Consider the following 165,749-nt stretch of genomic DNA (forward strand, 5'->3'; position numbering starts at 1 on the left):
GCAAACTTTGCCTGAGCCCAAGAATGAGCAAATCCGGCTTCGCGAAATTGAGGGCAAGCGCGTGGCCGTTTACCGTTCTTCAGGCTCGTGGTCGGATGAAGCTTTGGAGGAAAAGCGTCGATTTTTAGCTAACTTCCTTGATGGGCAGGGGATGGCCTACGGTGATTACCAATATGCGTTTTACGATCCGCCCTTTATGCCGTCATTCCTGCGACGCAATGAAGTCATCTATGAGCTAAAGTAGGCGTGACACTCAATGTTCGGGCCCTTATGGTGAACGTGTGTCTTTTGAGGCTCTTTATGCTCCGCTGATTCAACCGCCGCTGCCTTGGTTTAGCCTCGGGCTCGCCATCTTTACGGCGTGGCTGATGGGGTTTTCGCGTAGCGGGTTGGGGGCAGGCGGCTTTGTGGTGTCGCCGCTGATGGTGCTCGCGCTGGGGGCCAAAGATGGCCTGGCGGTGATCGCGGTGATCATGATTCCGGCTGGTTGTCTCGGCTGCTGGCAGTATCGGAAGAATGTCGACCGCAAGCTGCTCAATCCGCTGATCCCGGCGGCGTTTGTAGGCACGGCGCTGGGCGCGTTGATCCTTTGGGCGCTGATTGCCTCGGGCGAGGAAACGGTGGTCCACCAGCGAATGGAATATGTCGTGGCGGGCTTGTCGCTGGTTTACGTGGCGCTGGTGAGTTTTCGCGATAAGATCGCCCAGCTTGGCGGAGGTGGCGGCCCGGCAACGCCCAAAGGTGTATTCTCCGTGGGCAGCTTGCTGGCGCTGAGCCAAACCGTGGCCAACTCCGGTTCGCCACTGATCACGGTTTATTTCGTGCGTCATGGGCTGGAGAAGAAGCAATTCGTGGCGGCGCAGAATTTCTTTCTGTTGATCCAAAACACGATCAAACTCATTCCGTTTGTGGCACTCGGCGTGTTGCACATCGGCAATGCAGGTGCGGCGCTATTGCTCTTTCCCCTGACGCTTTTGGGGAGCTGGAACGGCAAACAATTTAACCGCGCCTCGTCTGAGAAGTCTTTCTTTGCACTCTACATCGTGCTTTTGGTCATTGGCTTCGTATCGAGCGTAATCCTGCTCTGGGGCCGCTCGAAATTCCTTGGTCTGTTTTAAAACGTGCATTGCTTCGCGTGTTGTGCATGGTGGCTCGATGCGCGAAACGTTGCTCGACCAGATTCGGACCCTTCACATTGAGATTGAGCAACAGCTTCAGCACATTGGGCAGATCACCAATCAGCCGCACTGCGCGACGTGCACGAGCGTTTGCTGCCAGGAGCACATTTGTCGTGAAAGCGTGGAGAGCGCGTTTCTTCGTTTCATTTTGGGCGACCGCGCACAGGACTACGATGCGGAGGCCGGTTGGTTTGCCCCGGGGAAGGGATGCCAGCTCGATTACGGTCGCCCGCTGCTTTGCTACGAATACTTTTGCCTGAAGTTTAGCGCCGAGGAACTGGAGCGGAGCCATGCCTCGGTGGCCCGCGAGTTTCGGGCAATCTACGCCAAGACCTGGCGCGGCCAGCACATGTTGACCATCGACGACTTGAACGAAATTCCCGAGACGCGCCTGCAACGTATCGTGGAGGATTTAGCGGCTTTGAGGGAACGCATGGCGGCTTCGGCACCAGTTTAGTCGATCAATCCTGCCCGTGCCATTCGGCTTCGCCGGTTTGTTTATCCAGTTCGCCGGATTGCGAATTTGCATAAGTCCAGCGAACATCGTCACCCTTAACACCCAGATAGCGCATTTGCGGATTCGGGAACCGGTATGAATAGAGATCGAGGGCCTCGCGCGGGTTGATGCTCCACAGTACTTTGGTTTCAAGACTCGTGGGATCCAGGGAAGCAAATTGTAGGGCGGTGATCGTTTGGCCGTCGGACTCGACGAGGTAGAGCGTCTGTGTTTCCGTGTCCCAAGCGGTTAGGCGAGGCCAGGTCGACTTCTCCGGCAGCGCCTTTTCGCTATCCCAAGTGCGTTTGCCGGGGAGCTCATCGATGCGCCAGAACACGAGTTGATTTGCCAGCGGGTCGCTTTCCACTTTGCTCACATAGGTGACGCCAAAATCAAACGGAGTTTGCGGCTGCTGCAATTGGTTCGTTGGTGATGACAAAGCCTCGATCAGTTCTTGGCTCGATGCGTCTTCTGGCGCTTCGATGCGGGCAATTTCTTTAAGCCGGACTTGTTCCGTATTATCGCCGTGAATCCGCATCGTCGGCCATTGCGGGTTGATTAAGACCTCGTCTATTTTCTGCCTATCGTCACGCGTGAGCATCAGCGAAGTTTCCACTGCTACAACCCACTGCCCATTTTGACGAGTGGTGTCCAGTTTCACCATCTCGGTAAACACCTTTCGGCCGTGAAAGTCGAACCATGGGTTTGGAGCTTCAAAGAGTGCGTCGGCCCCATCGCCAGTCTCGTGTGTTTCGGAGAGCACCAGCAATCCTGCTGGCGGCTCGCGCCAAAGATCTTCCGCCGCCCACTGTCGCGCGGTCGGCTGCTGCGTTTGGACTACCTGCATCGAGACGCGCCACTTTTTGCGTCCATAAACGTATTGCTCGGGCTCTTCAGCAGTAGCCTGCAATAGCAAACTTAAAAAGAAAATAGGGGCGAGGAGAGGGAAGCGGAAATGGGGTTTGATCATAGCTCTTGGTATAAATTAACCCATAGCTTGGATCATGACAGGAAAGCTGTCCACTTCGGAAAATGAGCTACAAGTAGGAACTCAGCAGCTTGAGCGCGGCGCGGACGGAGTCGATGGTCGCGGTTTCGCTGGCGGTGTGGTAGCCGGTAGTGGGGATCTGTAGTGTCGTGCCATTGATCGCGCCGCCAGTCGCTGCGACGAGACGACCAAGCTCGGTGCGGCCAAGGGACATCGGTTTCGGGCGGTCGGCGTTTTGCGCATCGATCCAGGCGTCCTTGAAGGAATACTTGATGCCGAGTCGGTCGCATAGACCCGTGATCTCACGCGTGAAGCCCATGTCGAACCCGGCAGTGGCGTCCTTGTTGCGCAAGACGAGCTGCTGCTCGGCGGCGGCCTCGGGCGTGGGGTAAGGGCTGGTGTCGAGCACGAGCAAGCGCGAGGTCATAATGTCCCCGCGCTGGAACCATGACAGTGCGTAGCGCCAACTGCGACCAGCTTCTTCCTGGGCGGTGAGCAGGGCCGTACCCTTGAAGCCATTGCGGAAAAGGTAGATGATCAGCGCGACGCTAAGCACATTGTCCAATTGCGCGGAGAGGTGGGTGTCGGTTACGGACAATCGATCGAGGAACGACACCGGTGCGCCGGGCATGAGGAACTCGAGGCCCTTGATCTCGAAGATCAAGTTATTGCGCTTCGGGCAAAGGTAGCTGCTGGAGATGACGCCCTGGCCCTGGTAGGTGCCAGTGTAGGGCAGGTGGGCTTGCACGCGCTGCCCGGTAAAGCGGTCGGCGATGGTGGCCATCATTTGCTCGGAAACGGAATCGCCGGTTAGTTCGCCGCGGTTGGCGGCGATGAAGGCCGCGTATTGGAACTCATTGGGCCCAGTGCAAAGAAGGCCGTGGCGATCGATGTGCGCGGACAGGATCAGGCTATCGGGCTCATCGCCCTGCGCTACCAGGACGCCGAGGTGGCGCTCTACCTTGACATTGACCTCTTCCAGTTCACGCCGACAAACGCGGAAAAACGAATCTTCCGCGCCAACCACCGATGGTTCGCGCACGAGCAGTTGGAGGATTTCAAAGAAGTCGAGAAGGTCTTCAGGATACTTATTCAATGCTGAATTTTTTTGTCCAATATCTCGGTTGTGGCGATCCTGAATGAATGATTATTTCGCAGAGGGTCCTGCGCGCTGGCGTCGGCGCAGAGCAAACAGCAAGGCAATGGCACCCGCAAGCCCGGCGTAGTGGCTCGGCTCGGGGACGAGGTTAATAACACCCGTGCCGGAAAAGACCGCATGGATGTTGTCCGCGCCGGAGCCGGCGGCCCCCCAGGTGCCGGTGGTGAAGGTGTCATCGCCGATTTGCAGCGTTCTTAAAATGTCTTCCCCGAGAAAGTTGAGCTCGAATGAGCCGGGATCGAGGGACTCCACCAAGTGCAGCAAACCTTCGTCATGAAGGGCTGGCCCAATGAGTGAAACCTTGCCGCCTTGCACGCTGAGATCTCCCGCGCCGAGCCCGGTGGTGGAGCCGATGACCAGCATGCCGGATTCCACGATGACGCCCCCGGTAAAGGAGTTGTCGCCGCTGAGGGTGATCGGGCCTTCGCCCGTGATGCGCAGGCCGCCGTCGCCAGTTAGGTTGACGGGCATGTCGCCATAGTTTTGCCCGGCAAAGCTGTCCGGCGCATTCTCGAATCGGCGCACTTCCAGGTAGCCATCTTGGGTGATGTCGTCGCTGAGTTCGATGGTGTCATTGAGGCGGGCAGCGGCGGTGACCTTTACTTCTGGATTGCCAGTGTTCGGCAGGTAATCGTCACCATAGTTGAAGCGCGTTTGGAGCACCTTGCCCTCGGCGTCGAGCGATAGCCAAATGGTACCCGTACCGATGCCGCCAGCGTGGAGTTCGGATTCTGGTACGCCTTCGGGTTTGTAGGCCGGGAGTTCGTAGGCATTGGAATCGTTTTTGCGGTTGTCGGGACTGAAATGGGTAATGTCGCTGGAATCGACAATCTCGACGGCGATGACTTGGTGAACCTTGGAAGTATCAAGCGTGGGCGAGCCGCCGGGTTTGCCGTAGTAATCCGCATGCGAGGGATCGATGACTTGTGGCGTGCCAACAATGATAAATGTGTGCCCGGTGTCGCCGGTCCAGGTTAAGCTGCTGTTGCTGGGGTCCGTCCAGCGGCCGGTGGAGTAGGCCACGACATCGCCTGGTTGGAGATTACTGAAATCGGTTACGGGCGTGAAGCCGGTGTTGGCGGCATAGCCGGAGTCAAAGTATTCGGAAATGACGAAGGCACGAGACCAGCCGAGATCACTTTCCGAGAGCGTTTTATGGTGCGTACCCGTGCCGTAGGATTTGTTGTATTCGCTGAGCAAGCGCTGGCCAGCAATGACGGATTGGTGCAGTGGGGAAACAGTGTTCAGCGCGTAATTTACCCAGCCGGAGCAATCCGTGTAGGCCATTGCGGAGTAGTTGGCGGTGGGGGAGAGAAAGACGGGCGGGTCATTGAGCGTGGTGCTCTCCGCGTAGTTTTCATAGCTGTAGCTGTTGCTCGGAAGCGGTGAGGCGGAGCCGTTGTTGAGCGCAGTGCTGGCGTCGTTGGCAAACTGGGTCAGCGCACTGGCGTAGTCCTGCGCGTGCGCCATGCTGCCAGTAAGTATGATCGTGGTGGCGAGGCCGTGAATTGATAGGCGAAGTGGTGTCTTTTTCATGGTAGCGAAGAAAACTCTAGTACGAATAAATGTAGCCGTCGAGCGTGCTCGAAACAAATTTACCTATACTAAGTGTATTCTGCGGGAGATTTATTTCCGCTCAGTTGCAGAAAAATCGCTATACGCGGAAGATTGCGCCCATCTTTTTGCCGAGGAGTATGTTGGCACCGATGATCGTCACTGCCAGGAAGCACATGGCCCAGACGCCGAGCGCGCAGGCGAGGTAGGGGCCGTCGCCGAGAAGGCTCATTAGCTCAAACATCGCTTTCGTAATCGGGTAATACTCCTGCTTTACAGCGAGGATCAGCGAGTCGCTAACCTCCAGCATCGACTGCGAAAAAGCAAGGATCGCGCCCGCGAGCAAGTTAGCGGTGATCAGCGGCAGCGTCACTTTGAATGCGGCCTTAACCGGTGGGCAGCCGAGGTTCTGTGCAGCCTCTTCGTAAGTCTCTGAGGTTTGCTGGAGCCCAGCGACGGCGCTGCGGACCATGAACGGTAATTTGCGCACGGCGTAGGCAATGATCAGCAGCCAGGTCGGGTTTTCAATCGGGTTGAGGAAGCCGAAGAATTTGCCCTCCTGCGCCATGGTGAAATAACCAAAGGCCATCACCAGGCCGGGCACCGCCAGCGGCAGCATGGAAAGGGTGTCAAGCACGCCGCGGCCCGGCAGCTTGGAGCGCACGACGACGTAGGCAATGGCCAGGCCGAAGGACGCGTTGACCAGCGTGGCTAGCCCGGCGTAAAAGAGGCTGTTGCGAATCGCGGGCACCGTCAGGCCGTTGCTCAGAGCGAGGTCGTAATTGTGGAGCGTCCAGCCCGTTGGCAAAATGGTGTCATACCAGTCGCTCGAAAACGAAATAAGGATCACCGCGAGGTGCGGCAGGAGCGCGAGAAAGCTGACCCCGGCAAAGAGCGAGAGGCAGAGCACTTGGCCCAGTGCGCCAGGGCGCTTGGCACCGCTGGCATGGCTGGCCTTGGCCATCATCGTGAAGTTATTGCGACCGAAGAGCCCTTTGCCAATCAGGTAGAACGCGACCGAAAAAACGAGCATCACCGTGACCAAAGCGTAGGGGAATGGGTTGTCGCCGACTTCTTTTAGGCCGTCGAAAATTTGCACCGAGGTCACGCGCGGGTAATTGAAAATCAAAGGCACGCCCAGCTCGGTGAAGGCCCAGATGAAGACGATCGTGCAGCCGGCGAACAGCCCCGGGCGCATGAGGGGCAGGGTGATCTTACAGAACTTTTTCCAGCCGCGGCAGCCGAGGTTTTCCGCGGCTTCTTCCATGGCTGGGTCGATGTTGGCCAGCGATGCGGCGGCGTTCAGGTAAAGGATCGGGTAGAGGCTGAGCGCGTTGAGCACCACGATGCCCCAGAACCGGCCGTCGGCCAGCCAGTCAATCGGCATGCTGGGATCGAGCAGCCCGAGCTTGGCGAGCACGACATTAAACACGCCGTGGCGGCCAAGGATTTGCTGAATGCCAATCGCTCCGACGAACGGCGGCAGCATGATCGGCAGCAGCGCGGCACCGAGGCAGATTGCCTTCCCACGAAACTCATAGCGGTCGGCCACGAAGGCTAACGGCAGCGCGAGCAGCAGCGCGAGAATCGTGGAAAAGACGCCCATCGCAAAGGCGTTTAGGAGGCCTTCCAGATAAATCGGGTTGGAGAACACCTCGCCAAAGAACGCCAGCGTAAACTCGCCATTGACGAAGAACCCGCCCTGCAAAATCTGCAGAATGGGCCAGATCAGAAAGCAGCCGAAAAAGGCGACGCTGATGCCGTAAACTGTCAGCGAGAATCCGCGGTTCATGCGCGGTAGCAAAGCAGATGCCGCGCCGATAGCGAGTTGTTTGTGGTTTTACCGACGTTACGTTTAAGAAAAAGCGTCAGCTTTCAAACGGCGCGGGGAGGCTCTCCGGGGCGTCGGGGAACCAATGGAGCTCGGCGGCCTGCTTGCCCAGGGCAGTCTCGGGGCAGCGCACGACGAGCTGCTTGTAAAACCGGTCGGCCGCGTAGGGGTCGCGGTTTTTGATCCAGGAGCCGGCGATGCAGTAAATACGGGCGGCGTTTTCGTCGTTGTTGGGCAGCAGTCCGGCGGCGAGTTCCGCCAACTGCGCGGCGCGGTAGCGATAGTGGAAACGCTGGTCAGGCTTGATGGCGCTGCGATCTACGCGGTCCTCCTCAGCATGGGTAGGGGTGTTGATCTCGTAGCCCGGCTCATAGCGCTGGTTAATGCGGCATGCGATGGAATGCGGCCAGTCAAAGGTGCCGCCGCTCCAGGCGAAGTCGGGCTCCAGCTCTGCGCCAAAAAGCTCCATGCCGTGATCGCGGACCAGGCGTGCGGCGGTCCAGTATTGTTGCGCGCGGGAGCGGGCCTCGCCCCCGGCATTGCTGGCCTGCTGCATGGCGCTGATGTAGGCTTCGGCATGGGCGCGTAATCCTTCGGGGAAGAGCGGAAGCGCGGCCCGAAACTGAGCCTCGCGCATGAGCCGCCGGGCAATCAGCTGGCGCGGGTCATTGTCGTATTCGTTTTGCGGCTCGGCGGCCTTGGGCATAAAGAGCGCCCAGTCCTGCGCCTCTTGCACAGTCATGACGCGCTCCAGCACGTAGGCGAGGTCGAGCCAGCTGTGGGCATTGGCAAAGCAGTTGGCGGCCTGGGCGTAGTTTTCCTTCTTTAAATAGAGCAGGCCCAGCTCCCCCCAGGCGTGGCGGGTGTCGATGCGATCCCAGTCGGGCTGCTCTCCAGCAGTGTGACGCAGCAGCTCGACGAGCAGCGTGCGGCCTTCGTCGATGTGGCCGTCACGCAGCAGTAGCTTACTGCGGACCCAGAGCGCGAGGGCATCATCGGCATCTGCGTAGGCGAGCCAGTGGCGCGTGGTGGACAGATTATTCTGCTGATACTCCAACAGCGCGAAGCGTCCAGCCTCGGTGACCGTGATTGCTTTGGGGGATGGGAGCGCGTTGAGCAGGCGTGTGCGGCGGGCTTGTTTTTGAGGGCTGTCGTAGCGCGTCAGGAGGTCGGCGGTCAGGACTGCGCGGATGTTGTCAAAGTTAACCAATGACGCGAAAATTCTATCATCGCCGATGAGCCAGACCTCGTTGGCCACGCGTTGTAGGCTTAGGCCCGCATTCCAATAACCGGTGGAGTATTGCGCCAGATATAACTCAGCAGCGCGGGGATAATTGCCCCGCTGTAGGGCGTGCTGCGCCTCGCGGCCATAGCTGGCGGCGGCCAGGCCATCGGGGTCGTCGAAACCATCAGCCACGAGCTCGCGCACCCGTTGCCAAGCCGTGGGGGTGGGCTCCGTCTTGGCCAGCATGAAAGCCGCGCGCACCGTTTGGTGCTGGCGCTCAGTTCGTGGTAGGTCGAGCAATGCCTGCCACTGCTTTCGTGCCGCCGCTTGGTTATCAAGGTAGTAGTAGCGCGCGCCGTCGAGGTAGAGGCGGAATTCGTCGGGCAGCGCTGCGGGAGGTGCCTCGTCTTTCAGGCTAGCTAGAATGTGTTCGGCATCGAGTTCGTGGGCCGGATAGTAGCTGCGGTAAACCGGCACATCGTGTAGCGCTTTGGCATCGTTGAGCAGTTGACGGTAGTGCTGATAGGCACCGAGCAATTGTGTGCGCTCCGGCTCGGCAATGCCGTTAGAGTGCAGTGTGTTGAGCAGCGCCTCGGTTGCGTTGGGTGCCTGGTTTTCCACGAGGACGGCGGTATAGGCGGGATCGGGCGGCAGCACGTGCTCTAGCTCTTGGAGGAATCCCACGCGCGGCGAATTGAAAAACACGCGGTCATTGCGGACAATGTAAGGCGTCGGAATCCAGGGTCCGCAGGCAAGTGCAGCCAGAGGCGTGAGTGAGGATAGGCAGGCAAAAATTTTGATGAGCTTCATTGAATGATGGAAAATTGAACGGTTGGTGCGTGATCAAACCGGACCCAGCCGAGTGTCCAGCGTTCGCCCTGGGCCAGCGTTGGGCAGGTCGGCGGGCGGCTCCAGGTGAGCGAGTTAGCTGATGGTTGGCTGACCGTGAAATTGCGCTGCCCGTCCCAGGTGATGGCTTCGGCGTCTTTCCAATGCAACTCTATGCGGGCGGGTGGTTCGCTGGAGGCACTGGAGCGGTGCGATAGCTGGATCTCCGTAAGACCATCTGCCTGTGGGATGGCCTGCACTTGCCACTGTGCGGGCGCGACAGCCCCCTGCATGACCGTGTGCCAGGTCGCTTGGTCCCAGTTGAGGCGTTCGTCGCCTACCGGAAGGCGATACCAAATAATGCCCTGACAATGATTGGGTGGCGTGCCTTGCATTGCGCGAACAAGGCTCGCCATCTCCACGGGGTTAGCGCGCACTTCCTGGTAGGTGTACTGCGGGGCACGCGCCGCAGTGGCGTCCTCAGCATTGACTTCTACCAAGGCACCTGAGGCGTCGTAAACGAGCTGGTAGCCGTAGGTCGGCAGTGCGATGGAAAACGAGCGGCCAAAGGCACTGGCTTGCTGGGCCCAACGCAGAGATTGCTCTGCATCGCAAAGTTTCGTTGCTTTGCGATGCAAAGTAGGGCGCTGAATACTGTGGACTTGCAACACGTAATGGTCGGTTGCGTTGACCAGTGATTGAAAGGCCGAAGGTGCGGACATCCACGTGGGTAGCGTGGTGATGGAGAGGGGCGTCTCCCCGAGCACGGGCCGGAGCTGCCGGAGCCAGCTTTCGTAGCCGGCCAGCTTGCTCGTTGCGCAGTCGAAATCGATCTCGACCGCCGCGGGCTCGATACCCCGTGCACGGGCCGATTCCAGCGTGTCTTGCGTGACGCGGAGCAAGGTCTGAGTGACGTTCGCTTCCGACGTGAATGGCCCCGGGTATTGACCGACACGGATCGCCAATGTGATCGGCTTTTGCGAGGCCACTAGGGCGTGGGCGTCGTAGGCAACACGATCCACTTTGGCACCCGCAGAGCTTGGCGTAATTTCCGCCGCAAGCACGGTAAAGCCATCGACTTGATGCTGATTATCCTCGATGGCTTGGCGGACGCTGGGCTTCCAATCGCGTTGCCAAATGTAGGCGCTGGAGGGCTGGGGATTTGCCGTGATCGTTGTAGTGGCTAATAATATGAAAAAGGATAAAAAGACTAGGGCTAACGGTGGCATGGATCGAATACGGATTTGGACTCAGCTAGCCGCAGAACATTCAAAGAAATTTATCCAGTCTGGAATTTTGTCCGCGAAGGCCCAGAAATTCAGGAAAGTTTTTAAAACGGCTTGCGCTGCTGAGGTGGTTGGCTCATTTGAAATAGATCGTGCGCGCGGCGAAATCCCGTCGTGCTGCAAACCATATTTTTAAAATGAGCGCACTTACCTTAGTTACCAAAGAAACGTATGAAGCCGAAGTCGTGAACGAGTCCAAGCTCGTCATTGTGGACTTTTTCTCGCCCTTTTGCATGCCTTGTAAACAGATGGAGCCCGTGCTGGAAGAGATCGCCGACGAGCTCGCGGCGAATGTAAAGATCGTCAAGGTCGACGCCTCGGCTGAGCCCGATTTGGCGGCTCAGTTTGGTATCCGCGGTGCCCCGACCTTCGTCGCTTTGCGCGGTGGCGAGAAGCTGGACATGCTCATCGGTGCCAAGCCTAAAGAGGCGATGATGGAGTGGATCGATTCCGCTGACCTTTAGACAAAGGTTTTCGCCTGTTCTAGAAGCGTACTTCGTAACGCTTTGATATCCATGCTATAACGTTCCCATTGGATTGGGACGTTTCGTGGCTGGAAGGCTTGTCGTTCTATATAACAGAATGGTGACAACCATGAGCGAAATTTGCGTACGAGCCACCTTTGCATTAGCAGGAAACAACTCATACGAATTAAGGTCTTATTGCGCTAATGTTTTTTGAAAGATAATTAACTTACTGCTTGCCAAGTGGGGTGATGAGCCTAAGGATATCGATTGATCACAGTTAATCTTTTCTCTAGTTAATTCTAGGGATTATTGGGGAATATACGAGAAGCCGCTCTTCCTAGGGGTAGGAAGGGCGGCATTTTTTTTTGTCCAAATCCGTCAAAACACGTTTGCGGATTTTCGCAGTTGCCGGGATTTCCTCCATGGCGCAATGTAAAGTTTGTGAGCATGGAAAGTCACACGCCGGTGCTGATTAATGACTTGGCTATCGTGCTGATGTGCGCGGCCGGGGTGACCTTGCTCTTCAAGCGGCTCAAGCTTCCGGTATTTCTTGGGTATCTGCTTAGCGGTTTCCTCGTTGGTCCCAACCTCTGGGAGCGCTCGCCGGTGCATGACTTGGAGACGATTCAGGCTCTTAGCGAACTGGGGGTGGTCTTCCTGATGTTTTCGCTGGGGCTGGAGTTCGATCTGCGGCGCTTGCGGCAGGTACTCGGGCCCGCGATGCTGGCAATCATCCTGCAAACACTGCTCATGCTTTTCATCGGCTCGCAGGCGGCACCGCTGATGGGGCTTGGCGTGGTGCAGGGCTTGTTCCTTGGGTCGATTCTGGCGATCAGCTCGTCGATGGTCACGGTGGCGATCCTCAAAGAACTCGGGCGTTGGCAAAAGCCGCACGCGCAACTTGCCGTGGGCGTGCTGATTTTGGAAGATATTTTGGCGATTGCGCTGCTGGTGATTCTATCGGGTGTCGCGGTGACGGGTGCCTTGAACTGGGCCGCCGTTGGCGGCGTAACTTTCCTGATCTGCCTGTTTGTGGTGTTTATCTACTTCGTGGGAAAGCTCGCGGCACCGCGTCTGCTCGATGCATTGGAGCGCCACGGATCGAGTGAGCTCATCACGATCTGCGTCGTGGCGCTGATGCTCGGACTGTGCTTTGTGGCTGAGCTGTGGGGGCTTTCCGTGGCGCTGGGGGCGTTTTTGGCCGGTTCCATCTTATCACAAACGAGCCTCACCGAGCAGATCGAGCATTCTACTGAGCCGTTACGCAACGTGTTTTGCGCGGTGTTCTTCGTGTCGGCGGGTATGTTGATTAACCCCGAGACGCTGTGGGACAACGCCCTGGTGATCATTCTGCTGACGTTGGCCATGCAGCCGGCCAAGGTAATCTCGGTCTGGCTGGGGTTCTTCCTCGCCGGGCAGCGGACGGAAACCAGCTTTCGCGCGGCTACGGTAAAATCCCAGATTGGGGAATTCTCGTTCATCATTGCAGCGCTGGGGCAACAGTTGGGGGTCACGGATGCCTCGCTGATGTCGATCGCGGTTGGCGTATCGGTGCTCAGCACGGGGGGCAGTATCGTTCTCGCGAAAAACTCTGACCCGCTGCATGCCTGGCTGGCACGAAGGCTCCCGCGCGGACTCTCGACGCTGGCGGAATTTTATCGCAACTTGCTGGACGGCTTGGGTGGGCAAGCGCAGCGCACCGTGTTGCTTAAGCTCGTGAAGCGTCCGCTGCTGCAAATTCTCTTTAATTTCCTGCTGCTCAATGCGTTTTTGCTAATCGCATCCGTGGCCAGTAACCAACTGGGGGAATACATTGAGGAGCCCGAACTACGGATGCTTTCAGGGCTCGCGGTCTGGCTTCTGGCGGGTTTGATCGCACTACCTTTTGTTACCGCGATGATCCGAAACCTCAGCGCCATCGTGATGATGATCACCGATACGATGCTCTCCACCGGGGCCACGCGCAGCTTCATCCAAGGGCGCATGCGGAATATTTTTAATGGTGCCATCGTGGTGGCGGTGGTGCTGCTCGTAGGCGGTATTTACTTGTCGGTGGCGGCGCAATACCTGCCCTCAGGCACGGCGCTGGCGGCATTTCTCCTGCTCATCTTACTGGCCGCCGTCTTCTTCTGGAATCGTATCATCCGCATCAACAGCCAGTTGGAATACATGTTTATGGAAAGCTTTAACCAGCGCGTGGTTTCCGAGGAAAAATCCCGCCGTGACGCGACGCTGGAGGCGATTGAAAAACGCTACCCATGGCCGGTCTCTGTTGAGGAGGTCACCGTACCGCCCGGTGGCAAAATGTGCGGCCGCACGCTGCGCGAGGCCAATCTCCGCGCGGCCACGGGTGCCTCGGCCGTGGCGTTGGCGCGTGCCGGTCAAGTGCTTTACGATCTCGATCCGGACGAGATTATTTTCCCCGGAGATCACTGGTATCTCTTCGGCAATCATGGGCAGATTCGCGACGCCGTGCGCCTCTTCACGGCTGCGGGTTCGTCGTTGGTCAAGACACCCGCCGCGCCTGATCTGCGCATCGAGAAACTTTACGTGACGCGCGAGTCCCAGCTCGTCGATGAAACCCTCGCCAGCGCTGAGCTGCGGCAGAAGCACGGGGTGACGGTGCTGGGCATACAGCGCGGCGAACACCGGATTACGAACCCGCCACCGGAGGAGATCATCCACGCGCAGGACGTTCTCTATGTTGTCGGTGAAACCTCAGCGATTGAGGCGCTTCAGGCGATCGAATCCGCTGATGATGAGCTCCCAGGCACCGCTTTGGGTAATACTTCCGCCGATTACGCGGTTTGATTCGCAGAGCACCAATTGGGGCACCTGATTTTCGTTTTGGGTGTGCCGGAAGTGCTCGAGGACTTTGCCTAGGTGTTTCATGCCACGAAACCTAGGTGTATTGTGTCTGTTTGCCCATAGGTTTCGTGACAGTTTGACTATGGGCAAACTGTCTGCCCTAGCCGGTAACGGGCATTTATTCTGAGCGCCAAAGGCGCGGGCTTATATTAGCCTAGGGTTAGCAAGGAGCAAAGCGACGCAGCGCAGCCCTAGGAAGAATGAACAAAGTGTTCTTGGAGTGCTGAAAGCACGGCTTCATCGACCTTGTTGAGGCCGCCCCTTTAGGGCTTAGACGACTGGTTTGCGCATGACACCTAGGGCTGCGCTTCAGTCGCGCTGCGACTTGCGCTGACCCTAGGCTAGTATGGGATCGCACCTTTGGTGCTTATCTTCAAGGACTTATGAAAATCCAACTTGAGAGTGATTTATTCTTTTGATTACGTGTCTGTCCTAGCCGGTAACGGGCATTTCGCAAAGTTCGGCGGAGCCGCCATGCAGCAATACCGGATGCACCTCAAGTAGCTTTAGCACTTGCGCGCGGTCTTCGGCCTTAAACTGCATGAAGCCGGATATTTGATCTGACGGCTGCGCGGTCTGATCCCCCAGCAGCCAGCGCTCACCCAAGGCGCTGCCGCCTTGGAATAAGCCACTGGATTGCGCGCTCTTAAAAAACGCCTGCCAATCGTCAGCCGAGGCTTCTGATTTGGCGTTTCCGTGGATGAGCAGGAGATACTGCATCGGTTACATGCCTTCCGGCAGGGCCTTGGCGTCGATGTTGGTCTTGAGCGTGGCGATGGCCTCGTCGACGCTCACGGTGCCTTCGATGCTCTTGCCGATGCGCGAGCGGATCGAGACATTGCCGGCTTCGGCTTCCTTCTCGCCACAGACGAGCATGACGGGGACCTTGTCCATCTCGGCGCGGCGGACCTTGGCACCGAACTTTTCGTCGTGCCTGTCGATGTTGGCGCGGATGCCGACGGCCTTGAGCTTGTTGAGGAGCTCGTTGGCGTAGTCGGCGGTCTTTTCCGAGATTGGCAGCACGCGGACTTGCTCCGGCGAAAGCCACAGCGGGAAGTTGCCACCAAAGTGTTCGATCAGCACGCCGCAGAAGCGCTCCATGGAGCCGAACGGCGCGCGGTGAATCATGACTGGGCGGTGCGGCTGGTTGTCCGGGCCGATATAGGAAAGGTCAAAGCGGACGGGTAGGTTGTAGTCTACCTGCACGGTGCCGAGCTGCCATTCGCGGCCGATAACGTCCTTGACGACGAAGTCGATCTTCGGGCCGTAGAAGGCGGCCTCGCCAGCCTCTTCGGTGAACGGCACGCCGAGCGTTTTGGCGGCGTTGCGACAGGCTTCCTCAGCCTTGTCCCAAACGGCGGCCTCGCCAGCGTATTTGTCGGAATCCGGATCGCGCAGGCCGACACGGACGCGGTAGTCCTGCATGCCGAGCGTGTTGAGGACGATCTTCACGAGCGACAGGCAGCCGAGGACTTCGTCGGCCACTTGGTCTTCGGTGCAGAAGAGGTGGGCGTCGTCCTGCGTAAAGCCGCGCACGCGGGTCATGCCGTTGAGCTCGCCGGATTGCTCCCAGCGGTAAACGGTGCCAAACTCGGCCAGGCGCAGCGGCAGGTCGCGATACGAGTGCTGCTGCGAGGCAAAAATCTTGATGTGGTGCGGGCAGTTCATCGGCTTGAGCATGAAGCCGTCGAGGAGCTTGGTTGGGTCCATGACTTGCTCTTCGCCGATGGTCTCACGGCCGGTGCGCTCGTTGATCTGGTCGCGGAAATGCGGGGCCACGGCTTCGAGGCGCGCGGTGAGCTCGGCGCAGGAGCAACCCTCGTGCGCGACGTGCTCCAGCTCGTCCGGGTAGGGGATCGCCGGGAACTGCGACTCCTTGTAATATGGGAAGTGGCCCGAGGTCTTGTAAAGCGCGAGCTTGCCGATGTGCGGCGTGAAGACCTGGCTGTAGCCCTGCTTGCGCAGTTCTTCGCCAATGAAGTTTTGTAGCTCCTGGCGGATGATCGCGCCATTGGGCGTCCAGAGGATCAGCCCCTGGCCGACGTCTTCATCGATCACAAACAAGCGCTGGTCACGGCCGATCTTGCGGTGGTCGCGGGCCTTGGCCTGCTCGAGCTTGTCCAGGTAGTCGGCGAGCTCGTCCTTGCTGGGGAAGGCGGTGCCGTAGATGCGCTGGAGCTGCTTGTTCTTCTCGTCGCCGCGGTGGTAGGCACCGGCGATGGAGAGCAGCTTGAAGGCCTTAATCTTCTTGGTGTAGTTGACGTGAGAGCCCGCGCACAGGTCGATGAACTCGCCATTGCGGTAGAAGGAAATCGCGTCGCCCTCCGGGATGTCGGCGAGGCGGCCGAGCTTATAACGCTCCTGGCCGCAGCCCTTGATGATCTCAACAGCCTCGTCGCGGGAAACTTCCTGTCGCTCGAACTTCTGGTTCTCCTTGATGACCTTCTTCATCTCGCCCTCAATGGCTTCGAGGTCGTCGGAAGTGAGCTTCTGATCGAGGTCGATGTCGTAGTAAAAACCGTTGTCTGTTGGCGGCCCGATGTCGAGCTTGGCCTCCGGGTAGAGGCGCAGGATTGCCGTGGCCAGCACGTGGGACGCGCTATGCCGCAGCTCTTCGAGCGGAGTCATCTGGGCTTTCATGGTGTGATTTGGGTTTTTAGGCTTTCAGAAAAAGTCTGCGATCACAGAGGATTCCGCGTGCGCTGTCAACCAACGTAAGCCAGTGAATTTTACGAAGTGCTTTCGTCGCATCGGCGTCCCGCCTGTGCCCGATACGAGGATTTCGAAGCGCTTGAAAAAATGAAGGAGTAGGGCACAGGCAAGATGTCCGTGCTACGAGGTTACGATGATTGGGGGCGAAGTGTTGACTGTTTTCCTCACCTTCCCGGCCACATTTGCTCAGAAATGGCGTTTGACGGGCAGTTGGCGCGGCATAAGCTGGCCACAACTACTGTCACATCATGAAAACTATTCTTTTTTATTTAAGCGCTGTCGGGGCAATGATCTTGACTGGCTGCAGTCAGCAAGGTGCCAGCCCGTCCACGGCAGGCTTTACCAAGACCCAATTGGGCGGCTCCGGCGAGTTCGCCATTAAGAACGCTCAAGCCTTGGCCGGTTACGAATCGGTTTACGTGCAATCCGTGACGGCCCTGCCAACGACCAGCGTTACGGACCCCAATGCATCCGATGTCGCGGCGTTGGAGTTTGCCTTTGAGAAAGCGCTGAAGAGCAAGATTGACGCGGTACTGCCGATCGTGAATGCCCCGGGCGAGAAGACGCTGACCGCCAATGCATGGGTGACGGAGTTTTCCGCCATCCCGCCCGGCTCGGATGGCATCGATGCAGCCGATCCCGAGTCTCTTTATGGCAACACGCTGATCAGCGGCACCTCGATGTATGTGGACGAGATTTCGGTTAAAGTCACCATGAGCAGTTCTTCGGGTGAGTTGCTGGCTGTCTTCACCGATAGCGATTTCGGTAGCGATATCGAGGTAGCTCCAACGGGGATGACGAACTGGCCGCGTGTGTCGGAAGCCTTCGGTGCCTGGTGCAGCGAACTGGCGGATCAGTTAGGTTCCGCCGCAAGTCGTTAGGGCAGGTGTTGCCTCGTTAGCCGAAGCGCACTTTGATTGACGCAACACGCTCCCTAAAGTGTCGCTTCGTTTTGCTCCGGCCAAGTGAGTTCCACGCGTCCATTGGTCACCGGAATTTGCTGCCCTTGCCATGTGACGGATGTCACGCCATCGGGCACGGTCAGGCTGATGGGGCATCGCTCGGAAAGCCAGGGGTGCAGCCACGGGCGCTGAAGCTTGACCACGGTTGTTTGCGGGCTGCTGGATTCCACGCTGACATTGACGTTGTCCTGTGCCCAGAGCCATAGGGCGAACTCGGTGTTCGAAGGATACCAGGAATCGGGCTGTCCGGCAAACTGCGCAACGAAGTCTTCGAACTTTTTCCATTGCTCATCGCTTTTGCCAATCTGCCAACTATGGCCCTTGATGTAGAATAGGCCGCCATCTTCCTCAAGGAACTTCGGCCAATCGGCTTTGAGCATTTTATTGCCGCTACCGTAAAGACCGTTCGAGCGCATGAGCAGCGGCTGATCGACATCTCCGATCGTTTGTTGCTTGGTAATCTGAGTGCGCGCAATCCAGTAACCGGCATCCTTTACGGCACGCAGCACGTAATCACCTTCTTCGTCTTGAGCAGCGAAGTAACCATCGGGAAAGGAAAATGCAATGACTGGATGCCCGAGACGATTTTCCAGTAACTTTCGCATGGCAGTGGCGTTGTCTAGCGCACCATTTGGAGTCAGTGTGTTGTATGGCTTGTGCTGATAGCCGTGGGAGCCAATCTCAGCACCCATTGCTTCCAGCTTATCCATGAACTCAAGGGCAGGCGAATTTCCATTGAGCATGAAGGTGGGGCTATAGCCGTGCTTGACCAGGATCTCCGCGCAACGCAGGTCGGTAGGCTTGCCGTCGTCCCACGACGTGAGCACGACTTTGCTTTTGCCCAGCGGAAACTTTGGAAAGCTTGGGGCGGTTCCGTCAAGCTGGCTGCCGTGAAGTTCTAGGACCTCTTCGACTTGACGAGTCGGGTCGGTCGTAACGAGTAACTCACCTTCTACATCAAAATTCACTTCGCGCGTGGCCTTGTGGCGAAGAATCACCGATGAAAACAAATCCTTCGTCAGTATCTGCACGCGCTCAAGCGGGGTGCGCAGGTGGAAAGATGACGAGTAAACGCCGCTTCGATTCCAGCGGTCCAGCTTATAGGACAAGTTGATTGGCAGACCTTCACTGCCTTCCACTTCCGCTTCACCCGGCTCGCTCATGTAACCACCGACGGACCAGTTGCCCGTTGGCAAAGGGAAAGGCAGGGGCACGGAACCGTCCTGCTCAACAGGAAGCTCTAAGGTGACAGCTACCGATGCGTCCAGCTCAGTCGGGTGAACTTGCGTCAGGATAATTTTACTAATTGGCCAAGTTTTGTTCCAGCGCCAAAGATCGCCCTTCGGGTCTATGCGGACAGCGGTCGAGGGCGTATTGGTGTAGATGTAGAACTCGAATCGTTGTTCTTCACCTTTGGTGACCCAGATATAATTGGGAGCCACGCGAACGTCAGGATCCAGCCCCCCGACCATCTTGATGCTGATATCGCGATTGGCGTATGATTCTTTGTAGTTGCTCTCGACAACGCCATGCCACCAACCCGCTGGAAGGGGCGTTTCGGGCGTCCACTCGATGCATGCCTGGCTCTTTTTCTCGAAGTTTTCCTCGCAAGATCTGTCGAGGGTGACGCCGATCAAATAGCCACTCGAGGTTGTGAGAACCTTGCCACCAGTGGATTGCTCTGCGGTCAGTTCGATACGTCCGTCACTTAAGCGTGGTGGTTCGACGGCGTTCGTGGCGATGGGTATGGCGATCGCGAGGACTAGCGAAAAAGTTTTAATAATATTGTGCATAACAAGCGGAACGGCCCATGGCACCGAGAAGTGGGGGCTGGAGCGAGGAGAACGATTAGTCGGTCAATAGTCTTTCATCCTAACGTGAGTGTGTTCAACTGCAGTGCGACTTTATCAGTTAGGCGCTGAGGTCTGTTGCTTTGAGTGAGCTGTTCGTGGTTATGGTTGCTTGAGTTCCATATCTTGATTCTCAGTCTTTATTTTTTAGATGCGAGGTCTTTCAAGGGGTTCGTTTACATGAGTATCGGTGCAAGTCTTTCGCTGTGATCCTGGAGGGCGCGTAGCCTAAATGTGAATAGCTTCAATTTAGAAGTATTCGAAGTCGGAGCTGCTGTGATTCAAGCTTGGTTTTAGAAGCAGTTTACGCTGCTTCTTCACACCCCTAATTAACCCCCCAATAAGATTATCGTATGCTTGATTCTCTTCTACGAAGTCGTGGCTATCCACGTCTCGGCATTTGCCGTACGCTACTTTCAGTGGCAGCGCTCTCCTCTTTATGCAGCGTGATTCATGCTGCTGATTACTACATGACTCCCAATGGATCGGGGGATGGCTCGGGATCCGATTTTTCCAACGCCTTGGCGAAAGGTAGTTTGTCCAGCACGCTAAACACCACGATGGTGGCCGGTGATACACTCTACATAGGTTCCGGAAATTATACTAATACCCGCATCTACATCAATTCCGATGGGACGGCCTCACTACCCAAGTCGATCATCGGCGTGGATACCGGAGGCGGAAGGCCACATTTCAATGGCGACCCTGATTGGACGCGGAGTAACCCGGATGCCGGAATGGATCACGGCCTCTACATCATTGGTGATCACTGGCTGGTAGAGAACCTGGAAATTAGTCGTGTGCGCCACGGCATTAAAAGCTCCTCATCGTCTTCGAATGCGTCCAATTACATTACTCTTCGTGACTTGTTCGTGCACGATGTTCGCCATGGCATGTATGTGTATTACATGGACAACTCTCGCTTTGAGAATGTGGTCATTCAGGAATACACGAAGCAAGGGTTTCGCCTCGACCGAGGTTGCAATAATGTGACCTTTACCAACTGCGTGGCCGACATGACCGGTGGTGATGAGTCATGGTGGGATTATGGTGAGAAGTTCCCCTTTGGCTTTGTTTCCTATGGGAACGGGAGCTCGAATTCCAATTTGGTCTTCGAGGATTGTGTGGCCCTGAATCATCGCATGAATGGCCAGACTGACTCGGATGGAAATCCGCTGAGCTACTACAATGGAGACGGCTTTGTCCTTGAAGATAATAACAACGGTACGACACAATTCATTCGTTGTATTTCGGTCAACAATGAGGACGGCGGCTATGATCTGAAATCGGCAGCGAATCTCGAAGGCTGCGTTTCGGTTAAAAACTACCGTGGATTCCGACTCTGGCACACCGCAAAAACGCTCAACAATTGTGTGGCTGCTTTTCCCTTCCGGCGAACGAGCAGTAACGAAGTCGGCAGTGAGCCAAGTGGCGGTTCGGGTATCTGGACCCAGAACGGTCATTCCACCGTCAACAACTACACCTACTACGGTAACAACGGCCGTGGACTGGATGAGGACGGCAGCGGTAGCTTGACTGTCTCAAACAGCATTATCGCGTTCAGTGGTGCCTCGGGTAGCTTTAAAACGGGGACGGTAACTTTCGATGCCAGCACGGTGCAGTATCGTCCGGGCAGCGGAACCGATCCGTTGCTGATCAGTCCATCCATCGACTGGAACGGAATCGGGGATGAACTGGATAGCGAAACCTTCGGGCATAGCAAAGGTTACCACTCGCTATCGACGCCCTATGAGGCGGAGTCACTGGTGGTAACCAATTCAGGCGAGGGCAGTGTCGAGGTTACCAATGCTTCTGCTGGTGGCGGAGAATTGATTCGCTTCGATGCTGATGGCATTGGTGATTACATTGAGTTCAATGTGCCGAACCTGCCAGCGGGCACCTACTCGGTTTACGTGATGGATAAGACTTCTTCCGACCTGGGGACCTATCAACTGAGCGTGGACGGTGTCGATGTCGGTGCTCCGGTGGATCAGTATAGCGCGAGTGATGCCTATGGCGAAGTCTCCATCGGCGATGTCACTTTGGCAGCCGACACTTCTGCGGCTTTCCGTTTCACTGTGACCGGCAAGAATGCTTCGAGCAGTGGTTTCAAACTTTCCGTGGATACCATTCGCCTTTCGCTCGTAGGTGCGGTCGTGGAAGAAGAAAGCGAATTCTATGACGTCCTCCCCGAAGCGGATACCTTTGTTAATGATGGGAACCCCAACACTAACTTTGGCAGTGACACGCGCTTGATTGTGAAGGATGCCAGTCCCGACTACGATCGCATCGCCTACCTACGTTTTGCGATCCCCGGCGAAGTCACTGAACTCGTTGGCGCAAAGTTGAAACTCTACGTGCAGTCCATCGGCGGTGAAGGCTCAGGCGCGCGCAACATCGAAATACGCCAATTGGCCAATGACGCCTGGAATGAATCCACGATGACCTGGAACACCCGCGAAGCGTCCAATGGAACCTTGATCACGACTATCGATGCGCGCACGGTGGATGAAGTGCACGAGATCGATGTGAGCGCCTATGTGGACCAGGAACTGGCTGGCGATGGAACCGTTTCCTTTGTGCTCATTCAGCCGGCTAACGATAATCGCATGGTTATCTTTGGAAGCCGCGAGAATGTAGGCAAGGAGCCGATCCTTGAATTGGAAACTCCGGTGGCGACTTCAGTGATTTCGAACATCATCTCCGAAGCGGATACCTACGTGCGTGATGGCGCTGCCACGACCAACTACGGTGGCGACTCCGGGATGGCCGTTAAGGACGCCAGCTCCGAATACAATCGCATCGCTTATGTCCGCTTTCCGCTGACTTCCATCTCAGGATCAGTCTTGAATGCGAAGCTCAAACTTCGCGTAAAAAGCATTGGTGGTGAAGGCCCCGGCGCGCGCTACATTGAGATCCGACAATTGGCCGACGATGCTTGGGATGAAATGACGATGACCTGGAACACCCGCGCGTCATCGACTGGAACGATCATTGAGACGATTGATGCACGCACCGTAGGCGAAGTGCATGAGATTGATGTCAGTGCCTACGTAGCACAGGAGGCCGCTAGCGATGGCTACGTTTCCTTTGCCCTGAAGCAGCCGGATAATGTGGTGATGTATGTCGTCTTCAACACGCGTGAGGACACGGGCTACGAGCCTACGCTGGAAGTCGAAACGACCAGCGGCGCTCTTGGCTCAATGGTCTTCAATTCGGCAGGATTCTCGGACTATTCTACCCAATCGGGAAGTGGGTCCATGACGCTGGGCAGCGGTGATACATCGATTCAATTGACGGGCAATTATTGGCGTCGCTATGCGTTCCCATACACGGTGACCGCGAACACGGTCGTCGAAGTGACGGTGGATGCCTCTGATGCTGGCGAACTGACCTGCATCGGATTCGATTCAGACAACGATTATTCCACCGGTTTGAGCCACGTGAAGCTGGCCGGCAGCCAAGTGATGAATGAGTCTTTTGCGCCGATTAGTCCGCTCTACACAGCCGGTTCGGGGCCTGAGACGTTGGTCATACCAGTCGGCTCTTATTTCACTGGAAGTATGACGCATATGACCTTTGTTGGCGACGACGATGCAGACTCGAGTATCAATGTGACCTTCTCGGGTATTAAGGTCTACGAGTCACAGTAGTCGCGGCCTTCGCGTAGAGTCGCATTTGCGATTCTCACGGAGGTAACGCTTAAGTTAGCGTCATTGAGGTTCGTAACTTCAAGGGCGCTTTTCTTTTATCCAGCTACTGGATCGAGTAGCTACAAACTTAGGTTGCTGTCGAAATCTATTTAACTGCCGTATATTCGGCGGTCGAAGCAGTTAGCTTTTCAATACCAGCCTGTGGTGCTCCTCGCGCTTTGCTGGGCATGCACAATCAGGAGCGTAAAATGTTCCTCCCCCGAACGATCTTGTCGTCCGGAGGAGAAAATCGGGAATCATCTACAGAGCGGGTTCTAACCGCACATTGTCGATGTAAAGTGGTGTTGCCATATCGCCATTGGCGCGGATGTAAAATCCGGCGAAGTCCTCCAATGGCTGCCCATTGGCGACAAAGCTGCTCAGAGGTATGGAAATTTCCTGCCAGTCGGTGACGGTACCATCGAGTGTTCCCGGCATTGGAATCTCCTTGAATTTCGCTTCATTCGACATGGAGAGAATTTGTATTTCCAGGTTGTCCAATGGTACACTTTTGCTGCGAATGGCCATCCGCAGTTCCCAGTCTGCTGGTTCGTAATTGACGAATTGAACGGTCTCTGAAAGGCGCTTGGTGCGATAGGTTGCACCGCCGCCTCCCGAACCTTTTGTTGTCACTGCCAACGCATTGCTATGATCAATTCCTTCTCCTCTGACTTGGCGCATGTCTGCATCGCGCCATCCGCTGAGATACCAGCCGGTAGGATTTTTATCGCCGTAAATGGAGATGCGTTTTGCTTCGAGTAGGTTTGCCTCGGTTTTCAGCAGAGGCTGCAAGGATCTTGCTTGTGCGAGTAATTCGGCAGTGTCTTCGTTGAATTTTGTGTACCCTGTGATCCCTTCGCCTGGCTTTAAATCTGAGCCCAGTGGGCGGATGAAGTTATTGCTGGTAACGAAGTTCTCGGTTGGTAGCGCATTTTTTCCTTCCGGTAGCTCAACGATCGAATCCTTTACGGTGATGAGCATTCGGGCTTTCTTTTCCGGAGTTACCTTATAGGTGTTGACCTCCATCGGGACTTTGGAGTTGAGGAAGCTTGAATGAATGATCTGGACTTTTCCGCCAGTCCACAGTCCCACGTAATTTGAGTTGCCGCCGCGTTTTATCGGCGCATCCGAAAGGCAGTTCCACAGCACAGCACCAGGCTGGTGGCTCCAGAATCGAAAGTTCTTTTTGTTGTCCTTGGCTATGCAGCTAATGAGCAGCGGATTTAGAGACTTATCATCCCATCCTCCGTCGGTATTTCCGTAGGACTCACAGCGAATATACGTGAGGTTGTAGGCCGTGCCTTCGGCACAAAAACCGTCGCCATTCCAGTACTTACTGTCGTCCGTGACGTGCCAATTATTCTTGGCAATGCAATCAATGAAGGTGATGTCGTGGTCAAACACACCGCTTCCTTTTTTTCCACCGATCACGTTGAAGCCCATCGGGAATGGCTCAACATACCACTCTTTGCCGCCGGCATCGGCTGTGCAATTCTCTACCACAATGTCGTAGCATCCGTCACGAAAGCGAAAGCCGCGCTTCGTGTAGTTTTGCACGTCGCAATCTCGGATTTCTATATTATGCGTGCCAATCTCGGGATCGCTGGCATAGGCACCTCCGATGAACACAAACGCGTCACGAGTGCCCTGAACATCTACATCGATGATGCGACCGTTTGAGACCTGTCCTGGTGACGAAGTGACAACGCCTTCCCGGCAATTGCGAATTTCGATATTTTCTATCGCCCACCAAGATGACTTTGGGGCAATTTTAAACATGGCAAAGCCCTTGGCTTTGTCTTCTTTATTCCAGCTTCCGGAGAATACGGGGCGTTTACCATCACGAGTTACACCTTTCAGTGTTTTCGTGTCGTCTTGATTGCTGCCACTAGCGCTCAGGGTTACGGACCGGGCTTCGTAGTCACCTCCGCCCAAAAATAGTGTATCGCCTGGTGTCAACTGATCCCATGCGTTTTGCAGACTATCCGGGTTGGCAGAGTAGGAGAGTGCATTGTCCCAGTCTTTGCCATTTTGTTCGCCCGATCCGTCGGGCAGCATGTATAGATTCGCTGCGTTAGCTTGAACGCTAAACGTTAATGCAGCTAGCAACAGCAAGCTTTTATTGGGTATTATTCGACTCATAAACAGGGTTTTAGGTTGGGGGATATTGCGAATTAATTCGCGTGATATATGTCTAAGGGTAGGTGCGCTACAGTTAGCGGAATTCAGATAATTGGTTAAATCATCTGCTTAGCTGTCCTTTGTAATGTGTATCTATCTTTAATATCTAATAGGTCATATGGTCGTGATTCACTTTTTGTTGAGTTTAACCTATTCAATGCTAGGTGTTATCGCGGAAAATCTTTTTGATGGGCAACATGCCTGAGCAGTAATTTGCCGGTGTTAAGCGGCCTGTCAGGCAGTCTCGTGTGCCTGTGCTGCGGTGATCTTGAAACGAGCCAATAGATGTCCCATTAATACCAATTAGTTCTGCAAGGTTATGATAGACAGGGTATTGGGGATTCTGTGCTTTGTGATGGATATTCGATGGTTACTGCCATACTCAACAGCTCATTATCCTGAACGGCGTGGGAGACTGTCCCTGGAAGACCGCTTTGCACTAAAGTGCGTGGATGTTTAATAGATTAACTACCCCTTTGCTGGAGTAGCTGGTAATTATCGATATTAATGAGTTATACTTTAATGACCCCTTTAAGTTACCTCATTCCTCATCGTTTAAGCCCGCATCTAAAACGACAGCTGCGGAGACCATCATTGCTATGAATTATCAACATGGTGAGCTGCGGTATTTTTGGGTGATCACTTAGGAATCAATTTTATCTGAAGTGCAGAATGTCAGAAGCCTATTTTAGCCCGACATCCTTTTATATGAATTCTTAGTTTTTATTTTAGCATCTAAGCTCACACATGCGAAAGCTGTAAAAACTTTTCCCCTTCCCCCCATGACCCCCATTTTTAGATTCAATCGAGACGCATCCACGCGTCTTGACCTTCGAAATACAAGAAAACCACAAAGAGGTTTCGCATTGGTCGTCGCACTTGCACTTATGGCCTTTGCCGTAATGCTCGCGCTGTCTCTTTCGTCCTTATTGCAGGTGAATCTTGCGACAACTAAGCATTCGGACGAGTTGTCGATCGCGCGGCAGAATGCTTACATGGGTATGCTCACTGCAATGGGCGAACTGCAAAAAGCTACTGGGCCGGATGCAAGAATTACCGCCCGTGCAGACATCTTTCTTGGGCCCGATGGGCTGGGAGAAGATACATTAAAGCAGCAGTATTGGTTAGGCGTGTGGAACTCCAAAAATTCGGATGGGACGGTTAAGACCGCCGATGACTATGCCTTCTGGGACGAGCTTCAACCAACCGAGAAAATCAAGTTGGCCCAGTGGATTGTCAGTGGAAACGAAGGCTTAAACCCCGGAGATCATGGGTATCTGACACCCTTGGACGATTTGACCGACGATGATTCCAGCGTCGTTCTCGTTGGAGAATCTGCGGACTACAATGTGCCCGCAGTGCGCGCGCTTAAAGTTGCGCTGCCAGGGGACAACATGAACGGCAACTATGCTTACTGGGTCACTGGGGATAACAGCAAGGCTTTGGTAAACGTGATTAATACTGAAGTTGCTACGTCCTCGGACCCTGAGCTGCTAAATCGTTCTTTCCAGGTGCCGACTCGCAATGGCATTAATCAAGTCAGTGGTCTCGGCGATTATTCTGCCTCCGATGATTCTCTGCAGCATCTTTATGACTTAGCGCTGGGTTATGGGAAATGGCTTAGTGATAAGTCGGCAGACCCAGTGTCAGTGGGACGTGCGAGATTTCACGATCTGACCACGTTTTCCAAAGGGCTTCTGGTCGATGTAAAGGATGGCGCATTGAAAAGAGATTTAACGCAGGCCTTCGAAATTGACGCATCATTCGCGACACATTTCCCAGAACAGACTTTTGGTACCCAAGCGTTGTCAGATGAAGCCGCTGCGGATCCTACGAGTGCTGAGCCTTACTTCTTTGTTGAAGATCCAATCATCGTGAGTGGAGCTCCCAACTGGGGCGTGCTGCGTGATTACTATCAGCATTATTGGCCGCTCAGCAGTAGTGTTGCTCACATGAGGGACGATACTCTCAGCTTTCGTAAGGCTTATGAGAATATTCCTGGGGGCGGAGGCTCAACTGAACCGCGCTTTACCCCTTACTGGCATAACTCGTTCACGCACACGGATCCTTATGTCAGTTCTGGATTGCCTTACCAATATATTGGCGAGAACAGCAAGAACAAGGGCGATAACTATCAATTCACCAGTTGGATTACGCCAATCATTGCTCAAATTCGGATTTCTCACTCCTTCGAGCTGGTTACGCCTTCGGGCGGTGGCACGCCTGTGCCTGTAATTTCATTCAAGCCGGTTGTCTCTCTGTATAATCCTTATAACACAAAGATGCAGGCGAATGATTTTGGATTTCTCGCGACATTAAGTCCAAAGATTACCCTGACTCTCATTTTTGAAGATGAGGTGCAAATTGTGGAATTTTATCAGTCAGAGTTGCATACATCCAACAAGCAGGGGACATTGAAAATCTCACTGGATAGCTTCAATATCGACCCCGGCACAATTGTGCATCAGGCTTTTGATGGTAACCCCTGGGCCAAGATTGAGAGTAATAGTGGAGCCAATGCGGATTATCTAAAAAATGACTGGGAAGCTGTAGGTGGTTTGAGGTTTCCACTGGATGAAATTGATGATCAAAAACCCGATGGCGCGCCGAATAATGGCGCAGTCTCCTTGGAGGAGGCTCGGGAGTCTGGCGTTAAAGAACCATCTTGGCATCCCAAGTGGGGAATATCTGCGCAGGAGAAGGAATGGCTCAAGCGTGCGCTGGAGGAAGACGCTGGCATAACCATAAAAATTGAATACGACAAGTTTGGGGGAATACGTAGTTATACCAACTCCTCCGCCGCAGGTCAGAGCTATCACAACATTACGGACTTATGGCGCCCATACAGTAATGACCAACCCAAGACTTTCACTACGAGCTATTCTTCGATTTACGATGCGGTAAAGCAGGACTCGTTTGAGACGCTGGCTTTCTCTATTCGGACGACTGAACGCATGGGCGGTAGCGCTTCGGAAATGGAAGTCGTTCGAAATCTGATTGATTTCAACGTGAGGGCGATTCACTCGAATTCTGCCTGGGACGGTAAGTCGGATTGGGGAGCCACTCGCTACTTGAGTCTCTTCGATGTCGAGTCGCTTGGCTCTAATGAGCAAGAGCCGGCTAGTTATACGGATCCGGATACGGATGTAAAATACGGCTTCTGGGGGCGCAGTATCGAGGCAGATGAGGCACTAAAAAGTGTTGTCCTGTTTGAACGGCCGAGAGGACCTTTGCTGTCCTTGGGACAATTGCAGCATGCCAATTTGGGCCGCTATCAATTTGACCCAACTTACATCGTAGGGACTTCTTATGCCAATGTGCGTATTCCGATGGATCAGACGCGGGTTACTGACTTTGCGGGCGTCAATGACCTCACTTACTTTGATTTACCGTATCTGGTGAATGAGCGTATCTGGGATGGTTTTTTCTTTTCCACGTTAAACATTCCGCCACAGGAGGCCCGTCGCGATGAACTGCTTCTGGAGCTTGAGGAAACCGGTGCTTCGCTCTCTGATCATACCCTCAATCCGCGGATGGAATTCATCGGTAGCGAACTCTCCCCATTGGAGCGCTATAATCGTATCGTGGTTGAAGACGTCGAAGATGAGAACTTTGAAGATGCCATCTATCGTCCTGCATCGGAGATGTGGGTGAACGGTGCATTCAATGTTAATTCGACTTCAGTTGAGGCATGGAAAGCAATTCTTGCCGGCACGCAAAATCTTCGTTTCCCAGTTTACGATACGAGCGGAACGAATTCGATCGTTAGCGAAAGTGATGTCATCGTTTCGCGGGTGAGCCGCCCCTACAACCGTGGCTTCAAAACCACGGATGCGAATAGCGAAGCAGAGTTTTGGAAAGGTTACCGTTTGCTTTCTGATGAGGAAATTACCGATCTGGCCGAATCCATAGTGGAAGAGGTAAAGAAAAGAGGTCCATTCCTTAGCCTTGCCTCGTTTATTAATCGGAGCTTGAGCAACGATGAGTTTGGGAAAAAAGGGGCATTACAGGCAGCCTTGGACAACCCTCTACTGGGATCGGACTCCGCCCTCGGGGTTAATCAAATCACTAGCCCGGACCTCGCTGGCGAATTAGTCGAACCTTTTGTCAGCCTCCGTAGCTTCCTTTCCGAGAATTTATCGGAAACAGATCGTAGTAATATGGGGTTCCCAGGCTATGTGTTGCAGTCTGACCTCTTGCAGCAAATCGGTTCTTTTCTTACGGTCCGTTCTGATACCTTTACAATTCGGGCCTATGGTGATGTGGTGAACCCTTTCACGAATGAGGTTACGAGCCGAGTATGGTGTGAAGCAAAGGTACAACGCGTTCCGACGCCTGTCCCTACAGCGGCTTCAGATCCAAGCTCGATGGAAGAAATGATTCGACCATCCAGTGCGCTCGGTCGTCGCTACCAAATTGTCTCATTCAAGTGGTTAGATCCGGAAACAATTTAAATTTTGATGAAACTATCTATCGGCTTTAAAGCCCTTCTTCTTGCCTTTCTTGCCGCTGGGGCGCTATTCGGGCAAGCGCCTGAAAATGTTCGCGTCAGCTTCTCGATGCTTAGCTGGAACCGGACGATAAATCAGGTTTTTTACGAGGGCATCAATGGAGAGGTCGCAATACCGTTTATTCCAAATGGCGCACCGACCAAAAATTTCGAATACTACGGGCCGCTTCCGGTTTACTTTTATCAGTATGACGGTGTCGACGCGGAGGGAAATCCTCTAAAGAAAGTTATCGGAAGTTTCACGCCCAGGGCGAACGCGAATCAACTGCTGATCTTCATTCCTGATGAGCAAAGAGGTAAGGGGCTATATCGCATTTTGCCGCTGAATTTTGCCCGGAATGAAGTTGCAGATGGAACCTATCAGTTCTTTAATTTGGCAAGTTACCCGCTCTACGTGCGCTTTGGTAAAGATCAATTTAAAGTGCCAGCAGGAAAGTCCGAAGCCATTGTCTCAAATCCCGAAATCGCCAAAGGTCTGGATGTTGCCATGGCCCTGCAGGTTAGTGAAGCTCCAGGAGGCACGGAGGTTGTCTATTCGGCTGGCTGGACGCTAAAGAAGGGGCGATCTGCGCTTGTCTTCATCACCAATGATCAGGGAACCGAAGGAAGCGTGGATGTGAAACGTATATATTTTTAGTAAGCATGCTCTTTAAACACCTCACTATTCTCCGACTCTCAATTGGCCTATTGCTGAGTCAATGCCTTCTCGGTGCGCCTGAACTGACAACGCAAATTGCCACTACGACGATCTACATGGTCGGTGATTCGACAATGGCTAATAAAAGCAATCCGGATCAAAATCCCGAACATGGTTGGGGACAAGTTTTGGATGAATACCTTATGGATGAGGTCATCGTTTCAAATCATGCCGCAGGGGGGCGAAGCACACGTAGCTTTATTGCTGAAGGGCGCTGGGAGCGGGTAATCGAAGCCGTAAAGCCAGGTGATTGGGTGATCATTCAATTTGGGCACAATGACCAAAAGAAGAATAAACCTGAAATCTACACAGATCCGGAAACAGATTATCGAGATTTTCTGATAAAGTTCGTCAATGAGACGCGGGAGAAGGGCGCTCAGCCAATTCTTGCGACTTCGATTTACCGTCGCTATTTCAAGGATGGCAAAGCCCGGGATTCTCTGGGCCGGTATCCTCAGGCTACACGTGAGGTCGCTGATAGTTTGGGCGTGCCCATGGTGGACTTGAATCTGCTGACTGAGCGTTTGCTCAATGAGTATGGCGAAGAGGGATCAAAGGCGCTGTTCCTGCATTTTGAGCCAGGAGAAAACGAATATTTTCCGGATGGAAAACGCGACAATAGCCACCTTTCGGCCAAAGGGGCACGCGAGGTCGCAGCTCTATTTGCGCAAGAGGCTGCGGCGCTGAATATCGGGTTTCCGGCTAAGTAGATACGGGTAGGGCGTAAAGTTCCCGCTTTCTTTAATCACCTTGTTCAGCTTGGTAATGTCAGCGCGTTCGCTGATGCGGTTCTACTGGGTAAGGCTCGATGTTGAGCTTTAGGCACTCCTTCAATCACATAATCGAAGATGAGAGTGCTTTTAGTGGGACCAGAAAACTACTTTCTGTCGAGTGGTACCCAGGATCGGGGTCGAACCGATACTCCTTTCGGAAGCGGATTTTGAGTCCGCCGCGTCTGCCAATTCCGCCACCTGGGCCCTCGGAAAAGTTAGGAAAATGAAGCGAGGAGACTGCCTTGTAAAGCCCTTTTCTGCGGCTTGATGAAGTGTCTTAATTGCGCAAGGCCTCGGTGGGGCACATGAGCACCGAGAAATAGCAGACGGAGGGGCCGTTCTCCAGGCGAATCAGCACAGTATTATAGCCGGGCTTGAGCAGGATTGTGCGGAAGCCTTCATCCATACGCCAAGGGGAGAGGCCGGAGTCTTCAAAGACCACCAGATCGTTGATCCACAGCTTGGCCATGTCGTCACTGGCAACGGCGACTGTGACTTCCGTTGCAGTTTCGCAAAATACCTCGGTGTAACCGTAGTAAACGGCATCGCTGATTTCGTCAGGCGGATTGATGCGGATATTTTCCGTCTGTACAAAACGCCACTTCAACTCCATGTTTTCCTTGGTGAAGCGGCTTACCTTCCCAGTGTAGGTTGCGTCGAGATCGACGAGTGTTTCGGGCGGGAATTCCACTTCGAACGATTCGCGTTGGTTGGGGCGTTGCCAAGGACCGATGACGTACCAGGTATCGAGAAATATCCAACCTTGCCGCGCGGAATTTTTATCGAGGCGGCGACCAGGGACGGCTTGTGCCAGCGTGCGGTTGGTGTCGAGGTGGGCTTGTTTGGGCAGGGGGGATTCGTGCTCCATTGCGGTCTGGTAATTCATGTCTACTGCCTGGCCTTGGCGGAAGCCTTCGCCGCTCATTGAGCCACCGCCGGTCAGAGAGTAGTTCTCGGCCATGAGCGCGCGCATGTCCTGCACATTGCCCACTCTGCGCCCAGCGTTACTGGCAAGCAGATTCATTTGGGCACGCAGTTCGTTGCCTTGTTGGAGCGAGGCTTGTAGCTGCTCGCTGCTTTGTCCCTGGCCGGATTGCTGGGCGCTTTGTCCGGTCAGTGATTCTTTCCGGTTGTTTGCGGTGCGGGCCATCTGCTGAGCGGCGCTGGCCGCATTTTCCAAGGCTTCGTTAAACTGCTGAAATTCCTCGCGAGTGGACGGCTGATTCTGGCTCAACGCCTCTTGCAGGTCCGGGCCTTTGTCGGATTCCGGCTTGAAAACTTCGTCCCGCGCGCGCTGCAGGGACATGTCCTTACGATTGGCCAAATCCGCGGCCTGGCCTTCGGCGAAGGCTTCATCGACCATCTCGGACATTTCTTGAATCTGCTCGTAGAGCTCGGCCGTAGTCATTTCGTCGAGCTGTTGGTCACTGGGTAATTCGTTACCGAGAGTGGTGGTTTCGCCGTCTTCGAGCTCGCCGTTTTGGCTGGGGTCATTGGCCAGCTCGGTGTCGGCCAAGTCGGTTGTTTCGGCTTCGGGCGATTGCTCCAGATTGGCGTAGGGAGATTTTTCAAGCTGCGCCATTTCCTTGGCGTGTTCCTCCAGCTCAGCGACGAATTCCATGACTTCCTCGCGCAGTTCCATGGCGTCGGCTTTATCTTCTGCCGGGGTGCGTTGGGTGGCCTGGTTGAATTTATTTTGAAAATCTTTGGCCTGATTCAGGAGTTTGCGCGCTTCGAGGGCGGCTTCCTTGGCATCCTGCGTGGTCACGCTTTCATCCTTCTTCTGGTTGACCATTTCTGCATAGGCCTCGGCCATATCGGTGAGCTCCTGGCTGGCGGGCTCTGCGGTCTCCAGACTGTCCGGGGTGTCCTCCTGCGCGAGGTTATCGTTAAATTCCTTCATCTGCTGGGCGAGCTCCTCGGCTTTCTCGGCAAGGCGATCCCATTCGGTTTCTTTGTCGCCCAAGAGCTTTTTCTGCGCTTCCACGACCTCTTCGATTTCGTAAATGGTCTCGCGCATTTCCTTGGCTTTTTCTTTCAGCTCATCGCGTTTTTTGCGCTCCTGATTGCGGGAAATTTCGCGGACTTGTTTTTCATTGGGCTCCGGCTTTTCGATTTTTACGCGCTTAACTTTTTCACCGTCTTCGTTGGTGATCTCTTCGATCTGGGCAATGGTGTAGCGCCGTAAGTCTTCGTTGACCAACAGTGCAACGGCGAAGCCTCCCACGAGAATCGTTGCGATGACAAACGCGATCATCAAAGGCGTGCGGCTGGTAAGGGGATTGGCCATGCTTAGTCGAATTTTTCGTGATAAGTGCGCACGCCGACGTTGCGCAGGTTGCGGAAGCTGAGCGCATCAAGGACTTCTACGAGGCGGTAAAAGGGCGTGTTTTCGTCGGTATCCAAGCGGATGCGGCGCTCAGGGTCGTTGACCTCGATTATCTTTAATTCGTCGATGAGCTGGCCGATGGTGGTAGCCTCACCTTCGAGGAAAACTTCGCCCTCGGCATCGATCGCGATTGCGAGCACCGATTCATCTGGTGGCACTTCGAGCGATGAGCGCGAGATGGGCAAATTCAGGTGCTCCACCTCGCGGAGGTCTTTTTTCAGCATCGTGGTGACGAGGAAGAAAATGAGCAGCAAGAACACGCAGTCGATCAGCGGGGACATGCTGAGCGCGACATCTTCGTCGTCTTCATATACGTTGCGTGGCATGGCTAATTACCCCCTCCGCGTAGTTCGAAAAACTCGCGTTCACGGTGGCGCAGGCGTACTCCCACTTTTTCAAAGCCCTGCAGCGCAAGGGTGTCCAGGGCATCGATGACGGTTTGTACGGGCACTTCGCGTTCGGCGTCGATGCGGATCTCCACATCCGTGCCTTGCTCAGTGGAGACGAGTGCCAAGTCTTCCTCCAGTGAAGTAATTGGGCGGTAGCTGAGTCCTTGGATGGAGCGCTTGCCTTCGTTGGCTTTCAGGAACTCGCCGTTTTTGGTGATCGCGTAAATGATCACATCGTTCTCGGCCACAGGCGCGAGGGCGACGGTGTAGTCTGGCAAGACCACGGGGATCTGCTTTTCCAGCTTTTTCAGCATCGTGGTGACGAGGAAAAAGATGAGTAGCAGGAACACGCAATCGATCAATGGGGACAGGTCAACCTCGATCTCGGAATCACCACGGCGTCGGCTGCGCAAGCGACGGATGGTCGCGACGCGAGAGACGTTGCCTTTGGTGATGGGCGTAAACGCTGTGGGCGTCCGGGCCATTTATTCCTCGCTGGTTTCTTCCTGATTTTCCGGGTGGAGCCAGGGCGACATCAGCGTGTCGACGAGCTCTTCCAACCGGATGCCGTAGCTGTTAATGCGGGACTTGAAAAAGTGATAGCTCGCCAGTGCCGGGATGGCGATCATCAGGCCGAGCGCAGTCGTGATGAGCGCTTTACCGATGGAGTCCGCCAGCACCGATGCGTCGCCAGTGTCGCCCATAAGTGCGACTTTCTGGAATGACTCAATCATGCCAATAATCGTGCCCAGCAGACCGAGCAGTGGGGAGATCGTGGCAACCACCGCCAGCGGATAGGTGCGCTGGTGCTGGCGGCTGACGGTGCGGCCAATCATGTCGGTGACGCCGAAGGAGAGAATCTCAAACGGGATGTGCGTGTGCGTGGCCACGTATTTGCCAATGTCGCCGAGGACGCTGTTGGATTTGCGGCATACGCGCTCGATGGACTCGAAGTCGGCCTGTTCGGCAAACTTTTTGATGTCCTTTTCCAGCTTGCCCGGAATGAAATTTCCGGAACGCACGACCAGCAGGCGCTCAATAAAAAAGATGATGCCAATGAAGCCAACCACCAGAAGCACGACCGAAGTCGCGCCGCCTTTTAATACCTCGGCGACCCAGTCAATAGAGCCGGTGGCCTCGGTTTCGGGCGCAGCGGCGCCGGTGGTTTGAGCGAATGCCTGATGGGCAAGCAAGAGCGTAACGATAAGGGGGAATGATCGTTTCATAATGGAAAACTTTGCCGACGTTGAGCGCCGATTGCGGTCAAGTCAACTGCCGACCCACAATAAAATGTGCACCATGTTGCACACGCTGCCTGTTTGCTGGAGGTACCAATCGGCTCTATTCGCTATGGCGCTTCTTTTACACTAATCCACATAAAGCCGGGCGCGTTATCGGCCACGGGGTTAATTAGTCGGAATGTGCGGTATTCCCAATCGGCACCCGGGATGTCGTCCAGATCGTCTAGCGCAGGCAGGCCGGAAGTGAGGGCGGGGGTGACTTCTTCCACGGACATATCGCCGAATGGCGCACCCAAGTCGCTGTCGCCAAGAATCGTGTAGATCACGCCATCTATTGGAGCAGAGGTTAGTGGCGTGCCGCTGAAAGTCGCACCTAGGCGGATGGGCACGGTGATGGTCAGGTGGTATTCAGCCTCTTCTTCTTCGGCGCTCATGGCGGATTTGCCTTCGTTTACGCCGAGCCCCATCGGGTCAGTCGCCGTGGCAAAGTGGAAGTAGTTGGGCTTGCCGTCGTTGTTGGAATCCGCAGCCATCGGAGCGCTTGTTAGCGGGTCAATGCCGACGGCGTCTGCCCAGATGGTACCGGCACTGGGCACATACAGCCGCACGTTTGAGTAGCGGGAAACCGCGTTTTCATTGGCATCGTCATCCTGCACAAAAATAAGGTAGCGGAAGTCCCCCGTGAAGTAACTGCCGACAGGAACCTCGTAGTGTTTTTCAGTGGGAGAGCTGGCACCGTAGTTATCCAAGTTAAAGTCAGCCCAATTTTGCGTGCCCCAGATTTGGACGGTGTGCTGTGGGTTCAGATCGCTCAGGTCGTTATCGAATCCGATGCCCTGAATTTCTGCCTCAGTTTCACTTTGGAAATCGAACGAGAGCACGGTGTCGGCGGTGATGTTGACGTTGCTCAAATCGACCATGAACCAGCCGTTGCCGGTAATCTCAATCGTGCGCGAGCCATAGACTGTGTGGGTGCCGTTGGACAATTGACCGTCGACATAAACTTCCGGCACAATACCGATCACTGTGCCAAATTGGTTCACCTTGAGCGCGGTGGTGACGACGCCAAGGGTAACCGTGGTCGCGGGTGATTGCTGCAAGCCGTCATCCGCATAGTAGGTGAAGCTATCCGTGCCCTCGAAGCCGTTTTGGGGTGTGTAGGTGAAGGAGCCGTCGCTGTTGAGGCTGAGATTGCCGTGAGCTACGTCTTGCACCAATACGGCGGTAATCGGCTCGTTGTTGGCGTCGGTGTCGTTGCCGAGCACGCCGGGCGCATCAATAAAAAGCTGGGTATCGACCACGACTGTGTAGTTGTCCGGCGTCGCCACTGGAGGTTGCGCGGTGTCGAGCTCGTTCACGGTTAAATTGAGCGTTTCCAGGCCACTACCACTGATGGCGAAGACAGCGCTGTCGCTGGAGATATCGGCATCGTAGGGGCGGCAAAAGTCACTGTTTGCGCAATGCTCCAATTGCTGCCGTCGAAGTCGAGCGAAGCACCGCTGGAAACGCTCAGGTCGGTATCACCGGAGGTACGCGCCACGCTCAGAGTGATCGGGGAGGCTGGTGGGGCCGAGAGGCTGACGCCGATGCTGGCCTCGCCTTCTTCCGCAACATCGACCGATGTCGCGCTAGCGATAATGCTTGGCGTGCCGGAATCTGTTGTCATGTAGCCGCGCAAGGAAACGTCTTCGATGGCGTCGTAGTAAACGACATCGGTCAGTTTGCCTACGCCGACTGAAGAGCTACCGCCGGTATGCCAAAAATGCAGGCGAAATTCGACCGGCTGGTCCTGGTTTTGTAAGATCCCGACCGCGCTGGCGTCGGCAGTGTCGAGTGTGCCGGCATTGTCGCCATAGCCGCGACCGGTGACGTTGCCCAGCTCCAGAGGGACGACTGCATGGCTCGCAAAGCCGTCCGCGCTGGCGCGGAGCTCGTAGAAAATATTATCTCCGCTGTTGCCGCAAATGCCGAGATTGATCCGACTGATGTTCATGCGGTAGCCGGAATCCGGTGTCACGGTCCAGGTAAAATAGTTGCTGTTTTCATCGAGCGTTGAGCCGATGGAACGTGAGGTGTAGCTGTCTTTGCCGGGCCAGCTGGAAATAATATCGGTGCCCGGCCCACCGGCGATGGCGGTGCTGCTCATGTGGCTTGCAGCGTAAACCGGATTTTGTGCGGAGGTCGTGCCGTCCGGGTATTCCCAGCCCAGTAAGGTGTCGCCAATGGCATCGGTGGTGAAGGTAATCGTCGCCGGTTCGCTGACGGTTACCCCGTCGAACAGGATAAAAGTTGCCGTTTCGGTTCCGCCTTCGTCGCGCTTGGAAACGTAGTAGGCTTTGCCGCCCCACCAACGAATTTGGCCGCTGTCGGGGTTGTCGACCAAGATGGGCGTAAGCGTGTCGCCATCGGCGTCGCTACCGGCAAACTCAATGAGCAGCGGTGTGTTCATTTTGCCGCTCACGATGAGGTCGTCCGCAACGGGCGGTGTGTTGACCGAGCCGTCGGCTTTGGCCAAGGTGAAGCGACCATGGCTTTGCTCTTCGTAAACGCCGGTGGGCACGGTTACATTGGCGACGGCGCGAACTTGAAACCACGTTTCAGTGTCGTCAGCCGCAGGGGCGCTGTAAGTCGTCGCGGTGATTGGTGTGGTGGTCAATCGCGAGTAAACGCCGAGGCGCGTGTCATTCTTATAAACATGGTAGCCAATAAGATCGGCAGCGGGGGAGGCGGTCCAGCTGAGCTCGATATTGGCGGCGTCGGTGCGCGTGATAGAGAGGTTGCTGATGGGCTCGACATGGGCTACGCGGACGGTTGGGTCGCCCATCAAGTTATTGGAAACATACGGCGTGGGCAGTTCGTCACTGCGAAACTCATAGTCGCGCGCTTGGGTGTAGGTAAATGTCGCGGTGTCGGGATCGTAGCTGGAGGTGTAGCGCGCATTGAGCAAGTCGTTCTGCGTATCGATGACGCACTCGCCAATTGGTCTACCAGCGGCGAGCTTGTGCAGATACCAGGCCGGGCGTCCGCCCCAGAGCGCCGTCAAGCCCCAGTCGGGCTGGGCAAGCATGCCGCGCATGTTGTTGTTGCTACTCCAGAATTCCTGGATGTGGCTGCGGAAGCAGGCGGTGAAAATAGCTTTTTGAAAACCATCACGCGCAGCCTCCCAGCTACTGGTGCGGTTGCCGAACGCGACGAGGTAGGACTCCTCGCCGATGATGGTGTCAAGGTTGCCCGAGCTGTTCCAGTTACCCGTGCCAACCATGGCTTTCAGTGTGGCATTGGAGGCGTAGAGGTAATGTTCGTCGCCGACATAGTTCTGGTAACTCACGTTGCGGTGCCGATTGCGGTAGGCGTGTTCCTTGTGGATGTAATCGCGGAGGTATTCGCCCTCGGTCTTCTTGAAAGCACCCATATTGTGGAAGGTCACGCGGCCGGTGCGAAGGTCGATCTCGGACGGGTAATAAGTTTCATCGTAAATGCCGTCGCCGGGTGTGTAGATGGAGCTATCGGCCGTGTCGTCCCATTGGCCGTCGATGTCGCCGTAAAAAAGATCCGTCTCGTGTGGATGTGCGGCGTGGCCATCGGGTGCCAGATAGCCGGATTTAACCATTTCCACAGCCCCAAAGATGAAGAGGCTGTTGATCTCCTGATTGGCCGCGACCGCGTCCTGAATGGCGGTGCGCAGGGCTTCGCCGTTGCCCGCTCCTTCGCGATCCCAGTCCAGGCGTTCGACTTCCCAACCATCGGCGGTTAAATTTAATTCCAGCAGGCGAAGCTCTTCGGCGAGCTCGGTCGCCCAGGTGTTTTCCACCACGAGCAACACCGCGCCGCGCGTGTCTCGTAGCGGCGCTTCAATCGTCGCCACAAAATGGGCAAGTCGGTTGTTGCTGCCGCTGGTGGTCAGCGAGCGCACGGTGTATTCGTAGGTGTTGCCAGTGACGACGGTGTCATCGACGAACGGCGAGCTGGCGTTGGCGGACAGCTCTGTCCAAGTATCAATGCCGGCCAGATCAATGTCACGGCGGAGCACCTTCACTGTGTTGCTGCCTTGGCTGTTCCAACTGATACTAACCTCAGGTGTTGCGCCAGTTTGCACAGCGACGTCAAGCGAGATCGCTCCTTGGATTAATTGACACGCCAACAGCAAGGCCAGCACGGACAGTAAACGGGAAACAAGCATTTTCGTGGGGGATCGATCGGGGGATTGATGCGAATTACAGCATTAATCTATTAATTGTAGCCCCGCCTATGCAAGCCTGAAGGATAACGACTTTGGTAAATACTACTGCATCCAGATCGCCCAGTCCTGAGCGACCTCATCGAGCCGCTCACGGGTGACGATTTCGCCGCCAAAGCGGTAGGTGTCCTTCTCCGGAGTTACCTTCAAATGTATGGCGTTGATGGCGATCTCCATCGCGCTTTTTCCCCAGCCAAAGTACGATCGGGTAACTAGCGCATTGACTTGGCCCTGCGCGAGATAAGCCAGTGACTGCGGCAGTGCGTCGATCGCAACACAGACTTCCTTGCCTGGTTCCCAGGGCAGAGGCGTGGCACTCATTAGCGGCCATGGGCCAAGAAACACCCAGCCATCGAGCGCTTCATCGCGGTCGCCGGCCTGGACTTGGTGAATCAAATTTATCGCCTCACTCACATCTTCCTCTCCGGAGTAAACTTCTGCAATGGAGAGCTTGCCGACTTGTCCGGCCATGTCCTGAAAGCCATCAAGGCGCTCTTGGTTAATGGGGTTGGTGAGGTCGCCAGCGAACACGGAGATTTCGTCGCCTTGCTTAAGGAGGGCCGCTGCCGCTTCGTAGGCGCGCATGCCGAGCAAGCGGTTGTCATTTTCGATGGTTGCCAGGTGGAAATCGGCCGGTCCCTCGCTGTCGATGGTGATCACGTAAACGCCCTGCCGCTTCAGTAAATCCAGTTCCTCGGACAGCGCGTCGGCATTGGCGATGTCGATAATAACCGCCTTGGCTCCCTCGACGAAGGAGTCGCGCAGCGCTTGTTTTTGCCCGTCCGGCGTAACCGGTGTCAGGTCGGTTATGGTGATTTCCAGCTTGTACTGGTGTTCCAGGACATCGGCTGCTGCGCGTGCGCCATGCATTATGGCACCGTTGGCGGGATTGTCGCGCTTCTCGCCAATGAAGACGACCGTGTAGCGCTCCCAGATTTCGCGTGGACGCGCGGCCGAGAGATCGACCATGCTGAAAGCGGCGAGAAAAATTATCAGGAAAATGGGGATGCGTCGGGTCATTGGGTTGCTTTATCGTTGCCAGCCACGGGAAGCTTGGACGGGGTAGAATGCCATAAGTTCCAACATGGATGCAATAACGGGCATAGTGATTTTTATAGTGGGCCTCGCCGGTGGTGCCGGGGGCGCGTGGTTGATGCTTAGCCGTCAGATTCAGGGGGCGCGAGAAACGGCGCGATCCGAAGCCGCGACCGAGCTGGCCTTGGCGCGTCAGCAAGTCGAGCAGTTAACGGTCCGGGCCGGGGCGTTGGAAAAAGAGGTGGCCGAACGCACACAGCATTCGAACGACTTGGCCTTGCAGTTACGCGAAATTGAGACGCTGCGCCAGCAGGAACGCCAATCACTGGAGGCTCAGGTGCGCAATTTCGAGGAGGTGAAGCGTCAGCTACTGGAGTCGTTTAAAGGCCTGTCGGCAGACGCCCTGCGCGCGAATAGTGAAGACTTTATTAAGGCGGCAACGCAAACTCTGGGCCGTTATCAGGAGGGTGCCAAGGGTGATCTGGAGAAGCGGCAGCAGGCGATCAACCAGTTGGTAAAGCCCATTGGCGAGTCGCTGGAAAAAGTCCGCCTAAACATCACTGAGATCGAAAAAAAGCGCGAGGGTGCCTACTCGGGCTTGCAAGAGCAGCTCAAGCACATGCTCAGCGCGCAGCAGAGCTTGCAGTCGGAAACGGCGAACCTCGTCAAGGCGCTGCGCGCGCCGCAGGTCCGTGGTCGTTGGGGCGAGATGCAGTTGCGGCGAACGGTCGAGATGGCGGGCATGATTAACTACTGCGACTTTTTTGAGCAGGAAAACGTCAACACCGAAGAAGGTCGTTTGCGCCCGGATATGGTCATCCGTTTGCCCAACAGTCGTCAGGTGATCGTTGATTCCAAGGCCCCGCTCGATGCCTACCTGACGGCGCTGGAGGCGGACAATGTTGACGAGCAACGTCGCCGCCTAGCCGACCACGCACGTCAAGTCCGCGATCACTTGAAGAAGCTTGGCGAAAAGCGCTATTGGAGCCAGTTTGAGTCGACGCCGGAGTTTGTTGTCCTCTTCCTGCCGGGCGAAACATTCTTCTCCGCCGCACTGGAGCAGGACCCGACGCTGATTGAATACGGTTCGGAAAACCGCGTGATCCTTGCCACGCCGACAACGCTTATTGCGCTGCTGAAGGCAATTCACTACGGTTGGCGGCAGGAGGAAATCGCCAAGGAAGCCAAGAAAATCAGTGAGCTTGGCAAAGAGCTTTACGACCGCATCTCGACCTTTGCAGGCCACTTTGACGACATGCGGAAGGGGCTCGACCGCGCGACGAATTCCTACAACAAGGCGGTGTCGTCGTTTGAGCGGCGCGTACTCGTTTCCGCGCGCAAATTTAAGGACTTGCACGTGACCACTGCCAAGGATTTACCCGAAGCCGAAGACGCCAATATACAACTGGAGCAACCACCAGCGCCCGAGGAATAATCCGTGCTCGAAAAGATTTGCGGCATGCGAATAGATGGGCCTAGCTGCTTGATATCGAACCCTAATAAATTGTTATGCCAGCATTCGATTACCCGCTCGATAAACTGAAAACCTACATGGGCCAAAACCCATGTCCGTCTGATTTCGACGCGTACTGGGAGGAGGCGCTCAATGAAATGCGCGCGGTCGATGCCAAGCCAGAGCGTGTCGCCGCAGATTTTACTACGCCGTTCGCTGATTGCTACGAGCTGTATTGGACTGGCGTCGGCGGTGCCCGGGTGCATGCGAAATTGGTTATCCCGAAGCACATTCCCAAGGGTGGCTGTCCGGCGATCTGCCAGTTTCACGGCTATAGTGGCTGGAGCGCTGAATGGACCGGGTTACTGTCAATGGCGGCGTCGGGCTTTGTCATGGCGGCTTTGGATTGCCGCGGTCAAGCCGGTGAATCGCAAGAGATTGTTTCCGCAAACCTGAGCACTTTCAAAGGGCACATTATTCGCGGCCTTCGCAATGGACCGAAGGACTTGGCATTCCGCTCGATCTTTCTCGATACCGCGCAAATGGCGGGCCTCGTGATGGACATGCCAGAGGTCGATGCCAGCCGCGTGGCCAGCCAGGGCGGCAGCCAGGGTGGGGCATTGGCGTTGGCTTGTGCCGCGCTGGAGCCACGTATCGCGAAGGTCGTTTCGCAGTTTCCCTTTTTGTCCGACTACCTGCGTGTTTGGCAGATGGACCTTGCCGAAAACGCCTACGAAGAGCTGCGCGCATTTTTCCGCCAAATCGATCCACTGCATGAGCGTGAGGAGGAAATTTTCAATTGGCTTGGCTATATCGATGTCAAGAACCTCGCCCCGCGCATCAAGGGCGACGTGCTGATGGCGATCACGCTGATGGACAAAATCTGCCCGCCATCCACCCAGTTCGCGGCATATAATAATATCCACTCCAGCAAGCGTCACTTGATCTACCACGACCATGGACACGAAGGCCTGCCGCACTGGTCCGACCACACCTATCGTTTTTTCCAGGAATGGATGTAAGGCGGCGGTCGCGGGCTGCATTGGCGCAACTTTACAGGTAGGGCATCGGTGCCGCGTGTCGCACTTTTAGGTAGCGAAGAGGTGCCGAGCAACGCACTTTTGAGGTAGCGCAGGCGCGTCTCGCGCCGCACCCCACAGGAGTGGTCCCTTCGCTGGTGAAGAGAACAACCTTCAGCATGGGGTGCGGCGCGAGACGCGCCTGCGCTACCTGATTGGGGGCACTGGCTAGAGCATTTTCAGCCGCTCTATCGCCCGATGATCGGTTTGATGCCCCCGAAGGCGGCAAAGCAGGAATTTTTATGCAAAATGTCCACTGGCCGGAAGCCCACGCGGTGCATGAGCTCAATCTGGAAAGTGACCGAGCGCGGGGAGTCTTCCTTATCGATGTAGGCAAAGACTTTTTCCGCGTATTCGGAGCCACCGAGCTCACTTAAATATTGGCCATAGCGGTTCCACATCAGCGCGTGCACGCTGCCAGACTCATGGGCAACGAGGTCGGTAATCCAAAATGAGCCGCCGGGGCGAAGCAGGTGAAAAATCATTTCAAAGGCCGCCGCCCAGTCGTCATCATCGCGCAAATGGTGAAGCACGGCGGCGGCGATAACGACATCGAATGAGTTCGTGGGAAAGGCGATGTCGCGGAAGTCACCCTGATAAACGGTGATCAGGCCAGCGTTTTCGGCGGAAATGCGCTCCTCGGCACGCTCCAGCATCGGCAAGGATAGGTCGCAGATGTCGCAATCAAAGTCCTGGCCGTATTCGCGGCGGAGCTTGATGGTGTTGTTCGCCGCACCGCAGCCAATGTCGAGCACGCGGCGAATGGTGGGCGTAGCGGCGATAGCGGCCTGCGTGATGAGGTCCATCGCCAGGGGCGCGTCAATAGTCGCGGCCTGGCCGGTTTCCAAATTGGAGAAACGCTCGACATCAGCATCGAACCGGGTGCGAATTTCGTCCAGTGAGGACTTCTCATGCAGTGGCGTGGCCATGCATAATTATTGTTATATTTTCGTGGATTCGTCAATAACCGGGTGCGAAATCCGCGATTGGCCTAACCGTATTTTTTGAGCCAGTCGCGGGTGGACCGCTTCAGCTTCTTAATGCGTGTTTGCAGCGGGCGAAGCGTTTGCGGCGTCATGTGGTCGATGAAGAGCACGCCGTTGAGGTGGTCGTTTTCATGGAGAATCACGCGAGCGAAAATACCATCGCACTTAACCTCGTGATGGTTGCCTTCGACGTCCTGAAATTTCATTTCCACGTAGGTGTCGCGCACGACGTCGCCGCGAACACCGGGGAAGGAGAGGCAGCCTTCTTCGTAGGGGGCCGACGGCTCCTTGGTGACGATTTGCGGGTTTACGACTACCATCGGCATGATGAGATCCAATGGCGGCGTCTTGCCATCGAGCTCGTAGAAAAATTCCACCGGTCGGTCGCCGAGCTGCAAGTCCATGACGAAAATCTGCTTGGCCACATCGACTTGCTGCGCGGCCAGGCCGATGCCTTCCTCGTCATACATGGTATCAAGCATGTCCTGCGCGAGCTTCTTCAGCTCGGCATCAAACTCGGTGACGGGCGCACCTTTCTCCCGCAGGATCGGCTCGCCAAATTGGGTTACTCTAAGAATCATGGGTTTAAAACTCGGAGCGTTCCTTTTAGTAGGCTTTTAGTCAATGCCTCAATGGTTGGTGCTGTATCGGAACTCCATTTGCGTCCATACCGAGGTCTGTCTATGGACACTTCCACACCGTCCTACGTCTGAAACCGCGTGATCTCGGAGCGCAGGACGTCGGCGCTGCGCTTGAGGTTCATGATCATGCGGTTGGTTTCGCGGACGGCGTTGGCGGTCTGCTGGGCGGAGGAGCTGAGCTGGCCCATGGCGACGTTGATCTGGCTGGCACCTTCGGCTTGGCTTTCCATGCCTTCCAAGATCATGTCGAAGCGCGGGGGCAGGCCTTGGACTTGTTGAATAACGTCAGTCAGGCGGCTGCTGATGTCGATAATCTCGCTGACGCTGTTGTCCACTTTATTGGAGAACACACCCATATTTTTGACCCCCGTTTGCACGGCGGTGAGCATGTCCTGCACACTTTGCTCGATTTCCAAAGTGGAGGATGCTGCCTGGTCGGCTAGGCGTCGAATTTCAGTCGCAACCACGGAGAAACCGCGACCGTGCACACCGGCTTTTTTGGCCTCGATTGAGGCGTTGAGCGAAAGCAGGTTGGTCTGGTCAGCCACTTTGGTCATCGTGGCGATGACACTGGTAATTGCGTAGGCGCGCTGGTTGATCAGGTTGAGCTGCTCGGATACGTCGTCATTGGCCGCCCCAAGCTCTTTCATTGACGCTTGGAGCGCGGTCAGCACATCGAGACCAGCCTCGGCCTTGAGTGCGGTGCTCAGCGTGACTTCGTTTACCTGCTTCATTGTCTGCGCGAGCTCGCGTGAAGTTGTGGAAATTTCTTTCGCGGTCGCATTAACCTCGACCGAGGCGGTGCCCGTTTGTTCGGCGGCGGTTACCTGCTGGGAGGCCGATGAATTAAGGTGCGAAGAGGTGCTGCTAATCTCTTCTGCGGTCACCTTCACCTTGCTGACCAGTGACTTCAAATTGGCGGACATGGTTTGTGCGGCAGCCGAAAGTTGGCCGATTTCGTTGCGTGCCTTGCAACGAATGTCCGCTGTCAGGTCACCTTGGGCGAGGCGATTGGCGGCATCAGTCAGGCTGGCGATCGGTTGAGTGATGCCGCGCGACATGAGGATCGCGGCGATAAACACCACCAGCAGGGTGATGCCCGCCACGAGCATGGAGGCCTGCAAGAGATCATTAACCGGCCCAAAAACTTCATCGCGGTCGATTTTGAGCACGAGGCCAAGGCGGAGATTCGGCAAATAATCCCAGATTGCGACGACTTCCTTGTCGCGGTAGTCGACATCCAGCGCGCCACCACTCATGCCGCGAACTGCGCGTTGAGACGGGTTCAGCGGCTGGCCCTTGGGGGGATCGAAATCCGTTATTTTGGTAAAGGCCGCCGTGTCTTCAGTGCGCAGTTTATTGAGCGCGACAATACTGTCCCCACGCTGCGCCAGAAACATCACTTCGCCGGTTTCACCGAGCCCGGTCGTGTCTTCGATCACGGAGAGCAGCTTCTCGTTCTCCGGCACGAGGGCCACGGCACCCAGCAGAATACCGTCTTCGAAAACCGGGCTGGTAATGAATAGTGCGGGTTCGTTGGTCGGTGGAAAAATATCGTAGTCGCCAGCTTGGGGGCTCATCAAGCGAATGGAACTTTCAAAAGACTTGGCGAGCTGGTTATCGATGTTTTCCGGGCTGCGCAGATCGCGGTTTTCGACGGGCAGGGCGGGGTTACTGTAAACAACGACGCCCTGGTTGTTGATCAGCAGGATTTGCTTGAAGCCCAGCTTGATGCGAAGATCTCGCACGATGGGGCGGGCAAACTCCGAAACTTCCAGATATGTGGCATTTTCTTCAATGCCAGGCAGGTCATCTTTGGTGACTTCGCCCAGGTAAAGCAGGCTGTATTGCACGGCTGGGCTGTCGGCGACGAGGCCTACGATGTTCTCAACCTCCTCCAAATAGTTGCGAATTTCCTCAAGCTGGAGGCTGGAAATGGCTTTCAGGTATGAGCCTTCGGTTTCGAGCAAAGCCTCTCGCGCGGCCATGTATTGCACCACGCTGACGATGATTAGCGGTGCCATCGCGATCGTGATGAAGTAGATCATGATCTGCCGGAACAAACGACGGCCAGTCAGCGGCTTCTTTGCCGATTCGTCCGCGCTCTTGGCGTTGTTGGCCGAGCGGCGTTGCGTCAGCAGGGTGTGGCTGGGGTGATCGCTCATTGGGCAGGTGCGCTCCATTCTCCATTCCAGCCTTGCTTGAGCATGGCCAGATATTCATCCCAGGCTTCCATGGGGCGAAACATCGGGTAGGGGGCAGGGCGCACGGGGGCGTCGCTTTCCCATTCGATTTCGAACTGGCCCTCATTGGTGATTCGGCCAATGCGGGCAGTCTTGTAAAGGTGCTGGTTTTGCGGATCGATAAATACCATGCCGCCGGGGGACTGGAAACTGCGGTTGCCGATGTGCTCACGGACGGCTTTAGCGGAAGTTGCTTCGACCGGGATAACGTCCTTGTTTTCGCTGGCGTGTTTCACCGCCTCGGCCCAGAGGTAAACGCCGCTGTAGGCCGCGACAATCGCATCCGTAGTGGTGGCGTCTTTGCCGTAGGCGTTCTGGTACTTTTTTACGAAGGCGCGGTTTTCGCGAGTCGGGATGGACTGGAGGTAATTCGATGCGGCATAGTCGCCCTCGAGCAAGCGCTTGCGGACGCCCATGCGATCGAGCATGTTCTCATCGATGCTAAATGAGATCGTCGGAATGGCATCGCTGGTGATCCCGGCTTCACGCAGAGAGTGGATAAACGCGCCATTGGTGTCGCCGTTGATCGTGTTGAGGATGAAGTCCGGCTTCATATCGAGGATTTCCTGGGCGACCTCGTCGGTGTCTTCGGAGCCGAGTTGCAGATAGCGCTCACCGACGATCTCCCCGCCGAGCGCGCGGACTTGGTCTTTGATCACTTCGTTGGCCGTGCGAGGGAAAACATAATCTGAACCGACGAGGTAAAAGCGGTTCGCGCCTTTGTCCTTCATCGCCCAATAAACGGCGGGAATGATCTGCTGATTGGGCGCGGCTCCGAGGTAGACGACATTCGGTGAGCTTTCGGCCCCTTCGTATTGCACCGGGTAGAAGAGCAAACCATCGTTCTTTTCCAGAACGGGAATCATCGCCTTGCGGCTGGCAGATGTCCAACCGCCAAAAATGACGGCCACGTTTTCATCGTTCAGTAAATCTTCAGCTTGTTTGGCAAAGACACGCTCCTTGGATTGGCCATCGCGCACAACGGGTTCCAGGCGGATACCGGGCAGGTAGTTACTGTCGTTGATTTCATTGATGGCGAGTTGAACCGCGTCGATGACGGGCTTCTCGGAGTTGGCCATGGTGCCCGTCGAAGAATGGAGGATGCCGACTTTGACCGTCTCCTCTTTCTTCTGATCGCCGCAACCGGAAAATGCCAGAAGGGCGAGCGCCAACCAACTAAGCAGAATAGTGCGAGTCATCGTCGAATATGATTTGCCATGGCGTCGGCGGCTTCAACTCAAAAGGCGCTCGGTTATGCCTCGGATTTTGCTGCCGGTTGTTTGCGGGGCAGGCTGATGATGAAGGTCGTGCCTTTGCCGGTTTCCGTTTCAAATCCGATTTTGCCGTGATGCGCTTCGACGATGGATCGGGCGATAGCCGAGCCCAGGCCTGTGCCGCGGCTTTTGCCATAAGTGACAAATGGCGTCCAGAAGGTGTTGCGAATTTGCTCAGGAATACCGCCACCGTTGTCGGTAATGGTGATTAGAATAAAGTCTCCTTCCGGGCCGGCCTTGATTTTTATGGAGCCATCCGGCTGATCGGTGAGGGCGTCCACCGCGTTGCCCACGATGTTTTGCAACACACGCAGGAGTTTGTTTTGTTCACCCTCGAAATCCGCGCTGGTGACGTCGAGCTCGATCTTCAAGTTGTCCTTGGCGAATGAGGGCTCGTTGAGATCTTTGAATTTCGCGATCAGCGCATCGAGCTGGACGGTCTCGATGAAGAGCTTTTGCTCACCCCGGGAGAATTCAGAAAGCTCGTTGGCCATTTCCACCATGCGGTCGACCTGGGCCGTGATATTGTTGCAGATCTTGATCGTTTTTTGGTCTTCTCCGTGGCGATTTTGGATCATCTGTGCGCCGAGGCCAATCAGCGTGAACGGGTTCTTAAAGTCGTGGATGATGCTGTTAACCATCGTGCCGACGAGGCTCATTTTCTCCTGCTGGAGCATGTCGTCGAGGTAGTGACGTGTCGTCTGGTGTAGGTGGTTGACGATGCTGCCCAGGATTTGCTCGATCGGGCCCGGGGTTCTTTTGATAAAGGTTAACAGGTCCTCGCGGTATACTTTGGCAATGCTGACGTTGCCCTGCGCAATGGCGCTGAGGGACCGTGGAGCGCCGGTAAAGATGCCAATCTCGCCGAAAAAGTTACCTTGTTTGGTGGTGGAAATTACACGGCGCTGCTTGTCTGGCGTTTCGGCGGCAAAGGTCACGACACCGTCTAAGACCAGGCAGAGGCTATCAGATGGGCTGCCTTCGAGGAAAATCACTTCCCCGTCGGAGTAGTGGTCGACGTCAGCCTGGTCAACCAGTTGCATGACACTCTCCTGATCAGAATTTCGGAAAAACGGATGGTCGTTCAGCTTCATGTAGCGAGACGATTAATGTAGTCCAAAATATTTGGAGACACGGTCATATGCTGGCACTCTAGTCTCTAACGCTGACAGGTCTAGCCCAAAAACGCGCTACTCCCGCAGGATGAGGAACTTCTGCTGCTTGGCGCGGTCTCATTTATTCGTTGATTGATCGAAGTTCATTGCAATATGCCCGATGACATCTGTGGCACCCCGGTGTTTTTGCTTGAATGATTTTAGTGAAAGCCTATCACAGGAGTCTTTTCGGGACGTCGGATGGAATATCCGCCTACAGCCATTGGCTTCCCACCCCGAATTTGGCCCGGCGCCTCTTAATTAACGACTCACGGCGGCCGGCCATTGCACAACACCAAAAACGAAGTATGCCTTCATTCGAACACACTAATTCGCAGCCTAAGGCGCGAGAGGACGATCATTTTCGTCCCGGTGAAGATGCGTCTGAGAAAAAGGACGCCGCCGAAGAACAAGCCAAGGCAGGCCTTGGTCAGGAAGCCCTATCTTGGGGTGACCTCGCCAAAGAACCCGAGCCGGAACCCATCGAGGAACCGAAGAAAGCTCCGGAAAAAGCAGCCTCCCAAACGGCTGAAGCCGATAAAAACGTCCTCGCGGAAGAATCCGTGGACGAGTTTGACATGTCCGGCTTCGACATCGCGGCTGAAGAAGCCGCCCCGGAACCCGTCGCCGAAGCCTCTGTTGAGGCAACTGCGGCGGATGCCGAACCCACCAAGGAAGAACCCGCTGCCGAGGCCCCCAAGCCTCAGCGTATTGACGACAGCGATTTGCCGAATCCCGGCCCCGCGCTGTTGCAGAACCGCGAGTCGCTGGCCAAATACGGCCCCGGTCGCAAGCGCAACCGCCCGGAAACCGCTGGCGAAAAGTCCAAGCTGCCCGCCGGCCATCCCGGCTTGGTGGAGACACCGGAGGCTTTTAAAGAGAAGCTGAGTGGCCGCTTTGCCGAAGGTAAGCCTGAGCGCAAGCCGCGTCGTGATCGCGAGACTGAGAAACCTAAGGCTGACAAGCCTGAGAGCACCACGGACGAAGCCGCCAAGGCCAAGCCCGCGGACGGTGAATCCTCCGACGAGGCGACCAAGCCCAAGCGCAAGCGCCGCCGCCGGAGCAAGAAAAGGACCGACGGTGATGCCCAGCAGCAGGACGGCCAAAAGCCAGATCGCCAGCCTCAGCCGAAGCAAGACCAACCGCAGGCAGCCAAGCCCCGGCAGGCAGCTCAACAGAGCAAGCCGCAGCCAAAGGCCAAGGCCGCTCCGGAGCCGACTGGCTTTATGGGCGCGGTCAAAAAGTTCTTCAGCTCGCTCTTTGGTGCGCCGGCCACGCCGGAAAAGCCGAAGGAGCAGCCCAAGGACAAGGCCCAATCTCGCAACGACGATCGTCCGCGCGGCAAGAGTGGCCAAAACCGTGGCAAAGGCGGCCAGAACCGTGGTCAGGGCAACCGCCAGGGCGGTGGTCAGAATCGCGGTCAGGGTGGTAACGGACCCAAGGGCCAGGATGGGGATCGCCCCAAGCGTCGTCGCGGTAAGCGCGGCGGCAAGAATCGTCGCGGTGGAAATCGCCAGGGCGGGCGCGATAACCAGCCGTCCGCTCAGGAGTCCTGAGCTCTCTTCAGCGAAACTTTCAGCGTCATCCTCAGTTGGGGATGGCGCTTTTTTTGGCTCAGCGAATTTAAGTCATTGAACCCGTGGCGGGCTTGTTTTTCGATAGCGGGAAGATTGGTGCGATGACCGCGCCGACTGCTGTTTTTACCCATGGATGTTTTTAAGATTAACGGGGGGCGCCCCCTACGTGGCGAGGTGACCGTGAGCGGTGCCAAAAATGCCTGCCTACCAATTTTTGCCGCTACATTGTTGACCGGAGAAACCTGCGTCATTGAGAACGTGCCGAACCTTTCCGACCTGCGCTTCATGGCGGAGATTATTGAAAATCTCGGTGCGAAGGTTGAGAGGCCGGACAAAAATACCTGGCGCATTACGGCGGCAGACATCACCCACCGCGCGCCGTATGAGCTCGTTCGCCGCATGCGCGCCAGCGTGTGCTTGCTGGGTCCCTTGGTCGCACGGTTGAAGAAGGCCGAGGTCTCGCTGCCGGGTGGTTGCGTGATCGGACCGCGTCCGATTGACTTGCACCTGAAGGGGCTGAGCAAGCTGAATTGCGATGTGGACGTGCGCGCCGGCTATGTCCACGTTAACGCCAAGCGAGCGCGGGGAGGGCATGTCTTCCTGGGTGGCCGCCATGGTAGCACGGTTACCGGCACGGCCAATATTTTGATGGCAGCTGTGCTCACGCCCGGCATTACGCGCATCGAGTCCGCCGCGTGTGAGCCCGAGGTCGTGGACTTGTGCAAGATGCTGCTGTCCATGGGGGCCAAAATCAAAGGCGTTGGCAGCCATTGCCTCACGATCGAAGGCGTGGACAAGCTTCACGGCACGACCTACCGCGTGATCGATGACCGTATCGAGGCCGGCACTTACCTGATTGCCGGTGCCATGCTGGATGCGGATATTACCGTAAACGGCGCGCATGCCGAAGACCTCTCCGCGCTGCTCGACAAGCTGGAAGAGGCGGGGGCGAATTTCTCCATCGAGCTCGGTGGACGTATCCGTATCAAAGGCACACCGGGCACGCTGTCGCCGGTGGACATCATTACGCTGCCGCATCCTGGCTTCCCGACGGATTTGCAGGCCCAGATGAGCACCCTGATGGCGGTGACGCCGGGCTTGTCGATCATCACCGAGCGCGTTTACCCGAACCGCTTCATGCACGTGCCGGAGCTGCAGCGGATGGGGGCCGACATCGCGATCGAAGGGGCCAGCGCCATCGTTAAGGGCCGCCGCAACCCGCTCTCCGGCGCTCCCGTGATGGCCAGTGATTTGCGTGCTAGCGCGGCGCTGATTCTCGCGGCGCTTTCCGCACACGGCGAGACGTGGGTGCAGCGTATTTACCACCTCGACCGCGGCTACGAATCCTTTGAGAAAAAATTGCAGGCGCTCGGGGCCGATGTGGAGCGACTCAAGCAGGAAGAGATGCCCAAGGACTTGTCTGCGGATGGGTAGCCTGATTGGCAAATCGTTGCCGTTTGGATGGCTGATGCAGTTGCGCTGCATGCTCTTGGCACTGCTCGTCTACGGACTGCCGACTTCCAGCCCGGCAGTCAACACGCCGGAGGATTGGTCGCTCGCGTTTGAGGTGCCCGAAGGGTGGGAGGCAGAGCTATTCGGCGGTTTGGCCGATTATTTCGAAATCAAAAAACTGGACGGCTCGGCTGACCTGTTGCTCAAGGTAGAGCGGAACCTCGACCTCAACGAGGAACAGCTTTCGGCTGAAATGACTGTCCTGGCGGACGATCCCGTGAACTGGGAAATCGATGGTGCTAAGTTTCGTGGAAACTCATTTGGGGAGTTCTCGAACGATACATCCAAGGGCAGCGTTTCTTTCTACCTGACGGACGGCCATCAGTTCATCACGGGCAAATATAATGGGCCCCGGGAGGATTGGCCAGAGGTCCAGCGTATGCTGGAGTTAGTGGAACGTTCGGCGTGGAACACGCTAGGTGAGGGTGCTTTACTCGCGGAGAAGTCCAACGGAGCTGGCCTGAAAGCGACGTTCTTTTCGCGCACCGGCTGGCGCGACCGGCTCACTTACCATCTATCCATCTTGCCCGAGGGCGCCAACGCATTGCTGACCAATGGCAATGTCGCGATTTTGGATCAGCCGATTCCAGATTTTAGTTGGACCGATGAGAAAATACTCGCCGTCAATGTGCCGGATTCAGCGCGCGTTTTTTACCGAAACCGGGTGCCCACGATGGTCGATGCGGCGGTGGATTTCTCCGATCTGGCCCCTGGTTTCATTAAAAAGGAACGGCCGGACGACACCGAACAGGCCATTGAGTTTGCGCTACCTGAAGGCTGGGAGCTGAATTACGACCCGGAGGATGGCGGTTATTACACCCTGGTCAGCCAACAAGCTGAAAAGGCCGCCATTTGGCTGCAGCCGATTACTGGTGTATTATCCAACAGCGTGGAGTCCGCACAGCTACAGCTCAACCTATTCATGGAATTTTATCCCCGCCAAGTCTCGGTCGACAACGAAGGCCAGTTAGAGGTCATTGAGTTGGCGCGTCACTCGATCGATGGCAAACTGTTTTCGGGCAAAGCGGCGATGGCCACCATCCGTAGTTTGCAGGACGGCGATACTTACTGCATCGGTTATTATTATATTGTCTCGGGTGACTCACTTTTCATGGGCCAATTTAGGGGGAGCACCGCCGTCTGGAGCACGGTGAAAAGTATCCTGGCTTCGGCCAAACCCTACGTGCCAGACGAGACAAACTCCGTCGGGGAATAATCTTCCGTTTCGCTGCGAATATCTTTAACTGCCCACCATGCCTGACGACGCAAAAGGAACCGATTACTTGGCCCAGGTGCTCGAAGCACCCGAGACCGCCGTGGAAAAAGCGCTACGGCCGCTGAGCTTTGCGGACTTTAGCGGGCAGGGCAAAACCAAGGAGCGCCTCGAAGTGATGGTGGGGGCCGCCAAGTCGCGCGGTGAGCCGTTGAACCACATTTTGCTGCACGGTCCGCCCGGGCTTGGCAAAACGACGCTCGCGCACATTTTGGCCAACGAAATGGAGGCCGACCTGAAGCTGACCAGTGGCCCCGTCATCGACAAAGCGGGTGATTTGGCTGGCCTCCTCACCGGCTTGCAGGAGGGCGACATCCTCTTCATCGACGAAATTCACCGCATCCCCAAAAGCGTGGAGGAGTATCTTTACTCGGCGATGGAAGACTACCGGATCGACATCATGATCGACCAGGGGCCCAACGCCCGCAGCGTTCGTTTGTCGATCCCGCGCTTTACGCTCGTTGGCGCAACGACGCGCACTGGCCTGCTCACTGCGCCACTGCGTAGCCGCTTTACCCTGCAGACGCGTCTCGATTACTATGATCGCTCGACGCTGGAGAAAATTGTCCGACGCAGTTGTAAGCTGCTCAATGTGCCGATCAACGACGCTGGTGCGACCGAGGTTGCTGGGCGGGCCCGGGGCACACCGCGCATCGCGAACAATTTGATCAACTTCGCCCGCGACTATGCACAGCAGCGCTCGGACGGCGAGATTACCGGCCCCGTTGCTGCCAGTGCCTTGGAGCTACTCGAAATCGACGCCAACGGCCTGGATGAGATGGATAAGCGCATCCTCCGTCTCATGGCGGAGAACTACCGTGGCGGTCCGGTCGGCCTTGGCACGGTGGCGGTCGCCGTTGGCGAGGAGCAGCACACTGTGGAGGAAGTCCACGAGCCGTACTTAATCCAAGAGGGCTACATCGCCCGCACCCCGCAAGGCCGCGTGCTAACCCCCAAGGCCTGGACCACCATCGGCCTCAAACCGGAGAATCCCGGCGGGCAAAATTCGTTGTTTCAATAGTCTAAGGGTAGGGCGCAGTCTCCAGACAAGCCGACAGCATCTTGCTGGACTGTTAGTTTGCGCCCTGTGCAAATTGTGGTGAGCGGTCTCCAAGTGCCAGCCTCGTTGATTGGCATTTGCACGATGTGCAAATCTAACGGTCCAGCCGGAGGCTGGCGCGAAAGCCCACAAAGCTCGGGTATTGATTGGTTCGCTCGTAATACTCTGGAAACTTCTCCTTGGCTGCTTCAATCATGCGGGCCTCGCGGAGATCCTCGATGACAAAGCCGTTGGCGAAAAGCGCCTGCGCAATATTTTCGAAGGTGTGGTGATAAGCGGTTAGGTCCATGCCCGCCATTTGAAATTGATAAGGGTCGTTGTGAAAATAGGGTCTGACCTTGCGCCCGTCGTCTATGCGCGTGCCCATGCTGGTGACTTCGTCCAGTGGGTGATGCATCGAGAAAACCAGTTGGCCGCCAGGCTGAAGAATACGCGCGATTTCCGCGAACACCGGTGCGAGATCCTGCTCGTAATGGACGACGAGCGCGCTCACGATCAGCGCAAAGGAGTCTGCGGGGTAGGGCGTCGATTTGATATCGGCCACGCAGAATCCGATGTCGGGGTTTTCCCCGCGGGCGATATCAACCAGCGATTGGGAAAAGTCGGCTCCAGTCACATCGAAACCGCGATCTTTAAGCCAGCGGGAAAGCAGGCCGCTGCCGCAGCCGAGGTCCGCGACTTTGCACGGGGTAATCCCCGCGAGCAGCGCCTCGATCATAGGCTGGTCGAGATAGCGGTTCCAGGCGCTGTCTTGTTCGCGCCCGCGCTTGGCATGGTAGGCGACACCGAAGCGGTCATACATTTCCTGATTGGCTTGCATGAAGACAGAGCAAACACCGCCCGACCTTGGGTCAATCCCAGTAATGCATACGCTTGTGGCGACGTCGCCAATAAACCACCAGAGATAACGTGCCAAACGCGATTAGGCCGGCATAGATACTTGGTTCCGGCACCAAGTTCATAGTGACATCGGCAAAGCCGCTACCCAACTCAAGCGGCATGATAGCATTGCTCGCAGCCAGGTTTTCCAGACCAGCCTGTAGCGCAGGATCCAAGCTGCTGTAGGACACGGCTACGCCAGTGCCGGAGATGTCCGTGTAAGGCGTTCCCTCGAAGACAGACAATGCCAAGTATTGTGTTCCAGTCGCATTAAGGTCCACCTCAGCGTTGCCCGCTGGCGTGCCATCGGTGAGGAGGGCATCGGAGATGTCGAGCGTATTGCCCGTGGCAGTGGCGTAGACGGCGTCGAGTTGCCAATAGGCCAGAGCACCTGTTGGCCCAGTCGGGGTGCCTGAGTCGGACGTGTTCCCGAAAGTGATGGTTTTGGCAGCATTATCAATGGACATGGTCAACGCAGCTTGGCCCAGGATGGGCGCAACCAACGCTGCCAGCAGGGAGGCGGCAAATGTGATTTTCATGACAGTGGAGATCTTATCAGGCGGTTGCTTAATGGCGGGTTAAGCAGACCCAATAATGACGCTTTACCGACTGGACGACAAAGCGTGAACCACTGCCTAGGTAATCGTTTTTGCGTTTTGGAGGTCCTGCGCCAGGAAATGCAGCAGGTATTTTCCCTCAAATTCCTCGCCAGGCAAGAAATCGCTGATGGGCCACACATGCCGCGGCTTGATTTTCAGCTTCGCGACCTCGTCGGCATATTCGCCGCCTTTCCAGTAAACGAGGCCGTTTTCCAGCGAATGCTTTTTGCCACGGCGGCCGAGCTTTTTGATCCAGCCGCAGAACTGGGGCAGCTCCTTGACCGCGCGGCCGGTAATGAAATCGAACTCGCGCTTAATGGCCTCCGCGCGGCAATTGCGGACCTCGACATTTTCCAGGCCCAGTTGCTTGGCGATGTCTTCAACGACCATGATTTTCTTGCCCACGGAGTCCACCAGTGTGAAGTGCGCCTGCGGATAACAGATGGCCATGACCAAGCCCGGCAGACCCCCACCGGTGCCAACATCGATCACGCGCGCGCCACCCATTAGCTTGAGCACGCGGGTAACGACCAGACAATGCGCGAGGTGTTTTTCCTCCAGGCGCTCAATGTCTTTGCGCGAAACGAGGTTAATCTTAGCGTTCCAATCACGCATCAGCGCGGCCCATTCTGTTAGGCGGCTCCAGGTTTCGTCAGTCAGGTCGGGAAAATGTTGTTTGATGGTGTCCACGTTTTGAAAAGTCACGTTATGCAGGGTGTTTTTCCGGCAGGCAATCGCAATTGATGCTTGCAACGCATCAAATCATCCGAATATTTTGATGCGTTTAGATTATGTCCGAAAAAGTGCAGCCAAAACCATTTACTAAGAAGGGCCAGCAGCTCGCTGATCTGCTCGCCGAGCGCATCGTGTTTCTCGATGGCGCAATGGGAACCATGATCCAGCAGTACAAGCTGGAAGAAAAAGATTTCCGAGATGACTCCCTGGCCGATGCTCCGGGCGACCTGAAGGGCAACAACGACCTGCTCAGCTTTACGCGCCCGGATATTATCAGTGAAATCCACCGCCAGTTTTTCGAGGCCGGCGCGGACATCATTGAGACGAACACCTTTAGCGGCACGACGATCGCCCAGGCCGACTACAAGCTCGAGTCCCGTGTGCGCGACATCAACGTCGAGTCCGCCAAGCTCGCGCGCAAGGTCGCCGACGAAATTTCCGAAAAAGAAGGCCGCCCGACTTTTGTGGCTGGTGCCATGGGGCCGACGAATCGCACTGCATCGCTCTCGCCGGACGTCAACCGCCCGGAATACCGTGCGACCAGCTACGACGAGCTCTACAAGGCCTACTACGAGCAGGCCGAGCAACTGATCGAAGGCGGCGTGGATCTGCTGTTGCCGGAGACGACTTTTGACACCCTGAACCTGAAGGCCGCGTTGCACGCGATTGCCGATTTGCAGGATACCTTGCCTGAGCGCATTCCGGTCATCGTGTCGGTGACGATTACCGATAAGTCCGGCCGCACTTTGTCCGGCCAAACCGTTGAAGCGTGCTGGAATTCAATCCGCCACGCCAAGCCGCTTTGCGTTGGCCTGAACTGCGCGCTTGGCGCGGACCTGATGAAGCCTTTCCTCGAAGAGTTGTCCGCCGTTGCCGATTGCTACGTGCACGTTTACCCGAATGCCGGCTTGCCGAATCCGCTCGCGCCAACGGGCTATGACGAGACTCCGGCAACGACCGGCAGCGCGGTGAAGCAGTTTGCCGAAGCGGGCCTCGTGAATCTCGTGGGTGGCTGCTGCGGCACGACTCCGGGGCACATCGCGGCTGTTGTTAAAGAACTTTCCCCGCTGCCGCCGCGCAAGGTGCCGACCTTTGAGCCTGCGCTGCGCCTCAGCGGTTTGCAGGCGCTGAACATCACCGACAAGAGCGGGTTCATCAACGTCGGCGAACGCACCAATGTGACCGGTTCGCCGAAGTTTAAAAAGCTCATCAAGGCCGACGATTTTAATGCCGCGCTCGCCATTGCCCAGAGCCAGGTGGATGCCGGTGCTCAGGTGATCGACATCAACTTCGATGAAGGCATGCTCGACGGCGAGGAGTGCATGACCCGCTTCCTGAACCTCGTGGCATCGGAACCCGACATTGCCAAGGTGCCGATCATGATCGACAGCTCGAAGTGGTCCGTCATCGAAGCTGGTCTCAAGTGCGTACAGGGCAAATGCATTGTCAACTCGATCAGCCTCAAAGGCGGCGAGGAAGAGTTTAAGGCGCAGGCGAAAAAGATCATGCGCTACGGTGCCGCGGTCATCGTCATGGCCTTCGACGAAACCGGCCAGGCCGATAATCAGGCGGACAAGGTGAAGATCGCCAAGCGCTCCTACGATATCCTCGTTAACGAGGTTGGTATGGATCCGCAGGACATCATTTTCGACCTCAATATCCTGACGGTCGCGACTGGCATGGAGGAGCACAACAACTACGCGGTGGACTTCATTGAAGCCGTTCGTGAAGTGAAGCAAAAGTGCCCCGGTGCGCGCACCAGTGGTGGCCTGTCGAACATTTCGTTCTCCTTCCGTGGCAACAATCCGGTCCGCGAAGCGATGCACGCGGCGTTCCTGCATCATGCTTGTGCGGCTGGGCTCGACATGGCGATCGTCAATCCGAGCCTGTTGATGAACTACGACGAGATGGATGCGACCATGAAAAAAATGGTCGAGGACGTTTTGCTGAATCGTGACCCCGACGCCACTGAGCGCATCATCGAGTATGCGGAAAAGGTGAAGGACGGCACGATCACCGTGGGCGCTGGCACGCCGGAAGAGCGTATCAATGCAGCCATGATTCAGGGCATGAATACGCTGCGTGAGCTCTTTGAGCGCGCCAACGCAGAGAAGAATCCCGAGGTCATCGAGAAGTTTTTGCAGGGCGGCGCAGGCGCGGTTCCAGCCGCTCAAAAAAAAACGGCTGACGTAAAAGACGACTGGCGTAAAGGCACGGTCGAAGAGCGGCTGAGCCATGCGCTCGTTAAGGGCATCACCACGCATGTCGATGCCGACACTGAAGAGGCGCGCCAAAAGTACAGCAAGCCGCTGGAGGTGATCGAAGGGCCACTGATGGATGGCATGAAGGTTGTTGGCGATCTCTTTGGAGCTGGCAAAATGTTCCTGCCGCAGGTGGTGAAAAGCGCCCGGGTGATGAAAAAAGCGGTGGCCTATCTCATGCCCTACATGGAGGAGGAAAAGCGCCAGCGCGAAGCCGCAGGCGGCGCTGCTGAAAAATCCGGAGCGGGCAAATTCCTCATCGCTACGGTAAAGGGCGATGTGCACGACATCGGCAAAAACATCGTCGGCGTGGTGCTCGCGTGCAACAACTACGAGGTCAAGGACCTCGGGGTGATGGTCGACTGCGACACCATTCTAAAGGAAGCCGAGGAGTGGGGCGCCGACATCATCGGTATGTCCGGGCTGATCACACCGTCCCTCGATGAAATGATTTTCAACGCGCAGGAGATGACCAAGCGCGGCTTTAAACAGCCCTTGCTCATCGGTGGTGCCACGACCAGCTCCGCGCATACGGCGATCAAGATTGCGCCGCATTACAACCAGCCGGTTGTGCGTGTGGGCGATGCCTCGCTGGTGACTGGAGTTTGCAACAGCCTGCTCAATCCGAAAAAGCGGGACGCCTACATTAAGGAACTGGAAGAAGAGCATCAGAAGCACCGTGAGCGCTTTGAAAAGGGCAAGGACAAGGTAAAAATCATCTCCATCGAAGAGGCCCGCAAGCACGCGCCCAAGGTTGAATGGGATGGCTACTCGCCCGCCAAGCCGGAAAGCTTTGGATTGCAAAGTTGGGATAATATTCCGCTCGATCGCGTGGCGGAGTATTTCGACTGGTCGCCGTTCTTTCACTCTTGGGAGCTGAAGGGCGTCTTCCCGAAAATCCTTTCTCACGACAAATACGGTCCCGAGGCAACCAAGCTATACGACGAAGCCCGCCACTTGCTCGATGACATCATCAGCAACCAGCGCTTCCGTCTGCGCGCGGTTACCGCGCTGTGGCCGGCACAAAGTGTGGGCGACGATGTGGTGATCTACACGCCGGAAGACCATGCCAAGGAATTGGCGACTTTCCACTTCCTGCGCCAGCAAAAGGAGAAGCTCAACGCGGGCGAGACCTATAAGTGTCTCGCCGATTACGTGGCACCGAAGTCAACGGGCATCATTGACGTGATGGGTGGCTTTGCCTGCACCGCAGGTCAGGAAGTCGACGACTATGCAAAGACCTTCGAGGCGAAGGGTGACGACTTCACGGGCATCATGATCAAAGCCTTGGGCGATCGCTTCGCGGAGTCCTGTGCTGAGTGGTTGCACAAGCAGATCCGCGATCAGTGGGGCTATGGTGCCGAGGAAGCTTTCTCGGGCAAAGTAGCTTTGGAATCCAAAGTTGGCGAGGTTAATGACCACGTTGCGTGGATGATCAAGGAGAAGTATCGTGGCATCCGCCCGGCTGCTGGCTACCCGGCTTGCCCGGACCACACCGAGAAGGACACGCTCTGGCAAGTCCTCGATGTAGAGGCACGCACCGGCATGCAGCTCACTGAGAGCCGCGCGATGTACCCCGGTGCCTCGGTGAGCGGCCTTTACTTTGGCCATCCGGACGTCTCGTACTTCAACGTGGGATTGATCGGTCGCGACCAGTTGAAGGACTACGCGCAACGCAAAGGCATCAGCGAGGACGTCGCCGCTAAGTGGCTCGCGCCAAACCTTAACGAGTAGTTCGACGACGGAGGCCGACGACGAGCATCAACACCGCCCCAAAGGCCATTGCAAAGTGGCGCGGCTCGGGGATGTTCGATGCGATCCAGCTATTGAACTGACTCACCTGGGTATAGGCGGCAATGTCGCCATAGGTTTCGTCCTCCGTTATCCCGTAGGAGGCAATGCCCGCCACAATCCACTCGTTATCAATATACAAAAACAACGGGCCGCCAGAATCTCCGGGGCCGGATGTGCCTTCGAAATCTGTCGGCTCGGCGTTGCTGTCGCCGGGGGTGAACTCAATGGCCGGTTGGCTGATCGTGCCGGGTGCGATTTGTAGCGTGTTGTGATTTTCGAGAGGCGAATCGAAATCAAAAGCGAGCAGCCCGCCTTCGATGATCGGCATGCCGTAGCCGCGATTCAGGCCCATGGGCAGCACGCGGTCGATGGTGTTGGAAACGGCGCGTTTGGTGCCAGCCGGTAGGATGCTGCCTTCGTTGCCGTTGCCGGCTTGACCAAAGCCGCTCAAGTAGAGGCGCGCGCCTTCCGTGTCGAGCGCGGGGTTGCTGGCCCAGGTCATGCGTGGGTAGGTTCCACTTGCCGGCTCGGCTAATTTAACCAGTGCAATGTCGAGTCCGTAATCATCGACATCGCCGCTGCCGGGGTTTTGTAGAATCTCGGTGTAGCGATCAGGGATGATGACTTGCTCGATCGCATAGACATCGGTCGGTGATTGATATGTGCTGCCAAAGGAGACTGCGGCGTTGGTCAGATCGGGAAATGGATTTTCTTCGTCCACGAAAACATGAGCAGCGGAGAGCAGCCAGCGGTCGCCAATCAAAACGCCGCTGCCGAAATTTTGACCATCGGCATTGACCACGGTTGCCGTTGAAGAAAAGTCCGGGTAGTTGACGCCCGGGGCGAATCCGCCAGTATTGTTCCCCAAGTCAATGAAGGTTTGGGGTGGCACATCCGCGCGATAAACGCTGGCCATTGCAGTCGAAGTTAAGGCTGTAGTAAGGAGTAAATTTCTTAGGGTATTCATCGCGGTAGTATTTCGTTTGCAGCTTGGCCTCAGGTGAAACTATTATCCAGGCGTGAGTAGAATGTTGGCAAGTCTATAGTGCTTGCGGCGTGGTTGGGCGTCGGATATCCATGCATGCTATGTTCGAGCAAATGCCATCTTACTATCCGCGCGATCTCAAGGGCTATGGCGATCAGCCGCCGAATCCAAACTGGCCGGGAGGCGCGCGTGTGGCGGTGTCGATCGTGGTGGCGGTCGAGGCTGGTGCCGAGCTTTCGTTAGCTGATGGCGATGAGCGTAATGAGAGCGTTTACGAAATCATTGAGCCGGTGGAGCATGTGCCGAACACGGGCTTATCCTCGCATTTTGCTTATGGTTCGCGTGTTGGCTACTGGCGCATCATGCGCGTGCTGGAGCAGTATGGCGTGCCCGCGGCGGTGACTTGTAGTGGCCGTGCTATTGAGAAAACCCCGTGGATCGCACAGGATATTATTAAGCGTGGTCACGAGATTTCTGCCCACAGTTACCGTTGGGAAGGGCATGCCGAAATGGAGGAAATGCACGAGCGTGAGGTAATCCAAAAGACAATTGCTGCGATTGAAACCGCGTGCGGGCAACGGCCTTTGGGTTGGCATACGAAGGGCACGCCGTCGCCCGTTACCCGTAAATTATTGGCCGAGCTTGGCTTCGTTTATGACTCTGATTGCTTCGACGATGATCTGCCGCGCATGCAGTCTGTAGATGGCAAAGAACTAGTGATTGTGCCTTATGCTTTCGACACGAATGATATGCGTTTTCAGGGTGGGCCACAGGGGAAATTTCTCACGGCCGATCATTATGCCCAGGTGTGCATCGACGCGTTCGATACGCTGTGGGAAGAGGGGGCCGAGCGGCCGGCCATGATGTCCATTGGCGTGCATCCACACTACAGTGGTCGACCGAGTCGCATCCGCGGGCTTAAGAAATTCCTCGAACATGCCACCGCTAAAGGCGACGTCTGGTTCGCGCGTCGTTTGGACATCGCGCGCCACTGGCTGGCTCAGTTTGGTGCCTGAAATCGTGGTTGAACGAACCTGGGGTAGCACGCAATCTCTGGGCATGAATAGTAAGCTGGAAATCATCGGCGTGCTCTTGCTGTTGGGCTGCTACTTCTTGCAGGGGCTCTACAGCTTGCCGACGACTTCCAAAACCTACGATGAGGGCATCCATCTGATCGGTGGATTTACGTTTTGGACGTATCAGGATTTCCGACTGCACCCGGAGAACGGAAACTTGCCACAGCGCTGGGCGTCGCTGCCAATGCTGCTGATGGATGCACCCGACTTCCCGACGGATGATCGCTCGTGGCGCTATCCGGATGGTTGGTTGGCCGAGCAAACTTATCTCTACCAGATGCCGACTGAGCCGGTCTGGTTTCTCTTTCTGGGGCGGGTGATGATGCTCCTGGCGACAACGGCGATTGGCCTGATGGTTTACATTTATGCGCGGCGGTTGTTCGGGATAGCTGGCGGCTTCATTGCGTTGTCGGTGTTCGCCTTTCACCCTGAGACTCTGGCGCACGGGCGGTTGATCACGTCGGACATGATCGGTGCGGGGGCTTATCTGCTTAGTCTGTGGGGACTGGGGCTGTTGCTCGTGAGCGCCAGCATCGGCCGAATACTGATGCTGGGCATTGCGGTTGGCTTATTGACCGTATCGAAAAACCATGCCGCTTTGTTCGCGCCCGTGGCGGCTATATCGCTGATCGCGGTTTGCGCCTATTCCCGTGAGTATGCCCTGCGCATGTGGCGTCGGGGCTTGGTTGTTAATGGTTGGTGGCGCGTGCTCTGCCTGCGGTTGTGTGCGCTGGTCGCCGCCGCCGTCATTGCCTGGGGAGTCCTTTGGTCGTTTTATGGATTCCGCTACGCGGCTTTTAATCCCGAGCTGCCCGCGCCGGAGCAAGCCTGGGATTGGGACCGGGTGCTTGCGAATGATTCCGCCAGCGCAAAGGTGGTGAGCGCAGTGCGCGAGTCCGGGCTTTTGCCGGAAGCCTACCTGTTTGGAGTGGCGCATATTTTGAAAGGTAGTGAAGTGCGCCATGGCTTCTTGATGGGCGACTACACTTACGATGGTTGGTGGGGATTCTTTCCCTTGGCATTGCTTTTTAAAACACCGGTGGCGCTCATTCTGTTGGCGGTCGCGTGTGCGATCAGTATCTACGCATACCTCAAGCGAACCGGGAGGCAGCTTTGGTTAAAGCCCGAGCTTGCGGAGAAAGTAACGCTGACTGTTCCGCTAATTGTGTTGATGGGCATTTACGCGTTGGTCGCTGGTAGCAGCGCCTTCAACATCGGCCTGCGTTACCTGATGCCGGTCATTGTATGTGGCGTGGTGGCGATGGGGGCGCTCGCCTTTTGGTGGCGAAAGAGTCGCTGGGGGCGGTATACGATTTCGACGCTACTGGGGCTGTTTGCTTTGGAAAGCGCACTCGCTTTTCCGCATTATTTATCGTTCTTCAACCGAGCCGTTGGCGGGCCGGAGAATGGTTACAGGCTGCTGGTCGATAGCTCGTTGGACTGGGGGCAGGACTTGGGGGCTCTGGCGGAATGGCTGGCCGAACATAACTCCGGGCCCGAGGCTAAACCGGTTTACCTCGGTTACTTCGGCAACGAGAGTCCGCGCTACGCGGGCATCGACGCGCGTTACCTGACATCCAACCGCGTGCACCGGGATGAGTCTTATCAGCTGGGCACCTTGGAGCCTGGTTACTATGTGCTGAGTGCGACGATGCTCCAAGGCATGTATTACCAAGTGGCGCGTCCCTGGACGGAGGAACACACCGAAGACTACGTAAAGCTATACCAGGAAATGGCCCGCTTAGACATTCAGTCCGGTGACGCGCAAACGGTCTTCTTGCAGATCATGCACAGCGATCCCCGGCGCTGGTTGGAAGTCATGGAAACCTTTGAAGCGCTACGTGCGGAAAGTCTGCGTCTTTACTTGATTGAGCAGGAGCCCGTGGCGCGGATCAACCACAGTATCTTCGTCTATGAGCTTACTGCGGACGATCTGCAGACCGCTGTGCTGGATGCGCAATTTGGCTTTCCGGAAGATTTTCCTTACGGACTGCTCAAGGCGCAAATCGAGCTCGCGCTGGAGCGGCAAGCGGCAAACTAATCACCAACTGCCCTGAAAATGCAGGGCTTCGTAAAAGTCTTCGCCGATGGACTGCACGTCGCGCAGGAAGCGGCTTGGTTGGAGCAGGCGGGGTGGGCCACCGGTCACGGTGACCTTCGGATAGCACAGGTAAAGCTCGTCTTGCGCGCGGGTGACGGCCACGTAGAACAGGCGGCGCTCTTCCTCGACATCGCCTTCCTCGATGGCGCGCTTGAGCGGGAGTAGCTCGTCGGCGCAGCCCAGCACAAACACGTAGGGAAACTCCAGCCCCTTGGCCTGGTGAATCGTCGACAAGCGCACAGTCTCGGAGTTGGGCTCGATTTTGCGGTCACTGGTCTCGGAGTTGAGCAGGACCAGTTGCGCGAGAAGTTCCGTCATGTTGTCATAACGGCTGGCAAAGCCGACCAGCGAGTCGAGGTCGTCACGGCGCGTTTGCCAGTTTTCGTAAACGGTGCGCAAGTAGTCGCCATACCAGCCCTCAATGCCGATGCGGACAATTTCCTCAGGGGTCTTCGCCTTGGCGGCGACTTTTTCCTCGGCCAGCACTTCGGCAAACAGGTCGCGCTGGGCGTCGGCCTGCTCCACGGGCACGGGTTCGGGTGAGCCCATGGCGTCGTACATGTCCTGCCAGGTGTAGGCCATGTCAGTCCAGTCGTCGGTCGCATCCTTGGGCACCTTGGCCAGGACGGTCTCGTCGGTCAGCGCTTCGATAAGGTTGGACTTATTCTTGTCCGCGACTTTCAGGGCAAGCTTCAGCAGGCGCTCAGCGGTCTTGGGGCCGACCTTGGGCAGTAGCCCGGCGACGCGCTTAAACGCGGTTTCGTTGCCGGGGTTGGTCAGGAACGACAGCTGCGCCACGAAGTCGCGAATGTGCGCCTGCTCGAAGAAACGCACGCCGCTGGTGATCGTGTAGCCGACACCCTGGCGCGACAGCTCCATCTGCAAATCCATCGCCTGGAAGTGCGCGCGATAGAGCACGGCAATGTCCTTGAGCGGTACGCCTTCCATCTGCAGGCCTTCGATGCGCTTGATGATAAAGGCAGCCTGCTGGCGGGTGTCCATCGCCGGGATCACGTAGGGGCGCTGGTTGGAGGGCTTGGCGGCGGAGAGCTCCAACGGGTAGCCGTCGATAGGCGGGTGGTGGAGCATCAGCGCGTTGGCAAAGCGCAGGATCTCCGGGCTGGAGCGGTAGTTGGTCTCGATCTTATAAATTTCGCGGTCCGGGTAAAGCTGGCCGAATTCCTCCATGTTGCCAAACTCCGCGCCGCGCCAAGTGTAAATACACTGCCAGTTGTCGCCGACGATCATGACGTTGCGGTGCTTCTCGGCCATCTTATTGATAATCGCCGCTTGGACGGTGTTGGTGTCCTGATACTCGTCAACGAGGATGTAGCGAAACCGTGATTGCAGTAGCTCGCAGACCTCGGCGTTTTCGGTCAACAGCTTCAGCCACAGCTCCAGCAGGTCGTCGTAATCGCAGACCATTTGTGCGCGCTTTTTGCGTTCGTATTCGTCGGCAAACTTGCGGACCTGCGCGGGCAACTCTTCGCGCCAGGGGTAGCGCTCGGCGGCGACGTCTTCCACCGGTCGCTTGGTGTTGCGCGCGTAGCTGACGATATCCAGGACGACCTTGGGCTTCGGGTTTTCCTTGTCCTTGGTAAACTTCGGATCGAGCGTCTTGAGCGTGTCGCCAAAAAGGCTCTCGGCGTCGCCTTGGTCAAGAATCGTGTAGTTCTTTTCGAGTCCGATCGACTCGCCATGCATCCGCAGAATGCGGCTGCCAATGGAGTGAAACGTGCCACCCCAGAACTTGTTGCCGGGTACTCCAGTCAGCTCTTCCACGCGGGTCAGCATTTCGCGTGCGGCCTTGTTGGTAAAGGTGAGCAGCAGGATCTCGCGCGGCCACACGCCTTGCTCTAATAGGTAGGCAACGCGGTAGGTGAGCGTGCGCGTCTTGCCCGAGCCGGCTCCGGCGAGCACCAGACTCGGCCCATCCGCCGCCTTGACTGCCGCCAATTGCGCGGAGTTCAGCTCGGCATCGTAATCAATCGGGGCAAACGCCTTATCGGCGACGCTTTTTCCAGAGAAATCCATCCGGGCAGCTTTGCGCGCGTAGTGCCGCGGATCAATTCATTTTAAAGAAAAGGCGTGGGGGCTTAATTGGGGTAAAAAGGAAAGCGAACCTCTTGTGTTCGCATCACGCCTCGCTGGCCACCCTGCGAAGCCTGGTAATAAAAGTGATTGATTTGAAGCGAACACAGAGGTTCGCGTTCCGCCAGCGTTCGCATTGCGGTTTGAGGCAGGTGTATCTGCTCACGAGCGCGGCTTCAATAAGCAGTAGCATCATCAATATGCTTCCCGACTAGTCTCTTTGATTATCCCAGCGCCAATTTTCGGCTTCAACTAGTTGTGGCATTGAGCGGCGTACTTCGCCGTTGGGCAAGACGACAACTCCATCGGGTTGAACGAAATCATGACTGTTGGGAAATTGGATATAGTAGAAAAACTTCATGTCGCCGTCCGCTTGTTTGACGATCAATTGTGTTGTCGGTTGCTCCAAATCCCAGTCGAGTTTCCATTGGGTAGCTTGCGTTTGAGCCAATTGGATTGCTTGTTGCCGTGGGAAAACTAGATCAATATCAGCCAGTGACTGCACGTTTGGTTGGGCGTCCCAAGTGTCTTGGGTACACCAAAAGGAAAGCACATGTTTAGTTTTAATTTCACCAGATCCAATGCCATGCGATTCTTTGGTGAAGAGGATTACATCCTGCTTCCGGGCTGTCCAAGCCCCGGTTTCTGCTGAGGCACAGCAGTATGATAGAAGCAATAGGGTAAGAATAATAGACTTCATATATGTATGATTTATAATCATACAATGAGCATGCAAACAATAATTATTCGCTGGTATAGCTCCGCTGCAAAATTGAGCTAAGTGAATTGGTTATCGCGCTGTGATCAATTCGATGAAACGCCTTCTCCGCGGCGGCGGCGTTCTTTTGCCAGGGCCAGGGTTTGGCCGGGACTTCAAATACTTGCACGTGCTCGCCAAGCGGGTGCCAGCGGGCAGGGAAGACGTCGCTGCGGGTAACGGGGAAGATGCAAAACGTCGGGCAACCCGTGGCGGCGGCGATGTGGGCCGGGCCGCTGTCGCGACCGATGAACAAGGCCGCGCGCGAGATGAATTCCGCCAGGCCGGGCAAGGGTAGGTCGCCCGCAAGGTTCTCTACTGGAATGCCTAACTGGCGGATAGCCGCGGCGGTGTCGTCGGCGATGTGGCGCTCTTCCGGCGTGCCGATCAGGGCGACTTTCGCGGGGCCGGATTGCGGCAGTTGGCCGGAGTCAATTGCGGCTTTCGCGAGCTGGGCGAGGAGCGCGGGCGGGAGCTTGGCCTTGGCCCCAAACGAACCACAGTGGATCACGATGGTCGGCTCGGCGCGAAAGATGGACCACGGCGTCAACGGCAGCTTGGGCTGGCTGGCTTCACGGACTTCGGGCAGCACGGCTTGCACGAGCTCCAGGCAGTAGTCACGCTCGTGGATCAGACCGGCATCTTTATTGTAGGGGATCGTCTGCGTGAGCCATTGCGCGTCGTTAGCGTAGCCGACGCGTTGCGGGATGCCGGCCTCCGCCGCGAGTTGGGCGCATGCCGGATCGGGGTGCAGGTGGATGGAGAGGTCGAAGTTGCCCGCCGCGAGCGACTGGGCGGTCTGCGCCTCCCACGGGAGGAAATACTGCGCTTCGTCGGGCGCAAATAGCAGCGGCCCGTAGGCTTGTTTTGCGCAAAAGAAAACGGTGGCTTTCGGGTAGGCACGCCGAGTCGCCTCAACCATCGTAGATGAGATGACGACGTCGCCCAGGCGATCTGTCCGAAACAGCAGAATGCGCATCGCGGTAAGCTGCGGCATGAACGCCCCCGCGCCAAGTGGAAAGTGGTCTGCCTCGGCTTGCTCCGGAGTTTGCCCATAGGCTTCGTGGCAGTTTGCCTATGCCGAAACTGTTGCGAAAGGGTTGGGCAAAGGATTTTAGTTCCGATATGCGAGTTCGCTGGAGGTCTTCCTAGGCCTAACGGACATTCATTATATATCTTGATTGCTGCAAAAACTGCCCCAACGGGGCTACGCAACCATAGCCCAGGGTTAAAGCGAACCGCTTGCGGGAAGCGCTACCCTGGGAAACTTGATGCTCGGTTATCTCCCAGCCCCAACGGGGCTGCGCAAGATGTCCTTTTGCGCAATCCCGTTGGGATAGGCAATGTACGTATTCGTATTCCCAGGGTAGGCGTTCAGCCGCTCTGCGGCCTCAAGCCAACCCTGGGCTATGGTTGCGTAGCCCCGTTGGGGCAAATTTTCTGATAGTTGAATGTCCGTTGGCCCTAGTTGACGTCCTGGCGGATCAGGGCTCCGTCGTCGCAGCGGCCGCTCTCGAATTGAAGTGTCACGTGGGTGATCTCGTATTCGTCGTGAAGGAGGTCCTCGATTTGGTCTGCGATGCAGGCGGTCTCGCTGACCAGGCGGTCGTCGATTTCGATGTGGGCCTCGAAGTGGACGGTCTGGTCGTTGAGTGACCAAATGTGGACATGGTGCACGCCACGGACGGCCTCGATCTTTTTCACCGTTTCGGCGACGGCTTTGACCTCGATGCCGGGAGGCGCGCCCATCATGATGATGCGGATCGACTCCTGCACGATGCTCCAGCTTTCCTTGATCAGCCAGAGGGATATGATCACTGTCAGCAGCGGGTCGATCCAGGTAAAGCCGTTGCCGAGGACCATGATCGCGATGCCGCCAATGATCACGCCAACGCTGACCACTGCGTCGCTCAACACGTGGAGGTAGGCCGAGCGCATGTTGATGTTATCCTTGGCACCTTTTTGCAGAAGAATCGCGTTAATGATGTTCGCAACCAGGCCGATGGCGGCGACGCCGATCATCCAGCCTGCCTTGACTTCATCCGGGTGGATGAAACGCAGCGCCGCTTCGTAGAGCAGCCACACGCTGATGCCGATCAGCACGCCAGCGTTCATCGCGGCCGCGACAATTTCCGCGCGCTTCAGGCCGAAGGTGTGCCTCTCCGTACCGGGGCGCTCGCCGAGCTTAACGGCGATAAAACTCGCCAGCAGGGCCACCGCGTCGGTGGCGGTGTGGAGCGCGTCGGACATCAGCGCGAGGCTACCGGAAATGAGCCCGCCCGCGATCTGTGCCGCCGTGATAATCAGGCTGATTCCTAGTGCCTGTAACAACCGCTGCTTGGGAATGCCCTTGGCCGAGTGGGAGTGCCCCTCGTGTGAATGCCCGCCGTGATCGTGATGCCCGTGTCCCATGGTGCTAAGGCATAATTGGCGGGTTTAATTTGGCGACAAATAAATCTTTAATGTCTATTTGACTTAATTGTGGCAGGTCATATCTCCATGCATTATGAAGATGATTTCTGCTACTATTTTGGGTTCCTTGGCCCTCGTTACGGTCTCTCAGGCAGCTATTGTTAATTTACGGTTTACTGGCCAAGCCAATTACGTTGGGTCGAATATTGCACCTGGTATGCAAGTAGGCGATGGCTTCACGTTCGATGTTAGTTATGACACGGATGCGCCAAACATCTCTTTTAATCCGACCACCGAAGGCTCCTATGCGAGCATTTCGGCCAATGCGATTATCCAAACGACAGGAGCCGGCCCGTTTTCTATCACTTGGGATAATCCGGGTATTCAAATCGAAAACCCTGGTTCTTATCAGCGAATTTCATTTGGGACGGTTACATCTTCACCGCCAAGCTTTGATGAAACATTTGAGGGCAAATCGCTGACCAGTGCCGTCGTTTCGTTGTTCACGGATTTTGCGACGCCGATAGATGGCGTATCACTGCCGACGAGCTTGAATATCAGTGATTTTAGCACGAACCCAAGCAGCACTGGCATGTATTTGTATTTTAACCCAGGTGCTTCCGCAGATTTTGTTCGCTTTAGCATCTCGGATATCACCGTGGTGCCGGAGCCATCGACCTATGCATTCTTCACAGGTGCCTTGATTTTGGCGCTATGTGCAATGACGCATCAGCGTCGGCGTAAGAATTAGGCTGTTACCAGGGCCTGAACGCCCGTATTACCGTGGGTGCCCGATATTAGACACCGCGTCTCGCATGCGAAGGCGAAAATGATCATTCGTGACAACGCGGTGACGTTTATTCTGTGGAGATGCGAATGCTTGACCTTGTTGGCACAATTGTTGCCGTAGTGGGCTTATGGCAATCAAACTACATCGATCCAAACGGCCCGAGGAAGAGTTCCAGATGGCACCGATGATTGATATGGTATTTTTGCTGCTCGTGTTCTTCATGTGCGTGTCGACGCTGGCCCAGGCCGATAAGGCCAAGGAGGTCACGCTGCCGGAATCATTGGAAAGCGATGTGGCCGAAGATCTTTCTGACCGCGGGGTGGTCACCGTGGACGCCAATGGCCAAGCCTACCTTGGAGAACGCCCCGTGAGCACGGATGAAATCAAGTCCACGCTGAGGGCCTCGCTGGAGCAAAATCCACGGTTGCGCATCACGGTGCGGGCCGACCAGCAGACGGCATACAAGGACATCAAGTCCGTGCTGAAAGTCTGCTCCGAGGCCGGTGCCTACGAAGTCATTTACGCAACCTACCAGCAATAACCGACGATGGCGCAGCTCAAAAAGAAACCCGAGGAAAAGGTATCGATCCCCATTGCGCCGATGATCGATTGCGTGTTTCTGCTGCTGATCTACTTTATGGTCGCTGCGACGCTGCAAAAGCAGGAGGCAGATATTTCCTTCCAGCTCCCGGGCACCGTCGAGCAAACGGAGCCGCTGGAGATGCCGGATGAGCAGATTATTGAAGTCAGCGGGGAGGGGCAGGTCATTGTCAACGACTACGCCTACGACTCGCCAACAGCCAAGCGCTTTATTGAGCTGGCTGCGATGCTGACTCGGTTTAAGGAAGCCAGTGACGCCAACCAAGTTGAGGCACTGGTCACGATTGCCCCGGCCGATGGCGCGAACCACCAGACCATCGTCAAGGTGATGGATGCGGTCTCGATCGCCGGCATCAAGGGAGTCAATTTCTCTCTGGGCGAAGATTACTAGAAGAATGATGCATCCAAGCCCTTTGCCGGCTAACTAGATGCCGGATTACTGGCCTGGAGCTGGGGCGATCTACTTAAAATATTCGAACGCCCGTTTAAAGCTAAGTTGACAGACGGTCACAGACCGCGATACTACGCATAATTTTTCCGGGGCTACTGCGCATGAGAATTTTTAGGGAGAGACAACCAAGGCTGCTGCTTGCCGGCATGACCGCCTGTTTAGGTTTATGGGTAACGGGCTGTGGTCCGGAGCCGATTCAGCCCAAAGGCCCGCCGCCGCGCACCGTCACAGCGCTGCCTGTGACGACTGGCAATGTGCCGCTCTACCTGGATACGCTTGGCCGTGCGACGGCTTTTGAGTCGGTGGATATCGTTAGCCAGGTGGATGGCAAAATCACCGGCGTGCATTTCACCCAGGGCGCGATGCTCAAGGAGGGCGACCTGATGTTTACCATCTTCAAGCCGCCTTACGAAGCTGCGGTGATGGAAGCCGAAGGGCAGGTAAAGCAGGCTAAGTCGCAACTGGCGATCAATGAGCTGAACCTGGAGCGTAACCGCCCGCTGGTGCCGGAAAAGCTGATCTCCGAGCAGGATTATCAGAGCCTCGAAGCAACGGTGGAGGCCAACCGCGGTGCCTTGCAGCAGGCTGAGGGTGAGCTGATTAACGCCAAGGTGAACCTCGGCTACACGGACATTACTTCGCCGATTGATGGCATGGCCAGCGTCTATCTGGTCGACATCGGCAACGTCGTGAGCGCGGCTCAGGGCAAAACACTGGCCACGGTATTGCGCATGGACCCGATTTATGTCGATTTCATTGCACCAGAGAAGAAATTCGAGGAAGTGCGCCAGTATTTCAATGAAGCTGGTGGCGAGCTGGAAATCGTAGCGAGCTACCTGGCATCTCCCGACAAAAAACGCACTGGAAGGCTAACCATTCTTGGCAACGAGGTGGACACCGAAACCGGCACGGTCAATCTCCGCGCGACTTTCGAGAACGCGGACGGCTTTTTATGGCCCAACCAACCCCTGGGCGTCCGGGTGATCTTGAAGGAGCTGAAAGATGCAGTCCTCGCGCCATCGCAGTGTGTGGGTATCGGCCAGAACGGTCGCTATGTCTTCGTGATCGACGAAGCCAATGGCATCGTCCACCTGAAGAATGTGGAAGTCGGCCAAACGCAGGACGACGGCACCGTTGTCATTAAAAGCGGCGTCAAGCCCGGTGATAAGCTGGTCGGCGAAGGCCTGAACTTCCTTCGTGACGGTATGGAAATCGTCGTCGTTGACGGTAACCCGGCCGACGTGAAGCTGCCGCCATCGTTGATTCAGCCCGTGGTCGACATGTTGAAGAAATACAAGAAGGCCACGCCGGAGGAGATCAAGCAGATCGAAGACAGCCGCCGCCTTCCGCCGAAGCTTTTGAAAGCACTTAAGGAGCATGGTGTGCTCACCGAGAAAGAGGAGAATTACCTACTCAATCTGGAAACCGGCAGCCCGACGGGCGAGCCGCAGAAGGGCAAGGCGCAGTCCGGCTCTTCGGAGGGCGACAGCAAGTAACCGGCCCAACCGGACTCTATTATGGCTGGCTCGCTATCCGAACCTTTTGTCAAACGTCCTGTGATGACGCTGTTGCTGGCGTTGTCGGCGGCAATCTTCGGCGTTTGGTCGTATCTGAATTTGCCGGTTAGTGACTTGCCCAACGTCGACTACCCGGTGATTCAAGTGCAGGTGAATTACCCAGGCGCTAGCCCTACGGTCATGGCGTCCAACGTGGCCTCTCCGCTGGAGCAGGAGTTCCTGCAAATCCAGGGCATCGAGCTGATTACCTCGAGCAATACGCAGGGCAATTCCAACATTATCCTGCAGTTTGATCTGAGCAAAAGCATCGACTCGGCGGCGACGGATGTGCAGTCGGCCATCACGCGCGCGCAAGGCAACTTGCCGACGGATTTGCCCAGCCCGCCGACCTACCAGAAGACGAATCCCAATGCGCAGCCGGTGATCTACATCGGCCTGGTGTCGGAGACCATGACCGAGGGCGATATTTACGACTACGCCTTTACGCAGATCGCGCAACGATTGCAGTTGATCAATGGCGTTTCCCAAGTGAATGTTTACGGCTCCAAACGCGCGGTCGAAGTGCAGCTTAATCCGAACGAGCTCTACAATCGCGGCCTGACTTTCGACCAGGTGACGCAGGCGATTCAGGAGAACACGAATTTGCTCGGGGCCGGGGTATTTAAGGGCAAAACAACGAATTATACGATCCAGCCCAACACGCAGCTAAGCACCGCCGAAGAATACAATAACATCATTGTCGCCGTGAAGAACGAGCGCCCGATTTACCTGCGTGACATCGGCGAGGCGGTCGACGGTTTGCAGGCTGAAGACCTGCGCCTGGACTATTGGGCGAGCTTCATCGAAGGCAATCCAGCCGGCGTGGTTCTGGCGGTGCAAAAGGCCGACGGCGCGAACGATGTGGAGATCGCCAACGCCGTGAAGGCAATGTTGCCACAACTGCAGCAGGAGATTCCACAGTCGCTGCTGATGAGTATTATTTACGACCGCTCGAAGACGATTGTCGCTTCAGTGAAGGACGTTGAGGAAACGCTGCTCATCGCATTTGTGCTGGTTTGCGGCACAATCTTCCTCTTTCTCGGGCGCGCGCGGGACACGATTATCCCCGCTGTCGCACTGCCGATGGCGCTGCTGCTCACCTTTGTGGTGATGAAGCTCTTCGGCTATACGTTGGACAACCTGTCGCTGATGGCGCTCACGCTTTCGATCGGCTTCCTCGTGGACGACGCGGTCGTCTTCCTGGAAAACATGGTCCGCCGCATGGAGGACTATGGCGAGGACCCGATGAAGGCGACTCTGGAGGGTGCGAAGGAGATCAGCTTTACGATTCTTTCGATGACGCTCTCACTGGCGGCGGTGTTTATCCCGCTGGTGTTTATGAGCGGTTTGATGGGGCGTATCTTCCGCGAGTTTGGCATTACGATCACGGTGGCGGTCATTATGTCCGGCCTGGTCTCACTTTCGCTGACTCCGCTGATGTGTGCCCGCATGCTGAAGTCTCACGAGGAGGGCGATGAAACCTTCATGCAGAAGGTAGCCAACCGTCTGGAAAAGGCCTGCCTGAACATTTACGACCCAAGCCTGCGGTTCTTCCTCAAACACAAGTGGATATCTGCCGTTAGCTGGTTTTTATGCATGGCGGGCGTGGTTCATTTTCTGATTATTGTCCCCAAAACGTTCATCCCGATTGGTGATAGCGGCTTTATCCAGGGTGCCTTCATTGCGGACACCGGCGCTTCGCCGGAAGACCTGCAGAAGTATCAGGCGCAGATCAAAGAGGTCATGAAACAAAATCCCTACGTGGAGAATTTTGTGACCGTTTCCGGGGTAGCCGGCTTTGCCCAGAGCAACTGGATTCTGACCTTTATCTCGCTGATCGATGTCGATAAACGACCACCGATCGAAGAGGTAAACACCCAACTGCAAACAGCTTTGGCGGGCATCCCCGGCATCATGCCCGGTATCCAGCCAAATCCCTCGCTGGAAATCTCCACCGGGGCGACTTCTACGACGCTCGGTAACTACGCCTACAGCTTGTCCGGCCTCGATACGGATAAGGTTTACGAAGCCTCGGAGAAGCTGGTTGCCGCGATGTATCAGAGCGGGTATTTTTCGTCGGTGATCAGTGACCTTTACTTGACCAACCCGCAGGTCGAGTTGGATCTGGTCCGCCCCTTGGGTAGCGCCTATGGCGTGACCGCCAATACTTTTTCGACCGTGTTGAAGGACGCTTATTCGCTGAACTACAGCTACCTCATCAAATCGCCTTTCCAGCAGTATCAGGTGATCGTGGAGGCCGCGCCGGAGTTTCGCTCGGACGTGAATGACCTGTCGACCTTGTATTTCCAATCGGCCTTTAACCAGAGCGAGTTATTTACCTCGAATTCTGACGTCTTCGACATTGAAAACAACCTGGTGCCGTTTAGCTCGATTGCGTCGTTCAAGGAAGACGTAGGCCCGCTCGCGGTGAACCACATTAACAATTTCAGCTCGGTCACGATCTACTACAACATTCGGGAAGGCCAAGCGATTGGCCCGGCCAATGATTTTGTGAAAAACAAAGTCAAGGAGCTGGTCACGCCCGATATTCAAACGAGTTTCCAGGGCCAGGCTTTGATGTTTGAGGAAACGATTAAGAGCATGTTCCTGATGGCGATTGTCGCTGTCTTTGTCATGTATGTTATCCTCGGTATCCTCTATGAAAGCTGGGTGCACCCGATAACGGTATTAACGGCACTGCCGGTTGCGGTGGTTGGCGGTTTGGCCACGCTACTGCTGCTCGGCCAGGAGCTCTCGCTCTACGCGATGATCGGCATGTTCATGCTCATGGGCATCGTGAAGAAGAACGGCATCATGATGATCGACTTCGCCATCATGCGGCAGGATGAGGGGCTCTCGCCGGAAGAAGCCGTGCACGAGGCGTGTATGGAGCGTTTCCGCCCAATCATCATGACGACTGCGGCCGCGCTCCTGGGTGCGGTGCCGATTGCTGTAGGGTGGGGTGCCGACGCCGCCGCACGTAAACCGCTTGGCTCGTCCATCGTGGGCGGTCTGATCGTTTCCCAGCTGATCACGCTTTACGTGACGCCAGCGCTTTATCTGTATTTTGAGTGGTTTGAAAAGCACGTAACGGACAAGATACCACTCTTCCAGCGTGGGGAGCGCGTGAAGGTTTAAGCAATGCAAGACTCCGATTTCAAAGTTTCCCAAGGCAAATCTGCGAGCCATGCCGCCGCAGGCAAGCTGGCGCTGCTTGGCGTCTTGAATGTGTCTCTATTTCTGTTCCACGGCTGCGTGAACGTGGATGAGGAAGTGGCTGCCCGCCCCAGTGAGCTATGGCGTCCGCCAGCCGAGGCCCAGGCCAATGCGCCGAAGCCCGACAATCCCGGCATCGATGCGGTCAATTTCGTCGCCGGGCAGGACAAGTATTACACGCAAGGTTTGGCGGGCTATGAGAAGAACCCCGTAGCCTCAGTGGGCTTGCCCAAGCTGGACCTGCCGGCACTGGTCGACATCGCATTATCCAACAACCCAGAAACTCGCTATACGTGGCTGATTGCCCGCACCCGCGCTTCGGAGTATGGGCAGAGCCTGAGCGAGTATTATCCGTATGTATCCGTGGGGGCCAGCGTGGCGCGCGAGAAGCAGAAGAACGTCGCCGTGCCGGGTAAGACCTACAGCACCGCCTACGGTCCATCGCTCAACATCAACTGGCTACTGTTCAATTTCGGCGAGCGCGAGGCAACGGCCAATGCTGCCCGGCAGGCGCTGTTTGCCTCCAATTTCACCTACAATCAGATTTATCAGGACGTGGTCCGTGAGGTCTTGATTCGCTACTACGACCTCTGGTCGGCGGAGTCGAATCTGGAGGCTTCCAAGGCGTTTCTCTTGAACACCGAGGCCACGTTTGACGCTGCGGACAAGAAGCTCAAGTCTGGCTTGGGCAATAAGCAGGACGCCCTGCGCGCCCTGGCCAACGTTAAGACTGCCGAAGCCCAGATCGAAGGGGATATCGCGGCCATCGAAGCGGCCCGTGCCAAGCTGGCGACTGCGCTGGGTATCGAGGTGAGCGCCTCGCTACAAATTGAGCAGATCGAGGAATTTCCGGAGTTTGACACGCTGGATGCGGATGTGAACCGCCTGGTCGCGGAAGCACTGCAAAATCGGCCGAATTTGCTCTCCTCCTACGCTTCGGTACGCGAGCAGGAGTTTAACCTCGATGCCGCCCGTGCTGATTTGTTTCCGGAGCTGAGTGCTCAGGTATCCATGCAGTATCTGGAGCTTACCGGCTCGAATCCCTCGCCCTACAACGATTACGTTGCGGCGCTGGTGCTGGAGTGGGATATTTTCCAGGGTTTCTACAAGTGGTATGAGATCGATAAGCAGCGTGACCGCGCCCGGGCCGCTCGCCAGGACGCCCGCCAAGTCGAGCTCGAAGTCCTGCAACAGGTTTGGACGGCTTTCTTTGCCTACCGCTCGGCGATTAAACAGGTTGATTCCACGACCTCGGCGCTGGATGCCCAGCAGCAGGCTTACGACGCGATTTCCATCGGCTACGAAAGCGGAATTAATAACCTGCTGGACCTGCTGACCTCGCAGGAAGACCTCGATGATGCGCGTCGCAACCTCATATCTGCCAAGAATTCCCTTGGCACATCAATCGCCGATCTTGCTCGTGCGACTGGCAACTTGCCACGCTTGACGAGGGAGCAATGATTTGTCATTGCTTGTGCTTTTAGAGGCAAAGTAAACCTGATATTGCTCTTAGCAATTTTCATGGCTAAGCTTGGTTTTTGAATCTCATTCATTATGTCAATAATTTGAGTAGAAAACGCTGAATTTCTACAGGTTTTTTTACAAGTAACTGGGCAAGTATCGGGTGTCAGACAAATGGTATTACATGGTCGATCGCAATAAGATCGGTCCCGTCACCAGGGATCAGATCTTGATTTTGCTGCGTCGGCGTGTCCTGAAAGGCCATACCCCGGTCTGGAATTCCTCGCTGCCCCGCTATGTGCCGCTTGAGACGCTGGATGACCTCGCACCGTATGTGCCGGACGAAGAGTCGGAGGCCGTGCCGGAAGTAGAGGAAGAAGCGCCAGCGCCGCCATTAAAGGGATTTACCCGCTTTTTGGTCCCAAAAAAGGGCGAAGAGAAAGAAGAAACGAAAACGCGGACCAAAGCACCTTTTCAGCGGCCGCATAAACTGGCCGACGAAGAGGCGAAAAGCCCTCGCGGCAATACTCAGGCCCCGATTCCTGGAGCGCCGAGTCGGGTGACACAGGCACCGATGCCCCAAGCGGCCGAAGAGCCTAAAGAGTCCGCGGTTAAGCAAATGCGTGGTGCGGTGTCGGAGGGGATGCGATTACTGGGGGCGACCTCCCTTTCAATTGGAGCAGCCGTGTTTGGCGTGTTCGTTCTGGGCCTCATCGACTTGCTTATTGGTGCCCAGCGTGACGTGCTCTATGACAATCTGACTTTTCTGCTACCTCTCGAATTCCTCACCCTGCTGGACCCCGTTGAGTGGATGGGCGTGCTGATCGTGGGCGGTTTGGTCGGTTCGGCGGCGTCTGCTGGCTGTGGTGGCCGAGGCAATGCGACAGTGGCTGCAATTGCCGCTTTGTGTGCCTTTTTTAGCGTGTCGATTGGCGCTATTTTTGCCGAGATTTTGGCGATATCCGTGGCGACCGATGAGCCGCTCAGCGAGCTCGTGTTACATGCAGATTCCTGGATCGAGGGAGTGAAGGCATTCTTCGAAAATTTAACCGAAGAGCCCGATGACCTGCTGTTCCTCTTTGGTGCGGCGGGTGAGGCTTTTCTGATATCGCGTCACGACTACCGCAAGCATGAGGATGAGGACGAGAAGCGCATTGTCGACCCGTTCCTCAAGACTTAGCTCGCTTACGATATCGCTGCCAGCGGCTAGCTGAATGGCCCAGGCAGTAAACCGCCAGCAGGGCCAGCAATATACTCATCCAGTTCATCAGGCCGGTGTAGGCTACAGATTCTGAGGCCAGATAGCGGGAGGCTATTTTCAGGATGACTGCGTTGACGGCGAATGCCCCCCCTAAAATCACGGGAAGCAATGCTGGTTTAGTGGGGGATTGTGGCGCTTCATCCAGGATTAAGCCGAAGCTTTGCAGCTCATTTGCCAATTGCCGGAAATCGACCGTTGCTGATTCCCAGCGCAGTTCAACGGTGTGATAGGGCGGGGCGGTCTCGGCGGAAACCAGCCCCGGTTGCTTCATGGCGATTTTGTTGAGCAGCCAGGCACAGGCCGGACATGAAATGCCTTGGATCGGGAAGGTTGCGCTGACCTCGCCCCTAGCGTTCTTTTCTGCGTTCCGGGCACGCTCGAAGACACTTGTCCAGCTATGCGGCTCGAACGGCGTTTCCAGCAGCGGCTCGGTGAGACCGGATTTGCGCTGATAGTATTCGACCAGCCCGGCCTCATGGATGTGGTGGTAAACCGCCTCGCAGCCGTGACAGCAAAAGGCTTCGCCGGATCGCGGCAAAAACGGCGCGCCGCAATGTGTGCAGGTGCGCCGTTGATTCGTGCCTTGATCTGGTGAGGTGGCCGTCATGATGAAGCGATCAACACAACGGCCTTCTGCCTCTGGTGACAATCTTAAGCTTTACGCCAGAAGCTAATCTCCACGAGGTTGTGCTCAAAAACGCGGGCGTTACGACGAATGATCTGTGGCACCTGAATGGGAGCTTCGGCCTGGGCAAAGTGGTCGCCGAGGGCGAGCTGAATACCGTCCAGCGTTGACTGGTTTTCGCCGGTCTTGTCTTTGAAGCCGCCCAGCCACTTGTCCTTCTGAGTATGCTCTTCGCGCCAGTCGTTCGTCGATGCGATCACGAGCAGGCCGTCGCCGTTGAGGCGTTCGTGGACGTTTTCTAGGAACTTTGCCGGATCGTAGGAGCGCTCCAGCAGGCAGTTGATCAGGATCAAGTCATAGCCGCGGTAAAGGTCCTTCATGTTCGACAGGTCTGCCTGCATGAACTCCACCTTGTCGCGAACGTGGTCGAGGCCGAAGTCTTTCAGGTGCGACTGACGGAAGTCGACAATCTCGCCCTCGGACGGAATCTCCCACTGCGTGTAGCCCTTGTCGACCATCTCGACGCCAATGCGAATCGTGCGCGCCGTCGGATCGAGGCCCAGCACTTTCTGGAAACCGGCAGCGAGCTCGAATGTGGTGCGGCCAACTTTGCAGCCGATTTCGAGCGCCTTTTCACGGTTTTGCTTCGCCATGCGATCCAGGCAGATTTGCGCGATTTTCTCGGAGTAATTATCGACGCCCAACGGATCTGGGCCATAATGCGCTTCGCAGTGAGGCGTTACGAAGGGGTCCGTTTCGTAGCGGTCATCCTTGATCGCGACTTCCTTGTCGCTCTCTACATAGCGGAAGCCAGCGTGTTGATAGAAATGTCGGCGAAAAGCGTAACGGCTGTCGCGCGTCGCTTCATTGCCGGTAGATATCCAGGAGCCGCCCTTGATCAGGTTGTGCTTGGTGTCGAAGGTGGGCGTGGAGAAATCGTCATACAACGGGTGCACGCCAAAGCCGGGGAAGCCCGCAATGGGTGTTTCGGTGTGCTGCCACACGTTGCCCATGACGTCGTAAAAGCCGTGGCCGAATGCAAAGCGGTTTACCGGCGTCGACGAGGCGCAGACTTCGAGATTGATGTTGCCCGGGGCACCATCGGACCACTGATCGACATCGGTAGTTTCGGTGAAGTCGAGCAGGCGATACCATTCTTCCTCGCTTGGGAGGCGGATTGGTTTGCCGGTTTTCTCAGAGAGCCAGTTGCAGAAGGCCTTCGCTTCGAGGTAATTGACCTCGGCCGGCCAGGACCACGGTAAATCAATTTCCTTGAGCATAGTGCGCAGCGCAAATGAGCCGTCCTCGCGCTTGCGCCAGAAGCGTGGCATGCCATGGGCGTCGTATTGCGCCCACTTCCAGCCTTCTTCCGACCAATATTGCTGCTTTTGGTAGCCGCCGTCTTCGACGAATCGTAAATATTCCGCGTTACTAACTAAGTATTTTGACGCCTTAAACGCGTCGACCTCGGTTTCGAGGCGGCCGTATTCGTTGTCCCAGCCATAGAACCGGCTGGGTTGTTCCTTGCCTTGGGTGACTGTGCCTGCGGTGACGTTCAGCAGTTCGTTCTCCGGCGCGTCGGCATCTTCGCTACAGACTGCCCAGGATGGGTGGTCTTGTTCGATGAGTTCGAGCGGCAGTTGGCGAATCAGCACGGAGGACGTTTCCAGGTGAATACGCTCGTGCTCAATGCCCATCATGATGATCCAGTAAAGGCTGTTCCACTGGACAGGCAGCTCAAGTGGTGTTTCATCAATCAGCTTGTCGATCGTTGCACGGACCTTGTCGCGGTAGGCTTTGACTTCTTCATGTTTGGGCCAGATATAGTGGGCCTCGTTAAGGTCATCCCAGCTCATCTCGTCCACACCGACGGCGCAAAGCGACTCCAAATGCGGATCGAGGCGGTTCTTAAGGAACTTGCCCAACACGAGTTTATTGGTGAAAAAGACCGCAGTGTGACCGTAATAAAAAATTAGCGGATGGCGAAGCGGATCAGCACGGGTGACGTAGGCTTCCTGCCCATTCATGGGCTCGAAAAGCTTTTCGTATACGTCAAAAGTTTGATGGAAGTAGCGGCGGATTTCTTCGCGCTTTTTAGCGGGGTCGCCTTCCAGAAGGTTGATGGTGAGCGGGGTTTCAACGCCATCGAGGAGGGATTGCTTTGCGGTTGGCATGACAGTTACACGTAGCGGGTTTATGTTTTAAAGTTGTTCGAAGTTAGTCTAACCAGCTGCTCGATCCTGACAACCGTTTGGGCATTATTTTTTCGCGAAAGACTTTTGTTAAAAAAATTGAACTTTTTCCTTGCGTGGTTTGGCGAATTCCCGTTTTTTTCTCGGCTTTGTTCTGGGCCTCTCTAGCTCAATCGGTAGAGCAGTTGACTCTTAATCAATTGGTTCGGGGTTCGAGTCCCCGGGGGGGTACCATCCAACAAGGTGTGTCACCATTGGTCAAAACATTGCAAGTCGGTTCAAAATCAACGGCTTGCGCACTTTGTGGGATGTGGCTTTTTTTGTCACGTTTTATCAGAGAATTGCTAGGTTTTCCAGAAATCTGTGACCCTATCAGTGCACACTTCTCCAATCTAGGCAAACTGCGCACTCGATCAAAAAGTGGCAAGTGGTTTACGTCGGTATAAATCTGAGCTGTAAGTCGAACGTCATTGTGCCGCATAAGTTCCATTGCTTCACGCTGCGTAGCGCCGTTTGCTTGTAGGAAGGTACCCCAAGTATATCGGAACGAATGAAAGTCTGCGTAACGGCCTTGCTCGTCTTGATAGGGGATGCCGACGCGCTCCAGGTCTTGAGCTAAATCACGGGCCCGAGGAATGCCTCGCTTGAATACTTTCTCCGTTGGCTTTGCGTTCGCTGGCTTGAATCTTGATAACGCTTCTTGAAGATCGGGAACGAGCGGGATTAACCCTTCCTTCTCATTTTTAGTCGTTGAAGCTCTGGCCCGAATGTGTGGTTGCATTCCATCAAGCACGACGTCTTGCCAGAGTAGGGCAGCTAGCTCTTGACGCCGAAAACCAGTACGCGCAGCCGTGAAATATACCATGCTGCGGTGTGGCTGTGCAGCTGAGAGTAGCACAGCTAGTTCTTTTTCAGAGAATGCGCGACGCTTGCGGACCTCCTTGCCTCGCTGTTTAACTTTGGAAACCGATGCCAGGGGGTTAGATGGAATTCGCCCGAACTTTACCAAGGTGTTAAGGAAAGCATTCATTGCATCCTGAAAATGGTTTAAGGTTCGTGGTGCTAGATCATGCTGATGGTTGCGCCAGGCAATGAAGCTATCGGGAGTCACATTGCTAATTACCTTCCAATGGCATTCGTTTAGTAACTGAGTTATGCGCTTCTGGTATTTCTTGGCACCCTCATCCTTACGGCCAGCTTTGCCTCGCTTTCGAAGGTCCGCGAGAAAGTCCTCCAGGTGAGAGAGAAGAGGCAATTTTGCCCCTTCTCTCATCGCAACTGGCGGCAGCATGCCGGCTTGTTCGGCTTCCCATTCGTTGCGGAAATCGACCGCTAGTTTATCAGCGACTTCCTTTTGCGTGACGCCAAGTGACTTCAAACGTTCCACCTCCATATCGCCGTAACGATAGCGCAGATAGTAGAAGCGTGATTTCGTCTTCTTGCCGTTGACGTTCTTAGTTCGCTCGTGGACTTGGTGAATCATGCCATGCCCCCTTTCAGAATTCGCTCGATTTCGGCAAGTGGGATGCGAACGCAGCCGCGAACCTTAATCTTGCTCAACATGCGATCGCGGAGCATGCGATTGATAGTCGAATCGGAAACGACTAATCGCTTAGCAGCCTCCTTTTTACTGATGAGGGAATCCTGACTCATTTTCGACGCCCTTTCCGTTTTTTGGCCGCTATGAGTTTATTCATTTGGGCAATGCCTCGAAGTGCATCGCTACGCATGGCATCCCAATCGGCATTGACCAACAGGCCTTGCAATTCTTCCGTCGTTGAAAACTCAAGGAAACTGCCGGACGAAGCCACCATGCCATCCTGATATTCTAATTGAAAGGACACTTCGCGCCCATCGAGAAACATAGTGTAGCCAAAGTCGTCTGGCATTAACTCGGCAATATTATGCTTCAAGGTATCTAGGTCACATCTTTGGGATGTAGTGAGTCCTTGCGTATCATCCAAGTCTGTATCGTTGGAAACGAGAATGGAGCCTTCGTTCAGACTGAGAGCCATGCTGCCAGCCAAGGCTACGTTTAGTTTGTATACATCAATCATTTAGAGTTGTTGGTTTTAGTGGTTATTTGTTTTTGCCACGCTGGGGTTTTCTGCACTGCTAGACGGGTTTCCTCTATGAACTCTAGTAATTGATTTTCTGATGCTCTTTGTTCCTCCAATGACCTACTTTCATTTGTGGCATTTAGGTATATAGTTGTTATTTTTGCTAGTAATGCTGATCTTGTCAGGCGGGTGCAGATGCCCAGTGTGTCGACGGCGGCTTTCTCTTCCTTACTCAGCATGAAACATACGGTCTTGTCGCGAGGACTGTCCATTTCATCTGCTTTACGGCGGATGCGCTGAGGTGCAGGAAGATTTTTTGATGCTGCCATACCTATATGTAAAATACCTATATGTAGACGAGGCAAGGAGAAAAAGCAGCGATGCACATTTTTCCTGTTCATGTGCAAAGCCTTCATTCAAATACTTACGCAATGAGCCAACCAAAGTCTCTTAACCTAGACCGTCCCGCAGAGGGAACCCCCCAGAGGCCAGACCTCTTTCACCGATACGAATTTTCCAAGACCATTGCTAAAACCCTCCTTCTTGCCCCCAGCAGCGACTGCCTTGTTGCCTCTCTTGAAGGCGGCTGGGGAACTGGCAAAACGTCAGTGGTTAAAATGATAAAAACCTACTACGGCGAACAGCAGAAGAGCGTGCAGCCTGTAGTAATAACTTTTAACCCTTGGATGTTTAGCGGCCTTGGCGACTTGGCCAAGGAGTTCCTGCTGCAATTTGGCAGCACCCTGCAACTCTCTGATAAAGGCAAACGGCTGAATAAGGCTGGGGACGCCATTCTTAAATACTCCAGTGTCTTTGACGCCATTAAGCTAGTGCCAGGTGCGGAGCCTTGGGCAACCATGATAAAGGCTGCTATCTCTGCTGTAGGTGGCAGTGCATCGCAGTTAGGCGACATGCACACGCCAAACCTAGAGCAGCAAAGAAGCAACGTAATATCGGCCTTGGCGGCTACCAATAAGGCATTCGTCGTTGTTATCGACGACATCGACCGCCTAGTGCCCGAAGAAGTGTATGCCATCCTTCGGCTGGTTAAGTCAGTATCCGATTTCCCGCGCGTCTCCTTCCTGTTGGTTTATGAACACGCCCATGTTGTAAAATCGCTGGAGTTATCGAACATTCCCGAACCGTCGGCATACTTGGAGAAGATCGTGCAGTTGCGCTTCACTCTGCCGCGGATTTCTAGGGATGACGCCTACGAATACTTTGACAGGCATTTAGCCGGTTATGGCGAAGAAGAAACAGAAGTGGCATTTTACCGTGAAAAGGAACGTTGGCGCGATGTGGCATTAGAACATTTATTACTGCTGCTAAAGACGCCTCGCGACTACGTTCGGTTAACTAACCGCCTAAATGTCCATTACCCAATCGTTAAGGGTGAGGTGTCATTTGCTGACTATTGCTGCATCGAGGCAATTGCAGTTGTGGAACCGCAGCTGTATGAAACCATTAAAAACAACCCTCGTGCTTACGTTGGTCATGACCCACTTAATCCGTATAACTTATGGAGTAAGCATATTGAACAAACAGAATCCATTCGCAAAGGGGCGCTTGAGGCTGTAAGAGACGAAGAGAAGCGCGCACGGCTATCTTCCTTACTCGGTTCATTGTTTCCGAAAACAGTAGATAATCCACATGCAGAGGCCGACCCAGGTCGCACAGGTGGCAGGATTGCTAACCCAGACAATTTTGAGTATGCATTCTACTACACGCGCCCTGCGCATTTGGTAAGCTTGGAGGCATTGCGTGATATCTGGCTAAATCCCTCTTCTCGGGAAGCACGGTTTGCGTCCATCGAAAACGCTAGTGCAGGTAAGCGCCTATTGTCGGCAATTGATGAATTAATATTCAATCACGGACACGAAGCGTATGCGCAAGATTGGGGACCACCCGTAGAACCACAGGATTTCGCAAAGCATTACATCGCCTTTGTCGAGAGTGCAGTAATGCCCAAGGAAATCGGATCACTCATTTATGGCGACTACAGATTTTTTCTAAAAAGAGTAAATTATTGGCTGCAAAAGCGTCTAGGCACTTCCGAGCGATTGTCATTCGCAAAGTTTCTAGTGGAAGACCCAAGTATGCTTCCTCTGTCGTGCCAATTTGTTAATCGAAATTTGAAGAAGGTAGAGAAGGAGGAACTGCTTCCTGATGAAGAGATGGAGCAATTAAACCAAAAATGGCTAGATGTTTGCGCTGAAGCTCTTAAATTAGATAGTTTTTGGGATTCTAAGTTCGTGAATCATATTTTAATAACTCTTCTGCGTATGGGAGGCGCTGCGGCGCTTGAAGCAGCAGTCCAGCGTGCGGAAATGGAGATAGAACAAAAAGTTTGCTGCCTAAAAGCTCTTATTAGTGGTGGCAGTATCGATGGAGAGCCCTACTATGTTACCGAATCAAAATTCACATTTAAGCATCTGAACATCGAGGCTTTCCAGGCAATCGCCAATTCTATTGATTGCAGCGCCGACGACTATGCGACTAGTGCCATGAAACTAGCCTATGCAAACCCGGGCATTAGCTACTACGTAAAAGATGCCCAAAGAACTGGAGATGACTAAGTTTCATCGATTATCCGTCTAATTGGTTATGCATTGGTGGCTTGTTTTAGGATTGTAGCAATTTCGCATGCACTAGCATCAGGATATGCTTTAAGGATCGATAAGGTTTTGAATGCCCAATATCGGCCGGCTTGATCCCGTAGCTCGTCTATGTCTTTTGCGCCGAGTATTTGTGCAACTTCGGCAATCTTCTCACGCCATTTCTGACCTGATTCACGCCAAGAGAAATGCTGCGAAACTACACGCCAACCTCTGGAGTATCGGACCATGCGAGCGCCCTTGAATTGCTCGCCACGGTAGCGACTGCCCTTCTCAAGATATTTGCCGACATAGTTGGCAATGCCTTCTGCATTAGAGCGAATCGGCAATAGCTCAGAACGACCGAACCCGTATTTCTTCATGATCTTACGGAGGTAGCTCCAAAGATGGCGAAGGTAGGGTGAGGCGGAGTCGGTGTAAATCTGCTTGAGGCGGTGGAAGTCCTGGCAGCGGCCAGCCTCTCGAAAGACGATTTGACAGGAGCGGAAGGCTTCGAAGTTAAAGCCTGTGCGAATGTCTACTTGGCAAACAACCACCAAGTGATAATGCACGGCCCCTCGCTTTTGTGGCTCAACAGTGACTACGTGATTCAGGAAGCATTTTCGGAGAATGTGTGTTGCGAGCGAATTGAAACGGCGCTGGGCTTCGCGGAAATCAGTAACATTATCCTCAAAAGTGAGGGTGAGGAATCCGAGACGCTCAACGCCGTAGAGTTTTGCCAAGTGCTTTAGATTCTCGACTAGGGCGAAGGCTTTCTTCTTCTCCGAAGTACTGGGACCGTTGAGCCATTCCTGAACTCCATTGTATTCGACAAGTTGGCGTCCGTTTGAATCGAACTTAATATGTTTGGCGTGCTTGATTTCTTCTCCTGTCCAGACAAGCGGATTTGCTCGTTGAGTATCGAATCCCGAAGGGAGTTCGGTTGAGTTGTTACTCTTTAGACAAGGAAGGGCGGCTGCGCCGCCTGAGCGCTCACCGCTCCGCGCCGGGGCGCAATGCGCCTCCGGCTGCGGATCAGTGATGCGCTTCAAAACTTGACCAATCTCGCCTGGCTTTGATTCGATTAGAGCATTCGCGAAGCTTCCCGTTTCCGATGTTTGGCCTTCAGCGTGTTGTCGCACGTTGGAGGCTCCTTTTTGCGCCCTCATAAGCGTTGCCTTTCCGTCTTCGGCTCCGCCTGCGACCGCGCAAGGGGTAGTAAGTCACATTGATTCGAGAGATGGGGTTCTCCAATCAACGATTGAGATAAAGTCGGCTGGATTACCTCAAGAATCACCGACCTTTGGCCGGGGCTGAGCTTTGGCCAGACATGGGCCACCTTAGCCAGGTCTTGCCAGTCGTTTTCAGAAATCTGTGACCCTATCAGTGCACACTCAGAATTTTCCGATTCTGTAAAGTGCTTACTGTCTTCGCTTTCTGAATTGTCGTCCGGGGGTTCGAGTCCCCGGGGGGGTACCACTGATAAACAGTGTACTTTACTTACTCAGAACGACTTGCGCAAAAAGCGTAGCAAAACTGTAAGTCTGGTTTTGTCCATCTAGATGCGGTAATATCCGCATCAAACTGCCAAATTTGACAGTTTCGTAGAATGCAGGCTTTGAGCTTCGATCATCGGTTATCCAAAGGCATGAGCGCTCGGTCATCGAATGATCCCGGTGACGCCAGCACTCGGCCTGATCCACGACCCTGTTAAGGTTGAGCGATGTAGCAACTCAACCAGCCTGCGATAAAGCTAGCCTGTTGGATCCTGACTGATTCGATGAAATGGACGTGGTCACAGTATATTTCATTACCCAAATTCTTTGTGAAACCGTAAAGGTCGACTGCTGGAATCGAGTTTTGACTCATTATTATATCAGCAGCCTCATTATAAGACTCGCAGTCTGATTCAAATCGGTGAAAACCCGTGCACCTCTCATTGTGAATGCTTTCAATCAGTGGAGTTGTTCGCATCCAAATCAGTTTTGTTGCGGAGTGATCAAAGAGCTTTACGATATCCTGCAAATTTTCTTTGTAAGCTTCTAAGCAAATCTGACGCTTCTTTGTTTGTGGGTTCGTTTTGATATCATGCAGGCCGCAATTGAATAAAACATAATCAAATGGCAGTTGATCCGATTCGACTTGAGAGCGTAAAAACTGCAATACCATTGATGAATCCCCACCATTTGCGCCTTTGGGCACGTCAAGATTGGCCAACGCTTCATCGACGCCTTCTTTTCTCGAATAAGAAAGTATGCCTTTCAGGTATTCTTTCAAATAGGGGCCATATTGAATCGAAATGCTATCTCCTATGACATATATCTTTTTCATGTGCTTCTTATTGGGGCCAGGCTAGTCGTAGCTGATTTTTGGCTAAGAGCTAATCGAACGTGAGCAAAACTATAAAATTAATGCAGTGCTGGCAGTCACTGCTCCAGCCAAATCTTTAGTCTGTAGAATATGGTTGAAAGCGCATCTCCTAATTCAACCTCAATCTCTTGGAGATTATTATCTGCTGGTATGGCAACAGCATTCGGCAGATTGATCCAAGCTTCTGCGCCCAAGTTCGTGTTGTATTGCAGGGTATAGTAACGCTTCAACCCTTCGTAGCCTTCCTGATTGTTAGCTGTTTGAGTCTGAAAGCTTAATTTAAAAGTGTTTTGTCCACTGGCGGTGATGTCCAGACGAGGCTTAAGGTTGAATTGGAGAGGATCTGTTCCCATGATGCGCTCATCATTATTAGGGATGCCATCGCTATCAGGATCCAGCAAGCGATAGCCATCCGCTTCCTGCTGCCAGTCTTGCGCGGTTCGCCAGTCGTGATAGGTGCCAACCCCGATAGCTCCTGCATACTTGATGACTAAATGTGGCTGATGTGATGCTACAGCTGATTCTCGCGATGCCCATGATACGATGTAAGAACTGCCTGTTTCCACGCCGGATATCTTGAGACCCAAGATTCGTGACGGGTCATTCTTTACGGTTTCACTGACAAGTTTGGTGATATCGACTGCTATCGGAATGTTGAGTTGATAGGGCGGAGAGATACTGACCGAGTGCGGTTGTACTCTGGGACGTTGCTGATTCCAGGTCAGTTCGTCTTCGACCCAAGCGTCATCGGAGTCCTGGATTAATTCGATAATAAATTGTGTGTTGTTCGATCCGGAATAGAGCTGGACAGGGGTGAGCCAAAGGATGGCCTCATCGACTGAGTTTGCGCGATCGGGTAACTCAAAGCGCATAAATGCCTCGCGGTGGAAATTATCCCCTGGGAAATTTTTGATCGGTAATTCACTGTCTGCTCCGAAATTAGTATTCGGACTGCCGGCTTGTGCAATCGTATCGGCCTTTGCCGAAAGTCCACTGCCGACAGTGGCGCTAAACTCCAGCACAAGCTGCGGGCGATCTGCAACAGACGTGTATTCCCTAGAGGCCCAGGCAATCATGTTGGAAAAACCCTGTTCTACTGCAGTAAATTTCAGGCCCAAGATACCAGCTGGATCTTCAGCCAATGTTTGCTGAACGAGCTTTGTTAGATCGATTTCAACTGGAGTGCCGACTTCGTAGGGCGGGTTGATGACGGTGTGCTGATGCACCTGCACCGCAGGCCTTGGTGAATCCCAGGTCAGTGCGTTTTCAGCCGACTGGTCTGTGCCACCATTCCCTTCGATCCAATCATCGGAGGCGTCTTCGAGTAAGCTGACGAGAAAGTGTGTCGTGTTGGAATCAGTGTAGAGTTGTGCTGGGGTTAGGATTAAGGTCGCACGTTCTAGCAGGGCTCCGGAAGGTGGCAAAGTGAAGCGCATAAAGGCTTCCCGGTGATAGCTATCGCCGGGAGTATTCTTTACCAGCAGTCGATCGCTTTGACCAAAGTTAGTCGTAGGGAGACCACTCTGAATATAGGTGTCTATTTCGGCATCCAAAAGATTGCCCTCCAGCACGGTTAGCCAGAATTCTCGGAGGGTGGAAGATCCGCTATCTCCGCTTACATACATACGGAAGCTGTAAGTTCCCGCGGAGGAGGGCAATCCTTCGATGGTGTTGCCTGTAAACTGTATGCCCGGAGGCAGAGTGCCATCTACGAAGCTGAAGCTGTAGGGGCTGTCATCACCAGTTGCTATAAGAGTATGTGAATAGGTGTTCTCAACCGAAGCTCGAGGCAACTTTACTACTGGCAGACCTGAAGTGACTGGGTCGTTCAATAGACGGTTCAAAAACTCGCCCCGAGTCATTGGTTGATTTAATAGTAGCAGTGAATCGGCACCCGTTTTATACGTTTGCGGCAGTCCGTGATACTTTTCCAGCCAGTTTGCTGCTAACTCAGGTGTCAGTAATTCGTTTGGTTTTAGATCGTGGTTCGGAAAGGCGTAGTACCATTGGTTAAAGCCGGGAAACTTTGAATTGGCATCGGCAGGAGCATTCGCGGGGTAAAGATCCTGAAAGAATCCCAAATTCCCAAACTGTTGCACGGCTCGATAGTAGGGTGACGACGGTGCCACATCGGAAACGTAATAGGTGAGTGCTCCGGCTTCATGCAGTGTTTTGCGTAATACCTGGACATCGATGTCCCGCACTTCCTGATTAAATTGAACTGCCTGAGCTCCAGCGGTCCCAGCAGCTTCGCCGAGTGCTGTCCATGTGGGCTCCATGCGCAGTGCACAGAATCCAATGTGGCTGGAGGATACGGCACAGGATACCAATAAGCCATCAACATTAGAGGGAACCAATACTCCGTAGGGCACTTGAAAGGGGCGGGTCGGCCATGTGCGGTTTCTTTGATTGATTAAGCCGATCGTCTCACCATTAGGTCCTTGCCGCACGCCATGGCAATTGGATGAATAGTCACCAATGGCGATGGCATCAAGCAGTGCAGGGACTCGTATGCTGCCAGGCTCGAATTTCAAATCATGCTCGGTAAAGACGCGGTCTCCCAACATGCGACGTGCTTCACGGACATACAGTGCCGGAGACCAATTTTCATTTTCCGTATACTCATCCAACGGAATATACCATTCGGAAGCTTCCGCCGAGATCGCGGCTCCGTTTGAATCAGCAGTAATTTCTGGATCGTTCTGCAAGGTGTATAGCATGCCCAATGCTTGATAACGGGCTCGTTCGTAAATAGCATCGCGCGTGGCTTGGTCACCATCCGCCCAAGGTCGCGTGTTGTAGATTCGGAAGCTTTGCGGAGATCCTTGTAGGTCGTTAAAATCAGCTTTGCTGTTGGGTATACGGCGCTCGAGGCCCGTTAAAATATCCTCCAATCCATCGACTTCTCGATTGAGAATCGCATCGATGATCCTTCTAAAATCTTCGCGGTCGTAACCTTCAGGCGCAGGTATGGGTGAGCCATTGTTCGGATCATCTGTCAGGGTGACTCGGAAATTATAAACCTGCAGGTAATCAGTATCATTGGGTGGCGCGATATCTTCATTGTAGCGCCATTTCCCATCTTCACCGATGCGATACGGTACACCAGCTGCGGCCATGAGATCTCCTTCGTAGGTTGCGTCTATGAATACGGTGGCCTCTACATTGAGGGTATCTTCATTATTCACAGATGCAAAGACGACATTTGTAAGCCGTTGCCGCCCCACACTGGATGCCTCCGTCGTCACGGATTGCATCGGGGATTGCAAGCGCAGGTTGACACCTTCTTCTTCGAGCATTCGCTCGAATATCATACGTGCTACTTTGGGTTCGTAGAAGCCCCCATTCTGCGCTGCATCAAGTTGGGGAGAGCCATAGCCGTAGGTTGTCGTGTAATGGTCGAGAACTCGATTCATGAACTCTCGCCAAATGCCACCTAAGCACTCAAAAGTTCTGAAATCCGTGTTGGAAAGACCACCTGAGGTCAAGCCGCCTACATGGTTCGAAGACTCAATCAGAATGACTTCTGAGCCAGATCTGGCCGCGCTGACCGCAGCTGCAACACCGCTTGGTGTTGCTCCATATACGGCAATATCTACTTTGATCGATTCAGCCGCAAGTCTGTTGGGTGCGATAAGGCACCCCAGAATGACAATCAATAAGTGTAAGATTCGACTTCTTCTACCGGAAGCCGAATCTTCGCTTAATGGATGTCTCATACGTGCCGTCCATATGTTTGGACGGCACGTGGAGCAATTTTTCATACATTTGATGGGTGGTGGCAAGCGCTAGCGGATTATTCTAAGGGGTATCCGCATGCGCCCGAGTTTATTCAAGATAGTTACTCCAGGCTACTGGCTGATCAAGGGCACCAACCGCTTTTACCATGCAGCGAATCTTACGACCCACGTCGTCCCTCGTTAATGTGTATTGGTTGGATGGGCCATAGGTGAGTGGATAGCCATCGGCGAACCAGAAGTACCGGAGATCAGTAACTCCCTCTACATTTGCACGGCAGAAGACGGTGCTACCTACAGTGGGCAATCCGGCAACGCGTATTTCAGGGCGCGCGGTAAATGGCTCCGGCACCTCCTCAATCTGACTGGTCTTTTGTAATACTTCAACGCCGTCGATGACGTAATCCTGAGGTTCGCGCTTTTTGGGATATCCCTTACCGCTTTTGCCCTTGAGCGCAGTGTTCATGATCAAATTAGTTTCTTCGAGGTAAGTTGGCGCTGTTTTATAGCGAAAAATTTCCACCCATTCAGGATCGCCGCGACTGTTGTTGATGGTCACGTTGACGTAGGTCATGTCCTCGTCGATTACGAATTCCCAAATGTGATACTCTCCATCCCAGACAAAGATACCTCCATCGGGTAACTTTGATTTTGGATCATTTAGTTCGCCTGCGTATACTTTAAATCGGTTATAGCTATCTGTATTCTTCGCGAAAATATTATGTTCACCCTTAATATAGGGGTAGTGATAATGCGTTGACAGGCCGTTTAGCCATGCTCCATTCGTGCCCTCGAACTCGAAGTAATCGATTTCGATACGGTTGGCGGTGCGCCAGAAGATGCTTTCGATAGCGTAGGACCAGAATGCAGGGAATAGCCCCTTTGCTAAGTCTTCTTGGGAGACTTTGGGGAACTTGCATTTGATTCTATAGATTTTCGGGCCAGACCATGTATAACCATAGCCCATGTCATTGGTAGAATAAATCGCAGCGCTACGCCAACGGGAGTCGCCTGTAGGTATGACTGAGAGGGTCTGTTCTTTTCTAAAACTGTCATGGGAATAGGCCTCTGGTGCCTCGCTGGGGCGAATGAGCGGACCTTCGATTCCTACAGCAGAATTAAAGCCGAATCCGGTCCATAAGTCTCCATCGCCGCTGTTGCTATCTGTGATCCGCTTAGCACGGAAATCATCCATAAATACGCGCTCAAAACCTTGTGGTTCAACGCGTGGACCTCCTGCGTTTACACGCGTAACCTCACTTTGAATTCCACGTCCCCAATCATTCCAGGTAATATCGTCATGGATAAAACGATCTGGGAAGTCTTCCTTGTCTAAATATGGGCGTTCATTTTTATAAGGATGTCCATCAGGGAGTCTGTCTTCAAAATTCAGTCGATGGGCGGCCCAGCCCGTCATTTTGCGAACCATGGCTTCAGATGGTTCAGTGAGTCCAAGGATAATTGCATCATAAGCCCATCCCACATTATCTTTATTACCACTGCCAATATAGGTCGATCCCTCTTCAATACGGTCAGTGGAGTAACGTGGAGGTTGCTCCTCGTTGGTCTTGAGTGGAATACCATTGACCGAGGCATACATCTGCCCGTAGCGAATGCCGCAAACCACAACGTTCCATCCCTCGCCATCGGTCACGATGTTTTTTGTGCTCATGATGCGTCGGTCTAGTTTATCCTTATTTCTCCCGACATATTGTATGTTCAGTCCGGTCGCTTTATCGTACCAGATTTTTGGAGTAGACATACCTGGTCCGTCGCCGCGGTTTACATCTAATAAAGTGGTTGGCCCATTTCCGCTGTCAGCGTCTAAGCGAAAGGTTAAGATACACCAACGGTAGTCCCATCGTGCATCTTTGCGACCCAGCGTCGAAACCTGGGCACCTGATTTCGCGGGGAATTCAACGCCGGCACCTTCAGCGGTTTTTTGCAGCTTGCTTGCAGGGTTAACTAGCACGGCCTCACGTGGGTAGACTCCTATTGCTGTAATCTCATCGATCGTTCCAACTGGGACATTCTCCTGTAGGAAGGCGGTAGAAAGCCATTCGGGAAAGATATCGATAGCCCAAGGAATTCTAGTCTCAATATCTATAATCCTTTTAGGAACAAGCATTGATAGGGGAGGGCGATCCTGAGTTTGTTCAAGAATCGTAACCTTGCCATCGCCATTTGTATCAAAAGTCGTGAAGGTGATGGCTTCTTCATTGAGTTCGCCATCTTCTCCCAAGTTGAAATCCTCTTGATAATTACTGGCTGCTTTGATGACGGGGAGTGACTGCCTGGAAATAATATCACGCATTTCCGGAACCTCGCGAAGAAAAACCTCAAGTAACTCTTTTCGCTCGGTGTCATTATACAAGCCGTTGCCATCTGTGTCTAATTCAAAGTATGTTGGCGTAGCTTCAACGCTCACCGTGGTTTCGACTGGAGCTGGTGACTCAGTGGATACACTTGCAACTTGTGGCGTGCTTGTTTCCTGGGTAACAGGACTGACCGGTACTGCCTGTGCGTTCTTGTTATCAATACTAAGTGCTTCGGTTGTTTTTGCACTCTTTTGATTGCACCCACTTAAAAGGCACAGTAGGGCGCATGTTATAACGGTGTGAGCTTTGTTCATAAATGTGAGTAAGATTAACGTACTGCTTGGAAGCTGTACCTGATGTTTTGGGAAGAAATAATATGAATTTAGGATTGAGGCAGTGGTTTTTATGCGGCCATTAACAGAATCAAGGAGCTCCAGGATTGGGGCAGTTAGACGGAGGTAGAGATGGGTTTCCGTTAACTAAATATACTAATTATTAAGCATCTCGGATATCCAGTTCAGCTCAACGCTGTCGGTGCCTGGCTTATTATAAAATACAATCGTGCTTGCTCGGTTTTCGTCTACTGGCCAGATATTAGTATAAAATCGTTTCCAGTCATCTTGAGTTCTAAAAGCAAACTGTATCTGAGTGGCGCTTTTGTTCTTCGCCAGTTTTATTTGGTTTTTCTTCAGGGTTGAGCGCTCACCCATTTCAATGGCGATCTTTTGATCTCCAAATATGCCAATCACTGGTTTTGAAGAAAGGTTTATGAAGTCAAATTGACCTCCTCGATCCGCTAGATTACTCGTATTGGGATAACCAATAATGGAATAGTTATCTCCAGTCCGGTCCTTGTTTATAAAGAGAATCCACTCGCTCGCTTGACCTTTGAATACGAATTTGCCTACGGGTATTCTGACTTCAGTGCCAGCAGTATCCTTACTTAATTTATAAATAGTCATCTCAGGATTGCCACGATAGGTGAAATCGCTTCCTAGGCGTCCTGGGTAAGCGACAAGTTCTTGGTTCGTGTCATTGCTGTAAAAGTAGACTTGCCGAACCGGCATGTTCAGGGACGCAATTTTGAATTTTCGGACAATTTGCTCTTGGTCTTCAATCTGCGCATGAGTCATTGTCCCAAATGCAAAGAGGAATAAGAGAATGAATGTTGAACATTTCATATACTTGAAGGAATTGAGATTTATTCAGGTATTTCTTCAGGATCTAGCCATCGGAATGATACCAGTTTGAATCTGCGTCCGAATGTTTCATTGATTTCTGAAAGTGCAATGCGTGTCTCATGGCCAGTAACTATATCCGCTGGCAAGTTTTGGTCGGCATTTTCACCATGGTTCACATACTGAGGTAGCCTTTGTATGACTGCCTCGCACATGGCCTTAGAGATTAAATTGCCGGTCAGTGGATCTTTTGCTTCGCCATAGGAGCGAATGCTGAAGGTGTCTCCTCTGACTCTCATTTGAGGTCCTAGCACTCTAAGGATGTCATTTTGAAGTAGATAGCCTGGTAGTCCCGCTTGGGGAGCAGGGACTAGGTCCTGGTCTGGCGCATTGTCTATGCCCCCGCTGGTGCCATCATATTGGTCGTTGATGCCTGAGGCATCTATGGCTGCTTGAAGGGCTCCCTTATCTCCCGTTGGACCCGAATGGAGACGTCGGTTTACGAAGTCTGCCATGGAAAGGAAAGGACCACGGGCTTGAACTTCATCGACGATGGCAGCAGCAAGAGTTCTAATATCCTCAGTTTCTAAGGAGGCGAAGCCTGGATAGTTGTAACTACCGTTCTCGGCAGGACTGCTAAATCGTAAAAAAGTATATTCTAGATCACTCGGGCTCAGATCAGACTGACTGTAAGTTCGGGTATTAAAGTAGTCGAGGGAATCATCGGATGATGCCGCTCTCACACTGCCCAAGAACGCGGTCCAAGCATCTACTGAGGTTGAGTTTACGTTAAATCCTCCCTGGAGTAGAAGCTTGGAGGCAGCACTGTCCATATCCCTCAGGTCAGTGAGGTAGTCAGCGGTATCTTGGCCTTCTTTAAAATACACCAATCGCTTGTTCGGGAGCGGTTTATTGCTTTCAATGAAAGATTCGTCGACCTTTTCAAAAGGAGCGAATGTTTGCTCCATATATGGCCGATCATATCGCGCATATGGGCTGTCGCTGGGAATGTCTGTATAGTCTACAGGAACTCCAGAAAAGAAGTACTCATCATAGAGTGCATCGTTAGACAAATAACTGAGGTCAGGTAATAGAATCTCGGCTCCAAGGTAGTCATTGTTAACGGGAGTGACTGTCGCAGTTTTAGAACCAAAGGGTGGGGCGTAGCTACTCCCAATCGCATAAGTGGGCATGATGTCAAATAATGAAATATTGGCATGCATGAAATCGGTTACAGAACGGATCGGTTGCCGTGGGACATCAAACAATGCCAGCGAAGTTTCGCTGGGTTCTGCACCAATCAGTGAGGGTGACAACACGACACCATCGTGTGAGAGTGATGCCTGTGGTTGATTGCTTAATCCGCCGACGCCTTGAGTGATGACACTAGTCTCAATACCAAGGGCTGGGCGTATGTTTACGTCATTCCCTAGGAATCCCGATTGCTGCATGCGACGCGGATTGGTAACTGAATACATCGGCAAATCGCCATTTTGTTCGGTTGACTGCATTTTCCATTCAAAGATCGCAAAGTCTGTGACATAGCCGACTAAGGATTCAATCGGACCGAAATCATAATACATTTGGTCGCTTGGAGTATTGCTGTTGATGAAATTAACCGGTGAAAATTGATTAAAGTAGATCTCTTTGTCTACATGGGGCATCCCAATAAAAAAGTCACCTTGGCCTTGATTCTCCCTCGTGTAAGGAGATCCTATCTCGCGTTCTATGTAAAAATCAGTGTCAAAAAATCGGACGTACAGATTTTTGCCGATTAGGTTGCCACCTGAGTCGATACGCTCGAGGTTTTTCAGCGGAATTCGTTCTGAATCGGGTACGGTATGAGCATACTTTCGATCAAAAGGCACTGCTCCCTCCAGGAGTATTTTGAATCCGCGTAAGGGATTATATTCTGAATTCGAAAGCAGTTGCAGGCTGGTATCTTTGTATAATGCATAGGAACGATCTGTATGCAGACCATTCAGGAGGGTGGAATTTGCATTATAGCGCCCGCCGATGAGTAGGGCCTCGCCGGGAGCAAAGCTGATTGGCTGCGTGGTGTAGTCTAGATCGCTCGAACCATTTCCTGACGAAGAGCTATTTCCTGAAATTAGGCGATTTAAGAAAACACCATTTGTGTGAGGATTCAATTCATATACATTACTTGTTTGCCAGGCGGAGTCATCACCTGAGTCGCTTGGAGGGACGTTTTCGCCATTATAGTTTTTAATGATTAACTCGCTTTCATCAAAGACTGGAGGTGTGCCAACCGCATCTGTGCGATAGAATTGAAGTGGAATATAGAAATTTCCACGAATTTTGTAATTCTGAGCGGGTATGCTTACATTGTATGGATTCCACAAAACAAAGTAGGGATAGAAATGAATCAACAGTTGGTAGAAGTCATCTTCGGTGTCGGGCGTGTTGTCCGTTCCATTCTTTTTGCGTACTTCCAAGCCCATCTTAACGCCAGCGCGTGTCATGACAGGTGAAATGTTGTTCCACACGGGTTCACCTCGATTCAGTCCTTCTGATGGGCTGCGAGCTTTCTGGCCTACTTTAAAATCGGGGCGAGCAGCATAAAAATCGACGAGCTGAGGCATGAAGGTATTCGCCTTACCGGGCCCATTCGGTACGGTGTATATACGCGGTAATAGCGTTGTCACAGTGCCTTCATCCATGCCTCTCGGGCTATAAGGCGTGTCATCTAATCCACTATGTGGGATGAGTCTCTGGGAGTATTCTTTCCAGCCTAACTCATCAATTGGTGTACTCCCGGCAAGGGGCATTCCTTGCGATGAGTAGCCAGAATACCTATAGCCGTAAAAGCTATTACCAGCCAATCCCTCATTAAAATACATTGTGTAGGGCAAATCTGGTTTGTGGGCATGATATAAGCCATAGAGCGCATCCCATGTTGGACCATGCACCTTGCTGTCGCTGTTCGCTTTAATGTAGCTTGGTAATGCTGCCGGTTCGTATCCAGATGGAAAGGGTGCAATAAACAATGGTGCTGGCTCAACCCAGTCATGTCCGTCATGATTAACAATATCGAGGTCTCGGTCATCTCTTTCCGCTAGACGCTTCAGGAAATCAGGCCATTGCTCTTCTAGTGCACGGCTGAGGTCCATCTTTAAGCCTCCGTTTTGTGTGTCGGTGAGCAGACTATAGGAACTGTAGGTGAAATCGTGGCTATAAGCATCGCTGAGCTCTTGCAGTTTATTTGAGTCAAGGGCTTTCCCAAACAACAGTGGTAGGTATGAGAAATCGGTAATGCGATCAACATTGTCCGATGTCATTTGTGATGAATCATACCAATCAAGGTCAGTTAAGTTTACCAGATCGGATGACTTGCCTTCCGCTGCTTTTAGTTGCTGTGCCAAGAACTCATTGCTGCTTTTATTATTTGAAATCGCATCCCATATTTCTTCGCGGTTGTAAGGGAGTGCGACGTTTACCTTCAGCGATTCATCTTCGCTCCACCAGGCGTATGAATTGGAGCCGTCTAAATCGACTAAAGGGACTTCGACGGCGTCATTTGCCCCAGCTTTTGTTTCTTGGACAATTACTTTTGTGCGGGTAACTTGATTGGTAATGTCATTCGCTGGCGTTAGATTTACTCCTTCCGGAGTCGATAGTAGCCATCGAGGAGCGTTGTCAGAGCCTGGTGCTGCAGACAGACCTGGTAGTTTGCCGTCTGTATCTCGGTTGAGTCCGTAAGACTGCATATTGTCAGGCAGCGCGTCGTCTGATTCGTCTAATATTCGGTTGTCCCAAACACCAGTCCAGTATTTGTTGCCGGCCGGTAACGCGTCGCTTAAAATATCAGCTCTGGCAGTGACGCGTTGGTCGGGACCAGCGGTTTGCTGTATTACACCAATAGCTTCCTGGAGTCCGTACAGAGCATTGAGTCTGGCTTGCGATGAATCTTTATTGATCGCAGCGTTTCTCGTTTCTATGGTGGTCAGAGAAGTCAGTGAAAGCGCAAGCAGTAGTATGAAAGCCATCAAGGATAAGGCAATTATGATGGCGAAACCTCTTCTGGGTTGGGGCCAATGCTTTGCGGTTTTCGCTGATTTATTATCGAAAGCCGATCTGGATGTGAACCTGGGGTAGCTCATTGCTTTAAGGTATGAAATTGTCTATCGGAGAGGCTGGGGGTATTGGTTTGAGCAACGCTTTTGTCTGGGCTGAATCGCTGTTCTTATTTTACTTTTTGCCGTGTATTCAGGAATGAAAACGCTTCATGTGTAAAAAAAATGATTTTGGATCTACCATCAAGCTAAGGAGCGACTTCGTGTGATACTCCTTTGGGGGCAGGTATTCGCAATTTTTCGAGAGACTTAATCACTTTTTGCGCCGGGATATTGGAGGGGGCAATGTCATATTTTGTTGCAAGAGCTGCCGCAGTACCTGCCGCTTCACCAGTAGAAACAGCATTTCCTGTTACGCGATAGCTGGCATGTGCATGAAAATCACCGCTGATGCATCGTCCTGCCATCAACAAGTTATCGATATCTTTCGCAATTAACGCGCGTAGTGGTATGTCATAAGACTGATAGTGGGATACGCCATCTTTGCTATAGCCGCCTCCGTCTGATTTTTTGACGCTATGTACGTCGATACCGAATTCGCAGCGGGTTATCGCGTCGGCATGTTTTACGCCGTTCATGATGTCATCGACAGATATCTGATAAAGCCCGCGGATACGACGTCCTTCGCGGATGCCAATATGGGCGCAAGTGGCGACAAGGTGGACCTTGTGCCATTCTTCTGAAAACTTTTTCATGGCCTCGACCGTCGCATGGATTTCTTTTCTGGCATGCAGAGTAGCCTTGGTGAGGTCCATGGATTTGAGTCCAGAAAACTCGTATTGGTGATCTACCATTAGCGCACATAGATCGTTTGGCAAGGGGAAGAGGGAAGGCATCTGGTAACTTGGTTCGTGGCCTTGTCTTCGCAGCATGTCCAGGAACTCGTGTTTCGGGATGCAGGTGGTACGTTTCGAGCCAATATTGCTATCACGCACATACTTTGGAACGCCAGCTACTAAGCTGATTAAACTAAAAGGCTGAGTCAGGCCATCGCTAGGACGCCCTAGATCAAATTGGCACCCTGCTTGTGCGGCTAAATCGCCATCTCCTGTTGTATCGATAAAGTTATGCCCACGAATGACCCTTCGGCCTTCCTTGCACTCAACATAAATCTGCCGGATCCTACGATCAGTTGTCTCCGCGCCGGTGACTTTTGTGTGCAATAGTATAGTCACTCCCGCTTCTTCGCATAGCTGCTCTAACACTATTTTCATCATCTCCGCGTCATACACATCCCGATCAGGAGAGATTGCTTCCGCGGCACGAAGACGCTGGCGGATTTCCACTATCAGACCTGGTTTATTCTCAGCGTCCAGAATATTGGATAGTAGTCCGCTGGTCCAAACTCCCCCTAGAGCATTTTGTGGCTCAATCAACAGTGTCTGGGCACCAGTTCTACCTGCTGCAATGGCAGCAGCAACACCTGCGGGGCCTGCGCCAGCAACGACAACATCGTATATTGTAATATTGGAAATCCCGTTGGGAGCCTCCATATGTTCGTAGGTGCTGCTCATTGTGTGTGGATTCTGGCCGGATTAGTGCGAGTCGTGGACTCGTGAAGACCGTGCTGCTTTGCTTCTTATACCTGCGGCGTGACTAAAATTACCTGTGATGTTTGACTGTGAATAGCGTAGGAAACGTTGGGTCTTCCCTTAGGTTGGATGCTCTGGTGTCAGAGCACATATCAATCCTGTGCAACTTGACTTAAATACGAACTCCCTTGGTGAAGGCCTCGGGAGTTCGTGCTTAAGAAAACTATTCCAAGATGGCCCTATAGTTTATTTACGACGGAAGCGTCTTAGCAGCGGTACTAGTAATGCAACGGGTAAGAGATACAGAGCAGAACTGGGCTCGGGAATTGAGGATATGCTAATATTGTCATATCGGTAGAACCCGCTTGGATTACTGCCGCTAGGAGTTGTTGTGGTGCGGCTAGGGTATAGGCGGATCGTTAAATCGCTAACATTGCTACCTACGAGTATCGAGCCCGTCACTGATGTCATGTGGGTGGTGTTATCGGCAGGAATCGATAGGGTGGCTGTCGTTGAATTATCAGGCTGAAGCGTCAGGCTGCCGGTGAATGAGTCGAGGCTGGTTTTTACGCTGCTTCTAGCATCGAAGGGCTCCGTGCCTGCATTTTGAGCGCCAAAATCGAACTGAAGGCTAAGCTCTTCGGGCAAGAAGCCGGATGTTGCGGATATGCTGACTTCGAGATAGCGGCTGGTGATTAGGCTGGTGCCTAAATTGGCCAAATCGGAGAATGCGGTGCTGGTCGCACTGGAAAAACCGCCGGACGTACCAGTCCAAGCTGCGTCATTTCCGGTGTAGCCAGTTTCCACGACTGTTGCAGATCTGCTGCCGCCATCAAATGTGTACTGAATCAGCGTCTGAGCGTTTAGTGAGCATACTGCCAGCAAGGTTGCTGCAGCGGTAATATGTAGGGACTTAAACATACTTTTAGGATTAGGGGTGAGAGTGTTAGGTTGATTAATCTTGGGTGATTACCTGAAGCAGCATTATTCACTGGACCTCGCGTTTCAAATGCTTTTCTATGCTTATCTATGCATGGTGATTCTGATAAGCATGTAAAGATGATCGATGTAGCGCGTGCAGCGGGAGTGCATCAAACAACCGTATCCCGTGCGCTTCGAGGTGATCCGGCATTGCCAATGGCTACCCGAAATCGATTAGTCGAATTGGCAAAGAGTATGGGATATCGGCGGAATCCACTGGTATCTGCATTGATTTCGGAGCGTCGAAGGGGTAAACCCACAGGACACGGGGCGTCTTTGTCAGTATTATCGGCAGGTGGGCAGCCTGATCGTTGGCGTAGTAAATCAGCGTCATACACTGCGATATTTCGACACATGAAAGCTTGCGCCGAAGAGCTCGGTTATCGTTTGGAAGAGCACGCCGTAGATAACCCGGATTTGAGAACGGAACGGTTGAGAAAAATATTACTTGCTCGTGGGGTGCGTGGTTTAATCATTTCTCCAATGTTGCCTGTTCCTGAGATTATGGAGCTGGATTTTTCTGATTTTGCGGTAATCGCATTACGCTTGGGCGCTGTAGAGCCTTCAGTTAACCGAGTGGCACCAGATTACTTTTCAATTGCTTCAAATGCGTTGGACAAGTTGTGGGATTCTGGACATCGAAAGATTGCCTTCTTCTCTCAGGCTAAGGTCGATGAAATGGTCCGCCACCGCTCTCTGGCTGCTTACCTGGCAAAGCGCTATGTCAGCAAAAAACATTTTCTAGAGCCGAAACTTATGGAGGATTGGTCTTTCGAGGACTTTAAGGCCTGGTTTGTGAAGCACAAGCCGGATGCTATTATCGCTTCAGTTCATCTCGACTATATGATTATTCGAGATTGGCTCCGATCCCTCAACGTTCCAATTCCAGAGTCATTATCGGTGATCAACTTGGACTGTCACGCAGATACTTCCGAAGCGGGTTTTATTCATGATCATGAGTTGGAGGCTCGCTATGCCATCAAGCTGCTCGTGAGCAAAGTTGAGTCCGCAGATTTCGGTATCCCTAGAGCGCCAATTCGCTTGTCCGTGCCTGGCATATGGCGCAATGGCGACATGTTTGCTCCAAGGTCGTAATGCTTTAGGCTGATCGTGTCTGTGGGCGTCTGTATCTATTTGATGTTCGATGACTCTGGGCTACCAATGCATTGGTAAGCGTAATTAAATGCTCTACTTCATACCCCCATGTTCGGCTATTATCGAAGTATCGTTTTTCGAACTTTTTCTATTTCAGAAATGTCCAACCCCTTATCAAATCAGTGGTTTTACAGGCTCACTGCAATGCTGGCGGCTACTGCTTGCATGTTGCTGTTTACTAGTTGTGGCTCAAGTGATAGCGAGAGTGCTGCAGCCGTTGGATGGGAGGATGCGCTGCGAATGTATGATTTCGGAGAGGCATACGAACAGTTGTCTGAAATTCAGCCCTTGCTTGCCCAAACGGATGAAGATTGGGCAAAAGTAACTTTCGCGTACGGGCTGGCTTGTTGGCATCGCCCACCACCGAGTCAGAAGATGATAGATCAAGCTCTCGTTTTGTTTGAGCAGTTGTTGGCGAGCCAAGCTTCGGACGCATTGAAAGTGCGGACCCAACTGTCTATCGGGAGAATATATGAGGTTTACGATTATCCTGGAGATGAGGTCGATTTGAATAAAGCTCGTTCATGCTACCGGCAGGTGATTGAGGATAATCCAACGGGTGAATTCGGCTACAGGGCTTCGATGCGTTTGGCTCAAACATATGTACAAGTAATTGACGACGATTCCATTGCTGAAGCCGAGCGTATTATACTTGAGCAGATAGACAGAGACCCCGACTCAGAGTGGGCCAGTCTTGCCTATCAATATTTGGGAGACTTGTCCTACCAATACCATGGAGACATGCCAAAGGCTCTAGAGTTTTATCAAAAAGCGGAACAGGCCGGATTTGTCGAAGAGTCGCGCGAGCACTTTTTCCTTTGGAACATGGCGCATTGGGCTGAGGAACTCGGAAATGAAGAGGAGTCTTTTCGGCTCTATTCAAAGATTGTCTCTAAGCATTCCCGCAGTCCTTACGGGACATTGGCGCGCGACCGTGCTCAGGCTTACGCTGACGCGAATCAGGAGCTTGGTTTAGAGATTCCGGAATTAAAAAGATTTTAGTATGGCTGACGTCAAATCAGGTAAAAAAAGCTGGAACCTTAATTGGGTTGCGCTAGCGATTCTCTTAATTGCTTACATTTTTAGCGCAGGCAGATTCTTGCTGCATTCGTTAACTCACCAAGATGGTGATAATAGCAAAGTAGTGCGAGTTGCGCACTGGCAACTGGAGCCTGGATACAGGGAGGCACTAGATTGGGCGATGCAAGAGTATAACAATCTGCCTCACGTTAAGGAGGCTGGTATCAAAGTGGAGCAACTTCCATTGCCGTCGCGTGTTTATGGACAGTTTCTGAACGTGCACCTCATCAGCGGGACAGCTCCAGATATCGCGGCAGCAGGACGATCGAACTTAATCAAGGGCAATTCTCTAGGCCGTTTTTATACCGCTCTGGGATCCTACGTGACTGAACCCAACCCATACAATGCTCTGGAATTCACTTCGCCTGATTTAGAGCCCGAGTTGCGTGAGTACCTGGCAACTGCGGCTTGGAAGGACACACTGATCGATGGCATGGAGGGTGGTTGGAGCCCCTTTCTGAATGATTACTATAAAGTTCCGATTAGCAATCTCGGCGGGAATCGTTTCTATTATAATATGACATACCTTCGAGAAGGTAAGGCACTGATTGAAGATGCGTTAGCACAGTCGCCTCAACCCGAATGGCTCAGTCGACTTTGGCTAAAAGGTGAGCATGGAAAGCAGCAGGGTTACCTCCCAGACAATCAACGACTGCGTGATTGGCTGGCCAACAAAGACGAACCACCTCAAACACTTGGGCAGTTGATTCTCTTTTGCACGGCCATCCAAGAATACGCGCGGCAAAATAATCTTGAGTATCTGACCCCAATATCTGTTGGCAGCTACTCTGCTGGCGATCCCATATATAACTATGAAGCTGCGATCTTTCGTCTTTTCGGTCCTGTTCTTGATCAGGATGGAGTGCCGGGGGTTAGTGGATTGGAAGCTATTGATGGTTTGGCCAGGGGGGCTTGGTCTTTGGACTCGGAACCCATGCGGGAATATGTCGATCTGGCTAGGTTGCTCGTTACGTTCTATCCGGCTGGTTATCAAGGTTTGGATCGCGAACAAATACAACGGCGCTTTGTTTCCGGTGAGGCTGCTGTTTTTGCCTCTGGCAGTTGGGATGCGGCCGGTGTGTTCAAGGGAGCTCAATCCAGTGAAGATCCGGAAAAGCGCTTCAATGTTGCGATTGCGCCGGCCCCAATGCCTGCTTCAGACGAACGGTGGGGAAATTATATGAATTATGTGCAATCAGAAGCAAACTTCCAAACAGGAGTCCCGCTTTCAATTAATAAGCAATCACCGAACTTTGACTGGGCTTTAGACTTTCTTCAATTTGCTTCATCTCAACCGGTAAATGAAGAGATCAATCGTCGTGCATCCTGGCTGCCAGTGACGATTGGCGCTCAGGCGGTTGATTCGATGGTTGAATTCAAGCCAATCATAGAAGGCTATCCAGATTTGGAGTCTTTCTATCCCGTCAACATGCGATCTGCTATACGTTCCAAATGGATTGCCGACTTTCGCTTAGTTATCACTGGTGAGCTCTCATACGATGATTTTATTTCGGGTATGATGGACTTGATTGAACGTCCCCATCAAGGATTACAGGGGTACTGGAACTCTGAGCTGTTTAAAATTCGGGATCAGTCGCGTGCGTTAGATCGAAATCTTTCTGTCGACGACTTTGCATCCATCAGTGCAGATGATCCACGTTTGGAATCCAGAAAGCGATCGATGTTCTATCAAAGTGTTTTGACTGACGAAGGTGCTAGTTTGGAAATATTATGGCGGCGTCTTCATGGTGATGCGCCTTTGCCTAGAATCGATTAAATTTTACCGCCTTGCCTAGGGGCCGAACTGTCAGATTTTTTACCCTGTTATTGGCCTTCGCTCGAAAAATTATTGGAACATAAGGAAAGTATGATGTTGAAGACAGTTGCTAAATATACCCCGAAAATTTCGCTATATTTCTGCCTGATTCTGGCAGTGCTTCTAGGAGCAAGTGCGAATCAGTCTTTATCGGCTCAGGCTTCAAATGATCTCGATGCCGCACTGGGTGATGCTGTGTTGAATAGCACTGAAGTTGATTGGCTCGAGCAAATTAGTGCTGGTGGATTTACGATGATTGCACTCGGTTTGGTCTCAGTTGCGGGATGTGCATTTGCTTTAGAGCGCCTAATTACCATCCGTGAAAGAAAAATCTGCCCACAGGCACTCATCAGAGGAGCGGATATATTCATACAAGCAAGAGACCTTGATGGACTCAGTCGATTAGCTGCAGAGAATTCCAGCACACTTGGTCGGATCATTCAGTTTATTATCGAACACCGTGATAATGATTATGAGAAGATAACTGACCTCGCTCAAAATATTGGTGCACGTGAAATAATTGACCAGGAAGAGCGAAATTTTCCTCTCGCTGTGATTGCATCGGTTGCCCCTCTGCTTGGACTGCTGGGCACGATGATAGGAATGATCGAAGCCTTTCAATTGGTTTCAGTTTATGGAGATGAGGGGGGTGCCTCAATGTTAGCCGGTTCGATTGCTAAAGCGCTGATAACAACTGCCGGTGGGCTCATGCTGGCAATTCCGGCTATCTGCGCCTTTCACTATTTTAAGCATCGACTGCATAAACTGGGTGTTAAACTCGATCAAAGCGTTGAGCAGATCATTACTGGTATCTTCTTCAATCGGGTTGAGCAGATTGAAGTAGAAGTTTCTGAATCAATTGAAGTAACACCTCAGGCATGATTATTCGCCGCAAGAGTCGTATCGGAGCAGAGGTGCCATTATCACCGCTCATTGATTGTGTGTTTCTACTGCTTATTTTCTTTCTGGTCACGACCATGCTTAAGAAAACTGAAAAGCAGGTGCCAATTCTCATGCCGGAAGCAGACCTTGCGCTCGCAGATGAGTCAGGCGATAATGTTCTGATCATTGGAGTGGATTTAGAAGGGAATCCGTATCTCGGGCGAAGGGGAACAAGGATGTCTCAAATGATAGACTTTACTCCGATAGACAATCTCTCGGGTTATTTGCAGAGTCTTGCTGAGGCGCAAAGTAGTGATATTCCCATACAACTGGCTGTGGATCGAATGACTGAAACTCAGGAAGTCATAAGCATACTGGATGTTTTTCAGATCCAAGGCTTCCAGAATGTATACGTAAGCACCCGAGAGAATGATCAAGCCGATACGTCGAAATAGATTTAACTAATAATGAAAAAATTAGAACTAGGTTCTGTATTGTGAGTATTCTGAGAAAAACCAAAGTAGAGGCAGAGGTTAATATGTCTCCACTCATTGATGCGGTTTTCCTTCTGCTGATTTTTTTTCTGGTTGCAACGATGACCAAAAAAGAAAATCGAGATATCGACATCGACCTCCCGAATTCCTCATCGGCTGTTAAGCTGATGCCTGATAATCGCGCATTAGTGATCGGCATTGATCCATCGCAACGCATCTACCTTGAGGGTAGGGCCACTACGATGACAGAGTTGATGTCTCAACTCCGCGATCTCGCGATTGAAGACCCGAATCGACGTATCCGATTAGATGCAGATAAGGCGACGCCGTTTTTCAAAGTCATCGAAATTCTTAATATGCTTCAATTTCGTGGGCTAAATAACGTTGGAATAAGGACTTATGATGAGCACTACAACCGGTGATCAAAGCAGTTGGCGAACTAGTGTAATCATATGGGGCATCGCAGGTTTCCTGAATGTAGCCATTGCATTGCTGTTTGTTAACACAGAAAGCCTGCATACGAGATCGATCACTTATGATAAGGCGTCAATCGATGAGAAAATCAAAGTAGCTCATCAACGCTCTGAGGAGAAAGCGCGCATTGAGGAAGCTCGGCGTGATCAAATTCGGATTCCGGAAGCAGATGCTAAAGCATTACGTCAGCTTGAGGAGCTAAAGTATCGTGAACAGATGCTCGAGCATATCACAGAATTGAAGGAAAATTATCATTTGATGAAAGAAATTGAATCGGAGTATCTATCAGAACTTGAGCAAGATACCATCCGGAGAGCAGATGCAGTGAATGCTCATCGTCTGAAGGAGTTGATGGGAAGGACTGTGGGTAACGTGCATCGGCTACAGCGCGAGATTGATAAGTCCGATGTTGTGGATGATGCTACAGTTGAGAGTCTTGGAATGCGTCTGAATCAGATCGATAAACAGGCACAGAAGGCGCAAAATGCTTCGATCAAGCTGGATCGCGACCCGAATGATCAAGTGGCTCAAGCAACGAGTGCTCAAGAGTCGATCGCACTCATCGAAAAAGCAGATAAATTATTAGTTGAAACGCAAGATATCGCAGCATCAAGTCAAGGTATTGCTGAAGTAAGAGAGCGTTTCGATGAGAACATCAAGAAGATTCGAGAAATCGCTGAAACGATGATGGACCCGGATGGTTCCTCACGAGGTAAAGAGTTAGCGCAAACACCACATTCTGCCGATCATTCGGAACTCGATGATGAGATTGAAAATGTAAGTGATATGGATACGAGCGATTTATACCAAGTCGCTACAAAGCTTGAAGAGGCGATCAATCAGCTTTATGGAAATGCTCGTACCGCTTCTCTTGCGATTAAGTCGAAAAAAAACTTCTCAGAAGCTCGCGAAAACCAGGTATCTTTTGATCAGGAGGACCGACCTGATTTTTCGGAAGAAATTCGAGAGAATACCGCAGAGACAGTCGGTGATTTTAATAGGCTCAAGGAGGTTATGGGTAATGCAGTTGCTGAAGTTGAGAATATGCGGGCCAATGCCAGGAGTAAAGTCTCTCAGATCAATCCAGATAGCAAGTCACAGCGTGGTATCGATTTAACCACTCGCTTCCCTGAATCCGCGGCTAAAGCCCAATTAAAGCAGCGTAACCTCAGACAGGTTGTGAAAGCGGCTGGGAATCGTCCTGTTGATCTTACAGAGGTAATGAAGGCCAGTTTGGGTAGCAGTAATTCCTCAGTAGAAAATGTCGATGAGCCTCCTACTCCGAAAGGGCTCCCTGAGTTAAGTATTTCTAATGAGACTATAATTGCAAAAGCACTGCCTGGGCGGCGTTTCACAGAAGATGCTAGTCGTAAAGGTTGGCTCTATGTTGACACTTGGTATGTAATTGGCCCTTGGAGTTTGGATAAATATCAAGGTGTTCAGTTGCAGCCAGAGGTTGAAATAAATTTAGACGCGGTCTACTTTAACGGAATGTCTGGCAATCCCCGAAAAGCCAGAAATCCTAGCGCAAATCTTGAGTTGGACGGCAAACTGAAGTGGCGCTTTCATCAGTCCGACATGCTGTTCGTGCGTCCTCCTGATGAAGTTGGCGATGCGATATACTACGCATACACAGAGCTCTATTTTGACAAGCAACGCGATATCCTCATCGCCGTGGGCATCGACGACTACTCAAAGGTTTGGATTAATGATTCGCTTGTTTGGAGTAGTCGCGCTGAGAGTTGGGAGTTGAGTAAGAGTTTACGAAAAGTCACTTTTCAAGAAGGTTACAATACGGTTCTGATACGCATGGAAAATGGAGCTCCTCTTATGGATTTTTCTTTAGTTCTCTGTCCGGTAAATGCGAGTTAGCGAACGGTCAGGCTAATCGCTTTTTTGCATTTTTAGCCAATTGCCAGGAGGGATGCCACAGCTTTTGCGGAAAGCTCGAGCAAAAACTCCGACATCGCTGTAGCCTAGGTAATTTGCAATATATTTTTGGCTCCAGCCTTGGAGTAGGCCATGCTTGGCGGATTCCATTTTTAAGCGGATTAACTCTACTTTCGGGGATTTGTAACCGGCCTCCAGAAAAAGACGTCGCAAGTGCGTCGGAGAAACTCCCACAGTACTGGCGGCCATCTCAACTGTCGGCGATAAGTGGATGCTTTCGGTCAACCAGTGAAGTGCTCGCTTTGCTTTGTCGTGAGAATTGGGAAGAAGTGATTTAGTCTGGTTTTTATCTGCCACTAGGCGAGTCATGGCGAAAAGTAACTCTTGTAAGTGCATCGACGTTTGAATGTCATAGCGTCCCGAGTATGACTTTATTTTTATCATGTGCTCAGCCATACTGCGAATCTGTTCGGCATCCAAACCCACGCAAAGTAACTCCTCCGCGTCTATACAAATGGAAAGTTCTTCAGGCACTTCCATAAAGTGCATGACAAAGACTTCCGACGTTCCCTGAGGCTCATCCTGCCACCCATGGGATGAGAGAGGGTGGGCGATATAGAGTCTAGTGCCATAAACATTGGCGTCGATACCCTGCCGCGTGGTTGGCTGAGCTCTGCCGCTAAGAATAAATTGAAACTCCCACAAGCCACGGGGCTTGCTTAAGATGGGCTTGATGCCGTAGTTACGCTTTCCGTAAGCGAGGTATCTTATGTTGCGACTTCCGCTTATCATGTTCGATTCTGCTAAATATATGAATACTTCTGCAATTGCCGATTTCAAGTTTTATAGTTAATATATTTCGCATGAATCCCGTTAAGAATTATGCAATTGTTGGGACCGGAGTCCGGTCGATGATGTTTCGTGGTGCGATACTTGGTGACCATGCTGAATGCTCGAAGCTAGTTGCCTTGTGTGACTCGAATCCATTGAGGATGAAGGCTTGGCAGGAAAAGGATGAACTCGATTTACCCTGCTATGCTCCAGAGGATTTTGAGAAGATGATTGAAGAGCAAAATGTGGATGTTGTCATCGTGACAACGATCGACCGTACACATGACGAATATATTTGTCGTGCGATGGTTGCAGGCTGTGATGTGGTTACCGAGAAGCCAATGACCACGGACGTCGAAAAGTGCAATCGCATCCTCCGCACACGTGAGCGTACAAACAAGAAATTGACCGTAACTTTCAATTATCGATATGCTCCGCGTAATTCCAAAGTTAAGGAGCTTCTTCAGCAAGGCATCATTGGGAAAATTACTTCAGTACACTTTGAGTGGATGCTCGATACTAAGCATGGAGCTGACTACTTCCGTCGCTGGCACCGAGATAAGCGAAACAGTGGCGGCCTGATGGTGCATAAATCGACTCATCATTTTGACCTAGTTAACTGGTGGATCGAAAGTAAGCCGGAAACCGTCATGGCAATGGGCGACCTTTGTTTCTATGGTAAGGTCAATGCCGAGGAGCGTGGTGAGTCACATCAATATTTTCGTGCTACTGGTAGTGAAAACGCTAAGGGCGATCCATTTGCCATGGATATGACAAATGACGATCATCATCGTTCGCTTTATTACGATTGCGAGTCTGCTGATGGTTATCTGCGTGATCAGAATGTCTTTGGTGACGGTATCTCGATCGAAGACGATATCGGCGTCATGGTGCGATATCAAAGTGGTGCAGTCATGACCTATCATCTGACGGCTTTCGCGCCATGGGAAGGCTACCGTGTTTCATTTAATGGTACAAAAGGACGTCTTGAGATTGACGTTGAGGAGCGCTCTTACGTTAGCGGAAGTGACTCCGACCACAACTTGACGCGCAATGTACTAGGAAGCTCTGATCACAAGGTTCTGGAGCCAACGAAATTGCTTTTCCGTCCACACTGGGGAGAGCCAAAGAAGATCGCTATTGATGACACGAATACAGGTGGCCATGGCGGTGCGGACAAACTCCTCTTGAGCGATATTTTTGATGAGTATCAACATGATCCGCTTGGTCGTGCTGCTGGTCATGAAGATGGTGCCTGGTCTATTCTTACTGGCATCGCAGCCAATCAGTCTATGAGTACAGGATTGCCTGTTCGCATCGCAGATTTAGGCGTGAAAGTTTATTAATCATGCACGAGCTAGCTGGATGTTGTTGCAATAGCGCTTAACGGCTTGTGCAAAGGTTCCGGCAGCTCTACTGGGGCCTTTGCAGGCGTAAGTCATTACCCCGAAAAACTATATGAGTCGGAATAAACGATGCCTTTATTTTTCTAAGAGTCGCGTGGTGTTCTTTTGAAATCTGACTCGCGCAAACCACCTCTGAATATGACAATCAAATTATTACTTCGTCATGCCTCTACAGCTATTCTTTTGCTTGTATCTCTCGTTTCAGCTGAAGCTGGACAGCATCGTGATGTCTTTATCATAGCTGGACAATCCAATGCGGATGGCCGTACCCTCAAGTCAGAATTGGTTGGAGATTTGGCGATATATGCTGGAAAACAAGACGGAGTTATGGTGCATTATACCAATACCGTATACACCAATACTGATAAAAGCAAATACGGGACATGGGTGACGCTCGAGCCTGGATACAGCGTTTCTCCAAGCTACAGTGGCGCATTGCCATCTGATACTTTTGGAATGGAGATCGGTGCGGCCAGAGTTCTCAACGAATACTATGAAAATCCTGCTTTTATCAAGGTTAGTCGAGGCGGAACTGCTCTTGGTGTGCCGGGAACAGATTGGTATCCTGTGAAGGATTCTGAAGACCTGGTCGGTCCGCTGTATCGAGCATTAATTGATTCAACCAAAGACGCGCTTGAAGAGCTTGAAGCAGCAGGGGATACTTACACTGTCCATGGTGTCTTTTGGCACCAGGGTGAAAGCGACATCAACGAGCGTACGGATGTTTATGGCGATTTGCTGGCTACACTGATTAAGAATGTGCGAAGTGACTTAAATATGCCAAACCTGCGATTCATTGTTGGTGAAGTTGCCACAGTAAAACCCCTAGCATTTCGCACGGTTCAGTGGGAGGCCGCACGTAGTTTGCCTAACACCAGTTTTATCTCTTCGCGAGGGCTTGGTGTCATGGATCAATCGCATTTCAATACTCAAGCGATGACCATCTATGGGGAACGAGTAGGGTATGCATTCTTACCGAATCGTGAGATTCTCGACTTTGAAATTCCCATTTATGCTACCGGGCCGCTAGATCGTCAGGATGAATTTGCTGCAACGGATGGGGTTGATTCATCGCTTCAGGTGGTTGCGACATCTAGTCAGGGTGAATATGTGAGTGGACAAGCGGCCGGGCATAAGGGTGCCACAGGAGGACACTATTGCACTCGCCGGCATTTAATCCCGTTAAAGAAGGCTAGCACCATGCAGGCTGATTTCTTTCCTGGCAATGTTGGTTTTGATAATCAAGCCGATGCCGATTCTTCGCTTCTGATTGCTGGCTGGGGAGTTGATGCCGATTCTGACGGTGTCTTTACTGAGGCGGAAACCGCTATCGGATTTGGTGTTTACCACACAGCAAATTTTCGTATCCAGATCGGCTCGCAAACTTATCTATCCACGGAGACATACCAAACCGACCATTGGTATCGGCTCACCCTCTCATGGACGAACCCCAATCAGCACGGCCAACGAACGGTGGAGCTCTATGTGCGAGATTTGTCGGCAGGTATTGACCTTAATGAAGGCAATCCTGTTATTTCTATATTGATTGATGAAGATGATTTTGACGGAAATCCTATGCACTGGTCTGGCATGGGATTTCGGGCTACGCGCGGTCTGGTCGATAATATTTCTATCATGCCATTCGGCTTTAGCGCATGGGTTAAAACGCTCTTCCCAGATCTGCAAGGGGGAGCGAATGGTGACGATGACCACGATGGGCTTAGCAATTCTTTAGAGTATGCATTCGGCCTTGATCCTTTTTTCTCAAACTCGCCATTGGAGCTGCCTCAAATTAGTTTTGGAGTTGAATATGCTTCTCTTTTAGTTAGTCCACTCGCTACTCAACCCAACATTCACTACACGTTACAATGGTCTCGAGACCTCGAATCTTGGACTACACTCGCTGGCGCACCATCCAATGAATATATTACTTTCACGCTAAATACGATTGGGGAAACGACACTCTTTTTTCGTCAACTTGTCGAGTTCTAGGGGCGAGCTCTGGAGTAGGGGCTCTTGAATACTATGACGGTTTGATTGCGTGAGAAGGGCAGTGTATTTCTTGCTCAGGTAGCAAGGCACATGGAGCAGTTGGAATTCTAGTATTAAAAGAGAGCGCCCCATGTCATTCCCCCAAATGACATGGGGCGCTGTTACGTCGGCAGGTATATTGCCAAGTCTCTCAAGCGTTCACTCGCGCTAGTATATTGTCGGCGTTGATGAACCTGCGCACCACTTTGGGAGTTGTGAGATCAATATTGGAAGGTTGATTCATACTGGGCTAGTATCGTTTGGCTTTCAAAAATCATGTAACCGATGTAATTCAATATGCTGAAAACTAACGCTTGTTTTCTATCAATTTCTTCAGAACAAAGTCGTATTGGTCGATGTATTGGTGGACATCTTGATCGGGGTGCTGCACATAGCATTCTACTCCTTTTGAATCTGCTAGTTTTTTAAATTCAATGCCGAAACTGGGACTATGAACGTAAAAGTTTCCACCTTTCTTTTTCTCATCTGGGCTAAACTTATACTTCATGAATATTGCAGGATCATCACTGGAAATTAGTTCCGCGGGTGACATGCTAGGAAAATATTTTTCAAACTTGCTGCGTTTTGCCAGAAAGCCCTCAAAGTCTTTTTCGTTCATGCCAAAAGCATGACCACCATACTTTAGTTCTGGCCCAACCCAATCACGCATTTGTATTGGATCGATCGAAGTTTGTGCATCACGGACGCCTATTGCCAGCACTCGCGTTGATTCTCTAAGAACAGGATCGGTTGCCTCTGGATCCGCCATGTCATCTGAGAGACCAAGCCAGAGTGCTGAGAATCCTCCTGCTGAGACTCCAGTAAGTCCCACTGCGTTTTTGTCTAGATCCCATTCGTTGGCGTGATTGCGAACGAATTGTAAGGCATATTTGATGTCATCGAGGCATGCTTGAACTGGCGGATACACGCCTTCGCGATGGGCTGCGTGCAGCATTCGATAATTGACTCCTACTACAGCAATTCCAGCATCAGTATACCTCTTAACATGTGAATCCGATAGTTTCTTGTCGCCGTTCCACCAACCACCGCCATGAATATCCATGACAAAGGGAAACGGGCCTTTGCCTTCAGGCTTATAAATATCTATTTTTTGCAATTCGTGTGGACCGTAGGCAACGTCGGCCTTGAATGGAATTGGATCGGCGCACGCCGTTCTTGCCGCAATGAGAGCATAGAGGGTTAGGGCAAAAAGACATCTAATCATGATATATATTTAAATTGGGACTGGTTAGTTTGCGATAAATCTGAGTGAATTGTCTGATGCTTGATTGGATGATGAACTGGATTTAAAGATTTTGCGTTCCGGAAGTGTGAATATCGGAGATTGTAGATGCAATGCAGTCCATGTTATTCGACAGCGAGGTATTCGCCACTGTTACGACTTGCCAATGCATTCATGAATGACCGACCATCTTTACTCCGGTAAGAGATGGTGTTGATTTTAACAGGATTGGGTTGTTTCTCCTGAAGTTTTGCGGTCAGCATCAAAATTTCATCAACGCTAACTCCTGTCGGTTCGCCATCAGATAAGAGGATGATCTGCTCTGGGTTCATTGAGAACGCTTTTTTCAAGGCTAAATCGGTACGCGTGCCAGCATGCAGGCCATCCTGGTATTTATTCCAATCGATGCTATCAAAAGTCTGGTCCCTTTTCAGTGCTTTTGCGGGGTCCATACGTCTAAGCCAGTTTTTAGTTCGTTGAATAGTAGCCTCGTTGATTTCCCTAACGCTGCCGCTAAGCGTTTCTACTCCTCCGGCAAATCCAATGATGTTGAACTTCGTTTGGCTGCCATTGTCACTCATGCTTTGGAGCACTTTAAGAATTTCGTCAGCGACTATTTTAAATCCCTCCGGCCCGCGTTCATCTCCAATCATGCTTCCCGATATATCCATTACGAAGACGATACTCTGGCTCGATGTTTTGACTCCAAAAAAGTCTATATCTGGCATTTTGGCTTCAATCGTAGACCAATTACCTCCTAGCTCACCAGTTCCAAAGGCCACGCGGCTGTTCTGGCTTATGGTCGGCACCTCAATGTCTGATATATCGATCACGGATACCGCGGGGGCGGCTATTACCTTTTTCGGAGGTGTGGGATTGGAATTAATTTTAATTTGAATGGGCACCTGAGGCGGCTGTTCAGGAATTGCTGTTGGGGCTTCAAATTCTACTGAATCTTGAGTAGCTGCACTGAAGATAACCACTCCGCCGATTGTTAACAAGATAGCAACGTGTGCCAAGAGACTGATCACAAGAACCTTGATTAGCGACTTGCTTCGAATCCGCACTTTATTTGGGGCTGGTTTAGCCATGTTTATGGAAACAGCGAGATGATGGTCAGTATATCCCAATTGTGAATGAGTAGGTTTTTAGAACTGATTGTTAATACTTACTAATAACAACGAAAGCTATCCTTAGATGGGGAATTGAATCAGCCGAAAGGCCATGAGGTGCGCTATTCGGATGAATAAGTCGGGTTTTGATAAACGCGCACGTAATCAACTGTCAGTTCATAAATCCCATCTGCAAGCAGTGACTCACTTGGCCCATTCATGGCCAGATCTACTAATATCCACATCGGTTGTTTCATTTCCTGTGGTGTCGGAAAGCGATGTAATTCCTTACCGTCGAAATAGTTGATTACCCAATCAGGTGTTATCATCGTTCCGTAGGTATGAAACTCACCATCGAATAGATCATCGATTCCAAATGCGGAAGATGTATACATACCGTAGTAGTTTCCGATTTTCCGATTACTACTTTGACGCCCGGGAAGCTGCCGTATTCCAGGGTGCTGATGCAAGGTTGCATGGTGGCCCTTTTTGTCGGCGCTATAGCCCTCGTAGATATCATACTCGATATTTGTCTGCGTAAGGTTAGTGAATGAGTTTAGCGATTTAAGCCAAAGCGCCGGCCAAGCGCCATAGTAGTTCCCAGTGCTACTTGGACCGATCTTCATGCGCGCCTCAACATATGGATACATCCAGCTACGTCCATAACCATTGAGATTTACTGAAGCAAAGCAGCCTGAATACCATTCGTCGTCAATCTTCTGCATGCGAATGGTCATTTCGCTGTTACCATGGATATAAGTATCCGGGTGGTTGCTATGATATGCTGGCGTGCCCACGGTTCGATCGGAGTTACCTACGCCCGCTGGTACTCCCACAATCGGAACGCCAATGATATTATTCTCCTCATCGTACTGAATCGGATTGGTGGCTCGCTCTCCGACAGCAGCTTGGTGTGTCGGGGCAAACCAATTGCCTTTGCCCAATACATCGTGTGTGACACTATGGGTGTTGAACTCGTCTTCGAAATCCAGAGACCATCCCGTTAGATCTATTGGATCACCCACATACGGATCTTCAGAGAGAGAAGCATCTGACCAAAAATTATTGGTCGCTTGCCATGCCTCCTCAGTCACTTCGTAGAACTGATCAATCGGAGCTGTAGCGTAGGGCTTTCTGTAGCGGTATGGATGCGTCGTCGGAAGTTGATCCTGAATGCCACGACGCCACATGGCCCAACCCATCAAGCGATCGGCCTCATCACCGGTGATTTGCTGCGTGAGTATAATGGTATCAAGCGCCATCTCCGGATTGTTACTCCTGAAATCTCCAATAATGCCTTGGTTGAATATATTACTATCAGCCACAGCCCAGTCTTGCATTTCGATCTGCGTCTCACCGGGGTTACCATTGATGTCTTTTCCATCAATCGACGCATAAATGTATTTGTCTTCACGACGCGCAACCAAGCAGTGCCAGGTGGAACCATCGGGATCTATGGTGAAAGAAATCCCATTTGATCCCGAGATGGAACGCCAGTTTACACCGATGCGATCCTGATCGCGATTATACTGCACGCTAGGCTGTGACTCCAAGCCACCGCCATATCCGTTAATCGCAAATAGCGTTCCACCACCAGTGCCGGTCAGGTCGACCCGGAAGAGTACGACCACCGCTCGGTGTGCGATGTGCGGCAGGTATGGTGAACCATCCAGATGCTTGATTTTGAGGTGATCATTCGAATTGGCTGAAATGTAGAGTTCACCGTTTTGTTTGATTGGCTGCTTTGAGTTATCACCCTGCGGTTCCCCTGGATAGGTGGTTGAAGACTGAATACCCTTCAATCCAACTATGCGGTCATCCCATATCTCGACTGCGCCGTCTGGCAAGTCATCGACATTCCAGTAATACCAAAGACGATCACCCAAAGTCTCTGGAGTCCATTCGGCAGCAGTGCGGACAAATTTCACTGCGTCAGCCAACACGAATAGCCCATCGGTGTCTTCAGTTGTGATTGTCACCGTGCCGCGGTTACCACTGATAAATGAATAGGTGCCGATGTAGTTCCACTGGCCGCTATTCGTTTGTTGATTTACGTAAAGAGGTGTGACACCGTCTGCCCAAGTTACGTGGACTGGCACCTGGTCGGATCGTGTGCCTCCTCCGGCCCAGTTCATATACACATCATACGAACCAGCGTGATCGAGCTCGGGCGCAAAGGTGATTGACTTGCTGCCTTTTGCACTAGCATCGTCATGAAGGTAGTTGTTGCCTACATAGCCAGTTGCGCTGGTTGACGTAAACCAATCGCCTTCGATCGTGACCAGGGATGTGTCGGAATTATCAACGATCACCTCATAAGGAGCAGCTTCGGTGAAGCGGACCGCATCTGCGATCACATGCTTACCATCAGTTCCTTCAGTGGAAAGGACGACTTCATTCGTCATTCCTGCATCGAGCACGAAACCACCGAGCGGGACCCACTCGCCGCCATTTTGAGTTTGGTCTGCGAGAAATCCAGTCACACCATCTGCGGAATAGACTGTGTATGGTGTATCCTCTGAACGGTTTGAGGAGTCTGTCCATCTGAGAAATATATCATACAATCCGAGCTCCGGTATATCAGGTATATAAGCAACTGACTTAGCACCTTTACCAGTTGCCCCATCCTGCAGATAGTTACTGCCATAGTAGCCGGAAGCTGCGGTTGAACTCGACCATGTTCCGGTTTTAATGGCCTCACTATCCGTGCTATCAATGATGATATCAGTCAGCGCGGGTACCGATTGAGGAACAAACTGAATCGCATCGACGATGACAAAGTCCGAAGTGCCAGTGGTTTCGATTTTTACATGGCCCGACGTTCCGGCTGCAAATGAGTATACCCCGATCGAATTCCACATGCCGCCATTGATCTGCTGATTTACTGTCGTCTGCGATGTCCCTCCTTCGTAAATGATGTTCACTGGTACGTTGTCAGGGCGTCCAGATCCTGAAGTCCAACGAAGGAATACTTCATAATCATCGGCAACTTGAATATCTGGCGTAAATGTGGCTGACTTTAAACCTTTATCTAGGCTGTTGTCGTGTAGGTAATTCGATCCGTAGTAACCGCTTACTCCGGTCGAACTGTTCCAACTGCCTACCAGGGATATACCGGAGGTATCGGCATTATCAATGGTTATGGTTGTTTGAGCAAATATGGTGGGGCTTGCGACGAGAATTGAGAGCGCCGTTAAGACTTCGGGCATGCGATGATGCCATGCGGCTTTTGCTTTCATATGCTGTATCTACTTATAGGGGTGAGGGGGCATTCCCGGCATTTAGTTTTTACGGTTGTATAAAACCAATATAGATTGACCAGGGTTAGCTTGTGTCGAGGAGAGGAGGGGTGGACTGCTTGATTAGGTTTTGTGCTGCTCTTTTGAGTTTCTTTAAAATTACACTTTGATCTAACAAGCAAATGATTTGCTGCGCATATCAATGCGTAGCGTGAGCAAGCTCCAGCTTCTTGCATGATTCACGTGACTGATTGAATGATAGTTGGTAGTTAAAGTTTAACCTATGACCTCAATCGTGGTGCGCCGTTCAGTTTCTTGGATGTGCTTCAGGACATCATCTAATCTTAGTCCAATGTAAGATTCGTAATTTGACTTGATTGGAACTTGAAATGTTGCTTCTACCTTGCGCATGGCTTGGCTGATCGGTTTGCCGATTTAGAATTACCTAAGTTTTTTTTGAGAAGTATTTTAATATAAAAATTGTTAATAAGTGAGAATACAATCTAAGCATTTCCTTGGTTTAACAACTGCAATTACATACCCGCATTGTAACGGGTTTTTACCCAATGGGCGTCAGGTTATCATTTGTAACGTGCCACATGGCAGCGAAGCCAAACCTTGCCTGACGTTATTGAATTGCGATGACCGAACGAGTGTTCCGTTGCCCGAATTTCCCTTCTCGGATGACGTTATACATCACGAGAATGCGACCATCTGCATAGATGTTGCCCAGGATATTCCTAGAGTATTCGCTATCTATCGAGACATCGCGGCATACATTGACATAGACGAATGCGGCCAAGGAACTTGGCATTTAATCCGGACCAAAAGAAATGGCTGCAAGCTACAGGGACTACCAAGCATCACACCGGACGGCGAACGTTGCTTAATCGCCGAGAACCGCGATGACGGACTTTGCGTGCTAGTAGAATACGATATTACAACACAAACAGAGCGAGTTCTTTTCAGTAAGTCGTGGTATGCGAATCATTTCCACTATTGTCCACATGATCCAGCTTGGATAGGATTTTCTCATGAAGGTGCCACGGAGACCATCGATGACAGATGTTGGGCATGGCATGAGACGCTCGCCCCGAATGGAAAATGCGTTTTTCAGCAAGCAATCAATGGAAAATTCCCTGATGCATCCATCTTTGCAGGACATGAGAGATGGTGCTTTCACGACTCCTCGGCTCTGGTAGTCGCATATGCAGTCAGCACTCAGGGGCCGCGAGGTATCTATGAGGCATTTTCTGATGATCGTCCATCAAAGCTAATCTGGGAGTGTAATACCGCTTGGCACTGCAATACCGAACATTCCGGGCGGTATATCGTCATTGACACCAGCGCAGCCTGGGACCACCCGCCTGCATCCCCGGAGGAGCACCGAAAAGGTGTTGAGGCGCATCTTGAAGCTGACAGGACCAAAAGCGAAAACTTGTCTGACGTTGTTCTAATCGATAGGGAGACTCGTAGTCATCTTTACATTGGTCGCGTATCACGCAGAAAGCACCCTTATCACCCGCACCCCGCCTTAAGCCAAGATGGCAAGTGGCTGGTTTATACCGACTATTCGGCCGAAACTCGAGGTGTGTGGATCGTAGAAATCCAATATCTCAATTAGCAGGAGAGGATTCTGAATTGCTCAGATTGATTATGAAGCACCCAGGCTGGCACTGCCGACCAAGGATGGCAGAAGCTATCCAGCTCATCGCCGAGAAATGTTTCCCACCAAGTCGTTACTGCAGGGTTGTTGTTCATGTCGCTCCAAGCTTCGCGAATTAGGTCAATAGCTTTATCGCCGTGTCCGCTTAGATAGAGTGCTTCTGTGTGGTAGATCCACATGTAGGGGGTGCCTTTACATAGCGAAGCATCACTGCGTTGCTGAATCAGTCGTGACATTAAGTCATGTGCTTCTTCGGTATCAATGAGGTTAGCTAGAACCGCGAGACATTGGGAATGCTCGCTCCAACCCTTATGCATTCCATCGCTATCGATACAATCGGCAAAATACTGTAGATCAGTATTCCAGAAAGTATTCTGGCATGAATCTCTAAGCTTTGCAGTGCAAAGCTTTTTCTTATCTAGGCAATGTCGGTAGCCGGTTGATTCCGCGCATTGATAGAAGGCTTGCAGTGCAATGATTAGATAGGCGTTCAGGCCAAGTGACTGCTGTGACCTGTGTATTCCTGGTTCGTCTTTCATGTGCCAGCCCATGCCAGGGTGGTCGATGAAGAGAAGCTGGGTGTAGCTTTGAGTACCGCCCGAGGCCTCGATATGCGGATCGACTTCGAGTAAGCCGCTAGTGTTGATGTGTTGCTCAAACCACTTCAAGACGCGTTCGCCGCTTTGAAGAATGCGATGAAGTCGTTCTTGGTCGACGGGCACGGCTCTTCGATAGACATCAATGCCCCAGACGTAAATCAGACAGTAGTCTAGGAGGAATGTATAGGGCTCGCCAGCCCGGTATATTGCCGGTGAAACTAATCCCGTTTCGTCGTGCTGGCAGGCCACCACAGCATCGAAGAAGTGATGCAAGTGGCTAGGCTCATTATAGAGTTTACTGAGCCAGAGGCAGTGCCAAAGTCCGTCGCCTATATAAAAGGCCTGTTCGCGTGTGGGGCAATCAACACCGGTTTCCTGTGTGCCAATTTCTATCGTATGAATGCTTTTTTGCCACAGGCGGGCAAGCTCCTCGTCGTCAGTGGAAAAGCTGGATGTCAGTGAAATATCAGACTGTCGCCGCCATGCTCCGGCGCAACTTAACGTAATTGTCGATCCTGCGGGGCGAAGAACGATCAGTAGATAGCGGAAGCCATTGTAGTTGATCGTACGGAAGGCAGAGGCATTTTCTGCGGCGTGCCAGCGACATGCGTAATCAGCTCCTTTAAGAAACGATTGGGGGCGCTCGTCGATTAGGCGCTCAGCGCCGCATCCATCGACAGAGCCCATGTCGGCCGAAGCTTGAAATTGAATTTGCGCGGACACATTGACGCCCAAATCAAACACAAGGGCCAGCCCTCGGTCTTTTGATGGAGTAGTAATGCCAGCGCCTGACGACCAAGACGACTGAAAGGGCTCGATTGGAAGTTGTTTCCAGTCTTCTGTATCGAGGATTTGCCCTAGCTTTACGGAGCCGTCCTCAGGAAAGGGCGCGGTTGCTGAAACCTCAGCGACTGAGATGAGTTTTTCCGCTGGCATGAACCACTCCTTGAGCATTGGAACTACTCGGGCATGCAGGGTGTAGCCGCTGTATCGGTTGGCTTTGGCTGATGGCCATGCTCGGTCGTTGAAATCCGGACTTTGCCAGCCTTCCGGATATTCGGATGCATAATATTGCTCAGCCCATCCGGTGGCCCAACTGCGACGGCATTGCGTAGAGCGCCAACCATTGTCAGAGCAATATTTCCACGCGTCCGGCGGGATTGATATTACGCGTTGCGTTTGATTTCCGTGAAGGGCGACTTGCGCCCATAATCCCGGGAGCGCGTTGGAATGGCTTTGGCTATTGAGCCCGTAGTAATGAACTAAGACTGCAATGGTTAGGCATTCCTCACCGGTGATGTCGAAACTATCGACGATACTCTGCTGTTTCGGTGCTGGGCAGGGTCCCTGGCCGATGTAGCTTCCGTTGACCCAAAGTTGATATCGAGTGTTGGCTGCGATCTGGAGTTGAGGCCTCATTTCTGAATGCTCCAACTGGATTTTCGTGCGAAACAAAACGGTCTGATTTGCCTTTGTTTCATTCGCCCACGCCCAAGCCGGACATTGAGGAAATGCTATTCCTTGGCTGCTCATTGTAGTGCGGAAAAGCTGTGCCCGGGTTATATGCCTAGGCTAGTTCTACCAGTCTATCGTGTCCGTGAATTACTGCGGTGAAACGATCATGCCAGTGAGATAAATATAATCGCCTATGTTCCGCACTGGATCTCCTTCGGCAGGGAACTCCACCTTGAGGCTAACCGTGCCATCCGCGCTTGGTTTGACGTTGGCAAAGTGTAGAACTTTATCGAAATTTCCGTCGGCACCGCTTTCGCTCCCTCCAGCAAGAAATTGAGACTGAGTCTGTTCGCCAGTGATGGTATATTTCGCCCAGCGTCGGCCATTGCCATGGCGTGATGCCCAAACCTGAATATTGTAAGCTTTGGCAGGGTCAAGGGTCAGGCGCACTTCGCCGGTCGGATTGTTTTCTCCACGATTTAAGAACAGTGTCGCGTTCTTTGCTCCATCAAAAGCGATTGCGTCGCCGGCCAGTGGAATCTTAACAACACCCTCATTTTCATAATCTTGGAAGGCGTCCACGACTTCAATCGTGGAAGTGGTCGATTGGCCGTTTGCGCTGACTAATGGGATCGGGGCGGGGCTCAAGTTGCCACCAACTTTATTCCATCCCTGCGGAGTTTGACCGCCGAAGTTAATACGAATGTCGGTATCCTTTGGCTGGTAGTTATTGGTGCTGGTAGTCGCGTCGGGGGCTGCGCTAGGCTCTAAGGGTGTTTCGGAGAAATAAGCCTCAGGCGAATATGCTTGAACAGTGCTCCAGGCGGTCTCTTGCAATTGCTTGGCTAGTGTCGGATCAAGAAAGGCCAAGTGGTTGCCTTTGGTAACCCAGTTTGCTCCTTCAATGATGTTAGGAAGGCCTACGGGGGATTTGCCGGTTATGGTGGCGTAGATTACACAGGCCGCAAGGTAAGAACCTTCCATGGTTGGGTGACTGTTGTCTTGAATGTGGAGCGCTACATTAGGATGAGCATTGATCCAGTTTTCAAAGGCAATGCCCACGGGGGCAACCTTTACACCCTCGCGCTTTCCCAGAGAGCTGTAAGCTTCGGTAATGACGGCTTGGTCTTGTGGTAAATTGGCACGCGCCCAAGTCATATACAGCACGGGCTCAGAACCAGATTCTTTTACGAGGGCGATTAGCTTTTCACCATATTCGTCAAATTCGGCGCGTTTGTCCAATGAGCTGCGGCTGTGATTTTGAAGGACCACAAAATCCCACTCTTCCTCATCGGTAATGCGCTTCTGAGCCTTGGGGCCTTCCCAGTGCTTTTTCCAAGAGAATCCGCCTTTGGTTTCGCGCTTGAGCAGGGCTTCATCGCCACTGGCAATCAGCATGGCTTCAACTTGTTTGTTGAGAGCGTTATAATCGCAGTAGCTATTGCCGACAAATAGGCCGGTAATTTTATCGGCCGCAAGAGGAGTGACCAAAACTGCAAGGCTAAGGGCGGCGATTGCGGCCAGCGTTCGATTGTTGATTCGAAGATTTGTTAAGACGTGCTTCATGAAATTCGTTAGTGTGAGGTGTTTGCTTATTCGCTTTCCAGCGGCATGTAGTCGGGGATGATTACCATGCTGAGTTTTTCCATACGATTTCCATCGGGTGGAGCGAGTACCACCAGCTTGCGCGTGTTGGGCTGGAATGGCCAAACGCTGGAATAAATCATCTTGGCCTCGCGCCCATTGACTTCGGCAAGCTGAAGGGAGAGTTGATTATTGGGTGTCTGCTTCGGTTCGATCGTTTTGGCTGAATTGGCGGTAATGGAAAATTTTTCACTGCCGAGCTTTCCAATGATTTCATCTGCGCAAAAGTTAATGAACCGGTAGCTGTTTCTCGGGAAGAGTGTCTCGTTGTCATCGATTACTTTGACGCTAAATCTACCGGATGCGTCATTCGCCTCATCTTGGTGGAAAAACAAAAGCAGCGCTTGGCTGAAGCCTTCGGGGATGTTAGCTTGAGCTATCGGTAGGTATTGGTTGTCTGCTTGTTTTGCGTAGAAGGTGATGGGATTAGGCCCATGATAGTCGACAGGTCTGGTGCGTGATGTTGTGGTCAAGCGCAGGGGCAGATATTCGCCATCTAGTTGGTAGTACAAAGGCTCGCGGATTGATTGCTTCCAGGATGCGGCGCAGAAGTGGAGGGTAATATAGTCCTCGGCATTTTGCCGATTGTCTGCAGCGCAATCGATCAGCGGAGTGAGGATCAATGCGAGCAATGTCAGATAATTAAATTTCATTTTCGTTCAGCCAGCGGAAAGATTTTACAACGAAGCGTCTGCCAAACTGGATGTTTTCACCAGTGGGCATTTCCCAGGCATGCTCGTTGGTCGAGTCGTTCATATACTCTGAGGATCGTTGGACGATGGCCTCGCAGATTGCGGTGGCTTCGATTTCGCCCGTTAGGGGATTGGTCGTTTCCCCATAGGAACGGATCCGGAAGGTATCTGAGCGAACGGTTAGTACGGGGGCCAACGGAGCCAAGAGATCTGCTTGTGTAATGATGTCGTTGGCACCATCTCCTGACTGTTGCATGGAATGCTCGGGGGCGGGAAAATTTCGCTTTGCAGTAGCCGACCCGTCTTCTTCCTGAGATTTTACGGCTATGAGTACGGCATCATTCAGTCCCTCGCCGTTGATTTGGGTATTGTCAATGGCTGCCTGCAACGCACCTGCCAAACCAGTGTCATCATCCTTTAGTGAGCGATTGATAAAGTCTGCCATCGAGAGGAACGGGCCTCGGATTTTTACTTGTTCCACGATCTGTTCAGCCAGTGCGTTGACCTCATCATCGCTAAGGCTTTGCCAACCGCGCCAACCGATTTCAGCTGAGTCATTGGGGGTATGGAGCCGGCCAAAGATAAGTTCGTCAAAACGGTCATCGGTGGCATTTTCTTTGTCGATGATCTGTAGGTCCCCCTGTGTATCTGCAATGAGCATTTGCTGCTTTCGGATGGAGGAAAGCAGCGCCTTCCAGGCATCGACATTAGTTGAGTTTACGTTGAACGCTCCAATGATTTGTAAGTAGGCCGCCGATTTTTGGTAGGCGTCACTTGCCAAAGTATCTGGGTCTTTCAGTAGGGCATCTTCGATCGCCACCGGCATACGAACGTCCGTGTAGGAGATTCGTGGATTGGCGGATAGCTGCGTGTCGGATTGATCTGCGTATTCCTGAATGACGCGCGATACGCTGCGCTCTTCGCTGTATTGATCCTGTGTAAAATCAATTTCTGGCGTGATGCCTGACATGAAGTAACGGTCGAATAGAGCTTCATTTGCCAGCAGTGACAAGTCTGGTGTCGTGAACTCAGCACCTTCAATTTTTTCGGCGCGCAGCGTGCGCGAAATCAGCGGGTGCGCTCTGGAATTACCGATCGCATGCGCTGGCGTTCGATAGTATGGCAGTATGTCCGCATGCCGGAAATCCACAAGGGAAAGTGGTGGCGTTGTGGGGATGTCAAACATGCTAACGTGGGTTTGGCCGCTCGTGGTTTCGTTCGTTGCGCCCCAGTATGCATTATTCGAGGAGGAGTTGGCGTGAGGTAGCGATGATTCGTTTGCGGGGGCAGAGATCACGGTGTTAATGCCTCCGCTGGAGGAAACATCGATGACCCTTTCATGCGTGAAGTTATGCTTCTCCACGTAGTAGCGGGGATTGGTCCATCCGCCGACTGAAAGGGGGCGATAGGGGTCTCCAACCGGTTTCTGGTATGAGTCGAAAACAAACAAACCTATGCGCGAAGCGAAGGCTGAACCAGTTAATATAATGCCGGATGTGTTCTCGCCGGGAGTAAAGGGCTCATTCAAATTGTCGTTGTTCTTTATGTTGAACTCGAGCATGGCTTCCTCCTGCATCGTGTAGTGCCGGTAGGTCGTGAGGGGCTCTTTGTCGTCGCGATTCTTTGAGCCGCTGGAAACGGTGTCTGGGAACTCGGATGCAGGGACATATGTGCCAATGATTCGATAAGCTTCGCCGCCTTTCCAATCCGTACGAATCCCTGCGACCACGGTGTCCGAGGCGGATAGTGGCATCTTATTGACTGAAATGTTTTTATCAGACCCAAAAGAACGAATACTGCTGCCGTACTGCCCGCTTAAAAAATCTTCCATGAGGAATCCACCGGTAAAGTTAAAGCCTTCATTCATTAGCAGGACATGGTCAAAGAGGGGTTGCGGAGCCGAGTTGGCAGCGGAGAAAATTTTAACTTCTCCGGGCTCAAAACTGAGTGGTGTTTCAAAGTCATCGGAGCTTCCATTTTTCAGTAGCAAATAGAAGTCTGATCCGTTGTTGCCAGTTTGATTATGAATGAAGTAATTGCGCAGTGTGGCATTTCCCCGGCACTCATGTTCAACACCGCCTGGATCGGTGTAAGTCTTAATGGTATCAGTGTCGCCGTCATGGATCGCGACGTTGATTTGGATATCAATACTCATGACAATCACCCGGACGGCATCGACTTCAAGTGTTACGTTGTATGGGTTCCAAAGGACGACATGAGGAACCAATACCAGGTTTAAATTGCCTCCTATGTTTTGCAGGGAGACGTAATACTGCACCCTTTGGATGATTGGCATGAGCTGCTGGCTGGTGGGGTAGGTCACCTCGCGATTTTGGATGACTTTTTTGGTCAAATGATCACCGTCGCCATCGGTGGCACCGCCTCTGTTCAAGAGGTAGGCATAGGAGTAGGTCGCCTCATTGTTGCCGGGCCGCCATTCTTGCTCGAATGTGTTGGGGTAGTAGGGAGCACCGGTTAGAGTCGGGGTGCTAGTCGCATTGCGAACATGCTTATAGAGTCGATAGTGGTTGCGAAGAATGTCCCAAGTCGGTCCGGTTAATGGTTCGCCGCTACTGCTATTCACATCTTCCTCAAATAAGAAGCTAACCTTAACCGGAGATCCATTGACGAGATTGTCGTAGGCATTGGTCGCGCCGCTGGCGAATTCTGATGCGTAGAATTGGCCGTCACTCATCTCAAAGGCCAGGGACAGGTCCTTCTTTAGGCCACCGTTTTTAACATCAACTGGAATGCCGCTGGAGTAAAAACTTAAGGTGTGCAAATACTGGTCAAGAGAGCTTCGAGGGACGTTAGTCGAGAGGGCAAGGTCCGCGAAGTCAAAGCTACGTTGAATGTTCGATATGTTGTCTTTGTCTTCAAGATCGACATTCGCAAATTCTGGCAGTGAGTGGAAGGCGCTGTTGGATGGGGTGCCAAAAGACATTCGAGTCATTGCGTTGATATCAATGGCGGCAAAGCCTGGTTCGGAATTGGTTAAATTTACTCGGGACTTTTGGTTTTCATCACCAATCCAATAAGCGAACGCGCCGATATCTCCGATGGTCTCCTTGGGGGCCGTGATGATATCATCAGGCAGGCCGCTGTTGTCTCGATCCAGCAGGGAGCTTGCATTTCCATTACCGACGGAATTGGCTCCAATCAGGACAACATGCTTGCTGTCGATAGCCTCACCGTTGGCGTTCCAATTGGGGGTTGCTGTCAGCGGATCGAATATGCTGGTACTGAGAGGGTCGGCTTGGCCGGAAATTAGCCAAGTAGGAGGATTGCCGGGCGCGGAACTATCCCAGGCACCGATGTAGTTTTGTAAGTCTTGTGATGCTCCTGCTATGGTTGCCGGGGCGGATACCCGTTGGTCCGGGCCCATGGCGCGTTGTAGGCTGCCTAGCGCGACATACAGGCCGAAAATGGCATTTTGCTTAGCTTCCTGCTGTTTGTTCAGGTTGCTAGAGACGGTGAGCTCGGTTTGTAGCAAGGTGGTCAGGCTGACGAGCAGGATGACCATAAATGCCATCAGGCTTAAGGCAATAATGAGCGCGAAGCCTTTTTGAGGCTTCTTTGTATATAAGTCGTGTTGGGGTTGGGGCATGGTCGGCTGAGGCGCTGAGTGCTGACTGATGGGGGAGTTCGGGGTGATTTAAGTATGAAACTTATACGTAATAGTAATGCGGTCAAGCCGCAAATTCTATCTGTTCGTTACTTCTATTTATACGCTCTAAGGCTTTGTGGCCTTTTTAATGAATCGAATCCTAGGCCTGCGTGCGGTCCATTGAGTAAAAGCGTGGGTGCTTGGTGAGTTGTTATTGTTTTAGGAATAAACCTATGAAAGTTTACGATGTAGTTATAGTGTGCCAACGAGTCGAGTGTAAGAGTGATTTTTACGCTAAACAATTGCGGGTTTTCGTTTGTGGATAGTGTAAGATGCTGAATAGTAATGTAAAAAGAGCGATTTCTGAAAAGATCGACTACTTCATTATGAGGATTGACAGTGCTGCTATTGAACTATTACGTTAAAGTTATTGGCGAAGAATGAATTGCCGCCGTGTGACTGGTTATGAATTCCCCTCGTTACGAGTCCCCCGCCAATTACTAAAACCCCAACTCTCTACCTCATGAAAAGTGTTGTTTTTGCTCTATCCCGTTGGCTGCGCCTGCGTCCGTTTCAGTTGTTTCTGTTGCTGCCATTTTGCTCTTACGGTGATCCTGATATGACGACTAATCGTCGGGCTACGGCCAGCGATGCCGCGTTCTGGCCTCAAGTCAATGAGGGTGACTACCTCGCATTCACTCCTGATGCTGCTAACAACAGTTTCTACCTGACCGAGAAAGACGGTTTGGTCCTGGATGTTGGTAATAAGATTCTGATTCGCGCCGGCAATTACGGTCGCATTTTTATCAACGGATCATTTTGCCAAAACACCGAAGCCCAGCCTACGGTGGTCACTAATTGGGGTGGGCAGGTTCGTTGGGGAGATGTTCAGGAGAATTCGCAATACCGTAGCCTGGAGCTCGTTGACTTTGCGCACGTCCACCTGACCGGTAGATATGATCCGATTGCGCAAACCGGAGATCCAAATTTTCTCGGTCACAATGGTGGCCTGGACTTCGATACTGGGGATTACTACGAGAAATATGGACTCTGGGGAAACCAGCGATGGTCCGGCATGTTATACGGATTTACGAATCCAAATTGTGTGCGCGCCAAAGGCTTTGAAACCTGTAAGGTCGATTATGTGGCTGCCTGGGGAGGCGGATTCGCTGGCTTTAATTTGAAGTCGGATAATCCAGCGAATCCTGGGCGTGTAAAAGTGGACGTGCAGGATAACTTCGTTGGTTTTGTCAATGGCGAGGGCTTTTATATCGGCTATAGCACGACGGCTATAGGCCAGGATTTAGTGGAGCTGACGATGCGCAATAACGTCATTGTTTTCACTGGAACGGAAGCAATTCAAACGGACAACCTGTCAGCCGGTTCGATCATTGAACACAATGTCATTGTGGGCACAGCCACTACCTACCGGGCACCTTTCCACGTATTTCAGAATGGAGCGCATCAGCTATCCCATGTTGAAGGCGGTGTTACCGTGCGAGACAATGTTATGGTCGGTGGTAAGCATCACATGGAGGCCATTCGCTGGCGAGAGATAGAGATAGGGCGCGCAATGCCCGATCCACCCAAGAAGGTGATTATCGACAATAACTATATCGGTATGGGTAAGCTGCGTCCTGGATTTATTGATCACAGCAGTGGCCTGACGGACTACGAAATTACCAACAATATTTTTGGATTTTTCACTTACCCGCATACGATGGACAGTGAACCCGGCATGGATCAACCGGGGGCTCATTTTCTGATTTCAAACCACGAAGGTCCGATACTATTCAGCGGCAATCAGTTCCATCACGACGCCTTCATCTACGAAATGGGAAGCGGCGACGATTCGCTGATCACGTCCAGTGGCGATGAGTTTGGCTTGCCTGCGCAGTTGGTGTTTGAGGAGTCCGGTTTTCCGACTGAAACCGACTGGTCATCGATCACCCGGTGGACGCCAGTCTATGAAACCTCGGAGATGCTGGGCGTGTATGTACCGTATGAGGTAGGCGACGTTGTTCAGTATTTTGACGCCACTGGTGAAACGAAATTTTTTCAATGCATTCAAGCACATGCCGGTGACTTCGATCCAAACACCTCGCCTGCTTATTGGCAGCAAATGACTTGGAATGGGCGTAACTTACCACCTCTCGACCTTCGCCTACAGGCAGACACATTTTTCAGCTATCGTGGAATAGGGTTAACCTATAATCAGCCTAATCAAAATGCCGCCGACTACGAGCCGCCAGTGCTCAATCTAGTGGGTGGAGATATGAGTATTCTCATGGGAGAAACCTTCGTCGATCCCGGTTGCTTGGCGAATGATAATGTCGATGGGGACATGACCGACTCTTTACAAATCTCTTGGATTGGTGCACCTATTGATACTTCGATAGCAGGAGAATGCGTGATCCAATACAAGCTGACGGAGGCAGACAGTGCGGGCAATGTCGCGGACCCTGTTTATCGGCGCGTGATGGTTTCTGCTCCCGGCAATGTCGTTACAAAAACGGTGAAGCTCAACTTTCATCGCAACTCAATGGCGAACTTGCCAGACTGGACGGACTTGGCGAATGATAGCCAGGGATTGCGCAACACCGGGCCAACCAACACCACGTTGAATGACAGCAGTGGCGCAAATGCAGGGTGGTCGCTGCTAATCGACAACATCAACGGCGGTTATTCCGAGCACTACAGGACGCACAGTAACGCCAGTGGTATTCAGATCGGCGATTTCCCGGCGGAAGTGACAAAGGTTGGCCTGCGTATTCGCAACCCGCATGAAAATCCCTGTGTGCTCGTTTTTACCGGAATGAACTCAACGCGTTATTACGACGTCGAATACACCGGGTATGAAGAAGGCACTGGCGTGGAACTGACATCAACTTTGCATGAGCTAACGTCCGATATCGCTGACAGCATCAACATACTGGGCAATACAGATGAGATCGGCTACTTGCCGAATTTAGTCACCGATATAACCGGGCAGCTGGACCTCGAATTCTATACGACGGTTCCCGATGGGCGGCCGAATATCAGTGGCCTCATCATTCGGGAGAAAAGTGGCTACGGCGCGCTGGGGGCGCATCCTCAATTGCAACCGGTGGGAAATATCTCGTTTGAGCCGAACGCGTCATCATCACCGATCGCTCTCGCGCTTAGCGACAGTGATAGCAATGCGGGGGAGGTGACCATTTGGGTCGTGTCCAGTGATCCTTCCGTGGTGCATCCGGAGGACGTAGTCATTACTGGATCCGGCTTGACCCGGAGCATGGTTGTGCAAGCAACCGGAGCCGGATCAGCAACGGTTAGTTTGATTGTGAGTGATGGTTACCACATTAGCACGATCGATTTTGTAGTGGCTGTTCAAAGTAGCGCTTTGTTTGCGCAAGACTTCGATTCGTCGAACTTCGTTGCGGATTTCTTTAATGCAACGTCGCCCACGTCAGGTGAGTTTCTCGATATATCTTCGGAAATAAATGGCGGGGCTTTCAGCATTGATACTGGCGCGCTTAAGATCGTTCGCGGTGCGAGCTCTGGAAGTGACAACGATGCTGGCTTCACGCGCACGGATGATTTTCTGGGAAACCCGGACCAGCTACACATTGCGTTCGATATGCAGATTAGCGATGTGGATGTCGTTTGGAATGAACTGTTTCTGATCGAGCTTGGCAGTTGGAGCGGTATCAGCGATTACGATGCAGGCGGGTCATATCAGGATTTATACCAACGCTTGGAGGTCAAAGGCCATGCGGGCGAAAACTTTAAAATCAAAATTGATGGGCAGACTTCGGCGCTGCTGCCTCTAGATACCTGGTGCGCGTTTGACTGGTATGTCAACCACACGGGGCAAAGCCTGAATTATATCGGCCCGGATGCGCAAACTTATGCGCTCGGTGCTGATCAGTGCGACATCTGGGTTAACGGCGTGCGTCTCATTGCGGGAGCAACTCAGGGGAGCTTCTCCGGCGCATCTATCGATGATTTCCGCGTTCGCTTTTCATCGAGCAACGCAGTCACGGCGCGGTTTGATAATCTGGTGATCCGCGATCAGTTTTAGTCGGTGCTTTCAGCCAGGCTGTTTCCATCTCATTTCGCCTATCTACACATTCCTATGAAAACTCGTAGTATTCCCACTTCGCGTTGCGGCCTATCGATGTTCGCGCGCTTCACTGCTTCGGCAGTGCAAAAACGAATCGCCAGCGCAGTGCTTGCACTGGCCTTTCTGACGCCGATGGCCCAGGCCGAAACCTGGAATCCGGTTAACATCAATACCAATGGCGCTCCGAATGGCTACTGGGAGTTTTTGCCCGACGCCTATATTAACAACGCCACGACGGACTACGCGCTCCTCATCTTCTTTCATGGTGCGGGTAACGGCGGCAATGGCTCGACTGAATTGGTTCAAATTCAAAATCATGGACTCAACAAGGTACTCAACACAACCAGTCATGCGCTGCATGACTACTTTGCCAATGGCGAGGCCGTGGTGTTGTCACCGCAAACATCGGGCGACGGTTGGAGTCCGGCGGCCATTCGCGAGTTCCTCGATTTTGCCCGTGATCAGTACCGGGTAGACCCACGGCGGATATATCTGACAGGCTTAAGCGCAGGGTCCAACGGTATTCATGGCTTCATTGAGAACGATCCGCTGCCGTACGATGTATCGGCATTTTTAACGACGGCTCTCGCTGGCGCACTGGATCAACCGGGCGCTGATAAGATCGCCAAGGTAACGCCTTACTGGTGCGCCACGGCCTATGGCGATGGCTACGGGGGCATTGGCACGGCGAGCTCCACAGTGAACCGGATCGCTGGTAGCCTGGCTGGCACCGCGCCGACCGATGTGCGCAGCACATACCCCGGAAACGAAGGGGATGCCGACTATGTGGCCACGTTCGACATTACCAATGGCTGGACCTGGGAGAGCGGCCGCGTGCCGACCGCTGATGGATATCCGCGCATGACGATTTTTACCGGTTCATCGCACAATAGCTGGGACCGCACCTATGCCACTCAGGATATGTTCGACTGGCTGTTTGCCCAGGTAAAGCCGGTGACGACAATCAGCACTCCGGCGGATGTAACGGTCTCGGACTATGGCCAGAGTATTACGTTTAGCGCATCATCAGTCGATGCCGACAGTAATGCGATCACCGGCACCGACCTTCACTGGAGTAGTAGCTTGGATGGCGTTCTTGGCACGGGTGCCAGCATCAACGTCAGCAACTTAAGTGTCGGCGTGCATACGATCTATTGCATGGGAATCGATAGTGCGCATCGCGGCGGCTATGATACGGTCACGGTCATCGTGCCCAACACTAATGCGTTTACAGCAAACTTCGATTTCGGTCCGGCCGAAACCCCGGCATCTGGGTGGAATTCCGTCAACGATGAGGTCGATGCGCGCATTGATGAAGTGCTCGATGCCAACGAAAGCCTGAGTGGCCTTCGCTTTGAGATCGTGACGCCATTTGCCGGTCGTGCGTCGAATGGAACGAACTCGACTACACTTTACCCGAACAATGTTCAACGCGACTATTTTAACACGGCTTCGAGCAATCCGCAGGGGCAGATTTTGGTCAGTGGTTTGAATCCCGGTCAGGCTTATGACTTTACGTTTTTTGCCTCACGAGATCAGGGTGGCAGTGCGGTATTTCTAACCCGCTACACGGTGGGTAGCAGCTCGGCTACTTTGTCCGTGCGTCAGAACACAGACCAGACTGCCGTGATCAGCGACTATATGGCCGACTCAACTGGACAGGTCCTGATCACTGTCGAGCGCGACGCTAGCATGTCTAGCAGTGTTCTTGGCTTCCTCGGTGCGATGGTAATCGAAACTGACGGGGACTCCGGCGGCTCAGCCAACGTTGCGCCCGTTGCGGTCAACGACAGCGCAACAACCGATGAAGACGTTGCGGTGCTGATCGATGTGCTCGCCAACGATAGCGATGCGGACAGCAGTCCGTCTGAGCTGAGCATCGCCTCGGTTAGTCAGCCGAACAATGGTGTGGCTGCCATTCAAAATGGCGAGGTGCTTTACACGCCTAATGCCGGTTACTTCGGATCGGATAGTTTCAGCTATACGGTGACCGATGGCGAAGATGCCGAGAGCGCGATGGTGAGCGTAACGATCGACGAAGTGGTGACACCGCCGCCCAGCTCGGGTTCTTTATTTAGCCAGGACTTTTCGGCTTCGACCAATGTGCAGGACTACGTTTCGGCGCTGCCGGATACAACCGAGTTCGATGACATTAGCGCAGAATCCGGTGCCGGGACTTGGTCCATCAGCAATAGCCGCTTGTCGATTACCCGCAGTGGTTCTGGCAGTGACGCGGGCTTCAGACGCATCGGCGATTCCTTGCTTGGTAATCCAGACTTGGTGAGTCTTAGCATGGATGTGGCTTTGAGCAATATGTCAGAGACGTGGAGTGAACTCTTTCTGGTCGAGTTCGGCGATTGGTCAGGGCTGCTCGATTACGGAAGCCATGGCAACTCGGCCTATCTCTTTGATCGCCTGGAGGTGAAAGGCAACGGGACCGACGTTTACAAACTCGTGCTTAACGGCGAGTCGTCGGGCTCCATTCCAACTGACGGTGCGGTACGTCGTGTCCGTTGGCTGATCAATAACTCCGCCAGCTCGGTGAACTATACGGGCTATGAGCAGACGAATCCCGCCACCTACAGCCTGGCTGCTGGAGAGGCAGATATCTGGGTGGATGGCGTGCGGGAAATCGCTGGTGTCGCAGTGGGCCCGGGCTCAGGCACGGTAAACATCGAGGACTTTCGTGTGCGCTTCTCAGCGACGACCACGTTTACTTTCGAGCTGGATGCAATGGCAATCAGTGACACCTTTAGTGAATCGACCAACGCCGCGCCAACGGCGGTTGCGGATAGCGTGTCGGTCGACGAAGGGCAGTCCGTTTTGATCGACGCATTGGTGAACGATAGCGACGCCGATTCCGGGCCGAGCGCCTTGAGCATTGTGGCAGTTGGTGCGGCAAGCCATGGCGTGGCGAGCATCGTTAGCAATGAGGTGCAGTATGTTCCCGATGTTGGTTTCTACGGTAGCGATTCCTTTAGCTACACGATCAGCGATGGTGCCGATACGGCGATGGCGACAATCCAAGTCACCGTCAACGACACGTCGATTGCGGCAAACCTCACCACGGCCGGCTTAGCCGGTCAAAGCATCGGCACAGGCTCCGGCTCTAGCCGTATTCTCCTGGGCGGCAGTTGGGAAATCAACGGCCAGGGCGCGGGTGCCAGCGGAACTACGGATGCGCTCTATAGTGAGTTGGAAACGATAGAAGGAGACTTCTCGGCCTTCGTGTTACTTCAGGATTTAGCCAACGAAGGTGCGGCTCCATTGGCTGGTCTAATGCTGCGTGAGTCCACCGCGGCCAATGCGGTCATGGTGCAGTTTGGCATGGCGGCGAATTCCAGTCTATCGTTGGCCAGTCGCGCAACGACTGGTGCCAGCGCAGTTCTCGAAACCCCGACCAGCACCGCGACATTGCCCGATGCCTGGCTCATGATTGAGCGCGTGGGTGACGTGGTCAGCCTGGCGGTTTCTGAAGATGGCGTGAGCTTCACCGTCGTGGACGACGTAACGATCACCGGTCTTGCCCAGAGTTTGCAAGTTGGTTTGTTTGCGCAAAGCGGTGACGGCGTCACGAGCACGCGCGCGGTGTTTTCCGATTATGCGATTGAGGCCGCGTATGCACTCTTCGTGCGGGACTTCACCAGTTCGTCAACGGTTGGCAACTATGTTTCGTCCGCGCCGACTGCGAATCTCTTTGATGACATCAGCGCAGAGACCGGCGCAGGAAGTTGGTCGATTGCGAACGACCGGTTGACGATTACACGCCTGGGTACTAGCGATGACGCTGGCTTTAGTCGCATGGGAGATTCGCTGATCGGCAACCCGGACTTGATCAATGTGACGTTGGATTTCGCCATCAGCAACATGGAGGAAACCTGGAGTGAGCTGTTTCTAGTGGAGTTGGGGGATTGGTCTGGCTTCCTTGACTACGGGAGCAATGGCAACTCCAGCTATCTCTACGAACGTCTGGAAGTAAAGGGCGACGGAGATGGCTATTACAAGGTCGTGCTCAATGGCAGCGCAGCCGGTTCGATAGCTGCCGACGGCAGCGTGAAAAGCCTTAGCTGGCTGATCAACAATTCCGGCAGCAGTGTCAATTACACCGGTTTGGAGAGTACCAGTCCAGGCAGCTATTCACTAGCTGCGGGCCAGGCGGATGTCTGGCTGGATGAGGTGCGCGTGCTCTCGGGCATAGCGGTGGGACCGGGTTCCGGAACGGTGAACATCGAAGATTTCCGCGTCCGCTTCTCGGCGACCCCGAGCTTTACTTTCGGGTTGGATCGGCTTCTCATTGAGAATGCGTTTTAATCAAGATTCATTGTGAATCATCATTGGCGCAATCTTGGCTATGGTTGTCTGTCAACTGCTTGGCCCCGGCACTCGTCGGGGCCAACGAACTACGCAATCATTCCCTGGTCGACATTAGGCATGGCACCGCACTCCGGTGATTTGCTCGGCTTCCAGTTGGCAGTGAATGACAAGCAGCGAAAGCTGGCGGGGCAGTGTTCACCATTCTATGGATGGGGGCGCCAGCCAACGCGCTTTGCCCACCTCGTCCTGGAGTGAGTTAAGCGGCAGGTTGAGTGGGGCGTTGGGCGTCGCGGTGAAGTTCACGGTAAGGCTGCGGCCGTCCAGCTTAACCATTTTCAACGCAAGTTCGCCTTCGAGCAGCTCAATGCGCAGCGCGCTTTCTTCAATGACCACTTCGCCATAGCCGCTGGCGGTACTGAAGAAGCAGCGGAACGGACGGCTGCCCGTGTAGGGCTTGAGCGACAGGCTTTGTTCGACGGCGCTGTAGCGGAAGCCACTGAGCACTTGCAGTAGCGCGTAGCTGGACATCGAGCGTGCATAAAAACTGCCGCATTCATACTCATCCCAAGGGTTGCGCGCCACGCCATCGAAGCGCGAACGGAGCGTGCGGACGATCTCCAGGCCTTCTTCGATCATGCCTTGCTGGATCATGTGCGTGGCCGCTTGATACTCGGAGCCGGGCCAGACTTCGTCCGAATAAACAAAGGGCAGGCTGGGCTTTTCGCCAAGTGGCCAAGTGCAGTTGAGCACGCCTCCCTCGGAGCCCATGGCATAGCCGGGGCGCTGCGGGATGGGGTGTGCGGAGAGGTCCGCCTTGAAGTTGTGGCGATGAATGCTGCGGAGCGCGCTCTGGATGGATTGCGGGTTCATCGGCGTGTCGATGCCGTAGAGCTGCGCCCAGTTGGCACCCACGACGCCATCGGTCAGGCAGCCTTTGCCGATCTGATATTTTGGGCCTTCGGCTTGCAGGATCTTGAGGGTATCGGGCGACTTGTTTTGGTAGACGTCCGCGCGCCAGAAGTCCGGATCGAAGTGCAGCTTTTGCTCATAAAATTCGCCATTGAAGAGCACGCTTTCGAGCTGGTGATTCGCCTTCTGTGACAGCTCGCGGTAGCGCGTGGCTGACTCTGGATCGCCCAGGTGTTCCAGCATCTCGGCCATGGCGCAGAGTGCGCCAATGTAAATGGTGGTGCAGAGCGACTCAGGGCCCCAGAACTCGATGTCGAACGTGTTGTGATGCGGGGCGTTGAGCAGCCCGGTCTCGTCTGCATCCCACGTGGCGATGCCATACTCCAGCGCTTGCCGCGCCTTCGGGAGCAGCGACTTTAGCCAGGCATCGTCGCCGGATATTTGCCAGTCGCGGAACAACTTCAAGATGCCGCCAAACTGGCCGTCTGCCGCTGCATGGTAGTCGTGCTTGGTGGGGCCATCGGGAATCGCCGCGCGAAAGGTTACGTGGCCGTCGGCATTCATGGAGTAGAGCCACTCCTGTTCGCGCAAACTGCGCTCCAGCGGCGGGAAAAGATGCGGCATGGCTTGGGCGTAATTCCAGACATGGGTGCAACTGCCGGGGCAGCAGCCGCTATCGGGAAAACAACCCTCCCAAGCCCAGACTTGGCCATTGGCTTGGCGCAGGACCGTGGGCGAGGTGAGGATGCCAAGGTTGGCCGAAACCGCGTCGAGCGCCTCGGCGGGCAAGGTGGAGCGAAACAGCGCCTGCTGAAAGCCGAGCGTGCGATCGCGCAGTGAGGCGTAGTGTGACTCCACGTAGCGGACAACGGCTTCGGCGTCGGCCCAATGTGCGGCGTAGTAGGGGCTCCAGCTGGGCTCAGCGCAGGCGTCATCGTCGCAGCAGCAGTGCAGCACTTCTTGCTTCTGGTCGGGCTCTTCGGCGTGACCGAGCCGCAGGTGCGCGTTGGGGAAATGCCAACCAATGACGACCGGGATGACCAGTGTCTCGCCGGGCTCCAGTGAGACATCGACCAGCGCGGAGCCGCCGTTGCCACCCTTGGAGCGTGGGGCGTCGGCACCGTCGTTTGCCTGGAAGGCACCATTGCTGACTTCTTCCCAAAGCATGGTCATGCCGTCGAACCAACCGCCGCGATGCCACATCGCCTTCAGTTGGTTGGCGCCGTTGGGCAGGATAAATGCCGAGCTGCCAAACGAGCCATCCTGCTTGGCGCGGGTGCTGTCGAAACGGACTCCGCGCCCGTCAAGGCCATGGTTCAGGCCATCGTCTTTGCCTTCCCAGGACTGCGCGAGGTGCGACATGTGAAAGGTGAACTCCGCTTCTACGCGCGCGCTGCTTGTGTTGGTCAGCGCGTACTCCAGACACAGCGTGGGCAAGCTGGTGTTTTTATCGTCGAGTGGAATGAAGGGGCTCCATGCGGTGACGGTTGCCCGGACGGGCATGATGGCGTCGCTCAGGCAGACCTGCGAAAACGGGTAGGCCCCGCGAAACTCGCATTCGCGAAAGCGCGGGTAGCCCTCGTAGCCAGCGCGGCGATAGCCCTGGCTGTGCAGGCCCTGGTAGAACAATTGCTCGCGCGGAATCGGGCCCTCCAGCAGGCGCGTCGTCTTCGAGCCGTCCTTCAGGTGGAGGATACCGAAGGCCGACGGTTCGCGGCGCAGATACGTTTCGCGATGAGCGAGCTCGGGGCGGTTCATGACCGAGAAGTTAATGAGGCCGCCGTAGCCGCTCATGCAAATGCTGCCAGCGCCGATGCCGCCATGAGGCATGGCGACTTGTAATTGCTTTCCGGCGGGGTGCTGGCGGACGCCCAGGCCACTGAGTTTGATGGGAGAATAAGGCATGATTTCTTGGATTTTAAGAGGAAAGCGCGTTGACCAAATGACGTTTTCGTTTAGTCTCTGCCGTATGAAAATGAGGAGCCGTGGTGCGCGAAAATGTGCTGCCTTCACCGCTTCCATGGTCGGCTAAGTATCGCCGACTGCGCGACCAAGCGTCGCCGACTGTAGAACGAAGTGTCGCCGACGCTTCGTGGGAGTGTCGGCGACACTTCTGTTGATTCCCCAGAGGGTAATGATCACCATGCCCCTGGGCTTCGAGTCGCGAAGCACCGGTGTTTTGAGGTTCCTTTACCCGGAGCAAACCGCGTGGGGCGCTAGCGGCGCTGACGCCGCCGACACGCAAGCAAACCAAGACAAACCGCGCCGAGCATGAGCGCGTAGGTTGCTGGTTCGGGGACCACGGTGCCTTCGAGGGATACGGAGTCCCAGCCCGCATATTCGTTACCGCCTCCGGTCCAGGGTGTTGTGGAAAGGCGCAGGGTGACGCTGCTGGCATCGCCGATGTTGATTGTTTCCTGGACCCAGGCGTCGGTGGAGAAATTGTTCTCGCTGGGCGAAACGAAGGCAACGGGAGCGCCGAAACCCGAGCCGGTATCGATCTCATAATACATCTCGTCGCCCGGGTCCATTTGGAAGACCCAATAGTAGAACGAAATGCTGATGTTCGTGTAGCCCGAGGTATCGATGTTGGCGAAGGTTTGGGTAAGGTTGCCGGAGCGTGCATTGAGCGTGTTGACGCCTGAGAGGTCCTGCATCGTCCAGAAATCAGATCCGGCTTGGGGCGCGGTGATCGTTTTAAAGCTCGCTGAAGGCTCCCAGACATCGCCCGAGGTGTTGGTTTCGGCGGGGTCGGGGGTGTAGCCCCAGGTGTCCGCGGCGTCACCGTCATAACCTTGAAACGCGATCGAGGCCGCGCTGAGCGACGCCCAGGGCGCACAGGCGAGCCCGAGGATGAGGAAGGCGCTGGAGGAGCGCCGCGTGAACACAGAGGGAATGTGCCGGGAGAGGGCATGCAGGGTATTGGGAGTCATGGCTATTAGGGTTGGGGGGCACAGCGTTGCTGCTGTTGCATTACCGCAATCCTAATAGTGGCAATTAGGCTTCCTCAAGGAAAATTGTCAGGATTCCGGGATGCGGTCCTAGCCGTTATTGTCGGACTCGGCGTTCCACTCGATGAAGGCGATCCAGGACAGGGCCGTTTCGGCGGAGAATCGGACCGTGATCTCGCCGCTCTTGCAGTCGAACACGGTAGTGAAATTGGCTTCGGCGGAGTCGCTGCTGGGTTGGACATTGTTCTTCGATGGCGCTGCATTGCCATCGGCTAAAAGCAGATCAACAGCGCCCCGCTTGCCTTCGGCAAAACCCTTGACACGATATTTTCCGGGCTTGACGGTGAGCTTGAACTCCGTGCGCGGGCTGAAGAATGTCTTGTCGCGAAGCAAGGGCAGTTTGCGTAGTTTTTCCTGATCCTGGTCGCGGGTGGCGGCTTGGGTGAAGCCGTAGCCGGTTGTGCTTTGGAATTGTGTGTCCTTGGTCACGGCGGTGAATGGGCGGATCAGGCCTTCGCCCCGCAAGAGGCCCGGATAGGCTGCGCTGCCAAAGTCAAACAGGTAGGCCTGGCGCTTTTGCGACTCGGCAATGAGCTGCGCGTGTTGTTGCTTGGCGAGCAGCGCCTTGTCCTTGAGCGCCATGAGCGCGGGCGCTTGTTTGATGTTGGAGAGATAGACGGGAAACTCACCGACGGCCCAGCCGCCGTTTAATTCTTTTTCCGTCGCATAGCCAAAGGCGTCCGTAAGTGTGACGGTGCCGAGATCGAGATCGACGCGTGCATCACCTTCCACCGCCCATGCGCTGACGACGAGTCCGTGATTGGTGTTCCACAAATAGAGTCGCACGTTGTCATCGGGGTAGGGCAGGCGAATGCCTTCGTTGACCCCCGCGCCATCGAGCTGACGTATCATCGTAGCCATGGTCAGCCAACTGGGGCGAAGCTCATGGTCGGTGGTAACGAGCCCCGCACCCGCGTGCTGGGACGGCGTCGAGCCTGCCTCGCGATAATAGAACACGCGGTCGATGCCTTCGGCCAGGGCCATCATGATGCAGCGGGGAATTTTGGCGGCTTGCATACGCAGGGTGCTGCCGATCTTTCCGCCGACGTCGTAGCCGGTCTCGGTGATCCAGATTTCCGCGTCGGGTTTGAATTGATTGCGCCAGGCATTGAGGTCGCGCAGGTTTTCCTCGTAAGTCGACGCGCCGGCCATAGCTTCACCGGTGCGGTCGGCATTGGGATCGAGCGTGGCGGTTTCCGGCAGGGCTTTGCCACTGTAGAAGTGGACGTTGATAATGTCCGTGAAGTCGAGCGGGTGCTTGCCATCTTCGTAGGTGTAGGTGCGTAGTTGGTCGACGAGCTCCAGCGCAATCCCGGCATAGCTCGAGTGCGAAATTTTCACGTTGGGATCGGCGCGCTTGCCGGCTTCGGCGGCGGGGCGAAACATCTCGAAGTATTCGCCCATCGTGCCGACCCAGAAGCCCCAGTTGGGGTTGTCCAAATTGACTTCGTTCCAAAGCTCCATGAGGCGGAGCTGATCTTTGCCGGAGACTTTGTCCGACGTCATTAGCTCGGATGCGGGGTGCTCTTTGCCGCCGAAGCGCGCGATGGTCTGGAACACGCCCTCGGCGTAGTCAGCGTAGTCCTTGGGCGGGTAGGAGAGCTGACGTTTTTTGGTGACGCCCTCCGGTGCAGAAGTTGCCCAGTGCGGGGTGAGGAAAAAGTAGCTGGTAAACTGGAAGCCCGCATCGGTGTAGGCTTGCGCAATCTCATCCTGCTTCACATACCACGGGCCGACGGAGCCGTCGTAGGCAAAGTAGCCTTTGCGCGGGTTGACGAAGGCCCACTTCAGGTTCTCAAAACGCACGTAGCCAAAGCCTAGTCGTTGGTTGAGGCCGATGAGTTTCGGGTCGGACACGTTGATGCCAAACCGGGACTCGGCGGATAGCTTTTCCGGTGCCTTGGGCAGCACGTATTGGTTGTCGTAGAGTTGCTCGAAGTGGCCGCCGCCGCTGATCATGGCATTGAGGAAGTAATAGCCGGGCGATAGCATGATGTTGGATGTGAGCGGCAGTGTCTTGGACTCGCCGGGCTTGAGGGTAAGCGTCTGGTCGACTTCGTCGAGGTAGCGGCCGACGTCGGGGTATTCCGGCATGGTTCCCGATGCCGCGGGGCGACCTTCGTAGAAGTTGGAGTCCACCTGGATGCTGAAGTTGACCTCGCACTCAATGGGTTGGGAGCTGTTGTTCTTGAGCGTCAGATTTCGCGTGATCTTCTGGCTGGGTTCGGAAACGTTTTGTGCATCGAACGAGGCAGTGAAGGTTGCGTCGGTCTGAGTGGTGGACTCATATGGGTTGACGCCCTTTAGCTGGCTGGCGTTTTCCGCATAGAGAGGCAGGAGGCTGATCAGGGAGAGAGTTCCCAAGGGAATGAAGTGACGGGGGATTGTCATGGCTTTATGTCGGGGAATTTCCGCCCTTGTGGCGGTGGATTAAAGGGTGATTTCGAGAACGTTGATTTCGTCGGAAAGTGACTCAGTGCAAATCGGATCGTCATTGATCGGAATGCCATTTAAGGTGCGAGAGGTTTGGCCAGTGCGCCGCCAGTGGATGACGAGTTTGCGGCCGCGATAGGTGCGGGTCAACTTTGCATGCGGCCAGTCAGTGGGCAGATCGCCGGAGATTTGCAAACCACCGATGACGGCCTTGACGCCAAGAATGCCTTCGATCGCGCAGCGGAATGCCCAACCGGCTGCGCCGGTGCGCCAGGAGAATAACGAGCGTCCGGCGCGATCACCAGACTCCGGCGCGGCGTAGGAATTGGTCAACGAAAACGGTTCTTGGCGGCTCACGCCTGGCGGGTTGTTTGGGTTGGTCGGCAGAATGCGTTTAAAAATGTCGAGCCCGTAGTCCACTTGCTTTGTCATGCAAAGTGCGTAAGCCATAAACATCGTGCCGTGGCAGTAGTTGCCGCCGTTTTCCAGTGTGCCTGGTGGTGTCGCGCTGAGGTGCCCGATAGCGGGGTCGTAGTTTTGGTAGGGCGGGGTGAGCAGGCGGAATCCGTGTGCGCACTCCAGGCGTTCGCGGACGGCCTGAACAATGTGGGGCGTCTGTTCCTGCGTTGCGATGCCGGAGAGCATGCTCCAGGCTTGGGGTAGCACATAGATGGAGCCGTGTTCGTTGGTTGGGGCACCTACTGGGGCGCCGGCATCGGTGAATGCGCGGCTATACCACTGACCGGTCCAGGCTTCACGGCGGATGATGCTGATCAGCTCAGCATGGCGCGAAGCAAAAGCTTTGGCGTCTTGCTTTGCATCGCAAAGTGTTGCGATTTCAATCATCTTGGCGAATGACTCAACTAGTGCCATGCTGGTCCAGACGCTTTGACCGCGCCCTTCGCGGCCAACGCCGGTTAGGCGGTCGTTCCAGTCGCCAAAGGGCATCAGGCAAAGGCCGCGGTCTCCCCGATGTTCCCAGAGGTAATCCACTGCGCGCTTGAGGTGCTCATAGGTGGTGCCGCGTTGATCGGATTCGAAGAACGGGGCCTCATGCTGGAGGACATCCACGTCGCCGCTTTCGGCGATGTAGGCGTGGGTGGCGAAGATAAGCCAAGCGCCACCATCATTATATTGGTCGCGCACAATGGGAGCCCAGCGTCGAACGGTGCGTCCATCGGGATACTGGTAAGGCAGGCAGTCGAGAATCATCTCACGAGAGCGTGAGGCATCCAGCAGCGTGAAGGCCCAGGCGTCCTGGTTGCTGTCGCGGAATCCCTTGCCCCAGCCACGGTTCCAGTACGCGCAGTAGGTAAGCTGATGCTTTATCCAGGTATTGACGAAGAGGTCGAACTCGGCGTCTGGTGTCTCAACTTCGATGCGGCTGTAGAGCTCATTTTGCCAGGCAGACTGCTGGTCGCGCGAGTTTGCAATGTCACTGCGCGTTACGCGTTGGTCGTCAGTGGTTACGCGTTGACCAAGGCCCAGAGTGAAATGCATTTGCCGCTCGGTGCCGGGCTTGAACACGCAGTCAATAAAGCCAGCGAGAATGGGCGATTCGATCGGAGAATGGTCATCGGGCCATTGCTTCAAGAGCGACTGCGGACGCGCTCGAGAGCCGTAAGCTCCAGTGAAGTCAGTCTGGTCAAAGAGATGTCCATTTAGCGGTTCGCTTGCTTCGAGCCATGCGGTGTGCTGGCCCGTCGAGTCAAGGAGATTGGTGGTTTCAATAACTCTGCAATCGGTCGAGTGGCGTGCCCGAAACACATCGGTAGCGCCAAACTTACCATCGCCCATGGAGAGATTCAGTTCGCAGAGGAAAACGATGCGCCATTGTGAGATGGCATTGCGTATATTGTGCACCCGGATTTCGAAATACTCGCGCGGATGCGTTGCGTCTACTGATTGCGTCACCTCGACTTGCAGGCCATATTGCTCCAGCATTGTTTTGCTGGTATTGAGGCCAATGCGGTGCTCGAAACTGTGGTATGAGTCATCGCAAAGTGGCGCATAGCCGGGATTGAAAAGCTCACCGGTGTCAGTGTTTTGGAGATAAATGTATTTGTTTCCGCTCCAGTTTAAAAGCGTGATTTGACCATCTGTAGGCTCCCGCGAGTAGCTGATGCCGCCGGAGCAATGGGTGGGCTGCGCATTGTAGCCCATGTTCCAGAGGATATTCTTCCAAGGGCGGGGTGCTAATGGAGTGTTTAGGACGAATTCGCGGTTCTTCTGATCAAAGTATCCAATTCCGTCGACTGAAATGTCGTTGGAGCTGATAGCGACTGCGGATTCCGGTATTACCTCGGGTGCTGAGCTGGTCATGATTTAAAAGCCATGTAAATTCAACTATTACGTATACGCAATAGAAAAGTATAGGATTCCAGTTTGACCGTTAGTTGGCCTAAGTAATTGTCGTTCGTGGGCTGTTCCCGGGAATCGGTTCGCTGGGCACTGGGGTAGGAGTGGAGCTTTTAATTTTGTAAGTTTCTATATACTAATATTTTAATGGAATATTGTATGCCGTAATAATTCGGGGTCTTTGTTGGCTTTCCTGTTTTGATCCCGGTTAAAGTGAATGTTACGAATGTACTTACACAGTTAATTGATTCGTGTGATGTTATTCTAAAATCGCTTGAAGCTGCGTTGTTTAGAGTGATGACGGTAATTCTTTCAAAGATTCTTATTGCTTTTACGTAAAAGCAATCGTAGCTTTTCGTCGTCTAGAGATAATCACGCTCTCACCCCAACCCAAAACATACATTATGAAGACGCACTTACTCCCGCTTACTCTCATTGGCATGTCCGCCATTTCTGCTTCTGCAGTAACTATTGTGAATCAAGGCTTTGAGACTTCCGGTGATACCTGGAATTTTACGCTCGATCCCAATGCAACCTTCGATGGCGGTGGTGACACTTGGGCCGCGACAACCGGGATGGCCGGCTTTTCTGCTATAACTGGACCACAACAAGGCACGCAGTACTGGGGTGGCCGCGACATGGATGGTAACGCCGCCTTCACTAGCTCGACTCGTGGTTGGCTCGTCTTTGAGGATATCGATGTCTCGGGCTACGAGAGCAAAACACTGACTTTTTACTGGTCGGGACAAAGTGCGGTTGAGGAGATCGGTTATTTGGTGGCCACCACCACTGACGGCAACAGCGCTTCGATTACCCCAAATCTGGACATCCTTACGCCGGTCAGCGGTGGGGTGACATTGGCGGCCAACGAAGCTGGTACTTTTTTACAGGACTGGACCGAAGTTACGATCAACATCGCTGACAACGTGACCAATGTATCCTTTGCTCTGTATGGCCTTTCCGATGGTGGCACCCGCTACCTGGCATTTGATGATGTCGTGCTTGCGGGCACGGTTATTCCGGAACCGTCGACGGTAGCGCTGGGTGTGGCTGGCCTGGTCGGTGCCGTGGCGCTTATGCGTCGTCAAAAGCGTTCCTAATTGTTCATCGCGGCTGAATTTTCGGTCCCGATTTTTTCACCTTTAGAGCGTTAGGGCTGGGGGGCTCTTCGCGCACGTTTTCGCTTTGGCGGCGCACTATGGTTCTGGCCGTAGCCGCCAAAGCGAAAATATTCATTACCCCATAAAACATCTCTTACTCCGCCCAACTCATGATGTTCTATCCCTTTAAGGCATGTTGTTTGTTCTGTCTGATCTCCCTGATGGCACCTTTGGCAATTGCTGGAGAATGGGTCAGTGGTCTGTTTCAGGGAGATTGCGCCATGCCATATATGCTTTATCTGCCCGACGACTTTGATGCAGATGGTACCGAGCAATATCCACTCATTATTAACCTCCACGGACAAGGGGAAAAGGGCAAGCCTGACGGCAGTGACAATGGCGATCAGCTCGATCCTGCGACATCGCGTTGGACGAGTTCTGCCAATCAAAATTATCAGCGCTCGATGGTCCTTGCGCCTCAGGTTGTCACCGATGGGCCTGGCACTGGTAATTGGACAAACTACCGCGAGCTTTACACGTTTGAGGACCTTTTAGACTACGTGGTAGCGAATTATCCGGTGAACGAGGACCGCGTATACATATCCGGTATCTCGATGGGCGGCAATGGCGCTTGGTTTTATGGCGGTCAGTTTCGTGATCGCGTTGCGGCGATTGCACCGGGGGTTGGCTATGGATCTCCCAAAGAAAGTTACCCGTTGAAGGATATGCCTATTTGGACGATCACTGCGGATAACGATAGTATCAGCTTTAAAGGCACTTTGAGTTACGTTAATTTAACAACACAATATGGGGCAAAGCCGATCCTCACTCAATATGCAACCGGGGGCCATGGCGTCTCAGGCTCGGGCTTCGCAACACCGGGTTTCTATGAGTGGATGATGGCTCAACGGCGTAATCAGCCCGCGATGGAGCTGCAACATCCCTTCGTGCGTATCGAGTCGCCGACCACAGATGATTCACTTTTTACGAATGATGCTACGATCAGCCTGAGCGGAACATTGGGTGATGAAACTACGGCGGTTACTGTCGTGCGTTGGACACGTTACGGGCCCGATGGTGAAGAGGCGAGAGGTGATGCCACGGGTGTAACGCCTTGGAGCGTTGACGATATTCCGCTGGTTCAGGGAGACAACCTGATCGTCATTGAGGCGGAGGGCACTAGCTACAGCAGTAGTAAAGGCGGGATGACGAAATTTCGGGATAACATTCACGTGCGCTACATGCCTGTTGGCGCGGAGACAGAATACCCGACTGTCTCGATCGTTTCACCGGATGCGGGACCAGATCGCTACGAAGTAACCACCGACAAGATTTCCGTAGGTGGCACTGCCTCGGACAATGTTGGCGTTACTCAAATACGTTGGGCTAACAACCGGGGGCCGATTTCCGGTACGGCATCTGGAACTGACAATTGGATCGTTCCAGATATTCAGTTGGAGTTCGGACTCAATGTCATTCAAATCACGGCTATTGATGCCGCGAACAATCGCACGACTGTGGAGTTTGATGTTTGGTATGATAACCTCAGCGATAGTGGTAGTGGCAGCGGAAATCAGCCACCCGTCATAACGCTTCAGGATGACTTTACGCTCAGCCTGCCCGTTAACCGAACTGCGATCAGTGGGGAAGTGAGCGATGATGGCCTGCCGGATGGAGCAGGGATTTCCACCGTGTGGTCGATGGTCAGTGGGCCGGCCCCGGTCCACTTCGATGATGTGTACCAAGTCGATACGTTTGCTGATTTTTCTGCGGCGGGCGTTTACATCTTGCGGCTATCTGCTGATGACTCGGAGGAGTCGTCAACGGCAGATTTGATCGTGACGGTTAGCGATACTCCGATTGGTGCCGCAAACACATTATTTTATCAGGATTTCGGGACATCCAGCGTTTACACGGATTACATCAGCGACGACCCAACGCAGTTCTTTAATGACATCAGTGCCGAGACAAATGGCGGAGTTTGGTCAATTGATAGCGGTGTCCTCATTAATGTGCGAAGCGGCGTTACCAGCAGTGATGACGATGCGGGGGTAACGATTTTGCGAACCATGCCTGAAGGGACTGAGTTGGTGAAGGTATCCTTTGATATGGGTATCATGAATGCCTCCAGCTCATCGGATCTGTTTTACATCGAGATGGGAGATTACGGGAGCATCATTGACTATGGTACGGCGGGTTCGCACAGCGTCCATGCCGCACGGCTCAATGTGCGGGGTGGGGGTGCCAACAAGTTTTCCGTGCGAGTAAACGGTTCCAATGTCGGTGACTATCCGGCAACTGGCGAGCTACTGAATTGGACTTGGTACGTGAATCGGTCTTCAGCGGAAGCTTCCTACACCGGCCCGGATGGCGGCGTTTATGTGCTTTCTGCGGGGGCGACTTCTATCTGGATCGGAGATGCGATCATCCACGGAAACTTGACGATGGAAACCGGATTTACGGCCGCGCTGAGAGACTTTCGGATCAGGCTGAACTCTGGTGTCGGCATCACGGTAAAGTTAGACAATCTGAAGATTGAGGACGCGTTAAATTCCTCACCTCCGGACTACTTTGGCGGATGGGTGGACGCGGAAGGTTTATCCGGTTCCGATGCCGTTGCCAATGCTGATCCAGACGGAGATTCGCTGCCAAACATTCTGGAGTTTGTGCTCAACCTGGACCCTGGCGATCCGCGCAACGAGAGTGAGAGAATGCCTGAGCAAACTATTGTTCAAATGGGAGGGCAGCGGTTTTTGCAACTCGTGTTTGATCGCTTGGAAGCTATTGGAGCAGTCTCAGTGATCATAGAAGTTTCCGATGATTTGAATACGTGGTATTCGGGGCCGGAATACACGCTGCTCGCTGCGCCGGCTGCAAACGGAGATGGCACGGTTCGCATGCAAGTGATGGATCGAACGCCTTTATCCGGCGACGACTGTCGATTCATGCGCGTGAGGGTGGCGGAGTAAGCGCCAATTTGCTGACTTTTTCGCTAATAAGTAATAGACTGGCCTTGCGTGCTGCGGTCGTTGGGGTTCGAAAAATAGCCTCGCTGTTGGGTTGTAAAGCCATCCGGTTTGCTACTATGTTATGCGTTAGATGAGCGCAAAACGTGGTAGGAAACCAAAGAAAGAAGACGCACGCCCCAAGGTGCAAGACCTGGTCGCATTGACGGGATACTCGCAGGGAGCGATATCGCGGGCTTTTAATGGCGGTGAAGGCATTAGCGATTCGACACGCGAAAAGATTCTTAAGGCAGCGCGTGAGATCGGATACCATCCTAATCCATCTGCACGAAACTTCAAACGGGGATACTCGGGCCGCATCGGCATCATTTTGCCCAACTTGAGCAACTCGAATTATTCCGAGCTCTACGAGCATCTGGATTTGATCAACACCGAGGCTGGGTTGTCGACCATTCTGGCGCTCACGCATAACTCTCAGGAGGTCGAGGCGGATACAATGCTTCACTGGTCCGCTGGTGAGACGGATGCGTTTGTGGTTAACCCCGTTCCTGATATGGTGAATTTGCCGCTTTACTTGAAATTAAAGTCCTGGAGATTCCCGATTCTGTTTTTATACGAGAGCTGCGGCGAACAGTTTGACAGCCTTACCATTGATTACCGGATGAGTATGCGTCAGGCGATGTCCTATCTTCGGGATGTGGGCCATAAAAAGGTTTCCTACGTCGGCACTGGCATGAAAGATCGTCCCGTCGGCAAACACGCGATGTTCATCGAATGGGCGCGCGAGTTTGGGCTGGTGTATGATGAAGAGCTATCGGTGATCGGGGTGGACGGCGATGTTGCCGGCCAGCGGGCGTTCAGCCATTGGCGGTTAAAAGGGCAGCGCCCTACAGCGATCGTTGCGTTCAATGACCACACGGCGATGTCGATCATCAGCGAGGCCGAGGGGGAGGGCATTCGCATTCCTGAAGAAATGTCGATTCTCGGAAGTGACGACATTGCCAGTGCGAAGGCCGTGGGTTTATCGACGATTCGAGTGGACCGTTTGAACATGGCTAAGACTATCGACGAGATTCTGCGCAATCGCATGAAAGACTTTGACTCGCCGATTCAGCTGCAACGCATGACTTCGGAGCTCGTGGTGCGTCGCACGATGGGGCCGCCCAAGAAACGCTAGTGCTTTAATATAATCCACGATTTTGCTGAGTGCGCAGTGGAGCACTTATTTTGATTTGTGGTAATTAGAGCGCAAAAAGGGACGGCTTGTCTGAGCCGTCCCCTGATAAATAGGTCTGATAATGCCGCTTACTTGGCTACCTTCTCGAGGATGGAGTTGAGGCGGTTGATCATGCTGCGCGGGTCGTCGAGCAGGCCGGCGCTGATCAGTGCGTTGTCCAGAAGCTGCTCGGCGATGAGCTTTGCGGTGTCTTCGTTGGACTGGCTGAGCGCAGATAGGTGCTTGATGAGGCCGTGGCGCGGGTTGATCTCCAGATTCACGGAAACCTGATCATCGGGCATCTCGTCGCTGCGGCCCATGGCGCGCATCATCTGACGCATTTGGGCTGACATCATGGCGTCGGCGTTGGTGGCGACGATGGGGCTGTCGACCAGGCGCTTCCCGGCGGCAACCTTCTTGACGCGCTCTTCGCCGAGGGAAGTCTTGAGCCACTCGCAGAGGGCCTTGACCTGATCTTCCGGCAACGGCTCGCCTTCGACTTCGGCGTCTTCCAGTTCGAGATCGTCGGCGTCGGCGGACTTGAGCTGCTTCTCCTTGTATTCGCGGAGATTGGTCATCAAGTATTCGTCGATGGGCTCATAGAGGAAGAGCACTTCCAGGCCGCGGGCCTTGAATGCTTCCAGATATGGACCGCTTTCGAGCGCGGTGCGGCTCGGCCCGATCAGGTAGTAAATTTCCTTTTGGCCGTCCTTGGCGCGGTCGAGGTATTCGGCGAGGGAAGTCAGCTTGCCCTTTTCGAGCATCGAGGACTCAAAGCGCAGGAGCTCGGAAGTTTGCTCGCGGTAAGTGAAGTCGCTGATCGCGCCTTCCTTCATGAAGAAGCCAAACTGCTGCCAGAACTTCTCATACTTTTCGGCGTCCTTCTTGGCGATCTTCTCAAGGTGCTTGAGGAGGCGCTTGGTGATGACGTTGCCGATTTTGTTGAGCAGCGCGCTGTCCTGCATGGACTCGCGGGAAATGTTGAGCGGCAAGTCGGCGGAGTCGACGACGCCCTTGATGAAGCGCAGCCACTCGGGCAGGAGCTTCTTCGGCTGCGGGTCGATCAGCACCTTGCGGCAATGCAGCGCGACGCCGGGCTCAATGCGGCCAAAGCCGGGCATTTCCGGATTGGAGCCGGGGATGTAGAGCAGGGTGTGGATGTCGAGCGGGGCATCGGCCTGGAAGTGCATCCAGTCGAGCGGCTCGTCAAAGGCCTTGGCCTGATACTTGTAGAATTCCTTATAGTCCTCCTCGGTGATCTCGGACTTGTCCTTGAGCCAGATGGCCTGCTGGGTGTTGACCTTCTCGCCGTTCAGGTTGATCGGGAAATCGACGTAGGCTGAGTAGCGCTCGAGGATGCTCTTCACGCGGTAGTCCTTGGCAAAGTCCTTCGCGTCTTCCTTCAGCTTGATGACGATCTTGGTGCCGCGGTTGAGGCCCTCGGCTTCTTCAATGGTGTAGCTGCCGGCGCCTTCGCTGGTCCAGCACCAGCCGGTGCCATCGCTTTGCCAGTTGCGGGTGAAAACCTTCACCTCGTCGGCGCACATGAAGACCGAGTAGAAGCCGACGCCGAACTGGCCGATCAGTGCTTCGTTGGCGCCGCCGGACTCCTTGACGGCGTTGAGGAACGCCTTGGTGCCGGAGTGGGCGATGGTGCCGAGGTTTTCGACGAGGTCATCACGGGTCATGCCGATGCCGTGGTCCTGGATGGTCAGCGTGCCGGCTTCCTCGTCGGAGGTGATGTTGATCTCCAGCGCGAGATTGTCATCGTGGATGGTCTTCTCGGTCAGCTGGGTATGACGCAGTTTTTCCAGTGCGTCAGAGGCGTTGGACACCAACTCGCGGATGAAGATTTCCTTGTCGGTGTAGAGGGAGTGGATGACGATATCCAGCACCTGCTTGACTTCGGCCTGGAATTCGTGGGTTTCGGGCGCGGTTGTGCTCATGGTTATGTGATTACTATGTGTAGTTAATTTGAAATTAGCTAAACCCGCTAAATGAAAGCATCTGCGGCGCGGATTCAAGCTGTTTTCTGCACAAGCGTGGGGAGTCGTGCTCCAACCGGCTAAGATTGCTGAGCGTTCTGAGCAGTTGGGGCGATTGGAGGCTTCTTTTGCTTCAGGTTACAGAAATTCAGCCCAGTCGTTTAAAGGCGTCGTACAGATTTTTGTTAAAACACCTGAATCGCATTTAGGGCTTTCCGAATCTGTTCGGTTGCAGGCTTAATGCATTGCCCGCGTGTGGGGGTTGGAAGCGCGGATTTTTTTCGGCAAATAATAAGTCTATGATGATCATCATATTGTGCCATTTCTGTGTCTTTAATTTGGTTCGGTCATTTGCATTACAGAAAGTTCACACTCAGGATAATGCCCTACTGGCACGAATAAAAAACACTTAAATATGCGGGGTGTATAGCCGACTAATAGAGCAACGAATTACTCAAAATATGACTGCAGAAGAACACATACCTAAAAAGATTCCATCTCAGCAAAAGACTGCTGAGATTTTTCCTGGCCTGAGGGCCCTCGTCGTGGCTTCGACCCAGGGCGAGATATTGCAACAGGTCGGTTCTGATTTCGATGAATGTGGCGAGTCGTTAGGATATATTCATCAGTTGGCGGAGAAGATCGGTGAAACGTTGGCTTTTGACAGTTTCCGTTCGCTGTACGCCAAAGATGGCGAGCGCCAGTTTTACAGTGAAGTGCGCGGCGACTCCCACATTGCAGCAGAGTTCACTTCGAAGCCAAACCTTTCCAGCATTAAAGCCTTTATCGCGGAGGAAGTCCAATGAAGCACTTGGAACACTTAGCAGTTAATGTCGTGGAGATCGAAGGCGTCGATGGCTTGTTCGTGATGGACAGCAAGGGCACGACGATCGCCGCGATGATGCCTGAATTCTACGATGGCGTGGATTGGAATATACTGCGCCGCCGGGTTCATGCCCTCGTGCAAACCTTCAGCGAGGCGGCAATGGATGCGAAAGAAACCATCCTGGATTTCGGCGACAAGATATTGCAAATATCCTGTTCGCCGACGTGCACGGTTGGCGTCGTGGCCGACTCAAGCGCCAATTTCAAGGGCATGCAGATCGCTACTCGCCTGCTGATGAAGAAGGTGAAGGCCTCTGACATTGTGGAAATGGAAGCCGCTGCCGAAACGGATGATTCGGATGACAGCGTGAAGGCCCGCTTGATTAAAGGCATGAGCCGCCCGGAAAATAATCAACCGCGCAAGCCGAAAACCCGTCCGCCAATGGCAGTGCCGACGAGCTCAAAAACGCCGTTTCCTCTGCCCAGTGATGAGGATACGCCTCCGCCGCAAGTTATTCAGCCGAAGATAGACACAAAGAAGAAGGAGAAGAAATCCTCCGAAAAATACAAAGGTATCTGGGGTTAAGCCCACCCCTAAAAACATAATCCCCAAAATGGAAACCATTAATCAGTTCATAAATCAATCCAGCCCGCTGGAGTTCCTTGTATACGCAACGTTCCTGATCGCGTTTCTTTCGATGGCAGCAGGCTCGTTGTTCTTCGCTTTGGAGCGAAGTAATGTTCCTGCTCAATACCGCGAGGCAATGTCTGTCTCATCGGTCATTCTCTTCATTGCGGCAGTAAATTATTTCTTCATGGAAAATATTTACCTGAACCGTGTGATGGAAGGCAACGATGCTTTTCCAACAATCTTCCGGTATATTGACTGGATTCTGACGACGCCACTGATGCTTATCAAGTTTCCCATTCTATTGGGCCTTGGGCCGCGTGGACGTAAGTTCTTGATGCAACTTGTCGTGCTGGATATAACCATGATCACGTGTGGTTTCTTTGGTGAGTTGTTTGTCGCCGAAACCGCCTTGCACTATGGTTTGTTCGCCGTTGCGGTAGGTTGCTGGATTTGGCTCGTGTGGAAGATTCTCAATGCGGTTGGACATCTGCCGGACTCGATTGACAGCCACACATCGAAGTGCGTTCAACTCATGGCGAAGTTTATCCTCTTTGGATGGATGATTTATCCTATCGGCTACCTGATGCCTGCAATGGGACTGCCTGCGGAAGTCCGCGAGTTGCTATACAACGTTGGCGACATCATTAACAAGGTCGGCTTGGCCATGGTTGTCTATTCCTGCGCCTGGGGTCTGAAAGCTTCCTTGAAGACTGAAGACAATGGCTAGTCAACTAACACGCTCGCAACCGGACAACGCTACGGCTGAGTCCGGTTTGCCGCACACGCGAAACGTCACGATCTACGGGGCGGGTGCTGCGGGAACGATTTTGGCACTGGAGTTGATCAACGCTGGATACGAAGGAGGAATCCAGCTGCTAGACCGGCGGCAGCATTTTTATCGCGAGCAGCGTTGGTGCTTTTGGGGTGAAGCCCCGGAGGTGTTATCTAGCCTGAGTCGACGTCAGTGGCCTGAATGGGAAGTCGTTTCTTCTCTCGGGCGTCGCGTGCATGGCTCGCCATCCACGCCTTATCAGGAGGTTTATGCGCCAGACTTTTATCAGTGGGCGCACCACCGATTGCAACAGCATGATAATGTTTCGTTTCGCTTTGGTGAGGATGTCGAGACGCCTTCGCTCAATGGCGCGATCCAAGCGGGGGAAACTTTGGTCGACTGCACAGGGTATCGTGAAACGGGTTCACCAAGCCTATGGCAAAGCTTTCTGGGGTGGGAGGTTATATCGGAGCGGAATGTATTTCCATCAGACCGTGCGACGATCATGGACCACCGTGCGGAAGGGCCGGGAATCAGCTTTGGCTACGTGTTGCCAACGAGTACGAAGCGTGCGTTCATCGAGCTGACGTGTTTTCATCCAGAGATGCAGGACGCGACGGTTCTTGAGCCGTATTTGCAACGCTACATTGAGTCGCATTTTGGCCGCGTGACTCGAGTGGAGCGAGTGGAGCAGGGCTGTTTGCCGATGCAGGTCGAGCAGCCACACGCGAGTTTGAGCTCAAACTACTACTGCATTGGTGCTGGTGCGGGAGCGCTTCGTGCCTCCAGTGGCTATAGCTTTTTAGCGATCTGTCAGCAGGCCAAAGCAGTGGCTCAGCGCATTCATGCCGGCCATGGAGAGTGTTGGCGTAGGCCTGGTAAATATGCATTGCTGGACCAAATTTTTCTGCGCGTGCTGCGCAGTGAGACTGAGATGGCGACGGAGATATTTGACAAATTGTTTGGGCATGCGCCAACCGAGTCATTGATTCGTTTTCTGCAGGACAAAAGTTCGCTAAGCGATGATTTTCGGATCGTAATGTCTCTACCCAAGCGCCCCTTCCTACGCGCGCTATTTTCGAATGCAGGTTAGTTTGCCAGTTTATTTTGGTTTACCACTTATTGGGATGCTTTCGCTGGCTGGTTTGAGCGCGGTGGGGCTGGTATCTGATCGATTGGGATATGCGCTGCTTGCGATTTCAATCCTCTTTTTTGGCATGCCGCATGGTGCCATGGATATCGAAGTTAGCCGCCGTATGCAGTGGTGGTCGGATTCGTTGAGTTTCGCTAAATTCTGTGGCCTATACCTGCTTGGAGTTGCGGCGGTGTTAGCCTTTTGCTTTTTTACTCCGTTGTTGGCGCTGGGGTTTTTCTTAGTGCTAACGGCCTGGCATTGGGGGACGGCAGAGAGTTACTTTGCATCGCAAAGTAGGTTGCTTCGCGCAATGGTAGGCATGGCGCGTGGCTTGGTGATTGTCACGGCTCCGATATATTTTCATCCTGTCGAATCGGCTCAGGTGCTCGGTGGATTTGTCAGTTGGTTTGGTTTGGAAAACGCTAGTTTCGCTGAGCACTCGTCATTGCTGTTAGCCGTTCTCATCGTTAGTTATTTTACTGATTTTGGCTTCGCTCTCTATCGTTGTCACGTGGACGCCTCGAGTGCTTCTAAACTATTTGCACTGGAGGCTTTGTGCTTACCGTTCTTCTTTGCGCTGACTCCGCCCATTACCGCTGTGGCGTTTTATTTCGTTTGCGTGCATGCTTATCGACATCTGTTGCGCTTAACTGCGAGCAGTCAGTCTGAGTCTCATCTCATGCGGCAGGCTAAGCGAATTTTCCAGGCGCATGGTCGCGTAATGTGGGCTGCACTGCTTCCAATGGCTCCGCTTGTGTTTATCTTGGCTTGGCGCTCACAGGTAAGTCCGGCAGAGGTCACAGGGATCTATTTAGTGCTACTTTTTAGTTTAACCGTGCCGCATGCATTTATCATTTCTTGGCTTGATCAACGAGAGCTGTGCAGGCAGCACTATTGACGTGAGATATGCGTTTGCATAAGCACTCTGCCCCAAAGGGATACTTCAGATCATGACCTCAGTCTCAGGTTTTTTCACCAGTGGTGACCTTGAAGTTATCGAACAGTGCTGTAGTATTTACGAAGTTACCGTCCGCATCAGTGGGAGCCCAGCTGGGATCACTTCCGCCGTGAAACGTGCTGAAAAGGAACTTGCTGATCAATGTTTCGTCGCCGTCCTGGCCGCGGAATTCCATGTTCTGGGAGTCGGCAACCAGTCGGCCATCGATGAAAAGTTGGGTGTAGCCGTTGGCTAGGCCGGCGTCATTCAATTGAGTAACGATTTTCACGTGCTGCCACTCGCCGATCTTGAATACGCTTTCAGACGTTCTCATACCCGTACCATATTTTTGCTGTTTGTCTTGGTTGTAGAGGTAGGTGCGCGCAAAGCCGTCCTTTGCCCACATAATGCGTGAGCTCCAACCGTTGGGGCGGCGTTCGCGGCCGCCGGTTACTGGCATGTCGGGGCCTACGCCGTGTAGTTTACCGCCGCGGACAAATTGCCAGCCGTCCTCGAATTTTACGTCGAAATCGAGTGCCGCATAATCCGTTTTGCGGGAGAAGGGAATGTGCGTTACCACGCGCTCGCTACCCACTTCATTCCCGGTGTAGGTGACGCGAATCGCATTGGAGCCGTCGTGTCCGTCGCCCTCGGCGAGTGCAATGTTTGGTTGTTTGAGGATCCTCTTAGCCGCTGCTTGCTCAGGATTATTGAAGTCAATGTCTAGCAGTGTCATTGGCTCAGCACAAAGTATGGTTGAGCAAAACAATGCAAATGCGGTGTAGAGTATCTGTTTTGGGGTCATTTAACTAATAATACCAAGTCAGCGAGACGGCCCCGGTATGTCCCTCCAGCTTGGTGCTGGAGTTTTGGTACTCGCCGCTCAGGAGGATGCTGCTGTTCGTTGTTTGCGTATTGGGTATATCGTACTGATACGCGATGGCAACCTCGATCGAGTCCCAGCGGTAGCTTAGGCCAGTGGTGATCGTTTGCTCGGTGATTGCGGCCGTCATGGGGGTAAGGGTGCTGTCGGGGACAGGGCTCTCACCATAAGTGTAGCCAACACTCCAGACGAGGTCGTCGGTAATGTCCACCTCTGCGCCAACGGCGAATACCCAGACGCTTTCCCAACTGAGTGGGCTGGTTTCATTGAAGGCCGCCGGGAGCGGGCCACCGGGGTTGCTGCCGTTGGTTAGCTCGATGTTGAGTGTGTCGTAGGCACCGGCATAATCGACCCAGTCAGCTTGGAAAAAGAGGCTGAGCCAGTCTGCCGGTTCCACCGCAAAGGCGATACCAATGCGTTGCGGCAGTTGCTGGTCGACTTTGGCATCATAGCTAAAGGCACCGGTGCCGGGATTGAATCCGGTGGCGCTTCCGTCGGTGTATAGCCACGTTGGCGACATGTAGCGAAAGCCGATACTGGCCCATTCCGTCACGTCGTAGTTTGCGCCGAGGGAAAAGCTCGGGCCGAAGCCATCGGTTTCCAAGTCCAGCAGGACTTTTGCGCCAGTCAGGGCACCAGCGTTCTGAAACGTGTAGGGTGCCTTCAGGTAATTATCGTTGTAGGTTACGCCCGCTGTCGCGCCGACGGAGAAGTCTTCCGTAGCTTGCCAGCCTGCGCCGAAGGCCAAGCGGTAGGTGATGAGTCGTGAATCGTGGTCGGTATAGCCATAGTTCGTCGCGCCGGAGTCATTAAAGCGCCAGTAGCCACGCGCCAGCGCATCGGGAGCCAATGACATGCCCAAGGTAATGTCTGGATTGTCCTCAAGGCGGTAGGTTGCGGCGGCGGAGCCGTAGGGCGTCACGGGATTGCGCAATGGTGAGTTGGTGTTGGCTGCGTTGGAAAATTCACCCGAGTAGCCAGTAATGACGACCGTGCCCTGCACCGCGCCGTCTTGGCTGGCGAGACCGGCGGGGTTGCCCGTCATGGCATTGGTAGGCGTATCTGCGGCGACGATATTTATGCCTGCGATGCCCATGGATTGTGCATCCTGTCCAACGCGGAAAATACCGTGGGCGAAAGCCGCGCTCGTGGATAGCACCAAGAAAGTGGAAGAAAGTGTCAGTTGTTTCATGAAATCAGTCAGCGTATCGAAAATGGCCTTTCCAGCGGGGTTACTATCGGCCCTTAAGTCGTCGGGATTAAACTGTATTTTATATGATTTCATCAAGCGCAGAAGGGAAATTTATAGTCGCACGGGCAGGCTTTCTGCTTATTGCTACTGGCTGATGGGAGGCGTAAATGTGTCCTATCAGCTACCGCTTCTAACCATGATTACTACGAAACGCTTCGACTATCTGGGCATTAACAAGATCCAGATGCATCCGACGGTGGTCAACCACCGCAACCTCACGCAGTCCAAGGTGGATCACTACGCCAAGGACATCCTCGCCAATGGACTGCTAGAGCCGCTGGTGGTTTGGGAAAAATCTCCTGGTGAGTTTTATCTGATCGGCGGATTTCACCGTATTAACGCAATCTACAGAATCCGGGAACAAAACCCCGGCTACTTCGACCGCGTCGACGTGCGTGTGGTGGCGGGCTCGGCCGACGAAATGCGGGCGCTGAACCTTAAGCTCAACTCCGACCGCGTGGACACCAAGATCACGGATTACTTCGAGACGGTGGTCTACCTGAACAATGTCAACTGGTCCAAAGAGCGCATCGGAGAATTTCTGGATCGCAGCCCCGCCTGGGTGGACGAAATTCTCCGCTACGCGCCCGTGATGCCGTCAAAGATTGTGAAGTTGCTCGAAAACGGCGAGACGAGTTGGAATCGTGCCAAGGCCGCTTGCCAAAAACTGATGAAGGCCCCCGCTGGCGAAGAAGACGCCGCCGCTGCCAAGGCGGAGCAGGAGCTCAAGGAAAAGAAACCCAAGAAGCCGCTAAATTTCCGCTCAGCCAAGACCCGCATCACGGACATGGCGAAGGCCTCGCCCAAGGCGCGCTACGAATTGGACAATGGCGACTTGAAGGCGCTGATTCTGGTGCTGGAGGGCAAAGAGTTTTCGTCAGCTGATATTAAGCGGGTCAAGTCCAAGCTTCCAGGCCTGGTGTGAGCTAGAGCACTTTCACTCATGCGTCTCTTGCCAGCGCATTGGGCCCAGTCCACTGCGGTTTCCATTGCGGTTATTGTGACCCGCTACTGCATCGGCCTCACAGTCGGATTGTTCGCTGCTTTCGTTGGCTCCGTTGGCATTCGTTTGCAGCGGAGCCAAGGCAATGCCGCCAGCGAGCGCAAGGCCTGCGATAATGCCGCTGAATATCGGCCAGAGCTTTTTCTTGGCAGCTGCGTTTTTCAGCCAGGGCCAGGCTAGCCAGAGATGGGCAATAATCAGGCCGACGAAAATAAGGCCGAAAATCGCGTGGAGTTCGATCAGGTCATGTTTCGATAGCCCGAATACGCTCAGGCTACGCCCTTCCGGGCCGTGAGGCATACGCCAGTAGAGTAATGCACCCGTGCCACTGAGGAAACAGATCATTAACCAGAGGCTAAGGTTGAGAACGCGGCGAATAGGTAATTTTATCGATTTCATCATGGCGCATAAAACGCCGTGAATTCTTCAATGTGTCACTCGCAGGCGATTTATTAGTGGTCGCCATTGTGTTTATTAGCGGACCACGAGTCCTGACTGAATCACCACAAAACGAAGACGCCGAAAATAACAACGATCAGGAGTAAGGCGACGATCTTTAACACGAGGTCCTTGGCGGATTTGGGTCGCACGGTGCCGAATTCACGCTCCGCGAACTCGTCGTAATCAAAGGTGTCATCTTCGGGTAGCTCGAGTCCGTCGTAAGCCGACTCTCCCGAGTGCAGTCCCGTGCGCTCATCGGCACCGCACTCGGGGCAGGCGAGGGCGTTGGCTTTGACCGTGGCACCGCAGATGCCGCATTCGAACGTATGGCTCATTGCAGCATATTATCCACGGCACGCGAATGGGCTCAACCATGATTTCTCGAAGTGGTTAGTTACGGTTTTTCCGCTTTTTGTCTTTGCGTGCGTTGCAGATTCGATATCGGTGGGACATGGCGACAGATTCTGAAGGACCCGGTTTGAGGCGTTGGGCACCGCATTTGATTGCCCTGATTTTTGTGGCTGCGTTATTGGGCGGTGGATATTGGGGCTGGCAGCGCTACTCTTTGTTTATGGCGGAGCGCGCCATTGCCGAACGTAACTACCGGGATGCGGTTAAGCACTCCAGGCTGCTGCTTGCATACGGCGTGGACAAGGAGCCGGCGCTTGAGATTTATTTGCGCGCTCTGATCGAGCTAAGTCCGGAGAATGCCTATCATGAGGTCATGGCGTTGTTGTCCGAGCGTGATGCGCGCGACTATCCGGAGATCAGCAGGGCAATGCTGTCGTATCTGGTTCAGTCCAATCAGTTCAAGCCAGCCCATGAGCTTAGCAAAAAGCTGGAGCAGTCGATGTCTGGCGATCCGGACTACCAATTGCTCATGGCCAATTTGGCGATAAAAGAAGATAATGTTCCGGCGGCCTTGGAGCGGTTGTCGAACGCGTCGGCGCTCAACCCAACGAATTCTGAGGCCCGCCTGCTAAGTGGTAAACTTTTATTGCGGACAAACAACACCGCGGCCAAGGTGCAGGCCAAGGCGAACTTGAGAGCGGCCGCGGAGCAAGCTGATGAGTTCGGCCGACAGGCGTTATTCATTCTGGCGACAACGCCAGAGATCCCGCTCTTTGATGCAGACCGGAAGTGGTTGATCTATCGCCTGAGAGAGCCACGCACTAGCACCGCAGAAAGTCGCCTGCTCGCGGACAATCAGCAAATCATATTGCAGCCGCTGGGGCGCACCGGCGTCATTCAGGGAGCCATCAAGCGCGAGGGTAAGGACCACCCGGTGCTCTTGGTGCAGTGGTTGATCGGGCAGGGGGCCTATGCGGAAATGTGGAACTTTCTGGACAGTGATGTGGGTGAGAAACTGGTCGGAAACGGACGTTGGGATGCGGGCATCATTGCGGCGCTTAGCCGAGACCGAGTTGCTTCCCAAGAGTTTCTGAATCGCACTGATAAACCGATTGACGCGCTTAGCCGGGCATTGATGTTGGCCTATCTATCAGCTTACGCTGTTGGGCCAGGTGGTGAGCCCACGCAGCAGTGGCAAGATGCCTTTGAATTAGCGGATCAGGCAAATGCCTACGACGAGCTTAACGCTCTGTGCGAAATTGCCAGCCGTAGACAATGGAATGAGGCTGCGGCTGAAGCTGGCCTGGCAGCATTTATGGCCATCGAGGATGATCAAGCCAAGGTCACCTATACGCCGAAGGTGATGACCGTGTTGAACGCGGCAGGCAGGACACAGCAGATGTTGGATGTCACGGTTGAAGTGCTCGACGTGGCCCCGGATTATGAATCGATGATTAACAACCGCGTGTATCTCCGAGCGCTTTTGGGGCAGGTGACCGAAGTAGACGTCGAAGAGATGCAGGAGATTATCGACGCAGGCGGCCCGAATGCTATGAATTCGGCGCTGGCGCTTTGCTACTTGCAACTCGGTGACGTGGATAAAGCTCAGGCGACTTATGCGCGCCTCGATCCCAAGTATTTATCGATTCCGAATTGCCGACTGGTGGGGCTGCTTTTGGCGGCAAAGCTGGGTGATGAGGAAAGGGCCCAAGAGTTCCAGCGCGGCATCAATGTCGACAATCTGTTGCCCGAAGAGCGCAGCCTATATAACAACGCCTTGTAGTGCTCGGCGTCTGCGCCAGCACGCTGGCGTGGTTCTCATTCAGGTTGACCTGGGCACAAAAAAACGGATGCTTGGGACATCCGTAATCTTATGGAAAAAGTGGCGTCCCCACGGGGATTGGGTTGCTTAGCAAGTCCTGCGGACCACCTTTGGTGCCCCATCTTCGTTCGCGCTCAGCGCTCACTGCGTCGAACCCCTGCGTGGTTCTCATCCCGGTTAACCTGGGCACAAAAAAATGGATGCTTGGGACATCCGTATTCTTATGGAAAAAGTGGCGTCCCCACGGGGATTCGAACCCCGGTCGCTGGAATGAAAATCCAGTGTCCTAGACCTGACTAGACGATGGGGACAGACCTGAAAATTGTCTGTCGCGATAGGTTTTATCGTGAACTTGGAAAGAATGTATTTCTATGGCCAGTCCCGCTTTCAACTGGTGATTGAAAGTGGCGTCCCCACGGGGATTCGAACCCCGGTCGCTGGAATGAAAATCCAGTGTCCTAGACCTGACTAGACGATG

General features: G+C 53.4%; 110 protein-coding genes, 4 tRNA genes and 1 pseudogene (1 of these 115 cut by a window edge). 51 read left to right on the top strand and 64 right to left on the bottom strand.

Annotated features, from left to right (window positions below):
• The 3 genes in view from O3S85_RS02790 to O3S85_RS02800 are tightly spaced (at most 37 nt apart) and all read left to right on the top strand, a layout consistent with a single transcriptional unit that may run on beyond the window.
• Positions 1-244, top strand: the end of a protein-coding gene (locus tag O3S85_RS02790; protein WP_269537701.1) for an SOUL family heme-binding protein. 323 nt of this gene lie to the left of the window's left edge; only the last 244 of its 567 coding nucleotides appear in the window; its start codon lies off the left edge, out of view; the stop codon is at positions 242-244.
• 37 nt (positions 245-281) lie between these two features.
• Entirely contained in the window at positions 282-1,118 is an 837-nt protein-coding gene (locus O3S85_RS02795) for a sulfite exporter TauE/SafE family protein (protein ID WP_269537702.1), read from the top strand.
• A 37-nt stretch (positions 1,119-1,155) separates the two neighbouring features.
• Positions 1,156-1,635, top strand: a complete 480-nt coding sequence (locus O3S85_RS02800) for a hypothetical protein (protein ID WP_269537703.1) — start codon at positions 1,156-1,158, stop codon at positions 1,633-1,635.
• A 4-nt stretch (positions 1,636-1,639) separates the two neighbouring features.
• Here O3S85_RS02800 and O3S85_RS02805 read toward each other — a convergent pair whose 3' ends face one another.
• The 6 genes from O3S85_RS02805 to O3S85_RS02830 form a co-directional block, all read right to left on the bottom strand.
• Positions 1,640-2,644, bottom strand: coding sequence for a hypothetical protein (locus O3S85_RS02805; RefSeq protein ID WP_269537704.1), 1,005 nt, complete (start codon positions 2,642-2,644; stop codon positions 1,640-1,642).
• A 67-nt stretch (positions 2,645-2,711) separates the two neighbouring features.
• On the bottom strand, positions 2,712-3,758 hold the full coding sequence (locus tag O3S85_RS02810) for a hypothetical protein (protein ID WP_269537705.1): 1,047 nt from the start codon (positions 3,756-3,758) through the stop codon (positions 2,712-2,714).
• Between the two features lie 51 nt (positions 3,759-3,809).
• The gene (locus O3S85_RS02815; RefSeq protein WP_269537706.1) at positions 3,810-5,357 is read right to left on the bottom strand and encodes a PEP-CTERM sorting domain-containing protein; all 1,548 of its coding nucleotides are present in this window, start codon (positions 5,355-5,357) and stop codon (positions 3,810-3,812) included.
• Positions 5,358-5,475: 118 nt separating this feature from the next.
• Positions 5,476-7,167, bottom strand: coding sequence for an ABC transporter permease (locus O3S85_RS02820; RefSeq protein ID WP_269537707.1), 1,692 nt, complete (start codon positions 7,165-7,167; stop codon positions 5,476-5,478).
• Positions 7,168-7,243: 76 nt separating this feature from the next.
• Complete coding sequence (locus O3S85_RS02825) at positions 7,244-9,241, bottom strand: hypothetical protein (protein WP_269537708.1); 1,998 nt, start codon at positions 9,239-9,241, stop codon at positions 7,244-7,246.
• Complete coding sequence (locus O3S85_RS02830) at positions 9,238-10,488, bottom strand: DUF3142 domain-containing protein (RefSeq protein WP_269537709.1); 1,251 nt, start codon at positions 10,486-10,488, stop codon at positions 9,238-9,240. The genes O3S85_RS02825 and O3S85_RS02830 overlap by 4 nt, the downstream gene beginning before the upstream one ends.
• Before the next feature lie 194 nt (positions 10,489-10,682).
• Between O3S85_RS02830 and trxA the strand changes: the two genes are divergently transcribed.
• Together trxA and O3S85_RS02840 are read left to right on the top strand one after the other, a co-directional pair.
• On the top strand, positions 10,683-11,009 hold the full coding sequence (trxA, locus tag O3S85_RS02835) for a thioredoxin (protein WP_269537710.1): 327 nt from the start codon (positions 10,683-10,685) through the stop codon (positions 11,007-11,009).
• 450 nt (positions 11,010-11,459) lie between these two features.
• Positions 11,460-13,823 (top strand): monovalent cation:proton antiporter family protein, encoded by a 2,364-nt coding sequence (locus tag O3S85_RS02840; RefSeq protein ID WP_269537712.1) that lies wholly within the window; start codon positions 11,460-11,462, stop codon positions 13,821-13,823.
• A gap of 489 nt (positions 13,824-14,312) precedes the next feature.
• Here O3S85_RS02840 and O3S85_RS02845 read toward each other — a convergent pair whose 3' ends face one another.
• A complete protein-coding gene (locus tag O3S85_RS02845) occupies positions 14,313-14,600 on the bottom strand; it encodes a YciI family protein (protein ID WP_269537713.1) in 288 nt (95 codons plus the stop codon).
• A gap of 3 nt (positions 14,601-14,603) precedes the next feature.
• The gene (thrS, locus tag O3S85_RS02850; protein WP_269537714.1) at positions 14,604-16,520 is read right to left on the bottom strand and encodes a threonine--tRNA ligase; all 1,917 of its coding nucleotides are present in this window, start codon (positions 16,518-16,520) and stop codon (positions 14,604-14,606) included.
• Positions 16,521-16,840: 320 nt separating this feature from the next.
• Here thrS and O3S85_RS02855 point away from each other — a divergent pair, with 320 nt between their 5' ends.
• Positions 16,841-17,473 carry a DUF3313 family protein gene (locus O3S85_RS02855; protein WP_269537715.1) on the top strand — a complete coding sequence of 211 codons (633 nt, stop codon included), beginning with the start codon at positions 16,841-16,843 and terminating at the stop codon, positions 17,471-17,473.
• A 53-nt stretch (positions 17,474-17,526) separates the two neighbouring features.
• On the opposite strand, the gene O3S85_RS02860 is transcribed toward O3S85_RS02855, so the two are convergent.
• Positions 17,527-19,347 carry a polysaccharide deacetylase family protein gene (locus O3S85_RS02860; RefSeq protein WP_269537716.1) on the bottom strand — a complete coding sequence of 607 codons (1,821 nt, stop codon included), beginning with the start codon at positions 19,345-19,347 and terminating at the stop codon, positions 17,527-17,529.
• Between the two features lie 527 nt (positions 19,348-19,874).
• Between O3S85_RS02860 and O3S85_RS02865 the strand changes: the two genes are divergently transcribed.
• The gene (locus O3S85_RS02865) at positions 19,875-23,057 is read left to right on the top strand and encodes a CBM96 family carbohydrate-binding protein (RefSeq protein WP_269537717.1); all 3,183 of its coding nucleotides are present in this window, start codon (positions 19,875-19,877) and stop codon (positions 23,055-23,057) included.
• Between the two features lie 300 nt (positions 23,058-23,357).
• Here the strand turns inward: O3S85_RS02865 and O3S85_RS02870 are convergent, their stop codons facing one another.
• Positions 23,358-25,154, bottom strand: coding sequence for a hypothetical protein (locus O3S85_RS02870; RefSeq protein WP_269537718.1), 1,797 nt, complete (start codon positions 25,152-25,154; stop codon positions 23,358-23,360).
• 905 nt (positions 25,155-26,059) lie between these two features.
• On the opposite strand from O3S85_RS02870, the gene O3S85_RS02875 reads away from it, so the two are divergent.
• From O3S85_RS02875 to O3S85_RS02885, 3 genes are read left to right on the top strand one after another with little or no spacing between them, the layout of a single operon-like run.
• Entirely contained in the window at positions 26,060-29,731 is a 3,672-nt protein-coding gene (locus tag O3S85_RS02875; RefSeq protein WP_269537719.1) for a hypothetical protein, read from the top strand.
• A gap of 6 nt (positions 29,732-29,737) precedes the next feature.
• A complete protein-coding gene (locus O3S85_RS02880) occupies positions 29,738-30,424 on the top strand; it encodes a hypothetical protein (protein ID WP_269537720.1) in 687 nt (228 codons plus the stop codon).
• A 5-nt stretch (positions 30,425-30,429) separates the two neighbouring features.
• Positions 30,430-31,194 carry a rhamnogalacturonan acetylesterase gene (locus O3S85_RS02885; RefSeq protein WP_269537721.1) on the top strand — a complete coding sequence of 255 codons (765 nt, stop codon included), beginning with the start codon at positions 30,430-30,432 and terminating at the stop codon, positions 31,192-31,194.
• 182 nt (positions 31,195-31,376) lie between these two features.
• Here O3S85_RS02885 and O3S85_RS02890 read toward each other — a convergent pair.
• The 8 genes from O3S85_RS02890 to O3S85_RS02925 all read right to left on the bottom strand — a co-directional run bounded on the left by O3S85_RS02890 (position 31,377) and on the right by O3S85_RS02925 (position 40,533).
• Positions 31,377-31,461: transfer RNA gene (locus tag O3S85_RS02890), tRNA-Leu, on the bottom strand.
• A 73-nt stretch (positions 31,462-31,534) separates the two neighbouring features.
• On the bottom strand, positions 31,535-33,547 hold the full coding sequence (locus O3S85_RS02895; protein ID WP_269537722.1) for a hypothetical protein: 2,013 nt from the start codon (positions 33,545-33,547) through the stop codon (positions 31,535-31,537).
• Positions 33,548-33,549: 2 nt separating this feature from the next.
• The gene (locus tag O3S85_RS02900) at positions 33,550-33,972 is read right to left on the bottom strand and encodes an ExbD/TolR family protein (protein WP_269537723.1); all 423 of its coding nucleotides are present in this window, start codon (positions 33,970-33,972) and stop codon (positions 33,550-33,552) included.
• A gap of 2 nt (positions 33,973-33,974) precedes the next feature.
• A complete protein-coding gene (locus O3S85_RS02905; protein WP_269537724.1) occupies positions 33,975-34,520 on the bottom strand; it encodes an ExbD/TolR family protein in 546 nt (181 codons plus the stop codon).
• Positions 34,521-35,261, bottom strand: coding sequence for a MotA/TolQ/ExbB proton channel family protein (locus O3S85_RS02910; protein WP_269537725.1), 741 nt, complete (start codon positions 35,259-35,261; stop codon positions 34,521-34,523).
• Positions 35,262-35,383: 122 nt separating this feature from the next.
• Positions 35,384-36,745 (bottom strand): Ig-like domain-containing protein, encoded by a 1,362-nt coding sequence (locus O3S85_RS02915; protein WP_269537726.1) that lies wholly within the window; start codon positions 36,743-36,745, stop codon positions 35,384-35,386.
• Positions 36,637-39,456 carry an Ig-like domain-containing protein gene (locus O3S85_RS02920; RefSeq protein ID WP_269537727.1) on the bottom strand — a complete coding sequence of 940 codons (2,820 nt, stop codon included), beginning with the start codon at positions 39,454-39,456 and terminating at the stop codon, positions 36,637-36,639. Before O3S85_RS02920 ends, O3S85_RS02915 begins: the two co-directional genes overlap by 109 nt.
• 102 nt (positions 39,457-39,558) lie before the next feature.
• Positions 39,559-40,533, bottom strand: coding sequence for a substrate-binding domain-containing protein (locus O3S85_RS02925; protein ID WP_269537728.1), 975 nt, complete (start codon positions 40,531-40,533; stop codon positions 39,559-39,561).
• Between the two features lie 85 nt (positions 40,534-40,618).
• Here O3S85_RS02925 and O3S85_RS02930 point away from each other — a divergent pair, with 85 nt between their 5' ends.
• Complete coding sequence (locus O3S85_RS02930; protein ID WP_269537729.1) at positions 40,619-41,983, top strand: DNA recombination protein RmuC; 1,365 nt, start codon at positions 40,619-40,621, stop codon at positions 41,981-41,983.
• Between the two features lie 74 nt (positions 41,984-42,057).
• Positions 42,058-43,023, top strand: coding sequence for an alpha/beta fold hydrolase (locus O3S85_RS02935; protein WP_269537731.1), 966 nt, complete (start codon positions 42,058-42,060; stop codon positions 43,021-43,023).
• Between the two features lie 245 nt (positions 43,024-43,268).
• On the opposite strand, the gene O3S85_RS02940 is transcribed toward O3S85_RS02935, so the two are convergent.
• The 5 genes from O3S85_RS02940 to O3S85_RS02960 form a co-directional block, all read right to left on the bottom strand.
• Positions 43,269-44,009 carry a class I SAM-dependent methyltransferase gene (locus O3S85_RS02940; RefSeq protein WP_269537733.1) on the bottom strand — a complete coding sequence of 247 codons (741 nt, stop codon included), beginning with the start codon at positions 44,007-44,009 and terminating at the stop codon, positions 43,269-43,271.
• Positions 44,010-44,071: 62 nt separating this feature from the next.
• The gene (gene def / locus O3S85_RS02945) at positions 44,072-44,647 is read right to left on the bottom strand and encodes a peptide deformylase (RefSeq protein ID WP_269537734.1); all 576 of its coding nucleotides are present in this window, start codon (positions 44,645-44,647) and stop codon (positions 44,072-44,074) included.
• 122 nt (positions 44,648-44,769) lie between these two features.
• A complete protein-coding gene (locus O3S85_RS02950) occupies positions 44,770-46,872 on the bottom strand; it encodes a methyl-accepting chemotaxis protein (RefSeq protein WP_269537735.1) in 2,103 nt (700 codons plus the stop codon).
• The gene (locus O3S85_RS02955) at positions 46,869-48,149 is read right to left on the bottom strand and encodes an urea ABC transporter substrate-binding protein (protein ID WP_269537736.1); all 1,281 of its coding nucleotides are present in this window, start codon (positions 48,147-48,149) and stop codon (positions 46,869-46,871) included. The genes O3S85_RS02950 and O3S85_RS02955 overlap by 4 nt, the downstream gene beginning before the upstream one ends.
• Before the next feature lie 53 nt (positions 48,150-48,202).
• On the bottom strand, positions 48,203-49,318 hold the full coding sequence (locus O3S85_RS02960; protein ID WP_269537737.1) for an ATP-binding protein: 1,116 nt from the start codon (positions 49,316-49,318) through the stop codon (positions 48,203-48,205).
• Between the two features lie 368 nt (positions 49,319-49,686).
• Between O3S85_RS02960 and O3S85_RS02965 the strand changes: the two genes are divergently transcribed.
• From O3S85_RS02965 to ruvB, 4 genes are all read left to right on the top strand, one after another.
• Positions 49,687-50,934 carry a hypothetical protein gene (locus O3S85_RS02965; protein WP_269537738.1) on the top strand — a complete coding sequence of 416 codons (1,248 nt, stop codon included), beginning with the start codon at positions 49,687-49,689 and terminating at the stop codon, positions 50,932-50,934.
• A 150-nt stretch (positions 50,935-51,084) separates the two neighbouring features.
• On the top strand, positions 51,085-52,389 hold the full coding sequence (gene murA / locus O3S85_RS02970; RefSeq protein ID WP_269537739.1) for a UDP-N-acetylglucosamine 1-carboxyvinyltransferase: 1,305 nt from the start codon (positions 51,085-51,087) through the stop codon (positions 52,387-52,389).
• 49 nt (positions 52,390-52,438) lie between these two features.
• Complete coding sequence (locus O3S85_RS02975; protein ID WP_269537740.1) at positions 52,439-53,683, top strand: hypothetical protein; 1,245 nt, start codon at positions 52,439-52,441, stop codon at positions 53,681-53,683.
• 37 nt (positions 53,684-53,720) lie between these two features.
• A complete protein-coding gene (ruvB, locus tag O3S85_RS02980) occupies positions 53,721-54,761 on the top strand; it encodes a Holliday junction branch migration DNA helicase RuvB (RefSeq protein ID WP_269537741.1) in 1,041 nt (346 codons plus the stop codon).
• 133 nt (positions 54,762-54,894) lie between these two features.
• On the opposite strand, the gene O3S85_RS02985 is transcribed toward ruvB, so the two are convergent.
• The 3 genes from O3S85_RS02985 to rsmG form a co-directional block, all read right to left on the bottom strand.
• Positions 54,895-55,620 carry a class I SAM-dependent DNA methyltransferase gene (locus O3S85_RS02985; protein WP_269537742.1) on the bottom strand — a complete coding sequence of 242 codons (726 nt, stop codon included), beginning with the start codon at positions 55,618-55,620 and terminating at the stop codon, positions 54,895-54,897.
• Between the two features lie 31 nt (positions 55,621-55,651).
• Positions 55,652-56,218: a PEP-CTERM sorting domain-containing protein gene (locus O3S85_RS02990; protein ID WP_269537744.1), complete on the bottom strand. Its 567-nt coding sequence runs from the start codon at positions 56,216-56,218 to the stop codon at positions 55,652-55,654.
• A 96-nt stretch (positions 56,219-56,314) separates the two neighbouring features.
• On the bottom strand, positions 56,315-56,983 hold the full coding sequence (gene rsmG, locus O3S85_RS02995) for a 16S rRNA (guanine(527)-N(7))-methyltransferase RsmG (protein ID WP_269537745.1): 669 nt from the start codon (positions 56,981-56,983) through the stop codon (positions 56,315-56,317).
• 86 nt (positions 56,984-57,069) lie between these two features.
• On the opposite strand from rsmG, the gene O3S85_RS03000 reads away from it, so the two are divergent.
• Positions 57,070-61,008, top strand: a complete 3,939-nt coding sequence (locus tag O3S85_RS03000; RefSeq protein ID WP_269537746.1) for a methionine synthase — start codon at positions 57,070-57,072, stop codon at positions 61,006-61,008.
• On the opposite strand, the gene O3S85_RS03005 is transcribed toward O3S85_RS03000, so the two are convergent.
• Positions 60,998-62,035 carry a trypsin-like serine protease gene (locus O3S85_RS03005; RefSeq protein WP_269537747.1) on the bottom strand — a complete coding sequence of 346 codons (1,038 nt, stop codon included), beginning with the start codon at positions 62,033-62,035 and terminating at the stop codon, positions 60,998-61,000. The two genes, O3S85_RS03000 and O3S85_RS03005, sit on opposite strands and share 11 nt — an antisense overlap.
• A gap of 131 nt (positions 62,036-62,166) precedes the next feature.
• On the opposite strand from O3S85_RS03005, the gene O3S85_RS03010 reads away from it, so the two are divergent.
• Both O3S85_RS03010 and O3S85_RS03015 read left to right on the top strand, forming a co-directional pair.
• A complete protein-coding gene (locus O3S85_RS03010) occupies positions 62,167-63,069 on the top strand; it encodes a polysaccharide deacetylase family protein (RefSeq protein ID WP_269537748.1) in 903 nt (300 codons plus the stop codon).
• Positions 62,990-65,170, top strand: coding sequence for an ArnT family glycosyltransferase (locus O3S85_RS03015; RefSeq protein ID WP_269537750.1), 2,181 nt, complete (start codon positions 62,990-62,992; stop codon positions 65,168-65,170). Before O3S85_RS03010 ends, O3S85_RS03015 begins: the two co-directional genes overlap by 80 nt.
• On the opposite strand, the gene O3S85_RS03020 is transcribed toward O3S85_RS03015, so the two are convergent.
• From O3S85_RS03020 to O3S85_RS03035, 4 genes are all read right to left on the bottom strand, one after another.
• Positions 65,171-67,264, bottom strand: a complete 2,094-nt coding sequence (locus O3S85_RS03020) for an ATP-dependent helicase (protein WP_269537751.1) — start codon at positions 67,262-67,264, stop codon at positions 65,171-65,173.
• Positions 67,265-67,532: 268 nt separating this feature from the next.
• Positions 67,533-68,021 carry a hypothetical protein gene (locus O3S85_RS03025; protein ID WP_269537752.1) on the bottom strand — a complete coding sequence of 163 codons (489 nt, stop codon included), beginning with the start codon at positions 68,019-68,021 and terminating at the stop codon, positions 67,533-67,535.
• Positions 68,022-68,064: 43 nt separating this feature from the next.
• Positions 68,065-69,075, bottom strand: a complete 1,011-nt coding sequence (locus O3S85_RS03030) for a glycosyltransferase family 9 protein (RefSeq protein WP_269537753.1) — start codon at positions 69,073-69,075, stop codon at positions 68,065-68,067.
• Between the two features lie 467 nt (positions 69,076-69,542).
• The gene (locus O3S85_RS03035; protein ID WP_269537754.1) at positions 69,543-70,490 is read right to left on the bottom strand and encodes a cation diffusion facilitator family transporter; all 948 of its coding nucleotides are present in this window, start codon (positions 70,488-70,490) and stop codon (positions 69,543-69,545) included.
• Positions 70,491-70,584: 94 nt separating this feature from the next.
• Here O3S85_RS03035 and O3S85_RS03040 point away from each other — a divergent pair, with 94 nt between their 5' ends.
• The 7 genes from O3S85_RS03040 to O3S85_RS03070 all read left to right on the top strand — a co-directional run bounded on the left by O3S85_RS03040 (position 70,585) and on the right by O3S85_RS03070 (position 79,744).
• Positions 70,585-71,241, top strand: coding sequence for a hypothetical protein (locus tag O3S85_RS03040; protein WP_269537756.1), 657 nt, complete (start codon positions 70,585-70,587; stop codon positions 71,239-71,241).
• Between the two features lie 166 nt (positions 71,242-71,407).
• Positions 71,408-71,821 carry an ExbD/TolR family protein gene (locus O3S85_RS03045; protein WP_269537758.1) on the top strand — a complete coding sequence of 138 codons (414 nt, stop codon included), beginning with the start codon at positions 71,408-71,410 and terminating at the stop codon, positions 71,819-71,821.
• 6 nt (positions 71,822-71,827) lie between these two features.
• Entirely contained in the window at positions 71,828-72,271 is a 444-nt protein-coding gene (locus O3S85_RS03050; RefSeq protein WP_269537759.1) for an ExbD/TolR family protein, read from the top strand.
• Between the two features lie 206 nt (positions 72,272-72,477).
• Entirely contained in the window at positions 72,478-73,827 is a 1,350-nt protein-coding gene (locus O3S85_RS03055; protein ID WP_269537760.1) for an efflux RND transporter periplasmic adaptor subunit, read from the top strand.
• Between the two features lie 21 nt (positions 73,828-73,848).
• Positions 73,849-77,025 carry an efflux RND transporter permease subunit gene (locus O3S85_RS03060; RefSeq protein ID WP_269537761.1) on the top strand — a complete coding sequence of 1,059 codons (3,177 nt, stop codon included), beginning with the start codon at positions 73,849-73,851 and terminating at the stop codon, positions 77,023-77,025.
• 3 nt (positions 77,026-77,028) lie between these two features.
• On the top strand, positions 77,029-78,564 hold the full coding sequence (locus O3S85_RS03065; protein ID WP_269537763.1) for a TolC family protein: 1,536 nt from the start codon (positions 77,029-77,031) through the stop codon (positions 78,562-78,564).
• 184 nt (positions 78,565-78,748) lie between these two features.
• Positions 78,749-79,744 (top strand): hypothetical protein, encoded by a 996-nt coding sequence (locus tag O3S85_RS03070; protein WP_269537764.1) that lies wholly within the window; start codon positions 78,749-78,751, stop codon positions 79,742-79,744.
• Here O3S85_RS03070 and O3S85_RS03075 read toward each other — a convergent pair.
• Together O3S85_RS03075 and ovoA are read right to left on the bottom strand one after the other, a co-directional pair.
• The gene (locus tag O3S85_RS03075; protein WP_269537765.1) at positions 79,734-80,432 is read right to left on the bottom strand and encodes a heavy metal translocating P-type ATPase metal-binding domain-containing protein; all 699 of its coding nucleotides are present in this window, start codon (positions 80,430-80,432) and stop codon (positions 79,734-79,736) included. The genes O3S85_RS03070 and O3S85_RS03075 overlap by 11 nt on opposite strands.
• 44 nt (positions 80,433-80,476) lie before the next feature.
• Positions 80,477-82,624: a 5-histidylcysteine sulfoxide synthase gene (gene ovoA / locus O3S85_RS03080; protein WP_269537766.1), complete on the bottom strand. Its 2,148-nt coding sequence runs from the start codon at positions 82,622-82,624 to the stop codon at positions 80,477-80,479.
• Positions 82,625-82,800: 176 nt separating this feature from the next.
• On the opposite strand from ovoA, the gene O3S85_RS03085 reads away from it, so the two are divergent.
• Positions 82,801-82,876: transfer RNA gene (locus tag O3S85_RS03085), tRNA-Lys, on the top strand.
• On the opposite strand, the gene O3S85_RS21225 is transcribed toward O3S85_RS03085, so the two are convergent.
• Genes O3S85_RS21225 through O3S85_RS03095 form a run of 4 tightly spaced genes read right to left on the bottom strand, consistent with a single transcriptional unit; the run spans position 82,839 to position 85,103 of the window.
• Entirely contained in the window at positions 82,839-84,125 is a 1,287-nt protein-coding gene (locus O3S85_RS21225; protein ID WP_425499842.1) for a tyrosine-type recombinase/integrase, read from the bottom strand. The genes O3S85_RS03085 and O3S85_RS21225 overlap by 38 nt on opposite strands.
• Positions 84,122-84,295 carry an excisionase family DNA-binding protein gene (locus tag O3S85_RS21230; protein WP_425499840.1) on the bottom strand — a complete coding sequence of 58 codons (174 nt, stop codon included), beginning with the start codon at positions 84,293-84,295 and terminating at the stop codon, positions 84,122-84,124. The genes O3S85_RS21225 and O3S85_RS21230 overlap by 4 nt, the downstream gene beginning before the upstream one ends.
• Positions 84,292-84,699 carry a hypothetical protein gene (locus O3S85_RS03090; RefSeq protein WP_269537768.1) on the bottom strand — a complete coding sequence of 136 codons (408 nt, stop codon included), beginning with the start codon at positions 84,697-84,699 and terminating at the stop codon, positions 84,292-84,294. Before O3S85_RS03090 ends, O3S85_RS21230 begins: the two co-directional genes overlap by 4 nt.
• Complete coding sequence (locus O3S85_RS03095) at positions 84,696-85,103, bottom strand: hypothetical protein (RefSeq protein WP_269537769.1); 408 nt, start codon at positions 85,101-85,103, stop codon at positions 84,696-84,698. The genes O3S85_RS03090 and O3S85_RS03095 overlap by 4 nt, the downstream gene beginning before the upstream one ends.
• A 30-nt stretch (positions 85,104-85,133) precedes the next feature.
• Between O3S85_RS03095 and O3S85_RS03100 the strand changes: the two genes are divergently transcribed.
• Entirely contained in the window at positions 85,134-87,278 is a 2,145-nt protein-coding gene (locus O3S85_RS03100) for a KAP family P-loop NTPase fold protein (RefSeq protein ID WP_269537771.1), read from the top strand.
• Positions 87,279-87,304: 26 nt separating this feature from the next.
• On the opposite strand, the gene O3S85_RS03105 is transcribed toward O3S85_RS03100, so the two are convergent.
• From O3S85_RS03105 to O3S85_RS03140, 8 genes are all read right to left on the bottom strand, one after another.
• Entirely contained in the window at positions 87,305-88,465 is a 1,161-nt protein-coding gene (locus tag O3S85_RS03105) for a rolling circle replication-associated protein (protein ID WP_269537772.1), read from the bottom strand.
• Between the two features lie 541 nt (positions 88,466-89,006).
• Positions 89,007-89,627, bottom strand: coding sequence for an SGNH/GDSL hydrolase family protein (locus tag O3S85_RS03110; protein WP_269537773.1), 621 nt, complete (start codon positions 89,625-89,627; stop codon positions 89,007-89,009).
• Between the two features lie 95 nt (positions 89,628-89,722).
• The gene (locus O3S85_RS03115; protein WP_269537775.1) at positions 89,723-93,325 is read right to left on the bottom strand and encodes an FAD-dependent oxidoreductase; all 3,603 of its coding nucleotides are present in this window, start codon (positions 93,323-93,325) and stop codon (positions 89,723-89,725) included.
• A 169-nt stretch (positions 93,326-93,494) separates the two neighbouring features.
• On the bottom strand, positions 93,495-96,035 hold the full coding sequence (locus O3S85_RS03120) for a LamG domain-containing protein (RefSeq protein WP_269537776.1): 2,541 nt from the start codon (positions 96,033-96,035) through the stop codon (positions 93,495-93,497).
• Positions 96,036-96,209: 174 nt separating this feature from the next.
• Positions 96,210-96,854: a hypothetical protein gene (locus O3S85_RS03125; protein WP_269537777.1), complete on the bottom strand. Its 645-nt coding sequence runs from the start codon at positions 96,852-96,854 to the stop codon at positions 96,210-96,212.
• Positions 96,855-96,922: 68 nt separating this feature from the next.
• Positions 96,923-100,906, bottom strand: coding sequence for a hypothetical protein (locus O3S85_RS03130; RefSeq protein ID WP_269537778.1), 3,984 nt, complete (start codon positions 100,904-100,906; stop codon positions 96,923-96,925).
• A gap of 275 nt (positions 100,907-101,181) precedes the next feature.
• A complete protein-coding gene (locus tag O3S85_RS03135; RefSeq protein WP_269537779.1) occupies positions 101,182-102,507 on the bottom strand; it encodes an FAD-dependent oxidoreductase in 1,326 nt (441 codons plus the stop codon).
• Between the two features lie 264 nt (positions 102,508-102,771).
• Complete coding sequence (locus O3S85_RS03140) at positions 102,772-103,446, bottom strand: hypothetical protein (RefSeq protein WP_269537780.1); 675 nt, start codon at positions 103,444-103,446, stop codon at positions 102,772-102,774.
• Between the two features lie 138 nt (positions 103,447-103,584).
• On the opposite strand from O3S85_RS03140, the pseudogene O3S85_RS21235 reads away from it, so the two are divergent.
• From O3S85_RS21235 to O3S85_RS03175, 8 genes and pseudogenes are all read left to right on the top strand, one after another.
• A pseudogene (locus tag O3S85_RS21235) lies at positions 103,585-103,707 on the top strand (helix-turn-helix domain-containing protein); the annotation flags it as partial.
• A 153-nt stretch (positions 103,708-103,860) separates the two neighbouring features.
• A complete protein-coding gene (locus tag O3S85_RS03145) occupies positions 103,861-104,601 on the top strand; it encodes a substrate-binding domain-containing protein (RefSeq protein WP_269537782.1) in 741 nt (246 codons plus the stop codon).
• Between the two features lie 108 nt (positions 104,602-104,709).
• Entirely contained in the window at positions 104,710-105,663 is a 954-nt protein-coding gene (locus O3S85_RS03150; RefSeq protein ID WP_269537783.1) for a tetratricopeptide repeat protein, read from the top strand.
• 1 nt (position 105,664) lies between these two features.
• Positions 105,665-107,518, top strand: a complete 1,854-nt coding sequence (locus O3S85_RS03155) for an extracellular solute-binding protein (RefSeq protein ID WP_269537785.1) — start codon at positions 105,665-105,667, stop codon at positions 107,516-107,518.
• Positions 107,519-107,608: 90 nt separating this feature from the next.
• Entirely contained in the window at positions 107,609-108,439 is an 831-nt protein-coding gene (locus O3S85_RS03160; protein WP_269537787.1) for a MotA/TolQ/ExbB proton channel family protein, read from the top strand.
• Positions 108,436-108,894 (top strand): ExbD/TolR family protein, encoded by a 459-nt coding sequence (locus O3S85_RS03165; RefSeq protein ID WP_269537788.1) that lies wholly within the window; start codon positions 108,436-108,438, stop codon positions 108,892-108,894. The genes O3S85_RS03160 and O3S85_RS03165 overlap by 4 nt, the downstream gene beginning before the upstream one ends.
• A gap of 83 nt (positions 108,895-108,977) precedes the next feature.
• Positions 108,978-109,355, top strand: coding sequence for an ExbD/TolR family protein (locus O3S85_RS03170; protein ID WP_269537790.1), 378 nt, complete (start codon positions 108,978-108,980; stop codon positions 109,353-109,355).
• Positions 109,333-111,279: a hypothetical protein gene (locus O3S85_RS03175; RefSeq protein WP_269537791.1), complete on the top strand. Its 1,947-nt coding sequence runs from the start codon at positions 109,333-109,335 to the stop codon at positions 111,277-111,279. Before O3S85_RS03170 ends, O3S85_RS03175 begins: the two co-directional genes overlap by 23 nt.
• A gap of 12 nt (positions 111,280-111,291) precedes the next feature.
• Here the strand turns inward: O3S85_RS03175 and O3S85_RS03180 are convergent, their stop codons facing one another.
• Positions 111,292-112,137 carry a helix-turn-helix transcriptional regulator gene (locus O3S85_RS03180; RefSeq protein ID WP_269537792.1) on the bottom strand — a complete coding sequence of 282 codons (846 nt, stop codon included), beginning with the start codon at positions 112,135-112,137 and terminating at the stop codon, positions 111,292-111,294.
• A gap of 23 nt (positions 112,138-112,160) precedes the next feature.
• On the opposite strand from O3S85_RS03180, the gene O3S85_RS03185 reads away from it, so the two are divergent.
• Positions 112,161-113,474 carry a Gfo/Idh/MocA family oxidoreductase gene (locus O3S85_RS03185; RefSeq protein WP_269537794.1) on the top strand — a complete coding sequence of 438 codons (1,314 nt, stop codon included), beginning with the start codon at positions 112,161-112,163 and terminating at the stop codon, positions 113,472-113,474.
• Positions 113,475-113,672: 198 nt separating this feature from the next.
• Positions 113,673-115,526, top strand: coding sequence for a sialate O-acetylesterase (locus O3S85_RS03190; RefSeq protein ID WP_269537795.1), 1,854 nt, complete (start codon positions 113,673-113,675; stop codon positions 115,524-115,526).
• Positions 115,527-115,872: 346 nt separating this feature from the next.
• Here O3S85_RS03190 and O3S85_RS03195 read toward each other — a convergent pair whose 3' ends face one another.
• The 3 genes from O3S85_RS03195 to O3S85_RS03205 form a co-directional block, all read right to left on the bottom strand.
• A complete protein-coding gene (locus O3S85_RS03195; RefSeq protein WP_269537797.1) occupies positions 115,873-116,790 on the bottom strand; it encodes an alpha/beta hydrolase in 918 nt (305 codons plus the stop codon).
• 143 nt (positions 116,791-116,933) lie between these two features.
• Positions 116,934-117,899 carry a vWA domain-containing protein gene (locus O3S85_RS03200; RefSeq protein ID WP_269537799.1) on the bottom strand — a complete coding sequence of 322 codons (966 nt, stop codon included), beginning with the start codon at positions 117,897-117,899 and terminating at the stop codon, positions 116,934-116,936.
• A 143-nt stretch (positions 117,900-118,042) separates the two neighbouring features.
• Positions 118,043-121,159, bottom strand: a complete 3,117-nt coding sequence (locus tag O3S85_RS03205; protein ID WP_269537801.1) for a golvesin C-terminal-like domain-containing protein — start codon at positions 121,157-121,159, stop codon at positions 118,043-118,045.
• Positions 121,160-121,820: 661 nt separating this feature from the next.
• Here O3S85_RS03205 and O3S85_RS03210 point away from each other — a divergent pair.
• Entirely contained in the window at positions 121,821-122,783 is a 963-nt protein-coding gene (locus tag O3S85_RS03210; protein ID WP_269537802.1) for a hypothetical protein, read from the top strand.
• Here the strand turns inward: O3S85_RS03210 and O3S85_RS03215 are convergent.
• The 4 genes from O3S85_RS03215 to O3S85_RS03230 all read right to left on the bottom strand — a co-directional run bounded on the left by O3S85_RS03215 (position 122,780) and on the right by O3S85_RS03230 (position 130,822).
• Positions 122,780-124,957: an alpha-L-rhamnosidase-related protein gene (locus tag O3S85_RS03215; protein ID WP_269537803.1), complete on the bottom strand. Its 2,178-nt coding sequence runs from the start codon at positions 124,955-124,957 to the stop codon at positions 122,780-122,782. The genes O3S85_RS03210 and O3S85_RS03215 overlap by 4 nt on opposite strands.
• Positions 124,958-125,026: 69 nt before the next feature.
• Positions 125,027-126,445 (bottom strand): DUF4886 domain-containing protein, encoded by a 1,419-nt coding sequence (locus O3S85_RS03220; RefSeq protein WP_269537805.1) that lies wholly within the window; start codon positions 126,443-126,445, stop codon positions 125,027-125,029.
• A gap of 26 nt (positions 126,446-126,471) precedes the next feature.
• Complete coding sequence (locus tag O3S85_RS03225; protein WP_269537806.1) at positions 126,472-127,176, bottom strand: hypothetical protein; 705 nt, start codon at positions 127,174-127,176, stop codon at positions 126,472-126,474.
• Positions 127,166-130,822, bottom strand: coding sequence for a hypothetical protein (locus O3S85_RS03230; RefSeq protein WP_269537808.1), 3,657 nt, complete (start codon positions 130,820-130,822; stop codon positions 127,166-127,168). The genes O3S85_RS03225 and O3S85_RS03230 overlap by 11 nt, the downstream gene beginning before the upstream one ends.
• Before the next feature lie 523 nt (positions 130,823-131,345).
• Between O3S85_RS03230 and O3S85_RS03235 the strand changes: the two genes are divergently transcribed.
• Together O3S85_RS03235 and O3S85_RS03240 are read left to right on the top strand one after the other, a co-directional pair.
• Positions 131,346-134,885: an immunoglobulin-like domain-containing protein gene (locus O3S85_RS03235; RefSeq protein WP_269537810.1), complete on the top strand. Its 3,540-nt coding sequence runs from the start codon at positions 131,346-131,348 to the stop codon at positions 134,883-134,885.
• A 54-nt stretch (positions 134,886-134,939) separates the two neighbouring features.
• A complete protein-coding gene (locus O3S85_RS03240) occupies positions 134,940-139,238 on the top strand; it encodes an Ig-like domain-containing protein (protein WP_269537812.1) in 4,299 nt (1,432 codons plus the stop codon).
• A gap of 198 nt (positions 139,239-139,436) precedes the next feature.
• Here the strand turns inward: O3S85_RS03240 and O3S85_RS03245 are convergent, their stop codons facing one another.
• The 4 genes from O3S85_RS03245 to O3S85_RS03260 all read right to left on the bottom strand — a co-directional run bounded on the left by O3S85_RS03245 (position 139,437) and on the right by O3S85_RS03260 (position 147,916).
• Positions 139,437-142,055, bottom strand: a complete 2,619-nt coding sequence (locus tag O3S85_RS03245) for a GH116 family glycosyl hydrolase (RefSeq protein ID WP_269537813.1) — start codon at positions 142,053-142,055, stop codon at positions 139,437-139,439.
• 311 nt (positions 142,056-142,366) lie between these two features.
• Positions 142,367-143,083 carry a PEP-CTERM sorting domain-containing protein gene (locus tag O3S85_RS03250; protein WP_269537815.1) on the bottom strand — a complete coding sequence of 239 codons (717 nt, stop codon included), beginning with the start codon at positions 143,081-143,083 and terminating at the stop codon, positions 142,367-142,369.
• Positions 143,084-143,191: 108 nt separating this feature from the next.
• Positions 143,192-145,552, bottom strand: a complete 2,361-nt coding sequence (locus O3S85_RS03255; RefSeq protein ID WP_269537816.1) for a glycoside hydrolase family protein — start codon at positions 145,550-145,552, stop codon at positions 143,192-143,194.
• A 39-nt stretch (positions 145,553-145,591) separates the two neighbouring features.
• The gene (locus O3S85_RS03260) at positions 145,592-147,916 is read right to left on the bottom strand and encodes a GH36-type glycosyl hydrolase domain-containing protein (RefSeq protein ID WP_269537817.1); all 2,325 of its coding nucleotides are present in this window, start codon (positions 147,914-147,916) and stop codon (positions 145,592-145,594) included.
• A 440-nt stretch (positions 147,917-148,356) separates the two neighbouring features.
• Between O3S85_RS03260 and O3S85_RS03265 the strand changes: the two genes are divergently transcribed.
• From O3S85_RS03265 to O3S85_RS03275, 3 genes are all read left to right on the top strand, one after another.
• A complete protein-coding gene (locus O3S85_RS03265; RefSeq protein ID WP_269537818.1) occupies positions 148,357-149,052 on the top strand; it encodes a PEP-CTERM sorting domain-containing protein in 696 nt (231 codons plus the stop codon).
• A gap of 281 nt (positions 149,053-149,333) precedes the next feature.
• Positions 149,334-152,021, top strand: a complete 2,688-nt coding sequence (locus tag O3S85_RS03270; RefSeq protein ID WP_269537819.1) for a carboxylesterase family protein — start codon at positions 149,334-149,336, stop codon at positions 152,019-152,021.
• A gap of 130 nt (positions 152,022-152,151) precedes the next feature.
• A complete protein-coding gene (locus O3S85_RS03275; RefSeq protein WP_269537820.1) occupies positions 152,152-153,195 on the top strand; it encodes a LacI family DNA-binding transcriptional regulator in 1,044 nt (347 codons plus the stop codon).
• Between the two features lie 128 nt (positions 153,196-153,323).
• On the opposite strand, the gene htpG is transcribed toward O3S85_RS03275, so the two are convergent.
• Positions 153,324-155,180, bottom strand: coding sequence for a molecular chaperone HtpG (htpG, locus tag O3S85_RS03280; protein WP_269537822.1), 1,857 nt, complete (start codon positions 155,178-155,180; stop codon positions 153,324-153,326).
• Between the two features lie 500 nt (positions 155,181-155,680).
• Between htpG and O3S85_RS03285 the strand changes: the two genes are divergently transcribed.
• The 5 genes from O3S85_RS03285 to O3S85_RS03305 are packed head-to-tail and all read left to right on the top strand — an operon-like array spanning position 155,681 to position 159,480.
• Positions 155,681-156,025 (top strand): hypothetical protein, encoded by a 345-nt coding sequence (locus tag O3S85_RS03285; RefSeq protein WP_269537824.1) that lies wholly within the window; start codon positions 155,681-155,683, stop codon positions 156,023-156,025.
• Complete coding sequence (locus O3S85_RS03290; RefSeq protein WP_269537825.1) at positions 156,022-156,630, top strand: hypothetical protein; 609 nt, start codon at positions 156,022-156,024, stop codon at positions 156,628-156,630. Before O3S85_RS03285 ends, O3S85_RS03290 begins: the two co-directional genes overlap by 4 nt.
• 28 nt (positions 156,631-156,658) lie before the next feature.
• Entirely contained in the window at positions 156,659-157,402 is a 744-nt protein-coding gene (locus O3S85_RS03295; RefSeq protein WP_269537826.1) for a bacteriorhodopsin, read from the top strand.
• A complete protein-coding gene (locus tag O3S85_RS03300; RefSeq protein WP_269537827.1) occupies positions 157,395-158,540 on the top strand; it encodes a lycopene cyclase family protein in 1,146 nt (381 codons plus the stop codon). The genes O3S85_RS03295 and O3S85_RS03300 overlap by 8 nt, the downstream gene beginning before the upstream one ends.
• On the top strand, positions 158,530-159,480 hold the full coding sequence (locus tag O3S85_RS03305; RefSeq protein ID WP_269537828.1) for a Brp/Blh family beta-carotene 15,15'-dioxygenase: 951 nt from the start codon (positions 158,530-158,532) through the stop codon (positions 159,478-159,480). Before O3S85_RS03300 ends, O3S85_RS03305 begins: the two co-directional genes overlap by 11 nt.
• A gap of 64 nt (positions 159,481-159,544) precedes the next feature.
• Here O3S85_RS03305 and O3S85_RS03310 read toward each other — a convergent pair whose 3' ends face one another.
• Positions 159,545-160,255 (bottom strand): polysaccharide lyase, encoded by a 711-nt coding sequence (locus O3S85_RS03310; RefSeq protein WP_269537829.1) that lies wholly within the window; start codon positions 160,253-160,255, stop codon positions 159,545-159,547.
• A 73-nt stretch (positions 160,256-160,328) separates the two neighbouring features.
• Positions 160,329-161,687: an OmpP1/FadL family transporter gene (locus tag O3S85_RS03315; protein WP_269537831.1), complete on the bottom strand. Its 1,359-nt coding sequence runs from the start codon at positions 161,685-161,687 to the stop codon at positions 160,329-160,331.
• Positions 161,688-161,790: 103 nt separating this feature from the next.
• Here O3S85_RS03315 and O3S85_RS03320 point away from each other — a divergent pair, with 103 nt between their 5' ends.
• Positions 161,791-162,579, top strand: coding sequence for a ParB/RepB/Spo0J family partition protein (locus O3S85_RS03320; protein ID WP_269537833.1), 789 nt, complete (start codon positions 161,791-161,793; stop codon positions 162,577-162,579).
• Between the two features lie 12 nt (positions 162,580-162,591).
• Here the strand turns inward: O3S85_RS03320 and O3S85_RS03325 are convergent, their stop codons facing one another.
• Together O3S85_RS03325 and O3S85_RS03330 are read right to left on the bottom strand one after the other, a co-directional pair.
• The gene (locus O3S85_RS03325) at positions 162,592-163,059 is read right to left on the bottom strand and encodes a DUF4405 domain-containing protein (RefSeq protein ID WP_332107528.1); all 468 of its coding nucleotides are present in this window, start codon (positions 163,057-163,059) and stop codon (positions 162,592-162,594) included.
• Positions 163,060-163,157: 98 nt separating this feature from the next.
• Positions 163,158-163,433, bottom strand: a complete 276-nt coding sequence (locus O3S85_RS03330) for a hypothetical protein (protein ID WP_269537834.1) — start codon at positions 163,431-163,433, stop codon at positions 163,158-163,160.
• A 182-nt stretch (positions 163,434-163,615) separates the two neighbouring features.
• Here O3S85_RS03330 and O3S85_RS03335 point away from each other — a divergent pair, with 182 nt between their 5' ends.
• A complete protein-coding gene (locus O3S85_RS03335) occupies positions 163,616-165,232 on the top strand; it encodes a tetratricopeptide repeat protein (protein WP_269537835.1) in 1,617 nt (538 codons plus the stop codon).
• A 272-nt stretch (positions 165,233-165,504) separates the two neighbouring features.
• Here O3S85_RS03335 and O3S85_RS03340 read toward each other — a convergent pair.
• Together O3S85_RS03340 and O3S85_RS03345 are read right to left on the bottom strand one after the other, a co-directional pair.
• Positions 165,505-165,582: transfer RNA gene (locus O3S85_RS03340), tRNA-Glu, on the bottom strand.
• Between the two features lie 94 nt (positions 165,583-165,676).
• A tRNA-Glu gene (locus O3S85_RS03345) sits at positions 165,677-165,748 on the bottom strand.
• Position 165,749 lies beyond the last annotated feature (1 nt).

Source organism: Cerasicoccus sp. TK19100 (genome assembly GCF_027257155.1).
In the GTDB taxonomy this organism is placed as follows: domain Bacteria; phylum Verrucomicrobiota; class Verrucomicrobiia; order Opitutales; family Cerasicoccaceae; genus Cerasicoccus; species Cerasicoccus fimbriatus.

Excerpts from the sequence above, each read along its gene's own strand:
- O3S85_RS03070 (WP_269537764.1), top strand. The coding sequence starts at position 78,749 with ATGGTCGATCGCAATAAGATCGGTCCCGTCACCAGGGATCAGATCTTG.
- O3S85_RS03040 (WP_269537756.1), top strand. The coding sequence starts at position 70,585 with ATGAAGATGATTTCTGCTACTATTTTGGGTTCCTTGGCCCTCGTTACG.
- O3S85_RS03260 (WP_269537817.1), bottom strand. The coding sequence starts at position 147,916 with ATGACCAGCTCAGCACCCGAGGTAATACCGGAATCCGCAGTCGCTATC.
- O3S85_RS21230 (WP_425499840.1), bottom strand. The coding sequence starts at position 84,295 with ATGAGTCAGGATTCCCTCATCAGTAAAAAGGAGGCTGCTAAGCGATTA.
- O3S85_RS02845 (WP_269537713.1), bottom strand. The coding sequence starts at position 14,600 with ATGCAGTATCTCCTGCTCATCCACGGAAACGCCAAATCAGAAGCCTCG.
- O3S85_RS02910 (WP_269537725.1), bottom strand. The coding sequence starts at position 35,261 with ATGAAACGATCATTCCCCCTTATCGTTACGCTCTTGCTTGCCCATCAG.
- O3S85_RS03050 (WP_269537759.1), top strand. The coding sequence starts at position 71,828 with ATGGCGCAGCTCAAAAAGAAACCCGAGGAAAAGGTATCGATCCCCATT.
- O3S85_RS03155 (WP_269537785.1), top strand. The coding sequence starts at position 105,665 with ATGGCTGACGTCAAATCAGGTAAAAAAAGCTGGAACCTTAATTGGGTT.
- O3S85_RS02840 (WP_269537712.1), top strand. The coding sequence starts at position 11,460 with ATGGAAAGTCACACGCCGGTGCTGATTAATGACTTGGCTATCGTGCTG.
- O3S85_RS02895 (WP_269537722.1), bottom strand. The coding sequence starts at position 33,547 with ATGGCCAATCCCCTTACCAGCCGCACGCCTTTGATGATCGCGTTTGTC.
- thrS (WP_269537714.1), bottom strand. The coding sequence starts at position 16,520 with ATGAAAGCCCAGATGACTCCGCTCGAAGAGCTGCGGCATAGCGCGTCC.
- O3S85_RS03215 (WP_269537803.1), bottom strand. The coding sequence starts at position 124,957 with ATGAGCAGCCAAGGAATAGCATTTCCTCAATGTCCGGCTTGGGCGTGG.
- O3S85_RS21225 (WP_425499842.1), bottom strand. The coding sequence starts at position 84,125 with ATGATTCACCAAGTCCACGAGCGAACTAAGAACGTCAACGGCAAGAAG.
- O3S85_RS03165 (WP_269537788.1), top strand. The coding sequence starts at position 108,436 with ATGATTATTCGCCGCAAGAGTCGTATCGGAGCAGAGGTGCCATTATCA.
- O3S85_RS03130 (WP_269537778.1), bottom strand. The coding sequence starts at position 100,906 with ATGGCTTTCATACTACTGCTTGCGCTTTCACTGACTTCTCTGACCACC.
- O3S85_RS03065 (WP_269537763.1), top strand. The coding sequence starts at position 77,029 with ATGCAAGACTCCGATTTCAAAGTTTCCCAAGGCAAATCTGCGAGCCAT.
- O3S85_RS03315 (WP_269537831.1), bottom strand. The coding sequence starts at position 161,687 with ATGAAATCATATAAAATACAGTTTAATCCCGACGACTTAAGGGCCGAT.
- O3S85_RS03175 (WP_269537791.1), top strand. The coding sequence starts at position 109,333 with ATGATGAGCACTACAACCGGTGATCAAAGCAGTTGGCGAACTAGTGTA.
- O3S85_RS02885 (WP_269537721.1), top strand. The coding sequence starts at position 30,430 with ATGCTCTTTAAACACCTCACTATTCTCCGACTCTCAATTGGCCTATTG.
- O3S85_RS03285 (WP_269537824.1), top strand. The coding sequence starts at position 155,681 with ATGACTGCAGAAGAACACATACCTAAAAAGATTCCATCTCAGCAAAAG.
- O3S85_RS03150 (WP_269537783.1), top strand. The coding sequence starts at position 104,710 with ATGTTCGGCTATTATCGAAGTATCGTTTTTCGAACTTTTTCTATTTCA.
- O3S85_RS02935 (WP_269537731.1), top strand. The coding sequence starts at position 42,058 with ATGCCAGCATTCGATTACCCGCTCGATAAACTGAAAACCTACATGGGC.
- O3S85_RS03230 (WP_269537808.1), bottom strand. The coding sequence starts at position 130,822 with ATGCCCCAACCCCAACACGACTTATATACAAAGAAGCCTCAAAAAGGC.
- O3S85_RS02975 (WP_269537740.1), top strand. The coding sequence starts at position 52,439 with ATGCTCTTGGCACTGCTCGTCTACGGACTGCCGACTTCCAGCCCGGCA.
- O3S85_RS02920 (WP_269537727.1), bottom strand. The coding sequence starts at position 39,456 with ATGCTTGTTTCCCGTTTACTGTCCGTGCTGGCCTTGCTGTTGGCGTGT.
- O3S85_RS02825 (WP_269537708.1), bottom strand. The coding sequence starts at position 9,241 with ATGAAGCTCATCAAAATTTTTGCCTGCCTATCCTCACTCACGCCTCTG.
- htpG (WP_269537822.1), bottom strand. The coding sequence starts at position 155,180 with ATGAGCACAACCGCGCCCGAAACCCACGAATTCCAGGCCGAAGTCAAG.
- O3S85_RS03195 (WP_269537797.1), bottom strand. The coding sequence starts at position 116,790 with ATGATTAGATGTCTTTTTGCCCTAACCCTCTATGCTCTCATTGCGGCA.
- O3S85_RS03060 (WP_269537761.1), top strand. The coding sequence starts at position 73,849 with ATGGCTGGCTCGCTATCCGAACCTTTTGTCAAACGTCCTGTGATGACG.
- O3S85_RS03185 (WP_269537794.1), top strand. The coding sequence starts at position 112,161 with ATGAATCCCGTTAAGAATTATGCAATTGTTGGGACCGGAGTCCGGTCG.
- O3S85_RS03110 (WP_269537773.1), bottom strand. The coding sequence starts at position 89,627 with ATGAAAAAGATATATGTCATAGGAGATAGCATTTCGATTCAATATGGC.
- O3S85_RS02985 (WP_269537742.1), bottom strand. The coding sequence starts at position 55,620 with ATGCAAGCCAATCAGGAAATGTATGACCGCTTCGGTGTCGCCTACCAT.
- O3S85_RS03310 (WP_269537829.1), bottom strand. The coding sequence starts at position 160,255 with ATGACACTGCTAGACATTGACTTCAATAATCCTGAGCAAGCAGCGGCT.
- O3S85_RS03090 (WP_269537768.1), bottom strand. The coding sequence starts at position 84,699 with ATGATTGATGTATACAAACTAAACGTAGCCTTGGCTGGCAGCATGGCT.
- O3S85_RS03205 (WP_269537801.1), bottom strand. The coding sequence starts at position 121,159 with ATGAAAGCAAAAGCCGCATGGCATCATCGCATGCCCGAAGTCTTAACG.
- O3S85_RS02880 (WP_269537720.1), top strand. The coding sequence starts at position 29,738 with ATGAAACTATCTATCGGCTTTAAAGCCCTTCTTCTTGCCTTTCTTGCC.
- O3S85_RS03135 (WP_269537779.1), bottom strand. The coding sequence starts at position 102,507 with ATGAGCAGCACCTACGAACATATGGAGGCTCCCAACGGGATTTCCAAT.
- O3S85_RS02820 (WP_269537707.1), bottom strand. The coding sequence starts at position 7,167 with ATGAACCGCGGATTCTCGCTGACAGTTTACGGCATCAGCGTCGCCTTT.
- O3S85_RS02965 (WP_269537738.1), top strand. The coding sequence starts at position 49,687 with ATGCCTTCATTCGAACACACTAATTCGCAGCCTAAGGCGCGAGAGGAC.
- O3S85_RS03145 (WP_269537782.1), top strand. The coding sequence starts at position 103,861 with ATGAAAGCTTGCGCCGAAGAGCTCGGTTATCGTTTGGAAGAGCACGCC.
- O3S85_RS02940 (WP_269537733.1), bottom strand. The coding sequence starts at position 44,009 with ATGGCCACGCCACTGCATGAGAAGTCCTCACTGGACGAAATTCGCACC.
- O3S85_RS03225 (WP_269537806.1), bottom strand. The coding sequence starts at position 127,176 with ATGAAATTTAATTATCTGACATTGCTCGCATTGATCCTCACTCCGCTG.
- O3S85_RS03045 (WP_269537758.1), top strand. The coding sequence starts at position 71,408 with ATGGCAATCAAACTACATCGATCCAAACGGCCCGAGGAAGAGTTCCAG.
- O3S85_RS03105 (WP_269537772.1), bottom strand. The coding sequence starts at position 88,465 with ATGAGGGCGCAAAAAGGAGCCTCCAACGTGCGACAACACGCTGAAGGC.
- O3S85_RS03120 (WP_269537776.1), bottom strand. The coding sequence starts at position 96,035 with ATGAACAAAGCTCACACCGTTATAACATGCGCCCTACTGTGCCTTTTA.
- O3S85_RS02960 (WP_269537737.1), bottom strand. The coding sequence starts at position 49,318 with ATGAAGCTGAACGACCATCCGTTTTTCCGAAATTCTGATCAGGAGAGT.
- O3S85_RS03265 (WP_269537818.1), top strand. The coding sequence starts at position 148,357 with ATGAAGACGCACTTACTCCCGCTTACTCTCATTGGCATGTCCGCCATT.
- O3S85_RS03245 (WP_269537813.1), bottom strand. The coding sequence starts at position 142,055 with ATGCCTTATTCTCCCATCAAACTCAGTGGCCTGGGCGTCCGCCAGCAC.
- O3S85_RS03235 (WP_269537810.1), top strand. The coding sequence starts at position 131,346 with ATGAAAAGTGTTGTTTTTGCTCTATCCCGTTGGCTGCGCCTGCGTCCG.
- O3S85_RS03125 (WP_269537777.1), bottom strand. The coding sequence starts at position 96,854 with ATGACTCATGCGCAGATTGAAGACCAAGAGCAAATTGTCCGAAAATTC.
- O3S85_RS03140 (WP_269537780.1), bottom strand. The coding sequence starts at position 103,446 with ATGTTTAAGTCCCTACATATTACCGCTGCAGCAACCTTGCTGGCAGTA.
- O3S85_RS02900 (WP_269537723.1), bottom strand. The coding sequence starts at position 33,972 with ATGCCACGCAACGTATATGAAGACGACGAAGATGTCGCGCTCAGCATG.
- O3S85_RS03200 (WP_269537799.1), bottom strand. The coding sequence starts at position 117,899 with ATGGCTAAACCAGCCCCAAATAAAGTGCGGATTCGAAGCAAGTCGCTA.
- O3S85_RS02800 (WP_269537703.1), top strand. The coding sequence starts at position 1,156 with ATGCGCGAAACGTTGCTCGACCAGATTCGGACCCTTCACATTGAGATT.
- O3S85_RS03095 (WP_269537769.1), bottom strand. The coding sequence starts at position 85,103 with ATGAACAGGAAAAATGTGCATCGCTGCTTTTTCTCCTTGCCTCGTCTA.
- ruvB (WP_269537741.1), top strand. The coding sequence starts at position 53,721 with ATGCCTGACGACGCAAAAGGAACCGATTACTTGGCCCAGGTGCTCGAA.
- O3S85_RS02990 (WP_269537744.1), bottom strand. The coding sequence starts at position 56,218 with ATGAAAATCACATTTGCCGCCTCCCTGCTGGCAGCGTTGGTTGCGCCC.
- O3S85_RS03035 (WP_269537754.1), bottom strand. The coding sequence starts at position 70,490 with ATGGGACACGGGCATCACGATCACGGCGGGCATTCACACGAGGGGCAC.
- O3S85_RS03000 (WP_269537746.1), top strand. The coding sequence starts at position 57,070 with ATGTCCGAAAAAGTGCAGCCAAAACCATTTACTAAGAAGGGCCAGCAG.
- O3S85_RS02870 (WP_269537718.1), bottom strand. The coding sequence starts at position 25,154 with ATGCTGCCCGACGGATCGGGCGAACAAAATGGCAAAGACTGGGACAAT.
- O3S85_RS03010 (WP_269537748.1), top strand. The coding sequence starts at position 62,167 with ATGCCATCTTACTATCCGCGCGATCTCAAGGGCTATGGCGATCAGCCG.
- O3S85_RS02860 (WP_269537716.1), bottom strand. The coding sequence starts at position 19,347 with ATGCACAATATTATTAAAACTTTTTCGCTAGTCCTCGCGATCGCCATA.
- O3S85_RS02815 (WP_269537706.1), bottom strand. The coding sequence starts at position 5,357 with ATGAAAAAGACACCACTTCGCCTATCAATTCACGGCCTCGCCACCACG.
- O3S85_RS03330 (WP_269537834.1), bottom strand. The coding sequence starts at position 163,433 with ATGAGCCATACGTTCGAATGCGGCATCTGCGGTGCCACGGTCAAAGCC.
- O3S85_RS03255 (WP_269537816.1), bottom strand. The coding sequence starts at position 145,552 with ATGACAATCCCCCGTCACTTCATTCCCTTGGGAACTCTCTCCCTGATC.
- O3S85_RS02950 (WP_269537735.1), bottom strand. The coding sequence starts at position 46,872 with ATGAGCGATCACCCCAGCCACACCCTGCTGACGCAACGCCGCTCGGCC.
- O3S85_RS03275 (WP_269537820.1), top strand. The coding sequence starts at position 152,152 with ATGAGCGCAAAACGTGGTAGGAAACCAAAGAAAGAAGACGCACGCCCC.
- O3S85_RS03240 (WP_269537812.1), top strand. The coding sequence starts at position 134,940 with ATGAAAACTCGTAGTATTCCCACTTCGCGTTGCGGCCTATCGATGTTC.
- O3S85_RS03160 (WP_269537787.1), top strand. The coding sequence starts at position 107,609 with ATGATGTTGAAGACAGTTGCTAAATATACCCCGAAAATTTCGCTATAT.
- O3S85_RS03295 (WP_269537826.1), top strand. The coding sequence starts at position 156,659 with ATGGAAACCATTAATCAGTTCATAAATCAATCCAGCCCGCTGGAGTTC.
- O3S85_RS03300 (WP_269537827.1), top strand. The coding sequence starts at position 157,395 with ATGGCTAGTCAACTAACACGCTCGCAACCGGACAACGCTACGGCTGAG.
- ovoA (WP_269537766.1), bottom strand. The coding sequence starts at position 82,624 with ATGCCAACCGCAAAGCAATCCCTCCTCGATGGCGTTGAAACCCCGCTC.
- O3S85_RS03170 (WP_269537790.1), top strand. The coding sequence starts at position 108,978 with ATGTCTCCACTCATTGATGCGGTTTTCCTTCTGCTGATTTTTTTTCTG.
- O3S85_RS03005 (WP_269537747.1), bottom strand. The coding sequence starts at position 62,035 with ATGAATACCCTAAGAAATTTACTCCTTACTACAGCCTTAACTTCGACT.
- O3S85_RS03250 (WP_269537815.1), bottom strand. The coding sequence starts at position 143,083 with ATGACTCCCAATACCCTGCATGCCCTCTCCCGGCACATTCCCTCTGTG.
- O3S85_RS03075 (WP_269537765.1), bottom strand. The coding sequence starts at position 80,432 with ATGACGGCCACCTCACCAGATCAAGGCACGAATCAACGGCGCACCTGC.
- def (WP_269537734.1), bottom strand. The coding sequence starts at position 44,647 with ATGATTCTTAGAGTAACCCAATTTGGCGAGCCGATCCTGCGGGAGAAA.
- O3S85_RS02905 (WP_269537724.1), bottom strand. The coding sequence starts at position 34,520 with ATGGCCCGGACGCCCACAGCGTTTACGCCCATCACCAAAGGCAACGTC.
- O3S85_RS02925 (WP_269537728.1), bottom strand. The coding sequence starts at position 40,533 with ATGACCCGACGCATCCCCATTTTCCTGATAATTTTTCTCGCCGCTTTC.
- O3S85_RS03055 (WP_269537760.1), top strand. The coding sequence starts at position 72,478 with ATGACCGCCTGTTTAGGTTTATGGGTAACGGGCTGTGGTCCGGAGCCG.
- O3S85_RS03305 (WP_269537828.1), top strand. The coding sequence starts at position 158,530 with ATGCAGGTTAGTTTGCCAGTTTATTTTGGTTTACCACTTATTGGGATG.
- O3S85_RS02875 (WP_269537719.1), top strand. The coding sequence starts at position 26,060 with ATGACCCCCATTTTTAGATTCAATCGAGACGCATCCACGCGTCTTGAC.
- O3S85_RS02855 (WP_269537715.1), top strand. The coding sequence starts at position 16,841 with ATGAAAACTATTCTTTTTTATTTAAGCGCTGTCGGGGCAATGATCTTG.
- O3S85_RS03020 (WP_269537751.1), bottom strand. The coding sequence starts at position 67,264 with ATGGATTTCTCTGGAAAAAGCGTCGCCGATAAGGCGTTTGCCCCGATT.
- O3S85_RS02865 (WP_269537717.1), top strand. The coding sequence starts at position 19,875 with ATGACTCCCAATGGATCGGGGGATGGCTCGGGATCCGATTTTTCCAAC.
- O3S85_RS03270 (WP_269537819.1), top strand. The coding sequence starts at position 149,334 with ATGCCATATATGCTTTATCTGCCCGACGACTTTGATGCAGATGGTACC.
- O3S85_RS03030 (WP_269537753.1), bottom strand. The coding sequence starts at position 69,075 with ATGCCGCAGCTTACCGCGATGCGCATTCTGCTGTTTCGGACAGATCGC.
- O3S85_RS03325 (WP_332107528.1), bottom strand. The coding sequence starts at position 163,059 with ATGATGAAATCGATAAAATTACCTATTCGCCGCGTTCTCAACCTTAGC.
- O3S85_RS02805 (WP_269537704.1), bottom strand. The coding sequence starts at position 2,644 with ATGATCAAACCCCATTTCCGCTTCCCTCTCCTCGCCCCTATTTTCTTT.
- trxA (WP_269537710.1), top strand. The coding sequence starts at position 10,683 with ATGAGCGCACTTACCTTAGTTACCAAAGAAACGTATGAAGCCGAAGTC.
- O3S85_RS03320 (WP_269537833.1), top strand. The coding sequence starts at position 161,791 with ATGATTACTACGAAACGCTTCGACTATCTGGGCATTAACAAGATCCAG.
- O3S85_RS02955 (WP_269537736.1), bottom strand. The coding sequence starts at position 48,149 with ATGACTCGCACTATTCTGCTTAGTTGGTTGGCGCTCGCCCTTCTGGCA.
- O3S85_RS03190 (WP_269537795.1), top strand. The coding sequence starts at position 113,673 with ATGACAATCAAATTATTACTTCGTCATGCCTCTACAGCTATTCTTTTG.
- O3S85_RS03015 (WP_269537750.1), top strand. The coding sequence starts at position 62,990 with ATGCCACCGCTAAAGGCGACGTCTGGTTCGCGCGTCGTTTGGACATCG.
- O3S85_RS03100 (WP_269537771.1), top strand. The coding sequence starts at position 85,134 with ATGAGCCAACCAAAGTCTCTTAACCTAGACCGTCCCGCAGAGGGAACC.
- O3S85_RS03290 (WP_269537825.1), top strand. The coding sequence starts at position 156,022 with ATGAAGCACTTGGAACACTTAGCAGTTAATGTCGTGGAGATCGAAGGC.
- murA (WP_269537739.1), top strand. The coding sequence starts at position 51,085 with ATGGATGTTTTTAAGATTAACGGGGGGCGCCCCCTACGTGGCGAGGTG.
- O3S85_RS02830 (WP_269537709.1), bottom strand. The coding sequence starts at position 10,488 with ATGCCACCGTTAGCCCTAGTCTTTTTATCCTTTTTCATATTATTAGCC.
- O3S85_RS03220 (WP_269537805.1), bottom strand. The coding sequence starts at position 126,445 with ATGAAGCACGTCTTAACAAATCTTCGAATCAACAATCGAACGCTGGCC.
- O3S85_RS03025 (WP_269537752.1), bottom strand. The coding sequence starts at position 68,021 with ATGAAGTCTATTATTCTTACCCTATTGCTTCTATCATACTGCTGTGCC.